The organism is Bacillus sp. URHA0034, assembly GCF_056280405.1.
Map to the genome: position 1 here is coordinate 3571295 of NZ_JBWCDK010000002.1, position 230686 is coordinate 3801980.

The window sequence follows — 230686 nt, forward strand, 5'->3', positions numbered from 1 at the left end:
TTGCTCCTCCTATCCTAGTGGCGATTCAGGTTGCATTTGGCTGGCGTTCACTCTTTTTCATTACTGGTGGGATTGGAATCGTTTTTATCCTCTTATTTATGAAATTCTACAAATCACCAGATCAAAGTAAATTCCTTTCTAAAGAAGAGTATGACTATATTAAAGCTGAAGGCGGTGCAAGTACCGATACCGTTGAGTCTACTAATATTAAATGGAGAGAGCTATTTAAGTATAAAAGCGTCTGGGGGATGATTTTTGGTTTCTTCTGTACCATTTGGATTTGGAATATTTTCTTAACGTTCTTACCTCTATATCTATTAAACACCCAGCATGTTTCCTTTAAAGAACTAGGCATTTATGCTGCCATTCCTTGGGTCGGCGGAATTGCCGGTAACCTTGGCGGTGGTTATATTGCTAAGAAGTTATCCGATAAGAAGATCTGTTCACCAATTAATGCGAAGCGTGGACTCATCGCGGTTAGTGCCCTTCTAGCGGCAGTTTTTGTTATTCTTCTTCCTTTTGTGCATGGATTAGCCATCACGATTACCTTAATGACTCTCGCCCTTTGTGTTATTTCTGCGATTACAGGCAGTGCTTGGGCTTTGTCAGGTGATATTGCACCACCAGCAATGGTTGGGTCCGTGGGTGCGATTCAAAACTTCGGCGGTTACTTCGGCGGGGCATTTGCTCCATTAGTGACGGGAATGATTTTAGATTCAACAGGATCTTATTCGATTGCTTTTATTTCCGGTGGGATCATCGCTGGATTCGCAGCCTTTTTCTATTGGTTTATTGTAAAAGAGCCTATTAAACCAACAGAAGTATAATCTATTAAAGAACAAGAGGGCTGAGATCACAGCCTTCTTGTTTTCTTTTAATCTGGTTTCTGAGTAAAAGCGATACATTTGTCGAAAAATGAGGGAAAATTTAACCATATTTTTTAAAATGAAAATTGACACAATAAATTATGAGGTTTATGATGGTAAATGAAAGTAAATAAAAACAAACGAAAGAATTAATTATTTCTTTTTAATAGAAAGGGGAGTTTAGTTTGAAGAAAATTATTAACCAACCCGAAAATGTTGTAGAAGAAACGATTGAGGGCTTTCTAGCAGCCTTTGGACACTCTTATGAAAAACTTCAAAATGAAAACGGAATCATTCGCCGTGATCGCAAGGATAAAGTAGCAGTTGTAACGGGGGGAGGAAGCGGTCATGAGCCTCTTTTTCTAGGCTTAATCGGTGAGGGCTTAGCTGATGGCGTTACACTGGGCAATGTTTTTGCAGCGCCGCCGCCAAATAATGTAATGGAAGTTGCCAAAGCAGTTGATTCAGGAAAGGGTGTTCTATTTATCTACGGAAATTATTCAGGGGATGTTCTAAACTTTGGTATGGCTGCAGAATTGCTGGAAATGGAAGGGATTGAAACGAAAACTGTCTTGGTTACTGATGATGTTGCCTCTGCTCCAGTAGAACGGAAAGAGGATCGCAGAGGGATTGCTGGTGATGTTTTCGTTGTCAAGATTGCCGGTGCAGCTGCAGAAAAAGGCCTATCTTTGGAAGAAGTAACAAGGGTGACCCAAAAAGCCAATGATCATACGTTCTCGATCGGTGTTGCTTTAGCGCCTGGAACGATTCCTGGTGCAACCGAACCGCCTTATACACTGGCTGATGATGAAATTGAAGTTGGAATGGGTATTCATGGTGAACCCGGAATGGAACGCACGAAAATGATGCCGGCTGATGAGCTGACAGATCGATTGATGGAAAAGTTATTAGAGGAAAGCAGCCTGCAGGCAGGAGAAGAGGTAGCCGTTTTAGTAAATGGCCTTGGATCGACTACTCTAATGGAATTATTTATTATCAACCGCAGAGTAGCAAGAGGCTTGGCGAAAAAAGGAATTAAGGCCTACGACATGGATGTCAACAGCTATTGCACGACACAGGAAATGGCCGGATTTTCTATCACTCTATTAAAGCTCGATGATGAACTAAAAGATTTATTTAATGCACCCGCCAATTCGCCATACTACAAAAAAGAACGCACTGGAGGAAATGTATATGCCAAATAGTATACAAGAGGTACGTCTAACTGCCGCTCAAGTAAAAGAAATGTTCCTTTATGTGGGGGAGCAGGTGAGGGAAAGCAAACCGCTTTTAACAAAAATTGATAGCGCTATCGGTGATGGGGATCATGGGATTGGCATGTCCGTTGGCTTTACAAAGGCAGAAGAAAACTTAAATCAAAAAGAGTTTTTAACTATTAACGAGGTATTTAAAACCATTGGAATGTCGATGATCTCTACAATGGGCGGTGCTTCAGGAATCATTTTTGGAACATTGTTTGTAGGCGGGGTAAAAGGCCTTGATCCACAGGAGGAACTGAATCTGCCTCTATTATCTAAGATTCTTGAGGGATCCGTGACTTCCATTAAGGAGCGGGGAAAAGCTAAATTAGGTGATAAAACGATGATTGATGCGCTTGAACCAGCTGTTCTGGGATTAAAGCAAAGTGTCGAAGAAAATAAAAGTTTACTAGAAGGTCTTAAATCGGCCGAGGAAAAGGCGGAGCAAGGTGTTGAGAGAACAAAGGAATTTGTGGCGAAGTTTGGAAGAGCCAAGTCGCTGGGTGAAAGAGCGATTGGTTATCAAGATGCCGGAGCAACGACAGTATATATCATCTTTAAATCGATGAGAGAATGGGTAGAGAAAGCTTTCGTGCAAGAGTAAACGGGTGGTTCACGTTAAGAACTAGAAATCCATTTATGAACGGGGGAAGTCATATGTCAGTAAAATTTCAAGGGATTATTCCACCAGTATCGATTATTTTTAACGAGCAAGGAGAACTAGATAAAAAGGGAATGGCGACAGTCATTGACTTCTTAATTGATTCCGGTGTCGACGGATTGTTCTTTCTAGGAAGCGGCGGAGAATTTACTCAGATGTCGGTTGAAGAACGTAAGGAGGTTGCTTCTTTTGCAACGAGCTATGTGAATGGAAGGGTGCCCGTATTAATTGGTACAGGGAGCACGAATACTCGTGAAGTAATCGCTTTAAGTCGGCATGCAGAGCAGGAAGGAGCAGACGGTGTTGTCATCATCAATCCTTACTACTGGCCATTATCAGAAGAAAATTTATTTGCCCATTATAGTGAAATTGCGGCCTCCGTGCATTTACCAATTTTCCTTTACAATTACCCTGGCTTATCAGGACAAGATTTGAGTCCAGACTTTGTCCTTAAATTGGTCGAAGCACATGATAATATTGTTGGAATTAAAGAGACTGTTGAAAGTATTGCACATATCCGAGATATGATTTTGACGGTAAAAGGAAAGTTTCCTGAGTTTGCTGTTTTTTCCGGATTTGATGATCATCTTTTCCCTACTCTTAGTCTAGGCGGAGATGGAGCAATTAGTGCAAGTGTTAATATTGCCCCTGAATTGGGAATTGGTGTTTATAAGGCATTTAAAGAGAACCGTTTCGATCAAGCTTTAGCCTTACATAAACGGATGGCTCTCATGCCGACCATGTATAAGTTGGATTCCCCGTTTGTTAGTGTTGTAAAAGAAGCGATGAAATTAAGAGGATTAGCTATCTCTACACATGTTCTCGCTCCTGCTCGTTCCCTTAGTGCAGAAAAGATTGAGGAACTGAAAAAGATTCTTGTTCAAGCTGAATTGCTGCCAAAAGAGACCGAAGTGGAAGCATTGTAAGATGTAAAAAGATCTCCGCCGTGAGGTCTTTTTTAAAAGAAACTTCTATTTGAAGTGGAAAGTTGAAAACAAAGGAGAACGATATGACCAAAACAAGAAGAATGTCTAAGATTTTTGCAAATGATGGAAAATCGATTACGCTGGCACTAGATGGTTATTATTTTTCAACTAGAACAGAAGGTATTGATCAAACAATTGATTTGCTCCCGAGTCTTGTTGAAAACGGACTAGATGCTGTCATTGTTACATATGGTATGGCCAAATTATATGCAAAATCCTTTGCAAATCTAGGGATGATTGTACGTGCTGACTTATCTACAAGTGTATTTGATGCACGGATCCCTGACACAACTGCTTTACTTTCGGTCGAAGATGCCTTGAAGCTTGGAGCCGACGGTGTCATTTCGATGACTTTTCCTGGGGCGGAAAACGAAGCAGCCTCTCATAAAATTGCTTGGGACCTTGCAAGAGCGGCGGATGAATGGAATGTCCCATTTATGTGTGAAACCTTGCCATATAGCTACCATGTGACAAGCCTGGAATCCAATCAGATCGAAAAGATTGCCGCTGCTGCACGGCTTGGGATGGAGCTTGGTGCAGATATTATTAAAACAAGACTTACCGGAGAACCAGAGGATGCTAGAATCATAGAATCGGCCAAATGTCCAGTATTTGTTTTAGGAGGTCCCAAAACCGCTAACCTCCTTGATTATTTTCGATATGTAAAGCATTGCTTTGATGCAGGTGCCAAGGGGATTGCGGTTGGCCGGAACATAACCCTGGATCGAAATCCAGTTGGTGTGGTGGCCGGTTTGAATACCATTATTCATCAGAATGGTACCCCTGAAGACGCGGTTCAGGCTTATCAGCAAAAATTAGACATGGTCAGTATTAATAATCGATAAAGGAGAAATGAAGATGAGTACTCAATTTATTCCATCCCTGCTTGTACCGGAGATTTATTTTCCCGCTAAAAGTGAAAAAGGCTTTACGGTCAGCTTAATTGAAAAAATGGCAGAACAAGGATTCTATCAATCTTATGAAATTGGGGACGGACAAGATCAACAGGAGCGAAAAGCGATCTTAGCATTAAAGGAGAAGCATCATTTTCAACTTACCCAATGGTTAACTTTTCTAATTGATCAGTACAATCTAGATGTGTCTTCTGTGGATACACAACTTCGTCTGGAATCCGTTAAAAGGATAAAGGAAAGCATTTATTTAGCGGCAGAGTGTGGTGCTTCCAATATTGCTTTTGTTCCTGGGGCAGATCCTGGTGCTGATCGACGATTAGAGGCTGTAGAAGGATTTTATGAGAGTTTGTGCGAAATCTGTGAGGAAGCTTCTCGTTATCATATAAATGTGCTGGTTGAACATCTTGATCGCTATGCGCATAAGAAACGTGTGATTGGTCCCATGGATGAAACGGTCCAATTACTTTCAAGAGTCAAAACGGACTATCAAAATATTGGTCTAGCCTTCGATACGGCCCATGCAGCCCTGAATGGAGAGGACATTTTGGATGCTTTGGTATTAGCGAAATCCCACACCCATCAAATTCATTTTTCCAATGCGGTTTTGGATCAAACAAGCCCATTGTATGGTGATTACCATATGGAAATCGGCGAACCGGGATTCTTAACTGTAGGAAAAATCAGTGATATTTTACGAAAAGCAGATGAGCTCAGCCTTCAATCTGAAAAGGGGCTTCGTGTCGCTGTAGAAGTAAGAGGAAAAGATGTAGATAACCTACAGGCTAACGAGAGTACAGTTAGAACCATTTTAGAAGAAGCCTTAAATTTAGTTGGCAGCAGATAAAGAGGAGGGGATCTAAGTTGAAGAAAATTTGGATTGGTACCAACTGGAAAATGACGAAGACAATTGCTGAAGGTTTGGACTTTACAAACGGGCTTAAAAAGATTGCAGAGGCAATTTCGCCTAACATCCAGTTATTTATTATCCCTTCCCATACATCTCTGGTCCCGATTAAAGAGGTTATCTCCAGTTCAACTATTTATTTGGGTGCACAAAACATGCATTGGGAGGATAGTGGCGCCTATACGGGTGAGATTTCCCCACGAATGTTAGATGAAATCGGCATAGACATGATTGAACTAGGACATTCGGAACGAAGGCAATATTATAATGAAACCGATGAAGCCATTAATAAAAAGGTCTTTGCTGCTTTAAAGTACTCCATTCAACCACTTATCTGTATCGGTGAAAACTTAGAACAGAAGAATAATTTGATTTCAAAAGAGACATTATCCGCACAGCTAAAGGTTTGTTTAAAGGGATTGTCAAAGGAGCAGGCTAAAGGGGTATTAATTGCATATGAACCTGTATGGGCAATTGGGGAGCAAGGAATTCCTGCCGATGCGGAATACGTGGAAGAAATTCATGATTTTCTCCGTCAAACTTTGATTGGACTTTTTGATGATACTGGGATGGAGATCCCCATTTTGTATGGTGGCAGCGTTAATCATGATAATTTTCTTAAATATATTAATCTTGAAAATGTAAATGGACTTTTCGTTGGCAGGGCAGCCTGGGAAATTGATAGCTTCCAGCAAATCCTTTATCAACTAGAATCCCATTTTAAAAAGTGCAGGTAAACTACTCCTATGATTAAATCCCCTCCGTAGTTGATAGACTGGGAATGTGTCTATTATCTACGGAGGGGATTTTTCTAACGGATTACCCGCTAAATATGGAGATAAATCGGTTTTGTATTTTCTTTCTTTCTTTATCAGTATTTATCGGATTTTCGTTTTGAAACAAAGAGAAACAAAATGAATTGAAAGTCAATATAAAATAAAAGAAAAAAAACTTAGCGTAATCAGCGTTTTAACAGGACTTTTTAGCTATTAACCTTTATAATATGGTTACTAATATTATTTTGGAAGAATGTTTAGTAAATTATCGAAAATAAATGAAAGGGTGAAACTATGTTCGCTGATCAACGCAGAAATTTAATTATAGAGATTCTGACAGAAAAAGGAACAGTAACCGTAAATGATTTAACTAATTTACTTGATATATCTGCAGCAACGATACGATCGGATCTAAACCAGATGGAGAAGCAAGGTCTGCTTATTCGCACTCATGGCGGGGCTATGCTGAAAGCGGAGGAAACGGATAATACTTTTGATAAAACCTATGAAAATCGTGAAAAAAAGTTCCGTGCTGAAAAGCAACGAATCGGCTATAGTGCGCTCAAGTATATCCACGAAGGGCAATGTATTTTGTTAGATGCGAGTACGACATGTTTTGAACTTGCCAAGTATCTAAGTGAGACAAAAATGAAGTTAACGGTAGTAACCAGTGGAATCGCAACGGCCGCGATGCTAAAAGAAAATCCTCATTTAACGGTCATTATCATTGGCGGGATTGTCCGGAACTCTTCTAATTCTGTTGAAGGGCTTTTAGGAGAAGAACTGTTAAGAAAGATTAATATCGATCTTCTTTTTACCTCGGCTTATGCTTTTAACACAAGGGATGGGCTTTCTGATTTTAGCTCTGTATGAAGTGGAATTAAAAAGGGTGATGGTTTCTGTTGCCAATCAAGTCATTGCTTTGCTGGATCATAGTAAAATGAATAAAAGTTCTAGTGCAACCTTTGCCCGTCCTGATGAGATGGATATATTTATTACCGACAAGCATGTTTCTGAAGAAACACTTGAATTTTTTGCTGCTAATAACATCGAGTTAGAAATTGCCGAATAAACAACAGGAGGCCGGCTTCATTATGAAACCGGCCTTTGTTATTATATTTTTTCATTTGAGTGATGTTTATAACCTGACCTGAATGGATTGATTTTGAAAAATAACGAGGTGGTTTTTGTGTTAAGTGGTGTCGATTTAAAGAAAAAGGCTGTTGGAGAAAAAGCAGTGGAATATATCCAGGATAAAATGGTCATTGGCTTGGGTTCAGGATCTACTGTCTATTGGATGATGAAAAAATTAGGTGAATTAGTCAGTGAAGGTCTCAGTGTGAAAGGCGTCCCTTCATCGGTGCGGACAGAAGGATGGGCCAAGGAATTTGGCATCCCGTTAGTGTATTTTTCCGAGGTCAGTCGATTAGATTTAGCTATTGATGGTGCCGATGAGGTGGACCCCGATTACAATCTAATCAAAGGTGGCGGAGGGTCGTTACTTCGCGAAAAACTCGTGGATGCAGCAGCAGACAGGCTTATTATTGTGGTCGATGATTCTAAATTGGTACCAGCACTTGGAACCTTCCCCTTACCGGTGGAGGTAGTGCCTTTTGGCTGGGAACAAACGGCGCAAAGACTAGCGAAGCTGGATTGTACACCGAAATTAAGAATAAAAGAAGATAAAATCTTTACTACGAATAATGGTAATTTTATTTTGGATTGTCAATTTAACTCGATCACCAATCCGGGTGATCTGCATCAACAGTTAAAACTTACACTCGGGGTTGTAGAAACCGGCCTTTTTACGAACATGACTGATATAGTGATTGTTAGCAACGATGAGGGTGTCCACATTAAGGAAAAGTAAGATAGAGTTTGAGTGGAACAACATGAAGTAGAGGCAGGATTTAATCAAACTGGTCTTTGCCTTATTAAGAGTAACGGGGTTTCCCTAGAATAGTACAAGAAAGCCACCATGTGTCCAGTTATTCACCAGGAGCAGAACAGGTGGCTTTCCTTATATTTTATATGCGTTCCCTCATTCGGTCAGGGAGATTCTGGATCGACTGAACGACTAGATCTAGTTTTGACTCAATGCGATATAACAGATAAAGGGTCACGACAATCGGGAAACCCACTTCACTTATGAGGGGAATGATATTTTCCACCACATTCATCTCCTTTCTCCATTGGATTAACTTGAATAAAGAAGAGGCCGGCTTCATTGCGAATCCGGCCTCCCGTTATTAAGCAAGTTCGTAATCTGTTACGTCACGGTTGACTACCCTGGCTCCTTTTGAAGCCACTAACTTGCCGCTTCCAGTCGTGAAAACATTCGCAGCAATAATTTGTGCCATCGATAACTTAACCACTTCCTCATCAATCGGCTCCTTTGGATTATCAACCGAGATCCGGGCCGTCTTACCGTACTCTGTTCCAAACTGCAATTCCAACGTCTTTGCCATACTATTCACCTCCTTTTCCTTATACAAGAGATATTAATGCTGTTAACGGTATCGTTGGTGTCATTGGTGCCATTAGTGCATTTGGTGACAGGCACCGAACGTGGACACTGTCTACTCCAGAAGGACAGTTCAATCTACCGTTACGTTACTCCGAAGCCGAAGGTTTAGCCTAGGATTTCGAAGTTGTCGTTGCGTTCTACACTGTGTAGTGAGTCGTTGCATAGTGCTGTGATGGCTTGTGCTGCTTGAAATAGCTGGTCTACGGTTGACTCCTTTCTGACGTTGCTGAAGGTTCTTGATTTGAGAATTTGATGTCCTTGATTATCAATACCCCCATCAAATACTAAGCGTAGTTTTGTTCCTTCTAGTAATGCTTCTGCCATGGTCTATCACCTCCTTTCGCCTTCTATATATAGATTTAGGGGCAAAAAGGATAGGCTGAGAGAAAAAATAGTTTGTCAGCCCCTTCCAGCTAAGGGAAACGGGAAAAAACGGTTTAATATCCATACTGCCGACAAAAACCTTCACCATTTCGGACCATCTCTAACTAAAACGCAAGACCTGCTCGCAGCTTCTTAAGTGCACTCATTTTCCACTGTTTCACAGCCGAAACCGATACCTTCTCCCGTGCTGCCATATCCTTGACAGACAAATCCTCCGCAAAGGCAGCCACAACCCACTTGGTTTCCTTTTCCGATAAACCTTCACAATACGATAACAGCTGCTCCACCTCGAGCGGAATATCGGAGTAATCGCCTTCCACTGCCTCCCAATATTCCTCTTTTGGATACACGTTTCCGGCCTCATACCGGCTGCGCTTTGTCAGCTCAAGTAATAACCTCCCTTTGATATAGCTATAAGCATAATTCGTGAAGCTTCCCTTTTGGGGATCGAATCCTATCTGAGCTTCCCAGAGTGCAATTAACGCTGTCTGATGGAATTCATCTTTGTTACGGTAAATCGAAAGAGATTGTAAGATTCGATGAATCATAGGCGTATATTGTTCTGCTAACTCCTCAAAGTTATCCATATTTAAGATCCTCTCCAGGACCCGCGCGCGTTCCAATCAATTTCCTAGGTAGCTTTACCATACCGAGAAAGAAGGTTTACCTCGAATTCCACAATTTCCAATTTAAAGGATAATTGGAGTTGAATCGGAGGTTTTTGCCGTTTAAATTAAAAATTTAGAGTCGATTTAAGCAATTTCAGACGAATTTCCTATGATTTTATCGTTCATGATTATTTTTAAAAAAATCAGCTTAGTTTGGCAAAAGGAGTAAATCCGGATAACTATACCAATTTTTAACAATGTTGTAAGATAGAGGCGAGGTGATTTTTTTGATAACAAAAATAGAAGGTGCCTTAGTGGGATTTGCAATCGGTGATGCTTTAGGCGGCACCACAGAATTTTTAACCAAAGAGGAAATACAGACGCAATATGGGCAATTAAAAGAAATCAGCGGTGGCGGTGTTTGGAGTCTGGAAAAGGGGGAAACCACGGATGATACGGCGATGACAATGGCAGTTGCCAACGGGATCTTGAAGAATCCGACAGACCCAGTCGAGGCAATCGGGGATGAGTTTTTAAAATGGTATCATTCCAACCCAAAGGATATAGGCATAATTGTTCGGACTGTGTTGGGTTCATTTAACGGAAACTGGTTTGAGACGGCTAAAAAGGCCCACTATGAATATCTTGACGAATTGTCAGCGGGAAACGGGACCTTAATGCGCTGTTTACCAGTGGCCTTGGCTTATCAGGACATAGATGAAATCGAAGCTGTCACAAGAAAACAATCAAAAATGACACATTATGATTCTAAAGCAGATGATGCTTGCGTCCTTTACAATCGAATCGCTTACCGTGTTCTTCAAGGTGCAACGTTAAAAGAGACGATTACTGAGGAGGTCAAAGGAACGATCTATGAGTCTGTCCTAACTGGTCAAAGGCCAGCTTGCCTCCCTAGTGGCTATGTCGTGGATACCATGAACTGGGTCCTTTATTGGCTGTTAACTGCTGAAACTTTTACAGACGTCGTGGTAGGAGCGGCAAATGAGGGTCATGATAGTGATACAGTGGCTGCAATCGCTGGGGGTCTTGCGGGTTTGGCTTGTGGATACGAGAGCCTGCCGCGTCACTATGTAGATGTCTTACTCCAAAAAGAAGAACTGATTAAATTGGCACATGAAATAAAAAATCTTAGAACGAGATAATGGAGGGGTTAGAATCATGAACACCATTATTAAGATGTTTCAGCATGTAGATTGGGCCAATCTGCGAATTCTTGAAGCACTGAAAGCCAAAGGGGATCGGAACCACCAGACTAAACAATTGTTCTCTCATCTCCTGCTTGCAGAAGAAGTATGGATTAATCGACTTACAGGCTTAGACAGTAATCCTCAAGCAATCTGGACAGAGCTTACGATTGAGGAGTGTTCAAAGCTGCTGGTAAAAAATCAACAAAAGTTTGCCAGACTTCTTGGAGGTTTATCAACGATAACCATGGAGGATGTCATTGTGTATAAGAATAGTACCGGAGAGGAGTTTTCGACGTCAGTCGGGGATATCCTTACCCATGTAGCGCTTCACGGCCAGTACCACCGGGGCCAGATTAATCGGCTCCTGCGAGAAGAAGGCTTCGAACCGGTAAGTGTGGATTTTATTACGTTTGTCCGCTAAGGCGGGGGCGTTAAGTATTTCTATTGGACAGTTTCCGATGGGGATTTGATATTTAGTCTATTAAATAGTGGCTATTTGACAGTATGACTAGACACCTGAGGAATTTGTCCAATAGAGCTTGTCTAATGGACAAATTATTTGATTGACGTGAGGAATGTGTCCGATAGAGTCTGTCTAAAGGACAAATTACGAAGTAGATGGCCGGGTTTTGTCTAATAGAGTCCGTCTTATACAAAGCTCCTCAAACCAGGCAAATAAATAAAAGCCGATAGTCAATGGACTTTTTCTTTTTTTATCCCACCCTTATCCCCGTTTTTAAAGGCTGTTTTTGCATTTTATAAAGAATATACCCCGTGAAAAGCTGGAACAAATCCATAAAATTTTTCGGATTTTTATTGGTCAAAACTTCAATCCTTTGTAATCGATAAGCCAAGCTGTTCCGGTGAATATGAAGTTCCTTCGATATGGCATTCATGTCACCTGAGTTTTTTATATAACAAATCAAGGTCTCAATCAGCTCTTGCCCTTTTTGATTTTCAGCGTGTTCTTTATAAAAGTCAGTAATTTCATCAAAAGAGAGCTCTTTGTTTGTTAGGTAATCAATAAATTTTAACTCCTGATAATGGCAAATGGTTTGCGGGAGATCCATCCGTTCCACAATTTCTATGGCACGCCGGGCTTCATGAACGGACTTGGATACGATCGTATAGTTGCTGCCGAGTCCAACTCTGACTCCATTCGGCGATTGGATGACTTCGATTCTTTTAAGCAGATCGCTCTCACTTGGGATCACATAAAGAATGCTATCTTGGTTGAGTCTAAATGAAAATTCCTGTTCTAGCAGATAAGGTTCCATATGGTGGCGGCCCTTCACGACAATCGCTTTTCGTTCTATATCAAGATTAATGCCAAGCGCCTCACCGCTGCTCTTCATTTCGTCATCATATTCCTCAGAACGGAACACCCATTGAAATAAAAATTCCTCTTTCATCTGTTCTTGGATCCGGCGTTCTCTGAATAGAAACTCTTGGTTGATTAAGAGATCGGCAGTTACTCGGACTAACTCCGCAAACGGTCCGACAATATTTGGGTCACCGCTGATGCCGATCACACCCATAATTTTATTTCGAAAATGGATGGGCATATTGACACCTGGCTGGGAGCCCTCCTCCGAATGATAGATCGAAACAATCGTCCCCTGCTCAATCGCGGAAATGGCTCCCTGATGGTAGGTGCCAATCCTTTTAGGGTCACCCGAGCCAATGATTAAACCAATCTCATCCATGATGTTCACATTATAGGGAATGACGTTCATTACTTTATTGGCGATTTCCTGTGCTAGGGCTTGATACATTTTCATCCGTTTTCCCTCCGGTCTTTTTCTGTTTTTAATATAATAAAAAGAGGCATTTGTTTATTTGCCCAAAAAAGAACAAGTATTATTAGCAATTTGAATGATGATTTATTTGTAAGACAATTATACAATAAAAAATGTAAACGGTTACTAAAAAATAAAAAAATTCTATCACGTTTGATAAAATCGTCAATAATTAGTCACTTGACTAATGTTCGTTCATATTTTTTACCCATTTAAAAAAGGATTTTGGTCAAACGACTAAAAACATCTAGATAAAATTTATCAAAATGAACGAAGCAATTTTCAGCGAAACCGTTTACGATGGATATGTGAAATGATTCACGAACTCGAAATCAGTCAATCAACACATGTCGTTAATTTGTCATACCATTCACATACTTGTTTACAGGATAGGTTATTATGATTACGAAGTTAGATATAGTGTTTGTCGTAATAAATAATCTTTTATAAAAACAAAGTATGTGAATAGATTCACAAATGTACAATTTTTAAAATCTTCTTGTCCAAAGCAAGAATCTAAACAGCTGGGAGGAGTAAAAAAATGTTTAAGCCAAAAGGGGTCATCCCCGCATTAGTCACACCATTAGATAAAAACGGTCAATTGATGGAAGAGGCATTACGAAAAGTCATCGACTACACCATTGCAGGCGGTGTCCATGGATTATTTATCCTAGGGAGCAGCGGCGAAATTTATGGTTTAACACCTGAGCAAAAACGCCGTGTCGTGGAAGTAACAGTGGATCACACGGCTGGAAGGGTTCCTGTTTATTGTGGGGCTAGTGAAATCACTACGAGAGACTGTATCCAAACAGCTCAAATGGTTGAGGAAATTGGCGGTGTTGCAGCATTATCCGTACTTACTCCATATTTTATGTCACCTACGCAAACTGAGTTAGCGGATCACTTTAAGGCCATTGCCAAGTCTACAAATCTACCAATCATCCTTTACGGGAATGAAGCCCGTACCCAAGTGAAAATTGATGTGAAGACGTGTGAAGAACTTAGTAAGGTTGACAACATTATCGGAATAAAAGACTCAAGCGGAGATTTTACGAAAACGGCTGAGTATTTGAGGGTAACCCCGCGCGAATCCTTTTCCGTTTTACTTGGACGCGACACACTCATTTATGCAGGTCTATGTCACGGTGCCACTGGTGCCATCGCAAGCACAGGGAATATCGCTCCTAAATTAGTAGCCGATATTTACAATACGTTTATGGCTGGTGACTATCAAAAATCACTAGAATTGCAGTTTAAACTGGCGCCATTACGCTTAGCTGTGGACAAAGCCACATTCCCTGTTGTGTTAAAAGAAGGGTTAAGAATGGTAGGAATTGATGTTGGTTACGCATTTGCTCCTGCAGCAGAGATGAATCCGGAGAGCAGAAAGCTATTGGAAAACGTTTTAAAAGATTTAGAGCTTTACCAAATCTATTAATTTCCCAAGGGAAAGGAAGAAATAACATGCCATTATTGTATGTTGCCTTAGCAGTTGCCCTTTTACTTGTTTTAATGATTCCGCTGAAAATGAACGGGTTCATCGCACTTCTGTTAACTTCTTTATTTGTCGGTCTCCTCGTCGGAATGCCGTTGGATAAAATTTGGGAAACCATTGGTGATGGTCTTGGAGGCCAGCTCGGTGGAACTGCCCTTATTGTTGGTCTCGGAGCTATGCTTGGAACGGTTATGGCTGATGCGGGTGCCGCACAGCGAATTGCTACTAGTTTAGTAGACAGAATGGGAATTAAACGAGTTCAGCTTGCTATCTTAATCGCTGCCTTTGTACTAGGCGTTACCATGTTTTATGAGGTAGCTTTTGTGCTATTAATTCCACTTGTATTTGTCATTGTTCGTCAAACAAAGTTAAACCTTTTATGGGTTGCTTTACCAATGTCAATCGGGTTATCAACCTGTCATAGTTTTCTCCCGCCACACCCGGGACCAGCAGCTGTTGTTGGCGTCTTCCATGCCCACATGGGATTAACTCTTTTATACGGTTTAATTATTGCTATACCTGTAGCTACTTTTATCGCACTTACTTGGCCTAGACTTTCATTTGTTAAAAAGATTAATCCAATCATTCCTGATGGACTTATTACGAACAAAACGTTTAAAGAAGAAGACATGCCATCCTTTGGAGCAAGTATTTTTGTTGCTCTTATTCCAGTAGTACTCATGGCCATTGACGCTATCTCAACTGTATTTTTACCAGAAGGTAACGGTTTTAGGCATGTAATGGATTTCATCGGTTCCTCAGAAATGGCATTATTAATTGCTCTCTTAATCTCTATGTGGCTTCTAGGGACAAGAATCGGCCGTCCTCTAAAAGATGTGATGCAGTCTTGTTCCAATGCGGTTAAGCCAATGGCAATGATCATCTTGGTGATTGGTGCTGGCGGCGCATTTAAGCAAGTACTTGTTGATGGCGGAATTGCCGATTATATCAAAGATATCACAGATGGCTGGAACATGTCTCCAATCTTACTCGCTTGGATTATCGCTGCTCTCTTACGTATTGCTCTTGGTTCAGCAACGGTAGCCGTTATGACTGCTGCCGGGGTGGTGCTGCCCATCGCTCAAAGCTCAGGAATAAGCATGGAATTAATGACACTTGCTGTTACATGCGGAAGTATCGCTTTCTCTCACGTAACCGATCCAGGCTTCTGGATGTTTAAGGAATACCTCAATTTATCAGTCGGTGAGGCAATCAAAATAAGAACAACTTATACAACCGCACTTTCCATTCTTGGTTTAATCGGTGTATTAATTCTCAATATGTTTATTGGATAATTACTTTCTTTTGAATCAACCGGGCAGTAAATCATGATATGTCCCATTTAATAGGGAGTTTGCTGCCTATGGTGTCAAAAATAGAAAAGCGGAAGCGACCGTCTAGCGGCGTATGGCCTGGAGCGCTTCGACAGGGATAAAGGAAACACGAAGAGCGCTAGCGATTCGATGTTGACTTATCGTAGGGAGAAGAGTGAAGGACACTAGCTGCTGGTCGCTGAAGCTAGACAATTCTCATCTTATAAGGAAAGTACAATCTTGTACTGCTCTTTTTATAAAAAATCCGTAGGAGTGAATGAATAATGAAGAAAATTGGATTTATTGGACTAGGAATTATGGGGAAGCCGATGAGCAAAAACTTAATCAAAGCTGGCTATCAGTTAATCGTTAGTGATTTTAATAAAGACGCAGCGAAAGAACTCGAACAATTAGGCGCAGAAGTAGAATCAACGCCTAAAGCGATCGCGGAAAAATCAGATATCGTCATCACGATGCTTCCAAACTCTCCAAACGTCAAAGCAGTTGCTCTCGGAGAAAACGGATTGATCGAAGGTGCACATGAAGGATTAATCTATGTGGACATGAGCTCTATCGCACCTGCTGCTTCCCAAGAGGTATATAGAGCGCTAATCGAAAAAGGAGTTGAAATGTTAGATGCTCCTGTAAGCGGTGGCGAGCCAAAAGCCATTGATGGTACGATCTCTGTTATGGTTGGCGGTAAGAAGGAAGTTTTTGAAGAAGTGAAAGATGTATTAGAAGCTATGGCAGGATCGGTTGTACATGTTGGTGAAATCGGTGCAGGTAACGTAACGAAGCTTGCTAACCAGGTGATCGTTGCTTTAAATATTGCAGCTGTATCTGAAGCATTTGTTCTAGCTCAAAAAGCTGGTGTAAATCCAGAGGCCGTTTACCAAGCGATTCGCGGCGGTTTAGCTGGAAGCACAGTATTAGATGCAAAAGCGCCAATGATGTTAGACCGTAATTTCAACCCAGGTTTCCGGATTAACCTGCACATTAAAGATTTAACGAACGCAATGGAAACGAGCCATGAGTTTGGTACTCCTGCTCCGTTAACAGCCGCTGTTTTAGAAATGATGTATGCCTTAAAAGTCGACGGTCATGAATTTGAAGACCACAGCAGTCTATTAAAATACTATGAAAAATTAGCGAATGTAGAAATTTCACGTTAAATAGATTGAAAAACACGATAGAGAACGCAGCAAGATAGAATTCTACGTTCTCCTATAACCAAACTATACCATTTTGATTGGAGAAAATCCCCATGAATACAGTTGAAAAAGTTATTAATGCTACTCCAGTTGTTACAGAAATGGAAGTCTACCCTGTTGCCGGCCGCGACAGTATGTTATTAAATCTTAGCGGCGCACACGGGGCTTATTTTACAAGAAATATTGTCATCTTAAAGGATAGCAATGGCAATGTCGGCGTTGGGGAAGTACCTGGCGGAGAGGCAATTCGTAAAACCCTGGAAGATGCAAAAGAACTTGTAGTCGGTGCATCAATCGGTAACTATAACAATATCTTAAATAATGTTAGAAAAGAATTTGCCGGCCGTGATTCAGGCGGCCGCGGTTTACAAACATTCGATTTACGTATTACCATCCATGCTGTTACCGCGATTGAGGCAGCATTACTTGATCTTTTAGGAAAACACTTAAATGTTCCAGTTGCGTCTCTTCTAGGCGAAGGCCAGCAGCGTGACAAGGTAAAAACTCTTGGTTATTTATTCTATATCGGCGATCGCAATCGGACCGATCTTCCTTATTACAGCAATCCTGATTCTGAAGTGGAATGGTACCGGATCCGCCACGAGGAAGCTCTAACTCCAGAAGCCGTGGTCCGCCTTGCTGAAGCATCACAAGCTCTTTATGGCTTTAAAGACTTTAAACTTAAAGGCGGCGTGTTGGAAGGCAAAGAAGAAATCAAAGCGATTAAAGCGCTAAAAGAAAGATTCCCAGATGCAAGAATCACCCTTGATCCAAACGGTGCTTGGTCCTTAAAAGAAGCAGTGGAACTTTGCAAGGATATGCATGGGATTCTCACATATGCGGAAGATCCATGTGGTGCTGAAAATGGTTACTCTGGCCGCGAAGTCATGGCTGAATTCAGAAGACAAACAGGTCTTCCAACAGCAACCAATATGATTGCGACAGACTGGCGTCAAATGGGTCATACGATTTCCCTGCAATCCGTAGATATACCGCTTGCCGACCCGCATTTCTGGACGATGCAAGGTTCCGTACGTGTAGCGCAAATGTGTCATGATTGGGGACTAACTTGGGGGTCTCACTCTAATAACCACTTTGATATCTCACTTGCGATGTTTACCCATGTGGCTGCTGCGGCACCTGGTGAAATCACGGCAATTGATACACACTGGATTTGGCAGGAAGGTATTGAGCATTTAACAAAGGACCCATTCCAAATTGTTGACGGTCACTTAACGATTCCTGATAAGCCAGGCTTAGGGGTAGAAGTAGATATGGATGAAATTATCAAGGCACACGAATTATATAACAATATGGGCCTAAACTCTCGTGATGACGCTGTTGGTATGCAGTTCTACATTCCCGGCTGGAAATTTGATAACAAGCGTCCGTGCTTGGTTCGTTAATTAATATACTAGTATAATCAAAACTATAGAGGGTGACTTTGTTGTCACCCTTATCTTATTAAAATAAATTATTTTCTAATTAACTGTAAAGGACGGATCGTTATGAAGTTTGTGCTAGCGCCTGATTCGTTCAAAGAAAGTATGACGGCGAAAAATGCTGCCCTGGCAATGGAAAGAGGAATCCGAAAAGTTTTTCCTGATGCAGAATGTGTGACCGTTCCAATGGCTGATGGCGGGGAAGGCACAGTCGAATCGCTCGTCAGTATGACGAATGGGGAAATAATCAAGACTGAGGTGCTTGGACCTCTTGGCAAAAAAACTATCGCGGAATATGGTCTCTTGGGAGAAGGGCAAACCGCTGTTATTGAGATGGCAAGTGCCAGCGGATTGGAATTACTTAAACCTGAAGAGCGCAATCCTTTATTGACCACCACTTATGGAACCGGACAATTAATTAAACATGCGTTAGACAAAGGTGTCAGCCGCTTTTTAATTGGAATTGGCGGCAGTGCGACCAATGATGGTGGAGCAGGGATGCTTCAAGCACTTGGTGTTTCGTTTAAAGATGAAAACGGCGAAGAGCTGTCACTTGGCGGTGGTGCCTTGGGCCGCCTGCGTACGATTGATTTAAGCGGCTTGGATGAAAGAATGAAAGATGTCAAAATCGATGTGGCCTGTGATGTGACCAATCCGTTAATCGGTGAAAACGGGGCTTCTGCTATTTTTGGACCGCAAAAAGGAGCAACTCCTGAGGTCGTGAAGGAGCTTGATCAGAATTTAGCTCATTACGCTGAAGTGATGAAAGTGCAGCTGGATAAGGATATTGCCCATATGGAGGGTGCCGGTGCAGCAGGTGGACTTGGTGCTGGGTTGATGGCTTTTTTGAATGCTCAGTTGCGAAAGGGTGTTGACCTAGTGATTGAGTATACCGGCCTTGAGGAGCGCATCCAAGGTGCGGATTATGTGTTTACAGGGGAAGGCAGTATTGATGGGCAAACGCTTTTTGGGAAAACGCCGTTTGGTGTTGCGACGATTGCCCAGAAGTATTCCATCCCTGTGATTGCGTTTGCCGGCCGGATTGGCAAGGGTGTGGAGCCTCTATACGAAAATGGATTTACTGCTATTATCGGAATATTAACTGGAGTGACCTCTTTGGAGGACGCGTTGAATTCTGGGGAGGCAAATATTGAGTTTACAGCAGAAAATATTTGCCGTGTTTTAGCGCTATAACGCAAGCTGTTCGCTGTCAGGTTTCTTGGCAGCGATTTTTCATTTTCGGCCAGTTGATGTGGGCACTTGAACCTTTTTTCATTTCAGGTAAAATGGGAAGAGATGACAAAATAGATATGACCCGAGGAGCCTGGAGATGAAAGATCCTTCGAAAAAAATAAACATTGAATTAGTACAGCGTAATACTTTATCTAAGCAAGTTTTAGAAAGTATTGTACAATTATTAATAAGTGGACAGTTAAAACCAGGGGATAAGCTGCCGACTGAGATGGAATTACTAGAGATTTTGAATGTCAGTCGTCCAGTGCTGCGTGAGGCGCTTAGTTCGCTGGAGTCCCTGGGAGTTATTACACGGAAAACACGTGAGGGAACTTTCTTTAATAATAAGATTAGCAGTCATCCCTTTTCCGTCATGCTCGCGTTAGCGCATGATAATCTGAAGGCGATTGTAGAGGCACGGATGGCATTGGAATTAGGGTTAATCACGATGGCAGCCGAGAAGATTAGTGAGGACGAGCTCGTCAGATTAAAGCAGACGATTGATTTTATTGAGAATTGCCAAGATGGTGACTATGGAGAAGCTGATATTGAATTTCACCGCATTATTGCCTTGAGTGCGGACAACCCAATCGTTGAAGGGATGATTGATTCATTAATTGTGACGCTGGTGAAGATTAATAATGAAATTAAGGTGCGTGAACCAGAGCGGACAATCCGCCATCATACCGCAATCTATGAAGCACTCGCCAACCGAGATCCATTCGAAGCCTTCCACCAAATGTACCTCCATCTCGATTACGTCCGCCAGAAGATCATAAAAGACACTAAAATGTAGAAAGTCTAAAGGTGACAGGCACCATGTGAATCATTCACATGGTGCCTGTCACCTTTAGTTGTATTTGCACGGTAGTTTATGTGAATACTTATTTTTTCTCGATCAACCACTTGGTAACGACTCTCGATTCTTCATCTGTTAAAAGATGCCCTGGCATTTTATCGGATCCTTCAGTGATCATCTTAAATAATTCATCTTCCGAATATTTACTGCTCATATTTAAAAGAGGTGGTCCCACCGCGCCTTTTAAATTGCCTCCATGGCAGGCTGAGCACTTATTTCCATAAAGCGTCTCTCCATCCGATGCTTCCTTCTTGTCGGCAGCATTGGATGAACAGCCTGCTAACAATAAAAGCGATAGCATGGCCACTGTCCAGAATTGCTTCATCCTCTTAAACCTCCATTATCATAGTTAGTAAAACAGCTCCTAACACGATTATAAAGTGTATAAAGATGGAAATAGGGGTTGAAAAATGAAAATTTTCGGACAGTTGGGCTAAAGATAATGGGTCCCTTTCATCAAAACGAATCTCTATTTAAGAGGTAACGGTCTCTTCAACTGTTTGCACTTCCGATTCATGGACCAACTGCACATTAAATTTACTGTCCTTCTCCCGTAGTTCCCAATAACCTGAACTATACTTGTAAATAACAATAAAAAGCTTCCCGTCATAAACCACTGTTTCATTCATCAATTTAATACCACCCTTATCTGTTAGTTGAATGATATTATCTATATTCCATCATTCGCTAAACTATGACGACAAACTTCGGAAACTTCAGGTATAGGCTGACAATAAAACCATAAACATTGTCAAAACCGTAATATTGGTGTCAGGCACCATTTGAAACATTGAGTGTTTCGTTAACTTGGTTTTTGAGTTTTTTGATTTGTTGGATGATGTTGGTGATTTCTTGGACGGGTTGGAGTAGTTGGTTGTTTTTAAGGAAGGAGGGGTCGAGCAGTCCGTTTTTTAGCTGAGCTAGGTACAGGTCGATCTGGGAAACTAAGCGGTTATTTTGTTCAATTAACTGTTGATGAAACTCTTTCACCGTTTCTGGGGCATCCAACTCATTAAACTTTGTAATCGCTTGTTTCATTTGTTGGAGTTCCCTTTCGAGGTCATCGGCTGCCTGTTGATTGTCGACAGCTCTTTTAACCAAAGAGGGTGTATCAGCGGCAAATTGGGTAACCTTGTCTAAATAACTAGAAGCATCTCTTGCATAGTCAAGCGTGTCATACGTAAGGTTGAAGAAAGAACAGCCGCTAAGGAGAAATATGAGACAGACCGACCAAACAGTCAACCATCTTTTCATGTTCCAAACCTCCGTTTAAAGTATCATTATATTGAAAAATGCACGCTCCTACTTATTTATGTATTCTGTTCTGACGATATTATTCATGTGATATTAAGCATCACAGAATAATACAATCCTTACTGATTCTATTAGACAAAATTAATAGAGTTTATTATTTTCCCAAGTTCGCCAAATTCCGAGGGACTTCGTTAAGGATTAAAAGTATTATCGACCCCTATACTAATAACCCAACATTTATCACCATAATGAGCATAAAAAGTGTCGATATTTGATGATGAAAACCATTTCCATGTATTCGCTTACAACTAGTAAACTTAACTCACAGGTAGTTTTAATATAAGGGGTTATCGCAAATGACGAATGAGGATCTATTTTTACAAATTGAAAATCTACGATTAAAAATGATAACTGTAGGGCTTTCCAAAGGTTTTACCTCCGCTGAAACGGTAAGACTTAGCGAAAGACTTGATAGATTAATCAACCTGCAAATGGGTTTAATAGAAGAACTAACTGCTTAGTTTTAACATACATGAGTTTTTTTCCCAACATCATGGGATCGACAAAAAGGTGAATCGTAATTTTCTAGGAAACAGTATAACCAAAAAGGCGGAGGGCTTTGCCCTCTGCTTTTTTGATTTCATTTCGTCCATTAGATTAGCAAAGATATTGGGCTTGAAAATGAAAGAGGGGCGGGCTAATTGTATGTATCGTCTTTTTGGTATCCTCACTCTTAATTGGGAAACATTATGTAGGTGAATGAGGCATATGACACACCATTTGTAATAGAATCTAATAATATACTTTCTTTTTGTCTGAATTTTCTCTATAATACTTCTTAACAAGAAAAATAGTGAGGGGGTATTCGGACAATGGATCAAGTGGATAGAGATATATTAGAATTATTAACAGAGAACGGAAGAATATCATATGTTGATATTGGAAAAGAACTAGGCTTGTCCCGGGTTGCTGTCAGAGAGCGAGTGACAAAATTAATTGACGATGGAGTTATTGAACAATTTACTGTTGTTATTAATAGCAGCAAGGCCGGAAAAGAGATTTCAGCCTTTTTTGATATTGATTGCGAGCCTGGCTCGTTGGTCAAAGTAGCGGAGGCATTAGCAGAAAATCCAAGCGTGGTTAGCTGTTATCAAATGACGGGGCCTTCCACCTTGCATACACATGTGTTGGTAGAAAATCATGCCGCCTTAGAAAAATTTATTAATGAAGAACTATACGCTTTAAAGGGGATAACCCGTGTCGAGAGTCATATTCTATTAAGAAGGTTTAAAAGCAGAAGAGGTCTAAAATTATAAAAAAATGACGAAAACCCATCGCTTAGATGGGTTTTTTCGTTTTTCTAAATGATGTATAAACCTTGTACCCTTCGGAAATCGAAAAGTAAATGTATTTCTCATAAATGCTGACACTTTGTCAGCATAATTACGATTATTTAGTTCGAAATGGAGTGAAAAAGTGTATTTTTTTAAAAAAAATGTGTATTTTTATGTAGATTTTTAAATTATTTTGCTATATAATCGATTTTAAATATTCTAAACATTTCGTAATGAAAAAAGAAAAAATGGTTTACAAATGATAATAGAGGAGGGCGTAAATTGGTTGCAATGATTGTCCGAAGGTTTGTACAGCTAGTATTCCTTTTGTTTGGTATTTCTTTCTTAGTCTTTTCATCCATGTACCTTGCTCCTGGTGATCCCGCTGCGATGGTAGGAGGACCTACAGCAACTGCGTCAGATTTGGAGGCAATTCGGGACAATCTAGGATTAAATGATCCATTCTTAGTCCAGTATGGACATTATCTGGCAGGTATTTTTCATGGTGATTTAGGATTTTCCTACCAAACCCGTCAGCCAGTGTCGGAAGCGATTGCGATTCGTTTTCCGAATACTTTGAAATTAGCGATTGCCAGCATGATTATCGCAGTTATTATCGGGATATTCGCAGGGTTAATCTCAGCATTGAAACATAATAGCTGGTTGGATGTCACATCCACGACATTTGCCTTAGCGGGAATCTCCGTTCCAAACTTTTGGCTGGGTGCTTTGTTGATCTTAGTGTTTTCAGTCAATCTTCAATGGCTCCCTGTAGCTGGGTTGTCTGAGTCATGGTTTACCTTTGAAGGAATGAAGCAGTTGATTTTGCCAGCTATCACGTTAGGAACTGGATCGGCTGCGATGATTGCCAGGATGGTCCGCTCCTCGATGCTAGAGGTGGTTAGGGCTGATTATGTTCGAACAGCTAGAGCTAAAGGGGTAAAGGAACGTAAGGTCATTTGGGTTCATACCTTAAAAAATGCAATGATCCCAGTTATTACGGTGATTGGCTTGAATTTTGGGAGCCTTCTAGGCGGAACGATTATAACCGAAAAAGTATTCGCCATTAATGGAGTAGGCAGATTAATGATTGATGCCATTGCTGCTAGAGATTTTCCAATGGTTCAAGGTTCGGTACTGCTAGTAGCTACTTTATTTGTATTAGTCAATCTTGTTGTGGATATTGTTTATACCTATGTTGATCCAAGAATTAAATTCCAGTAAGGAGGGAGGATGACCATGGCAGAAGTGGTTACAGCAATAGGTGCCAATCATAAACCGGCCAAGAAAAAAGAAATATCCTTTATCGTTACATTTAAGCGATTATTGAAAAATAAACTTGCGGTAGCGGGCTTATTGATTATCGTTTTGCAAATTGCTATGGCAATCTTTGCCCCGGTGATTACCTTCCATGATCCTGTTAAGCAAAACTTAAATGCCAGTGAACTTCCGATGTTTAGTGATAATCATTGGCTCGGAACCGATAATTATGGACGCGATGTTTGGAGCCGACTCGTGTTCGGGGCACGTATCTCCTTAGTAGTTGGATTTGTCGCCGTAGCCCTAGGGCTGCTTGGAGGAGTTACCCTAGGCCTGCTTGGAGGCTACTATAAAAAGCTAGATGGCGTGATTATGAGAATTGTAGATTTGCTTTTCTCTTTTCCGGGAATTTTGCTCGCGATGCTGATTATTGCCATCTTAGGAACGAGCCTTGTCAATGTCGCAATTGCCATTAGTATTTGGTCGATCCCATCCTGCGCAAGGATTGTCAGGGGATCTGTTCTTTCTATTAAAGAGAAGGAATATATCATGGCCATGAAATCACTTGGGGCATCTGATGTAAGAATCATGGTCAAGCATATTTTACCAAACTGTTTTGCACCGATAATTGTCTTTGCCACGATGCGGATGGCAACGGCCATTCTGTCAACGGCCTCATTAAGTTACTTAGGTTTGGGGGCCCAGCCGCCAACACCTGAATGGGGAGCAATGATTTCGCAGGGACAAGCCTTTATGTGGACCTCACCTCACTTAACCATTGTCCCAGGTATTGCCATTATGTTAACAGTATTTGCTTTTAATGTAGTAGGTGATGGTTTACGAGATGCCATCGATCCTAATATGAATATTCAATAAATTAACATCAAACAGGGGGAAGTAAATTGAAAAAGAATTGGTTAGCACTTATCACCATTATATCAATGTTATTACTGGCTGCTTGTGGAGGAGGTTCTTCTTCAAAATCAAGCGGGAATGCAAGTTCAGGTGGATCTAAGGCGATAGATACATTCACCTATGCATCCCTTACAGATGCAGTCGGATTATCACCGATTATGACAAACGACTCCGCATCAGCAAACGTTACGGATGAAGTATATGAAACATTGTTCAAGCGCGACCCTAAAACAAATGAAATTAAACCATTATTGGCTGATTCCTATGAAAATCCAGATGACAAAACATGGGTAATTAAACTGAAAAAAGGAATTAAGTTCCAAGATGGTACAGATTTTAACGCCGAATCTGTAAAATACACGTTTGACAAATTACGCGACCCTAAAACAGCTGCACCACGCGCATCTTTGATGGCGTCAGTGGATACCATCAATGTAGTGGATGACTATACAGTGGAAATCAAAACGAAATATCCATATGGACCATTCCTTGCAGCACTTTGCCACTCCAATGCAGCAATTGTAAGTCCTACAGCCGACAAGAAGCAAGACTTAATGAAACAGCCAGTCGGTACAGGTCCATTCAAATTCGTGAGCTGGACACCTGGTGACCAAGTAGTATTAGAGGCTAACCCTGATTATCGTGATGGTGCGCCAGCTATTAAGAAATTAGTTTTTAAAGTCGTTCCAGAAATATCAACAGCCATTTCGATGTTGCAAGCGGGAGAGGTTCAATTTATTGACCACCTTCCAACGGAGCAGATTAAGAGAATTGAAGGCTTGAAAAATGTAAAGGTTGATAAAATCCAAGGTACACCTGAATACTTTTTAACCTTTAACTTTTCAAAACCAGAATTCCAAGATCCTGAATTTAGAGAAGCAGTCGCAAGTGCCATTGACCGTGATGCGTTTGTGAAAAAATTAAATGGTTTGGGCGTTAGAAGTGACAGCGTAATTGGACCACAGGTTTTCGGTCATAAAGATTCTGCAGATAAAGCAGGAACTGCGTACAATCTTGAAAAAGCAAAAGAATTAGTGAAGAAAAATGGCTATGATAAAAAACCAATCAAGTTATTAACGGCTAATAGAGGAAACTATGTGCTAATGGCGGAAGTTGTACAAGCCCAATTAGCAGAAGCAGGGTTTAAGGTTCAAATCGAAACAATGGAATGGGCGGCATTCTTAGATACAGCACGTTCCGGAAAATATGACATCTCTTTCTTAAGCTGGTCCAATGTGACGGGGGACGGATCCGAATTACTATATCCTAACTTCCATAGTGATAACGCAGGGAATTCAAACTTCCTTCAACTAAAGGATCCAGCACTAGATAAACTGATTGATTCTTCAAGAACTACAACGGATCAAAAAGCACGTGAAGACTACTTGGATCAAGCAAATAAATTAATGTTGAAGAATAATGATGTGGTGATTATGTACCATGATGTAGTGACATCTGCTCTTAACAATGAATTTACAGGTCTAACGCTTTATCCGAACGGAAAATGGGAAGTAGCTGAAATAACTAGAAAGTAGGTTAAAAATTATGGGAGAGACATTACTTGAGGTCAAAAACATTGTGACTGAGTTTCGCACAGCAGACGGGCAATTGCCTGCTGTGCGTGATGTCTCCTTTTCACTTAAAAAAGGGGAAACACTATGTATTGTTGGTGAATCGGGTTGTGGTAAGAGTATTACCTCTCTCTCGGTTATTGGTCTATTACCTAGCAATGGGAGAATTACAAGTGGGGAAATCCTATATGAAGGGAACCCTATTCATGAGTTGCCTGCTGAAAAAATGCGGCAAATACGTGGAAATAAGATTTCTATGATATTCCAAGAGCCAATGACAGCATTAAATCCGGTGTTAACAATTGGGTACCAGTTAAGAGAGCCGTTAATGCTGCATCATAATCTATCAAAAAGCGAAGCTACTAAACAAGGGATTGAACTGCTTAAGCAAGTCGGCATTCCTTATCCGGAAAAAAGGATGAATCAATATCCTCATGAGTTAAGCGGCGGTATGAGACAGCGTGTGATGATTGCCATTGCGCTTTCGTGTAACCCTGGATTACTGATTGCAGATGAACCTACTACCGCATTGGATGTAACGATTCAGGCTCAAATCTTAGACTTAATCAATGATTTAAAAAAGAAATATAATATGGGTGTCATGATGATTACCCATGATATGGGTGTCGTTGCCGAAGTCGCAGACCGAGTGATGGTCATGTACGCAGGCAAAAAGGTAGAAGAGGGTAATGTCGATGAAATATTCGAGAATCCCAAACATCCTTATACAATCGGACTGCTTAACTCGGTACCGAATGTAGACGACCCTGAATTTGAATTAGAACCGATTCCAGGCTCACTGCCAAGCTTAAACGAACACATTACGGGATGCCGTTTCCATGCGCGATGTAAGTTTGCTACTGATCTTTGCAGAAGTAAAGAGCCTGCTGTTTTTTCTGTATCTGATACGCATAAAGTAAGCTGCTGGTTAGAGATGGAGGGGAGTAACTGATGGCGGTTTTAACTGAACAAACATCTTCTACTGAAGTGAAAGAGCCAAAGGTGCTCCTAGAGTTAAAAGGCATTAAGAAGTACTTTCCTATCAAAGGCGGGATTCTGCAGCGAAAGCAAGCCGATGTTAAAGCGGTTGAGAATGTGTCCTTACAATTGTTCGAAGGCGAAAGCTTAGGCGTTGTTGGAGAATCAGGATGCGGGAAATCTACATTAGGAAGAGCGATTTTAGGCCTAGAGGAATTAACCGAGGGACAAATCTTTTTCCAAGATAAAGAAATACAAGATTTAAAAAGAAAAGAAAAATTGAAATTTGTGAAGCAAATGCAAATGATCTTCCAGGATCCGTTTGCCAGTCTAAATCCTCGTCAGCGGATCGGTCATGCATTAGAAGAAGTCTTCACGATGCATACGGACATGTCAGCAAAAGAGAAGCGGCAAGCGGTTATTAATCTATTAGAAGAAGTAGGCTTAAAAGAGGAACACTTTGAAAAATACCCTCATGAGTTCAGCGGCGGGCAGCGTCAACGTATTGGTATTGCACGTGCGATTGCACTAAATCCTTCTTTTGTGATTTGTGACGAAGCTGTTTCAGCACTGGATGTATCGGTTCAGGCACAGGTTTTGAAGCTGCTCAAGTCGTTACAACAAAAATATCAACTATCTTATCTATTTATCTCACATGATTTAGGTGTTGTCCGCTATTTCTGCGACCGGGTTTTGGTTATGTATTTGGGTAATACGGTTGAACTTGGAACGGTCAAAGACTTGTTTGATGCACCGTTACACCCTTACACACAAGCCTTGCTATCGGCAATCCCGCGCCCGACTGTCCGGGCCAACCATAAAAGAGTTCGGCTTCAAGGGGATTTACCGAACCCTGCCAATCCGCCTAGCGGCTGTCCTTTCCATACAAGATGTCCGATTGCAACAGAAAAGTGCAGTGCGGAGAAGCCATCCTGGGTGGAATATAAACCGAATCATTTTGCTGCTTGTCATTTTGCTGGACAACCGATTGTGTAAGAAAGGCGCTGTAGCTGGACAATTCTCAAAGTCGAACACTTTTAAACTTTCTTACCTCCATAAAAATCCTCCTACTTTGTAGGGGGAATCTTACTTTTAAGGTTAAGAGAGCGATATTTTCTCAGAGATTGATGACTTATGCTCGTGGAGTTATGATTCAATTTTTGTGAAATGAATAATAGGATTTATTTATACATCCATGAAATTACACGGTTGTTTTCCGTGATTTTACTAGGGAAAGAGGAGAGTTTGTATGGATTATTTATTCCACCCCTGTGCGTCAAAACGTCATACCGTTTTTGCTAAAAAAGGAATGGTTGCTACATCACAGCCGTTAGCTGCGCAAGCAGGATTAGAGATTCTTCAAAAGGGCGGAAATGCTATTGACGCAGCGATTGCAACCGCCGCGGCTTTAACTGTTGTAGAACCAACATCGAACGGAATTGGCGGAGATGCCTTCGCTTTGGTTTGGGTGAAGGATCAATTGCATGGTTTAAACGCATCTGGTCCGGCGCCGCAGTCGATTTCGGTTGAAGCACTCAAAAAACTGGGTCACTCGAAAATGCCGGTTCACGGCACAGTTCCTGTTACGGTTCCTGGTGTTCCTGCAGCATGGGCGGCATTATCGAAGCGTTTTGGCCGTTTATCATTGGCGGAAACGTTAAAACCGGCGATCCGTTATGCAGAAGAAGGCTATCCGCTTACACCAATCTTGGGTAAGTATTGGAAGTTAGCCTACAACAAATTTAAAGAGAATTTTACAACAGAAGAATTCGAAGCTTGGTTTGAAACATTTGCCCCAGATGGCAGGGCACCTGAGATTGGCGAGGTTTGGAAGTCACCGGGCCATGCCTCTACCTTAAAGTCAATTGGCGAAACGAATGCCCGTTCCTTTTACGAAGGTGAACTGGCAGACAAAATCGATGATTTTATGAAGCAGCATAACGGGTTTCTTTCAAAAAGTGACTTAAACAGCTATCAGCCTGAATGGGTTACACCTATTTCAACCAATTACAGAGGATATGACGTGTGGGAGATTCCGCCAAATGGACAAGGCATGGTCGCTCTGATGGCCTTGAATATTTTTGAAAAATTGTCACCACCAGCTTGGCAAAGTGCTGAAACTCTGCACCAGCAGATTGAATCGATGAAGCTTGCATTTACGGATGGCCAGGCGTTTATTACAGAGCCGGAAGAAATGCCAATCTCGGCTGAAGAATTGTTATCCAGTGCTTATGCTGAAAAACGCAGCAAAACCATTATTGGAGAAGCAACGGATCCTAAACCATACGAATTGCCAAAGGGTGGAACTGTCTATTTAGCAGCAGCGGACGAAGAAGGGAATATGATTTCATATATTCAAAGTAATTACATGGGATTCGGTTCAGGCATAGTCATTCCCGGAACAGGTATTGCCTTGCAAAATCGCGGCCATGATTTCTCTTTAGATGAATCCCATCCCAATGTATTAAAACCAGGAAAGAGAACGTATCACACCATTATTCCGGGCTTTTTAACGAAGGATGGCCAGGCTGTTGGACCTTTTGGCGTCATGGGCGGCTATATGCAGCCACAAGGACATTTCCAGGTTGTCACTAATACGGTCGATTATTTATTAAACCCGCAGGCTGCTTTAGACATGCCTAGATGGCAGTGGATAAAAGGAAAATCTGTGCATGTTGAACCGGAATTCCCTAATTACTTGGTTCAAGCTCTTGCTCGGAAAGGTCATGAAGTACATGTGACTCCAGATGGGGGAAGTTTTGGGCGTGGTCAAATCATCTGGAGAAATCCTGAAACTGGAGTCCTGCAGGGCGGAACGGAATCACGTACGGACGGAGCTATAGCAGCTTGGTAAATGCAGCTGTAAAGGAAAGACCGGCTCCAGCTGGTTCTCCAAAACCACGCACAGTTTGGAGAACAAATTGGGATATATGGGCCGCTTTCTTTCGCGTTGGAATCTTAGGCTTTGGCGGAGGTCCTTCTGCCATTCCATTGGTCCACCAAGAAACGGTTAAAAAATATAAATGGATGAGTGAAGAGGAATTCTCTGATACGTTGGCGATTGCCAATACAATGCCAGGACCGATTGCCACCAAAATGGCGGGGTATATTGGCTATCGAATTTCCGGAATTGCAGGCTGTCTTGTAGGGTTATTTGCAACATTTGTTCCAACAGCGCTGGCGATGATTTTTTTACTCCAGCTCCTTCAAAAATTTAAAGACATCCCGTGGGTTCAGCATATGTCCGCTTCTGTTGTTCCGGTTGTGGCCGTTATGCTGGCAACGATGACATGGGACTTTTTGAAAAAGTCAGGCCAAACTCTTGGCTGGGTCAAAGGATTAATTATTACGGTTGGTGCCCTTTTGTTAATGGAAGGGTTGAACGTTCACCCCGCTATCCTTATTTTAGTATTGATTATCTTTGTATTCCTGCCGTTTGGAAAAAGGAGGGCGTAGAATGATTTATTGGAAGATATTTTATGCCTTTTTTATCTCTGGAATCTTAGGCTATGGCGGCGGTCCCGCTTCCATTCCATTAGTTGAGAATGAAGTGGTTGGTCACTATCACTGGATGACGAGACAAGAATTTAGTGAAGTGCTCGCTGTGGGTAATTCCTTACCGGGGCCGATTGCCACAAAGCTGGCTGCGTATATTGGCTATACTGAGGGCGGTGTATTGGGAAGTCTTGTGGGGTTATTTGCAGCGGTTGCCCCTTCAATCATCTTAATGCTTGTCTTAATGGCTGTTCTTTTAAAGTATAAAGACAAGCCTCAAGTGAAAAATATCTCCATTATTGTACGGCCCATTATTGCCGTTCTTTTGGGAGTCATGACCTTTCAGTTTGCAAAGGACTCGATCATTAGTCTCGGAGTGATTTATACAATCATCCTTATTGCAGGAAGCTATCTGCTCATGGAAAAACTCAAATGGCATCCTGCCATTGTCATTATCCTTGCACTTATTGTCGGTGCGGCCACTGGTATTTATGATACAGGAATTCACTAAACGAATGAGAAGAGGGTATCCCAGATTACTTTGGGATACCCTCTTGTTGTATACCGGGGGAAACTATGAGGGGATATTTTCCCTGTATAGTTTCCCCCGGTAAAATTATCACATAAGCTTGGCTGGCTAGTATTGGTATTGATTTGCCAACCGGGCCTTTTCATCTTTTTTAATAGTAAGGGTATCCACCATAACCATATCCATAGCCAGGATAGCCACCAGTTAGGGCCCCTGCTGTTAAGCCGCCGAGGAATCCGCCAATAAATGGCGAACCGAAACCACCGTAGCCGCCATATCCGCCATATCCATACCCAGGGTAACCCCCATGATAATATCCATGATGATGGTGATATCCTCCAGGGTAGCCGCCATGGTAGCCTCCATGAAATCCGCCGTGTCCTCCAAACATGCGCATACATCTCCCTTTTTCTGTAATCAGAAGCAAGAATAGCTTCTTACTACTTGTAATGTATGCAGGATAGATGTCCAGTGAATGGGCGGGCATAAGCCCAGTTTTTACAAATCAAGATTTTTGTTGCCGCAGCTTGCCGTGTAATCGATTTAATTGTTCCATGAGCTGCTCATACTCGCTAATCTCAATATTACAAGTCTCAATCTTTTCACTGACTTTCTTGGTAATGGCCGACTTTTGCTCCATTGCCTTCTTTTCTAAAAAAATAAACACCTTTCTTTCATCCTCAGCAGAACGTTCCTTCCGAAGCCAGCCATTCGCCTCCATTCTTGCGATCATCGGCGTTAAGGTTCCGGTCCCAAGATTCACTCTCTCGCCTAAGTCTTTAACCGTTACACCATCATTTTCCCACAAGGCTAATAGGACTAAATACTGCGGGTAGGTTAACCCGAAAGGTTGAAGTACAGCCGTATACAGTTTAGTAAATTCACTAGCCGTTTCGTAGATGGCGAAACAGAGTTGATTTTTTAACGTAAAAAAGTCTTTCAAGTGATCACCTTTATGAAAATAATTTTTGGACATCCTGCTCCATTCTGCGTGGATCGACCGTTGAGGCATAGCGCTCGACGACCTGTCCATTAGCATCGACGAGGAACTTCGTGAAATTCCACTTAATATTCCTTGAGAGAAGCCCTTTTTTCTGATCTTTTAAAAAAGTAAATAAAGGATCTGCCTTTTCTCCGTTCACATCAATTTTGGCAAACATCGGGAAGGTTACACCGTAGTTCACTTGGCAAAATTGAGTGGTTTCGTCGATATTGGCAAATTCCTGATTGTTGAATTGGTCGCAGGGAAACCCTAACACCATCAGACCCTGATCTTTATATTTTTCATAGAGTTCCTGAAGGCCCTTAAACTGCGGTGTAAACCCACATTTACTCGCCGTATTGACAATAATTAACGGTTTTCCCTCGTATTCCTTCAATGATTTCATTTCCCCATTGGTCTTCGCAACACTAAAATCATAAACGGTTGTCATATTAATTCCCCCAATTTCATAAAATAAATCGTGTGCGATTTAATCGTAAACGATTAAAGTGATTTTAGCAATTATTTTCGTCTGCGTTCTTTCGACTTTTTGATTTTCATGATCTTCGTAGGGGGCTGTTTTCGGATCCATTTGATAAAACTAGCAAGCTTTTCATCCGCTCTCAGTTCGGGGATGGTAGTAAGCCGGGCGGCGATTTCCTCATTATTGTAGAGGGCATGAACTTGTTTGTGACAGGGAATGCAAAGATTCGCGGTTGCCCCGAACGTGCCGCCCATTTCTTTGGGGAGTAAGTGATGGGTAGTTGTTTCTACCTCTTGTCGTCCGCAAAGTTCACAAGTCCCCATAGTTTTTTCCCTCCCGTATTTTTGGTACTATTATTTACAAGAAGATAATTCAAGATTCCAGTTAGACTGGGAAGGAGCATTCGATGCGTTATTTATTTTTATTAATCATTGCGATACCGGCAGCGGATATTGGATTATTGCTTTTATTCGGGAAATCCATCGGCTTTTGGCCTACCTTGCTGCTGATTATTTTAACAGGCGTCCTTGGCGCTTATTTAGCGAAAAGGGAAGGGCTGCAAACGATTCGGAAGGTTCAAGAACAGCTAAGCCGCGGACAGCTTCCGGGGGATGCGGTTTTAGATGGGATTTGCATTTTAATCGGCGGAACTTTTTTATTAACACCAGGGTTTGTTACCGACCTTATCGGCTTTTTAATGCTTTTTCCACCGACAAGGAAGTTATTTAAGGTTTTAATTCTATATTTATTCAAAAAGAGGATAAATAGAGGAAATAGGAAAATCATTAAATAAAAAAAGGTTGTATCCCCTAATTAGAGATAGGGATACAACCTTTTTTATTATTTAACGGCTGTTTTAGGTACATAGCCAGTTAACTTTCCATAACTGATTCTATACCAGCCGCCGCTTGTTGAAAGAATGGTAACCGTTTGGTTTTTCTTTATGACGCCAATAATTTTTGCTTTTGACGAAGCGGATGTACGGACATGTAATAAGGAAACGATCACTTTACCTGTTTTCAGCTTTTTAACTTCAAATGAAGCAGCAGCTGAAGATTTGTTATTACTTGTATCTACCGCATTGATTCCGACTGTATATTTTCCGTTTGCATATGGTGCGGTGCTGTATGGCAGAGTTAATGTGCCAGCTTTTGTTAAGGCATCCTTTTTCAAATAAGTAAGGATTTTTCCTTTGCTGTCTTTCACATATACCGTTAATTTCGCTGTCTCATTTGAATTGAAAATGAGTGTGCCTGTATTACTGGTGTTGTTGACACTAACCTTTATGCCAGTTAATTTTGGAGCAGTTGTATCTTTTACTGGGACGATCTTCTTCACGTCAAAAGATGGCAGTGTTGAAGCTTGATTATTGGAACCATCAATCGCGATAATCCCAACATAATATTTCCCATTTGCTAAACTAGAGGTACTGTATTCTTTGGTAGTTGTCCCACGTTCAGTTAAAAGGTTTTGCGCTAAATAGGTCAAAATCTTTCCTTTACTATCTTTTACATAAATAGAAATCTTGGCTTTTTCATCTGTATTAAAAGAAATGGTTGCTTTATTTTTTGCATTATCGACACTAACGTTCACACTGCTTATCTTTGGTGCGATCGTGTCAGTTTTTGGAGTTTCCACAACCGGTGGGGTCGCAGCACCACTTGCAGGAGCTTCCGCAACTGGTGGGGTCGCAGCACTACTTGCAGGGGTTCCCGCTACCGGTAGGGTCACAGTGCCATTTGCAGGAGTTCCCACTACCGGTGGGGTGACAGTACCACTTGCAGGAGTTTCCACTACCGGTGGGGTGACAGTACCACTTGCAGGAGTTCCCGCTACTGCAGGGGTCGCTGCAACACTTACTGGAACGGCCGATTGCGGTCTGTCCGTGTATTCTTTCGATAATGTTGTGCCATCATAATAAAACGCAAGGATTTCATTATATTTTTGGCCTGCATCTGCTCGGTTTTTTGCACCCCATTGGCTTAACCCAACACCATGGCCATCACCGAGACCAGAAACGGTGATCGTTTCGGTTGTTTCCGTCATATTTGTTACTAAATAACTTAACATCGTACGAATACCAACCATAGCACGAATTTGAGAAGCAGGTACATTTTTGTACTCTAATTTTTGTGGTGTAAATAAACCACTTGGGTCTACTTTGTCTTTAGTTAAAAATTCAACGGTCATATTACCTTTGGATACACGCCCGCCAGATGTCGGTGTAGTCAAGGACAAGACAGGAATAGCGGTAATTTTAATGTCTTTCCCTGCGTATCCGTGTGATAGCATCCAGGTTTTTATCGACGATGTGATAGAAGCATCAGATTCTTTCATTTGATCCCAAGCGCGTATGGCAGGATCAATTTGTTGTTTTTTAACAGAGAACTTCCAAGGCGTTTTAGCATCAAACTCGTCTGTTTTGATCGTCAAATAAGCGACAGGTGATGTTCCCCAAACATTTGAATTTGACTCTGTTTTCCCTCCATTACTTGCAGAGAAAACAGCACTGATCAATCGGCCATTTGATTTTAAAACTTCACCCTTCGTCTCATCTACAGCTGCTGTACTGTTTGGCTGCCAAGCATAACCGCCGTAAACTTGATAATTAATGGTGTCATCAATCACTTTATTTAAATACGTTAGTGCATAAGTTCTCGCTGCTACCGCCTGAGATTTTAATGCTTCTTTATTCCAGCCGGCCATCATTTCAAAAGGCACCACACCTTTTAAATAATCTTCCATAAAAACCTCATTGATTGGTCGAACATATTTGGCACTCTCCGGGATAAAGTGAAAGGAACCTAAATAGGCACGGTTGTTAATCGTTAAATAGTTCGTTTCCGCAGCAGGTACTAGATTTAATGAATCTGCTTGGAAAAGTAAGGTTGAACCATCTACTAGTGAAATTTTACTATTATCATATTTAACAAGATAAGACCTTCCGCTTGTTAACCGGATATTCGAGTCTTGAACAAGATAATCCCCTGTGGGCTTTATGGTTAATTGTGGCTGATTTCCAATATAATTAACCAATTTAACCTGCATCTTGGGTTCCAAGGTATCTGCGGATGCACCGGTAATAAAAAGATTTACTAGTAAGAAAAAGGAAAGAAAACTTACTAAAACTTTCTTCAAACATTCTCCTCCGTCCATAAAATATACATAGTCACAAAAAAATAATACGTTATTAGATTAATAGTTTACAATGGAAGATTCTTGGAAATTTAACACACAAGTTATCATACTGGCATAAATTAAACTAGGAAATTCAACTGAAAAGGAATGTTCAACTATGTCATTCATTCCACCTGTCAGTATTAATACCGTGAGCGGAGGGGTTGTGCAATTTGGTGGCGCACTGTTTGTTTCTCCAAAAAGCTCAGCCAAAACCGCACAGGGCGCAGGGGCTAGCAATACAGGAGCACAAGTTATCACCATTAGTGGAATCAGTTCCACCAATTCGGCTGTAACTGACGTCATTGACCAGCCAATTGTTCAGGATGCATAACTTAACCGAAAGAGGCTGTCATGAACTCATGACAGCCTCTCTTCATCTAATCATCTTAATTGAGTTGAATGCTATGGAAATAATTTGGCAATGTGAATGATCATATTTAGCAGTAAGAGTTACCATTGAGGAGTTTAAGAAGGGATGGACAAGGATTGAAAAGCTTGTCGTTTAAAAAAAGGACGCTTAGGTGCGTCCTTTTCAATACCAAACAATTTAATTATAGGAACCTTCCTTGACTACTTTCGGGATTATTTTTTTTTCCTGTTTCTTAGTCAAAAATAAAAAGACTCCAACTAATACGAGCAGACCCCCGACTATTTGCCAGCCTGCTAGGTTTTCATTCAATAAGAAGAAAGCTAAAATCGTAGCACCGACTGGTTCTCCTAATATGCTCATAGATATGGTTGTTGCATTTACATAGTTTAAGAGCCAATTATTAATGACATGACTGACGGTTGGCACAGACGCAAGTAACAGAAAAATTCCCCACTCTTTAGCAGGATATCCGGTTACTTCCACACCTGCGGAAAGATTATAGATGGTCAATACAATCGCTGCGGATAGAAAAACGCAAAAACTATAGAGCCAATGAGAGACCTTTTTAACCGTTGACTGACCAATTAACAAGTAACCCACGACGGAAATAACACTTAAAAAGGAGAGGATATCCCCCATAATCGCACCCTTGCTTAAAGCCAAGTCACCCCAGCCAATCATCATTGCGCCTATGATCGCAATGCCCATGGTCAGGAGGGCAGAAAGGGTGGTGCGTTCCTTATACAAAAAGAATCCCCCAGCTAACGAAACAATCGGCTGCAGCGCCAGGATAATGGTGGAACTGGCTACCGTCGTCAACTTTAGCGAACCAAACCAGAGAACAAAGTGAAACGCTAAAAAGAGGCCGGAAAAAAATAAAAAATACCAATCTCGTTTCATAATTTTTTTAAACTCATGACGCTTTTTCCAAACGATTGGCAGCATCAAAATACTGGCAAACCACATCCGGTACATACTGAGAATTGAGGCCGGTGCGTCTGACCATTTCACAAAAATAGCCGAAAACGAAATCGCAATAATCGAAATCGTCAGCGGCAGGGCGATCGATTTTGAACCTTCCTGTTTCATAATTCCTCCTATGATAGGTAACTAATCTCAAATATCTTACTATTATACTCGTGTTTTTTATAGGTCTCAATCACTTTCCAAAAAATAACAAGCCGATTTGCCTAGTTAACCGGCTTCCTTAATGCTTTTAATTTTTTAAACCTGTAATTTATAAAAAGAAAAAACAAAAGATAAATACATAAGGTAAGTAAATAGACGGGGTAGGAGTAGATAAAATTCCAATTATAATATTTAAAAAAGTTAAATTTCACACTAACCCATTCCACCAGCATGGCAATGAATGACCATCCTAGAATGTACCAAAAGATTCGACGGCCGTGAATCGGCCACCTATCAAAAAAATAAACAAAAAAATAACCAAATGGCGGGTAGATAAACCAGCCAATCCAATCAAACAGCTCAAATTTGCCGAAGTCATTGATATCATACGTATTATAGCTTAAGCCTGCTAAAATATGGTCAGTGACTTGTACATAGGCCATTCCGAAAAAGAGGATCAGCAATGTGATCGTTAGCGGAAATCTTTTCGGAAGTTTGATGATCAATGAATAAGTGAGGAGAAGGGATATAATAATAAACCATTCGTTTTGGTCAAACTGATCGGGCAGCAGCATTAGTGATTCAACTCCTTCAAGACTAATTTTCGAAAAAGAAAATGAAGGTAGTGGGTGATGATATAAATACAAAGCCATAGGGCGAAATCATATGACCAATTCCAGTCCTTATAGGTAAGCACGTTAAAATAGGTTAACCCACTCTGTAATCCCACAATCGCGGCAACCGCAGCGAGGATTAGGAGAATTTTTAGCCACTTAGCCAGGACCTTGCGGCAATGATCGATGCAGCAGGCAATGATTAACGGATATAAAACAATAAATGTCAGATAAAAGGTAAAGTGTGCCGAAGTTTTATCAGCTAATTCAATTGCTTTAAAATTAAGCATCACTAGGTCCATGATATTGCTATCCAAATACATAACCAGCAGGAAAATCATCGTCAGTTCCAGTGTATTCAGTATCTTGGGTCTTACCGTACAATAAATGGCGGCAATTAAGCTGATGGTGGAATAAATGGTAAAAGACATTGTTTCCCCCTTTTATACAGAGTTTACCTTGTTGTTAATTAGACGTTTTATGTTATTGTGTCCAATTAGTAAGATCTTTTTCATAGGCTCCCCATTTTTTGTATTTTTTTGACATCATTTTTGGTAATATAGATGTAGTTTGCGAGAGAATATTGGTGGTTCAACAGAGCCTAATTAAAGGAGTGATCATATATGGCAGTATTAGTAACAGGAGGAGCCGGTTATATCGGCAGCCATACTTGTATTGAATTGTTAAATGCCGGACACGAAATTATCGTGGTCGATAACTATTCCAACAGTAAACCGGAATCCTTACAACGAGTAAAAGAACTCACGGGAAAAGATTTCGCTTTTTATGAGGTCGATTTGCTCGATCGGGCAGGCCTTGAAAAAGTATTTGCGGAAAATCAGATTGAAGCAGTGATTCATTTTGCGGGTTTAAAAGCAGTGGGTGAATCGGTATCGATTCCACTTCATTATTATCATAATAATATCACCGGAACACTGATCTTATGCGAAGTAATGAATCGATACGGTGTCAAAAACTTAGTCTTTAGTTCCTCTGCCACGGTGTACGGTATGCCAGAGCGAGTGCCGATTTCAGAGGATTTCCCGCTAAGCGCCACGAACCCATATGGCCGGACAAAGCTGATGATTGAGGAAATTTTGCGGGATTTATATGTCTCTGACCAGGAGTGGAGTATTGCGCTATTACGCTATTTCAATCCGATCGGCGCACACGAGAGCGGCCGGATTGGCGAAGATCCAAATGGGATACCGAATAACTTAATGCCATTCATCACCCAAGTGGCGGTTGGAAAATTAACGCAGTTACAAGTGTTTGGCAATGATTACCCAACCGTTGATGGCACGGGTGTACGCGATTATATTCATGTCGTCGATTTGGCAATCGGTCATTTAAAAGCGCTTGAAAAGATTCTCCCTGCAAAGGGTGTGGAAGCTTATAATCTTGGTACAGGTACAGGCTATAGTGTACTTGAAATTGTCGCTGCGTTTGAAAAGGCTGCCGATGTAACGATTCCATATAAAATTGTCGAGCGCAGACCGGGGGACATCGCTGTCTGCTTCGCCGATCCATTCAAGGCGAAAAATGAACTTGGCTGGACGGCGACAAGGGGAATTGCGGAAATGTGCGAGGATTCCTGGAGATGGCAGAAAAATAATCCGAACGGTTATGAAGACTAATTCTGTTTAGGGGTGGAATTAGCAAGCGGGGTGATCTTTTATGTTAATAAAACTAGATGATTTAACAGGACCTGAAATCGCGGAATTGATTAGGGAACATCTACATGGAATGACATTGAATTCACCGCCTGAGAGTATTCATGCGCTGGGGCTGGAAAAACTGCGCAGACCGGAAATCACGTTTTGGAGTGCCTGGGAAGATCAGGAGCTGCTTGGATGCGGGGCCCTGAAAGAATTGGATCCCCAGCATGGCGAGGTTAAATCGATGCGAACGTCTTCCAAGCATTTACGAAAAGGTGTTGCTAGAGCAATGCTTCAGCACATAATGGATGAAGCGAAGCGGCGCGGCTACCGGCATTTGAGTTTGGAAACAGGCTCGATGGATGCGTTTGTGCCAGCCAGAAAGCTGTATGCTGATTTTGGCTTCCGTTACTGTGAGCCGTTTGCGGATTATCTTAAGGACCCGAATAGTGTTTTTATGACGAAGGAAGTTTAGCAATAGTCGGATCCTACTGAATGAAGACTTGGCTTTTAAAATAACAATGAAAAGACGTGTGACTGGCTCACACGTCTTTTTTTGAACCGGTTGAAATTCAAGTGCGTATTACCTCGAAGTCAGGCAAGCAAATTAAAAAGATAATAGCGTTTTGTTTTGCAGATGAAAATTACCTGAATTGGTATTGACAGGAAGAGTGTATTACGGGTATAGTACACTTAAAGTGTATGAACCAATTAGTACACACACTAAAAAATACCATATGTGCATCCAAAAATGTAGGAAATGTAGGAGATGTTTTCATGAATGTTACCTTTAATAATCGGGACCCCGTCTACTTGCAAGTGGTTCGGTATTTTAAGGAGCAAATTGCGATTGGAAAACTTGAAGCGGGTCATGATATTCCTTCAAGGAGAGAGCTTGCTGCGATGCTTAAAATTAATCCCAATACAGCACAAAAGGCATATAAAGAAATGGAGGAACAGGGGTTGATTCATACAGAACGTAATTTTCCCAGCCGCATCACCAATAATAAAACAATTTTAGATTCAGTTCGTGAAGAACTTATTTTAGAAGCAGTGGATACGTTTGTAAATGCCATCAAGCCCATTAATGTGCCTCTGGACGAGCTGCTAAGCTTGATAAAAGACAACTATGATCGCGGTCAAAATTCATTAAGGGAGGAGACTTCAGAGTGATAGAAATACAAAATATTACGAAAAAATTTGGGCGGAAAAAGGTTTTGGATGGTGTTTCGTTTACGGCAAACCAAGGGGAAATAACTTGTTTAATAGGAATCAACGGCGTAGGAAAAACGACCACATTAAAAGCGATTATGGGTCTTACACCCATTAATAGCGGTCAAATATTAATAGATAATAAGCATTTGAACAAACGAACCTATGAAAAACTGACATTTATTCCTGATGCGATCACAATGCCGGCTCAAATGACGATTCATGATGCTTGTGTTTTTATGGATGATTTCTATACCAATTGGAACCAGGAACGCGCCGAGGAGCTGCTTCGATTTTTCAAACTAACAGAAGATATGCGGATTGCAGAATTATCAAAAGGCAACACCGCAAAAATAAACTTGCTTTTAGGATTGGCCATCGATGTAAATTATGTGCTTATGGATGAGCCATTCTCCGGCATTGATATTTTCAGCAGGGAACAGATAGCGGAGGTTTTCTCCAGTCACCTAGTGGAAGGTAGAGGCGTGATTATAACTACCCATGAGATTAATGACATTGAACATTTAATCGATAAAGCTGTTCTTTTGGATAATGGCAAAGTTTTGAAGGAATTTTACACGGAAGATCTTCGTTTAACGGAAGGTAAATCGGTAATCGATGTATTGAGAGAGGTGTACCAATAAATGAATCGTTATATGAAACTCGTGAATTATGAAATCAATCGTTTCGTTAAAATTTACCTTTCCCTGCTGTTGATTACGTTCATTACTCAATTCGCAGGAGTGCTTATAAGTTCGGTGAATAACAAAAATAATGTAAGGCGTGTCATGTATGAACAATCATGGTCAATGGCCGAATACATACGTCACAATGGGAAAATTTCCTTTTTATCCATTGTCGAGAGCCTATGGTTTCTGGGGCCAATCGCTGTTTGTGCTGGTGCCATGATTTTTTATATTTTTCTCATCTGGTATCGTGACTGGTTTGGTAAAAATACGTTTATATACCGTCTATTGATGCTGCCTACATCGAGATTAAACATATTTTTTGCCAAAGCGACTGCCATTTTTATAATGGTACTTGGTTTAATTGCGTTTCAATTAGTATTACTGCCTTTACAAAACGGACTGTTTCAGTGGATTGTTCCTGCTGATTATATTTATGTCATGAATATAAGTGAGATCACGCGTGCTAGTACATTTATTAGTATGATCATCCCAAATACCTTTAGCGAATTTCTAGCATACTATGGAATTGGTTTCATCGCTATCCTTGTTGTCTTTACTGCCATTCTATTTGAAAGAAGCTATCGCTGGAAAGGGATTGTGCTAGGCATCTTTTATATCATTCTAGCAGGAGCCGTTTTTTTGTCCCCACTAATCATCATGGTTATTTTCGAACGCAATAACATCTTTTATCCATTAGAGTTTTTGCTCCTTGAGATCGGATTGGGTTTACTAGTTACATTTATATCGATTTGGATAAGTAAATTTTTACTAAATAGAAAGATCACTGTGTGAGGAGAACAAAATAATGAAACGATACCTCAAATCTATCATATTTGTATTGGTCATTTTCCTATGCCTCGGAACATTTTATATTAAGTCAGCTGCCACATCTAACCCGGAGTTCGTCTTAAAGAAGCAGAGCGGCAGCGAAAAGTCCGCTAATGCTGTAGTTATTCAAGGTTATTATCAAAATGAACGATTAATGGATCACGTAATGATTTCTTCCAAGGGATCGTTCTATGATAGTTCCATGTCTATCCTTGGAAAAATCGATAAACAATTATTTGGTAATGGAGAAAATCAGCAGCTAGAGAAAGAATATCGTTCATTTATGAGAGGTAAAACGGGAGTGAACTCGTTCTATCAAGATGAGGATTTGCTACTATATGCGAATATTATTGTAAAACACTCCAGTATGGGTCCGGAGGATTTCAAATTTGAAATTTCCATGCTGGAAAAAGACACAAAAGCAGAAACCTCTTATATGATCCAACCTCCAAATAAAAATAGGTATCTATTCGTTAGTGTGGAAGATATTCAAATGCAAGGAAACAAACTGAAAATCCTGACAAGGAATGTGACGGCCAATCCATCAGGTTATGCAATTGATTCGGAAAGAAATGAGCTGCATGTTTATACTATCGATTTGGACAGTAAAAAAGTGGTAGATGATCAAACCGTTTTGACTTCAGGTGAAGATAAGAACTTTTACACAAATATTTATATGCTCCAAGAAACCGACATGACCCAACCGAATGATTCCGCATTTTATTACAAGGTTACCGCAAAACGATCGGAAGAACAGGAAAAAACAGTTGGCACTGAGCTAATATGGGTGAATTTGAAAACAGATGAAGCAAAGAAAGTAGATATTCCTAAAGAACTGCAAGAAAATATCAATTTAAATGCAATGGCGTACTATGACAATAAAATGATTTATTTTGCATTAGAAACAAAAGAAGGTATTAAAGTGGCCGCATTTGATCCCCATACAAAAAAAGTAATGAACAGTATAAATTTAAAATTGGATCAATCGGATTTGGCGGAGAGATTCATTTTTAATATTAAAAATGGAAAGGCATATGTACTTACTTCGCCAGAAAAAGTAGGACAGGATCCACAGCCTGCTATCCTCATAGTGACCGATCTTGAAACCGGAAAGCAACTTTATAAAGGAGTCATTACGTATAAAAATGCAAGCAATCAAATGAGTAAAACAGATGGTTATGTTTCATTGGACAGATTGATTGTCGAATAAATTGTCGGATTTCCATTTGGTTTATTCAAAATAAGTGTATGTGAAAAAACGATGATAACTAATTTAAACTATCGATTTTTTCTAAAGAACAACATCTTTAATCCCATTTCCAATATTTTCAATAAGGAGTATAGTTAATGTATAGATTATGATAGTAGGAGAATCGGTAAATTGAGAGAGCTGCTTGAACAAAAATCCAAACAATTAGATTCTATCATGGAATCCATAAATCTAAAGCATAGACAGTCCTTAAGATTATTTGCTTTTAAGTTTATTGGGGACTGGGGAATAGTCGATGATATTATCCAAGAGGTGTTTATAAAAGTATTTTTGAAACTGAATACCTTACATGAGGAATCTGCCTTAAAATCATGGTTATATTCGATAACTGCCAATCAGTGCAAGGATTATCTTCGAATGAAATATGTAAACACTACCTTATTAACAGATCATTTTGATGAATTAGCTTTTTCCAACCGAAATATGGTTGAGACAGAAGTCCTGATTAATTCCGATATGTTTTTGCTCAAAGAAATCATCGAGTCTTTACCGAAGCATTATAAAGAACCGATTATTTTATATTATTTTTATAATTTAACCTATCAAAAAATTAGTACGATCTTAAGAGTCTGTGTTGGAACGATAAAAGTACGAATTTATCGAGCGAAAAAAATCATTCGAGAAAAGTTTATTGATCAGGATACGATTGGCTTTTATTCCATCGAATAGACAATTGAAGCAATGGCAATACCTTCGCTTGCATGAAGCAAACTTCAGTATAATTACCACCATAAAAAACTGCACTCCTCATTATTAGAATGTGTGTCTAATAATGCGGGTGCAGTTTTGCTTTTCTTATTCTACTTCCACTTTTTTCGCTTCTTCTTTTGCATAAATGCCCTTGGATTGGATAAACCGTTGAATCCGTTTGAGTGCTTCCTGAAGCTGTTCCATGGAAGCGGCGTAACTGCAGCGAATATAGCCTTCACCGCTTTCACCGAAAACATGACCAGGTACGACGGCGACTTTTTCCTGTACTAACAGTTCTTCGGCAAATTGTTCGGAGCTTAAGCCGGTAGCGCGGATCGATGGGAATACATAAAAGGCCCCGCCTGGGGTGTGGCAATCGAGACCCATCTGATTTAAGGTCTGCACCATATAATTCCGTCTGCGGCGATAGCTGTTACGCATGGAGATTACTTCATCGTACGTATTGCGAAGGGCCTCAATCGCACCGTGCTGAAGCATATGTGGTGCACACATCGTGGTATATTGATGGATTTTCAACATCACCTCGACGAATTCGACCGGTCCAGCAAGGAAACCTAATCTCCAGCCTGTCATCGCAAACCCTTTGGAAAAACCATTTATTAGAATTGTCCGCTCATACATGCCTTCAATCGCGGCAATACTACAGAATTCTTCATCATAGGAAAGCTCAGCATAAATTTCATCCGAGACCACGAGTAAGTCGTGCTTTTTGACGATGCCAGCGATTTCAATAAGCTCATTTTTTGTTAGCATACTGCCAGTCGGATTGTTTGGCGAGCACAGTAAGATGGCTTTTGTGTTTGGTGTAATCGCCGCTTCGATTTGTTCTGGTGTTACTTTAAAGCCGTTTTCTGGTGAAGTGGAAACTGGAACGGGCTTCCCGCCAGCAATCGCTACTAACGGCCCGTATGAAACGAAGGCAGGCTCAACAATTAAAACTTCATCGCCCTGGTTTAAAATAGCGCGGAAGGCGAGATCGATGCCTTGGCTTGCCCCGATTGTAACAATCACTTGGTTTTTCGGATTATACTGTACTCCGAATCTTGTAATTAAATAGTTGGTAATTTCTTCTCGTAATTCGAGCAGACCAGCGTTTGCTGTGTAAGATGTATAGCCTTGCTCGAGTGAAAGAATCGTCGCTTCACGAATGCTCCACGGGGTGGTGAAATCTGGTTCACCGACCCCTAATGAAATGACCCCTTCCATGCTGGCAGCAAGGTCGAAAAACTTTCGTATCCCTGAAGGCTGCAGTTCTTTGGCTGTCTGGGATAGATAGTGCTCGTACTTCATGGTGTAACCACCATCCTGCGGTCTTTATCATCATTTTCACTCTTAAAAATAACACCGTCATGTTTGTATTTTTTCAACATAAAATGGGTGGTCGTTGAGATGACGTTTTCGATCGTTGATAGTTTTTCTGACACAAAATTGGCAATTTGGTGCATGGATTTTCCTTCAACGGTAATGGAAAGGTCATAGGCACCGGACATAAGGTACAGGGATGATACCTCAGGGAATCGGCTGATTCGCTGGGCTACCTCATCAAAACCTACACCGCGTTTAGGTGTGACTTTTACATCGATCATCGCGATAACATTCTCGTGGCCTTCTACTTTGCTCCAGTCGATTAAGGTTGGGTAGCTGATGATGATTTGTGATTGTTCTAATTTTTCGATCGTCGCTTTAACGGTTTCTTGACTGCACATGGCCATTAAGGCGATGGATTCTATAGGTAATTTGTGATTTTCTTCAATGATTTTTAAGATTTCAATTTCCTCACTGCTAAGGTGCATGTGGATGTCCTCCTATTTCTTTAAACTCTTATTATTTCCAGCGTCAGCCCCATATAAAGGCACTTGCGCTTTTCTCACTTATTCATGATTTTAATCCTATTTGCGAAGTCTGTCACGTGAAGTTGAAAAATATTTTGTATTTTTCTGAAAGATAGGGAAAAGTGGAAACTAGAGGAATCGTCTAAAAAAAGGCTCTGTTAAACGTTATTGTTGTTTTTATACTCTGTTGATTGGAGCGGAGGGTGCTCGACTCCTGCGGGAGTACGGGGCAGGGGAGAACCCACAGGCGCTTTCAGCGCCGAGGAGGCTTCCCGGCACGCCCGCGGAAAGCGAGCGCCTGGAGCGGAAATCAACAGCGATATTTTACAGAGCCTAAAAAATGAAACTCTCTGAGGCTAATTCATCATTTTTTTAATGAAAACGTCATCACTTTAAATTAGTAAATTCTTATGACAAAATTGGAGTATAATAGGAAATAGATTATCGCAACAGGAGTAGTGAACAGTGGAAAAACAAACTAGCAAATATAGATGGGTCGTTTTTGCCTCGGTCTTATTTACCTATTTTTTAATCGTCAGTCAACGGACAGCACCGGGATTAATTTCTGACCAATTAATGAAGGATTTCAATTTAACAGCAGCCACGATTGGATTGCTGACAAGCATACAATTTCTTGCCTATGCAGGCTTTCAAATTCCAGTCGGCATTTTGTCTGACCGGTATGGGCCGAATTTCTTCCTGATCATCGGTGCTTTATTGAACGGGATTGGTACTTTAATTTACAGTCTCGCTCCGAATGTATTTTTTCTTCTATTCGCTAGATTATTGGCCGGTTTAGGGGATGCGACAATTTGGGTAAACCTGGTGTTGATTTTAAGCCAGTGGTTTAAAGTCAGAGAATTCATCGGCTTACTCGGCATGGCGGGAATGGCCGGAAGCTTTGGGTTCCTGCTCGCAACCGTTCCTTTCTCAGCGTGGATCTCTTTATCAGGCTGGCGCACGCCCTTTTTTATAACAGGAATCGTTTTGGTTTTAAGTGCCGTGCTTCTATACGTTGTCCTCGAAAAAAAATCCAAGCAATTATTTAAAAATGATGCAGTAAAAGCGAAACAAAAGAAACCGCGTGAAAAGACAATGGTCGTTTTGCGGCGAATCTTTTCAAGCCGTCAAGCATGGGCTGCCTTCTTTTGTCACTTTGGATTAGTGGGCTCCTACGTTGGATTTATCGGTTCATGGGCGGTTCCTTATGGGATGCATGTGTATGATATGACCCGTTCAGAGTCAAGCCGGCTAATTATGATTGGTTTAATCGGTGCCTTAGTTGGCGCGCCGATGACCAGCTGGATCTCAAGCAAGTTTGATTCGATTAAGCGTCCATATGTCGTGGTCCATGTGATTGCTTTTCTCAGCTGGCTGATTTTATTCTATAGTGGAAAGCCGCCTTACTATATGCTCGTCATACTCTTTTTACTGATTGGGTATGGGAATGGCTCCAGCTCGTTAACGTTTGCGGTTGTTCGAAAGTCGTTTGATATAAAGGAAGTCGGTGTGGTTTCGGGCTTTGCCAATACAGGGGGCTTTTTAAGTGCGGTTCTCCTGCCAGGTATTTTTGGAAATGTATTAGATCATTTTCATACATCGTCCGCAAGTGTGGGGTATCATTATGGATTTATGATTCCCGTTATTTTCTCGCTTCTCGGGTTATTCGGCGGAATTTTTATAAAAGAAGAACGCCAGGAAGCCAAAAAGCCTAGTGAAATTACAGCATAAAAAAAGAGTCCGAATCCGGACTCTTTTTTACGTTCAGCCTTGGTCAAGGCACTTACGTTTGGAATTTAATGCTGCAAAAAGGCTAATTGAATAAAGAACAAGACCGCAAATACATAAATTAAGGGATGAATCTCGCGCCATTTCCCTTTCACCAATTTTAAAATGGGAAAGCTGATAAAGCCAAGAGCAATCCCAGTTGAGATACTGGAGGTCAGCGGCATGGCTATAACCGTTATGAAGGCAGGGAAGGCTTCATCTAATTCACTCCAATTAATTTTCGCGATACTGCCCATCATTAAACTCCCGACAATAATCAACGCTGGTGCCGTAATGGCCGCAATCCCGGACACGGCGCTCACAAGCGGACCAAAGAAAGCTGAAACGACAAAAAGGGAAGCAACCGTTACAGAGGTTAAACCAGTACGACCGCCTGCCGCAACGCCGGAAGTCGATTCAATAAAAGCAGTAGTCGGGCTGGTTCCAAAAATCGATCCAACCATGGTCGCAATAGAATCAGATAGGAGGGCCTGTCTCGCACGCGGAAGCTTATCCCCCTTCATTAACCCCACTTGATTGGCAACCCCGATCATTGTTCCGGTGGTATCAAAAATCGTCACAAGGATGAAAGAAAAGACAACCGCATAAAGACTGTGATGAATGACGTCACCAAATGCAGTGAGCGGGTTTCCAATCATTAGTCCTTCCGGAAGGGATGGAAGTGACATAACCCCTTTTTCGAAGGAGAGCTGACCTGTAAAGAAAGCAATCACTCCGGTGACAATCATACCGAAAAATAAGGCCCCATTGACTCGAAGGACCATTAAAATCAACGTAACAGCCAGTCCTACGATCGTTAAAACGGCTGAAGGGGAATGAAGGTCGCCCAACCCCACTAAATTAGATGGATGGGCAGTAATGATTTTGGATTCGCGCAGGCCGATAAAAGCGATAAATAAACCAATTCCAGCCGTAATTCCGTGCTTTAAATTATCTGGAATTGCCTCAATCAATTTTTCCCGAAACGGTGTTAACGACAAGATGACAAAAATAATTCCAGCAACGAAAACAGCGGCGAAGGCGGTCTGGTAACTAATTCCCTGGTGGCCGCCAACGACAGAATAAGCGAAGTAGGCGTTCAATCCCATTCCTGGTGCGATGGCAATCGGGTAATTGGCGAACAGCCCCATCCAAAGGGTTCCGACCAATGCAGCGATGATGGTGGCCGAAAAGACCTGTTCAAAAGGGACGCCGGCATCGGCTAGAATGACAGGGTTGACGACCACGATATAGACCATTGTGAAAAAGGTGGTTATTCCAGCCATCAATTCTGTTTTTGTATTCGTATGATTTTCTTTTAATCTAAACATAAGGGTACCTCCAAAATACGAACATTTTTCAACAACTTTACTATAATATTCGTTTTTAAAGCGACTATCAATAGGTAATTTATATTTTTTCCGATTTAGCCTTAGACTACGCAAGGGGAGGGACATAAAAAATTCAAAAAATGGCAAAAGATAAGCCCTTTATCCGGTCAAAGCAAGTTGAAGTATGATTTTAATAACTTAAGTTTTTATTAATTTAAAGAGATGAGTACTTCGTGAGTATTCAGAAAATAAAAATTCCTTTAAATATTAATTGACGCCAGATAGTAAAATGTTATATATTTTATCATATTGATGTAAGGAAATATAACATGGAGGTGTTTCCATGAAAAAAATAGAGGCAATCATCAGACCCGAAAGGCTCACAGAGACGATTAAAGGGTTAAAAAGTATCGGGATCACTGGTTTTACGGTTTCGCAGGTCGTGGGACGCGGCAAACAAAAGGATACAAAAGGTGTGTATCGCGGAAAGAATTATCAGGTCACGCTGCATCCTAAGGTAAAATTAGAAATTATTCTTTCGGACTATCTAGTGGATTCAACGATTCAGACGGTTGTAAAGGCGGCCCAGACAGGCGAAGAGGGTGATGGGAAAATCTATGTTTATCCTATTCTTGAAGCCTATAACATTCGGACGGGAACATATGATGATGATATTGACGATTTAGTAAACCGGGGGGAGGAACTTTAATGGTACTCACGTATATCAATACAGTTTGGGTAGTTCTTGCAGCGGCGATGGTATTGTTTATGGAGGGTGGTTTCAGCTTACTTGAAGCCGGTTTTGTACGGACGAAAAATGCCGTTAATGTGACCATGAAAATCTTCGTTGACTTAACGATTGGTGCATTAGCGTTTTGGATGGTTGGTTTTGGAGTTATGTTCGGTAAGGATGCCTTTGGAGTGATTGGAACAAACTTGTTTGGAAGCCCGGAAAAAATTACGCTTGCGATTCATTTACCAAGTGTTGCCTTTGTTCTTTTTCAAATGGGATTTGCAGTGGCAAGTATTTCGATTATTTCAGGTGCTGTAGCGGAACGAATGAAGTTTAAAGCCTATGTAGTGACGGCGGCACTGATTTGTATTGTGATTTATCCAATGTCCGGCCACTGGATTTGGAATAGTGACGGCTGGTTAGCGAAACTCGGTTTTAAGGATTTTTCAGGCTCGGCAGCGATTCATGCGGTAGGCGGCTTTTCCGCTTTGGCGATGGCGAAATGGCTTGGACCAAGGAAGGGCAGATTTAATTCCGATGGCAGTGTGAACGTATATGCGCCAAGTAATATTCCATTAGCATCAGCAGGAGCCTTCATCCTGTGGTTTGGCTGGTTTGCCTTTAATGCCGGAAGTACCTTGGATGCATCAAGTCCGTCGCTGGCGCCGATTGCGATTAATACGATGCTTGCTGGAGCGAGCGGCGGGGCGGCTGCTTTATTTTTAACGATGAAAAAATTCGGTACAGCTGACCCGAGTATGACCATTAATGGAGTGTTGTCCGGATTAGTAGCCATTACCGCGGGTTGTGCGAATGTTTCTGAGTGGTCCGCAGTCATAATTGGTATGGTTAGCGGGCTGTTGGTGATTTACGCCACACTATTCGTTGACTATATAAAGGTGGATGATCCCGTTGGAGCGGTCGCTGTCCATGGGTTCGGGGGAATTTTTGGAACGCTTGCGGTCGGTTTGTTTGATAAGACGGACGGCTTGTTAACGACTGGGCATGTTTCGCTCATCCTTGTTCAGTTGTTAGGAGCTGTTGTTGTGATTGCTTGGGGACTGCTGGGCGGGACGTTTATGGCTAAGGTTTGCGAAAAGACTGTCGGCTTCCGCGCCACCGAGCGCGAAGAAGAAGAGGGCTTGGATATGTCCTACCATGGTATTCCGGCTTATAACGAGTTGGAGCGGTTTACCGATCTCCCGACAAGCTTGTTTAATTTTGAAGAAACGACGGGTATTACGGTGGCACCACCCTCTAGCAGCAAAGTAAAAACAGGTAATTCATTCTAAGTAAAAGGCCGGATTCATTTAGGAATCTGGTCTTTTTGTGTGTAGTAATAATTGGTAAATGGCCTGTAGAAGCTGTTTTTTAAGAATAATGTTATAATAATGAAGGTTTTTAATTCTAGCTAAGGGGAAATGAATATGATTCTCGTCGTTGGCGGAGCTGGTTACATTGGTAGCCATCTCGTTAAGGAATTAGTAGAAAAAGAGGATGTTGTCGTATTGGACAACCTATCAACAGGCCATCGTGAAGCCGTTGATAAGCGAGCTATCTTTGTAAAAGGGGATCTCGGCAATGAAGACGACCTTCATATGGTGTTTAGAAGTTATCCAATTAAAGCCGTCATGCACTTTGCAGCCTATAGTTTGGTCGGAGAGTCCGTTATTGATCCGTTGAAATACTATGAAAATAATGTGGCATCTACCTTAACACTGTTAAAAGTGATGATTAAATTTAAAGTGAAAAACTTTATTTTCTCTTCTACAGCTGCTACCTATGGAATCCCTGATGTAGAGTTGATTGATGAAGAGACTAAGACTGCTCCAATTAATCCTTATGGACAATCCAAGCTGATGGTCGAGCAGATGCTGGCTGATTTTTCAAAATCATACGGGTTAAACTATGTTGTGCTTCGTTACTTTAACGCGGCGGGTGCCCATCAATCAGCGGCTATTGGCGAAAGTCATGACCCGGAAACACATTTAATTCCGATTATTCTGCAGCAGCTCTTAGGAACTCGGGAAAAAATTTCTGTGTTTGGATCGGATTATGATACGGCCGATGGAACGTGCATCCGCGATTATATCCATGTAACAGATTTAGCACAGGCGCATATTCTTGCCTTAGAAGCCTTATTATCAGGGGAGAAATCCACTGAGACGTATAATTTAGGCAATGGACTTGGCTATTCTGTTAAAGAAGTTATTGAGACTTGTGAACGAGTAACGGGAATCAAAGCGAACGTGGAAATGGCTGAACGCCGTGCGGGAGACCCTGCTAGATTAGTAGCTTCGTCGAAGAAAATTTATACTGAGTTAGGCTGGAAAGCAGAGCGCAGTCTTGAGAAAATTATTGCCGATGCTTGGAATTGGCATCAGAATCAATTATATTAATTTTTAATGAAAAGCAATGCGCCAATATAGCGGCGTATTGCTTTATTTTTTTGCTAAATGAAATGGAGCGGAGAATTAAGAACGTATTAAGCTGCTAGGAATCATCGATCAGGATAAGAAGGGAGCATCTGTCATTTTCATTTTCACACACTTTTCACACATTTGTCCCGAGGTTATGCCGTAACTCTTGTCTATACTTGTGATGTAACAAGGACAAGTTAAGGAGTGATTGGATGTTGATGAAGAAGGGCTTAACTGCTTGCTTGGGGGTCGTGATTCTGCTTGGCAGCGGGATTTATGGAATCCATAGTGTTTCTGCTGCTGGAAACCCGCAAATTATCGAAACAAAGACAAATGTTGAGGGCAGCCATGCTGGGAAAAGGTTCAAGGTATTGAGTCAATTTAAAGAGCAAATGCATCAAGTCAATCAGCTAAAAGAAGAACGGTTGGATTTGAAAAAACAAGCCGTTGAAAAAAAAGATACTCTGCTTGATTTATGGATGGCAGCAAAACAAAGTGGTCATAAAGAGAAACTTAAACAAGTTAAGGAAGAAAGAAAACAATTAAAAGCACTGAATAAAGAGATAAAAACCAAGGTCACAGCAGGAAAAGACGACCGAAAGGCACTAAAAGAGGCAGTGAAAAAAGGGGAAGGCAGTGAGCAATTCACCAAATTGATCTCAGATCAACAAGCGATTAATGCCAAAATGAAAGAGGAGCTTTCACTGTTAGACCAGCTGATTGCTCACTTAAAATAGTTTTCAATCCAGGAAGAGATAGTATTTTAATGCTATCTCTTCTTTGTATATAATGAAGCCGAGGTGATTTTGTGATGAAGCATATTTTTGTTGTGGATGATGAAAAGAATATCCGGGATATTCTTCAAAAATACATAGTAAATGACGGCTATAAGGTAACGCTTTTTTCAGATGGAGAAAATGTCTATCAGGAGATGCGGCGCCTAGAACCCGACTTATTAATTATTGACATCATGATGCCTCATCTCGATGGCCTTGAGCTTTGCAGGGAGATCCGTAAGTCCAGCGACATACCGATTATATTTGTATCGGCACGGGACGGTGAGTTCGATCGTATATTAGGGCTGGAGCTTGGCGGCGATGACTACCTGACAAAACCGTTTAGTCCGCGTGAACTGATGGTTCGGATTAAGAATATTTTTAAACGAATGGAAAAAAATTCAAACTCAACGAAACAAACTGTGGAGATTAGGGATGTAACCATTGATCTTGAGCGGCGGTACATAGAAAAAGATGGGCATGAAGTTAAGTTAACCACAAAAGAATATGATTTATTTGTCTTCTTGGCACGGAACATAGGAAAGCCCTATACAAGGGAAGAGCTGCTGGAGTTTATCTGGGGTTACGAGTACACCGGTGACGGTCGTTTAATTGATGACCTTGTCAAACGAATTCGGAAAAAGTTAGAACAACACCGGTCAGCAGTCGAGTTGTCAACTATATGGGGATATGGATACCGGATGGATGAATAGGATGAAAATTGGTACCAAGCTTTTATTGACGTATTTTCTATTAATTATCAGTATCTTTTTGCTGACAAGTGTGTCGTTTCGGTTTATTTCGCAGCGATATATTATTCATGAAACCGAGCAGCAGCTCACCAAGGAAGCAAGGGTAATTAGTCAGCTCCTGGGGAAATCTAGTCTTTCGAGTACGACATTAAAAGAAAAGTTGCGGAATCGAAAGGCGTTGGCCATCTCAGAGCGATTGCTTAGTTCAAAATTGATCATCTTGAATAAGAATCAGAGAATTGTCTATACGGATTTGAAGGATAGTACCTTAACTGAGTATCAACAGAGTCAAGGTCGTGAATTTGTGTCGAAAACAATTAGGATCTTTGGTAATAATGGCAAAACAAAAGGGTATGTCACCTTGGTGGCTCAAATGGAGGAGCTGCAGGAAATCAACAAGCTAATGCGCAGGTCTCAGCTGATCAGCTTAATTATTTCTGGTTTGATTGCTGTTATTTTGGGCTTGTTTTTCAAAAGGGAGATCACACGCCCGATTCAAAGGCTGTCCGACCATATGAAACATTTTTCACTTAAAGAGGCCCATGATAAGATTCACCTAAAATCGAATGATGAATTAGGAGAGTTGGCTGATAGTTTCAACGCCCTCGCCGGAAGGTTGAAACAGTATGATGAAGACCAAAAGGTATTTTTTCAAAATGCTTCACATGAATTGAAAACACCATTGATGGCGATTCAGGGGAATGCAGAGGGAATTATGGATGGGGTGGTCCGTGGCGAGGATGTGGAGCGAAGCTTGAATGTAATTATCGCGGAAAGCCAGCGCTTGAAACGGATCGTGGAGGGAATCACTTATTTAGCCCGACTTGAAGGTGCTGAGGAAAGCTTTCGGTTTGAGCGTGTATCATTTGAGGAAATCATTGGAGAGGTAGTCAGAAGTGTGAAGGCTCTTGCCGAGCAACGGGGAATTGAAATTCGTGTCCTCAATGATGTAAGTACGATGGTTTCGGTCGACCGAGAGAAGTTTACTCGTGCGATGATCAATTTAATCGGCAATGCCATTCGCTATGCAGAAACGATAATCGTGGTAGACGCCCAAATGAGTATGGGTAGTGGGGTTATTATTAAAATTAAAGATGATGGGCCAGGATTAAAAAAAGGAGAAGAAGCAAAGGTTTTTCAGCGCTTCTATAGCGGAGATGAAGGGGGATCTGGAATAGGGCTTACCATTACTAAAGCGATTATCGAAGGACACGGCGGGGCGCTTTATGGATATAATAGAAAGAAAGGTGGTGCGGTATTCGAGATAAGGGTTCCGCTTTGAATTTAGGGGATCGTTTATCCTATAATATGAGTGAGGTCGGCTTTGAGACAGTTTATATGATATAATTATCTAAGTCACTCTTTAGAGAAAAGCAAATTATTGTTATCATTATACATAAGTTGAAATGAATGTGAAGGAGATAAAGGCTATGAAAAAGGTTCGTAAAGCGATTATCCCGGCGGCTGGGCTGGGGACACGATTTTTACCCGCAACTAAAGCAATGCCAAAAGAAATGCTGCCGATTGTGGATAAGCCGACCATTCAATATATAGTCGAAGAGGCGATTGCTTCAGGAATTGAGGATATTATTATTGTAACCGGTAAAGGGAAACGAGCGATTGAGGACCATTTTGATTTTGCTCCTGAGCTTGAGAAAAACTTAATGGAAAAAGAAAAATGGGATTTATTAAGCAAAGTGAACTATACCTCCAACCTTGCTGATATCCATTATATTCGTCAGAAAGAGCCAAAAGGGTTAGGCCATGCCGTCTGGTGTGCAAGAAACTTTATTGGCGATGAACCCTTTGCGGTTTTGTTAGGTGATGATATTGTCCAAAGTGATACACCTTGTTTAAAACAGCTCATTGACCAGTATGAAGAGACCTTCTCCTCGATCATTGGTGTTCAGCATGTTCCTGAGAATGAGACACATCGTTATGGCATAGTCGATCCAATGGAACCAGAGGGCAGACGCTATCAGGTTAAACATTTCGTTGAAAAACCAGCGCCAGGAACGGCTCCCTCTAATCTAGCGATCATGGGAAGATATATTTTAACTCCTGAAATCTTTATGTTCCTTGATGCGCAGGAGGCAGGAGCTGGCGGTGAAATCCAGCTTACCGATGCCATCCATAAACTTAACCAGATTCAACGCGTATTCGCTTATGATTTTGAAGGAAAACGATTCGATGTCGGCGAAAAAATCGGCTTCGTCAAAACCACCATCGAAGTCGCACTACAAAAAGAAGAAATCCATGATGAGCTTATCGCATTCCTAAAAGAACTCATCGAAGAAAACGAAAACCAACAGAAAATCAACATCCAAGAAGTATAAATGGTGTCAGGCACCATTCGTGTACATTGTCCGCTTAGGGTGGACAATGGATATTGAAGAGGCCGCGGCTTAGTAGGGGGGCTCCCTTGCAGCTGCGGCTTTTTGATGTTTGACGGGTCAGTTGGTTTTGTATGGGGAGACACCTAATTGCTCATTAATCATAGATTATATAATGAACAATTAGGGGGTTGGTGTCCTTATGTATCCTTTTACTAATTATTACGATGCCGTCTATCGACAGACAAATGCTTTTATTCAAGACATTGAACAAGCAATTAATGGTGAGTATAGTGCGATTGAATGTTATACAAGGCTGGCCAATCTGGCTTCGAGTAAGAAAGAGCGGGAGCAGATTTTGGAGATTCGTGAGGATGAAGTTAGACATTATCAGGTGTTTGTTCAGATTTATCAACGATTAACGGGGAGGCCGCCCCAGCCGAAAATTTTAGAAGAATGTCCTAATAGTTATGTAAAAGGCTTAAAGTTTGCGATTGAGGATGAACAGAAGACAGTTGATTTTTATTTGGAAATAGCGGATAAAGCCACAGATCCGATGACTCAAGGGGCATTTAGGAGAGCGGCGCTGGATGAGCAGAATCATGCTGTTTGGTTTTTGTATTTTTTTACAAAAGGGAAATCATAGCGGGATGCCCCCAATGAATTTTATTGGGGGCATTTTTGTGGGTGTTTGCTTGATGTTTAGTCAGATGGGATTGGTCTAGTCCCCGCTTTCCCCGGCTGAGTTGCTGCTCTCGTAGGAATGGTCATGTTTGGAGGTTGGTTCTGGATTGTGGCCATAATCGTCATGATGACCACTTTGGGAATTGTTTTTTTCTTTATTTAAGCTAGGAAAGATTAGAAAGGCTAGGATAATCAATATGGTACCAAAGAACTCCTGTGTACCGAATATCAGGTAGACTCCGTACACAAGGAGGAGGACACCGATTATTCGCTGAAGCATTCTGATAATTTTCAGAGACATTCCCCCTTTGTTGAAAATATGGTCGGTAACTTCCTCTACCTTATAAATAAATATTATGATGCAGGACCTTTTATACGTTTATGGTGAAAATCCAGCTTGACCGTCTTTTAAGGACAGAAGCACTGTTAATTTCGAACCATACTATCATCGGTATAATCCAACTTTGAACATTTTGTTACCATCCTAATAAATTGAAGGCTTGGATCGGAAAAATTTGTATAATGTAAACGAGAGAAAAGGTGCGGTGCCTGTCACCTAAAGCACTATTTTCATCTTGGATTTATATTTATTAAGGATAAGGGAGTGATTGTATTGGTGCGAAGTGTGCGTTTGTGGTTTGCGGGTGCGAAGTATCATGTGACGAGCAGGGGAAACCGGAAGAGTTCGCTGTTTTTTGAGGAGGAGGATTATGAGAGATATCTGGAACTTGTCGAAGAAACAAGAGTGCGTTACCCCTTTCATCTCCATACCTACTGCTTGATGACCAACCACACTCACCTCCAGTTGGAAACCCTTGAAACCCCTCTAAGCATCATTATGAAAAACCTCAATACCAAGTACGCAAAATATTTTAACAAAAAGTATGAGTTCACTGGCCATGTGTATGAGAAACGTTATGGTGCAGAGCTTCTCAACTCTCGGGAGTATGAGATTGATGTCAGTAAATATATTCATCTAAACCCGGTAGAGGCAGGGATCGTTTCATCCCCCGAAGATTATCCTTGGAGCAGTTATCGAACCTATATTTATGGTGAAGTCCATCCGCTAATTGACCCCAAACCGATTCTATCTTACTTTCCCAATCCTCCAGCTCAATATTACCAACAATACATGAATGCTTCGGCCACTGATAAATTTTTCTGGGAAGACGGGAAACTTCTAAAGCGGGAAGGGGAATGGTTCCGATGTGGGCTCGAGTGACGAGTATCGGCTTAAAAGGAATGGACGGTTACCATAATGTAGAGGTGGGCACGTATGTCGGGAATGACTCGTTTACTTTCCTGCTTCCTTTTTGCTACTAGCTGAGCTGCAATGAATCCTTGAAATGGTTTTGATAGGATACTAATCGCTTAGCGGAACACGTGCAATAATGGATATTGGATCCGGCATAGCCATAGGTAAAGGAGGCAAGGGAAAGACAGTATCATCGTTATGGTGCGGAAATATGTAATAGCGAGTCAGCTATGGCGACCTATTGCATGCCAGTCCACTTTCACGGATTCAGCAAACAATGATATGCTCCCGATAAGGTAGACAGATGAAATAATAAAAATCTGTTTACTATTTTGGGGGCTTTTTTCTATGGTAAAAAGTCCTTTTACTGCGTAAGAGTATAGCACCTTTGAAGAGTTTGAAGAAAGATATTGAGGAATACATAAAATTTTATAATTATGAACGATTACAAAAAAGACTAAAAGGCCTTAGTCCCTTAAATACAGGGCTAACGCCGCATAGTATCTTATATTTATTTTCGCTGTCTACTTGACCGGGAGGCGCTTCACAATAAAGGAATCATCTTTAAGTATCTTAACTCTTTATTCAAATGTCCTGTTCAGGGGTATCAGATTCCTTGTGTTGCTTTTGTTGTAAATGATACATAGCTCCAATCATACCAGCATCATTTTGATGTTTACAACTTTCGACGGGAATCTTAATATCTTTCCACCAATAAAGGCGGTCAAGTTGATTATTAATCATTTTTATTAAACTTTCTTGGGCGATTACCCCGCCGCCGATTAAAATTTTTTGTGGATTTAATGTGGCAGCTAGGTTATAAATTCCATAACTAAGAATTTTCACCCAAACCTCCACTAATCTTCTCACTGAATTGTCTTTAGCGGCTTTAAGGAAAATGGTCTCGCCATCCACCTTTTTTTTTTCATTAATACCCTTTAACTTTTTATAGGACCTTATTAAGGCAGACGTAGAAGCATTGTTATTCAATACATCTTCTGTTGATTGGGTAATCATAAAACCAAATTCACCGCCTCTAAAACTGTGCCCATGCACAAGTTTCCCGTCTATAAAAATCCCGCCACCAATTCCAGTACCAACTGTTACACAGATAAAATCGGTACAATCTTTTGCGTTCCCACTTATTTTTTCTGCTATAGCAGCACAGTTTCCATCATTTTCAATTTCAACAGGCAGTGAAATTTCAGTTTCTAACAATATTTTAAGATTCTGACCATCTAAATAAGATAAAGCTCCCGCTCGTTCTGAGTAACCTGTATGTGGGTTAATATAACCTGGCAAACTAATGGCAACACCACTGACACTAGTATTTTCTGGATAGCCCTTAATGGTATCTACCATTTTTTCAATAAACATTTCGAGGCTTGTGGAGGGGGTAGCATAGCTTCCCTTGGAAAGAATGGATCCATTCTCTAACAATAAACCATGCTTCACTTGTGTCCCGCCAATATCAAAGGCAATATATTTTTTCACTATTTTCCCCCTAGTCTACGTGGGTTAGGAATGTCATAATGTTATTCTTTATTAGGGTATTCATCAGGATACAACATTCATTACTACTTTTAAGCTGATGGCCATTGTTCTTTTAAAATGACATTTAAATCAATGAATTCTGGAATTTAATATATGTTCCAAACTGACGGTCATGATTTTTTACTAATTTACGATAATGATTTTCCCCTCATCTGGAGTAGGTGTCTGAAATTCGTTGTAAATTTGTTTTAATACATCTTGAGATAGTCGTTTCAATGGTTTGTTTCGTTCTTTGCATGTTTTGTAGTCCGTATCAACGTAGTAAATTTTTAATGTAAGTCCGAACTCTTTAGCTACCCGTATCCATCTTTTCCGACGCTCCCTAGTCCTGTTTGTGGTATCAACAATTACGTTATGTCCACTTTTTAGTAATGACCTGACCATAAGTTCAGCGCTTTCCCATACGAGCGGTTCTGCTTCTGCTTTATAAACTTCGCCATGTAAAGCCAGCCTGATATCATCCAGAGATACACGAACCCACCCTTGGTCTTGAAGCTTCTTAGCGTATGTCGATTTTCCGCTTAGCGGCATCCCGCACATGATACCTAATTTCAAGTCACATCTCTCCCTTATCAGATTCTTACCTGCACTCTATTAGACAAACAACCCAACTGTAATAGTGTTTTACTTTATGTAATGCAAGTCAGAGTAAATTTGACAGGGACAAATTAACTGTGTTGCCTTACGGTAACGAGATATTTTCCTGAAAAACCAATTTTTGGGTGGAACTGTGATACAAGCCGTTTCCATTTCAAAGCAAGATACATAAAGCTAACAGTATAGTATAAATAATCTAGATTTCTGGAAAGATTATATTTTTTCAAAATTATAAAAAAGGAGAGGAAAACTTATGGTGAGGAAAGCTATTGTCCCTGCCGCCGGGTACGGTACTAGGAATCTTCCTATTACAAAAGCAATACCTAAAGAAATGTTTCCTTTAGGCTTAAAACCGGCCATTCATCATATCGTTGAGGAGGCGGTTCAATCAGGTATTGAACAATTATTAATCATAATTTCCGATTCAAAACATTCTATATTGGACTACTTTGGCCGTTCAGTGGAGTTAGAGGCCTTTTTAAAAAGCAATAATAAAGAACATATGCTTAAACATTTAGAACTTCCAAAAATAGAAATCACTTATATCCAACAACATTATGCTAAGGGACTAGGGGACGCTATACGACTAGGAAAAGAATTTGTAGGAGATGATCCATTCGGAGTTCTATTACCAGATGATTTTGTTTTACCCGATCGAACCCCCGCTCTTAAACAGTTAATTGATGTATATAATGAGACCAATAGTAGTGTTTTAGGATTAAAACAGGTAAATCTAGAACAATTAAAAAACTACGGAGTTATCCAAGGTGCAACTAATACTAATCTCATTCAAATTGAAAATATAGTGGAAAAGCCTAGACAAGACCCTCCTTCGGATTTAGCCGTTATCGGAAGATACATTCTTACCCCAACTATTTTTCAATGTATAGAGGATCTAACGGAAGGTGTTGACGGAGAACTTCAGTTAACAGATGCCATTAAATTTTTACTGAGGATCGAACCTATATATGGAAAAATCGTATCTGGGGATCGTTACGATATTGGTAATTTAGAGGAATATGTAGAACTCATGAAAATAATGAGTAAGAAAGTATAAATTGATTAAATTCCATAAAAGGGGAGAGTTTTTGTGTTAGACAAAGTTTCAATTATTATTCCTTTCCAGTCGGATTACGGCCCAAGAGCAAAGGCATTTGAATGGATTCAACAGTATTATGCTCGTGTTATGCCCGAAGCAGAGATATGTTTAGGATTAATCTCTGACAAGGAAGTTAATAAAGCCAAGGCGGTAAACCTAGCGGTTAAAAAAGCTACAAGAGATATTTTCGTAATAGCGGATGCGGATGTCGTTTATGACCCTAATCTGATTGTGGAAGCAATAAAAGAACTCAAAAAAGGAGGTTTTGTTGTTCCTTTTACGGCAGTATACAACATTGAAAAACAAGGAACTGATAGATTACTCAAGACAAAACCAAAATGGCCGATAGAAGTAAAATCAGGAGAATGTTATAAATCAAATTGGGTCTATGAAGGGTTTGCTGGAAAACTCTTTGTCATTTCTAGAGAGAATTTTGAAGCAGTCGGGGGTTTTGATGAGCGGTTTATTGGTTGGGGAGGGGAAGATGATGCCTTTTCCCATGCAGCCCGGACGATGTGCGGCAAACTAGTAAATATAGAGGGGAAGGTCTATCACCTATGGCATCCGGCTTCAAGCTATCAAACAAATCCCAATGGTAGAGCGAATGCTAAACTTCTTGGACGTTATGAACGTGCAAGTGGAAAAAAGGAAAAAATGAAGAAGCTCCTTGAGGAACGGAGCAGTACACTAGAGGAACATCAAGTTACCACAATAGCTAATTACGAAAATATTTTACCAGAATCACCAAAAAGCAAAATTTGTTTTGCCATCCTTGTTCATGAGGATAGAGAATTAGTCCAGCAGTTAATTGACAATGTCCGATACTATTGCCCCAATAGTACAATTGTTTTATACAACGGAGGGAACGATCCAACTCTTTGTGAGGGGTTAGGTGTACCCGTTTGTCCATATAGCCATAAGTTAGTACGGGGATGGACGACCATTTATTTTATGGAAGTAATGGAATGGTTAGAAGAGTTGGGTATTGAGTATGAATATTTTATTAATATCGATTCCGATGCACTGTTTGTTAAAAATGGATATGAAGAATTTATTCAAACCCAAATGAAGGATACCGATTATATGGCAATCAAGCTAAGAGTTCCAGAAGAAGACTGGTATATCGGAAAGGAACTTAAAAAAGATAAAAACAGGTGGAAAGCATTATTTAATCTCAAACCTTACTATGGAGTTTTCAATGTTGGACAGGTAATATCTAAACCAGTAGTGAAAGCATTACTTGATCCAGTAAGAAAACAAAAGTTAAAAAATGCTTTAATAGAAACGCATTCTTTTGGTACGGATGAGGTATTTTACGTAAACATGGCTGTGGAACTTGGATTCAGGGTAAAAAATTATCCAAACGAAATGGACGAAAGGATGATACGATATCGGCCTTACTTTACCGTGGAAGAAATGATTTCCTGTCTAAATAAAGCGGAGAATAGTTGTCTATGTCATCCCGTAATTCGAGATCAAGCTGATCCTGTCAGGAAACTAATCCTTGGTATGGAACAGGAACATCACACTAAACAGTATAAAAGCAAGGAATATCTATGGTACGAAGATGATTCAAATCATTATTCAGTGTCTCTTCCGATTAAAAGTACATTTGGGAATTCGGAGTTTGTTGTTCGGTCAGGCTCTTCCTTGGCCCACTATTATCAGGATCCTCATGGGAAATGGAAAAAAAGTAAGAAGTTTGCTAACGGTGTTACTGGAAATCCAATATTTTTTGAAAATAACTCAGGTCAATTTGGTGTGATCTGTAAACTAAAAACCGGTGGAATTGGATTTTGGCTGCGAGACAACAATAAAGATAGCTTCCCTTGGTATGGCCCAACTATCTATCAACTTGATAATTTAGAGCCATTAATGGCAAGTAAACTTCCGAACGGAAAACATATAATCGTCTTTAAGGATGACAGCAAATTGATTTATTGGGAATTGGATAATGATAAATGGAATAAGGTCTTCCCAAATAGTAAGTAAATCAAAACATAGTTTAAATGAAACTTTAGAAAAGCCTCCACGTTGTACTGCACCCCAAAAGTTAGAGTTAAGATCTAAGGTTTGGGGTGTTTTTGCTGTCCATCAAGAAAAACTGGAGCAACCGCACCCAAATCAAAATCATCCGTCTCTCCCGCACCATCGCAGATATCCAAGGGAGCCCTGCCATCACCGACCAAACCATCCAAGAAGCAATCCATCTCAATATAGTGTAAATGGTGACAGGCACCATAGAAAGGGAATGACAAGACTGCATAATAAAAGGATGTAGCCATAACACTACACCCTTGTTAGAAATGGTGACAGGCACCATCTTATTCTTCGTCTTTTTTCTGTTGTTTTTTCTGATGTTCTTGAAGGGCAAGGAGGATGTCTTGGACGTCGATTTTGCCATCTTTATTAAGGTCTTGTAGTGTATTTTCCAGTGCCGATGTCGGCGCTTGTGCGGGTGCCGGCTCTGCGGAAGGTGTTGCTGCAGTGATTGGAGCAGCAGAATTTTTGGATTTCCCCCCGGCGAACGTAAACACTAATAGGATGAGGACGAGCAATCCTGCTACACCATCGACGATATAGAATAGGGTTGCGTAATCAGACCATAGCGTTTTACTGCTGTCGACCTTCTTCTCGGCATTGGCAATATATTGTTTAATCTCAGAATGATTTGGATAAATCCGCTGAACCGCTTCGAATTTTTCTAAAGCGTGTTTATAATAGCCGCCCCAGTATAATTCCAAACCTTCCTGATAAAGCTGATCCGTTTCGCTCTTCGTATTTCTTACCCCGGCTTGGTTCACAAATTCCTTCACCGTGTTTACTGGTACCGCAAAATTAAATCCTTGAACCTCCTGACCATTAACCGTATCGCCTCTAAAAGTTAATAATCCAATGATCTGCCCTTTTTCATTTATGACCGGGCCGCCGCTGTTTCCATGTGTTGCGGCTGCATTAAGTTGAATCACCGGGCTTCCTTGTTCTGTCTTTTTCGAGGTGGCGGAAATTTGACCGGCGTTCATCGAGGATACTAAGGATGAATCTGGTGATAGAATGTCAGAATCGGCTGCCGCTGGGTAACCAATCACCCAAATATTATCCTGGTTTTGGATATCATCTGAATTTCCAAGTGGTACTGTAGGAAGATTTTTTCCTTCTATTTTTAGAACAGCGACGTCTTTCCCTTCATTAATAGGGGCACCAAAGCTTTTAACCTCTCCATCGAGGACATCTCCACCTGGTAAAACCACCTTTAATACTCTTTTAATATCCGTATATTGGGTGTACTTCACCATATAATTATAGGCAGTTTCGTAATCCACTTTAAAATAATCTGCAACCGTGGTGACTACCTGTTCAAATGCTTCATTGGCGATGTCTTCATCTTTCTTTTGCGTTGCTTCCACCACATGGGCATTTGTGACAATATAGCCATCAGAGCTTATGATGGCGCCTGAACCTGATCCGCCCACTATCGATTGGTTGTTAAGTTGGTCAAGAATGGCGATTACTTCAGGATCGTTTGGGTTATTAAACTGCCAACTGACCACAGCATAATCGACAACTCGGACGACTGCTGGTTTCGTGAATTCAGCAAGCTTTTGCGCTCTTGCAATTTTTCCTTCGGCTGGTTGAATATTTAGTAGGAAAAAGGAGGCAATAATTACCGCGACAAGCAGTATACTAATCGGTATCGTAAAAAAGGCCCTTTTTTTCAAAATATCACCTCTTGGTTGATTTTAAAATTTACTCTGCAATATATTCGGTGTTAGGGGATTGGGAAATTGTCTTAATTTAAATGATTAAAATTCAATGAAATTTTTTTGAGTCTAAAGAACTAGGGGTTAAGAGTCATTATTGTTATAAAAACTTGTATCTTTAGGCAAGGATTAAGTAATTACGATTAAATTAAGGTCTTTAAATCGGTTATTCCTTTTCGCTTGAAATAGAATTTGTTATCATGTTAATGGGTTTTTATATTGAGAATTTGTATTTGAAAATAATAATATGGACGATACAGCTGCTGATTTTTTAAATCATACGGTTAAAGTGTATAATGACTGTATCTTGTTGTACCTGGAGGGCTTTATGAACAGAAAATTAAAGGTAATGACGGTATTCGGAACCAGACCGGAAGCAATTAAAATGGCGCCACTTGTTAAAGAAATAGAAAAATATCCAGATGAGATTGAATCAATTGTCACGGTCACAGCGCAGCACCGTGAAATGCTTGATCAGGTGTTAAATATTTTTAAAATTTCACCTGACCATGATTTAAATATCATGAAGGCTAGACAATCCTTAATTGATGTAACTACACGTAGTTTAGAGGGGCTGAACCAGGTTCTATCGGAGGTGAAACCTGATATTGTTTTAGTACATGGCGATACCTCCACCACCTTTGTAGCCAGTTTAGCTGCTTTTTATCATTCAATTCCGATTGGCCACGTGGAGGCTGGTCTTCGCACTCATAATAAATATTCTCCGTACCCGGAGGAAATGAACCGGCAGTTGACAGGGGTATTGGCGGATCTTCATTTTTCACCTACTATCCAGTCTAAGCGCAATCTTCTATTAGAAAATAAGAAGGAAGATTCAATATTTATTACGGGTAATACGGCAATTGATGCTTTAAAAACAACGGTAAAAACAGATTATTCTCACCCTGTTTTAGAGAATCTTGGAACTGACCGTTTAATTTTAATGACAGCTCATCGGAGAGAAAACACAGGGGAACCAATGGAAAATATGTTCCGTGCAATCCGCCGCCTAGTCGAGAAGCATGATGATGTTCAGGTGGTTTACCCTGTTCACATGAACCCAGTTGTTCGAGAAATCGCCAATCGGATCCTAGGAAACAATGTTCGTATTCATCTGATAGAGCCGTTGGATGTTATTGATTTCCATAACTTTGCGTCCAGGGCCTATCTTATTTTGACAGACTCAGGTGGGGTTCAGGAGGAGGCACCATCGTTGGGCGTACCAGTGCTGGTGCTTCGGGATACAACAGAACGTCCGGAAGGGATTGAAGCAGGTACATTAAAACTTGCAGGAACAGATGAAGAGACTATTTTCAATTTAGCAGATGAGCTAATCTTAGAGAAAGACGCGCATGATCAAATGGCAAGAGCCTCTAATCCATATGGAGATGGTTACGCATCCAAACGAATCGTCGAAGCTATCCTCTACCACTTTGGGAAGCGCCTCGACCGACCTGAAGACTTTTGACAAATTAAAATAAAGGTGTCAGGCACCATTCATGGACACTGTCCACCGTGAGAGGACAGTGTCTTTGATTAGCGAATTGATAAAAATTAACTGAAACCCTCCTGTTATGCAGTTTGCAGAGGGCTTTGTTATTGTCTTAATTGTAAGGGAGAGTTAACCCACATGAAGCTAAAGAAGATCCATCACGTCGCAGTAATTTGTTCCGATTACCAAAAATCTAAAGACTTTTATGTACGAATTTTAGGGCTAACACCCATTAACGAGGTTTATCGTCAGGAAAGAGATTCCTATAAGCTGGATTTAGAAGTCGGCGGACACTATCAAATTGAGTTGTTTTCCTTTCCAACCCCTCCTTCAAGACCGAATCGTCCGGAAGCAGTTGGGTTAAGACATTTGGCTTTTGAAGTGGAGAATATCGTGGCAGAAGTGGCAGAACTAGAAAAGAGTGGTATTTCAGTAGAACCTATCCGAATTGATCCGACCACCGACAAAAAATACACCTTCTTCGCTGATCCGGACGGATTGCCAATTGAACTGTATGAGGGGTAAAGGATTGTCAATTAAAGCAGCAGAGAGGACAACTTCTCTGCTGCTTTTTGGTGCCTGTCACCATTAGCACTAAAAACACTAAGAATAAAGGGGAATCCCATCAATCTTATCCCACCCTATCCCATCCCACCCCACCTCCCCAAAATGTAACCTTTTCTAGCCTAAATACGTCTTAAGTCGTAGATTTATTTCCGTTTGTGGTCTATGGCGGGAAGGAGTTTTGTCGTGTATTGTGGAAGTAGTGAATGACATATTCTTCTAATTCAAAGAGTTTTTGAAGTATGTGAAACATTTATTTACCTATTTCGTATCTATATAAAGGATTATTAAGTCAGGAGTCGATCCAATATGAACCCAATTGTTGCATTTCTCATTCGCTCGTTTGTGGCCGTTCCCGTTACTGTCATAACATGGTTAATCTGCTTCTTTCCGTTCGATTTTACATTCTGGTCATCCATGCTTTTCGCGATCCTTGGCGGAGCGCTTACCCATGTGATTCTGTCGTTATTTCAAAACACCGGCTATTTAAAAAAGCATCAGCTCACGAGAAAGGAATACCGTTATATTCAGAAAAACCTAAAAGAGGCAAAACTGAAAATCAGACGCTTAAATAAAAGCATCTTTAAAATTCGTGATATCTACTCCGTTAAACAGCGAATTGACATAAATCGAATCACCAAAAAAATACACAAGATGACAATGAAAGAGCCGAAACGATTCTATCAAGCAGAGGAATTTTATTTTTCACATCTTGACTCACTCGTTGAGCTGACCGAAAAATACAGCTTCCTTTCCTCACAGCCAAAACAGAACAGAGAAATCAGTCAATCTCTTATTGAGACTCGAAGAACATTAAATGAATTATCTAAAGTAGTAGAAGAGGATTTATATCGGGTCATCTCCGATGATATCGATACGTTAAATTTCGAGATAGATGTCGCGAAACATACCATTCAAAAGAAGAAAGAATTGAAATTTCCTGAAGAAAATAGGTGGCTAAAATGAGTGAACAAAATCCAATACCGAAAACGGGCGACTTACTAGATGATATCCTCGCCAATCCGTTTGGCGATTCAGAAACGTTGAATCTTGCCAAAAAGCAGACTCAGCCAACTGGGGAACAAAAGCCAGTCAAGTTAATCGATGTTATCCCTGAGGAAAATCGGGCGAAGGCCTACCAGCTTGCCGAGCAAATCGACCCGACCAACCACCAGGCGATGATTTCATACGGCACCCAAGCCCAAGGAAAGCTACTATCGTTTTCGCATACGATGCTAGAACATGTCCAGAAACAGGATGTGGGCGAAATAGGCGAAATCATTAACGATTTGATGAAAAGGTTAAATGAGGTCAATCCGGATGAATTAAAGGATGGGAAGCCATCCTTGTTTGCACGGATGTTTGGAAAAATTTCGACATCTATTCAGGAGGTTCTGTCCAAATACCAAAAAACAGGAGCACAAATTGACCGAATTAGTGTAAAGCTTGACCGAAGTAAGAATGTACTTCTATCAGATATTAAACTGCTCGAACAGCTATATGAAACTAATAAGGAATATTTTCATGCCCTTAATATTTATATTGCAGCGGGGGAAATCAAGCTCGAAGAAATGGAAGTTAAGATTATCCCGCAGTTGAAAAAAGAAGCGGAAACGACTAACGACCAAATGAAGTTTCAAGAGGTCAATGATATGATTCAATTTGCGGATCGTTTAGACAAGCGTCTCCATGATTTGAAATTAAGCCGCGAGATTACGATTCAAAGTGCACCGCAAATTCGCTTGATTCAAAATACAAACCAGGCACTGGTGGAAAAAATCCAATCGTCGATTATGACGGCCATTCCATTATGGAAGAACCAAGTAGCCATTGCGTTAACATTAATCCGTCAACGTCATGCAGTGGAGGCTCAGAAACAGGTATCGAAGACCACTAATGAGCTTCTATTAAAGAACGCAGAAATGTTAAAAACGAATACAATTGAAACCGCCAAAGAAAATGAACGCGGTCTCGTCGATATCGAAACATTAAAGAAGACACAGGAAAGCTTAATTTCCACATTAGAAGAAACGATGCGCATCCAAGAAGAAGGCCGCCACAAACGCCGGCTTGCCGAACAAGAACTTGCCAACATGGAAAACGACCTGCGCCTAAAACTGTTAGAAATAAAGGGAAAATAATTAATAAAATAAAAGAAAGGGGTCCTCGCTGTAATAGTAATACGTGCAGCGGGGACCCCCTTTTCATTATATCGAGATGAGAAATGGTGCCTGTCACCATTACTCCTATCTAGGCATTACTAATGGTGACAGGCACCGCCAGTCTATTTATTTACTTGGATGGTATCGAGGTATTCTTCAAGGGTGATTTTGTGGCTCATTATGTCCTTTGCGACTGTTTTGCCAACGTAGCGCAGGTGCCATGGTTCATATTGGTAGCCGGTAATGTCTTCTTTTCCTTTTGGATAGCGGATGATAAAGCCATATTCGTCAGCATGCTTCTCCAGCCACTTTGCAGCAGTTGTCCCAGCAAAACAATCCTCGGCCGCGCATTTTCCATCACCGCCTGTGACATCAATCGCAAGACCTGTCTCGTGCTCGCTGGTCCCTGGCACAGCGCTATATGTCTTTGCTGCTTTAACCCCGTCGATACTTACATAGTGATTAAACACCGCCGTTTGAGCCGCATGAGAGCGATAAGCAGAAACGCCGAGAAGGCTGACCCCATTTTGTTTGGCGCCGGCAAACAATTTCTCAATCGCTCGAGCCGCGCTGCTTCGCATCTTCCGTTTCTCCACCTTTGCTTTAAAAATAAACGGAATGTCAGGGTCGACTAAATCACTCGGTTGATAACTATCAGGCAGTTTATTCACTTTATTAACCAGGACAGGGATAGCGGAAGGATTGGCAACAACCGAAACACTCTTCTTTTCATTTTTTGAGCTCGCAGTGTTCACAACATTTTTACTAGGAGCAGTTGGCTGATTTTCGGCAAACTGCTGTTTCAATGAACAGCCAGCCAGCGGAGAGGCAATTACCATCAGAAAGACCATTAATAAAGGTAGTTTTGTCATAATAAACGTCCTCTTTTATAAAAATTCACTTCCTTACTATCATGGACACAATGAAGGACTTTAAAACGTTAAAAGACACTATGTCATAAGGTTAGGATTTTTCTCATAACATATAGAACAAGTTAATGGGTCGAAAGCCTCTTTTACTTTCTAAAAACGTTCCTTATAGTTTTTTATAAGCACATAAATCGTCCGAAACGGCAAAACCATTGAAAGATGGTGACGCAAAACTACAGGGGCTTAGGTTTTTCTAAACGATGCTCGCCAGTTACCGAACACGACAAACTCCTGCGATTTATGTAAACCACAATTGAGGAGGTTTTCATGTGTTAAAACTACTTAATAAGGTTCAATACTATTATCATTTGTTCCAGCATCGGCATAATCAACTGTTGCAGCAGGATTGTTTAAACGAGGAGCTAAGAATGAAACTAAAGGTCAAAGCTTTATACCACAACAGTAAAGCAGTCGAACTTGGTCTAAGAATGTAAACAATAATTAGAGTAAAAAGAAGCCTAGGATCAACTCCTAGGCATTTTTCTATTTTTCAAACCTTTGGACAAAATTGCAGCTGCTGCAGGCGCGGCCGAGCAATCTTTTGGTCACACTATGTTCGTAATAAATTTCCTCCAGACCACAGACAGGGCATTCGATAATATGGAATATTTGTCGTTCTCCTAGTACGGCATCTAACAATAATTCAAAATACATTATTTTCTCTCCCCCTATCTATTATTTCTTTCAAGAATAGCAAATACTAATAGTGAAAATAGAAGAAAATTGTCAAGGTGGACAAGAATGTTTTCGACATCCTCCAAAACGGAAAAAATAGCCACAAAAAGGAGAACAGCATGAAAAAGAATAATGATGAAACAAGTGAAGGACTGAACCAAATCTTTAAAATTATTAATGCCAAAGGGGATACGGGTGAACTAAGGGAAATTGTTGAACAAAATAACGATTCCACAAGCCCAGATCAACAACAACAAAGTGAGTGAAAAGACCTAGAACTATTTCTAGGTTTTTTTGTGGGCAAAATGGAGCGGAATGTGGATAGATAATATGTGATTGTGGGTAAAATTGTGCATTTTGTGGATAATTCACATCAAATTGTGAATATCTAAAAAAATATGTGGAAGACGACTAAGTGTTTAGAAGATATCCACATAAACTGTGAATAAATAGTGGGAAATTGTTAATATCTTAGACCAAACTGTGGATAGCAACTCTAATTATGTTAATAACCTGTTGGAAAAACCCTTTCATTCCAAAATTCTTCCAAGCCTTTAGACCTATACCCCCATAACAAAATGACATTTGTCACCTCGAATTTTTAATAAAATTTTCAACTTCAAAATTGTCCATCTCCAGCGCATAATGGCTCGAGGTCAAAGCCTAACCCGAGAGCAGCCTTCCCACCAGCTAGTCTTATGCATGTCGTCCCAGTCAAGGCGCTTCTTTCGCTTTTCTTAAATAGTTGTAATTCCTCCACCTACAGAAAGAATTCAACAAAAATTGGTTCAAAAATAGGTTGGTCAAAATGCGAACACAGAGCATAAGGTAAAAGGAGGTGGTAAAATTTGAAAATAACAGAAACTCCATTACCGGGAGTCAAAATCATCGAACCGATGGTCTTTGGTGACCATCGTGGCTGGTTTATGGAAACTTACAGTGAGGATTGGTTGAAAAAAGCAGGAATCATGATTCACTTTGTCCAGGATAACCATTCCTTTTCATCTTCCAAAGGAACCCTAAGAGGTTTACATTATCAATTAAATCCGAAAGCACAGACAAAACTCATTCGTTGCACGAAAGGAGCCATATTCGATGCAGCCGTTGATATCCGGAAGGGGAGTCCCACATTCGGTAAGTGGTTCGGTCTCGAACTAAGTGCAGATAATAAAAAACAATTATTTATTCCAAAGGGATTTGCTCATGGATTCATTACATTGACCGATATGGCGGAGGTACAATACAAGGTTGATGAATTCTATGCCCCGGAGTGTGATCGAGGAATCATATGGAATGATCCTGCGATTAGAATTGAGTGGCCTCTGAACACTCCACCGATCTTATCAAAAAAAGATCAACAGTCACCTCTCCTTTCGGAAATAGACAATAATTTTATATATGGAGAATGAAACAATGAAAATACTTGTAACAGGGTATACTGGACAACTTGGTTATGATGTTGTTCAAAATGGCTTGAGTCGTGACTTTGACATGATTGGGGTTGGTTCAAAAGATCTAAATATCACGGATGAATACGCCGTTAAAAAATATGTAAGAACATTGAAACCAGATGCTATTATTCACTGTGGAGCCTATACAGCGGTCGATAAGGCAGAGGATGATAAAGAAAACTGCTGGAAGGTAAACGTTGAGGGTACCCGATATTTAGTACAGGCAGCACAAGAAATCAAGGCCAAATTTATGTATATTAGTACGGATTATATTTTTGATGGATTGGGAGATAAGCCGTTTGTGGAAACTGATCTTCCTCATCCAATTGGATATTACGGACTTACAAAATATGAAGGAGAAAAAATGGTCCAAGCTCAGCTGACAGAGTGGTTCATAGTCCGCATTTCATGGGTGTTTGGAATCAATGGAAATAATTTTGTTAAAACAATGATGCGATTATCCGAACATCAGAATGAAATTAAGGTCGTAGGAGACCAAGTGGGTTCACCTACCTATACCTTTGATGCAGCACGGTTAATCATCGATATGATTCAAACTGACAAATACGGAATTTACCATGCGACCAATGAAGGTTTTTGCAGCTGGTCAGAATTCGCCAAAGAAATCTTTCGAATAACAGGTAAAAAGGTTAAAGTGAAATCTATTTCAACCGAAGAATACCCAACAAGGGCGAAACGGCCAAAAAATTCCCGTCTATCAAAGAAAAAGATCATAGATAATGGTTTTAAAACATTACCACCATGGCAGGAATCATTAAAACATTTTTTAAAGAATCAAACTTGAGGTGAAACAATGCAAACGAATAAATTGCTTGTAACCGGTGGAGCAGGGTTCATTGGTGGAAACTTTGTTCAGTACATGGTTAATAAATATCCCCAATATGATATTTATAATTTAGATTTGCTGACATATGCCGGTGATTTAACAAAGCATCGTCAGATTAACGATAAAGAAAACTATCATTTTGTTAAAGCTGATATTACCGATCGTCAGACAGTTCTGACGCTTTTTGAAAAGGAGACCTTTGACTATGTGATTCATTTTGCTGCAGAAAGTCATGTGGATCGTTCGATCACAGATCCTGAACGATTTGTTCGTACCAATGTTTTAGGGACACAGGTTCTCTTGGATGCAGCGAAAAAAATAGGGGTCAAAAAATTCATTCATGTTTCAACCGATGAAGTATACGGTGAATTAAGTTTTGATCCAAGCACCTTCTTTACGGAAGAAACTCCCATACAGCCCAATAGTCCATATAGTGCAAGTAAGGCATCTTCAGACCTATTGGTTCGGGCCTATTATGAAACATTTGGTCTTCCAATAAATATCACACGTTGTTCAAATAACTATGGCCCTTTTCATTTTCCGGAAAAATTGATTCCCTTAACTATTTCACGTGTGTTAAATGACGAAAAGGTACCGGTATATGGGGACGGGAAAAATATCCGGGATTGGTTACATGTCCTAGATCACTGTGCAGCGATTGACCTTGTTTTGCATAATGGTGTGAAGGGCGAAGTTTATAATGTGGGCGGCCATAATGAGAGAACAAACTTGCAAGTAGTTAAAACTATTATACAGTCTCTAGGGAAATCAGAGGATCTAATTGAATTTGTATCAGACCGTTTGGGTCATGATAAACGCTATGCGATCGACCCCGCTAAATTAGAGACGTTAGGCTGGAAACCAACCTATACCTTTGATACAGGAATTGCCCAAACGATTGATTGGTATAAGAAAAACAAGTGGTGGTGGAAGCCTCTTCTTGAATGAAAAGTACCATTGTATAAAATGGTGTTTTCTCAATAATCGTAAGGGACTATTTTTTATTGATAAACCTTAAAGTTGTACCACTTTTCTGTATTTCTCATAACCTAAAGAGAGATAATGAGAAGGGAATGAAAAGATGAAAGGTATTATATTAGCCGGAGGAAAAGGTGCTCGGTTAGAGCCTTTTACCAAATTACTAAACAAGCACTTGCTCCCTGTAGGGGGTAACCCGATGATCTACTGGTCAATAAATAAGTTAAAAGAGGCGGGGATTACTGATATTCTTATTGTTACGAATAACCAACATCTCCGTTCGTTCCAAGAAATTTTAGGCCAGGGTGAGGAATTGGGTGTTAAGTTATCCTACACGATTCAAAGTGAAAAAGGAGGAGGTATTGCTGATGCCCTAGCCTCCGCGAAGGATTTCGTAGATGACCAATGTATCGTTTTGTTAGGGGATAATCTGTTTGATGATGATTTAAGACCATATATTGATGACTTTCAAACTCAACCGCAAGGTGCAAAAGTGCTGTTAAAAGAAGTGAAGGACCCAGAAAGATATGGAATAGCTTTATTAGATGAAGTAAATCATTCTATTATCTCTATCATTGAAAAGCCTAAAATTCCTAAGTCCAATTTTTGTGTAACAGGAATCTACTTTTATAAAAAAGAGGTATTTGATTTAATTGACTTAATAAAACCATCGAGCAGGGGAGAAAAGGAGATTACTGATATAAATAATCTCTATATTAAAAGAAAAGAATTAAAGTTTGATATTTTAAAAAGCTGGTGGCTGGATGCTGGGACACATGAAGCATTGTTTAAAGCAAATAAACATTTCTATGAAAGGAGTTAAGAATTTTGCCAAAGGTTTCAGTAATCTTAACAAGTTTTAATAAACATGAATATATTGCAAAATCTATTCAGGCTATTTTGGACCAAACCTATCAAGACTTTGAGTTATTTATTATGGATGACAATTCAAATTCTGAAACTTTAACCGTAATTGAACCGTTTTTAAGTGATAAACGTGTGAAGTTTTTTAAAAGTAATATTCAAACAATGGAAGAAAGAGTAGAAAAAACAAGATATGCCGTGTTAATCAATCAAGCACTACAACTAGCAGAGGGCGAGTATGTTACTTATGCTACGGATGATAATGTATACAACAGGACAAGGCTTGAGAAAATGGTGGGCTATTTAGAGCAGCATCCTAAAGTCATGGTCGTATACTCAGCGTCACAAACAAGGTATTTAAATGAAATGAAAGAGGTCACTCATTCTATTACTAGACCAGCCCGGACCATTTCATGGCTTGCTCCTTGTATGATTGACCATTGCTCGGTTATGCACCGTAGGTCCATCCTTCCTCAAATAAAGAGAGCATTTGGTTCTTATTGGGATGAAGATCACCAATTTTATAGAATCGGAGATGCTAGATTCTTTTGGAGAATCAACCACTTTTGGGCTTTTTATCCTATTAATGAGGTTCTTGATGAAAATTATATTACCCCTAAATCCATTCACGCTCAATTATTTAATGATTCCCCAAACCAATTCTCAAAACTACTGCCTCCACAAAGAACATGTAAAGAATTAAGAGAATCTCTTAGATCTCTGAGAAGAAGGGACGGAGGGTGACCCACTATCTAGCAAATTATTGGTCACTATATCGTGAGTTTATGGAAGTTTTTAAGAATTTTAAATATAGGGATATCCCATTACACTGCTGACAAACTTTTATCAGCATATCGATTCAAATCTAAAACAAAAAATGGAGAATGAAAATTTTCATACATCCTTATTGAACCCAGAAATAGAACAAGCCATGATCCAACCATATTTCGAAGGGGTACTGGGGGCAAAGGCTATCCATTTTTTAATACATTGTTACACCTATTCACACAAAGAAAAAAGGACCGGGCTTATCCAAAATTCTCGTAAAAAACCTCATTCGTCTATTTTTTTCGAACAAAAAAGGGTGGACATTTAAAATACAGCGCTTGAAGATAATGATTAAACGGAGATTTTTCATTTGCTTAAAAAAACAGATCTGATAATGCTTTAAAAACTCCAGCAGCCATTATATTAAAATAAACAATAATACTTGTTGACAGATTGCTGAGATTCGTACTATAATATGAAAGTTGTCAGTGAGGCTTTAAAGTTTAATTAAAAAAACCTTTGACAATAATGTTTGAAAGATGTTATAATTTAAAAGTTGTCTTATTCGATTGTTCTTTGAAAACTAAACAAACAAAAACGTCAACAAACAATAAATATTCATTTCTTATGAAATGAAGCCAACGTTTTAAATTATGAGCTAATCAACTTTCTTGGAGAGTTTGATCCTGGCTCAGGACGAACGCTGGCGGCGTGCCTAATACATGCAAGTCGAGCGAATCAATAGGAGCTTGCTCCTGTTGGTTAGCGGCGGACGGGTGAGTAACACGTGGGCAACCTGCCTGTAAGACTGGGATAACACCGGGAAACCGGTGCTAATACCGGATAATCCTTTTCCTCTCATGAGGAAAAGTTGAAAGTCGGTTTCGGCTGACACTTACAGATGGGCCCGCGGCGCATTAGCTAGTTGGTGAGGTAACGGCTCACCAAGGCGACGATGCGTAGCCGACCTGAGAGGGTGATCGGCCACACTGGGACTGAGACACGGCCCAGACTCCTACGGGAGGCAGCAGTAGGGAATCTTCCACAATGGACGAAAGTCTGATGGAGCAACGCCGCGTGAGCGATGAAGGCCTTCGGGTCGTAAAGCTCTGTTGTTAGGGAAGAACAAGTACCGGAGTAACTGCCGGTACCTTGACGGTACCTAACCAGAAAGCCACGGCTAACTACGTGCCAGCAGCCGCGGTAATACGTAGGTGGCAAGCGTTGTCCGGAATTATTGGGCGTAAAGCGCGCGCAGGCGGTCCTTTAAGTCTGATGTGAAAGCCCACGGCTCAACCGTGGAGGGTCATTGGAAACTGGGGGACTTGAGTGCAGAAGAGGAAAGCGGAATTCCACGTGTAGCGGTGAAATGCGTAGAGATGTGGAGGAACACCAGTGGCGAAGGCGGCTTTCTGGTCTGTAACTGACGCTGAGGCGCGAAAGCGTGGGGAGCAAACAGGATTAGATACCCTGGTAGTCCACGCCGTAAACGATGAGTGCTAAGTGTTAGAGGGTTTCCGCCCTTTAGTGCTGCAGCTAACGCATTAAGCACTCCGCCTGGGGAGTACGGCCGCAAGGCTGAAACTCAAAGGAATTGACGGGGGCCCGCACAAGCGGTGGAGCATGTGGTTTAATTCGAAGCAACGCGAAGAACCTTACCAGGTCTTGACATCCTCTGACACTCCTAGAGATAGGAATTTCCCCTTCGGGGGACAGAGTGACAGGTGGTGCATGGTTGTCGTCAGCTCGTGTCGTGAGATGTTGGGTTAAGTCCCGCAACGAGCGCAACCCTTGATCTTAGTTGCCAGCATTCAGTTGGGCACTCTAAGGTGACTGCCGGTGACAAACCGGAGGAAGGTGGGGATGACGTCAAATCATCATGCCCCTTATGACCTGGGCTACACACGTGCTACAATGGATGGTACAAAGGGCAGCAAAGCCGCGAGGCCTAGCCAATCCCATAAAACCATTCTCAGTTCGGATTGTAGGCTGCAACTCGCCTACATGAAGCCGGAATCGCTAGTAATCGCGGATCAGCATGCCGCGGTGAATACGTTCCCGGGCCTTGTACACACCGCCCGTCACACCACGAGAGTTTGTAACACCCGAAGTCGGTGGGGTAACCGCAAGGAGCCAGCCGCCTAAGGTGGGACAGATGATTGGGGTGAAGTCGTAACAAGGTAGCCGTATCGGAAGGTGCGGCTGGATCACCTCCTTTCTAAGGATATAAGCTGGACATATGAGCCAGACAAAAACGTTTGTTTGATGGTTTTCTGTTTGTTTAGTTTTGAGAGTGCAATTCTCTCAAAACTTTTTTTAATCGTTCTTTGAAAACTAGATAATCGTATAGAAGAAACCAAGTAAAAACCGAGTAAAATCGCCATTTTAGTTTTTCTCTCTATTTTAAATAGAGTAAAACCTTTTAGGTTAAGTTAGAAAGGGCGCACGGTGAATGCCTTGGCACTAGGAGCCGATGAAGGACGGGACTAACACCGATATGCTTCGGGGAGCTGTAAGTAAGCTTTGATCCGGAGATTTCCGAATGGGGAAACCCACTGCTCGTAATGGAGCAGTATCTTTACCTGAATACATAGGGTATTGATGGCAGACCCGGGGAACTGAAACATCTAAGTACCCGGAGGAAGAGAAAGCAAACGCGATTCCCTAAGTAGCGGCGAGCGAAACGGGATTAGCCCAAACCAAGAGGCTTGCCTCTTGGGGTTGTAGGACACTCTACATGGAGTTACAAAGGAACGGGGTAGATGAAGCGGTCTGGAAAGGCCCGTCATAGAAGGTAAAAGCCCTGTAGTTGAAACTTCGTTCCCTCCTGAGTGGATCCTGAGTACGGCCGGACACGTGAAATCCGGTCGGAAGCAGGGAGGACCATCTCCCAAGGCTAAATACTCCCTAGTGACCGATAGTGAACCAGTACCGTGAGGGAAAGGTGAAAAGCACCCCGGAAGGGGAGTGAAATAGTTCCTGAAACCGTGTGCCTACAAGTAGTTAGAGCCCGTTAATGGGTGATAGCGTGCCTTTTGTAGAATGAACCGGCGAGTTACGATTACATGCAAGGTTAAGTTGAAGAGACGGAGCCGCAGCGAAAGCGAGTCTGAATAGGGCGAATTAGTATGTGGTCGTAGACCCGAAACCAGGTGATCTACCCATGTCCAGGGTGAAGTCCAGGTAACACTGGATGGAGGCCCGAACCCACGCACGTTGAAAAGTGCGGGGATGAGGTGTGGGTAGCGGAGAAATTCCAATCGAACTTGGAGATAGCTGGTTCTCTCCGAAATAGCTTTAGGGCTAGCCTCACGTAGTTAGAGTCTTGGAGGTAGAGCACTGTTTGGACTAGGGGCCCTCATCGGGTTACCGAATTCAGACAAACTCCGAATGCCAAAGACTTATCCGTGGGAGTCAGACTGCGAGTGATAAGATCCGTAGTCAAAAGGGAAACAGCCCAGACCACCAGCTAAGGTCCCAAAGTATACGTTAAGTGGAAAAGGATGTGGAGTTGCTTAGACAACCAGGATGTTGGCTTAGAAGCAGCCACCATTTAAAGAGTGCGTAATAGCTCACTGGTCGAGTGACTCTGCGCCGAAAATGTACCGGGGCTAAACGTATCACCGAAGCTGTGGATTGACATCTTCGATGTCAGTGGTAGGAGAGCGTTCTAAGGGCGTTGAAGCTAGACCGTAAGGACTGGTGGAGCGCTTAGAAGTGAGAATGCCGGTATGAGTAGCGAAAGATGAGTGAGAATCTCATCCACCGAATGCCTAAGGTTTCCTGAGGAAGGCTCGTCCGCTCAGGGTTAGTCGGGACCTAAGCCGAGGCCGAAAGGCGTAGGCGATGGACAACAGGTTGATATTCCTGTACCACCTCTTTATCGTTTGAGTGATGGGGGGACGCAGGAGGATAGGGTAAGCGCACTGTTGGATATGTGCGTCTAAGCAGTTAGGCTGAGAAGCAGGAAAATCCGCTTCTCATAAAGGCTGAGCTGTGACAGCGAGGGAAATATAGTACCGAAGTTCCTGATTCCACACTGCCAAGAAAAGCCTCTAGCGAGATAAAAGGTGCCCGTACCGCAAACCGACACAGGTAGGCGAGGAGAGAATCCTAAGGTGAGCGAGAGAACTCTCGTTAAGGAACTCGGCAAAATGACCCCGTAACTTCGGGAGAAGGGGTGCTCTTTGGGGTTCATAGCCTCGAAGAGCCGCAGTGAATAGGCCCAGGCGACTGTTTAGCAAAAACACAGGTCTCTGCGAAGCCGCAAGGCGAAGTATAGGGGCTGACGCCTGCCCGGTGCTGGAAGGTTAAGAGGAGGGGTTAGCGCAAGCGAAGCTCTGAATCGAAGCCCCAGTAAACGGCGGCCGTAACTATAACGGTCCTAAGGTAGCGAAATTCCTTGTCGGGTAAGTTCCGACCCGCACGAAAGGCGTAACGATCTGGGCACTGTCTCAACGAGAGACTCGGTGAAATTATAGTACCTGTGAAGATGCAGGTTACCCGCGACAGGACGGAAAGACCCCGTGGAGCTTTACTGTAGCCTGATATTGAATTTTGGTACAGCTTGTACAGGATAGGTAGGAGCCTGAGAAACCGGAGCGCCAGCTTCGGTGGAGGCGTCGGTGGGATACTACCCTGGCTGTATTGAAATTCTAACCCGCACCCCTGATCGGGGTGGGAGACAGTGTCAGGTGGGCAGTTTGACTGGGGCGGTCGCCTCCTAAAGAGTAACGGAGGCGCCCAAAGGTTCCCTCAGAATGGTTGGAAATCATTCGTAGAGTGTAAAGGCACAAGGGAGCTTGACTGCGAGACCTACAAGTCGAGCAGGGACGAAAGTCGGGCTTAGTGATCCGGTGGTTCCGCATGGAAGGGCCATCGCTCAACGGATAAAAGCTACCCCGGGGATAACAGGCTTATCTCCCCCAAGAGTCCACATCGACGGGGAGGTTTGGCACCTCGATGTCGGCTCATCGCATCCTGGGGCTGTAGTCGGTCCCAAGGGTTGGGCTGTTCGCCCATTAAAGCGGTACGCGAGCTGGGTTCAGAACGTCGTGAGACAGTTCGGTCCCTATCCGTCGTGGGCGCAGGAAATTTGAGAGGAGCTGTCCTTAGTACGAGAGGACCGGGATGGACGCACCGCTGGTGTACCAGTTGTCTTGCCAAAGGCATCGCTGGGTAGCTATGTGCGGACGGGATAAGTGCTGAAAGCATCTAAGCATGAAGCCCCCCTCAAGATGAGATTTCCCATAGCGTCAAGCTAGTAAGATCCCTGAAAGATGATCAGGTTGATAGGTCAGAGGTGGAAGCGTGGCGACATGTGGAGCTGACTGATACTAATCGATCGAGGACTTAACCATAGTCTAAAGCGAATAAACTCGTTTTTACCCAATTTCTTCTATAATTATCTAGTTTTGAGAGAACGATCTCTCTAATTTCATAAGTCTGGTAATCAAGGCGAGAAGGTCACACCCGTTCCCATACCGAACACGGAAGTTAAGCTTCTCAGCGCCGATGGTAGTTGGGACTTTGTCCCTGTGAGAGTAGGACGTTGCCAGGCACGGAAAAGGACAGCTAAATGTAGCTGCCCTTTTTTGTCTTTTAAATAAGTTTAAAAGGGGGTAATCCGAGTCTTTTTTAGGAACCTAACCAGTGGATTGGTGGTGTCTTTCTCTACTTCCTTTAATAAAAGTTTAAAGTTGCCATCAATAGCATCCTGCAGTTCCTTACGCCACTTTTTATCCTTCCAAATCGATTTAGGATGAGTTATAAAATAGATTTTCAAGGATTTCCTATAGAGTAAATCCGTTGCAACAAGGTGGGCATTCTCTTTTATAAACGAGCACATGGTATGCTCGTTATAATGGTCAATAAGAAAATCTAATAACTTAGGATAATCAACACCATCAGCACTTGTTTCAAAGGCAACAAAAAATAACTGTATTGGTATAGGGGATGAGAATTCACACAGTATTCTCTGTAGTATCCGGTTAAGATGTTCACGCCCATTCCTAGTTAACAGCTTCAACAAATGTGAAACTGATTCTGTTGGTAAATGAATTAGTTTGCAAATAACGTTGAGAATGAGAAAATCATCCGATAGGATATCTTCCGTCATTTCAGCAACAAATTCATCTGTTATAATCTCCTTAAAGAACGTTATATCCTCTAATTTCAAATGATTTATACGAGAGTTAAAATAATCTTTTAGTAAATACGCATCGTCTGGTTGATTACTGATGTAGAAGGCTAAAGATACAAAAGAAAGTCTGTCACATTCAATGATCTTCCAAAGCTCGAGATAAAGCGGGTCTTTTTGATAAGAACGGAGTGTCTCTAGTAAAAATAAACATACCTCATCAAACCTCACTAGACTGTTTACTGACACAATAGACTCTGTAAAGAAACGTGCCATTGACCAATCTTCAGCGATTTTTTCATGATCCAAAATCCTCAAAAAGAGTTCCACTAATTCTGGTTTTTCCTCACTTTTTAACTGCATGTATTTAACCAGATTAGTTAGAAATCGACGTTTATCTTTTAAATAAAGATCGAAATCACCATTTTTCCAGATAAGATATAAACCTGCTAACTGATTGTAACTAGCTAAAGAATGTTCTTCCTCCTCTGGTAAACCAGCTAACGCCATTTCGGCGAACTTAAAAAAATCATCCATCCTTTTCAGCTCGGTTAAATGCTGTAAGGCAATATCCAAATACTCGTTCTGTTCCACTGCACCCAATACACCGGAAATAAATCCTCGAGAAAAATCAAAAACAAATTGTTTTTCAATCGAACGATCCCCGATCTTAAGTGTTCCGGGTTCAAAAAAGGTAACATGAATATACGTTCTTGTCTCAGGTTCACTTGTAAAGGTAATCGCACCCAGATTTCTTCTATATGCATAGGGCAGATAAAGATAAAGTAATTCGAGCAGCTGGATTGCGTATTTTGTATATTCTTGCAATGGCACATTTAGAGAAATAAATACCTTCTTCTTACCTGAAATTGAGGCCATAACAGCAAATAAAAGCTGTTGAAAGTGAGCATGGCTAACCCCTAGCGTTTTTAAAATTTCATGCTCCAAAATGTTAGTATCATGAAAAGGTACTGCATCTAGTTCCGGCAGAATAGGACCATTGCTCAAATCATAAGCTGTTTGGAAAGCCTCTGAATGAAACAGCATCTCTGGACGTTGAACCCACTCCTCTTTCCGTAAAGGCGGGATCACATAGGTATGCATGAAGTAAGTGCTGCGGGTACCAGTAAAATCGGCAGGAATAAATACGGCCTGACCGATCACAAGGTCCCCGGTCTCAGGCTGAACGATCATCACCGCTGGGGGATAGAGAGAAGAATCCTTTTCCCCTCGTTCTCTTAATGTTTTAGGAGCATGATAATAACAAAGGGGATGCAAATACTTCTTTACAAAAGAAGGCTTTAGTCCTTCTGACACAGCAATGGTGTCATATCCGGCGGTGTCCTGAAAAACTCCTTTCCGTTCCCGTGTATACATATGCTGCTGAATCTTTCGGCTCACTCCCTGTGTCTCCCCTCAATATACCCCAATTTATAAAGCAGCCAAATAAATGGTTCATCCACACGAACCGGACTAATCATTCCACTTACTTGTTGATTAACGGGATTACTTCCCAGTGAAGATACAGCAAAATAAGAAATTTCTTTAAAATAAACCTCTAGGGCATTTACTAACGGGTTATCCACTTTTGCTAAAAATCTTTTTATTTCTCCATTGATATTTTCATACTCATCTAAATCTAGATATCCTCGGTGAGTAAAATTACGGAAAACATTACTGTTTGTTCCGATATAATCCCCATCCTTTTTTAACACATCTAAAAGATCGCTTTTTGTTACGATAACCGCGGTCGGGATCGTTGTTTTGCTGTCTTCCAAATGTGCAATAAAGTCACTAAACATGGAAATAACCACTTCGCGAGGCTCAGCGCCTTTGCTGGCAATTTCGCCAGGGTTTTCACCCATCTGATAAATTAGCTTATCGCGAATGGTTCGAATTTGGATAGGATCGATTAGGAACATAATCCCGGCTGAATTTTTTATATGTGCCGCATGAAGTTTGAGGTAGTCTCTGTCTGTCATACCTTCACCTGCGATATCGAAAAACACAAGAGTCAAAGGGGCTTGGTCTTCATTTTTAAAAATAAATTGAAAAATAACACGGCTCTTGCCGGATGGTTTTTTCTGTTGATTGTAATAAGCTCCCGTTTTCAAAGAGAGGAACTTCATAATTGCCTCGAAAGCGCCTGCTAATGTCAGTAGTTAATGGAATACAGGCGGCATTAAAATTATTGGCTGTCATATGTTGAAGTGTGTGTATCAGCGTGGTCATATAAACCGTCTTTCCGACTGAGGTTGCACCCACAATCGATACGATATTGCTTGGATATTTTCCGGCAGTGATTGGCAAATCGTTATGGCAAGCCGGGCAAAGGCGATTTCTAGTTACCACCGAGTACTTATCAGAAACCCCCATCAGAACATTATTGGAATAGATCTTATGAACATCGGCAGTTCTCGAAGGCTCAATAATAGCCTCCAGTTCGTCAATCGGTGCAAGTCCAAATTTGGCACGGTAATCGTTCAAACGTTCATCCTCCTGGAGTGCCATTTCCTCATCGTTGTCAAGATAATGGGCCGCCCTGAACACTACCTCATCATGGTGGAATTTAAAAAAACAGTAAGGGCAGACGATATCGTAAAAAGGTAGTCGTTCCTTTAATGGTTGTTTCGTTTCAAACAGTCGTTTTAAAAGTGAGAACATGGGTGACCCCCTATTCAGGTATCAGCTCAAAGGGTTGAGCAGCATCATTTCCTTTGCTTGGGAAAATTTGGACAAACTCCTGTTTATTTATTTCAATTTCTGGGAGGATGGTTTTTCCGGGAACAATGTCCCGGATAAAAGGATAGATGGTTCCATCCTCCAACGAGAGGGGAACGGCGCCGCTTTTTTTTACATAAACAAGCTGCTCTTTACTAATTGCTATTTCGGTCGTAATCGATATCTTTACTTTTCTACGAGTTTGAAAGAGTTTTTGTTTATAGGTGATCGAAAAATAAACCTTTGCCCTTGATCCGTTGATATAAATGCGATTTTGGTCATTATCCTGGCGAAAGACAATCAGATGACCGTCTACTTTTTTTCCAGGGAAAATCCGGAGCGCAATCTGCCCCATTGGATCTAGATTAATTAAGAGCCCTTGGTTGGCTTTATATTCCTCACGGGTGTAGAGCTTTAAATCTTGTGGTTCGAATTCATTTAGGGACTCACCAGGGTCTGCAGGAGTTTGATGAATATAGACAAAATCAATCCCACTTGGCCAGTACCATTGGACGTGGGCCTTCATATCGATTATTGTTTTTTTGATATCTCTTATTTCATGATTAGGGGAAGGAATCGATTCCCAGTTCACCACACATCACCTCCAGTCCATTCGCCGCTAAACGGACGCTTCCGCTTTGAAAAATAAAATAGTATAGGACTTTAACTTTGTTAACCGTCTAGCTCCAGCGTCCAGCGGCTAGTGGACTTCGCTCTTCTCCCTACGATAAGTCAACATCGGATCGCTGGCGCTCTCCGTGTTGTCTAGCTCCAGCGCCTAGGGGCTCGGGGTCATAAGCCAATCCGTCAAGAAGGCTAAAGAGCAGCCTTCCCGCCGGCTCGACTTATGCCTGTCGCCCCTGATCAAGGCGCTTCCGCATTTCAGTTTTCCTTTATCTCAGTCGAAGTGCTCCAGTCCATACGCCGCTAAACGGACGCTTCCGCTTTGGAGTGGAATTCATAACCATTGTCCGTATATTTTTTATAATACTTTTCACCGTTGCGATAAAACATAAGATCTTTTAATGTGAATCCTCCCATGAGGGTAAGCTTCTCAATCCCGCTTGTTTTCTTTTCATGGACACAGCCCACTTTCCATTGGCGTGTGTCATGTTCTTTTTCTAAAGCAAACCGCATGAACTGACTGTAAAAGTCGCCAAAAAAATACTTTTCTTCATAACGGTTCACTTGGGTGTAGTTGAACACTTCAATGTGGATTGACGAACTTTCGTCCAATCGAAGATATAATTTTTGAAACAATTCCTCTTTAGAGAGAATCTCCCTGTTTTCATAATCGGTAATCACATTGGCTCTTTCTAGTAATTCATCTTCAAAGGTGCGCTGGAATTCTTCCTGGGTTAATATCTCCCGGTCGCAAACCACCAACAGCCGTTCCAATAGAACTTCAGGTTGATCGTCTTCCAGATCACCATAGAGGTTTCTAAAAAACCGTTCATTCAAAAAGAAATGGGGCCCTCGTTTTTCCTTTAACTTTGCTGTAATTTGCTGAATCACTTTTGAGTAATACTGGGCGATATTCTTGTCTAAATCATCATTGGAATCATATAAGCTTTCCGACGCGGTCTTTTTCAGGAAGGTATCCACCTTGTTCATCAGTCGAATCTTTGGCTGTAATGAGCGGTGCAGTTCCTTGAGCACCGTTCGGTATTGATTTAAAATGGCCTGTTTCACTTTAAGCCTTAGCAGCTCGTATTTGGTCCCATAGATTTCCTCGAAAAAGTATTCAAGGAAACTGGTCAGGTTTTTCTTGCTTGAAAATGGCAGAAGGCTTTTTTTAAACTCACAATGATCCACGATTTGCTGATAAGTTAGTTCCAGATGTTCTTCAAGCTTTAACTGTTCCTGTTTTGTTTCTTGGGAAAGATTGCTAATTACATTCAATACATTTGACTCAGAGTGAATGTTGTCCGCTGTCCAACTATAAGCGCAATAGATTCCGTACTGTTCATGGTTGATGACATTTTCATAAAAACACCATTCAATTTGCTCCCTTAGGTCTAAAACCCCTAAGAATTCACTGACGGGTTCTTCGAAGTTCTGGTAAAAGAACGTTTCCGTAACACCTTCGTAAAGAAACTCTTCTGTTTCGTTCAGTGACATTTTCCTCACGGCCTGATAGGAATTGCTAACCCTCATTAATCCAAGCATGTCGTAAAGCCGGTCAGCTGGAGGAAGGAAGTGCTGATAATATTTTTGAAAAGAAGACTCAGCTAAATCGAAGAGCTGAAGGATTTTCTCTCCGGGCTGCTTGCTTTGTTTTTTTAGGGTTGCTAATAAATCTTGGAAAAAGTGACTCGCAGCGTTAAGAACAATCGCTTTATTGGGCCGTGTCACTTTAGCAAATCCGGCGGATGCATAAACAGGATCCCCTGCATTCCCCTTCATCGCCCTTTTAAAGGATTGGTGAGAATAACTATTCATTTTTTCATGATGCTCGGCCGATATTTTGCGATTCTTCAACAGGTTTAGATGACTGATTAATTCATAGTTTTGTTGAACGGCTTCCTCCCTAATCAGACCATTCTCATTTTTATCGCTTAATAAATAGACCACTTCAAAGAGCGGGGATGGGGGATGACAAATGGGCAATCTTAAATGGTCCTCTGTCAGCTGAAGGTCCTTTTCGAAGTGAAAATCATTCTGTTGATAATGATCCAGCTCTTTTAGGAAGCTGATCCCAAGCGAGGTTGTGAAGGCAAAGTTCTCACCGTCCTGTTTTTCCATTAACAAACCGAATAAATCTACCTCCACGATTCGGAATGACTCCTGAAGGATGCTTTTGAGAAGAAGGGTGAATTCTTGGATCAGGATATTTGCCGGGTCATGAACGGCAGTTACGACACAAAGGTTTACTTTCTGGAGCGAAGCAAAGGCCCTTCCATAGTCGGCCAGCTTTGCTGTAAGCTTCCGAAAGGTTTTATTGAGTTCAATCAGCATCGTTTCATCCTGGTAAAAAGTCTCTACCAGCTCTTTCCGTTGTGATTGGCGATCAAAGCCATTATTCGCCAGCTGGAGTGAAAATAGATTATCAGCAAGGATGGTTTCAGTTTGATAGGCATGAAAGTATAAGACTCCGTTACTGTTATGCCATTTTTCCTTGTTCAACTTTTTGATAGCTAATAGGGCATCCTTAACGAGGTCGCCTAAAAATAAAAAAACAATTGGATAGTTGACACTGCGCTGCACATTTTCGGATTGGCTTATTTTTTCAAGTTGAATGGCGAAGGAATCGGCATATTTTTGTAATAGATCTCGCACAAGTGTTTCCCTCCTTGAAAAACATGAAATGAGGCGGGCCACAGGCATCGAAATGCGAGCGGCCTCTAAAATTAATTTGAGAATTGTCTAGCTATAGCGCCTAGGGGCTCTTAGGTCTAGCCAATCCGCTTCCGCTTTTTTTATGATTTTAGTTGTCTTAGCATTTCCTGCACCTTGATCATCATCTCTTTATAGAAGCTGTACACTTCCTCGCCATTGACCAAATCCTTGTATTCATAATCAAGATCTTCCTTTTCTCTTTGAAAGGTGTTTGCCATTTCTTCTAAGGCGAAGATTAACTGGGCCGCGCTTTCTTGTAGGATTAGCTCATGGCTGCGCTGCTCCGATTTTTTTTCGAGCTGGGCCGTTTGTTTTGGGGTTAATGCCTTAAATGCCTGAAAGATTTCATAGTCGACGAATTTTGTGGTTTTTGTTAGATTAACCAACGGCTCCCACGGGTCTTCCTCCAATCCATGATCGTATACGTAAAGTGCCCCTCGTTTTTTTATCGTATGGGTGTAAATAGCTTGAATATACAGGTTTTTAAGCTTCTCATCTTCTTTTTGAAGGGAGATGAATTTTTCAATTTCCATCATCATTTCTTGTATAAATTGGTATTTTCGAACCTCTAGTTTCAACTTTTCAATCAACTTAGGCGAACGAATAAAGTTTTCTTTTGCCATTTCTAAGTTGGTGCTTCCGAAAATATCGCAGCTGCCTTCAGGATCCATGCCACCTGCGGACCATTCTTTCAGCTTTTTTAACACTTGATGTAAGTTTCCAGGGCTGGCTCTATCAAGCTTGTTTAGGTCAATCTCATATTTGGCGAAAAATGCACCCCTGTTTAACTCCTTTGTAAAATGACATCGGTATTTGGCACTGGTATTCCGTTCGTCCTCTTTCACCGTGATACAGCCGAATTCCAATGCTTGATCAAATAAAGCCCGAACTCCCGCATTGTATTCTTTCACCCGTGAGTTTTGGTACGTATCACCCCAGGATTTTTCCGGGATGGGTGAGGGGAGGTAGAGCCAGTTTTCCTTCTCCGTCTGCACCAGGTGCCGCCCGACTCCCTCTTTTTCTAAGATCGTCTTTTCATAGGATGCCTCGTAAATGTTTAAAGGTGAGTAGGCAAACAGGGGAATGCCGTTTTTCGTATTTAACCAGAAAATTCGGTTTCTTAGCTCACTTTCTTTAATGGTAAAGCGGGAATGGCTTAATGAGTGCTTTTCAAAATTTTTAATCCCGTTATAAATATTGGGAGCTTTTACTGGAACGCTGACAAACCCCCATTGCGGGAAGTGGAGCTGGCCGTTGCTATTGGCAAGGTGGAACACTGGCAGGGCGTCTCGGTCCAAGCGGGAAGCGATTTTTTCTTCAATAATTTTATCGATTGGTTTATCCTCGCCGTACTTCAGACGCAGGAAGTCCTCCATTGATTTCGTGATCAAATCACCGAACTGATCGGTGAGAAACTCGGACACGGTGCCAACCACATCGACATCTTGTTCTTTAATCCAATAGGCTGATTTTTCAAGGAGCATTTCTGACCATTTCTGCAACAGCAATTCGCCATCCTTTGAATCGAACATCCGCTGAATCTCTGGGGAGGTATCAGGGATACTGACCAAATGCCAATAATAGGTGAGGGGGGTATCCTGATTCAACTCCTCTTTTTCTATTAAAATACCGGCATTTTTTTCAAAGATATTTTTCAAGGTTAGTAGGATTTCTTGATAAACCTCATATATTTTGTTGTTCTGGTTGTAAAGAAGCTGGTACAGTTCCTCATAAAATTCAATCATTTCTTCGAGTCTTGCCTTTTCTGCCCGAGCAGAAAATTCGTTTAATTTTGCTTCGATATAGGCATTCTTTTTGCGGTCTTTGGAGAGGAAAGCACTCCTTGCCTCCTCAAGCCTGGTATAAGCGTAATCTTGTTCCGATTGAATGGCGCGCGGCAAGTGTTCCAATCGGTCTCGCAAACGCTCGATATAGATCTTTATTGTTTTTAACAGGCAGGAACTGTCATTGGCATAAATTAACCTCGATGCATAGATCGGACCCTTTTCTGGACTAAGAAAGATCCGCTCCATTTGGCGCCGGAACTCCTCGATACTCTCGCCTGGCAGCTGCTTTTTGCATTTCCGGTATTGTTCTTTCGCCTTCACTAAATAGTCTCTCTCCAGCTCTTCGTCAAGATTGATCACGGCTGATTTAATGACGTTGTTATAGGAAAAACGTTCACTATGCTCATACCCTGAGAGGGGCTCCGGTACACGCTCATTGAACCGCTGATGAATGGAGTCAGGGTCAATCCGCAGTTTCTCCGCAAACCTTTCTACATCCGTTTGGTCGGGGTCCGCCTCAAACATCTTCTTCATTTTTTCAAATAGTTTAAAGCCGATATAAGTGGTCATTTCTTCCACTGGAATTTCAGCCATCGAGGCACCGATAATATTGTATTGGTAGTTGGCAGCATAGGGCTTTGGCATTTGGGCGATATTGGTACGGATATTGCTGATATAGTCATGGATGGCAAATTCCTCGCTGGACTTCTTATCCTCATTGGCCATAAAGTTGGTAATATTTTCAGCCGTCACATTCATGCAGTAATCATAGGCATTTTCAAGCCATTTCCCTTCCAGATTCGTTCCTGAGATGAAATGGCAAAGATTAAACGGCGGCATCGGGGAATTGACGTCTAAGATACTGCCATATTTCATTTTGAAACGATCATTTCGTTCATCGCAATTCATCCAGTAATCGAGCTCTTTTAGGGCGGCATAGCCATTTTTCTCGATATACTCGACTGTATGGGAGCTTAGGCCGCGTTTGGACAGATTCACATCCGGCATGAATAGATACCCAAGCATGCTGACCTTATCGATACCGGTCGGGCCAAATTTTCGCTCCATAATCCCGCGCGTGATGTAGGCAATATCAAGAAAACATCCGCTTCCGGTGCCTCCGGAAACACCGGTTAAAATGAAAACATATAGCCGTTTATTTGTCCCTTCGAGGACCGACTCGATTTTTCGCTCCATCGTTTGGACCACTTGGTTGATTTTTGTAAACAGCAGAAGTCGCCCGGCCTGGCGGACACCGGAAGCACCGCTGATTCCATCTGTGATTGATAATTCCGGTGACAGCCATTCCTTGATGCAGGGCTCGAGTGTACTGCGGTTTTGGAGCAGGCCGCCGATCTCAGGGTTAGAAAGGAGGACGAACTCTTTATTTGGATCAAGACCTATCCCTTTATATGTTTTGTAGCGGTCGTACTCATTGGTTTCAAAGGCCAGGAACTCAATGTTGTTGGGTTTTTCCTTTTTCTTCTTTGATAAAGGATCCTGCGGCAGCTTAAAGCGGCGGTTCACCTGGTATTTAAGTCTGAGCAAGGCATCAATCCCAGTTCCGCCAAGACCGATGACAAGCATGGGATTCTCGATCGTATCGACACGGATCTTCTCCGAAATAATCCCACCGCCTAATGAAACATCCAGCTGCTGAATATGCTCTCTTACACTAGCTTTCATCATTATTCCTCCCTCGGTGTTAGAAACGGTGCCTGTCACCTTATGAAATATACTCAATGTAGATAGATTTGTTAACTTTCTTCGGTATGATGCGCAGGCGGTCGTTTCGTTTGATCGTGTGGCCTTTTTGGGCACTGATTGCCCGGCCGTTTTTTTCTATGGTGCAATTAGAGTGATTGATCAGTAATAAAGAGTCATTGGCGAGTGGTTTAAAGATAATTTTCTCCGTTTCCGCAAACTCTGGTGCCAGGGATAAGAGTTGATGGAGCTGGAATTTTCCCTTAAAGACCTTCAATCTTTTATATTGCGGGCTGATTCGTTCCCCGGATTCTTCGTCCTTGACTTCAATGACCATCTGCCCGCTGAACCTGCGGTTTCTGCTCTTTAATTTGGGCCAAAGCAGGGAAGCGAGCGCAGCGAGTAAAAGGATACCTGCGGCAGCCCCGCCGATTGGAAGCCAGGGGAAGGATTTGCCGCCATCATCCGTTACGCTGCTCGGTTTCTCGTTTACAGGGACAGCGGGTGCTGTTTTTAACGTAATTTTCTGTGGGATTGTCTGACGGAAAAAGCTGCTATCTTCTGCCTTCACCGTCACTTCATAGGCAGAAGCGCTGCCAAGCTTAAACGTACCGGAAAATCCACTATTTCCAGGTTCTAACGAAAACTCCTCTGTTTTTCCCTTATCGAGGTCCCTGACAAACAGAGTTCCTTTCATCGAGTGATAAAAAGATCGATCCTTAAGGACAGTACTGTCGTCCTCAAAGAATGCCCGAACTTGAACGGTGTCACCAGCTTTGTAGCTCTCCTTGGCAAGAGCAGCCAATTTCAACTGTAAATCATAGTTGAAGATAAGATTGATATCGATTTTATCCTGTGGGACGCCTTTTACTTTCAATGTCCAATCCCCTTGAACGGGCTTCAGCAGCTTGACCATCGAATAGGTTCTTGATTTCGTTAACACGACCTGATCAGATGGAATCTTCACCACTTTTCCCGAAGGGTTAATCAGTTGAATCTCAACAGGCTGATCAGACATAAGGGAGATATTTGCTTCCCGAACATTTTCATTTGGCACGGTAATCTTGATATTCTGATACGCGCCAGTACCGATTAGTTGTGTAACCGGGACAATCTTTAACTTAAAATGACGGGCGAAGATTTCACTCAGGATCTTAGGGAGCTGCTCCGCTGAAGTGGCTTCGAAAAATTTCCCATTTGTGCTGTCCGCCACATTCGTCAGTACTTGCTTATTAAGCCTCCCATCCGCGTTTAAGCCAATCGTATAAATAGGGACGCCCTTTGCTTTAGCCTGACTGACTGCGGATTGGAGGTCCTGATTTGCCTGAGAAATGGTTTTGGACTTTCGCGGATTCAGTTCGTTATTTCCGTCCGCAAGCAGAACAATCAATGGAGTGAAATTCTTTTCATGGCTGGACTCCAGCATCTTTTCAGCCTCAGAAACCCCGGTGGATAAGTCTGTGTAGGAGTATTTCTCAAGTGAATCAATGAACGACTTCAATTCTTTTTTATCTTGTTCCGAGCCGATTTTTACGAGCGATTTTTCCCGCATCACCTCGTCCGAGTAGGCAACGACCCCGATTTTATCTCCTTCGAGCGATGACATATCGATAAACATCTTCATCGCTTCCTTACTGATATTATTCGGATCGCTGTCTTTCATGGAATTACTGACGTCCACAACAAGCATTCCTTCCATTCGTGAGGTGGAATGTAACGGACTTGCCGCGCGTACATTAAGATAACTAACACTGCAGACAATAACCGCCAGTATGATGAAACTACTAATTGTCTTTCTAAACATGTGCTGCCACCTCCATTAGCAGTATCTATCTCTAAATTGAAACAACCTCCAAGCCCATCCCAATTGTTGTCATTATATTCCCAAGCTGTATTCCCTAGAATGATAAAGTTGGCCGTTTAGAAAGATGTCCACTAGAGAAGTGCCAGGCATACGATTGATAAAAAGGGGGAGAATCCGTGTATGGACTGGTTTTTGCGAGCATCCTAATGTTCATTCTGTTTTATAAAACCTATAAATTACGAAAACATAAACGCAGCATCGGAAGTTTCGAAGAGATTGATGAGGAATTGGAGATTATGCTGACGGAGGGTGATACCTTTGGCTAAACGGAATTTTCAACCCAATAAGAATGTAAAATATCAGTTTCAAAAACTGAATCTGTGTAAGAACTGTCAACGTTATTCGGTCCTTAAGGGCCCAATCTGTCCGGTCTGCGGCAAGCCTTATAAAAAGGTCCACCTTCTTGTTAGAAAGAGCGTCATAAAACGCTTATTTATGGAAGCCATCTGGATTCTAACTGTAACCGGCATGGGGGTCATATTCTCCCCAACGACGCAAACCATGTACTATTTGGCTGGCGGGACAATCTTTTGTATCAGCTATATCATCGTAACGTCTATCTTTTTAAAAAGTGAATATCACTACCAATTGAAAAAATGGCTTAGGAAGGATTTACGAAAAATTCAAGCGGGAATTAGGTTTGACAGTAACCTTGCAAAAGAAGCTGAAAGTGAGGGACAGTTAGCGGCGGCATATGAAAAACTTTGTGAAATAGGTGACTTCGTTTATAGCGATGAAGTGAAAATAAGGCAGCTAATCGTGTTGAACAAGTTACCATTTAGAAGTGGAGTTGAACCCGAGCTTGAAAGGCTGATTCCGTCGTTATATAACAAAAATTTTGTGAAATATGCACTCAAAGTTTTAAAACAAAATCGTGCCCAGTTCACTAAGAAGTGCATCGCTTACTTTATCTCCTACCGAGAGAATATCAGGATTGATTTTGGAGGGGATTCACTCATTGCCATAGCGGATACAGCCTTACGAATGAAGCTTTATATCCTCGAATTCTCTTCATTTATTGAGGAGTTCCTGTCAGATTTGCCGAAAGAACGGATAAAGAGACTTTGCAGCATCATCCATGCAAACCCTGGTCAGGACTGGGGCAGTCTTAAAGTGAGCACCATGGAATTGATTGGGAAGAAGTATCTAGATGACCCAGACTTTAAGAGCTTCTTAGTTAACGAGAGGGCCATTAGCCGTGCATAAAAAAAGGCCGATTGGGTCTTGGCCCATTCGGTCCCTTAATTTATTTCTGTTTTTCAAGACTGGAAAGCGGAATAAACTCATTAAATATCCCAAGTGTTGTCATCTTTCCCATCCCGACATCTGAAAAGTCCGTCTTGTAGATGGAAAACACAACATAATCCGATTTTGTAGTCCCAGCATCAAAGATGGACTTTCCTGCAATGGAGAGAATCCCCCTTTTTAGCAGGTTGGACGACTGATCCATTGATTTGTGATTAATCCAATCAATATATGCCGAGCGCCCTGGATTTGTTGCAGATAAAACATAGATGATGACAACCAATAAAATCAAAGAAAAAAAACGCCTCAATTCATAACCTCCCCACTCTAAAAAAATGGACATACAGCCTGTACAATCTTATGTACGGTAAAGCTAAAAAATCACCGTATCTATTCATAATGGAAAAACATAATAATGATAATTCTTTGCTGGTGTGTTAAATTATTACTATTATTATCTATTCATAGATTGGGTAAACATCTTAAACAATCATTTTAAAGGAGACTAATTAGTGAGGCGAACCTATAAGTGGCTCATTGGCTGTTTACTATTCCTGTTATTACTAAATGGATTCGGAATATTGGCTGTAACCATCTTAAAATAAGCACTAAGGCAGGGAGGGACGCGGATGATAACAAACTTAACCAAACCGATTTCGATCAAGTTACTCTTTGCCATGCTGGTAGTCACAATAGGGGCTGAAGTGCTCCTTTATTTAACCCGCTACAGCTATTTGGCCAGCACCCTTTATGATGCCATGATGGTATCTTCCTTGTTTGTCGGCTTAAAACTGCACCGGCGGATTATTGGGTCAGAACGAATCCAAGTAACAAAACGGCAGCTGACCTTAAAGTTTACAGGTGCCTTCTTAATTTTCTTTCTTGGAAGTACAATCATTAATATCTATTCATCGAACACTTTTAACGACTTTAACGTTGATTATGATCAATATGTCCAGGACTATACTGACATGCAAATGGATGCGGATTCACAGTCCGGAGCTGCTGATCCCGAGACAAAGACCCAACCCGTTTCCACCTTTTTTGAAAAAGTAGATACCATCGGCCCAGATTTATATACAGATGCACTCGCAGGATTAGAAGAGGTGTGGCGCCTGGCCTATATCATACTTTTGCTGGTAGTATGTAAAAAGTTCTTTCCAAACAGATGGGCGAGTGGGAGAAGAGATATTTTTCTAATGTGTGCCTTATTTCTCACTTCAATCTTATTTGGAATAGACCACACTTTAGATTCAGTTGAGCCATGGGCTATTAAGATTGGGGCGATCGTTACCTTCGCGAATATGGGCTTATTATTTGGATTGATCTTATTATGGACACGAAACCTTTGGGTGACCGTCCTCGTTCATTCCCTTTACGACATTACCGCGACGCTTTCCTGGTATTACCTAGATTCCGCAGTCGAACTAATGACCTTAACTGTTTTAATCGTCCATGTGATTCTCCACACGTTAGAAAAATTACAGCAAAAACGCTCGCTGCACCAGCTGGAAACAGTAGACAAGGTACAGGCGGCCGAATAACAAAGAGGTTCCGCATTTTTGCGGAACCTCTTTTAATATATGTAGACTTTCGAGTGGACCCAATAATGAACTGTTCCGTCCTCGAGTTTCTCATATCTAATCTTCTCGCGCTCCAGTGCACTCCGTAAACTATCCATCGCCAACTCTTGCTTGACTTGAAGTTCGATTATTTTATGGTTTATTGCAGCCGCATTCGTATTCTTGGAAACGTCGAGATAGGTAAGGATCTCTTGCTGCTGCTCCATGACATGAAGCAAATCAAGTTTATGGGCTTGTAAGCGTGAAGGAGGATCCAAAGCGGAAAGTTTTTTCCATAAGTGAATTTGTTCTGCCTTTGCTTCACTGTAGTCAACCGTTTGCCCAGAAAGAGCTCGATTGAGCAGTTGTTCACTTTCTCTATATACATGCTGCTCCTTCGTTAAATAGGCAGCAGTATCGGATTGATTAGGGTGAAATAAATAGATTACCACCAATAACAAAATGGGCAGAAAACCGGCTGCTAGAACGAACCATTTTTTCAGGGAAGATGGACGGGGAGCAAGCTGTCCCGTTTCTTCCGCGTGGTAGAATCTCCCCGCCGCCTGTAATTCTTCTAACTCTTGTTTCACTTTTTGTTGGGCAGGAGTCAGCAACTTTTAGCCCTCCAGTAGAATAGGATAGATCAAACTACTACTATCCTACTATAAAAACCTGGATAAAATCCATTTATTATCCAAATTTATAGATAAATAATCTTAACTTCCTCGATCGCTTTCATTTTGGCGTATTCATTCTTTCAGTAAATTAATGTGTTTGTTTATTTGCTACCTTTGCTTCAAAGGTCCATTTATTATTTAAAATGAAATTGATTCCCATTCCAAGCGCAGTTGCTGCTAATTGTGAACCATACTGATTGAATCCCCATTTATGGACTAGTAAGAAGAGGCATCCTGTATTGATACTAAGCACCACTAAATTAACAATGACAAATTTAACGAAAACAGATAGATGGTTTTCTCTATGACGAAACACCCACTTCTTATTCCAATAATAACTGTTTACTAAGCCAATCAAATAAGAAAGGATATTTGCCAGGATGTAGTGCATGCCTAATTTGACAAACAAGATATAGCAACCGATAGAAATAAGTGTATTCACAATCCCAACCAGTCCGAACCTCAATAACTTTTTCATAACATACCTTCAATTCATTTAATATGATTACCTCCATACTAATGATTTGTAAAAAGAAATGCAAAAAAGTAGACAATGCCCTGTCCAGATCCTTGTATTTTCCATAAATAGAGAGGAAAGGAGAGGTTGTTTATGAATATTATCCAGCGATTGATTCCGGCTGCAAATAAAGGCACACGCTCAGGAATCAAGATGGTCCCTGCCTACATCACGATCCATGAAACAGATAATTCCAGTCCAGGTGCGGGAGCTCAGGCGCATGCCAGATTGCAGGAACGGGGAAATGACCGTTTGGCCTCCTGGCACCTTCAAATTGATGATCGTGAAGTGATTCAATCCATTCCCTTTAATGAGACAGCTTGGGCGGCAGGAGATGGAAGAACTGGTACAGGCAATTCTTCGTCGATACATATTGAAATATGCGTAAACAGTGATGGGGATTTTAAAAAAGCGGTCAATCATGCAGCGGAGGTCACAAAACAATTAATGGGGACCTATCAAATCCCTATTAATCATGTGGTCCAGCATAACCATTGGAGCGGGAAAAATTGCCCTAGATATCTCCGAAGTGGAGAAAAAGGGATCGACTGGAATGACTTTATCGATTTTGTCAGTAGCGAGGGTAACCACAAGCGTGCACATGAGAGCATTCCCTTTCCCGGAGATTTAATAAAAAGAGGCTCGATAGGGAAAGATGTCGAGCGGATTCAGCGAGCAGTTCAAGTAACGGTGGATGGCATCTTTGGTCCAAAGACAGAAAGAGCTGTGAAGGCCTTGCAAAAACACAATGGATTAACCGAAGACGGAATAGTAGGCGCAAAAACATGGGCCGTTATGTTTTAAAAAAAGGATTTTATCTAACGAAAAAGTTACTGGGATTTTGCCCCCCCATATTCCAATATAGGAAAAATTGCTCATTTTTTGCAATTTAATAGGTGTTTTGTCATGAAACTATTTCATAATTCGTCATAATAAGCGATAATATATTATATTTCGGAATATTTTTCTAGTTTTTGAGGGTAGACAAACAAATTAAATTGTCATTTTATATTTTTTTATATAAATAGATATATATATAGGGAGTGGGTTATTTGAAAAAAATAGGGAAAGTGGTGGTCCTATCTACCGGTTTATTGCTGGGAAGCGGTGCAGTTATCCCCTATGCATCAAACAGTTTGGGTCACGTTTATGCCGACACGCTTATAAAAACCTCTTACCAAACGACAGCAAATCTAAATGTACGTACAGGAGCAGGGACTAACTACAAAACTATTATTACCATTCCTAAAGGGAAAATTATTACCTCCACAGTGAGAAAAGGATCATGGTATAAAGTAGCCTATACCTACACGGTCAAAGGAAAAAATGTTAGTATGACCGGTTGGGTAACCGGGAGTTTCCTAAAAGAATCCTATATTTATAGCAATACAGCTGGAACCTATTACTTTACCAATAAAACAACTAGTCTATATCCTACACCTGATAAAAAGAATAAGGCTGCCTCCACTCTTGTTGCCGGAAACGGTCTATTATCTACTCAAAAAGTGGTAAACAGCATTGGACAAACCTGGTATCGCGTCTCCTATAATGGAAAGAACTTGTATGTGATCAGCAGTGATGTTTCAGCAGGCCCTGTTAAATCCTTTACTAAAGCCAATTATCAACTTACAAGGAATTCTTTTTTATATTCATCATACGGAAATAGTTATGCCAAATTGATTGGGATTCCAAAAGATACAATTATCTCCTCTGTGAAGACTATTGGGAGCTGGTATCAAGTAACCTATCAAGGGAAAACAGGATACATTCCAGGATCAGACCTTAAAGCGGCCTCGCCAACTCCTGTGAAACCAGTGGTCCCAACAACTGTAGTAAAAGCTTCTTACCAAACGACAGCAAATTTAAATTTGCGTACAGGAGCAGGAGCAACTTATAAAACGATTACGACGATTCCTATGGGCAAAATCGTTACCTCTTCAGAGAAAAGTGGATCCTGGTACAAAGTATCCTATACGTATACGAGCAATGGGAAAAATGTTACCGCAACCGGTTGGGTAAGCGGCGAATTTTTAAAAGAATACTATATTTATAGCACTACAACGGGAACCTATTATTTTACGAATAAAACGGTGAGCTTATATCCTGCTCCTGATAGTAAGAATAAAGCAGTATCTACTCTTGATGCAGGAAACGGTCTATTATCTACTCAAAAGGTTGTCAACAGCGTTGGCCAAACCTATTATCGAGTTTCTTATAGTGGCCAAACCTTGTATGTGATCAGCAGTGATGTAACGGCCGCTTCTGTTAAAACCTTTCCCAATGCCAATTATCAGACGAATAAGGATTCCTATTTGTACTCATCCTATGGAACTAGTTTTGGGAAATTAGTCAATCTGCCTAAAGATACGATTATCTCCTCAGCAAAGACTATTGGCAGTTGGTATGAAGTTACCTATCAGGGGAAAACAGGATATGTTCCTGGAACCGATCTTCAATCGGATCCGCAAAACACAGAAAATCCGTTAGTATTAACGAAAAAAACATATTTAGTAACAGACGATCTTAGATTAAGACAAGCAGATAATACCTCAGCATCCGTTCTTACTATTATTCCAAATGGATCAACAGTAACATCTGCGGAGCAAACAAGTAATGGCTGGTTTAAAGTTACTTATAACGGCAATACAGGGTATGTTTCTAGTATTTACTTAAAAGAATATGTAAAAACAGATGATTATAAATTTATTGATTTGCGGACGACTTCTCCCGTAACCGCCAGTCAAATTAATTCATACATCGCTGCGAATGTAAATGGCCGGCCAAGTGTGTTATTAAATAAAGGTCAAGCCTTTATCGATGCAGGAAAAACGTATGGTGTAAATGCCCTTTACTTGGCAGCGCATGCCATCCACGAAAGTGGTTTTGGAACCTCCAACATTTCTTTAGGTAAATTGAACCTATTTGGATACGGAGCTTTTGATATTACTCCTTTTGTAGGAGCCTATCGTTTTTCAACCATTGATGACTGTATCAATTATATTGCTCAAAAAATAAAATCAGATTATTTAAATCCAGCAGGTACCCATTTTGAAGGTGCTTTTCTCGGTTACCGGACAAATGGATCAACTGGTGTTCGTGATGCAAGCAAAAGTATTGGCATGAATTATTGGTATGCGTCCGATCCAAACTGGGCCAATGCTATTGCACAGCACATGCAAAAGATTTTACCGTTTGATAAAAATTATTACGAGAATGCCGCCATTAACACCACGATTCCTGCTGTTCCTGGTATTCCGGCAGGAAGCGATCAATTTCCTGCTAACATCCAAGCGGTAGCAAAAGTTGATATAATTGCTAATACGATTACGATTAAAGCAGGATCAACGTTTGTTCTTCTTGAGAAGTCCAATGATTATAAGTTAAAGGTACAATTTAATGATACGGTCGATTGGACAAACAGGATTGACTTTTCTAAGTACCAAAATTATTTTAATGTTCTAAATTTAGGTAGAGTTACGAACGCAGATATGGTTAATGTGCGTTCCACACCCGAAATTACGGTAGACAATCTTATAGGAACTGTATATTTAAATAATTATATCCAGTTAATTTTGGATAATAATAAAGAGCCTATTATGGACACTTCACAACAGTGGTATAAAGTGAATTTGTCGAGTGGAAAAGATGGTTGGATTAGCTGTAAATACGTACTTAGAGAACTTCAGTAAAAAATATTTGCTGCAATAACACAATAACACTAGATTTAAAACCATGAGTACCATTCTTTTTTAGTTGGTATTCATGGTTTTTTATTGGTCTTATTGGGAAAATCGGCAATTTCACTTTTTAGTAAAATGTAATAGTAGGTTGAAATATGTGATTGGGGAGTAAGTCTTCTAAAGTAGTATTATTAATTGCCGTTTATCATAAATCGTTGCAAAAAGTTTTCTAAAAGAATAAACTAATTTATGGTCCTAGAATTGAAATGATATTTACATATTAAAAGTGAATTGAAGTAAAATAAAAAAGTGCAAAATGGAGAAGTACACTTTAAAAATAGGCTGTGTTAATGGATACTGTTGATTTTAACGAGCCTAAAAATAAAAAAAGGGATAGGATGTTTTGAATGGAAGCCGAAAAATTAAGGTTTCTTCAATTAAAGGAACTAGAAGTATTAATGGAAGTTGATCGGATTTGTAAAAAATATAACTTAACCTACTATCTTATTGGTGGAACTGCTCTTGGTGCTGCAAGGCATAAAGGGTTTATCCCCTGGGATGACGACATTGACATCGGATTGCCGAGGGAAGACTATAATGAGTTTCTGAAGTTATGTAAGTCTGAATTAGCAGAAAAATACTTTCTTCAAACTAATAAAACGGATAAGCATTATATGTATCAGTTTGCCAAAATACGCTGTAACAATACCGCATTTGTCCAAGAAGAGTTAAAAAACTTTAAGATTCATCACGGGATCTTTATTGACTTGTTCCCTCTGGATGGTGTCCCTGATAACCCTTTAGTACGTAATACACAGAAGAGAATTTATAACTTGTTTAATTATATCCGCGATTGCAAAGTGCAGCCCAAAACGGCTAGTCCGTTGAAGAGTTTAATTAGGTCCACTATTGCGGGAGTTTTTCCTTGGAGTTTAATTCATTCCATTATTGACTGGGTTACTGCTTGGAAATCATCGAAACAAACTAAGTTAATGGCAAATATTTTGGGAAGAGCCGGATATGATAAAGAAGCAATGCCAGTGGAATTTTTTGGGGAACCGAAAAAAATGGAGTTTGAGGGTCACAAATTACCAGTTCCGTATGAATGGGATCAGTATTTATCTAGATTATATGGCAACTACATGGAGTTGCCGCCGATTGAAAAGCGAATGAACCATAATCCGTATTTTGTGGATTTCGAGAAGGAGTATCTTGGATAACTATCCAGAAGGTTATGAAATGAGGAAATAGGTCTTAATGTCTAAACTTATAAAGAATATTATCATTTACTTTTTTGGAAATGTAGCCGTTAGACTGGTATCATTTCTTTTATTGCCAATATATACGAAATATTTGCCTCCAGCAGACTTAGGTTATTTTGATTTAGTTACTTCTATTATAAGCGTCGTCGTTCCTATGCTTTTTATTGAAGTTTGGAACGGTATTCTGCGGTTAATGTTTGACTATACTGAGGAAAAGGATAAACGGAAGGTATTTACAAACGGTTTATTTTTTTCACTAGTATTGGTCGTACTTTCCGTCATTTTATTTTGGATAACTAATCAAATTATGGACATCGATTATTCACTGTGGATTTTTTTCTATGGTATCTTAACGTTATTCCAAAATTTATACCAATTTGGAGTCAGAGGGCTAGGAAAGAATGTTCTTTTCATGGTATCAGGTATTGTCTCCACTTTGGCCACTGCGGTATTAAATCTTATTTTAATTATTAACTATAATATGAAAATAGATGCACTCTTAATATCTGCTTGTGCCGGTATGCTTTTATCGATAATTATCATCGAATTGGGAACCGGACTAATCCTAAAAATGTCACTAAAGGATCTTGATAAAAAAATTATCAAAGAAATGGCCAAGTATTGTGCTCCATTAATGATTAATTCTGTGACCTTTTGGTTTCTTACTAACTTCAACAAGATAATGATATTGAAAAAAATGGGAATGGATTATAATGGTATTTACGCAATTTCTGCCAGGTTCACCACTGCGATTAGTATATTCGTGTCTGTCTTTTCGTTAGCATGGCAGGAGTCAGCGTTTGCTTTAAGTAATCAAGCTGAGCGAGGAAAGAACTATACCAATACTTTAAATATTTATATTCGGTTTCTTTGTGGAGGAATGCTCATACTCATTCCGTTTACTTTTTTAATTTTTCCATACTTTATTGCCCATGAATATCGGGAAGCAAAAGCAATCCTTCCAATTTTTTATGCAGGGACCATTGCCAGTGCCATTAGTAATTTCTTTGGTCATATCTATGGGGCTGAAAAACAAACCAAAGTTATTTTTTCAACCACCATAGTCGGCAGTGTTATTAGCGTATTAACTGTTTATACGCTTATTGGTATCATTGGATTGCAAGCCGCAGCGTTGTCCATTTTATTAGGATTCCTTGCAACGATAATTATGAGGTACATCATCATTCAAAAAACAGTGAAAATTACCATGAATTATAAATATCTCATTTCTTTAACCATATTCTTTTTGATTTCAGCTTATTTCTTTTATTATACTAAAACTATCGGTAATGCAGTTTCGTTAATCATTATGTTAGGATTTTGGGCTTATACTTCGCGAGAGCTTTTTCAAAAATTACTTTCAGTAGTTCTTGTTCGGTTTAAATCCCATTAATCGTGCAGTGACTTTAACTTACTAACCTCATATCCTGGAATGATATGAGGTTTATTTTTAAAAAAGTATTGATGCATTATTAAAAAGAAAAGAGGTTTTAAAACATGATTTATGCAGAAATTCTTGCTGGCGGTAAAGGAACTAGAATGGGAAATATTAATATGCCAAAGCAATTCTTAACCTTAAATAATAAGCCGATTATTATACATACGATTGAGAAATTTATTTTAAATCATCGATTTGATAAAATTTTGGTTATATCCCCAAAAGAATGGATTAACCATACAAGGGATATCATCAACAAACATATTGGCTCAGAGGGGCGGATTATTGTAGTAGAAGGCGGTTCTGATCGAAACGAATCAATTATGAGTGGAATTCGTTATATAGAAGATAATTTTGGTATTAATGATGACGATATCATTGTTACTCATGACTCAGTCAGACCTTTTTTAACACACAGAATCATTGAGGAAAACATTGTAGAAGCATTAGAATGGGGTGCAGTCGATACAGTGATTGAAGCGACTGATACAATCATTCAATCCGAGGATAGCGAATTCATTTCTGATATTCCCATTAGAAGGATGATGTTCCAGGGACAAACACCACAAAGTTTTAATATCAAAAAGTTGGTGGATTCCTATTCCTTACTCTCTGATAATCAGAAGAGTATATTAACGGATGCCTGTAAAATATTTTCTCTACAAGGTGAAAAGGTTAGACTTGTCAGAGGAGAAGTTTTTAATATAAAAATAACCACACCTTACGATTTAAAAATAGCAAATGCGTTTATTCAGGAGTGGATCGCAAAATGATTAACCAAGTTTATCGTTTAGTTTCCCCAAGACAATTTGAGGTTTCTTATAAGGATCGTTCCCTGCAATTTGATGAAGACTTTGTGGTAGTCAGGCCTACTCATTTATCTATTTGTGCAGCCGACCAAAGATACTATACAGGGTCTCGCGGCAAGGAAGCTATGACGAAAAAACTGCCAATGGCCCTTATTCATGAGGGAATTGGAAAAGTTGTCTATGACCCTAGAAAGGCATTCCCAATCGGTACACCTGTTGTCATGGTTCCTAATTCACCTTCAGAAAGTGATGAGATTATTGCGGAGAATTACCTTCAGACAAGCAAATTCCGTTCGAGCGGTTATGATGGCTTTATGCAGGATTATGTCTTTCTTAAAAGGGATCGCATAGTTGAAATACCAGAGGACATTAATCCGTTTGTTGCTGCATTTACGGAGCTTTTCACCATTGCGATGCATGCCATCACACGATTTGAAGCTAGGGCTCACAAAAGGCGCGAGGTTTTTGGGATTTGGGGGGATGGAAATCTCGGATTTATTACCGCATTAATTCTGAAGAAAAAGTACAAAGCTAGTAAAGTCTATGTGTTTGGGAAGACAGAGTATAAATTGAATAACTTTTCTTTTGTAGATGAAACTTTTGAGATTGATAAAATACCGGCAGACTTAAGTATTAACCATGGGTTTGAATGTGTAGGCGGCAAAGGGAGTCAAGCTGCCATTAACCAAATAATTGATTATATTCATCCAGAAGGATCTATTTCAATTTTGGGAGTTTCAGAATACCCTGTTGAAATAAATACCAGAATGATTTTAGAGAAAGGAATCACCCTGATTGGAAGTAGCCGAAGCGGTAGACAGGATTTTATAAATAGTATCGACTTTATGAAAGAATTTCCTGAGGTAGTGGAGTATCTTCAAACGTTAATAGGAGACATCTATGAGGTCAAATCCATTCAAGATATTTTACAAGCATTTGAAAAGGATTTAACCTCCTCGTGGGGGAAAACTATTTTAGAATGGAAGATTTAGTCCCCTCCTATTGGCTATAGAGTAGCCTAATTAGTTGAGATCCCAAAGGTATTCGCAGTTGAAAGAATAGGACAGGTAGCATTGAAAAGACCAGCAAAATAAATTGCTGGTCTTTTGCGTGCGCTTGGCAGCGCATCGCTCTAATGGGTGAAAGTCCCTAACATGCCGTTGTGGCGGAAATGTATAGCTAACAGGTAGTGCGAGTATCGTGAGATTTCGTGCGGAGGACCTGAAGGCAAAGCTCGGAACAGGTGGCTGTAACCATGTTGGCTGATAAGATGGGATAACCCTGCGCAAAATGGGGACGTCCAATACCACACTGTATCTTATTAGTTATGAGGACTGGCTTCGAGTGAAAGGCGATGAACGTGACCCAAGGAGATCTCATCATCTCCACCGTAGGTGGTAACTCTTTTTCAAAGCCGCGAAGGACAAGAAATGGACTATGGAAGGTGAGAAGTCAGAGCAGGGGATAGTAGTGATTAAACTTGTTGGAAACGCCACAAAGACAAGTGACTTATCACAATGTTGATAAGGCAGACATTGACCCAAAAGGCAGTGAACTGATGCGAAGCCCGTCTGTCCATGGAAGATAAGCAATACGAACTTATCTACTCGTCATGTACTAAACAGAAGTCGATGAGGCAGAAAGCCGAAGAATCGAGACCGAAAGAAAGTAGGTTGTTTAGGGCGAAGTACTAATATTAAATATCAGCCATTGGTTTTACCTATTCAGTTGATAATGTATTGGGAAAGGAAACGAATGCATGAATGAAGCAATAGGAAAACGAAGCTTACGTGTAGTGGAGAATTCTAAAAAGAAACGCAAGTGGTACAGCTTAATGGACAAATTATGGAACTATCAAAACCTGGAACTAGCCTTTTATGACGTGAAGAAAAATCGCGGTTCACACGGAGTGGATAAAGTAACGATTAAAGAGTATGAAATAGAATTGGAACACAACTTAAGAGTGCTCCAAGAATCTCTGCGTTTAAAAACATATCGTGCAAAACCAGTCAGAAGAGTTTTCATTCCAAAAGCTGATGGTACAAAACGTCCACTAGGAATTCCAACAGTAGAAGACCGTATTCTCCAAGCCGCAACCAAAAGAATACTTGAACCAATCTTTGAACAGAAATTCTTAGACTGTAGTTTTGGATTTCGTCCGAACCGTAGTGCACATATGGCGATAGATAAAATCCGACAGGATTTGATGGATGGGTATAACTTTGTAATTGATGCGGATATAAAGACCTATTTTGATTCAATTCCTCATGATAAGCTTATCGATTTAATCAAAGAAGAAGTTGTGGACAGTAGCGTACTAGCATTAATAATGCAATTCCTAAAATCGGGAATCCTTGAAAACGGAAGTTTTTATGAAAGTGACACTGGGAGTCCTCAGGGTGGCGTAATCAGTCCATTATTAGCAAACATCTATCTGCATCCACTCGATGAAATGATGATGGAAAGAGGTCACCGTATTACAAGGTATGCGGATGACTTCGTCATCTGTTGCAAATCCCGAAAGGGTGCAGAAAGAGTACTAAGAACCGTAGTGAAGCTCTTAGAGGAAAAATTAGGTTTGAAAGTTCACCCTGACAAAACTAAAATTGTAGATAATTATGAAGAACCGTTTGTCTTCCTAGGTTACGTTTTCAAAAAAGGGTATTTCCATTCTCCATCAGACAAAGCAGTAAAGAAATTCAAGAAAAGTATCAAGGATGTAACGAGAAGAAACCTAACAGTTAATTTGGAAGAATTCGTCAAGAATCGAATAAACCCCATTGTTAGAGGATGGGGAAGATACTTTGGGGTTGGATTTTCAAAGACTTTATTTCAAAAGTTAGACTCATGGATTCGAAGAAGGCTTAGGATGATTCAGCTAAGAAGCTGGAGAAAAATAAGAAAGCTCCACAGGGAGCTTCGAAAAAGGAATTGGAAGGGCGACCTTCCGCGTCTTTCAATGACTAGATGGAGGAATTCTAAAACCGAACAAGTACATTTTGCGATTCCTAATGAAAGGTTTCGAGAAATTAAACTTGTTTTTCTTTTAGACATTTACAATGAACTACATCCTCAAAGGGGATAAAGTGGAGGAGCCGTATGCGATGACCCGCACGTACGGATCTGTGAGAGGCGCATGAAATTTTCATGCGCCTACTCTATGTTTACTTTTTAAGCAGGCATTTTAGGTAAAATTTATAAACCAATTTTTTATTCAGGAGGCTTGTATTGAGTATTTTAAGGGAAAGAAACATTTTCCACATCCAAAATCCATGATGTGAACCCCGATTGCTTAAATCAAGCCAAAGCCAATTGAGAACCTCTTTTTTATCATGGTTATGTTCTTCGGCCTGATCGCTGATTTGTTCTAATTTTTCTTTTATTTCAGTAATCTGATGTTTAGACAAATAGCGATCGGCATATTGATTTCGATTAAAGTTTATTCCAATTCTTTTCAATGCTTCTGTCGTAATTTTATATGTCATTGTCTGTTGTTCTGTATTGTGGACCCTACTAATTCCACCGGGGGATAGTCGATACAGTAGTAATGGTTCATCGATATTTGTTAGTTTGAACTTCTCACTCATGAGCTGAAATAGTTGATAATCCTCTGCATGAAGATAATTGGGATCATAACGATAATTATTCTCAATTAGTATACTCGTTCTAAACATAACGGTTGGATGAAAAAAGACATTGAATGCACGCATAACATTTCTTATTGTATTCGGATTGGAAATGACAAGTGGCTGGAAGAATTTTTTCCCCATCATTTTTATACCGGTTCCACAAAGAGCAATGTCCTTATTATCCTCCATGACTTTATACTGCTTTTCTAAACGGGTTGGAAGACAAATATCATCAGCATCCATCCGGGCAATATATTCTCCTTCTGCTAATTCAATCCCTCTATTTAAAGTTGCAATTAACCTCATGTTCTTTTCATTATTTACTAGTCGAATTCTTGGATCTGAATATGATTTAATAATTTCTTCACTTTCATCAGTGGAACCATCGTTAATGATAAGAAATTCAAAATCAGTAAATGATTGGCTCAAAACACTATCAATTGTTTCCCTAATGTATTCAGCAGCATTATATACAGGCATTAATACAGTTATTTTTGGCATTAATTATTCACCTCAATTAATATTTCTCTAAAAAAGTAACCCAGTTTAACCAGGTTACTTAAAATTTGTTTATTTAGCTGTGGGGGAAACCACTCTCATGTACAAATAAGCAACTAAAATAGCTAGGTAGATGCTAACAGCCGGTGCTGTAAATACATGCCCTGCTGTGTAAGCTATGCCTAAACCTAAAACTATCCCACAAGCCACCATTACGTTTTCAAAATTGAACTGTGTCTTCAGGTTTAACAAAACCTTTTTTCCAATCAAGAATGCAAAGAAAATAAAAGGACTAAAATACAAGATAAAACCTAGAATCCCAAACGAAAAAAATAAATCATAAAAGTCCATTTCTATTAATTTGGGCTGTTTTGTATAATTGCCTGCGTACCCCATTCCAAGTAGTTTTTGGGATATAGGCGCGTGGTTGAAATATTGTTTTTGTTGCTCTAAGTAGGAGCCTCTTCCGCTAAGAATTAAGTTTTCCATCTGCTGTTTATCTAACTCTTTGTTCTCAGGAACATCCTTCTCCACATTTTTTTTATCGGAAGGAGGTGCTGTTTTTTGTTCATTTTTTAGTAAGGTTAAATGGATAGCAGTGTTTTCAGCTATAGGAGAAAAAGGTATATAAATGGTAAACAGAATTAGGATGATAGCATTTATTATAAGGTTTACTTTTATCGTATTCCTCTGCCCCTTTTTACTCTTTATGAATTCAATAACCATTAGAAATAGGCTAAGGATAAGCGTAATGGAAGCTGCACCAAATCCAACCTTAGTCCCGACTGCTAGTAACGAATAAACTAACAGGATTGTGGGAATCCAGTAATAAGCTGTTTTAAATGAGGAAGTTTTCTTAAAAGCATATAAGACAATAATTGGGAAGCATATAGACATTATAGCGCCAAGCTCATTTCCTGCATAAAACCAGCCACTGTGCCCTACTTTGTTATATTTATAACTATTGAAAGCAGTATTAGTTAAATCAGCTAGTAACATGGTTATACCCACTAGAGACATCGCGTAAAAGAAATACTTTTGAACAATAGTTTGCCATTCGGACTTCGAATTCAGTTGCTTAAACACAAAAAGATAAGTATAAAAGAGAATAACAAAATATACCGTCTTAAATAGGAACTTGATCTCCTCACCAACACTAATAGGCGATTTTACCATCATATTGTTGATAAGTCCCATTATTAAAAGAAGACCAAGCAAAAATAAATAAATAATACTTGTACGTTTATTTTTGGAATAGGAAAAAAAGAAAATATAACTTATTCCAAGTAACATAATTACAAACCTGATGATAATGCCTGCCGTAAATTGAGATTTAAAATGAATAATTGACAATGATGTAATTAAATCTAAAATCGGTTGGACTAAAATAAACAGTAAAAATATATTTTCAATAGTATTTGTTAGTTTTTTTCTAATTAGTGGCATCTCTGTTCATTTCCCCTTCTTTGCTTGATTCTACTCCCATTTTTAATTTCTAGGTTCTGTGATATTGGCTGTTGATTGCAGCGAAAGAAGCCCGCTTTCCCTTGCCCCGTACTCCTCTAATCAACAGTGTATAAAAAACAGAAATATCGTTTACCAAAGCTAATTTCTAAACATCTACATTTTTTAGCCATTATATATTTTAATATAGAATAACCATAAGTGCTATAGTTAATGCTGTGCTCGTGGATTTTACGCTGCTATTATATCATTCATTTTTTAAAATATTTTGAAGGGTTAAATTTCCAAAATTTATTAACAAAAGTTAATATCCGACATATATTTAGTAGGAATGGAGGGGGAATGCTTGGATTTTAATAGAAGAATAGAATTATTTGTTGTAAATTATCTTTTTTTGTCCTCCTATTTTCCTGTTTTATCATTTGAGTTTGGAAATGGATATGGGGATGTTTGGAAAACCAGCCGTCTAGTGGAACGGCTATCTGATACCGTTTGTCAAAGGAAAAAGAATCGAATATAATTGACATTTAGATTAACCTTATATTGACTTGATTTTTAGCTCGCATTGCATCGGGCATTAAAACTCAATCGTTTGAAAATATTTGTTCTTGGGGATGGATATATTATGAACAGTAATAAAGTTAAAATATTAAACATGGCTTTTGATTCCATTACAAAAGGAAAGCTTTTAAAGGATTTAGTAATGAAAATCGAAGATAAGCAGAAAACTTTTGTTGTCACCGCAAATCCTGAAATTGTGATGGAGGCAGATAAAGATACAGCATATGCCTCCGTTGTAAATAGTGCCGATTATATCATTGCTGATGGTATTGGAGTGGTAATAGCCTCGAGAATTCTAGGTAATCCATTACCAGAAAGGATCGCAGGATATGATTTATTATTGCAATTATTAAGAGAAGGAAATGAAAAAAATTGGTCTGCTTATTTTTTAGGTGCTAAAAGGGAAGTAATTGAGAAAGCGGTAAACAATATTAAAGAAAATTATCCAAATCTAAATATTTCCGGATGGCACGATGGGTATTTCGATTGGAGTTCTTCAAACATAGCAGATGAGATTGCAGAAAAAAAACCTGATCTTATCTTTGTTGCATTAGGATTCCCAAGGCAAGAACAATGGATTGCACAAAATATGAACAACTTTGATAAAGGTATTTTCATGGGGGTTGGCGGAAGTTTTGATGTAATCGCTGGCGAGGTTAAGAGAGCGCCAATCATATGGCAGAGAATGAACTTGGAATGGCTATACCGCTTATTAAAACAACCCAGTCGTTGGAGAAGAATGTTAGTGTTACCCTTATTTCTAATTAAAATCTCGAATGAAAAATTTAAATCGAATAGATGATAGGGAGATAATAATGAAAGTATTGCACTTAAATGCAGGTAACGAAACAGGAGGAGGGATGGTCCATATCCTGTCTCTTCTTAAAGAACTGTCTAAAGAACCTGACCATTTTGTATTAGGACTTTTTGAAAAACATGTATTCTATGAAAAGTCATTAGCTGCTGGGATACATACAGTTGTATTTGAGCAAGATACTAGGTACAATTTTGGAATAATTTTCAGAGTAATAAAGTACATAAAGCATGAAAACATTGATATTATCCATACCCACGGAGCTAGAGCGAATTTGTATGGATATTTAATCAGCAAATTAACAAAAGTTACGTGGATGACAACTGTGCACAGCGATCCAAGGAATGACTTTTTAGGCAGGGGATTTATCGGAAGTGTTTTTACGAAACTACATTTGATGGTTTTGAAGAAACCCGATTATTTTTTTGCTGTTTCAGAAAGATTTAAGGAAATGTTGTCTGGTTTTGGCATAGCTCCGGATAAAGTAAAAACAATTTATAATGGAATTGATTTTCAAATGCGGGTTGAGAAACAAATTCCTCGTGAAACCTTGAAACTTTCCAAAGACGATTTCGTCATATTAATGGTAGCAAGATTTGATCCTGTAAAGCGTCATGACTTAGCAATTGAAACGGTTGAATCATTAATAACTGACCAGCCGGAAACAAAATTGTTATTGGTGGGAGACGGCCCTACAAAAAAGGATATTCAAAATCTGGTTAAACAAAAAGGTTTAGAAGGTCATGTTCAATTTCTAGGCTATAGAGAAGACGTTAATGCCTTATTTGAATTAGCCGATATATCACTTTTGACTTCACTAACGGAAAGTTTTCCTTTAGTCTTACTCGAATCTGCTAGGGAAAAAACTCCAGTTATTACAACAGATGTTGGTGGTGTTCGTGATATGATTCCTGATGACAGTTATAGTATTGTTCTGGATGACTCAGAAGTTAAAACGATTGTTACAGCATTAAAAAAGCTTTTTCAATTAAAAAAAGATAATAAACTAAAAGAAATGGGTACTAAACTTTATGAGTTTACCTCAAAGCGCTTTTCCATACATTCGTTTGAGCAAAGTATTTATAGGATGTACAAATTGTCGAAAAAGTAAAAAATATTTCCTATTAGAGGGGAATATGCTATAATCCAAAAGGAAATAGATTAATATATTCAATTAATCTTTGTTTATTTAATATTTATCAAAAATTTTTACAGTAAATACGGAGGCGCTGTATGTTATTCCTAACATTAATTATCTGTTTCTTCACGGCAATACTCCTTACACCTATGATAAAAAGACTTGCTTTTAAGGTTGGTGCAACTGATCGACCAAATAAAAGAAAAGTTCATCAAAAGATAATGCCTAGAATGGGTGGACTGGCAATATTTATTAGTTTTGTAATTGGAATTTTGATTGTACGCCCAGATGCATCTTACCATTGGCCAATCATAATTGGTGGTATTATAATTATCATCACGGGGGTAGCTGATGATATGAAAGAAATATCCCCAAAAGTAAAATTGTTTGGTCAAATTTTAGCAGCTCTAATTGTTACTGTTTATGGGGATTTAAATCTGGAATTTATTAATCTACCATTTGGTGGAAAAATAGAATTTGGGATTTTAAGTATACCAATTACTATGTTTTGGATAATCGGTATTACAAATGCAATTAACCTCATCGATGGATTAGATGGATTGGCTGCGGGTGTATCTTCCATTGCTCTATTATCTATTGCAGGAATGGCCATGATAATGGGAAATATATACGTTATGGTCATCGCCTTAATTCTTGCTGCTAGTTCAATTGGTTTCCTTGTATATAATTTTCATCCGGCCAAAATATTTATGGGTGATACTGGAGCTTTGTTCTTGGGCTATATGATTAGTGTTCTGTCACTTCTTGGATTTAAAAATGTAACGTTTATTTCACTTATTATACCAATTATTATCTTAGGTGTTCCGATTTCTGATACATTCTTTGCAATCATTAGAAGGTTAGTGAATAAACAACCTCTTTCGGCACCTGATAAATCACATCTTCATCATTGCTTGATGAGGGCTGGATTTTCTCATAAACAAACAGTGTTACTAATTTACGCAATGGCATCTGTCTTTGGTTTAACGGCATTTATCTTTTCTCAATCAACGGTTTGGGGCTCTTTGATTGTTATACTAGCTTTATTAATTACAATAGAGGTTATTGTCGAGAAAATTGGTTTAGTTCGAGAAGATTATAAACCACTTCTAAATTTCATGAAGGGTATAAAGCCAGTTAATATAAAAGATCGATAAAAAAAAGCCTATGGCTTTCATTTAATAGAGTGGTAGTTTATTAAAAAGGTTATAGGGAGAAATTAAAATTTAATAAAGAATCGTATAAGCCGGATTACTTTGTAATTCGGCTTTTTTCGATCGTAATTAAAGTTGTTCATCCGTGGCAGTTAAGACTTCTGAATTAGTTGAATCAATTCCTAAATGTGCCTTTAGGATATTCCTCGTTTTATTAAGATTTGTTTCATCAAGTTTATAATAGTAAACCTTATTGATATACTCATCCCCACCTTCTAGGTTTAGGGTGTCGATTGTTAGACCATTACCTGTTAATCCATAATCCAATAGAGATTTCATATCATTAAAAGACATATTTGTAGTCAGGTTGTCGCCAACAGCATTTATTATGTCTGTGTGCTTGGTAATAGATTTAATAGAAAGAGACTTTTTCAGAATTGCTTTTAAGATTTCTTGCTGCCTCATTCCACGCATAATATCCGAATCCTTATGTCTAGTCCTTGCTAATGCGAGAGCTTGTTCTCCGTTTAAAGTTTGTAGTCCTGGATTTAGGCGAATTGCGTTTTGGTGGTCTTCTGAATCTTGTTCAGAGATTGCGTAAGGGACTTCCACATCAATTCCATCTAACGTATTTACAACATCAATAAATGCATAAAAGTTTACCTTCACGTAATAATCAATTGGGATATCTAGTAATTCCTGTACTGTTTCAATCGTCATTTTTGGTCCGCCATAAGCATGTGCATGAGTGATTTTATCATACTTATCTTTACCTGGAATATAAACATACGAATCGCGCGGTATACTTAATAATTTAACGGTTTTATCCTTTTTATTTAGAGTAGCTACTAAAAGGGCATCAGACCGAACTGCATTACCATATTCCTTTTTACGACTTTTGCTCTCATCAACCCCTATAAGAAGAATTGAAATATTGTCTAAATCTGGATTCACCTTTGTAGTCCTTTTAGAAACGGTTTTAACTGGTTTATATGACTTACTAACAGCTGATTCTGCTTTTTTCAATAAAGACGTCGCATATGCTGCTCCGCTTAGGAACAATATAAGAATCGGAATAAATATCCACATAAAAATACGCCGTTTACGACCTTTTTTCTTCTGATTTATTCTCTGAGAACGTTGAAATTCGGACATACGATTTCTCCCTTATATAAAATGATATTTTTAGTTATAAATACCAATCATCATTGTACCTTTTTTTGTAGATAACGTAAATTGAATTTTTATGTCGGAAAATGTAAAAAAATCGATTATATACTGTGATATAATTCCCTATTTTTACTAATTTAGATTTGTTTTTGTTTTAACTTAAATGGACAAACTGACTAACAAGGAGGATGTCTCATGCTTTATCTTACCTTGTTAGTTTGTTTTATTATTACAATTGTTATAACACCGCTTATAAAGAAGTTAGCCTTTGTTATTGGCGCTACCGACCAGCCTAATAAGCGAAAAGTCCATACATCCTTAATGCCAAGGCTGGGAGGATTGTCCATTTTTATTAGTTTTATCGCAGGAATTCTTTTGTATAGACCTGTAAGTCAGTATTCAATCCCTATTCTGGTCGGTTGCTTTATTATTATCATCACCGGTTTTTGTGATGATCTGTTTGAACTACCTGCTAAATATAAGCTATTGAGTCAACTGGCCGCCGCATGCTATGTGGTTTTTCTAGGTGATCTTCAAATGGTTTTTATCAACCTGCCATTTGGTGGTCAACTTCATTTTGGTTTTTTAAGTATTCCATTTACGATTCTTTGGATTGTGGGAATTACCAATGCCATTAATTTGATAGATGGTCTGGATGGACTAGCTGCGGGTGTCTCGTCTATTGCCTTAATTGCCATTTCAGGAATGGCAATTATTCAGGGGAATTTCTATGTGGTGGCCGTTGGGTTAATTGTGCTTGCAAGCACGCTTGGATTTTTAATTTACAATTTTCATCCCGCCAGTATCTTTATGGGGGATACAGGTGCACTCTTTTTGGGTTTTATCATTTCCGTATTATCGCTGCTCGGTTTTAAAAACGTAACCTTTATTTCGTTTATTATTCCCATCATCATTCTCGGAGTACCCATTTCTGACACCCTCTTCGCGATTATACGAAGAATCATTAACAAACAGCCATTGTCAGCTCCTGATAAATCTCATCTCCATCATTGCATGCTGAGAATGGGGTTCTCCCATCGGCAAACCGTATTGCTGATCTATGCGATGGCCGCTTTTTTTGGACTTGTTGCCGTTATCTTTTCGCAGGCAAGAATTGGCGGCGCCCTCGTCTTAATCGGTGTAATCGTTCTGTTAATCGAAATTATTGCTGAAAAAATTGGCCTAATGGGCAAAGATCATAAGCCGCTATTGAATATGGTACGAACATTAACAACAGCCAAAGACCGCTCTTAATAGGACAAGGGACTCACAATTCTTGAGTCCCTTAATTTTTTTCCCAATTGTTTAGCCGTTATGGTCCTATTATAATCGACCTAAGGAAAAATTTATTCTCTTGTGTAGTCTTGTTCGAGATAAAGCATTTCGCCCTGCTCTAGTGTGCATTGGCCGTTGGTTAGTTCAATCATCCATTCTCTGAAGGATTGGACTTGACTTTCGTCTACATATGTTTCGACCTCAACGATATCTAAGTAGTGAATCTCTTTTATTTTATAATTGGAGGCGCGCAGTTCCTTTTCAATTTTCCCAAGCCAGGTATAGTCAAATTTGGCATGAATGATTTGAGAAAGCTTTCTTTCGACGATGCCCACCGCATCAAGTCCTTCAGAAGTGGCCTTCCCGTAAGCACGGATCAGCCCGCCGGCTCCTAATTTAATGCCGCCAAAGTAACGAGTAACAACGACGACTGTGTCTTTTAACTTTCGCTTTTTTAAAACTTCAAGGATCGGTACTCCAGCTGTTCCGCTTGGTTCACCATCATCATTGGCTTTTTGAATGTGATCGTGCTCGCCAATCAGGTAGGCTGAGCAGTTATGTGTTGCATTCCAATGCTGCTTCTTAATGGATTGAATAAACTCAATCGCTTCATTTTCAGTCTCCGCTCTTGTCAAATGGGCAATAAAACGAGATTTTTGAATCGAAATCTCGTGTTCACCGGATTGTTTTACAGTATGGTAACGAGGAAGCATAATAAGCTCCTTTCTTTATTAAAACTGGTAGTTTTTTGAGTTATTTAAGGTATTGTGGCATCTTTCTGTCATTTTACTAATAAGTTTTTATGTACAAAGATAATTTGTTTTATTTGTTTAACTTGTACAACTAGGAGCAAGTTTACGAAAAGAGCCTAAAAAAATTTGTAATATACCTTTAATATAGTGGTAACGTTCGAATGATATAATAGTAATGGTTCAATAAGTATCCTTAAAAGGAATGTAACACTATCATTATATTACTTTCACCCCAGAAGAAGGTCAATATGAGTGTTATGATTCGCTAATTGCTTTTATTCAATGTAAAATATGTTAAAGGCCTAAAGGGAAAACCCTGGAGGGAATGAAATGAAACTTAAACAGGTCAATACGAAGTCAATTGATGAAATTCGTGAAGAAATGATTGGCAGGGTAACAAGCAGTAAAAGTGATATTTTTCGAATTGGTGAGCAATGCCGTCAAGATTATGAGAGTATGACATCGGAACTTGGAAATATCAAGGAAATGATGGTTAAGCTCATTGAAGAGGGGAACCAGCTTGAAGATCAGGTTCATCAAGCCCGGCTGATGCTGTCAGAAGTGAGTATGAACTTTAAGCATTATACCGAAGAAGAAGTGCGTGAGGCCTATGAAAAAGCCCACCAGCTGCAAATGGACCTCTCCATCAATTGGCAGTACAAAAAACAGCTTTTGGAAAAACGGGATGATTTGGAGCGCAGATTGATTGGCTTAGATGACACAATCGACCGTGCCGACCAGCTTATTTCCCAAATTTCTGTGGTGATGAATTACTTGACAAGTGATTTAAAACAAGTGGGGGAAGTTATTGAAACCGCGAAAGCCAAACAAGACTTTGGTTTGAAAATTATTGAAGCCCAGGAAGAGGAGCGGAAACGTTTGTCCCGGGAAATTCATGATGGGCCTGCCCAAATGCTGGCCAATGTGATCATGCGTTCTGATCTGATTGAACGTGTTTATAAAGATCGAGGGCCAGAAGAGGCCTTTGCTGAAGTTCACAGCTATAAAAAAATGGTGCGGGCTGCGCTTTATGAGGTGCGGAGAATTATTTATGATCTTCGTCCGATGGCACTTGATGATTTAGGCCTTGTCCCCACCCTGAAAAAATACTTACAAACGATTGAAGAATATCATAACCACTCAAGGATCGAGTTTGTGAATGCCGGTCTAGAGCTCCGCCTGCCAACGAAATATGAGGTTGCGTTGTTCCGGATGATCCAAGAGTCTGTGCAAAATGCACTCAAGCATGCGAACGCCTGTGTAATCAACGTCAGATTGGAAATTACCAATTCTGCTGTCACCGTCCACATTAAGGATAATGGTGTTGGATTTGATACCTCGATCAAGAAGCCTGAGTCCTTTGGGATGATTGGAATGAGAGAGCGTGTCGACTTGCTTGAAGGAGAAATCACATACGATTCGAAAATAGGTAAAGGAACATCCGTCTTCATACGTGTTCCATTAATTAACTAAAGAAATTATAGCGGCAAATGATAAAATTGTAATAAGGGGGAGTACCAAATGACAACCAAAATTGCTATTATTGATGATCACCAACTATTCAGAGAAGGTGTAAAAAGAATACTAGAGTTTGAAAAGTCATTCCAGGTTGTGGCTGAAGGCGATGACGGCAGTGATGCTTTAGGACTGGTTGAACAGTACCAGCCGGATGTGGTTATTATGGATATTAATATGCCAGGAATGAATGGTGTCGAGGCAACCCGTGAGCTTGTTGAAAAACATCCAAATACAAAAGTGATTATTTTATCGATTCACGATGACGAAAATTATGTGACCCATGCTTTAAAAACAGGTGCATGCGGCTACTTGTTAAAAGAAATGGATGCTGACGCCCTAATTGAGGCAGTTCGTGTTGTGGCAGATGGCGGTTCCTACTTACATCCAAAGGTTACTCACAACCTTGTGAATGAATATCGCAAGCTGGCAACAACCGCAGGCCGTACCGGAGGCGGTTATGTGCAAACACTTGATATCCGCCGTCCATTGCATCTGTTAACCCGCCGTGAATGTGAAGTTCTGCAAATGCTTGCGGATGGAAAAAGCAACCGTGGCATTGGCGAATCATTATTTATCAGTGAAAAAACAGTTAAAAACCATGTAAGTAATATTTTACAAAAAATGAATGTCAATGACCGTACCCAAGCCGTTGTATCTGCAATTAAAAATGGCTGGGTTGAAGTGAGATAATTTGAAGAGCACGCCGATAAGGTGTGTTCTTTTTTTATGGTTTCATATACAATAAAGTGTAGTTCAACAGACAAGGATGGTACTTTTATGAAAACGGCAATTGTCACGGATAGCACCGCGTACATACCGAAAGAGTTACGAGAACAATTTACTATACATATGATCGCGTTAAATGTGATTTTCGGGACGGAAGCCTACCAGGAAGAGGTAGATTTATCCGCAAGTGCGTTTTATGAACAAATCAAAACAAATGGGCTGCCAACCACTTCCCAGCCGCCAATCGGGAAGTTTGTGGAGCTGTTTGAGGAACTAGCCGCGGATTATGATGCGGTGATTAGTATTCATTTGTCGAGCGGTATCAGCGGCACATATCAAGGAGCGGTAACCGCTGGTACCATGGTTGAAGGGATTAAGGTTTATCCGTTTGATTCTGAAATCAGCTGTATGGTTCAGGGGTTTTACGCGCTAGAGGCGGCTGAAATGGCCGAGCGCGGGGAAGCGCCTGAACTGATTATGAGCCGGTTGGAAGAGTTAAAGCAGTCAGCCGATGCTTATTTCATGGTGGATGACTTGACCAATCTCCAACGGGGCGGCCGGCTGTCGAGCGCGCAAGCCTTTATTGGCGGTCTGTTGCAGGTGAAGCCGCTGCTGCATTTTGAAGAGAAGGTCATAGTGCCATTTGAAAAAATTCGCACCCGGAAGAGGGCTCTAAAACGGATAGTGGATTTACTTGGTGAAGCTGTCTCAGAGGGCGAGGAATACCGGGCTGTGATTATTCATGCGAATCGTGAGGCGGAGGCGGAGGAGTGGCGTAAGGAGTTAGCGGGTCTGTATCCTCATGTCGAATTTATGATCGGCTATTTTGGAGCTGTGATTGGTACCCATCTTGGTGAGGGTGCGATGGGGATGGGCTGGATGAAAAAATAAGATTGTTGGTTTGCAGCCATTCCGGTGTTTGAGCCGGGATGGCTTTTTTGATTGGGTGTGCTGGATGGCTGTTTGGAGTGGGTTGGCGAAAATAATGGAGATTTGTACGGAAAAAAGTGCGAAGTATACGGAATTATTAAGAAAGTGGACGGAAATAAATCGGAACCCCACGGAAATCCAAGCTAAGTATGCGGAAATGCAGCGGGAGGTAACCTGGTGACAGAGCTAGATTTTAGAAATAGGTAATTGAAAAGAAGGGTTTACGGAAATAAAGGGGATTTGTACGGAAAAAAGTGAGAAGTGTACGGAAATATTAGGAAAGTGCACGGAAATAAATGGGAAACCTGCGGAATTCCAGGCTAAGTATACGGAAATGCAGCGGGAGGGAACTTGGTGACAGAGCTAGAGATAGAATTAGGTAATTGAAAAAGAAGGGTTTACGGTAATAATGGAGATTTGTACGGAAAAAAGGGAGAAGTGTACGGAATTATTAAGAAAGTGCACGGAAATAAATCGGAACCCTGCGGAATTCTGGACCGAGTATGCGGAAATGCAGAGGGCGGGCAACCCGTTGACAGAGCTAGAGATAGAAACAGGTAATTGAAAAAGAGGGGTTTACGGTAATAATGGAGATTTGTACGGAAAAAAGGGAGAAGTGTACGGAATTCTGGACCGAGTATGCTGAAATGCAGCGGAAGGGTAACCCGGTTACAGAGCTGATTTTAGAAATAGGTAATTGAAAAGAAGGGTTTACGGAAATAAACGGGATTTGTACGGAAAAAAGTGAAAAGTGTACGGAATTATTTCGAAAGTGCACGGAAATAAATCGGAACCCTACGGAATTCTGGACCAAGTATGCGGAAATGCAGAGGGCGGGCAACCCGGTGACAGAGCTAGAGATAGAAACAGGTAATTGAAAAAGAAGGGTTTACGGAAATAAAGGGGATTTGTACGGAAAAAAGGGAGAAGTGTACGGAATTATTAAGAAAGTGCACGGAAATAAATCGGACCCCGCGGAATTCCAGACCAAGTATGCGGAAATGCAGCGGTAAGGCAACCTGGTTACAGAGCTAGATTTAGTAATAGGTAATTGAAAAAGAAGAGTTTACGGAAATAAAGGGGATTTGTACGGAAAAAAGTGAGAAGTGTACGGAATTATTAAGAAAGTGCGCGGAAATAAATCGGAAACCCGTGGAATTCCAGACCAAGTATGCGGAAATGCAGCGGTAAGGCAACCTGGTTACAGAGCTAGATTTAGTAATAGGTAATTGAAAAAGAAGGGTTCACGGAAATAAAGTGGATTTGTACGGAAAAAAGTGAAAGGTGTACGGAATTATTTCGAAAGTGCGCGGAAATAAATCAGAAACCCGCGGAATTCCAGCCCAAGTTCACGGAATCGAAACCGGAGTCATCCCCCGATCAAAGAACAGAACACCTTTAAAATAACCCTAAAAAAATCTCCAAAACTTTTTCAAAAACCATGTAGGAATTCATCAAATAATGTAGAATTATAAAGAAAAAAGGAGTGATGCATATTGCTTATAAAAGAACTAACTCTTCCTCAAAGACTTATCCTAACGGTAACCTTAAAAAATATTTAAACCGAAATCACCCAATGTATCCAGTAATTGAAAAAGACCTAGCCAAAAGATGGGCAGGCTACTGGGGCGAATTGGCTCTGGCGAACTACATGAAAGAACTGCCTCAAGAAAACTACCTAATCCTCCACGACCTTGAGCTTAAACTCCACGACATCTACTTTCAAATTGATACCCTGCTAATCTCTCAAACCCATATCCTAATCATCGAAGCCAAAAATATCAGCGGAACATTGTATTTTGATAATGTCTTTAACCAGCTCCTCCGAAAAAATCAGGACGGAACAGAAGAATCCTTTGAGGACCCACGAATCCAATGCCGAAGACTGCAATCCCTTCTACGAAGATGGCTAATCCTACATCAGCGCCATTTGCTTCCCATCGATTACCTTATTTTTTTCAAAAGCGCCAATAAAACTATATTGAAAACCAGCGGTACCGGTACAGACCTTACAAGAATTTGCAAAGGAAGAGACCTTTTCAGTAAAATTGAAGACACCGAAAAGCGATTCCAACAAGTTAAAATCCAAGCCTCTAAAAGGAATGAAATCGCCCAATTCCTATTGAGCCAGCATACTCCAAAACCAATCGATATTTTACAAGAGTATAATCTCACCGTGACAGACCTTCTCCTAGGTGTCCCTTGCCCAAATTGTACCCACATTCCAATGCATTACCAAACGGGAAAATGGATCTGTCCAAAATGCGGCTCAACCTCCAAAGAAGCCCATATCGAGGCACTCATTGATTATTTCCTCTTGATTAAACCAACCATCACAAACCGCGAATGCCAGACCATCTTCCACATTCCCAACTCAGACATCTCGAGAAATCTATTAATCTCCCTCAACCTTCCAACTTCCGGTCATACAAAAAAGCGAGTGTACCATCAATGGCCCGGTACTAAAGGTTATCTAATGATAGCAGATAAAATCATCGCCCAGCATCAATTCCAGAGAAGGTGATCCATACATGAGATTTATCCAAAAAGACAACCTCATAATCCCAAGTAAAACAAAAGAGGATTCCCTGCCGATCTCAGCTATCACAACCATCCCGACACCAAGGCTTAACCCGGCATTCTCCTACAACTCTGAACTCCAGCAACTCCTAACAGGTAAACAGCTCCTCCTCGACGACCTCCCCTTCCCGCTTTCCGACATTCAAGAACACTATGAAAATGGCTATCTTACCTACCGAAAAGGAATCGAAAAAAACGGAAAACAATCCATCTGTGCCCGTTGTGGCAACAAGAATCCGCACTGGTTTGCTGCCTTTCCATGCGCTAGATGCGGTGAGACGTGTCTATATTGCCGCAGCTGCCTGGTGATGGGAAGAATCAGTGAATGCACGCCGCTCATTGGCTGGAACGGCCCAGCCCCTGAATTTCAGATCCCAGCCCAAATCATGGCCTGGGAGGGGACACTTTCCGAAGGTCAGAAAGTGGCATCCGACCATGTTGTCGAGGCGATCCACCAAAACGAAGAGCACCTCATCTGGGCCGTCTGCGGGGCAGGCAAAACCGAGGTCTTGTTTGCTGGAATCGATTCCGCACTTGCCGAGAAAAAAAGAATTTGTATTGCCACGCCAAGAACGGATGTCGTCTTAGAACTCACCCCCAGATTAAAAGCGGCCTTTCCCAATATCCCGATTGCCTCCCTTTACGGCGGGAGTGAAGACCGCCACCTTTTTGCGCCTCTGACGATTGCGACCACCCATCAGCTCCTTCGTTTTTACCATGCCTTTGAGACAATCATTCTAGATGAAGTAGACGCCTTTCCATATACAGTGGAAGAGTCGCTTCAGTATGCAGCCGTACAGGCACGAAAACCAGTTTCCGCGATGATTTACCTTACTGCGACTCCCAATGCTAAATGGCAAAGAGAATGCCGCACAGGTAAAAGGGCGTATACGACCATTCCGGCCCGATTTCACCGCAAGCCGCTCCCGGTCCCGTCTTTCGTTTGGTGCGGTAACTGGCAAAAGCAGCTTCAAAAAGGAAGGCTCCCGCTCAATGTGATTAAGTGGGTCAAAACCAGAATCCAGGCTGACAAACAGACATTAGTATTTTTTCCTCATATCCCGTTGATGGAAAAAGCATTGACCATCTTACGAAAAATTCATCCTGCGATCGAAGCGGTTCATGCCGAAGACCCTGACCGAAAAAGTAAGGTGCAAAAAATGCGCAACAATCAAGTTCTAATGCTCCTTACTACGACCATCCTTGAGCGAGGGGTTACCTTTCCGAATATCGATGTAGCTGTTGTGGGAGCAGAGGACTCTATTTTTACCGAGAGTGCCCTCGTCCAAATTGCCGGCCGCGCAGGGCGGAGCAAGGATCATCCAACTGGGGTTGTGACCTTTTTTCATTACGGAAAAACCGAAGACATGCTAAAAGCGAGAAGACAGATTGTCACGATGAACCGAGAGGGACTTATCAAAGGACTACTTGATAAATAGGGGGCTGTTTAAATGAATCTATTTCAGCAAGAACGTTGTCTTTATTGCCACAAGGTAATTATACCTGATGTGAGTTGGCATACATTATTCTCACCAGAAAAGGAACCCCTTCTATGCCCGACTTGTCAGGGAAGACTGGAGAAAATAGCAGGAGAAACCTGCTGCATTTGCAGTCGGCCTTTTCACCACTTAGATGGACAATTTCGTGACGGGGACATCTGTCATGATTGCACCCGCTGGGAAGAGGACCCTGACTGGCAGGGCTTTCTTAAAAAGAATCATTCTCTTTACCTTTACAACCAATTTTTAAAAGAGCTGATCGCCGTGTACAAATTTCGCGGTGATTATGTATTAGCGAAGGTATTTGCTGAACTTTTTAAAAAAGAAATAACTAAAATTAACCCAGATTTACTCATTCCTATTCCTTTAAGTGAAGAGCGCCTGTATGAACGCGGCTTTAATCAGGCAGCGGCGCTCCTAACCTTTTCGGGCTTCCAACCGGACCATATCCTTACGCGGGTTCATTCTGAAAAACAATCGAAAAAATCACGAGCAGAGCGGATCCATATCCCGCAGGTTTTTAAAGTCGATCCAGACGGTGAAATACAGGGAAAAAGGATTTTGTTAGTCGATGATATTTACACAACCGGCTCGACACTAAGACATGCAGCTAAACTTCTAAAAGGGGCGGGGGCAGCGAGCGTCCAATCGTTCACAATTGCAAGGTAGACTCGAACCCCGTCGCCCTTTGAATTCAGAATCTCATCCTAAGTGCCTTTTGAGCATTTTCAATATCATGACCGAGAAGAAGCCCTAGATCATAGGCAGGATAGTAGCCATGCTTGTGCATATAGTTAAAGACTCTCTCGTGCCCATGAATTGCTCCCGTTAGTTGATTTGTAAAGGTTCTTCGCAATGCAGGTGTGGCTGTTTCAGTAATGGCAGTGGCAAGATTTCGCACCATTGTTTTTGATAATGCCAACAGATCGCCGGCGAAGAAGCCGATATCTTGGCGGACTTCTTCCTCTTCACGTCCTTGATAGCCTTGGGCGGAAGGGTAAAATTTCAGTAATTCGTGTAGGTTTTTTTCAAGGTCCTGAATACATAAACGGTATAATTCTCTAAGTTCGGTATCAGTAACTTTATTGATCGACATTTTCAGTTTCATTAATCCTAGGGATTGAAAAGCCACCATTTCGTGTAATTCCAAGGTCTCATGCCAGGCCAGCTTTTTCCTATTTTCCTGTTCCATGATTCGCATCCTCCATTCATGTTCACATCACTGTAACGTATTCCCTAGGCTTATTAGTGGCAAATTGTCCTCCAGAATAATAAAATAAATATATGAATAACCATTCATTTTAGAAAAAACAACCTAGTAAAGTCAATGTCTGTATTCCTTATTGACACTATTTCCCTATTATTTTTGTCAAAAATTCGACAAAATTATTGTTCTGTTTTAGCAGGAATCTCATAGGGTAAAATAGAATTGTATTTACATAGCCTTAACAAAAGGAGGAGTCCACATGAAATACAACGTACGTGGCGAAAACATTGAGGTTACTCCAGCAATTAGAGAGTATGTTGAAAAGAAGATTTCTAAATTAGAGCGTTATTTTACTGAGGCACCTGATGCAAAGGTGAACGTGAATCTTAGATTCAATCAAGATAAATCTTCAAAAGTTGAGGTCACTATTCCACTGCCGCAATTAGTATTACGCGCTGAAGAAACAAACGTTGATATGTATGCAGCGATTGACTTGATTACTGACAAACTTGAACGTCAAATCCGTAAGCACAAAACAAAAGTAAACCGTAAATTCCGTGAAAAAGGGGAACCTTCTTTCACTTTTGTAGCAACTGAAAGCCCTGAGGCTCTCGAGTATGATGAAGAAGATCTTGAATTAGTCCGTACTAAGCGTTTTGATTTGAAACCAATGGACAGTGAAGAAGCGATCTTGCAAATGAACATGTTGGGCCACAGCTTCTATGTATTCACTAATTCTGATACTAATCGTACAAATGTTGTTTATAAGCGTAAAGATGGCCGTTATGGCTTAATTGAAGCACAGTAAACTTGATAGCAGGAACGCTGCTCCTTTGCGGAGCAGTGTTTTTTTATAAAAACGCAAAAACGGAGGTTACATCATGACATTTTCAATCGTTGGCTATGACCCATCTGAAAAAGAATGGGGAATTGCCGTGCAGTCTAAGTTTTTAGGAGTAGGTGCAGTAGTTCCTTGGGCAAAAGCAGGTGTGGGTGCAGTTGCGACTCAGTCTTATGCCAATACGGCTTTTGGTCCAAAAGGACTTGAATTAATGGCCCAGGGAAAAACAGCGCAAGAAGTACTTGAATTACTAATTGCGGACGACCCTGAGCGAGAGATGCGCCAGTTCGGCTTAATTGATGCGGCTGGAAATGCTGCTAGCTTTACTGGTAAGGAATGCTATGATTGGGCAGGCGGGCTCACAGGGGCTCATTTTGCCGCACAAGGAAATATTTTAGTGGATGAAAAAACTGTGAACGCGATGGGGCGCGTGTTTGAAGAGACCGAAGGAACACTTGCAGCAAGATTGCTTGCAGCATTAGATGCTGGGCAAGAAGCCGGCGGGGATAGCAGAGGCAAGCAGTCGGCGGCGCTATTGGTAGTAAAGGAAGCTGGCGGCTACGGCGGCTTTAATGACCGCTTTGTGGACCTCCGCGTGGATGATCATCCTGACCCCATTAAGGAATTAATCCGCCTCTATCAGCTTCAGCAATTATATTTTGCGCTATCAAAACCGGAGAGGATCGTTTCGGTTGAAGGGAAGGTAAAAGCGGAGTTAATTGTACAGTTGGGAAGATGGGGCTATTTAACGGGTGATATGATTGGAATCGAGGAAGTTTATCGTGCGTTAACCAACTTTATTCATACAGAAAACTTTGAAATGAGAGAACAGCCAACAGGATTAATTGACTTAGAGATTTTAGAATATATGAATAGGAACTAATAAAAATAGAGTTGTCCCCATGTGGATAACTCTATTTTTATATACTTATCCACAAAATTCTGAATGTTATACACATTAATCACAAGTGTTATATAAAATATGTGTATAAAGTAGATTGTCTATCCTGAGAGAAGGGGAGGGTGGTTGATTTCTATGAAAACTTCTCCTATAAAACAAAGTTCAGGTATTTCATTTGTGAATTGTCTAAAGGGATTAACCCTATTAGACAAAATCGCTTAGTGTTTATCAAAAACTGTTCAATATAGAGCCCCTATAAGACAAAACTCTTGTGATTTATGGCAAATTGTCCAATAGAAGCACTCTAATAGACAGAAACCTTGTGTAGCCAAAGTAGATTGTCCAATAGATGCGCTTCTATCGGACAAAACTCTCGAGAATTCTAGAAAACTGTCCAATAGAGGTATTCAATAGAAAACGGAATAATACAAAAAGATGGCCAGCGACAAAATCGCTGACCGAAAATACAAAATCTATAAGAATTGTCCAGCACCAGCCCAAGCGGCTAGTGTGCCGCCATCTTCTTATTATTTCCCAGCGCCACAGCAGTTTTTATACTTCTTACCACTGCCGCAGATACATGGGGCATTACGGCCGACATCCAGCTGCTTCACTTTTGGCTTCTGCTTCACTGGTTCGCCGTCTTCCTTCGGATTCACAGCTTGGCCTTTCGCCACCTCTTGACGCTCGAGGTTATTGCGAATTTCCGCCTTCATGATATACATGGCTGTTTCATCTTCGATCGATTGAATCATCGCTTCAAACATTGCGAATCCTTCATGCTGGTATTCACGAAGCGGATCGATTTGTCCATAAGCGCGCAGATGGATTCCTTGACGAAGCTGATCCATGGCATCAATATGGTCCGTCCATTTAGAGTCAACCGCTCTTAATGTGACAACCTTCTCGAATTCACGCATCTGCTCAGGGAACAGAATCTGTTCCTTCTCCTCGTAGCGCTCCTTGACTTTTGCAAAAATCGCTTCAACGATTTCTTCCGGCTCTTTGCCCTTTAAGTCATCTACCGTGATATCACCTTCATGAAGAAGGGTAGCCTGAACGTATTCGACAATCGCTTGCAGATCCCATTCTTCCTCATCCTCATGACGAGGGGCATGAACATCGACATTCCGCTCAATCGAGTTTAGAATCATCTTCTGAACGATGTCGCGAAGGTTTTCAGATTCTAGTACCTCATCACGCTGCGAGTAAATGATCTCACGCTGCTGACGAAGGACATCGTCATATTGTAAGAGCTGTTTACGGGCATCAAAGTTATTGCCCTCGACCCGTTTTTGCGCCGATTCCACGGCACGGGAAACCATTTTACTTTGGATTGGCTGAGTGTCATCCATACCAAGTCTTTGCATCATCGCTTTCATATTGTCAGAGCCAAAGCGGCGCATCAATTCATCTTCCATTGATAGATAGAATTGAGTTACACCAGGGTCCCCTTGACGCCCGGAACGTCCACGAAGCTGGTTATCAATCCGCCGGCTTTCATGACGCTCGGTGCCAATTACCGCGAGACCGCCAAGTTCGATTACACCCTCACCAAGCTTAATGTCTGTACCACGACCGGCCATGTTGGTCGCAATCGTAACGGAACCCTGATGACCTGCTTCAGCAATGATTTCTGCTTCCCGTTCATGGTTTTTCGCATTCAAGACATTATGTTGAATGCGTTTCTTGGATAAATAATTGGAAATTAATTCGGATGTTTCAATCGCGACGGTACCAACCAGCACTGGTTGTCCCTTTTGATGGCGTTCGGCAATATCTTCCACCACTGCACGGAACTTGCCGTCCATCGTGGCGTAAATTAAATCCGCACGATCATCACGGGCAATCGGTCTATTTGTTGGAATCACAATAACATTCATATTATAAATGTTCCGGAATTCCTCTTCTTCCGTTTTCGCTGTACCGGTCATACCGGCTAATTTTTCATACATACGGAAGTAGTTTTGGAACGTAATCGTTGCCATCGTCATGCTTTCATTTTGAACCTCAAGACCTTCTTTTGCTTCAATGGCCTGGTGCAGGCCTTCGCTATAACGGCGGCCCTTCATCAAACGGCCCGTAAATTGGTCAACGATGACAATCTCACCGTCTTGAACAACGTAATCAATATCCAGGTGCATGCTGACATTGGCTTTTAACGCCTGGTTAATATGATGGTTCAACGTAACATGGGCCATATCGAAGAGGTTTTCAATGCCGAATGCTTTTTCAGCTTTACTAATTCCTTCTTCGGTGAGCATGACGCCCTTTGTTTTCTCGTCATAGCTGTAATCTACTTCTTTTGTCAACGTCCGCACAAACGCATTTGCTTGGATATAAAGCACAGCTGATTTCTGGGCTGAACCAGAGATAATCAATGGTGTACGGGCTTCGTCAATTAAGATGGAGTCAACCTCGTCAATGACCGCATAAAAAAGCGGGCGCTGAACTTTTTGCTCTTTATAAAGGACCATATTGTCACGAAGGTAGTCGAAACCAAATTCGTTGTTTGTTCCGTAGGTAATATCAGCTGCATAGGCAGCCTGTTTTTCTTCGCTATCCATACTGTTTAAGTTTAAGCCGACAGTAAGGCCTAGAAATTCATACAATTGGCCCATTTCAGTTGCGTCACGGCTAGCCAGGTATTCGTTGACGGTAACAACGTGAACACCCTTACCTGAAATGGCATTTAAGTAAACCGGCATCGTTGCCGTTAATGTTTTACCTTCCCCGGTCTTCATTTCCGAAATGTTACCTTCATGGAGAGAAATACCACCCATTAATTGGACGTGGTAAGGATATAATCCAAGCACACGACGGGCGCCTTCACGGACAACTGCAAATGCTTCCACAAGCAAATCATCAAGTGTTTCGCCTTTTTGATAGCGTGCTTTAAACTCTTCTGTTTTTTCGCGAAGCTGATCATCTGTTAATCTTTCGGTTTCGGTTGCAAGTGTATCAATCTTGGCTGCAAGCTTGTCTAACCGCTTCAACTCGCGTTTGTTCAAATCAAATACTTTATTTAAAATCCCCATACCTGATGAACGCTCCTTTATCTGAGACTAATTCATATTAAATATCCATGTCAAAATGTTCGATAATTTCCCTTTTCATCTTACCATTTACTTTTTACAGTGACAACAATGTTAAGAGCAGAGTAAAAAGGGTGATTCTACTATTATATAGTAACTACTCATCGAACACTAATAAAGCGCTAGCAAAAATTCGGTTTTTCGACAATAATGACAGACTTATGGCACTTTTGTGACCTAGGACACTATTACGTTTATAAATGAATAACGGTTGTATAAATTATAATATTTTTGTATAAAAATTAATAATTAATGATGTTTACACTATTGTAGTAGTGCTAATTAAACCCTTTGAAAACAACATTTATATGTTGTTTTTAGGTAAAAATCAACTGGCGGAAAGTGTGAAAAAATATTCACAAATTGTACATTGGAATATACTCTTACAATGTTAGATACTACCTTTAGAGAGGTTAATATGGAAAATAAATAGAGAAAAAGTCCGAAATGGGAAGGGTGAGTTAATTGGCCATTTGGGGGAAAAAGAAAAATAAAGAAACAGATCCCGATACTAGAGAAAATAGAAAAAAGGTTGGCCTAATCCGCAGACTCTGGCAAAAGTTCAGAGCCATTGACTGGAAGAACCCAGTTAATAGATGGAAGTTATTATTTGTTTCATTAATTGGTTGCATTGTTTTATTTGGCGGTGGATACGGAGTTCTTTCTTTTACCAACTCGCCGTCCTTTTGTTCCAGCTGTCATGAAATGCAGCCGGAATATACGTCTTATACAGCTAGTGCCCACAACCAGATTTCCTGTGTTCAGTGTCATATTAAGCCAGGTACGGTAAATATGCTGACACACAAAATGAAATCGTTAAAAGAAGTTTACTACCACGTTACAGGGGTACCAGAACAGATTGTTCAAACAGAAGAAGAAGCAGTTTCAAGTCAGAACTGTTTACAATGTCACTCGAAAAACCGGCTGGTTACAGCCTCAGGTGATTTAAAGGTAAATCACAAAGGACATATTGAACAAGGGATCCCTTGTATTACCTGTCACTCAGGTGTTGTCCACGCAAAAATGGCCTCTCGCGGAATCAATACAGAAGAGGTTCGCGGTGATTGGACAAAGGCAAGTGCCGAAAAGTTAATGGAAGAAAAATACTTGAGACCGAATATGGGTACCTGTATTGACTGTCACGATAAAGTAAATAATGGCGAAAAGCCTTGGTTAGAAGCTTCTTACAACGTTCCGCCGAACCCTGAAGAAGCAGCGAAAAAAATCGAAGAAAGCAAAAAAGTAACAACCAGTAAAACAACAACTGCTGCGGCAACTGAGAGCGAAAAAACAGCGACTACAAGTGAAACAGAAGCAGCAACGCTGGCAGCACATGATCAAAAAACACAAGACATCATTCTTCAAGCAATTGGTAAGCAGCAAAAAGACGTCAAGCTTTCCATGGCCTGTGAAACTTGTCATAAAAAGGTGAAGGTGCCAAAGAGCCATAAAGTGGCAGGGTGGAGTGGAGCCCACGGCAGCACGGCAATTCAAAGCTTAGACAAGTGTGTAAACTGCCACCAAGATTCTAAGTGGGCCAGAGCTATTCCAAAAGAGGATATTATCTCTCTCCTTAAGATGAAGACGAAAACAAACTATGTACCAAACTTAACAGTTGTAAAAGAACAAACAAGAATCAATAAGTTCTGTAGTGCATGTCACGCAGACCGTCCATCAGGACACGGCACAAGTGATGCATGGTTAACAGGACACGCTAAGAAAGCCTTAACAGCAGATCAAAAAGAAGAATGCTTCGTCTGCCACGACCGGGAAAAACCAGTGGCAGGTTCAACAACTCCAAAAGCACCAACAGATGTTTATTGCCAATACTGTCACAGAACGGGTTTTAAGTCTCCGGTAAAGAACTAATTAAATCATAAAGGAGGGTCGCTTTTATGGATGAGGAGCACAATCAAGAGCTGCCCGCCCCTCCAAAATTTCGCTATAAATTAATCAAAATAGCAACGTTAACTCTGTTGTTTCTAGTCCTTTTGTCCTTTGCAGGGTTATTCGGACTAGAAACAACCTCAAGCTCAAAGGCTTGCACATCCTGCCATGAGATGAAACCAGAGTACTATACGTGGAAAGCCTCTACACACAGCGAGGTTGCTTGTACCAGCTGTCATACGGATGCTGTGTACAAGGATTTAGCGAAAGATAAGGCCCAAGAATTAGTGGCTCAATTAAAAAAACAATCTGAGGGTACTTCAGCAGCACCGATACGTATGCCAAATGAAATACCGAATAGTGCATGTGAATCTTGTCACAATGTTTTTACAAGAGAAGTTACCCCTTCAGGGGATATAGTTATTCCCCATGATAAACATGAAAATAAGGGTGTCGAATGTGTGCAATGTCATAGTGGGGTTGCACATGGAAAAGTAGCAGATCGAAAAATGACCTACACAACAGACTTAGATAAATGGGATAGTCAAGTTGGAACAGAGGCGATGTCAGATATTAAGTTTATCCGGCCGGATATGGATACGTGTATTGAATGCCATAAGGCACGGAAAGTGACAACCGAATGCAGTGCTTGTCATAAAACGGGAATGATTCCAAAAAGTCATAAGAAAGCAGACTTTGCAACCAAGACACATGGAATACAAGCTGCAACTAACTTGCAAAAGTGCAATCAATGCCATAAGGATATGTCAACAGTCCCAATTGAGGGATACGAAGATGTTCCAGCGGTAACCAAGTATCTTAATAAGGATACCGGGACCATTCAAAAGAAAAAGAATCAATACGATTATGCGAAGGAAAATACCTTCTGTAAAGATTGCCACAGTAAACGTCCCGCTAGTCATTCAAGCAGTTGGATGAAGGACCATGGCAATGAAGCATCAAAAAATAAGCAAGAATGTTTAGCGTGCCATAACTACCAACAAGCAGGTGGAGTTAGTACAACAATGGTTGCTTGCGCATCTTGTCATCCCGCCTTGCATAAGGGATTTGATAAAGCAAGGCATCCAATACCACTGGCAGAAAAGCAAAGTGTTACTGAGAAATGTTATACCTGTCATGTAAAAAATAAATGCACAGCCTGTCATAAATAATAGGCGGGTACATTGCTAGATTAGGAGGGTTCGTATGGAAGCTCAAGAACATCCACTCAGTCAAGAAAAAGAGACACGTACAAAAAAAGAACCTAATAAGAAAAAAAAGAAATCAAAAAATGAAAAATTTAAATGGTGGCAAACTCTTCTCCTATTAACACTGACCTTAGTTATCTCAGTTGGAGCAGGATACTATGTGAGCAGTAAATATTTATGGTCAAGCTACGATAAGGACCAACTAAAGCAGCAATTACAAAGCGCAAAAGATACTGTTGATAAAAAGCCTAATGACCCGAAATCCTACGTAAGCCTGGGTTATGCGTATTTCTTAAATGGGGAGAACGATGAAGCCATTAACCAATACAAGATTGCGCTAGATTTAGATAAAAATGATTTTGATGCTTACTTCAATCTAGGACTTGTCTATAACAAAGAAAATCGCCTTAATGACTCAGTGAAAATGGCGCAAAAGGCAACGGAAATATCTCCAAAAGACTACAAAGGATTTCTATTAAAAGGAATGTCTTACCGAAAACTTAAGATGTATAGCGATTCCATTGAGGCATTAAATGAAGCTAATAAATTAATGCCAGGAAATACAGATATACTTTATGAAATTGGTCGTGTTGCGGAAGACCAAGGTGATAAGAAGAATGCGGAAGAAATCTACAAAGACGCACTAAATTACGACCCTATGTACAAACCAGCCTTAGAAGGGCTCAAGAGAATCGGCAAAAAATAGCTAACAAGGGGTGAAAACCAGTGAAGAAAAAAACCGTGTACATCTGGATGAGCGGAATAGTTATCTTAGTAATAGCGGCGTTTACTGCAATCTATTTTCTAAATATGGAGTCAACTGTAAAAAAGGCATCAAATGTGATTGACCCTAACTCTCCTCCAACCTTTAGTCAGCTTTTTTACGGTGATTTTGATAATGCGCTAGACAAGCCAATGGATGTTACTAAAATTGGAGAATTTATCTATGTATCAGATACAAACAATAAGCGGGTTCAAGTTTTTGACAGTTCAGGGTCACCTGTCTTTAAGTTTGGTAAAGAAGGCGAAGGTAAAGGTGAATTTAAATTTCCATACGGGATTGCCGGGGATAAAAAAGGCAATGTCTATGTAGCGGATTTATATAACGGTAAAATCTCAATATTTGATCCTAAAGGCAAATTCATTAAATACTTTGATGATAAAGAAAAACTAATAAAATCGCCTGCTGGAATAAGAATCTTTGATGAAAAATTATATGTAACAGATGTACAACAAAACAAAGTATTTGTATTAAACCTTTCTGGAAAGAAGCTAGAGGAAATTAGTACTGGTGCGACTAAGGATGACACATTTAAAGCACCGAATGCGATTGCCTTAGATAAAAAGACAGATGAACTGTTTATCTGTGATTCAGGAAATCAGCGAGTGCTAGCTTATGATAAAAAAGGTAAGTATCTACGAACTATTAATGGTTCTAAAGATGGTAAAGGTTCTTCCGTTTTTGTTAATCCACGTGGAATTGGTGTTGACTCGAGAGGTGTTCTCTATGTAGTGAACAATTTATCTCATACGATTTATGGATTTAATGAAAAAGGTGAGCAAGTCTTTACGTTTGGCTCTATGGGAGACCAAAATGAACAATTCTATCTTCCTAATGGATTATATGTTGATGATAATGACCGGGTCTATATCACCGATACGTTAAATCAACGTGTGGCCTTATACTATTAAACTATCCTTATTTAAGGAGGTGGTGCTTGAAATTAGGGTAATGAGATAATTTCATAGTTTACATTAAAGAGAGAGAAAAAGAGAAAAAAAGAGAGTTTCAATGGGAGGTTTTTTGGAATGAGTAGGATTAAATTAAGCTTTTCATTCCTGCTAACATTAATGTTAGTAGCAATGTTTAGCATTGTGGTTTCCGCTGCGCCAGATAATGGAAATACTCCAAACAGCTATAACCCAGCTGTAACAGGAAAAGGCACAGACGTAAAAGCTGGCGTACAAACAACTGATACTGGCAAAGACAACAATATAACTAATGCCAACAAATCTGGGTCGGGAGTAGGAACTAACGATGGTTCTACAGTAGGGCAGGTTCTTAAATCTACTGGATTAAAGAAAGCTGATGGAACTCACAACCAACGAACACACGGCGAATACATGAACAACACCAACTCTTGTGCTAGCTGTCACCAAACACACACTGGTGCATCTGCTGGTTTATTGTTCAAAGATGGCGAATATGCAACATGTACTGCGTGCCATGACGGTACATTAGGATTCTATAACGTTATGACAGGCTCTAACTCTGCTGGTACTTTCGGCGGAACTCATGATGGTAACATGTCTGCTCACTTAGCTAACGGTACTGTTAAATTAAGTGCTGCCCCTGGAGGAAACAACGCTGCTGTAAGTGAAGCTACTTCAACAAGAGGCGGAGAATGGACAGAAGAATTCACTTGCGCAAACTGTCACGCACCGCATGGTTCTTACTCTGACCGTTTATTACACGAAGATCCAAACGGAATGGGTAACACTCTTATTAAAGACGGTGGTAAAAAATTAGAAAACGCTCCGGTTGTTGATAAGGATGATATTTCTAACTTCACAACTAAAGTTGCTGCAGGAAACATCACTTACAAAGATGCAGCTAAAGTAGACCAAACAGCTAACTATATTGTTTTCCGTTTTAATATTGGTGATACTTTACAACCAACAAACGCTGATTACACTGCAAAAGGATTAAAAACTGGTGACGTAGTTCTTCAATTAATGAAATGGGTTCCTAAATTAGACCATGATGGCAATGAAATTGCAGGATCTACGTATGTAATTGATACTGACCCATGGTTACATGAATATGACTTTGATACTGCTCATACTAAACACTATTGGACTGCATTCTATGATGGTACAGTATTTCAAAATACCGATAGTAGCAATAAAACAACTTATAATGAAGACCCAGCGTTCTTAGGTAAGTATGTTGACAAGGTTTCCACTGACAGCTTAAAAGCTGGTGAAAAATTAGGCTCAGGCTTCCTGGGTGTAAGAGCTGATGGTGTTGCTAATTCAGCAGCAACTAAGTTAACAACTGCTGTTAATGGAGTTACTTTCGGTAATATTGCACGTGGTTATGTTGTTAAGTTAGCTAAAGTAATGCCTGCTGCAGGTTCTACAGATGATATTAACAACGTTTACTCAACAGATGTATCTGCTCTATGGGCAAGCAAAAAGGCTGATGGTACAACTAACGCTGCCTATGTAGCAAACCGTGGGGTTGCGATCTCTACTTGGTGTGCTTCTTGTCACACTGACTACCTTGCTTCTTCTGGTAAAGAGACAGGAACATTTGACCATGCATACCGTCACACTACAAATTCTGACACTTACACTTGCGTACGCTGTCACTATGCTCACGGAACTGACGTAACTATCATGCGTGATGCTCGTGGTTTAACTTATGATGATATTATGAAGGATACAACTAACTATCCATTCACTGGTGCGACTGATCGTGCAGCTGCTGTTAAAGATTATCTATTAGATAAAAACCCATCTTCTGCATTAAAACGTTACACTAACATGGCTGTATGTTGGGGATGTCATACTTCTTCCCACTCTGGTGGTACAAGAAATACAGACACTTACCAATACAACCCAACTCCTGGTGTAGATACAGATCGTAACGGTATTGAGTTTGACTATTAAAAAAAGCCATCAAATAGCCCCACTATTTGATAGCCCTGAATGAATAATTAAGTTATTAAAATGACAGCTCACCTTAGGTGGGCTGTTATTTATTTAAATTGAACCATAAAGTTCACAATATTGTCAATTATGTGGTTCACAATGTTGTCAATTTATCTTCACAGTTCTGTTACCCAATTCACTTTCTAATAAAAGTATAATAATAATGTAGATTACAAGAAAAAATCATTTAAATATTTATTACCTTGTTAACTTTTATACATTATAGAAATTTAATTTCAGCATTTATGTCAAAGCAAAAAAAGGAATGGCCATCCATGATCTCAAATAATCCAAGAAATAAAATGCTAATTTTTTTTATTGTACTTATATTTTTTCTTCTATCAACCACCATACCCTCAATTGCATCCGCAGAAGAACAGATTCCTATTACGGATTCTCCACAGGCTGATACAGTTGATAAACCTCCGGCTACGGCTGATCAAACAACTCTTGTTACAGAACCAGCGGTTGTTGTAACAACGACTGAAGCCACCGATAAAATTAAGCCTTCAATATTCGTAAAAAGCATTACGCTGCAAGGTGATGGGATAACTGTTGCTGGAACAGTTTTAGACAATCAGCCGGCCACTGAACCATTAGCTTTGAATATTATTTATCCAGACGGCCATAAAGATGCTTTAGTCCCTAATTCGGGGGCCTGGACATTTAAGACAGCTGTCACAGCAAAACTTAATCGATATAAACTAGAGGCAATCGATGCCGCTAATAATACCGCAGAAGTTTTTGTACAACGTCCTTATATTAAATCTATTACTATGAATGTCTTTAAATATAAGCAGAAGGATTATGAAGGCGCTGAGCCCTATAAAGTAGAAGATGTAACTGCAAATATTAATATACTTGATAAAGATGACATCACCCGAGTATCTTTAAATCAAACCATAATAATAGAACTAAGCGACACATTAACTTATCCGATTGATAACAATCATAATCCTTTTATCATTTATGATAAAAACAAACAAGAAGTTCCATTCGACGTTGACTTTACACCTTCATCTAATAAAATAACACTTACAAATAAAGCTGCGCTGAATCCTGGTGAAACTTATTACTTAAGGTTTAACCCAAGCCTAATCAGTGTTAATTATAATGATGGTACTAGAAAACTAGTTGATGATTTGACTAACCCGTTTTATTCTGTTACCAAACAATTTACAACGGTTAGTAATGCAGCAAAAAACTTCGCGGTTAACGGATATACCGTTCAGGAAATGAATAACCTACAACAACTGCCACATGGGGAATACAACAATAATGTCAATAACTGTGCGATTTGCCATAATACTCACGAGGGTGCAAATAGTAGTTTGGAAGATAAAGATATTGCAGAAGGATACTGTTTGACCTGCCATGATGGAACAACAGGCCCTAAAATGGTAAACTTTGATTCATCCATAAAATCGAGGCATGAAACACAAAAAATCACCGAACACGATACGAAGTCTGGATCCTGTACAGCCTGTCATAATCCACATTTAACTTGGAGTGAAGACAACCCTAATTTGCTTATTGATCACTATGTATATAATCATAAAGCAGAAGATACTTGGGAAGGCAATTTAGTTGGGAAAATTGACAGCAATGTTCAAATGTGCGAAGCCTGTCATGGCAGATTTACCTATTCCTATAAGTCCTTAGCAGAGAAAAGTGGCGGTTATAATGTCCTTCATTATCGACAAGAGACTACTGCAATTGGGAATATATCAGAAACTCAAGATGTGAAAAATGTGGATGATTACAACTTGTGTTTTACTTGTCATAATAGTGAAAAGGAAACAAAAGATGGTACTAAGGATATCCTAACCTATTATACTAATGATGATTCCAAACATATCATGTCAGCTTTGGATGGAAGTAAACTAAATGGTCAGCTTCCTTGTTCAGAATGCCATGATACACATGCATCGCAAAATATATTTTTATTAAAAGATAAACTAGGCCATGAAAATCAGCAAACATTTATTTTAACCAAAATAGGTGATTGGACAACCCAAAAGAAACGTGATTATTGTTTAACTTGTCATAATGGTGAAACAGTCCTTTTCGGTGTAACAGGAAAAGCTATCTATGATGAAACGGGTCAATCACTCATTACCACGAACGATACAGTAAAAGCAGCACATGCAAGGGATAGAATAGATGTGGATTGCTCTACTTGTCATAGCAATAGTAAGTCATTTACCGAAGCTGTGCATGCGCCAGTAATATCAACACGATAAAAATCGAGGGGTTATAGCCTCTCGATTTTTTAATAGGCTAAAGCATAAAAAGCCTTCAGGCATTCCTAATGGAGCCGAAGGCTTTTTCCATTCTATTTATTTACCCTTCAACCATTCCCTCAACCCATCAACCTTCTTCCACAAATGCAAATGCATATCCGCATACACGATCGCTTCATTCTCATCCCCAAAGCCAAAATAGTCAGGAGGATAAGCAGGCAGTCTTTTTTTACCAGTTAAATACGGAACCACATACTTGTTTTCCTTTTTGGCACCCTTCAAAAGCATTTCAGCTTTAGCCGAAAACCCATGTTCAATTAACTCCAATAAAAGCCGGTTATATAAAGATTGGGCGGTGGTCTCCTCATATTGTTCCAGAATCGCATGAGCCTTTGCAAAATCTCCTAAATCCATATAAGCAACAAACAAAGAGTAACGGACCCCCTGGTTATCCATTGGATTTAATTCAAGCAATTCTTCATATTGCCGAGCCGCCTGGTCTATTTTTCCCAAAAGCGAAAGGGCTTCGGCATAATGGAGTTTGGCGTGCATAAATGGTCTTGTTTCGACCAATCCCCAAAAATAGCCCTTGTTTTCTTTGAAAAAGTCCTTACCAAGCTCACGTTCACCCGCCTGTATCCCTTTTTCATATAATAAAATCGCTTCTTCTAAGCTCTTTGTCTTTTCAGCAAGAATCACATAGGCATCGACACAATTCGGATTTAGTTTTAATGCATCCTCCGCATATTTATAACGCTGCTTTCCGTCTGATTGCAAGGCATCATAAATCAAGTTACGAGCCCGCTCCTCATCACGCCTGGAAATCTTTCGTACGGTGGTTTTCTTCGTTGGTTTGTCCGCCCCAGGTGGAAAGATTGTCAGATTAGGACCAGCTGCAGTATTTTTTTCAGCTTGAGAACCTTTAGGAAACTCAATAACAGGTGCCAGTTGCCCCTTAGGCAGGACAAACGTATCATCCTTACCCACATTGGCCAACCCGAAAAACTCGCCAATTTCCTCCTCTAATTCGAATTCCAAATCAGACACAACCGAGGATATACTGCGGGCAGAAACTCCGTATTGCTGGGCCAGCTCCTTTTGCGTTACGGTTTGGTCCAATGGAGTGATCGTCGACAATAAGTAATGAAGGGCAGCTACATAAATATTAGGATTTTGGATTCGCTTTTGTTTCTTTTTGCAGAATTGATACCAGAGAATAATGCCCGTATCTAAGACAGGAGGGGGCAAATCATTTTCAAGTTGCTTCATAAAAAGATCGGCTACTTCCTTGTAAATAGGAGCAGGCCAATCCATCTCGTCTACTTCCAACAAACTGCCTATCATAGGGAGCTCAGTTACTATGTCTATAAAGAAGTCGGTCAAATACTCCTGTGGTGAATCATAATCAGCATCAAGACTACTTTCCTCAATGTAGGAAATAGCAAGGTCTGGGTTGAGGCCTGGCAGGTCTAAGGGTGCCGGAAAGAAGACATATTGTTGCTCAAATGGAAGCAGGATCCCAACAATAAATGATCCTTCCTCCACCTGAAGGGAATCGGTTAGGTTAATCGTCCCAAGGTGTTCCGACGTGAACCCATCTTCGATCGTCAGTTTGTTTTCATCCACAGCGATTACTTTTCCGGCAATGGTTCTGGCTTCCGTCCATGTTTGTAAAATATGCTTTAACTTAGGTCGTTTTATTTTTCCAGCTTCGGCTTGAATGAATTTTTCCAGGATCGTCTCCCCATCGTCCAGCCCTTCAAACAAGGAGAACCAAATGGAGTGCATCATTTCATAGAATTCATGCTCCTCGTCATTTACGATGTCGCTACTTGCTTCTAATACTTCAAAATCTTCCGCCATTTCATCTCCAAAGTGATAGTAAGCGAAATGGAGGAATTGTTTCTGCAGCACATCTATTTCGTTTTCAAGGACTTCGGTGATGGAAATGGCATCCGTTGCTCCGCAGCACTTTTTATACTTTTTCCCACTCCCGCAAGGACAAGGTTCATTACGGTTGATTTTCTCCATGCTCCTTATCTCCTTTTCAATAGTATCGCCCACATTTGGTAGTTCCTTTTCTATGTATAAGTTTGGAGCTATGTCCAGTTTATTCTTATTTTATAGTACCATCTTTAACACATTGAAATATATAAATACTAAGGATATTTAATGGATTTTTACGATTTAATCCGAGCTGATGTGTGGGGAAGACTTTTTGAAAAAGTATGAAATAAATCGTCTAATTTTGAATTTAATCAGGTTCTCACGCTATAATGGATAGGGACTAGCTAATTAAATAAAGATGATAAACAATTTTTATAGAGGTGAAGAAAATGGAATTAGCAGAAATTCGGAATGAACTTGAGAAAACAGCTAAGACATTAGCGGACTTTAGGGGGTCTCTTTGACCTTGAAAATAAAGAAGCCAGAATCGCACAGCTAGATGATGAAATGCTTCATCCTGATTTTTGGAATGACCAAGAGAAGGCGCAGGCGGTTATCAGTGAAGCGAATGGGTTAAAAGATCAAGTGAATGAATTCATGGAACTAAATGACTCTTATGAGAATCTAGAGCTGACCTATGAACTTGTCAAAGAAGAAAATGATGAAGAATTGCGGGCTGAGCTCGAAGAAGAGCTGGAACAACTAACCACCCGGTTAAGCCAATTTGAGCTCCAGCTTCTTTTGAGTGAGGAATATGATAAAAATAATGCCATCCTCGAGCTCCACCCCGGTGCAGGCGGGACGGAATCACAGGACTGGGGTTCGATGCTGCTGCGGATGTATACCCGCTGGGCGGAGAAGAAGGGCTTTAAGGTGGAAACGCTCGACTATCTTCCTGGTGATGAGGCTGGCATTAAGAGTGTGACTTTGGCGATTAAAGGTCATAATGCCTATGGTTATTTGAAGGCAGAAAAAGGGGTTCACCGCCTTGTACGGATTTCGCCGTTTGACGCATCCGGCCGCCGGCATACTTCGTTTGTTTCCTGTGAAGTCATGCCTGAGTTTAATGAAGAAATTCAGGTCGAAATTCGCACCGAGGATTTAAAAATTGATACGTACCGTGCAACAGGTGCAGGTGGACAGCATATCAATACAACCGATTCAGCTGTGCGGATTACCCACCTGCCGACAGGAGTGGTCGTGACCTGCCAATCGGAACGTTCACAAATTAAAAACCGTGAGTCAGCGATGAAAATGCTAAAAGCGAAGCTGTATCAGCGGGAAATTGAGCGCCAGGAACAAGAGCTCTTGGAAATCCGAGGTGAACAGAAGGAAATTGGCTGGGGCAGCCAAATCCGTTCTTATGTCTTCCATCCTTATTCCATGGTAAAAGACCACCGGACGAGTACAGAGAGTGGAAATGTGCAAGCCGTGATGGACGGAGATTTAGACCAGTTTATTAATGCCTATTTGCGTTCAAGAATTTCATAATTATAAAAAAGCTTTTGCCGATTTGCTTGGCAAAAGCTTTTTTGTGGTTAGTAGTTTGTTGTATCCGCCAGAAAGCTTTGAAATCGCCAGTAAAAAGTGGTTATCCGCCAGAAACGAGCTGCTATCCGCCAGTAAGCGGCCGTTAAGCGCCAGAGAAGTGGAGTTATCCGCCAGTTAAGCGTGGAGTCGCCAGTAAATAACTGCTATCCGCCAGAAACAAGCGGCTATGCTCCAGTAAGCGGCCGTCAAGCGCCAGTAAATAGAGTTATCCGCCAATAAGTCAAGCACCCTCCCAAAGACAATGCCCTAAATGAATATCAAATACCCTTTCATGAAAACACAAACAACGGTAAATGCTAAACCTAGCTAACTGTTCACTGCACTATCACTTTATCGCGTTAACTAAATGCCATTTACACCATTATTTATCAAATGCTATACTCACTTTCGGTTCATTTATCTGGATAGAAATAGAGGAGAGTTTGTATGAATGTATTAAGCAATTTAACACACACAGATCCGAAATGGAGAGTAACAGTTGATTATATTTTCGTGTTAGTGGGGGCGGCAATTATTGCCTTAACTTTTAACGTGTTTTTACTTCCTAATCAAGTAGCGTCGGGTGGAGTCAGTGGGATCAGTACGATTTTAAAAGCTGTCTTTGGATGGGAACCGGCCTTTGTTCAATGGGCTTTTAATATCCCGTTATTTATTGCCGGAGTTATATTTTTAGGAAAGCAATTCGGCATCAAGACGCTTGTCGGCACCATCTTTTTGCCGTTTGTGGTTTACTTGACGAAACACCTTGACCCATGGACACATGATGCCCTGCTGGCTGCGTTATTCGGAGGGATTGGCGTAGGTCTGGGGCTTGGGATTGTGTTCCGCGGAAATGCTTCGACAGGCGGGACCGACTTGGCGGCTCAAATCATCAATAAATATACAGGCTTTACCCTTGGGAGATGCGTAGTGATCATTGACGGGTTAATTGTGCTGACGGCTGCGGCTGTTTTTGATATTGAAAAAGGCTTGTATGCGTTAATAGCCCTTTATGTGACAAGCAAAACGATTGACCTTGTTCAGGTTGGCTTTGGCCGTTCGAAAATGGCAATGATCATTACAAATAACCAAGATGAAGTTAGAGAAGGAATCTTGAATAAAATTGACCGTGGCGTGACAAAACTATCAGCATATGGTGGTTTTACAGACCATGAACGGCCAGTGCTTATGTGCGTGGTGGACCAAACGGAGTTCACAAAATTGAAACAATTAGTTAAATCCGTTGATCCATCTGCATTTGTCATTGTGATGGATGCGGCTGAAGTACTGGGTGAAGGTTTCAAACGCGCATAGGGTTGGTATAATAGTACATTGATGGAAACTTTTTCTCAAAAAGGGGGTAAGGTAATGATGAAAAAACTGTTAGCCCTATTACTTGGAACCTCTCTTGTTATGGGACTTGCTGCCTGTGGCGGTGGCAATGACGATAACAAAAAGGATACGTCTAAGGATAATGGAGGCGGCACAACGGAAACAGCAAATGCCGGTGATGCCCAAAAAATTTACGATCAAAAGTGCTCAAGCTGTCACGGCGGTGATATGAAGGGTGCAATGGGTCCGAACTTAACTAAGGTTGGTTCAAAGTATTCTAAAGCTGAAATTCTAGACATTCTTAAAAACGGTAAAGCAGGCGGAATGCCGGCAAAAGTGGTTACGGGCGACGACGCTAATACCATGGCTACGTGGCTTGCAGGAAAAAAATAAAGGAATAAACAAAAACGTTCTGTTAGAGTTCAACAGGGCGTTTTTTTATTTGCTTAATTAATTTAGAATAGTTAGAAATTTGTCAAGATATGTTTCTCTTGAAAAGAAACTGTAATATTTTTACCGTTTTATTAGCGAATTATGATGTTATAATAAAACCAAGCGAGATTATGCACATATTTTTTGTTTTTTTGGCCCAATTTGTAAAAATACGAAGGTTGCTGTCGAACAATCTTCCATAATAGGTGATAATCAATGATAGAACTACTAGATGTATATAAGAAGTATCCGAATGGCGTAACAGCCATTAATGGTATAGATGTCCGAATTAATCAAGGTGAATTTGTTTATGTAGTTGGACCAAGTGGTGCCGGTAAATCAACCTTTATTAAAATGATGTACCGTGAAGAAGTCCCCTCAACGGGTACGATTACGATGAATGGCGTCAACCTTGCCAAATTAAAAATGAAAAAGGTACCGCTGTTTAGAAGGAATTTAGGCGTCGTGTTCCAAGACTTTAAACTCCTCCCGTCCTTAACCGTTTATGAAAACGTGGCCTTTGCCCTTGAGGTTATTGAGGCCCAGCCAAAATTTATCCGCAAACGGGTAATGGAAGTACTAGAGCTTGTTGGCTTAAAGCATAAAATTAAAATGCTGCCAACAGAGCTATCCGGCGGTGAACAACAGCGTGTTTCAATTGCCCGTTCCATCGTCAACTCACCCAAGGTTGTGATCGCGGATGAGCCAACGGGTAACCTGGATCCAGACACATCATGGGAAATTATGAAAATTTTTGAGGAAATCAATAACAGAGGAACCACTGTTGTGATGGCAACGCATAACAGAGAGATCGTCAATACATTAAAACATCGCGTAATTGCTATTGAAGGCGGTAAGATTGTTCGTGATGAGCAAAGAGGTGAATACGGTTATGAAAATTAGAACAGTTGGCCGTCACGCCCGAGAAAGTTTAAAAAGTATTAAAAGAAACGGCTGGATGACCTTTGCGTCCGTTGGTGCCGTTACCGTTACATTAATCCTAGTGGGTGTGTTTTTCGCCATTATGATGAATCTTAACAGGGTAGCACAAACGATTGAACAAGACGTAGAAATTCGCGTGCACATAGACGTTGCTGCTTCTAAACAGGATCAGCAAACGTTAAAAAATGAGATTGATAGTATACCAGAAGTAAAAAGTATTAAATTCTCACCAAAAACGCAAGAACTAAATAACCTCGTTAAGAGTCTTGGTGAGGATGGTAAAGCGTTTAAGCTTTTTGAACAGGATAACCCGCTAAATGATGTCTTTATCGTCAAAACGAAAAATCCTGCTGATACGATGAAAGTAGCGAAGTTGATTGAAAAAGACAACTTTGTCGCAAAGGTCAAATACGGTCAGGGTAAGGTTGAAAAATTATTTAAATTTATCAATGCGGCCCGAAACGTTGGTATTGTTCTTGTCATTGGATTGTTCTTTACGGCTATTTTCTTAATCTCCAATACCATTAAAATTACGATTATTGCGAGACGAAGAGAAATTAAGATTATGAGGCTAGTAGGGGCAACGAATACGTTTATTCGCTGGCCGTTCTTCTTAGAAGGTTTATGGCTCGGCATTATAGGCTCGATTTTACCGATTGTCCTGATATCGATTGCCTACTATCGTGCTTATGATTATATTGGCCCTAAGCTTGCTGGGACCTTTATCAAGATATTGCCGTTTAACCCATTTATGTATCAAGTTTCAGGCATTTTGATTTTAATGGGTGCACTGATTGGTGTATGGGGCAGTGTCATGTCCGTACGTAAATTCTTAAGGGTATAACTTTTTTAAAAGGTAAGAAATTATAATCTACTTTGATAACTGGCCAGCTCCAGCGCCTAGCCCCTCGAGGTCATAAGCCAATCCGTCCAAAAGGTTAAAGTACAACCTTTCGGCCGGCTCGTCTTATGCTTGTCGGGGCTGAACAAGGCGCTTGCGCTTTTCTTAGGAAGGACGATTCATTTGTCCTTCCTTCAATCATGATTAGAGCAGGTAAGCAACGGTTTACCTGTGTATAGAGAGATGGAGGGAACAATCGGTTATGAGGAAATCAGTAGTTACCCTTGCCGTGACGGCAACGGTAGGATTTGGAACTATTTTTGGAGGATCATCTGTAAGAACAGAAGCAGCATCTATTTCCAGCTTAAAAGGTGAGCAGAACAAAATTCAGGAACAGCGCTCCGATATCAATTCCACTATTAATCAAAAAAGCAATCAGATAACTGATCTACAGAATCAGCAAGCAGATGTAAAAAATGAAATTTCTAGATTAGATAAGGCGATTACTGACTCGACTAATAAGATTAATGAAACAACCGCTAAATTAGAAAGCACTAAAGCTGAGATTATGACGCTTCAAGGGGAAATGGAAGTCATTAAAGACCGGATTGAGAAACGTAATATCCTCTTAAAAGACAGAGCACGCAGCTATCAGGAAACCGGCGGGATGGTTAACTATATTGATGTATTAATGGGTTCCACTAGCTTTAGCGACTTTGTGGACCGTGCCAATGCGGTAGTAACGATTGTGCAGGCTGACCAGGCAATCCTCAAAGAACACGAAGCGGATAAGCAGGAATTAGAAACAAAGCAAGAGCAAGTAAAAACAAATCTGGCCAGCATCGAAAAAATGGTCGCTGATTTACAAAAATTAAAACAACAGCTAAATGTACAAAAGGCTGAAAAAGATCAAGCATTAGCGAGCCTTAAGGATCAAGAAAATGAAGTCCACGAGGGCTTAATGGATTTACAAGAGCAGGATGCCCTTCTTGCCGCTCAACAGACAGCGATTCAAAAAGCTATCAAGATGGAGCAAGAAGCCCAAGCGAAAGCGGCTGCCGAGGCAGCAAGAGCTGCAGAAGCTGCTAAGCGTCAGGCGGCAAGCAGCAACAGCAGTAGTACAAGTTCTAGCAGTAGTTCTGGCCGGGTAAGTTCCGGAGCCACTCCTGGTGTATCCAGCGGTTATTGGACACAGCCTGCTGTTGGCTATTTAAGCTCTGGATTTGGAACACGAGGCAGTGAAAGGCACGTCGGTGTAGACATTGCCAATCGTGCTTCCGTGCCGATTGTAGCGGCTGCAGATGGTGTCGTCATACGATCCTATTTATCTAGCAGTTATGGAAACTGTATCTTTGTCTCCCACTCTATTAATGGACAAGTTTACACTACTGTCTATGCCCACATGTCAACACGTTTGGTCGGCAGTGGAGCTGTCGTGAAAAAAGGCCAGCAAATTGGTGTGATGGGTAACACAGGAGATTCAACAGGCCAGCATTTACACTTTGAACTTCATAAAGGTCCGTGGACACAGGATAAGCGTTTTGCGATTAATCCTGTCGGCATTGTGCCATTACCATAGCAGAAAAGGAAGGAACCAACTGGTTTCTTCCTTTTTCGTTGTTCAGGAAGTAGCTTGTGGATAACTGTTATAAAAGGACTGTCGACGTCCAGCTCCAGCGCCTAGCCCCTTGATGGTCTACAGCCAATCCGTCCAAAAGGTTAAAAAGCAACCGTTCGGCCGGCTCGTCTTATGCTTGTCGGGACTGACCATGGCACTTACGCTTTTGTTCCTTCATCCCGCTTTTCTAATCATAACTCGTCCATTCCTTACATATAAGTTAATAATCGGGCAGGAGTTCGGTGGATTTTGACAAATAGATAGGACAGGCATTTTTTTACTTGAGGAGGATTCGGGATGAATCGTAGATGGATGGCCCTGTTAATGACAGGTTCACTGCTGACAGGAGCAGGGGGCACTTATGCTGGAATGACTTATTTTAATAAAACAGATACTGCAGCAAAATTGAAACAGGCAGTCAGCCCTAAAGAACAAGCAGCAGCCTCCGAGGCAAATACAGACAATCTTGAAAAGGTAGAACAGGCCTATGACCTGATTTTAAACCGCTATGTTGAAAAGGTGGACCGGAACCAGCTGGTCGAAGGGGCCATCCAAGGGATGCTGTCCGTTCTAAAGGACCCATATTCGGTTTATATGGACAAGGATACAGCGAAGCAATTTACCCAAACATTAGAATCATCCTTTGAAGGCATTGGTGCCGAGGTCGGAATGGTTGATGGAAAAATTGTTATAGTATCGCCTTTTAAAAATTCACCGGCCGAAAAAGCAGGCATCAAGCCAAATGACCAAATTTTAAAGGTAAATGGAAAAAGTGTCGAGGGGCTCGATTTAAATAAAGCTACCCTCAAAATCCGTGGAAAAAAAGGAACCACTGTTGAACTAGAAATTGCTAGAAAAGGCTTAAGAGAACCGTTGAGCATTGATGTGAAACGGGATGAAATTCCACTTGAGACCGTTCATTCTTCGATCAAGAAACAAGATGGCAAAAAGATTGGCTATATTGAAATCACCTCGTTCTCCGAGGATACGGCTGCTGATTTTAAGAAAGACTTAAAGGCGCTTGAAAATGACCGTATTAAGGGGCTCGTCCTTGATGTACGCGGTAATCCTGGCGGTTTGCTAGATAGTGTCGGGGAAATCTTAAAAGAGTTAGTTCCAAAGGATAAACCATATGTACAAATTGAGCAGCGCAACGGCGAGAAACAACGCTTCTTCTCAACCCTTTCCAAGAAAAAGGATTATCCTGTCCTTGTCCTTGTTAATAAAGGCAGTGCCTCTGCCTCTGAAATATTGGCAGGTTCACTTCAGGAGGCAGACGGATATAAGCTTGTGGGCGAAACCACGTTTGGCAAAGGGACCGTTCAGCAGGCCATTCCAATGGGAGATGGCAGCAATATTAAGCTGACATTGGCGAAGTGGCTGACACCGGATGGGAACTGGATCCACAAGAAAGGGATTAAACCGGATGTTGCCATCAAGCAGCCAGCCATCTTTGATACCCATCCGATTCAAGTAGATAAGCCAATGGTGGAAGATATGAACAATGAGCAAGTCAAGAATGCGCAAGAAATATTAGACGGACTGGGATTTGAACCGGGCCGGAAGGATGGTTATTTTAGTGAGGAAACCAAGGTAGCAGTAAAGGGCTTCCAGCAGGAGCATAATCTGCCGTCTACCGGAAAGATCGATGAAAAGACGGCAGCTAAACTGGAAGAGGCAGCAGTGCAGGAAATGAAAAAAGAGAAAAATGATCTACAGCTAAAAATGGCGTTAAAATTAATCGCGAAATAAACTCGGCAGGGGCTTTTAGCCTCTGTTTTTTTGTGGAACAAGGATCATTTGTAGTTTGGCGGGAAAAGTGTCTAATCTAGCGGAATTATCAGGAATTTCCGCGGAAATAGTAGCAGATTACACGGAAATGTTCCAGATGTTGACGGAATTCCTCCAAAATCCTGCGGAATCGACTTCATGTGAGGACAAAATTACCATTTTCCTTATTTCTAAAAACTAGCAATATGTTTTATGTTATTAATTTGGTAAAATAAACGTTAAGAGATTTTTATTTCCTATATTTATAGAATTTATACTAGAGGCAGGTGGCAGGGAATGGTAGAAACGTGGCTTGTGGAATTATTAAAAGGGGCAGGCAGGTTATTTCTTCATCCTGTTTTATACTATCTCGTTTTCCTGGCTGGGATATTAGGTGTCAAAAGGGTAAAACGTGAACGTAAAAATTTTCATATTCGGGCGGAAGATGCCTATTTTGAACTACGGCAGCTATTTCCAATCGGAATTGTCATCGGGCTTATCCTGTCGATCATCACGATCGCGGCAGGAATCGCTGTACCATTTGCCGCAATTTTACTGATTGCCGGTTTCACCCTGATCTGGTCATTGACGACCAATATACGGTTGATGTCACCAGCGTATACGCTTGGGGCATCATTTTTCGCGATTATAATCATTGCGCAATATAATTGGTCGATTCCCCTATTTTCAAAAGCGTTTTCTTCCATTGATGATAAAGTCTATCCATCAATGGTGGTTATTCTCGGCTTGTTGTTACTTGCCGAAGGCATCCTGATTTTTAAAAATGCCAGCAAAGGCTCTTCCCCTAAGCTCGCAAAAAGTAAGCGCGGCCAAGTGGTTGGAGTCCATGAAGTTAAACGACTGTGGATGGTGCCCTTGTTCTTACTGATTCCCGGGAATGCCTTACATCTACCGTTTGAATGGTGGCCGGTCTTCCATTTGGGGGCAAAGGAGTATTCATTGATTTTTGTACCGTTTGCGATTGGGTTCCATCAGCAAATTAAAGGCATGCTTCCACAAGAATCGATTCAACTGCATGGGCGCCGAGTCATCGTTCTGGGGATTGTGATTTCACTGCTTTCGCTTGCAGGATATTGGTATCCGTTGTTGTCGATTGTTGTCGCGGCATTGGCAGTCATTGGCCGGGAATTACTAGCATTGATGGCCTATTTGAAGGATGAAAGCATGACTTCGTATTTTTCTAAGAAAAATAATGGTGTGATGATTATCGGGATTATTCCGGAATCACCAGCCAGTAAAATGGGACTTCAGGTCGGGGAAATTATTTCGAAGGCCAACGGGGTGTTGGTCCGCGATGAGCAAACCTTTTATGAAGCATTGCAAAAAAACCGCGCCCACTGTAAGCTCGAAGTGTTCGACACAAAAGGCGAAATCCGCTTTGTACAGCGCGCTCTTTATGAAGGAGATCATCACGAGCTCGGTGCCCTGTTTGTGCATGGTGACCAGAAGTATGATGAAAAGATTGGGTAGTTTATGAAATAGGAAGCGAAAGAGCCTTCAGCTTTGACTGATGGCTCTTTTTTTGCTGAATTAGTAAAATTATTTATTTTGCATCAGAAGATAAAAGGATTGATCGCAGCTGGATTTCATTTACTAGATCAACCTTTACTGGTAATGAATTCATATTTTACACAAGATTTATATTCTAGTAATAGCGACTTTACATTCCTCCTATATCCTTAAAAATGTGAGATACATAATTTTATAGGAGTTGAATTTGGAATGAAGAAGAGTTTAATGGCTGGTTTAGCTTGTCTGTCTCTTTCGGTAACTGCCGCCGCGCCTTTGTCCGTTTTAGCCCATCCGATTCAAAGCACACCTACTGATAATGGACAATCGACACTACGTCCGCTTACTTCTGATGTCGCGGTAATTGCCCATCGCGGTGCCTCTGCCTATGGCCCGGAACACACACTGGCAGCCTATAAGCAGGCCATGACGATGAAGGCGGATTATGTGGAATTTGATTTACAAATGACGAAGGATGGACAATTGATTGCCATGCACGATGAAACACTGGCGCGAACAACCAATGCAAAAGAGCTTTATCCAGACCGTGCCCCTTGGAGAGTAAAAGATTTTACGCTTGAAGAAATAAGCCGTCTGGATGCGGGGTCGTGGTTTAACAAAGCCTATCCGGATAAGGCTAAAACGGAGTACATCGGACAGCATGTCCCAACGCTTCAGGAAGCAATCGAATTTGTTAAACAGCATGGGAATGGAAAAGTTGGTCTATACATGGAAACAAAAGCACCGAACGTTTACCCCGGAATGGAAGAGAAAGTTATTGAAATCCTGAAAAAAACCAATGTCCTAGATACCGAAAAGCTATTTCTTGAATCATTTAGTGAGGAGAGCCTTCGTAAGTTGAAAACTCTCGCACCTGATGTAAAGCTGATCCAGCTTTATAATGGCAGCATGTTGGCAGGCAAGGATGTATACCAAGAAATGAAGCGAATCTCTGATTATGCCGCAGGTGTTGGCCCAAGTAAAGAACTGGTGGTTCCGAAATTAATGGAAGCCGCTCATCAAAATAAGCTTCTCGTCCATCCATGGACTGTAAATACACAAGATGATATGGTCTCATTGCTCTCTCAAGGTGTAGATGGGGAGTTTACGAATAATCCTGACCAGTTGGACAATCTTTTGAAAAAGCCGTTTATTTCGCATGGAGTGGCAAGCGGGGATATCACCGATTCATCTGCGATTTTATGGGCACGTACCAATGGAGACGCAAAAGTTCAGTATGAAATTTCGGCTGACAGCGATTTTAAAAACGGCACGATAACCAAAACAGTGGATACCGACCATGAGCATGATTATACAGCAAAGGTAAACGTCAATGGCTTAAAGTCTGATACTACCTATTACTACCGGGCACATGCGGTTTCAAGCAAGTATACCGTGAACGGTTCATTCAAAACCGCACCGAAGGAAAACAGCTTAAAACCAATGACAATGGTTTGGGGCGGCGATACTGGCGGGCAGGGAGAAATTCCGCCTTATAAGGCTTATCAAGCAATGTCGGCTTTAAATCCAGACTTTTTCCTTTTCAGTGGGGACACGATTTATGCGGATAATAAAACACCGGCTGTACCGAACCCACCTTCTGAAACGGTACAGGATTTCTGGGCAAAATATAAAGAAAACCGTACCGATGCAGGATTACGCAGCCTGTTGCAAAAAACAGGCACCTTCGCGATTTGGGATGATCATGAAGTGACTAATGACTTCTCAGGACCATCTCAGGAGTTGACACCAACCGGATTACGGGCGTTTAAGGACTATTGGCCAATTTCAAGTGAACGCAGTCAAGCGGACAAACTTTATCACAAATATTCTTGGGGGAATACAATGGATATGATTATCCTTAACAACCGGGGATACCGATCACCTAACACCCAGGCCGATGGACCTGAGAAAACCATGCTTGGTGATGAACAGGTAAAATGGCTCGAAAAACAACTCCTCGAGTCAGATGCAAAAGTGAAACTTGTCGCAACTTCAGTGCCTATTTCCGTACCAACCGGAAAAGCAGGTGCCCGTGATGGCTGGGCAAATGGCAGCCAGGTGAACCCAAATGATACAACCGGTTATGAAAATGAGTTCAAAAAGATCTCTGATTTTATCATGGAAAAAGGAATTAAAAACGTCTTTTTTGTTACAACGGATGTCCATTTTGCTGAAATCATCAAATATGATGCCAATCAAGACGGGAAAGCGGACTATAACGAACTGATCAGTGGACCGATTGGAGCGGTAAAAATTAATCCGGGTACACTCGATCCGACCTTTGGTCCTGAAAGATTATATGCAGAAGGGAATTTCTTTAACTTCGGTGTGTTCAAGGTTGATCCGGCAGCGAAGCAAGCAACAGTGGAAATTCAAGATGAAAACGGGAAGCCTCATTTCACTCATACTTTCCAATTGGAAGAATAATGTAAAAGGGGGTAAGTCCCACGCTGCCTTCAAACAGTGTGGGACTTACTCATGTAAACGATTGAACAGTTAACCTCAAGCTATACAAAAGGATTAATTCATCTAAGCACAAGCTTCACTTTGTCTTATCAGCTTGAAACATTTTAGTTTTATCCTAATAAAAAAATGTTGACATCGTCTGGACTTTTATTATATGATTATCTCGAATTAAAAATAAATAACTTTGAGATACTCACATCTAAGATATCACATCAAAAAGGCGGTGCAAGCATGGGTTTTTTAAATCGATTATTTGGTCAAACACCAGAGGAGGAAAATAAAATGACAAAATTAAACATCGGGATTATTTTAGGAAGTACACGTCAAGGACGCGTTAGTCCACAAGTAGGCGAATGGGTAAAAGCGATTGCCGACAAACGCGGCGATGCGAACTACGAAATCGTTGATATCGCAGACTTTAACCTGCCATTCTTAGGTACTACAGATGGTACAGAGCCAGGGATTGGAGCATGGAATCAAAAACTAGATAGCCTAGATGGCTTCGTATTCGTCGTTCAAGAATACAACCACAGCATTACAGGTGCTTTGAAAAATGCTCTTGATTTTGCCCGTGAAGCTTGGAATGACAAAGCAGCTGGTATCGTAAGCTACGGATCAACAGGCGGCGCTCGTGCAGCTGAACATTTACGCGGCATCTTAGGTGAATTAAAAGTGGCCGATGTTCGTACACATCCAACTTTGTCATTATTCACAGATTTCGAAAACGGCAGTGTGTTCAAACCAGCTGAATTACACCTAACAAATGTAACAGCAATGCTTGACGAAGTAGTCAAGTGGAGCGGAGCATTAAAAACAATTAGATAATTAAGTTTCTCCCTATTGAAACTGATATAAAGGTGTCTGATACCTAAATGGTGTCAGGCACCTTTTGCACTATTTCAACAAAAATTACTGGAATAATTTCTATCTTAACGGGTAATCATAAAATGGGAAATTCTTATCCGTGAAAGGTGGTTTAGCCATGACAGATAATTGGTTAAAAGGCTTGGAACTTCAACTTGTAGAAGTTCTTACAATGGAAGGAGCCGCCGCCATGCTTTTTTATTTCACGCTCTATTCATTGATTGGCTGGCTGCTTGAAAATAGTTATAACTATGTTACCAAACGAGAGTTTTTTAAGGAGAATTTTTTATTTGGTCCCTTTAAACCGATGTATGGGATCTCCCCGGTACTACTGGTCTATTTCACTCCACCGGGTTCACATTGGGCTTACATACTGTTTTTATGTTTTCTAATCCCCACCCTGGTTGAGTATGCCAGTGGGGCACTGCTGCAGAAGCTATTTCTACGGCAATGGTGGGATTATTCCACTGCACGATTCCAGCTGCATGGACATATATGTTTGCCATTTTCCATCTGCTGGGGTCTTTTATCACTCCTTTGTTTAAAATGGATTCATCCAGCCATAGCCTCCTTGTATGGAGGGATTGAACCTGCTTGGGCGTGGATCTGGTCTGCCGTAGGACTCTACTTTCTCGCCGACCTTGCACTCGCGGTCCGCAAACACACCCTGCAGGAAATAGTTGGTGCCTGACACCAATTTCAATTTAAACACTCCTTTTATGCTGAAATGAAAGGAGTGTTTTCTTTTTGGTACTAGGGCTACCCGTTGTTTAGGGAATATTTCGATACAGAAATCATATAATTTATAGTTCCTAACAAGATGGAAAATAGCGGCCTTCTCCAAGTGTACTCAACAGGTTTGATTCAGAGGGGAGGAAGAGGTATGTTTGAACTTTTTTTGTTAGAAGATCCATTCGTGTGGAATTTCCCATTATTGGCAGGTCTTATTGGTATGTGTGCCATCTATATAGTTCTAGTACGTACGTATACAAAAATCAAAATTTACGATAAGCAGCCACTACTGTTTTTCCTTTCGTTGACCTTACTCTATCTTACAATTGGCAGCCCCTTATCGAGTATCATTCATTTATCATTCAGTTTGCACATGATCCAGATGAGTTTATTATTTTTTGTCATCCCGCCTCTGTTTTTATTAGGGCTTCCAGAAGCCTTTCTTCTGATAATAAAAAGACTAAAAATTCCCCCATTAGCTGCATTATTTACCTTTGCTATCCTGTTTTTCTTCTATCATCTTCAAATCGTTCTAACCTTTCTATCCTTACATTCATATCTCCATAATAGCTATCTGCTCCTGCTAATGCTCTTATCCCTTCTGATTTGGCGGCCGATTGTAACGGAACAGAATAAACGATTCGCCTTTTTAAGCGGTATCGTCCTGCTGCCAGCGTGCAGCCTGCTGATTCTGAGTGGCCTTTTTGGGAGCGGTACTAATCCGCTCCTAAGCGGAATGATGGCCAGTCTGTGCATAACACCCTCTGCCCTAAATTCGCTCAGTATTCTTCCGCCGCCATTCAACACAAGGGCTGATTTAATCGTGGCCGGAGTATTGATGATGGGCATTCATAAATTCGCGTTGCTGCTAACCATCCGTTTGAAAAATAAGGTGCTAGCGCGGGACGTTACAGGGAATGGCTGAAGGCTATTCCCTGTTTTTATGCAGATATGTTAATCAGTCAAAACACTCCAGTCCTGTCGGAGCAAAATGGGCCCTACAGCCCTTCCGCCTTTCCGTGAAAAATAGATTAAAATTTAATTAAATCAAGTAAAATAAAGAAAAATAGTGCTAAATTGTAAAGGATATAGTAGATAGAGTTTCTACCTTGATCAAAAGGGGGGCTTATGATGCAGGAACAGTTGCGAATTTTGGTTGTCGAGGATGAACGACAAATCGCAAAAATCTTAAAAATAGAGCTCGAATACGAAGGCTACGAGGTAGTAGTTGCTTATGACGGGAAGGCAGGCTTGCAGTCTGCACTTGCTGAAAAGCTGGATTTAATCCTATTAGATGTGATGCTTCCTGAGATGAATGGGATTGAGGTGTTAAGAAGGATCCGAAAAGAAAACAGCCTCATCCCGATTATTTTGTTAACGGCGAGAAACCTGACAATGGACAAGGTGACGGGTCTCGACCAAGGGGCCAATGATTATATAACCAAACCGTTTGAGATGGAGGAATTATTAGCGCGAGTGCGTTCCAGTCTGCGGCAAAATGCTATTGCAGTTAAGGCCTCACAGCCAGAGGAATCAATCTTGTCGTTTCAAGATTTAACAGTCAATCCTGAAACCCGTGAAGTCATCAGGGGAAATACCTCCATTTTCTTAACTCCGAAGGAATACGATTTGCTGGTTTATTTGTTAGGCAATAAAAATAAAATCGTCACCAGAGAAAATATTCTCTTTCATGTCTGGGGTTATGAATATGAGGGCGAAACAAATGTCATTGATGTGTTTATCCGACATTTAAGAAAGAAAATTGAAGAAGGGTTCACCGGACCAGCGATTATTCAAACAGTGAGGGGAATTGGCTATACCATAAAGGAGAATTAAGCAAATGAAGATTACAACCAAAATAAACATCATGACAACTGCTTGGATTCTCTGTGTTTTAGTGGCTGTGAATGCGGTTGTCTTTTTTTCATTTATGAAAATCACCATCAACATGGAAGATCAGGAGCTCTACCAAAGGGCAAATAGTCTGATTAAAGATATGAAACTGGACCATTCCGCTGTCCTGATAAAGGATCAATTAACACCGTATTTAACAGGCCATTCGTTTATTAGGATGGTTCAACCCGGTTCAAAAGTAATAAATGAAGTAACCAATGATAAACCGATGGCAGCCAAAATTAAGCCGAAATTCGTTAGAAAAAAAGAAACGGAAAGAAAAACCATTTTTCAAAAGAATGGTGAACAGCAGATACTGATTGTACGAATCCCCATCCGTTCAAATGGTGGAATGACGACGACACTGGAGCTGGGAGAAAAATTATCCGGTCTCGAACTGGCAAAGGATGTTTTACTCTCGATTCAAATCTCAAGTACCATTTTAGGAGCCCTATTGGCGTTGCTTGGCGGCCGCTGGTTATCCAATCTAATCATGAGGCCGATTTCTAATATGATTAACACAATGGAAGAGATCGAGCAGAGCGGGATTCCGAAGAAAATTGTGATCCAGCATGAAACAAAGGATGAACTGCAAAAAATGGCGGTAACCTTCAATCAGATGATTGGCAGGTTAGAAGAAAACCTCGATAAACAGCGGCAATTTATTTCCGATGCTTCTCATGAATTAAAAACGCCTCTTACCGTTATTAAGAGCTTCGCTGACCATTTATTGAGGCGGGGAATTCGGAATGAGGCTGATGCATTGGACGCCATAGAAACGATTCATTCTGAAGCCACAAGGATTCAAAAAATGACCGAAAGATTTCTCGATTTGGCTGATACTGAATCAGGGAATCATTTAGATGCCAAACCGCTTGATTTGGTGGCATTATGTCAAAGCATCATCAAACAGCTTAAAAGTGCATATAAACGGGACATAGACCTTCATTTCGCTGCTCCCGCCATAACGGTAAGCGCGGATGAATTAAAGCTTAAACAAGCAATCATTATTTTAATCGATAATGCCATTAAATATAGTACAGACAAAATTGAAGTTTACCTAATTGCAAACGAACTAAATACAGTAATTAAAGTAAAAGATTACGGAATTGGGATTCCTCAATATGAAATTAAAAATATCTTTGAACGTTTTTACCGAGTGGACAAGGCTAGAAGCCGCGAAACCGGGGGAACTGGCCTGGGACTGGCGATTGCAAAGAATATCATGAAACAGCATCGCGGAGAAATTAAAATTAGCAGTACGGAAGGTGAAGGTACAGAGGCTGAATTATTTTTACCGAAAAGCTGAGAAAGGACCATCCATGAAACTTTTAATGATTGGCATTGTCATCATGATCGTGTTCTGGCTTGGATATGCGATCGTCCCAACCATACTCATTCGCATAAATAGCTGGGGCATTTTAAAAAAGACTCAATCAGATGCTATTGCGATTACCTTCGATGATGGACCCAATCCACTCTACACCCCACAGTTGTTAGACCTATTAAAAAAGTATGGTGTGAAAGCAACATTCTTTGTGGTGGGCAGTAAAGTAAAACATTATCCGGAGATTATTAAACGGATGAGCGAGGAAGGACATACGATTGGAATTCATCATTTTCATCATGTCTCAAGCTGGATCTGCACACCGCTTCGTTTAAAAAAGCAGCTAGAATTAACGGAACAGGCAATAACGGAATGTACACAGGAAAAGGTTATTTTTTATCGGCCGCCATGGGGCCATTTCAATCTTTTTAGCTTGTTCGTAAGCAAATCTTATAAAAAAATTATGTGGTCGCATATTTTTGGAGATTGGAAGGTTGAGAAGGGCAAAAATGGCCTGCTTGAGGAGCTCCGGCAAGCTGCAGAACCAGGTTCGATCCTCTTGCTTCATGACTGTGGGGAAACGCTGGGGGCGGATCAAGAAGCACCAGGTTACATGATTCCGAATCTAGAAATTTATTTAAGGGAAGCCTGCGAGCAGGGGATAAAATTTATACCCTTAAAAGGAATAAGAGGCTATTTATGAATATAGAATCGATCCTGCATTATATTAATCTATATGGTTATGTGGTTATCTTTGTCTGTCTATTTTTTGGAATCGTAGGGATTCCTGCTCCGGAGGAAACCCTGCTGTTTTTGATAGGAGTACTGTGTGGAAAGCACAAACTCTCATTTGAATTTGGAATAGCGGCCTCCATTCTCGGAGTGTTCACCGGGATGCTATCATCCTATGCCTGTGGGAAATATCTTGGCTACCCCTTTATTAAAAGGTTTGGGAAGTATGTAGGAATTACCGATGAAAGATGGCAAAAAGCGGTTAGCTTTTATTCGAAAAATGTTCAGAAAACGATCTTATTTGGCTTTTATCTGCCGGGACTAAGGCAAATCAGTCCATACTTTGCCGGAATCACCAAAATTCCGTTTCAGAAATTTGGGCTGCTTTCCCTGTTGGGGACACTGGTCTGGACGATTCCGGTGATGTCGGCCGGATTTTTTGCCGGGAAGATCTTTTCTATTAATCCAGCCTACATTCCCTGTGCCGGTATCATTTCGTTTTTACTATTCATGAGCTTTGTTTGGATCCGTAAAAAACGGCGTGCTCGTCTAACCTAAGCTGATCAAAAAAACTCGATGCTTCGAGTTTTTTTAATTCTTCCTGAAGGGTTGATTAAAAATTAATTAAAAACCAAGTTTCCTCCAATATGAGTGGTACAGTAAATGGGACATATCAAAACAGGAGCTGGTTGATAATGAAAAAAATCTTGTTTTTACCACTCTTACAAATGCAATCAGGCCATCATCAGGCAGCTGAGGCATTAATGGATCTTCTAAAAAGCCATACCGACCATCTAATCTTAAAGAAAGTCGACTTATTAAGTTATACAAATAGATCATTAGAAAAAATGATTTCCAATGGCTATCTAAATTGGATCCGCTATGCACCTGAAACCTATAATCTGGCCTACAAGAGTTTTTTTTACGTGCCGGGCACGAAAAAGCAGTCCTTTAATTGGTATCAGCCCTTATTTTTAAAGAAAATGGAACAACTGCTGATGGAGGAAAAACCAGATCTGCTTGTTTGTACCCATGGGTTTCCTTCCCGCCTGCTTAGCATCTTAAAGAAAAAAGGTAAATGTGATATTCCCGTTATTAATGTATACACTGACTTTTTTGTTAATAGTGTTTGGGGAAAAGAGGGGATTGATGTCCATTTTGTTCCGAGTCAGCAGGTTAAAGAAACGCTGTTTGAGCGGTTTCACATTCCCAAGCACCGAATAAGGGTCACGGGTATTCCTATTCATGAGGAGATTACCAAGAGCACTAAGACCTGCCAACCGCCAAAGAAGCGTCCGAGACTATTAATTGCCGGGGGAAATAGCGGCCTAGGCGGAATTGGCAAGCTTCTAGAAGACTTGAAAAATTCGAGCGGGCTGGAATTTTTCGTTTTATGCGGCAAGAATAAGAAATTGTATGAGGAGATTCGTTCCTGGCAGCTTGAGCATATTACTCCATTGCCATACCTTTCCTCAAGATCTGCAATGAATCAGCTTTATGAAGAGGTTGATGCGATTATGACAAAGCCTGGCGGCGTGACAGTTAGTGAAGCATTGCACAAAAGATTGCCGATCTTTGTTCATTCGATGCTGCCTGGTCAGGAAAAAATCAACTTCCGTTTTTTAAGAGAACACAAGCTAGCCTTTGTCGTTGATCAGAACCAATCAATCGAACAGCAATTATTAATGGTGTTGAACAACAGGCAGCAAATGAAAGAATGGGAAAAAGCCCTTGATTCCTATCAACAAGGAATGGAGTTGACTAGCAAGGAACCACTCATCGAAGCGATTCTCGATGTAGTAAACCAACAACCAAAAGGCATGCTGGCGGGTTCAGCCCTGTCATCTGCTGTTCTGTACGCAAGCAGCGCACAATAACTAACTAGGGAGGATTACCAAGATGTCACATTTAGATTATAGTGTCTTTCAGATTATCAATCATCTAGCGGTAAGTGACCGCTTTTTAAACCCATTGATGATTTTATTAGCAGAGAAGGCACAGTATCTCTTCTTTGCCGCGATAATCTTTTATTGGTTTTATCCAAAAGCCAATAATCGAAAAATGGTCGTTGAAGCTATCCTGGCTGCCTGTGTGGCCCTTAGTATCAACGGCGGAATTGGTCACTTTTTTTACCGTGCCCGTCCATTTGTCGCCCATCATGTCAACTTTTTAATTTCACATGCGAAAAATGCCTCATTCCCAAGTGACCATGCGACCGCCGCATTTGTAATTGCAACAGTGATTTGGATCTGGATTAAGCGGGATGGCTGGATTTGGCTGATTTTAGCGGCCGGAATTGCTTTGTCCCGCGTTTGGACAGGTGTTCATTATCCGTTGGATGTTACGGCGGGAATGGTCATAGGGCTTAGCATTGCGTTTATTGTCCATTATCTATTTAGCCGATTTGAAAAACTGGACAATGTTAGGGAAGCGATCATTGGGGTATATGAGAGTGTGGAAGGGAAAATCCTCAAAAAATCAAATATGCTTAGAAAAAGATAGGCATCAGGAGGTAACGTTCTCTTAGCCATGAAAAAGCTTTGCAGAAAAATAAAGTCATTTTTGGATTCAGAAAACAAGTCGATTAAACTTGCCATCTGTCTCATCCTTATATATATATCGCCACTGTTTATCTTAGGCGAAAATGCGCATATAAGGGTCCATGACAACTTGGACTCGAATATCGCGTGGTACAAAGTTCTAAAAAATAGCGGTCAGTTATTCGGCGGAATTAATTCGGTCATACCACAAGTCATCAATGGTCTGCCTCGAAATACGTTCGGAACAGAATTCAGCGGAATTGAATGGCTCCATCATCTCTTTCCTTCCATGCTTGCCTATGCATTGAGTCAAACCATTACAAGGCTATTTGCTTTCCTTGGCATGTATGTATTGCTGAAGCGGCACTTTGTGAAAAGAGAGGAGGCCTACCCCATCCGTGTTTGGGTAGCACTTGCGTTTGCCATAACTCCCTTCTGGCCCTCAGGTATGTTAAGTACACTGGGAATGCCGCTTGCCCTGTGGGCGTTTATGAATATCAGAGAAGGACGCCATTCCTGGAAAGAATGGCTGACACTGATTTTGCTGCCTCTGTATTCCAGCTTTGTGTTAGGCTTCTTCTTCTTTTTATTTGCGATGGGACTCCTTTGGCTGAGAGACCTGCTCGTAAAGCGGAAACTGAACGGGGGTGTTCTTTAGCAGTATTGTTTTAATGACTGTTATTTACCTATTGATAGAGTACCGTCTTGTCTATTCATTAGTATTCCCGGAAGCGCCAACGAGCCGAAATGAGTTTGTCAGCTCGACACTGGGTTTTTGGCATACGATTCGACTTGCCTGTAAAAATTACTTCCTTGGTCATACCCATGTGTTAACCCTGCATACGCTCGTAATTGTGCCGATGTCCTTCCTAGTCATCGGTATGCTTTGGAAAAAGAAGGACCGAAACGAGACAGACAAACGATATCTGTATTTATTTGTTGTTAATATTCTCCTTTCTGTCTGGTATGCCTTTTGGTTCAATAAAGGGTGGGAGCCCCTTAAAGAGAGAATTTCCTTATTAAATACGTTTAATTTTGCCAGGTTCCATTTCCTAAGACCGTTAATCATTTATCTGATGTTTGCGGTTGGGGCCTTTATTCTGTGGCAAAAAGGCAAGCGGTGGAAGTGGTTTGTAAAAATCTGCCTGATTGTGCAGCTGCTTGTTTTATTCTGTGCCAACGATGAAATTGTCTATCGTGTCGCTGGAAAGCCATCCGTTAAACAATTTTATGCAACCGAGCAGTTTAAAGAAATTTCCGATTATATTGGGAAACCAAAGAGCAGCTACCGGGTCGCAAGTATCGGAATACACCCAGCGATTGCCCAGTATAATGGCTTTTACACCTTGGATACGTACAATAACTTTTATCCGTTAACATACAAACATGAGTTTAGAAAAATTATTGCCGGAGAGCTGGACAAAAGCCCAACATTAAAGAAATACTTTGATCAGTGGGGCGGCAGGTGTTATCTGTTTGTCGCGGAATTAGGGAAGCACTATGAATTTAAAAAAGATTCGAAAGTAAAAATTCATCATTTGCAGCTGAATACCAACGTTTTTAAACAAATGGGCGGAGAGTATATCTTTTCGGCAGTGCCGATTATGAATGCCAATGAAAATCATCTCGAACTTCAAAAGACCTTCATTCAAAAGGATTCAGCCTGGAAAATTTACCTTTACCGCGTAAAGTAAGGAGGGGAATTTCAGATGAATAAACCTATCTTAACGATTGTTGTTCCATGTTATAACGAAGAAGCAGTATTGAATGAAACAATTTTACAATTGACTAATATAATGGAACATTTAATCGAGGATTCGCTTGTTTCTAAGAATAGTAAGCTATTATTTGTCGATGATGGCAGTAACGATCAAACCTGGAACATCATTGACAGTGAGTGCAAGAGAAATAGCTTTGTTACCGGGCTGAAATTAGCAGGCAATGTCGGTCATCAGAACGCCCTCATTGCCGGTCTTGAAACAGCTAATCAATACTCGGATTGTGTCATTTCGATTGATGCAGACCTGCAGGATGATATAAATGTGATTGAAACCTTTGTAGAGAAATACTGGGAAGGGATCGACATTGTTTATGGCGTGAGAGACAGCCGCGAGACAGATACCTTCTTTAAGCGGAACACAGCATTGTTCTTTTACCGTTTCATGGAGCGGATCGGAATTAAACTGATTCCGAATCATGCCGACTTCCGGTTGATGAGCAAACGGGCATTGGAGGAACTGTTGAAATATAAGGAGACCAATTTGTTTTTGCGCGGCCTGGTGCCTTTAGTGGGCTTTACCTCTACGAAGGTTTATTATGACCGAAAAGAAAGGCTGGCCGGTGAATCAAAATACCCGTTGAAAAAAATGCTTGCCTTCGCCTTTGATGGAATGACCTCCTTCAGTGTAGCACCCATCCGGTTCGTCACCTTATTAGGTTTTCTCGCTGTGCTCGGTAGTGCATTGGTTGGCGGTTACGCGATCGTCCAAGAAATCTTGGGTCATACAGAGTCTGGCTGGACTTCGTTAGTGATATCGATTTGGTTCGTTGGCGGACTGCAATTAATGGGTATTGGCATAATTGGTGAATATATCGGTAAGATCTATCGGGAAGTGAAACGACGCCCAAGGTATGCGATTGAAGTGGACCGTTTCACAACACTGGCAAAGGAAAAAGAGCAAGAACTTGTGTTAAAATAGTTACTCGAGGACCCGTTTTGGGTTCTTTTTTTTGTGCGCTAATATTCTTACATTCCTTTTTTAAAATTTTTACAATATGTTTGACATTCAAACACACATTTGAATATCATTAAATCAAACGAACATTTGAATGAAGTAGGTGACAAAATGAAAGAACAGGATGTTTGCGAAGTAACCTGTGTTGATAGCGAGAAAACCACCCGAGTTAAACAGCTGATTACCAACGGGAATATCGAAGCTGTAACCAAGCTTTTTAAAGCTTTATCAGACGAAACACGCTTGAAAGTCGCCTATGCTTTAACGCTTGAAGAAGAATTGTGTGTGTGTGATGTTGCTCATATTGTTGGCGCGACCACCGCAACCGCTTCCCACCATTTACGTCACCTGAAGAGCCTTGGTCTAGCGAAATACCGGAAAGAGGGTAAGCTAGTCTATTATTCCCTTGATGATGAGCATGTTAAACAATTAATCCATATTGCTTTTGCCCATCAGAAGGAGGTGGCCGGCCGTGAGTGAAGCGATGGAGAAACAAGTTTATCGTGTTCAAGGCTTTTCCTGAACAAGCTGCGCAGCCAAGTTCGAGAAGAACGTACAGCACCTGGATGGTGTTGTTGATGCCAAAGTTAATTTCGGAGCTTCTAAGCTCACGGTCTATGGAAACACAAGCCTTGAAGAACTGCATAAAGCAGGTGCTTTTGAAAAATTAATCCTTGTCCCGGAAAAGGAAAAACTAACGATGATTCAAAGAGAACTTTTCTGGAAGAGATACTCTCTGTTGGGATTATCACTGCTATTTCTACTGGCAGGCTATATGTTCTCTGAAACCATACTATTTGCCGCTGCTATATTAATAGGTGGATATCCTCTATTTAAAACGGGTATTAAAAATGTAATCAGGTTTGATTTTGATATGAAAACCTTAATGACAATCGCCATTATCGGTGCTGCGATCATTGGTGAATGGAGGGAGGGGGCAGTAGTTGTCATACTATTTGCCATTAGTGAAGTCCTTGAGGGCTATTCCATGGACAAAGCGCGAAATTCCATTCGTTCGCTGATGGAGCATGCTCCGACAGAAGCGCTTGTCGTTCGCAAGGGGAAAGAACTCCTTTTAAAAGCGGAAGATATTGAAGTGGGGGACATTATGCTCGTCAAGCCAGGCCAAATGATCGCAATGGATGGGGTGATTATCGAGGGAGCCTCGTCGATCAATCAAGCTGCGATCACCGGTGAGTCCGTTCCAGTCGAACGAGGTATCGATGATGAAGTATTCGCAGGTACCCTCAATGAAGCAGGCTTTTTAAAAGTGAAAGTAACGAAACTTGTCGATGATACAACCATTGCCAGAATCATTCATTTGGTAGAAGAAGCCCAGGCCGAAAAGGCCCCGTCACAGCAATTTGTTGACCGTTTCGCCAAGTATTATACCCCTGTCATTATTATCGTGGCCATTCTTGTTGCTGTGGTGCCGCCCTTGTTCTTGTCAGCTGGCTGGCAGGAGTGGATTTATCAAGGGCTTGCCGTGTTAGTTGTCGGTTGTCCTTGTGCCCTCGTGATTTCAACGCCTGTTTCGATCGTTACAGCGATTGGCAATGGAGCACGGAATGGCGTGTTGATTAAGGGCGGAAGCTTTTTAGAGGAAGCAGGAGCCTTGAAGGCGATTGCCTTTGACAAGACCGGGACGCTTACAAAAGGGGTTCCCGTCGTGACGGATTTCGTGAATTTCAGCGCCGATGAAAAACTCCTGGGTATTGTTGCGGCACTTGAAAGTAAATCACAGCATCCACTTGCTGCTGCCATTGTGAAAAAAGCCGCCCCTCTTCAGCAAAATCTTGTGGTGGAGGATTTCTTATCAATAACAGGAAAAGGAATAAAGGGCAGAGTGGATGGAACAGACTATCAAATTGGTAACTTGAAGTTATTCGCTGAAGTACCTGAGGCGGTTTTAGAAAAAGTATCGCTGCTGCAGAGTCAAGGGAAAACGGTTATGATAGCCGGAACTAATCGCGAGATTCTCGGATTGATTGCGGTGGCCGATGAGGTCCGTGATAGTAGCAGTCTTGTGATTGATCGCCTTAAACAGCTCGGGATTGAGCAGACCATTTTACTGACAGGAGATAACCATGTCACAGCTGAAGCGATTGGCCGTGAGGCGGGTGTTAATCGAGTAGAATCAGAGTTGCTGCCAGAAGATAAATTAACTTTTATCAAAAATTTAAAAGCTCAATACGGAAGGGTTGCGATGGTTGGCGACGGCGTGAACGATGCTCCGGCCCTGGCTGCTGCTACGGTCGGAATTGCGATGGGCGGGGCAGGGACTGACACAGCCCTCGAGACTGCTGACATTGCTTTGATGAACGATGATCTAACGAAACTCCCGTTCACGATCAAGTTGAGCCGAAAAACGCTGCAAATTATCAAGCAGAATATCACTTTATCGATTGTTGTTAAATTGCTTGCTCTCCTCTTAGTTGTGCCCGGCTGGCTGACCTTGTGGATTGCCATTTTTGCTGATATGGGTGTCACTTTGCTTGTGACGCTAAACGGGTTGAGACTGGTAAGAGTGAAAGAATAAAGGAATTATATGCTTTGGTTCGCAACAAAATGTATTGAAAATTATAGAATAGAAAAAACTATCGTTAATCGGAATATTTTCGTTTTAGAAAGAGAAATAGAGCCACTTTACATTGAGAGCTCTGGGGGGATAAACATGGCTCATCATCACCATCATCATGGACATTCACATGGCCACGGCCATCATCATCATGCTCCAGCCAATTATGGATTTGCTTTTGGCATGGGGATCACTTTAAACCTAATCTTTATCATAATAGAAGTCATTTTTGGACTATTGGGAGACTCACTGGCTTTACTAGCCGATGCCGGACATAATTTAAGTGATGTCCTAGGATTGGTTATTGCATGGATTGCTGTTTGGCTGGGGAAAAAAGCACCAACGTCTAAGCGGACGTATGGTTTTAAGAAAAGCTCTATTCTGGCTGCACTTTTTAATGCGGTGTTTCTGCTAGTAGCTATTGGTGCGATTGCCTGGGAGGCGGTGCAAAGGTTCTCCGCTCCGGCCCCTGTTGCTGGCAAGACAGTAATCATCGTGGCACTTATTGGCATCGTAATTAATTCCATAACGGCCTTCCTATTTATGTCAGGCAGGAAACATGACTTGAATATTCGCGGAGCTTACTTACACATGGTGGCAGACGCGGTGGTTTCTTTAGGGGTTGTCGTATCTGGTTTCATTATGCTTTGGTCCGGCTGGCAATGGATTGACCCGCTGGTAAGTTTAGTGATTGCGGTCGTTATCTTTATTGGTACCTGGGGATTATTAAGTGAATCAATCAATTTATCACTAGATGCCGTTCCAGATGGGATTGATATGGATAAGATAAAAAATTATTTAAACCACTTACCAACTGTTGTTGAGGTACATGATTTACATGTATGGGGAATGAGTACTACTGAGCCGGCGTTAACCGTACACCTAGTCCGGTCGGATATAACCGATAATGATCAATTATTGCAACGATTAAATAAAGAACTACATGATGAATTTGGAATCGAACATACTACGATTCAGATCGAAAAAGGGACATTTTCTTGTTCACAAGCTCCAGTTGATTCCATTTAAACAATACAACCAAAAGGGATTGCACTGCAATCCCTTTTTCCGTTCCGTAGGCATAGAAAATGACGTTCGAAGTGAAATATAAGTGCTCTAGATTCTGCTAGTTAGCACCTGACGTATTTGCGTTTGAACCCAAGCCTCCCTCGGTCTATTTCCTTTTGGATATTTTCCGAAGCAAGCAGAATACTGCTTTTTTTCTTGTCCCGCTTGATTTCAACTGGTCCTACTGCCTTTGCGGTTTCAACGGCCTTATCATGGAGCGGCAAATAGGAAGTCCCGACTGTGTAAATAAAATTATTCATAGCGGATTTTGTTCGATCAGGAGAATCATGAATCGTTTTTTCTACCTGGTCAAGCATACTGGCAATCTTACTTGCACTAAATTCGCTATCCGGGCGGTTGCCCAAAAGCCAGCAGTAACAGCTCCAGCCTGCCGACATTCTAAGTTCTTCCCCGCTTGTGATCCATTTATCGGCCACAGCTTGGGCAATATCGGTTTCCGCCAAAGTTACGGCAACTACATAATCAGACAGCATATAAAAATATGCCGCATCTATCCAACGCTCAAAATCTTCCACGGTCATTGCTAGTGGTTCGGCAATGATGCCGGCAAAATACATAGCGTCATAGTTTCCGGTCGCATAAAGCTGCTCGGCTAATGGTTGATTTTTCTTGATTTTCTTGGCGATTGGCTTCATTGCGCCTGTGGCCACCCCAAAAAGCGGCTCGTGTGCACCATTGCTTAGGTAAGTCTTTTTCATTCGATCCTTGCCAAGCGCTTCCAGTTCCTGCATAACCATTCCGAAATCCATTGTTTTTCACTCCCTTCCTCTATAAACATAACCTATACATTTCATTGTTACCTATCTTAAATTCTTTTTCCAACAAAAAAGCCCACGTTATTTTATCGTTTATTAGTGTAAATATCGGCTCTTCACTTATTAAAAAAAATCATAAATTGGGTGTTCCTTTTAGGTAATATATCGCTCTTTCATGTTTATTTCCGCCTTTTATATACGAAGAATAAACATCAGCAAAGCAGAAATAATGGCAAGTAAACTACTGACACCAAAAGCGGTGAACGCACCAAAGGACTGCCACAAAAAACCTGCCATCACGCTTGCGGGCAAGGCAGCAATACCCGTTAAGGCATTAAATGTACCCATTGCCATCCCTCGTTGTCCTTCAGGTACCATATCGGCTACATATGCCTTTTGTATCCCTTCCGTAGTCGCATAGTACAACCCATAAATAAAAAATAAGATCCAAATCCCCGAGACAGTCTGGACCAGACCGAAGCCGAGATAAATAAGTGCAAACAGGACATAACCTGTTATTAAAACGGGGCGGCGGCCAATTCGGTCAGAAATGATCCCAAATGGAGTAGAAAAAATACTTGTAATTATGTTGTAAGCAAAATAGGTCAGTGGTATATATTCGGCAGCCATACCAACGTCTTTCGCTCGTAAGATCAGGAACGCATCAGAAAAGTTCCCTATTGTAAAGAGGAAAGTTATAAGTGTGAACCATACAAAACGTGAATTAAGCCCCTTGAAGCTAATCTTCGGTAACATTTTTACATTACTTGGTGTTTTTATTGGATTCCGTTTCTCTTTTAAGAAGAAGATGAGGAGCAGCGTTGCCATTAATCCTGGGATGGCAGATATCCAAAATACCGCCTGATAACTCCCATTCCAGAGAGTAAGAATTAAGTAGGTGACAAAAGGTCCAAGAGCTGCACCAAGGGTATCCATTGACCGTCTAAATCCAAAGGCTTTTCCACGTTCTTCTTTTGTCGTGGTATCGGCCAGAATGGCATCTCTTGGCGAAGTACGAATTCCTTTACCAAAACGGTCCGCAAACCGAATAAACAGAACTTGACCCCATGTGGAGGATAAGGCGAAAAAAGGTTTAATGAGATTGGATAATCCATAACCGCCAACCATTAACCATTTTCTCTTACCAAATCGATCCGAAATCCACCCGGAGAAAAACTTTAAAATACTTGCTGTACTCTCGGCAATTCCCTCGATAATCCCCACGGTCCCAACTTGGACATGTAAGACGGAAGTTAAATAAAGTGGAAGAATCGGAACAATCATCTGACTCGAAAGGTCTGTCAAAAGACTAACCATACCAAGAACCAAAATCACTGAACTTAATCCGAAGAATTGTTTTTTCGAGTGTCTTTCTGACTCCATCATTCACCTCTATTATCTTAATTGAAAATGTCTATAATGCCCCCAAGTTCTTACGTGATACTGCACTACATTTTCCGGAATCTTGACTATACTTCCATGGTAGTAGATTTTTATTCCATTTCCAAGCTAAAAAGAAAAAAGCTGCTCCTTTTCGATCAGGATACTAGCTTTTTTACAAAGGTTCGTACAATTAAAGTTTTTTAACCCTAATTGGACTTACCATTAAGAGAGCAAGGATTAGGGTGATCCACGCATTGCTATATAAAAAGAATCCCATCCCAGCCAAAGGCAACCCGGCAGCTGGAATAGGTAATCCGCTAAAATATCCAATCGTGGGTTTAACATTGAACCTAGCTAATCTTAATGCCCCCATCATGGGGAAAAGAATAAATGCTAATGAAGTTAAAATAGATGGTGCAGCTAAGGAATGAAATAAAAGTGCAGGTGCCACTCCGAAACTGACAATATCAGCTAAGGAATCCAATTGTACACCCAATGCACTGTACACCTTTAATTTTCTAGCTACCCTTCCATCTATTAGGTCAAAAACAGCTGAGAAGAGTATTAAAACGGCTGATACCTCTAAAAAGCCACTCATAATACATGTAATGGACAGCACACCGCACAATAGATTTCCCAGCGTGAATAAATTGGGTACAGCTTTTACGAACTGATTGAACAAGGTAGTCCCCCCTTGAAGTTTACAATCTCCCATTTAATTTAGATTTTCTTTATATTCTGCCGTTATTCTTATAAAGATATTGAGCATTTTTAAACTTTTTTTACAAAGGCTGTGTTAATCTTGTATGTTGATTTCCGCTCCAGGCGGCTTCGCTTTCCGCGGGCGTGCAGGGGAGCCTACTAGTTTCTCCTTACTTAATTGCTAAAGTTCTCTTTGGTAGAACTAATATTAAAGGTAATTTTAATTTGGTAACGTATTAATCTGATGACCAAGGGTACGACGTGAATTAAACCATAAAAAAGAACGTGCATGTGATAGCACGTTCTTTTTACAGAAATAAATATGCCTATAGGGTACCAAGCACCAACTTACTGGTATGTGAGAATATATTAAAGATTTCCGATAGATAGATATTTTGTTTCCAGGTAAGGCTCAATTCCTTCTAGACCGCCTTCGCGGCCGATTCCGCTTTCCTTCATACCACCGAATGGGATATGGGCGCCGGACGGAGCCCCATCATTCCAGCCGACAATGCCAAAGTCGAGATTTTCACTAAGGTATGTTCCGGTTTTATAGTTATTAGTGAAGAAATAGGCCGCTAAACCATACGGAGTACTATTGGCGATCTCTACCGCTTCCTCTAAGCTTTTAAAGGTAATAATTGGCGCGACCGGACCAAATGTTTCCTCCTGCATGATATTCATATCCAGGTTAACATTTGATAAGACAGTAGGGTAGACGAAGAAGTAGCCTTGTTCCCTATCAGCATTGAATTGATTCCCCGCCAGTACCTCAGCACCTTTTTCAATCGCATCATTAATTTGATCGACGATTTTGTTAAAACTCTTTTCGTTAATAATCGGTCCTACCTGTGTTTCTTGATCCATTCCATTGCCGACTTTCAACTTTTTAGTGGCTTCTGCTAATTTGGCAGAGAAAACCTCAGCAATCTGTTCATGGACAATAATTCGGTTCGCACACACACATGTTTGGCCAGCATTCCTAAACTTCGTTAAGAGTGTTTGCTGAACGGCAAAGTCTAGATCGGCATCTTCAGCAACGATGAGAGGAGCATGGCCTCCTAATTCCATTGTTACATGTTTCACCGTATCCGCACTGTTTTTGATTAATAGCTTTCCGACAGGAGTAGAGCCTGTAAAGGTGATTTTGCGGACGTAATCACTTTTTGTAAAAAGATCCCCGACCATTGTGCCCGAACCATTCACGTACTGAATCACATCGGAAGGGAACCCTGCTTCGTGGGCAAGCTCAACTAATCTGATTGTCGTCAACGGTGTTTCTACTGGCGGTTTTACAATAAACGGGCAGCCAGCTGCCAATGCAGGAGCTGCTTTTCTTGTCATCATCGCTGCCGGGAAATTCCATGGCGTAATCGCAGCCACTAAACCGATTGGCTGTTTGGTAACAACGATTCTTTTCGTTTCGGAGGAAGCAGGGACGGTTCTTCCGTAGATGCGTTTGGCCTCTTCTGCATACCAATCAATATAGCTTGTGGCATAATCGACTTCACCAAGTGATTCACTGAGCGGCTTTCCATTTTCGAGTGTCATGATTTCAGCAATTTCTGCTTTATGCTCCTGAATGAGTTCTGACCAGTTTCTTAATAATCTGGAACGTTCATGTGCATTGATTTTTGCCCACTTTTTAAAGCTTTCATGTCCATTCTTTAGTGCTTGCTGTATTTCTTCTTCTGTATTAATTCGTATTTCTTTGATTACTTGACCTGTTGCCGGATTTTTCACTTGTAATAGATTGGCCATTTTAGTCCACCGCCTATTTTTCTAGTATAAAATTTTTGATAGAGGCCCAGTTTGCACGTGCAGAACTGGGCCCTTAAGTTTTTGAATGGTCTAGTTGGAAAGCACCCACTACTTGTCAGCTTTAAGCTGTTCTATTGAAATGCCTTTTCCAGGATGGCTAAGCCTTTTGCTAATTCTTGATCTGTAATCACTAATGGGGCTAAGAAACGAATAACGTTGCTTTTGAGACCGGCAGAAAGAAGTAAAAGTCCATTTGCGTTGGCGTATTTCACAATTTCTGCTGTTTTCGCTTTGTTTGGTTTTTTGCTCACGCGGTCTTCCACGATCTCACAGGCAACCATCGCACCTAAACGGCGGATATCTCCTACAAAGACATGCTTATTGCTAAGCTCTTGTAATTTTGCTTCTATTTTTTGTCCGAGAATTTCTGCTTTAGATACTAAATTTTCTTCTTCGATAATGTCAATGACAGCTAACGCTGCGGCACAAGCGACAGGACTTCCTGCATAAGTGCCGCCAAGCTCTCCAGGATCGGCCACATTTAGAATTTCTGTTTTTCCGACGACACCGCTTAACGGAAGACCAGCGGCTAACGACTTTGAAACAGTGATCAAATCTGGAGTAACATCAAAATGCTCGATGGCAAATAATGTGCCCGTCCGGCCAAATCCTGTTTGAATTTCATCTGCGACAAAAACAATTCCATGGTCCTTACAGAAACGGCTGACGGCTTGCACGAATTTTTTCGGCGGAATAACAAAGCCGCCTTCACCTTGGATAGGCTCCATGACAACACAAGCAACCATTTCAGGAGCAACTGTTGCGATGAAGAAATCTTCAAAGTCTTGAATAACCTGATCTACATATTCTTCCTCCGTCATCCCGGCAGGCTTGTGGTACATATAAGGAAATGGTGCTTGATAGATTTCTGGAGCAAATGGTCCAAACCCAAATTTATAGGGCTTTACCTTACTTGTCATGCCCATCGTTAAATTCGTTCGGCCATGGTATCCGCGTACAAACGAAACAACAGCGGGTCTTTTCGTAAATCGGCGGGAAATTTTAATCGCATTCTCAACTGCTTCTGCACCTGAGTTAAAGAAAATGGCTTGTTTGTCAAAATTCCCAGGTGTGATCTGGCATAATTTTTCGGCAAGATTGATATAGCCATCATACATCATGACATTGAATCCGGGATGTAAAAATTTATCTACTTGGTTTTTGACTGCTTCGGTTACTTTTGGATGGCTGTGTCCGACATTTAATGTTCCAATTGCACCTGCGAAGTCAATCCATTCATTGTTATCGATATCTGTTACTGTTGCTCCGGAAGCATGCTGAGCAAAGTTTAAATTGCCGTTGCTGACACCCTTCGGTACATATTTTTTTCGTTTTTCCTGTAATTCTTCTGTTTGTGTATAAGAAACTGACATCCTAATCGCCCCTTAATTTATTCGTAATTTACTAAAAGTATCACAAAAAACTGATATAATGAAAAGTACCAAAATAGAAAAAAAAAAGGTACCAGATGGAGAGTGAAGCAGGATGTTCATACTAATTGATAAACAGAGGGATACGAATTATATCTACCAACAAATATATATGGGGATTAAGGACAACATTTTAAAAGGGAAATTAAAAGCGAATGAAAAGCTTCCTTCGAAAAGGTCATTAGCCGATCAGCTAAACGTAAGTATTAATTCCGTTAGCTTTGGCTATGAACAGCTGCTTGCTGAGGGGTACATCTACGCGATTGAGCGAAAAGGGTACTTCGTTGAAAACATTAATCAATTTATTGAGGAAGAAAAATTTTTTAAAGATAAGCTGGCGGATGACTTAAAGGAAGAACCGTCCAACCGGGAGGGATGGCTTTCACTGTCACATATGGCTTCAGATATTTCGTTATTCCCATTTAAGGAATGGATGAAGTGTCAGGAAGTAGCGATTGAATCCTATAAAAGAGAGCTTTCGGAAATTGCCTATTCCCAAGGTCCGTATGTAGTGAGAGAGACGATTTGCCGAATGATTGCCTTGACCCGGGGCGTCAATTGTGAGCCTGAGCAAATTGTGATTGGGGCAGGGACACAATTATTAGTAGGTCAATTGATGGAATTGCAAAGCGAGGATTCCGTAGTTGCAGTAGAGAATCCTGGCTATGCCCGATTTTACGAACTCCTGAAAAAGATGAACTTTGCTGTTCATCCTGTTTCATTAGATGACCAGGGGATTGAGATGACAGAAATCGAATCAGCGAATGCAAATATTGTGTTTGTTACCCCATCACATCAATTCCCTACGGGTAAAATTATGCCGATTTCCAGACGAATCGAACTGTTAAATTGGGCGGTCCAAAGCGATAAAAGATACATTGTCGAGGATGACTATGATAGTGAATTTAAATATGAAACAGACAATATTCCATCCTTACAAAGTTTAGATCGAAACCATCGGGTCATATACATGGGGACTTTTTCGAAAACCGTGCTCCCGGGTTTACGGATTAGTTATATGGTTTTACCGCCTGATCTTCTGAGGGAATATCGGAAGCATTATGCTAATTCCATGCAATACAGCAACACTCTTATGCTTTTTACGTTACATTTTTTTATCGAAAGCGGAGAATATGCCAGACACGTAAAAAGGATGAACCATCAGTATGAAACACGAAGGAAATTGTTAATTACTGAACTTCAGCACCGGTTTGAAGAGAAAGTCCAGATTGAGGATGTTTCGGCAGGACTTCATTTTCTCGCTCATTTTAAAACGAAGAAAAGTTATCAGGAAATAGAGAAAAGAGCCGCACAGCTAAAACTTGAAATCTATTCCATGCGTCGATTTATGTTGAAGAAAAACGCATGGACCGAAAAACGGCTTAGTTTGCTTTTGGGATTTGCTAATCTTAAAGAAGAAAATATTGCTGCAGCAGTGGAGCGGTTGTACTCTGTTATTTTGGAATAATATTCCGTGTAAGTTTATAAAAACGGTGTCTGTTTAAACTTACAGTCGATAAAATAGGAGAATTATTCAGTAAATTATAAAAAAATCGTAGAAACAGTAAAATAATTGTCCGTTTAAACTTACACTTCTAAACAAGAATGATTGTCATGTTTTGTTGATAAATGACTGTTTAAATCTGATTTTTTCGAATTATTTACTCTTTGGCACGATTCTTGCAAGTATATTAAAATACTAAGTTATGAAAGGATGGAAACGTTGTCTACTATTATTTGGAAAGATACAGCAAAAAACATTAAAGATCAGGTCATTAAATGGAGACGATATCTTCACCAGCATCCAGAGTTATCTTTTCATGAAGTGGAAACAGCTCATTTCGTGTATGAAACACTCGCATTATTCGGGAACTTACAATTGTCCCGGCCAACTCCAAACAGTGTAATGGCCAGGTTAATCGGCGATCAACCTGGAAAGGTCCTTGCCATTCGTGCAGATATGGATGCCCTTCCCATTAGGGAAGAAAATACGTTTGAGTTTGTTTCACAGAATGATGGTGTCATGCATGCATGTGGACATGATGGTCATACGGCAATGTTACTTGGCATAGCCAAAATACTATCTGGGATGAAAGACAAGATCATAGGGGAAGTGCGATTTTTGTTTCAGCATGCGGAAGAGCTGTTTCCTGGCGGCGCAGAAGAAATGGTTGAAGCCGGGGTAATGGAAGGAGTCGATTTCGTTATTGGTGCCCACTTGTGGTCTCCCTTGGAAGTGGGGAAAATTGGGTTGGTTTTCGGACCGATGAATGCTGCATCGGATACCTTCTGGATTACGATTGAAGGAAAAGGAGGCCATGCAGCTCTCCCGCAAGATACAATCGATAGCATTGCGATTGGATCACAGGTCGTCACTAATCTTCAACAAGTCGTTTCAAGGAATACAGACCCTCTTGAAAGTGTTGTTCTATCCGTCACAAAATTTAATGGTGGAACAGCCCACAATGTCATTCCAGGATCAGTTGAGATTTGTGGAACGGTCCGAACTTTTGATTCTGAATTGAGAAAAGAGATCCCGGTCTTAATGGAGCGAGTGGTCAATGGGATTACCCTGGCACATGGTGCGTCCTATACATTCAACTATGAATATGGATACCGTGCCGTTATTAATGATCAAGAAGTTACACAAATCCTTAAAGAAACGGTGCTCGAAACATTTGGGGAAGAAGCGTTGGCCATGATCAAACCGGATATGGGCGGCGACGATTTCTCTGCTTTTCAGCAGAAAGCGCCAGGCTGCTACTATTACATTGGAGCAGGGAACGAGGAGAAGGGAATTATTTACCCTCACCATCATCCTAAATTTGCCATAGATGAAGACTCTTTAGAGCAGGGTGTAGAGTTGGTTGTCCAAGCTGTTTTTAAGTTTTTAACCTAGAAGGAAGAAAAAAATATTAATGTAAATAGAAAGTAGGTCATCCTTGATGAAGAATAAATCAGATAATTCAAAATTCATCCCATATACTCCTGCTTCTGTATCTCTGCCCGAATTAACAGTGATCGCACTGGTTCTAGGGATTATCCTTGCTGTTGTGATCGGTGCGGCTAATGCCTACATGGGGTTGAAAATAGGCCTTGTCACAGGCGCTTCTATTCCTGCTGCCGTAATCTCAATGGCGATTTTGCGGGTCTTATTTAAACGAAAGTCGATTTTAGAAAATAATATTGTACAGACAATTACAACGGCCGGTGAAGGGGTAGCAACAGGGGCTGTATTTACGATTCCAGCGTTTTTTATGTGGCACCTGACACCAAGTCAAGGGTTAATTATGTTTATCGTTTTGACTGGGGGCTTTCTTGGTGTCTTCATGATGATCCCGCTGCGCAAATTATTAATTGTCAATGAACACGAAACTCTTCCATATCCGGAAGGAACTGCATGTGCAGAAGTGCTTAAATCCGGTGAAACAGGAGGGACAAGCGCAAGGACAGTCGTATCTGGCTTCTTAATAGGCGGCGTGTTCAAATCTTTAGGTGATGGGTTTTTACTTTTTAAAACAGAAATTGAAACAAAGATCAGCGGCTTAAAAAATGCCGTTATAGGAGCAGATATCTATCCCTCGTTGCTTGGTGTCGGGTTTCTGATTGGCCCCCGCATTGCAGGTCAAATGTTTGCAGGAGGCGCACTAGCCTGGTTAGTGTTAATCCCAATGATTAGCTTTTTTGGCGGTACAGGACTCCATGCCTTGGCTCCGGCCACTGAACCCATCAGTAAATTGGATGCCTGGGGAATCTGGAATAGTTATATTCGCTATATTGGTGCTGGGGCAGTGGCAACCGGAGGATTGATTTCCTTAATCCGGTCACTTCCGACGATTTTCCGTTCCTTAATTGATACCGTAAAAGGGTTAAAAGAAAAACAAACTGGTGGTGAAATCGGCGAGCGGACGAATCGTGATATACGAATGAAATGGGTTATGGCAGGGATACTCATTCTGATTGCCATCATTGCCTTTGCTCCTGCAACAAATGTCGGTCTTATTGGCGCTGTCTGTGTAGCCATTTTCGGTTTTCTATTTGTTACGGTTGCTTCTCGAACAGTGGGCTTAGTGGGAACTTCTACATTTCCTGTATCCGGAATGACGATCGCTACTCTCCTTGTTGTTACGACAGTATTTAAAATAACAGGACTTGGCGGACAAGCGGGCATGATTGCAGCCCTCACGGTCAGTGCGATCGTGTGTACAGCATTAGCGGTTGCAGGCGATATTTCTCAGGATTTAAAGACAGGTTACCTTGTAGGAGGCACCCCTTGGAAGCAACAGCTTGCGATGATGGTTGGGGTTGTCGCAGCAGGTTTGACGATTGGTTTTGTTTTAATTGTGTTGAATCAGGCTTACGGTCTTGGATCTGCAGCATTACCTGCTCCAAAGGCAGTTCTAATGAAAATGATTATTGAAGGAATTATGGCCAATAATCTGCCTTGGGATTTAATTCTCATGGGTGCCGCTGCTGCGATTGTATTTGAATTATTAGGGGCAAACTCCTTAACTGTATCAGTAGGAATCTATCTGCCAATCCATACCGGTCTCCCAATTATGGTGGGTGGAGCGATTCGTGGATTGATCGAATATTTTACGAAAAATAAAGAAACGAAGAAATCACGTTCAGAAGCTGGAACCCTGTTTGCATCCGGATTAATTGCCGGTGAATCATTAGTGGGTGTCATTATCGCCATATTCATTTGGTTTAAAGTGAAAATGCCGAGTAATGTGGTATTCCAAAATAGTGCTGTATCACTAGTCCTATTTATTGGACTTGCTGTTATCCTATTCCTCGTGGCTTGGATGATAAAAAACAATAGCAAAAAAGACAGAACGCAAAAGAAAACGGCTTGAGTAGAGAAGGAGGAAGCATGATATGACGATCCTGAGGAAACAGAAGGTCGAAAATATCCTGGAAATGACGCCAAAACTCCATGAGTGGCTTCATTTGGAAGCAGGTGCAGATTCCAGTACCCTGGTTGTTCCCCGTACCAGTTGGCTCGAGAAAATCTCTGTACGTTATTTAAAGCAGCCGGCATCGATAAAAGTTGACGTAACAGGCTTGGGAGGCTTTGTTCTTGAACATTGTAACGGTGTCCATAATGTTCAAGAGATTGCTGATCAGCTTGCCCGGCAGTACGGGGAAGAAGCGGAGCCAGTGCTTCCCCGGCTAGTGAAATATCTTGAAATCATTGAAATGAATGGTTGGATTACGTGGAAGAGAGCGCATTAAGCTCTCTTTTTTTTGTGAATTCATATGAATCTCCCAAAAGGAGGATCCAGATTATGTCAGCAAGAAAAAAGTGTTTAGTATGGTAAGATGAATAGTAAAAGTCTGTCTCGGAAAGGGGAAGATACCAGTGCTTACACTTGAAAATTGTCTGAATATCCTGGAGAACATTAAAGGACTAATTGTGGTAGATAGAGAAGGCCGTATCCTCTTTTTTAATAAACGTCTTGCGGAAATGAGTGGTCTTGACCCTGAAAAGATTATCGGCAAGCCAATCAAAGAAATTGTACCCACCAACCGGCTTGATCAAATCGTGGTAACGAAGGAAACAGAGCCAGCAGAATTTTACTTTTTAAAAAGTTCTACGTTTGTAAGCAGCCGTTATCCGATCTATCAAGGTAATCAATTTTTTGGTGCAATCGAATATGATCTTTTTGATAATTATAAGGAATTGAAGGATTTCCTAAAGAAAACAGAAAGCCTTCCTACAAAACTAAGCTTGTTCAAGCAGCAGAAGAAGAGAAATCGTAGTAACAAGTATTCGATTGATAACATTGTCGGAAAGAGTCCCACAATAGAAAAGCTCCGTAAAGAGATTGCGGCCGCTGCCAAAACAAATTCAACTGTTCTGATCACTGGCGAATCTGGATCGGGGAAGGAATTGGTAGCGCATTCTATCCACGCCTTAAGTGAGAGGATCGATGAAGCGTTCGTCAGTATGAACTGCTCTGCTGTTCCCATTGAGTTGTTTGAATCTGAATTATTCGGATTTGAGGAAGGGACTTTTACGAATGCCCGCAAAGGTGGTCAAATGGGTAAATTTCAATTAGCAAACCATGGAACCCTATTCATGGATGAAATCAATCAGATGCCACTATCCCTTCAGCCTAAGATTCTCCGTGTATTGCAGGAGAAGGAAGTGGACAAAATCGGTGGGAAATACAGTATCCCAGTCGATACTCGGGTCATTTGCGCCAGTAACCAGAATTTGAAGGAACTCGTGGAACGGGGGAAATTTCGGGAGGATTTATATTATCGCCTGAATGTCATCCAGATCCGAGTTCCTTCGCTGCGGGAACGAATTGAGGATATTCCTATCCTGGTTTCTTCTGCCATTGAAGGTTTGAACCATTTTTTGAATCGGAGTGTTGAAGCTGTATCTGAAGACGTCATAAATTTACTCTGTGAGTACCATTGGCCAGGTAATGTCCGTGAACTTCAAAACACGCTCGAACGGGCAATGAATGGGATTGACAACGAGACCAAACAGTTGACTATTGAGGATTTTGAGTTTTTTATCGAGGAAACTTTGTCTCAAAAAAAGAAAAGTGCGCTTTCTCTTGATGAAAAAAGCCCCCTCGATGCGGTTCGCGACCAAGCAGAACGGGAGGCTATATTGGAGGTATTAAGGCACTGTGACGGCAACAAATCACAGGCTGCCAAATTACTTAAAATATCGAGGCCGCTGCTTTATCAAAAAATGAAACGATTAGGGATTGGACAAAGAGAGCAGTAAAGATTCCTCTAAAACTGAATTGTTGTTTTGAATTTTATCAACCAGGCATCTGCTATTTATAAAATGGCTCTGTTAAACAATATTGTTGTTTTTATACTCTGTTGATTGGAGCGGAAGGCGCTCGACTCCTGCGGGAGTACGGGGCAGGGGAGACCCCACAGGCGCTTTCAGCGCCGAGGAGGCTCCCCGGCACGCCCGCGGAAAGCGAGCGCCTGGAGTGGAGATCAACAGCCAAATTCAACAGAGCCTATAAAATAAAAGCCGTTTCCTGAGTGGGAAGCGGCATTTTAACTTTTTAAAAAAGGCTCTGTTAAACCTTAATGTTGATATAACAACATCGAGGGATTCGTTCCCAATTTGGGTGATGGCTCATACGATATGGAGTATCGAAACCCAAGGAGTGAATGAGTTGCTTACATTGGAAATTGCCAAACAATTGCTCGCGGTTGCGGAACAGAAAGCCCATCAAATGGGACTCGCCTTCGATATCGCAATCGTCGACGCCGGGGCGAACTTGGTCGCCTTCCACCGGATGGACCATGCCCGGATCGCCGGAATCGACATCTCCAAGGGGAAGGCCTGGACGAGTGTAGCCATGCAAATGCCCACGGCTAACTTAGCCCAGTCGGCGCTTCCCGGCGGTCAACACTATGGGGTCAACACGACGAACCAAGGGAGGCTCACCATCTTGGGAGGCGGCATCCCACTCGTCCGCGAAGGTATGATCGTCGGTGGTATCGGCGTCGCCGGAGGCACCATCGCGCAAGACATGGAAGTGGCCAATGCCGCCGTTCAAGCGTTCGCCGCTGCGCATGTGAATCCTCCCACGGGTACCGCTCGGACGTTTTGGTAAACGCGTAGTAGGAATAGGATAGCAGTACAAAAGAGAAGTTCGTCTACCCGGCGACCTCTTTTTTTGCTAGTCTACGGCGGGGGAGCAGGCATTTAATTAACTAAAAACGGAAAATAATAGCGACAAGCCATTCCGCTAAAGGGTACGATAGCGCAATCGGTTCCCTTGCTTCTACCTTGCGGAACTAACAAGTGTTCGTTAGCACAATACCGAATGCCCGCCTTTCACGGCGGCTATTTTCTCTTTCTAAATCAACAATAAAATATGACACAGCCTAAAAAAAGATTTTAACACGCATGTTTGTAAGGTTTTTTCTGTGTTTGTGGTAAAATGTTCTAACTTGGTAAAAATTTAAACTAAATATAGATCCATACTAGGGGTGAAAAAGGGTGAAAAAATCTGTGGATTCTCTGGACAAGCGTTTTAAGATTGCCCATAAAGAAGCACTAATTGGCGTTATTCTTGTGATTATTAATTTTATCATTTGGTTTGGCTTCGCCTATGGGCTTGGTTCTGTCAATATCAAAGATTATACATACGTGTTTGGTCTGCCGGCCTGGTTCTTTTACAGCTGCATTCTCGGCTCCATCATCATGACTGTTCTTGTAATTTTAACAGTAAAGTATTTTTTCCAGGATATACCCTTTGAAGTAAATGAGGAGGAACACAAGTGAACTGGGCTGTTATTACACCATTGATTTTATTCTTATTGATTATATTTGCCGTGGGGATTTGGTCAAACAGATTGGTACTCAAATCCGAATCTTTTTTAGAAGGGTATTTCTTAGGAGAACGGCAAATGGGCGGGTTCATCCTCGCGATGACGATGGTGGCCACTTACGGAAGTGCCAGCAGTTTTATCGGCGGTCCTGGCATTGCCTATACTCAAGGGCTGGGGTGGGTGCTGCTCGCAACCTCACAGCTGGTAACCGGTTATTTTACGTTAATGGTCCTAGGAAAGAAATTTGCGATTGTGGCCCGCCAGTATAAGGCAATCACCTTAATCGATTTTCTAAAAGAACGATATAAAAGTAAGACGGTTGTGATTCTTTCAGCGGCAAGTATTATTATTTTCCTTTTTTCATCGATGACAGCACAGTGGATTGGCGGAGCGCGCCTGGTGGAATCGCTGACGGGCATGCCTTATTCAACAGCCTTACTGATTTTTGCTTTTTCTGTACTTGTGTTTGTTATTGTCGGGGGCTTTCGTGCGGTTGCGCTCACCGATACGGTTCAAGGTGTGGTGATGTTTGTGGGAACGCTGATTCTTTTGATTGCGACGATTAAAGCAGGCGGAGGCGTTTCAAACATCATCTCCGATTTAGCAGCGGAGAATCCGAATCTCATCAGCCCGTTTGGTGCCGAGCATAATTTAACCCCGGCCTACGTTTCGTCGTTTTGGATTTTGGTTGGCGTTGGGGTTGTCGGACTGCCGCAAATCACGGTCCGGGCGATGTCCTATAAAAACTCAAAAGCGATGCATTCTGCGATTATTATTGGGACGATTGTCGTCGGCTTTATTATGCTGGGGATGCATTTGATTGGTGTGTTTGCCCGCCCCGTGCTACCGGGAGTGACAATTGGGGATACAGTTATGCCGCTGTTATCCATGAAAGTATTGCCGCCGTTTGTAGCCGGGATTGTGCTGGCGGCCCCGATGGCTGCGATTATGTCAACAGTCGATGCTTTGCTGATCTTGGTGAGCTCAGCTTTGGTAAAGGATATCTATTTGAATTACATCAAGCCCGATGCTGCGGACAAACAAATCAAAAAGGTGAGTTTCAGTGTAACCGCCATTATTGGGATTATAGTTATTATTCTCGCATTAAGTCCACCTGATTTAATTGTCTGGCTGAATCTATTTTCGTTTGGCGGACTGGAATCTGTGTTTATTTGGCCAGTCGTCTTAGGCTTGTATTGGAATAAAGGTAATAAGTACGGAGCGATTACGTCGATGATTATTGGGATGGGCTCTTATATTCTATTGGATCGTTTTTATCCGAATGCCTTTGGACTGCATACGGTTGTCCTGCCAATTGTGTTGTCACTACTCGGATTTATAATAGTTAGTCTAGTATCACAGCAAAAAGCCGTGGCCGATCTTGAGAGGGCTAGGGTTTAAGGGATATTTTAGTTGCAATTTTGTTGATTAGTTTTTAGAATTAATAATTAACGAGATTTATAAATGAGGTGTACCCATGTTTGAGATCATTAGAATATTTTCTGCTCTCACAATGCCTGGATTACTTGTATTGCTTTTTTCACGGGTCGCTTACAATCGCGTTGTCGGCCTTGTTTTAACTGTTGCGCTCATTGCAGCATCGGTCTATAAAGGCTACACCGATACCTTTTACCTGATTGTTATTGATGCCTTTTCGCTTACGGCTGGTTTCTGGCTGGCAGCCAAAATGAAACCGCGCGCAGTTAAAAATAGCTAGAACCTAGTCATCCCTGTAAGTCTGCCTGGAAACCGGCAGGCTTTTTTATGATTTAATCGTTCTTTGTACTTTGGTTAATCGCCAGCTACAGGACGCTTCCGCTTTATTTTTTTAAAAAACGAATATTCGTTCGCATATTATTGGTTTGTTTTTGGGGGATTGTGGTAGAATGTTAATATGCAAATTTCGAGAATCTACCTACCTAGCACGATCCCGGATCATAGACAGAATGAAAGCTTGAGTGTGATATTTTTTACGGGAGGAAATAAATTGTGAATGATCAATTTGAATTAGTTTCAAAGTACTCTCCACAAGGTGACCAGCCCGGAGCGATTCGCCAGTTAGTGGAAGGAATTAAAAACAATAAACGTCATCAAACGTTGCTTGGTGCGACCGGAACAGGGAAGACTTTTACCGTTTCGAACGTCATAAAAGAAGTGAACAAACCGACCCTTGTGATCGCCCATAATAAAACGCTGGCCGGTCAGCTATACAGTGAATTCAAAGATTTTTTTCCAAACAATGCGGTTGAATACTTCGTCAGCTACTATGATTACTATCAGCCGGAAGCGTATGTACCGCAAACCGATACCTTCATTGAAAAAGATGCCAGTATTAATGATGAAATTGATAAACTGCGCCACTCGGCGACCTCGTCCTTATTTGAACGGAAAGATGTCATCATCATTGCCAGTGTATCCTGTATCTATGGTCTCGGTTCGCCGGAAGAGTACCGCGAGATGGTCGTATCTCTCCGGACTGGGATGGAAATCGAACGCAATCAACTCCTGCATCGCCTCGTAGATATTCAATATGAACGAAACGATATTGATTTTAAACGAGGAACTTTCCGTGTCCGCGGTGATGTTGTCGAGATTTTCCCCGTTTCCCGCGATGAACACTGCGTTCGTGTTGAATTTTTTGGGGACGAAATTGACCGGATTCGCGAAGTCGATGCCTTAACAGGTGAAATTATCGGCGAACGCTCGCACATTGCCATTTTCCCGGCCTCCCACTTCGTAACACGCGAAGAGAAAATGCGGGTAGCCATCGAAAATATTGAAAAAGAACTAGAGGAACGGCTTGCCGAATTGAGAGCGGAAGATAAATTGCTTGAGGCACAACGGATTGAACAGCGTACACGCTATGATTTAGAAATGATGAGGGAAATGGGCTTTTGCTCAGGAATCGAAAACTATTCCCGCCATTTGACATTAAGGCCGCCGGGTTCAACTCCGTATACATTGCTAGATTATTTTCCGGAAGATTTCCTGCTGGTAATCGATGAGTCGCATGTTACCTTACCGCAAATCAGGGGTATGTTTAATGGTGACAAGGCGCGAAAACAGGTATTAGTCGACCACGGCTTCCGCCTCCCATCTGCACTCGATAACAGGCCGCTTACCTTTGAAGAATTTGATAAGCATGTCCACAATGCGATATTTGTATCGGCCACACCTGGACCATATGAGCTTGAACATACACCAGAGATGATCGAGCAAATCATTCGTCCGACAGGTTTGCTCGACCCGACGATTGAGGTTCGTCCGATTGAAGGGCAAATTGATGACCTGATTGGGGAAATACAGGACCGAGTTAAGAAAAATGAACGTGTCCTCGTGACGACCTTAACGAAAAAAATGTCAGAGGACTTAACCGATTACTTAAAAGAGATTGGAATTAAGGTTCAATATCTACATTCAGAGGTTAAAACACTCGAGCGGATTGAAATTATCAGGGAGCTTCGTCTTGGAAAATATGACGTTCTGATTGGAATCAACCTGCTCCGGGAAGGACTCGACATTCCCGAGGTTTCCCTTATCACCATCCTTGATGCCGACAAAGAAGGCTTCCTGCGTTCGGAACGTTCATTAATTCAAACCATCGGCCGGGCCGCCCGTAATGCCAATGGTCATGTAATTATGTATGCCGATCGAATTACCAACTCGATGGAGCTGGCGATTAGTGAAACCAAACGGCGCCGTGCGATCCAAGAGGAATACAATGAAAAACACGGGATTACACCGCAGACGATTCAAAAGGAAATCCGCGATGTTATCCGTGCGACCCAAGCGGCAGAGGATCAGGAAGAGTACAAACCATCAGCATCCTTCGCTAAGTTGTCGAAGAAGGAAAGAGAAAAACTAATTATGACCATGGAAAAAGAAATGAAGGAAGAAGCAAAGGCACTCAACTTCGAACGTGCCGCCGAGCTTCGTGATTTATTATTGGAATTGAAAGCGGAAGGATGACGGTTAGATGGCAATGGAAAAACTGATTGTGAAAGGCGCCCGCGCCCACAATTTGAAAAATATAGATGTCACCATTCCGAGAGATAAGCTTGTTGTACTGACCGGACTTTCCGGTTCTGGGAAGTCCTCGCTCGCATTTGATACGATTTATGCAGAAGGGCAGCGCCGCTATGTGGAATCACTATCGGCCTATGCCCGCCAATTTCTCGGTCAGATGGATAAGCCGGATGTTGATATGATCGAAGGATTATCTCCGGCGATTTCGATTGATCAAAAAACAACAAGCCGAAACCCGCGCTCAACAGTCGGGACGGTAACGGAAATCTATGATTATCTACGATTACTTTTTGCAAGAGTCGGACACCCAACTTGTCCGAATCATGGTATTGAAATCACTTCCCAAACGATCGAGCAGATGGTGGACCGGATTATTGGCTATCCAGAACGCACCAAAATGCAAATCCTAGCACCTGTTATCTCAGGCCGAAAAGGTGCCCATGTCAAGGTATTGGAAGATATCAAAAAACAAGGATTCGTCCGGATTCGTGTCGACGGAGAAATGCTAGATCTTGGTGATGAAATCGAACTAGATAAAAATAAGAAGCACTCGATTGAAGTGGTCGTCGACCGGATTGTTATTAAGGAAGGCGTCTCATCCCGTGTCGCAGATTCGCTTGAATCGGCCTTAAAGCTTGGGGAAGGAAACGTTATCGTCGATGTAATGGGCGAGGAAGAGCTGTTGTTCAGTGAGAACCATGCTTGTCCGATATGCGGTTTTTCAATTGGTGAACTAGAGCCGCGAATGTTTTCCTTTAACAGTCCGTTCGGGGCCTGCCCTGAATGTGACGGACTTGGCTCCAAACTGGAAGTCGATCTTGACTTAGTCATCCCTAATAAGGACCTGACGTTAAAACAGCATGCGATTGCCCCATGGGAGCCAACCAGTTCGCAATATTATCCACAGCTGCTTCAGGCGGTCTGTGACCATTATGGAATCGATATGGATATACCGGTTAAGGATATCCCCGAGCACCAAATGGAAAAAGTTCTTTATGGCTCCGGAAAAGACAAAATTTATTTCCGTTATGAAAATGATTTTGGGCAGCTTCGCGAAGGTCATATCCAATTTGAAGGTGTTATGCGTAATGTCGAGCGCCGCTATAAGGAGACGAGCTCTGACTTTATCCGTGAACAAATGGAAAAATACATGGGTCAGCAGCCATGTCCGACCTGTAAAGGCCACCGCTTGAAAAAAGAATCGCTGGCCGTGTTAATTAACGGGAACCATATTTCTCAAGTAACCGACTTATCGATTAAAGATGCTGATCAATTTTTTGCTGGATTAAAACTTTCGGAAAAGAGAAATGCAAATTGCCGCCTTGATCTTCCGTGAGATTAGTGAACGGCTTGGTTTCTTAATTAACGTGGGTCTTGATTATTTGACGCTTAGCCGTACCGCCGGGACACTTTCCGGGGGTGAAGCCCAGCGGATTCGTTTGGCTACCCAAATTGGTTCGCGCTTAACAGGTGTGTTATACATTTTGGATGAGCCTTCGATTGGTCTCCATCAGCGCGATAATGACCGGTTAATCGGTACGATGCAAAACATGCGTGATATCGGCAATACCTTGATTGTCGTTGAACACGATGAAGACACAATGCTCGCGGCCGATTATCTGATTGATATTGGTCCTGGTGCCGGTATTCATGGCGGTGAGATTGTATCAGCGGGAACTCCGGCTGAAGTAATGGCCGACCCGAACTCTTTGACAGGGCAGTATCTATCGGGAAAAAAATTCATCCCGCTCCCGCTTGAGCGTCGTAAGCCGGATGGCCGCTTTATCGAAGTTAAAGGGGCATCTGAAAATAATTTAAAAAATGTAAATGTAAAGTTTCCGCTTGGTTTGTTTATCGCGGTCACGGGGGTATCCGGATCTGGGAAGAGTACGCTTATTAATGAGATCCTCCACAAATCATTGGCGCAAAAGCTGAACCGTGCCAAAACCAAGCCCGGCGCCCATAAGGCGGTTAAGGGAATGGAACATTTGGAAAAGGTCATTGATATTGACCAGTCGCCGATTGGCAGAACACCGCGCTCGAATCCGGCCACGTATACCGGTGTTTTCGATGATGTTCGTGATGTGTTTGCTTCAACGAATGAAGCGAAGGTACGGGGATATAAGAAAGGCCGCTTTAGTTTTAATGTTAAGGGCGGCCGCTGTGAGGCCTGCCGTGGTGACGGGATTATTAAAATTGAAATGCACTTTTTACCTGATGTCTATGTTCCATGCGAGGTATGCCATGGCAAACGTTATAACCGTGAAACACTGGAAGTGAAATATAAAGGGAAAAATATTGCCGATATTCTTGATATGACGGTTGAAGCGGCAGTTGAATTTTTTGAAAACATTCCAAAAATCAGCCGAAAGCTGCAGACGATTATGGATGTAGGACTTGGCTATGTGAAGCTTGGCCAGCCGGCGACGACCCTGTCAGGAGGAGAAGCCCAGCGTGTCAAGCTTGCCTCCGAGCTGCATCGCCGTTCAAATGGTAAAACGTTCTATATTTTAGATGAGCCGACGACGGGGCTTCATGTCGATGACATTTCCCGTTTGCTTGTTGTTTTGCAGCGGCTGGTTGAAAATGGCGATACCGTTCTTGTTATTGAGCATAATCTCGATGTCATTAAGACAGCTGATTATCTGGTCGACCTCGGTCCTGAGGGAGGAGACAAGGGCGGCACTCTCGTCGCGACAGGAACACCGGAAAAAGTGGCCGATACTCCTGAATCTTATACTGGTCAATATTTAAAACCAGTCCTAGAGCGTGACCGAGATCGGATGAAACACCAAATTGAAGAGAAGAGTGCGATTAAGGCATAAGAAGAGCCGAAATCTCCAGGTTGAAAACCTGGCAGGTTTCGGCTTTTTTTGATTCTGCGGAAAAATAGCTAGGGCTCGCGGAATTAATGTGGAAGCAGACGGAATAAATCGGAAAACCTACGGAATAGATTAGAATGTATGAGGAGTAAATTGGAAATAGTACGTAATCCGGCTTAGCTGGGGTTAGTTCGCAGAAAAAATCGGAAAGTCTGCGGAATTAATTCGAAAGTTCGCAGAAAAAACTAAAAAACGTACGGAAATATTCATAGATTCCACGGAAAAAACCGAAAATCCCGCGGAATCCAGCCGTACGCAGTTCGTCCGCACGGAAAAAACCGGAAAGTCCGCGGAATTAATCCGAAAGTCCGCGGAAAAAACTAGAAAACGTACGGAATTATTCAAAGATTCCGCGGAAAAAACCGTAAATCCCGTGGAATCCAGCGAGACGCAGTTCGTCCGCACGGAAAAAACCGGAAAGTCCGCGGAATTAATTCGAAAGTTCGCGGAAAAAATTAGAAAACGTACGGAATTATTCAGAGATTCCGCACGGAAAAAACCGGAAAGTCCGCGGAATTAATCCGAAAGTCCGCGGAAAAAACTAGAAAACGTACGGAATTATTCATAGATACCGCGGAAAAAACCGGAAATCCCGCGGAATCCAGCCAGACGCAGTTCGTCCGCACGGAAAAAATCAGAAAGGCCGCGGAATTAATCCAAGAGTTCGCGGAAAAAACCCAAAAACGTACGGAAATATTCAACATTCCCACGGAAAAACGACCCATTCCCGCGGAATCGTCCCCTCTCCTGCCAACCGAAACCAAAAAACAAATAAAAAGAAACCTTTTCTCTTCTCAGTTCGTAATAAAGGATAGAGGTGATAAATGTATGGAAACACGCAAAGTTTTATCCAGTCTATGCTATTTTAGTATCTTTTTCGCCGGATTCATTTTTCCATTAGCTGTCTATTTAGCAACAAGTGACGAAGGCACCAAAAAACATGCCAAGAAATCACTATTCTCACACCTCATTCCACTCATCCTGACACCGCTGCTCGTGTTTGCGGTATTCTATGACTTTACTGCACAGCAAGATACCATCCCTGTGTTTACGATTATTAGTATCATCGCGTTAGTTTTACTTTGGATCATTGTCATCATCTGGAACATTATCAAAGGCGTAAAGGTGTTAACAGCTGAATAAGCTGAAAGTGAGAAATCCATAAAACTAGAGGTGGAAAAAATGAAAGAGGAAAGAAAACGGATTTTACAAATGGTCGAGGAAGGCAAACTGAAGGCCGCTGAAGCTTTGACGCTACTCGAGGACCTGGAAAAAACAGAACAATCGATGGAACAAAAGCAGGCGCAAATCGTGAATGAGCTGTCGACCACTGTCCAATTTGAAGAAGCCAAAAAAGAAGAGCCTTTCCAAGCAAAATACCAATCTACAAAGGACAAAATCTTTGAATTTGTTGACATCGCCTTGAAAAAACTTAAAGACATAGACTTAGATTTAAACTTCGGCCATTCCGTGGATATCTCGCATATTTTCCACCAAGCAGATGCCAAACTAAAAGATATCGACATTGACGTCGCAAACGGAGCCGTAAAGCTCGTCGGCTGGGAGCAGCCAGATGTAAGAGTCGAGTGTCAGGCAAAAGTGTACCGCGTGGAAAACCAGGACCAGGCCCGGCAAAATTTTTTACGTGACGTCCTTTTCACAGTTGAACATGAGAAATTACGGTTTAGCACCCAGCAGAAATGGATGAAGGTAGAAGCGGTTGTATATGTGCCAAAAGCCGTTTATAACCGGGTGAGGGTCAGACTGTTTAATGGTCCTATTTCAGGAGAACATATGAATGCAGACGAACTGCGCGTCAAAACAGCGAACGGAAAAATTGTCCTCGACCGTTTTACTGGTAAAAAAACAGAACTGGAAACAGCAAACGGAAAAATAAGGCTGACAGGCAGTCAGTTTGATCAGGTGGAAGCAGATACCATTAATGGCGCAATTCAACTTGACGGTGAGTTTAAGAAACTGGAAACGGAGTCGTTTAACGGGAATATCAGTTTAACACTCCATGGAAACGATGCTGAATTCATTCGGGCCAAAACGGCAGCGGGCGGAATTGACCTCTATCTCCCTGAGGGGCTGCCCGTAAATGGGGATTTAAAGACGAACCTCGGCGGATTTCATGTTAATCTAGTCGGTATCCAAGTGCTTGAGGAAAAGAGTGAAATGATTCAAAAAACACTGCGGTTCCAGTCGATTAACCACTCGGAAAATCTCGTAAACCTATATGCAGATACGAAAACAGGTTCAATCACGATCCACCAATCACAACAAGAAAAGTAGGAGAGTTAAGGAATGAGATGGCTGATAGGTTGTTTGATAAATGCAGTATTATTTACGGCACTCGCCGGTTATTTTCATGAAAGCTTTCAATTAACCGGTTTTGTAGCTGCACTAGAAGCAAGCGTATTATTATCGATTTTAAATGTACTCGTCCGTCCGCTGTTAATTTTATTTACCTTGCCGGTCACAGTCCTAACGATGGGGCTGTTCCTGTTTGTCATCAATGCCGTTACACTGGAACTAACGGATTATTTGATGGGCCCTGCCTTTGAAATCAATGGTTTTGGCATGGCCCTGTTCTTCGCCGTGCTGATGTCGCTTGTTAATGTTATCATTCAAAAAACACTGTTTGAGCCATCCAGAAGGACTAAAAAATAACGGATTAGGGTGTTCCCTTTTTTAAAGAGGGGGCACCTTTTTTCTTTTTTGCATACTCTTCCATTTGGTTCTTTTTCAAAAAATGCTAAAATAGGAGGTATGAATTCTTCTTATTTCTATCTTTTTAAAAAATACATCCGTTTGAGGAGGAAATCTTCTTGCCAAAAGTACGTACCAAAGATATTTATGAAAAATTTAATTTAGAATTAATCAGTGGTGAAGAAGGTATTAACCGCCCGATCACCATGAGTGATATATCCCGTCCGGGGATTGAAATGGCTGGTTATTTTGAGTTCTATCCGGCTGAACGGATCCAGCTGTTAGGAAAAACAGAATTATCCTTTTTTAGCGAACTATCTCCGAAAGACCGTGCCTCACGAATGGAACAACTTTGTACAGATGTGACTCCGGCAATTATTGTCACCAGAGGAATTGATGTGCCTGAAGAGCTAATTGAGGCATCCGAACGAGAGTCTGTTCCTGTGTTAAAGACAAACATGGTAACGACCCGTTTTTCAAGCCGTTTGACAAACTTTTTAGAAAGCAAGCTCGCACCAACTACCGCTGTTCATGGCGTTTTGGTAGATGTTTATGGGATCGGCGTGTTGATCACAGGAAAAAGCGGCGTGGGTAAAAGTGAGACCGCACTTGAACTAGTGAAACGCGGGCACCGCCTCGTGGCCGACGATTGCGTCGAAATTCGTCAGGAAGATCAGGACACATTGGTTGGCACCTCACCGGATTTAATTGAACATTTATTAGAGATCCGCGGTTTGGGGATTATCAATGTGATGACCTTGTTTGGGGCAGGGGCTGTCCGCAGTAACAAGCGGATTACCTTAATCATGAACCTGGAAATTTGGGATGCAAAAAAGCAATATGACCGCCTTGGTTTGGATGAAGAAAAAATGAGGATTATTGATACCGATGTTCCAAAGCTGACAGTTCCAGTTCGACCAGGACGAAACCTTGCTGTTATCATTGAAGTTGCAGCGATGAATTTCCGTTTAAAACGGATGGGCGTTAATGCGGCCCAGCAGTTTACCGACCGCCTGTCAGATGTAATTGAAGAGGGAGACCACGAGTAAGGGGAGAAAAAGATGAATGAAACAATACAGCCATTGAACCCGATCGCCTTTTCACTTGGTCCGATTCAGGTGCATTGGTATGGGATTATTATCGGCTCAGGTCTGGCACTTGCTTTGTATCTGGCAATTAGAGAAGCCAACCGTAGAGGGTTGCCTAAAGATACCTTTGCCGATTTAATGCTTTGGGCGATTCCCATCGCGATTATTTCGGCGCGGATTTACTATGTGATATTTGAATGGGGTTATTATTCTAATCATCCGGCAGACATCCCGAAAATCTGGAATGGCGGAATTGCCATCCATGGAGCGCTAATTGGTTCTGTTATTACGACCATCGTATTTGCCAGGAAAAGAGGAATTTCGTTTTGGAAAATTGCCGACATTGCTGCTCCTAGCATCATTTTAGGACAAGCGATTGGCCGCTGGGGAAATTTCATGAACCAGGAGGCCCACGGCCGCGAAGTAACCAGATCCTTCCTTGAAAATCTGCATTTACCTGATTTTATTATCAATCAAATGTATATTAATGGTGCCTATTATCACCCCACGTTCTTATATGAATCCGTATGGGATTTTGCTGGCTTTCTACTACTAATCCTGCTCCGCCGCGTGAATTTCCGCCGTGGGGAACTGTTTTTATCGTATGTTATTTGGTATTCGATTGGCCGCTTCTTCGTCGAAGGACTTAGAACAGATAGTTTAATGCTTGGAAGTCTGCGGATGGCACAAACCATTTCGATTGCTTTGATCGTAGTGGCGGTGGCGATTTTAGTTTATCGCCGCACGAAGCGTCTTGACGAGGCTCATTACTTAGATCAAACCAATTAAATCGTTATACGCTTAAGGCTAATAAGAGGAAAGGACCCACCTATGACAAACAAAATTACAACCATCCTATTTGATTTAGATGGAACCTTAATTGATACAAATGAATTAATCATTTCAACTTACCTAAACACGCTGGAAAAATATTTTCCAAGCAAGTATTTGCGTGAGGATGTTCTGCCGTTCCTTGGCCCAACCCTCCATGAAGTTTTTGGCAATATGGACCCGAATCCGGAACGCGTCGAGGAAATGATTGCCGCCTATCGTGAGTATAATATCTCCAAGCACGATGAACTTGTAAAAGAGTTTGCCGGGGTGACTGAAACGATTCAGACATTGAAGGAGCGCGGCTACAAACTAGCCGTTGTGACGACGAAGCGCCTTGATGTAACGCTGAAAGGCTTGCGGTTGATGAACTTAGAGTCGTTTTTTGAAGTGATTGTTGCCTACGAACATGTGACAAAGACGAAACCGGATCCAGAACCAATATTCAATGCATTGGAACAGTTGGATTCGACTCCTGCAGAAACGATGATGGTCGGCGATAATTACCATGATATTTTAGCCGGTAAAAATGCCGGAACGAAAACAGCCGGTGTGGCGTGGTCGATTAAGGGACGTGACTATGTTGCCAGTTATGAACCGGATTACATGCTCGAGAACATGACTGACCTATTAACCATTCTCGGAGAGTGAGAAGGATGAGAAACACGACTCGCTATCCTGTAGAGGGGGCGAACTCTTTGTGGCACGTCTACAAGACCGTGCCATTTTGGAAGGTTGTTAAAAATTTTGTCGTCATCCAGCTGGCGAGATATACACCATTTTTGAGTATGAAAAACTGGTTATATCGTACATTTCTGGGGGTTAAGGTCGGGGAGCAGACCTCCTTTGCCTTAATGGTGATGCTCGATGTCATGTTTCCCGAGAAAATTAGTGTCGGCCGCAACACCGTGATCGGTTATAACACGACCATTCTCGCTCATGAGTATTTGATAAAAGAATACCGTCTTGGTGCTGTCGAAATTGGGAGTGAAGTGATGATTGGAGCAAATTCCACGATTCTCCCAGGGATCATGATAGGGGATGGGGCAATCGTCTCAGCCGGCACGCTGGTTCATAAGGACGTTCCGCCTGGATGTTTCGTAGGCGGAAACCCAATGCGAGTGATTTATACCAAAGAAGAACTTGATAAGCGCTGGGCAGAGGACCCTATCTATAGAAACGTAAAAAAGTCTGGTCATATTTGATCAGACTTTTTTACGTTGTTTAAGTATTCCTTACAAAAAAATAGGCAATAGGGCACGTTTTTGTACTGTTTTGGAACGTTATAATAGTAGGGCATGGAAAACGATAAGATTTAGATATTAATAGAATATAGCTAAAACCTGTAATCTATTAAAAAATTTCATGGAAGATGGAAATATTCCTCAAAAAATGACAAAGGTTAGCCATCGCCATTTTTTTCTGAATCTTAAAAAAGGAGAGGGTTTTCAGAAAGTTAGACAGAACATGGAGGTCTTGGCAAGAAAATTTAATCAAAGGGGATAGGTGAAGAGGCATATGAAAAAGAAGAATACCCGCAGATATAGTAAATTAGCTGCCACAGCTTTGATTCTCAGCACAATTGTTTCACCCTCAATACCTTACAAGGTAAAAGCCGCCGAGGCAGGAAGTAATACTGCATCTCTAAGAATTCTAGAAACTACTGATTTGCATGATGCAGCAATGGCCTATGATTACTACCAAGATACAGCTAATGGAATTAACTATGGTTTATCGAAGACCGCGACCTTAATTCAGCAAGCTCGAGCCGGGGTGGACCCAAGCAACTCGATGCTGTTTGATGCCGGTGACTTACTCCAAGGAAATCCAATGGCAGATTACGTAGCAAAAGTTAAGCCTCTGACAGAAAACGATGTTCACCCAATGTTTAAAGCGATGAAACTATTAAACTATGATGGGGGTATCGTTGGGAACCATGAGTTTAACTATGGCTTAGGCTTCTTGAACACTGCCTTAAAAAATGCTCCATATCCAATTGTTAATGCGAATATATATGTTGATGATCATGACAATGATCCAACTAACGATAAAAATTATTTTACTCCATATCAAATCATTCCTAAAAAAATTAAAGACAGTAACGGTGTCGAACAGACTGTGAATGTAGGGATTGTAGGGTTTGCGCCACCGCAAATTCTACAATGGGATAAAGATAACCTGCAAGGAAAGGTTATTGTCAAAGATATTGTTGAAACGGCTAAAAAATATGTTAAAGAAATGAAAGAAGTAGGTAAAGATGGGGTTAAAGCTGACGTCGTTGTAGCAATTGCCCACTCCGGCTGTGATGTGACAAATGAAAACCAACAGGATGCCGAAAATGCAGTATTCGCATTAAGCAAAGTTGATGGCATTGATGCACTATTATTTGGACATGCCCACTATTCGTTCCCAGCAGGTAAAGAATTCCACCAGGGCAGCAGTCTCACTAATCCTGATTTAACGGGCCTTGACACTGCAAAGGGTACAATTAATGGCACACCGGCAGTCGAAGCAGGCTTCTGGGGTAATAACCTTGGTGTGCTTGATTTAGCGTTAGTTCAACAAGCTGATGGAACTTGGAAAGCGGATAAAACTGCTTCAAAATCTGTTGATATGCCCGTAACAGCTACAACTGCAGTTGATACTCAAATTGTTGACGCAGTTAGCGCAGAACACGAAGCAACCCTCGAATATGTTCGTGGGAAAATTGGTGAAACAAGTGCGCCAATGTCCAGCTATTTCTCGAGGGTAATGGATGATCCTACCATTCAAATCGTTAACAATGCACAAACAGACTATGTGAAAAACTGGATTAGCAAGAACCGTCCAGACCTAAAAGATGTACCAATCATTTCGGCCGGTGCACCATTCAAAGCGGGCCGCCAAGGAGTAACTGATTATACAAACATTGCAAAAGGCGACCTGTCAATTAAAAGTGCCAATGACCTTTATTTGTATAACAACACATTAAAAGCAGTGGAATTAACGGGTGCAGAAGTGAAAGAATGGTTAGAAATGTCTGCCTCACAATTCAACAAAATCGATCCAACTAATGCAAATGCCCAAGAATTAATCGATTATGGATTCCAGCCCTTCAATTTTGATGTGATTGATGGCGTTAAATATCAAATCGATGTAACACAGCCAGCAAGATACAACTATAATACCGGAGTTGTTTCTAATGCTGATGCCCATCGTATTATCAATTTCACCAATATGGACGGGTCGGCAATTGATCCAAATCAAAAATTCATCGTTGCAACGAACAACTATCGTGCAAGCGGCGGCGGGAATTTCCCTGGAACAAAAGGTGGAAATGCAACGGTCGTCGTTGATTCTCCATTAGAAAACCGTCAGATTTTAATGGATTATATTAAAGCACAGGGAGTTGTCAATCCGGTTGCTGATAATAACTGGAAAATTGCTCCTGTTGGCGGAGAAGCAACATTAACCTTTAAATCTTCTCCAGCGGCAAAAGATGTATTAGCATCAACACCAAATATTAAAGATGTTGGTCCGTTATCCGATGGCTTTGAACAATATACGCTTGATCAAGATGTTCATGTTCAATTACTAGGAATCAACGACTTACATGGACAATTAGACTATAAAACTACTGTTTCTGGTAAACCAGCCGGCGGAATTGAATATTTAGCAGGTTACTTGAAAGAAAGAGAAGCCACCAATCCTTCTAACACCTTAATGGTACAAGCAGGAGATGCCGTTGGTGCGAGCCGTCCAGTATCGGCATTATTACAAGATGAGCCTACCATTCGCATTCTAAACGAACTTGGTTTTGATGTGGGTACGATTGGTAACCACGAATTTGATGAAGGCGTAACGGAAATGCTTCGCTTAATTAATGGTGGTGCACATCCAAAAACGGTCGAGAAGTATGGTGCGTTTGAAGGTGCTGACTTCCCTTATGTAGCAGCAAACGTAGTAAAAGAAGATACAAACGAGCTAATTCTTCCACCATATGTGGTCAAGGAAGTAGATGGCGTAAAAGTTGGTTTTATCGGTGTTGTTACTACTGAAACACCAAGCATTGTTACGCCAAGTGGTGTAGCGGGAGTTAAGTTCACTGACGAGGCAGAAGCAATTAATAAGTATACAGCTGAATTAAAAGCTAAAGGCATTAAAGCCATTGTCGTTCTTGCCCATGACCCTGGAACATCAGCAACAGATGGTTCTAACCCAACAGGAAAAGTAGTCGATATCGCAAAAGCAGTTGATGATGAAGTGGACGTAATTTTTGGTGCGCATGACCATAAATACTTAAACTCAACTGTGGATGGAAAACTGCTTGTTCAATCTTTCTCTTATGGAACAGCATTCTCTGATGTAGATTTAACCATCGATCCGGTTACACAGGACATTGTTTCGAAAAAGGCGGAAATTGTGACAACGTTCCAAGATGCTGCCCACCTTGATGCTAAAATTAAAGCAGAAATGGATCAATACCAGGCCGATGTGGCTCCGATCACGAACCAAGTAGTAGGGGATGCAAATGAACCTATTTCCCGGACTACTAATGAAGCAGGAGAAGCGCCGCTTGGTAACCTAATCGCTGATGGCATGAGAGTAACAACTGGTGCGAAATTTGCCTTCATGAATATTGGCGGTATCCGTGATGATATTAAGGATGCTGGTCCGATCACATGGGGAGAATTATTCGCCATCCAGCCATTCGGCAACGACATCGTTACACTAGATATCACTGGTGAGCAAGTAAGAACCTTACTAAATCAGCAATTTGCAGCGGACCGAAACCGAATTATGCAAATTTCTGGTTTGAAGTATACTTGGTCCAATAACTTACCATTAGGTCAAAAGGTCATCGATATTTATCTGCCAGATGGTTCTAAGATTGACCCTACAGCTGTTTATAATGTAGCAGTCAATAACTTCATGGCTGACGGCGGTGATGGTTTCGTTGTTCTTAAAGAAGGAAAGAACCGCGTTACTCGGTCATCTGATCTTGATGCATTGGTAGAATATATTAAGTCCTTTAATGGAAGTTCGATTTCCGCAAAAATTGAAGGTAGAATTTTAATTGATAATGTAGCACCTGAGGCCCCAACTGTTGCTGAAGTAACTGACCAGTCTACTAAAGTGACTGGGAAAACAGAAGGTGGTGCAAAGGTTGAAGTGAAAGCGGATGGCCAAGTGATTGGTACTGCTGCTGCAAATTCTGATGGAACGTTTGAAGTAAGCATTACTCCATTAAAAGCAGGAACAGAAGTGACTGTCACAGCAACCGATGTAGCTGGCAACAAGAGTGCCGAAACAAAAGTGGTTGTAAAAGACGTTACCGCACCAGCGGCACCAGCTGTTGGACAAATCATTGCTCCAGCGAAAAGCGTAACCGGCAAAGCTGAAGCAGGTTCAACCGTAAAAGTATACAATGGAAAAACACTGCTAGGCAGTGCCGCAGCTGATCAAAACGGAGTATTTACCATCTCTTTCAAATCAGCTCAGACACATGATACAGTGTTAACCTTCACAGCTACAGATGCAGCTGGAAACACAAGTCAAGTAACGTCAGTAAAGCTAGTAAAAAGCAATCCGAAATTCCAGTAATATATGGTAATGTGCACCCCTGAATGAGTATTCAGGGGTGTTTTTATGACAAAAAAACGCAAATTCTGCTGAATCTCGTGAAAATTTGCAAAATTTAATGCGTACTGCAAGTAAAACTAGTTTAAAATAGAAAGAAACTCAGTTGTTTATTATTGACGGGGTTTATACAAACAGGTAAACTTTAATTTATTAGCACATTAGCAGACTAAAGGATTTTAAAAATATTAGCAAATCTGAAGATAAAGGATGAGCACAATGAGCCGCTTGTTTATGTTTGAAAAGCCGCTGGGAATGCGGGATACATTGCCAGAACTATATGAAAAAAAACATCAGGTCCGCACTTCCATGGCAGATACCCTGAAACTGTGGGGCTACCAATTTATCGAAACTCCCACACTTGAATATTACGAAACGGTTGGAGAAGCCTCTGCGATTGCAGACCAGCAATTATTTAAACTGCTCGACAAAGAAGGACATACTGTCGTTCTAAGACCTGATATGACGGCACCAATTGCCAGAGTAGCTGCCTCCAAGCTGTTAAATGAGGATCTTCCCGTAAGATTAGCCTATTCGGCCAATGTATTCCGGGCCCAGCAGCGCGAAGGCGGACGTCCAGCTGAGTTTGAGCAAATCGGCGTGGAATGTCTGAACGAAGAAACGGTTTCCTGTGACGGAGAGGTTATTGCCCTGCTTATTTCTTCTCTGAAAAAAGCGGGACTCGAACAATTCCAAGTCTCGATTGGACATGTAGGATTTGCAAACGAGCTATTTGTTCAAATCCTGGGGACAAATGGCAGAGCCACCGCATTACGGAAATATTTATTTGAAAAAAATTATGTCGGTTACCGCGAGCACGTTAACTCGCTACCGCTTTCATCTATTGATAAAAAAAGACTCTTACAGCTTCTCGAATTACGAGGGGGAGAAGAGATCATTGGCTTGGCTCTCGATATCATCGAGAATGACAAAGGCAAACAGGCCATCCTTGAACTGAAGGAATTGTGGGATGTTATCAAAGATTATGGCGTAGCAGAATACGTGAAATTTGATTTTACGATTGTGAGCCATATGAGCTATTATTCCGGTATTCTTTTTGAAGCCTATGCCGGAAATGTCGGCTTCCCAATTGGGAATGGCGGCCGCTATAGTTTAATAGAGAAATTTGGCAAAACGGCAAGCGCCACTGGTTTTGCCGTCCGAATGGATATGCTCCTTGAGGCCCTTCAAGGTGGGCAGACAGAAAACACCACACACTGTATCTTCTTCAGTCAAGAAAGACGTAAGGAAGCATTCGAACTGGCTGCAAGCATGCATGAGCAAGGGCAAAGAGCTGTCCTACAGGATATCACCGGCGTAAGAAACCTTGATGCGTTTACGAAACGATTTGCCGAGACAACCTATTTAATTGGAGGGCGCGCGAATGAGTAACCTATTAACAATTGCGATGCCAAAAGGGCGAATTTTTATAGAGGCCGTAGAACTGCTACGAAAAGCGGGATATAAGCTGCCGCCGGAATTTGATGATTCGCGAAAACTGATTATTGACGTTCCCGAAGAGGGCTTACGGTTTATTTTAGCAAAACCAATGGATGTCGCTACATATGTAGAGCACGGTGTAGCTGATGTCGGAATTGCCGGGAAGGATGTCTTACTCGAAGAAGAGCGTGACGTCTACGAACTTCTCGATCTAAAAATCAGCTACTGTTATTTAGCAGTCGCCGGTCTTCCGGATACAAAAATGAATGACGTCGCCCCTCGAGTGGCCACCAAATATCCGAATGTCGCTGAGGCATACTTCCGTGAGCAAGGGGAACAGGTGGAAATTATTAAATTAAACGGTTCAATTGAGCTTGCGCCGATTATCGGCTTATCTGACCGGATTGTTGATATAGTGTCGACCGGACGGACATTAAAAGAAAATGGATTAGTGGAGTATGAAAGAATCAAGGATGTGACTTCACGAATTGTCGTCAATCCTGTTAGTTACCGCCTAAAAGATCAACAGATCGATGATATGGTGAAACGGCTTAGCGAAGTAGTGTAATGGGGGGCAATAGAGATGAAAATTTTAAAAGTAAATGAACTTGTTTCAATCAAACGGTCGATTGAAGCTGGAACCTCCGAGCAGCTCGCGGTTGTAAAAGGAATCATTTCTGAAATTCGTAACCGCGGCGATGAAGCATTAAGAGAGTTTACCGAAAAATTCGACCGCGTTCAATTACCTTCTTTTTCAGTGACTGAAGGTGAGATAGAAGCAGCTTATACTCAAGTAGATCAGGCGTATATCGAAATCGTACGCGAAGCAGCAGAGAATATTAAATCTTTTCATGAAAAGCAGCTCCGCCCGTCCTGGATGACAACCGAAGAGAATGGGACGATTTTGGGTCAAAAAATCACCCCGCTCGATTCAGTTGGGGTCTATGTACCAGGGGGCACGGCGGCCTATCCATCTTCTGTTTTAATGAATGTGATTCCGGCGAAAGTAGCTGGGGTAAAGCGGATTGTGATGGTATCCCCACCTGATGAATCAGGAAAACTGCCGGCAGCGGTGTTAGTTGCTGCAAAAGAAGCAGGCGTCAAAGAAATTTTTAAAGTGGGCGGGGCTCAAGCGGTTGCTGCTCTTGCTTACGGAACAGAATCGATTGCTCCTGTTGATAAAATTACCGGCCCTGGAAATATCTTTGTCGCACTGGCTAAACGAGAAGTGTTTGGCGATGTGGATATCGATATGATTGCCGGTCCTAGTGAGATTGCCGTTTTAGCAGATGATTCAGCCCTTGCTGATGAAGTTGCGGCAGATCTGTTATCACAAGCCGAGCACGACCCGCGCGCCTGCAGTGTTCTTGTAACTCCGTCGCTTTCGTTAGCAGAAGCGGTTGCGGAGGAAGTGGAAAAACAGCTTGCTGTCCTGCCACGCAGGGATATCGCTTCTCGTGCTATTGCCGATTACGGTGCGATTTATGTAACTGCTGATCTCGACGAGGCGGTAGAAACCGTCAATACATTAGCCCCTGAACATCTTGAAGTGATCACCGAAAATGCGATGGAACTACTGGGGAAAATTCGTCATGCCGGTGCCATTTTTATCGGGCGATATAGCTCAGAGCCGGTCGGCGATTATTTTGCAGGACCGAATCATGTTCTTCCAACCAATGGAACAGCAAGGTTCTCCAGCCCGTTGAATGTTGATGATTTTCAAAAAAAATCTAGTGTGATTGTTTATAGTGAAAAGGCATTGAAAGAGAACGGAGCAAAAATCGCAGCCTTCGCCCGCATGGAAGGTCTCGAAGCCCACGCTCGTGCGGTTGAGACAAGGCTAAAGAATAAATAAGTTAAAGGAGCACCAGATATGGAAAGAACAGCAAGTATTGAACGAATTACAGGTGAAACACAAATTAAACTAGCGTTTGATATTGATGGATCAGGCCAATCCAGTCTTGAAACAAGTGTCCCGTTCATGGACCACATGCTTGACTTGTTTACCAAGCACGGCCAATTTAATTTAACTGTCGATGCCAAAGGTGACATCGAAGTCGACGACCATCATACAACTGAGGACATCGGTATCTGTTTAGGCCAGGCCCTTCGCGAGGCATTAGGCGACAAACGCGGCATCAAGCGTTACGGAAATGCATTCGTGCCAATGGATGAGGCGCTCGCCCAGGTAGTTGTCGATCTAAGCAACCGCCCGCATCTTGAAATGCGCGCTGAATTCCCAAGTCAAAAAGTGGGAACCTTTGATACCGAGCTCGTTCATGAATTTCTTTGGAAACTGGCACTTGAGGCCCGAATGAATCTCCATGTTATCGTTCATTATGGACATAATACCCACCATATGATTGAAGCTGTTTTTAAAGCATTAGCGAGAGCGCTGGACGAAGCAACGACGATTGATCCACGCATTAAAGGCGTACCATCAACCAAAGGGATGCTTTAACAGAAGCGGGGCCCAATAGCGACTAAGGAAGGTGACAGAAATGATTGGAATCGTAGACTACGGGATGGGGAATCTCTTCAGCGTCAGCAAGGCCCTTGAACGGCTAGGTGCCGACTATTTTATCTCAGCAGATAAAAACGAGTTACTAAACGCCGATGCCTTAATTCTTCCAGGAGTCGGTTCTTTCCGTGATGCGATGGAACGCTTGCAGGTAGAGACGATAAAGGAATTCGCCGCAACAGGCAAGCCGTTATTAGGTATCTGTCTTGGCATGCAGCTGCTTTTTGAAGAAAGTGAAGAAAATGGCCCGACAAAAGGATTAGGATTACTTCCTGGTAAGGTTCGCCGTTTTCCGGGTACTGCACCAGCAGGCGAAACCTACAAGGTGCCGCATATGGGCTGGAACAGGCTTGAATTTGTTCAAGAATCCCCTCTATTAAACGACCTAACCGAAGATTATGTTTATTTCGTGCATTCCTATTTTGTCGATGCAGACAATAATGATGCCCTTCTGGCAAAGGCAGACTATCATGAACAAGTCTCAGCGGTCGTAGGAAAAGATAATATTTTTGGTATGCAATTTCATCCTGAAAAAAGCAGCAGACTTGGGATGGCACTCTTGGATAACTTTTTAAAATTGGCTGTGGAAAGGGATGCGGTTCGATGAGTTTAACGATTTACCCGGCAATCGATATGCGGGGCGGGAAATGTGTCCGTCTCCTTCAAGGGGACTACGATAAAGAAACCATATATGGGGATTCCCCTTTTGAAATGGCAAAAAGCTTTGCAGAAGCGGGGGCCGAATGGATCCATATGGTCGACCTTGACGGTGCGAAAGACGGCAAACGCGTAAATGACCGGTTTGTCATTGAAGCCGCGCAAAACCTAGATGCAAAGGTCCAAATTGGCGGCGGGATCCGCTCAGAAGCGGACATCCTCCACTATCTGGAAAATGGCGTCGACCGCGTCATCATCGGCAGCATTGCCGTTTCCAATCCAGAGTTTGCGATCGAAATGATAGAAAAGTATGGGGCAAAAATTGCCGTGGGCATTGATGCGAAAAATGGCTATGTCGCGACACATGGCTGGCTTGATACTTCTTCCGTCAAAGCGGTTGAGCTTGGCAAGCGATTTGCCGATGCCGGTGCCGAAACGTTTATTTTTACCGATATTGCAACCGATGGGACCTTAGCGGGCCCGAATATCGATGCGGTTTGGGAACTGGCTGAAGTGACCGGAAAAAATGTTATTGCCTCCGGCGGCGTCAGCAGTCTTGCCGACTTACAGGCGATTGCACAGAAAGGGATTCGTGGAGCAATTGTAGGAAAGGCCCTTTATGAAAACCGTTTTACCTTAAAGGAAGCATTGGAAGAGGTGGGAGTAAAGTGACATTAACGAAGCGAATTATTCCCTGCCTTGATGTAAAGGATGGCCGGGTTGTTAAAGGCATTCAATTTGTCCAGCTGCGCGATGCCGGCGACCCGGTTGAACTAGCGCGATTTTATGATGAGCAAGGTGCAGACGAATTGGTATTCCTTGATATTTCCGCATCCGTTGAGGGCCGGAAAACAATGGTCGAGGTTGTCAAGGCGGTAGCGTCTGAGCTTGCGATTCCGTTCACCGTCGGCGGTGGCATCAATGCCTTAGAGGATATGAAAAGAATTCTTCGGGCCGGCGCCGATAAGGTGTCGCTTAATACGGCGGCTGTCTTAAATCCCGACTTGATCAAGGAAGGAGCCAGCTACTTTGGCTCCCAATGCATCGTGGTAGCGATCGATGCAAAATTTGATCCTGAAATCGGGACCTGGCGTGTCTATACCCACGGTGGCCGAACACCGACAGAGAAAAAAGTAGTCGAGTGGGCGGTTGAAGCTGCTGAGCTTGGTGCAGGGGAAATCCTTCTTACAAGCATGGACAGTGACGGCGAGAAAAATGGATTTGATCTAGAACTGACCAAAGCGGTTAGTGAAGCGGTAACCATTCCTGTTATTGCTTCAGGCGGGGCCGGAAATGCCGACCATTTTGCTGAAGCCTTTTTAGCTGGAAAGGCCGATGCCGGGCTTGCTGCCTCCATTTTTCATTATAAGGAAACATCGGTGGATGAGGTTAAAAGCTTTTTAAGGGAAAAAGGAGTGAGCATACGATGAACGTGAAATTTGATGAAAAGGGGCTCGTCCCCGCCATTATCCAAGATGCTGATACAAAAGAAGTGTTAACACTTGCTTATATGAACGAGGAATCTTTACAGAAAACAATTGAAACCGGCGAAACATGGTTTTATAGCCGTTCCCGCCAAGAATTGTGGCACAAGGGAGCAACAAGCGGCAATACCCAGACAGTAGCCAGTATCAATTACGACTGTGATCAGGATGCCTTATTAGTACAGGTTTATCCAAAAGGACCTGCATGCCACACTGGCGCCGTCAGCTGTTTTTCTGAACAGGTTGTGAACCGTGAGGCCAATTTAGCAGATTATCAGATTTTACAATCTTTAGAAAAAGTCATCTTAGAACGTGAGAAAGAGCGTCCAGAAGGTGCATATACAACATACCTGTTTGAAAAAGGCGTCGATAAGATTTTGAAAAAGGTCGGTGAAGAGGCGGCAGAAGTGATTATTGCTGCAAAAAACCGCGACCATGAAGAACTTCGCTGGGAAGCGGCCGATTTGCTTTACCATCTCCAGGTTTTATTAGTAGAACAAGGGCTTCCATTTAAAGAAGTACTGCGTACACTAGAAGAAAGACACAAAGACCGGTCCTAATGGGCTCGGTTTTTTTGTTTTGCGTGAAGAAATCAATAAACCCAATCTATCGGACAAAACCGAGTGGAGGGAAATGGAATTTGTCCAATAGGGGTCTTCTAATGGACAATTCTTCATATTACAAAAGGACTTTGTCAAATAGCGCCGGCACACAATCCATTTTGCATTTTGTTCTTAACCCATGAATCAACATCTGATCATAAATTACAGCTTTTATTCACAATGTATAAATTTTTCGAAAAATAATAGTGAAGTTTTGGGTAAATGTTGATAATATATTTATATAAATTAAAATGATTGATAGGGGGTGAAATGAATTGATTAAAGAAAAGCGTATAAAAAAGATCCAGGAATATGTTTTAGAATATCATTCAGCCTCATTAGATGAATTAGTAAATGTTTTTGATGTATCTAAAAATACGATCAGACGTGATGTACAAGAGTTAGTAGATCGCGGGGAGCTAAAAAAAGTTTATGGCGGGGTATCAGTCATTCATAAAAAACTGGAATCCTTTCAAGATAGAAAAAGTCGTAACCAGGAACAAAAAGGATCAATCGTAAAAAAGGCCGCAAGTTTTGTGGAAAATGGAGATATTATCTTCATCGATTCAGGAACCACCACAATTGAAATGTTTGAGTATTTAAAGGAAAAACACATAACCATCTTTACAAATAGTATTGACTTGATTATCCGGGCCTTTCCGTTTGAGCATTTAAATGTCATCTCAATCGGGGGGATGCTGGACCCTAAAACCAATTCGTTTGGCACTCCTCGAAATCTTGATTTACTTAAAGATTACAATATAAAAAAAGCGTTTATGGCTTCTACCGGTATATCACTATCGAATGGGGTCACGAATGCATCACCATTAGAAAGTGAATTAAAAAAGACCATTGTCAGCAGGAGTAAAGAGGTCTATTTATTGGTAGACCATGATAAATTTGATAAATGTGGTTTAATGACCTACTGCGGTTTAAGTGAGATTGATTATATAGTTACCGATACCACACCGAATGAGTCTTATCAAAAATACTTTAGGGAAAATGAAATCCATCTTATCATAGCCAATTAAATTATAAAAATAATAGGCAATCAAAGGAATCCTTACATTCTTTTTTTTAAAAGAAGAGAAGTTTTGGTTATTTGTTGGTTATATATATGTTATACTATAATGTAAACGATAACAAAAACTTATTGCAAGACTAGGGTGAAATAGATGATTAAGGAAAAGCGCATAAAAAAAATTCAAGATTATGTATTAGAACATCAATCAGCTTCACTAGACGAATTGGTTAAAGTGTTTGATGTATCTAAAAATACGATCAGACGTGATGTACAAGAGTTAGTAGATCGCGGGGAACTGAAAAAGGTGTATGGAGGGGTATCTTCTATTCACAAAAAACTTGAATCATTTCAAGAAAGAAGTGTCCGTAATCAAGGACAAAAAGAGTTGATTGCGAAAAAAGCTGCAAGTTTTGTGGAAGATGGAGACTTTATTTTCATAGATTCAGGGACCACTACGATTGAAATGTTTCAATATTTAAAGGAAAAAAACCTGACAATTTTTACAAATAATATTGATTTAATTGTTTGTGCCATTCCATATGAAAATTTAAATGTCATCTCCATCGGCGGAATGCTTGAACGGAAAACAAGTTCGTTTGTTAACCCGCGAAGTATGGATTTACTAAGGGATTACAATATTAGGAAAGCCTTTATGGCTTCTACTGGTATTTCACTATTAAACGGCGTAACGAATGCATCACCACTAGAAAGTGAATTAAAAAAGACCATTGTCAGCCGAAGTTCAGAGGTCTATTTATTGGTAGATTACGATAAATTTGATAAATATGGGTTAATGACCTATTGTGGTTTAGATGAGATTGATTACCTAGTTACCGATAAGATTCCGAATGATACCTATCAAGAATACGCAAAAAATCATGCCATTCAACTTGTCCTTGCTGACTAGGTATCTTCCTAAAATCCCCCTCTTACTGGCTAATGTCAGAAAAGAAGGGGATTTTTTAATTCAAGTTCTTTTAAAAAAAAGATAAAAAAATGTTGATTGTAAGGATTATTCGTATTAATATGTACTTATAGATAACCAAAAGTTAACCAACATATAATAAAAAGTTGGATATCTGAAGTTGAGGAAATTGAAAGCGCTGTGGCCTACAAAAGAAAGGGGAGCATGAGAATGCGTTTAGCATACGATCCGTCACATTATCGTGACAATACGAATTTAAAAGAGACTATTGATGCAGTTGCTAGATTAGGGTACGAATGGGTAGAGTTATCTCCACGTAAAGATTTTATTTGGTTTTATGAATATCCCAAGGTTGATAAGCAGCTGATAAAGGATTTAAAAAGATATTGTTCAGATGCCGGCGTAAGAATCTCGTCTGTCCTTCCTGTGCAGCAATGGTCTTCACCAAACGAAGCAGAACGCCAAGCAGCAGTGCGGAATTGGAAGCGTTGTATCGAAATCACTTCTGATTTAGGAGTAGATTTAATGAACAGTGAATTCGCTGGTGACAAAAGCCGTCCAGTTGAAAGTGAAGCTGCATTCGTAAGATCAATGGAAGAGCTAATGCCGATTTTTGAAAAAGAAGGGATTAACCTTAATTTACAATCTCATCCAAATGATTTTATTGAGCTGAACACAGAAGCAATCCGAATGATTCGTGCATTCGATAAAGATTGGATTAAGTTGGTCTATTCTGTAGCGCATGCTTTCTTTTATGATGATGGGATCGGCGATGTAGCGAAACACTTAGATGAAGCAGGAGATTTACTTGCACATGTGCTAATTGCTGATACTCTTAATCATAAAGCTGCATTTGGCTTGCGGTATATTATTAATCCGCCAAATGCAAATGTCACCATCCACCAGCATTTGAATCCTGGTGAAGGGGAAATCAACTTTGATGCATTATATAGGAAATTAAGAGAAATGAAGTTTGATGGAATTGTAACGAATTCTGTATTTGCCTACCCTGATAAACCTGAATGGTCGAATGAACTAACATTGAAATCTATTAAAGAGGGATTATATATTTAGAAGTAAAAAGCCTTTCTTCGATTATGAGGAAAGGCTTTTTGATTGTCCAAGTTCTTCTAATTATTTAAGATAAGACGAAATTATCGGTTGAATCCCAAATTAGTGTTATGATATAATCATAATATAACCAACATGTAACCAATAGTTAACAAAAAGTTGGTATTAAAAATAATGCATATTGGAGGAGATCGAATGCCGTTAATTAGATTTGACTTAATAGAAGGCCGAAATGAAAACGAGTTGAAACAATTATTGGATGTTTCCCACCGTGCTGTTGTGAAGGCGTTTGGTGTCCCTGAAAGAGATCGTTACCAAATCGTAACCCAGCATCCAGCAAATGAATTAATCATTGAAGACACCGGTCTAGGATTTGAGAGAAGCCGCAATGTAGTGATTGTATCTGTCACAAGTACACAACGAAGTGATAAGCAAAAAAAGGATTTTTATCATCTATTAGTCCAAGGATTAGGTGAAGAGTGCGGAATCGAACCGAATGATATCATGATTTCAATGGTAACGAACGGGGCTGCTGACTGGAGCTTTGGATTTGGTGAAGCACAGTTCTTAACTGGTAAACTGTAAGCGAAATTCCCAAATAATAATAAAAAAACAGTTGACTGAAAGCGTTTTTAGTATTAAGATGTAATCAAATATAACCAAAATATAACCAACACATGATAAACATTTGAAAATGATGTACTAGTTTTAACAGCCAACTAGATGATTTTGCATTCTAATATACTCAAAAAACTACAATGGATTTTTCTTAAGGAGGAAGAATAGATGACTAATGTAATGGTGAAAGTAGAAAAACTAAAAAACTATATAAATGGTGAATGGGTCGAAAGTAAAACAGCACAATTTGAGAATGTCTATGATCCTGCTAAAAAAGAAATTATTGCCCAAGTTCCTCTTTCAACAAAAGAAGAAGTTGATTATGCTGTAGAAGTAGCAGCAAAGGCATTTGAAAAGTGGAAAAACGTACCGGTGCAAAAGCGGGCAAGAGTTTTATTTGACTTCCACCAACTTTTACAAAAAAATAAAGAAGAATTAGCCCGTATTATCACGATTGAAAATGGCAAAAACCTATCTGAAGCATTAGGTGAAGTAGGACGCGGAATTGAAAATGTGGAATTTGCTGCTGGTGCTCCAACACTCATGATGGGAGATTCGCTTACTAACATTGCAACAGATGTAGAAATCACGAATTATCGTTATCCAATTGGTGTTGTTGGCGGGATTACCCCATTTAACTTCCCAATGATGGTGCCATGCTGGATGTTCCCGATGGCCATTGCGGTTGGCAACACATTCGTTCTTAAACCATCTGAAAGAACACCGCTTTTAGCGCAAAAACTTGCTCAACTTTTAGAGGAAGCCGGTCTTCCTAAAGGTGTCTTCAACGTTGTTCACGGTGCACATGATGTGGTAAATGGATTGTTAGACCACCCAGAAGTGAAAGCTATTTCCTTCGTTGGTTCAAAACCTGTCGGAGAATATGTTTACAAACGCGGAAGTCAAAACCTAAAGCGTGTTCAAGCCTTAACAGGAGCTAAAAACCATTCAGTCGTTTTAAATGATGCGGATTTAGAACTTGCTACAACAAACGTGATTGCGTCAGCATTTGGTTCAGCTGGCGAACGCTGCATGGCTTGTTCTGTTGTAACCGTAGAAGAAGGAATTGCCGATGCATTTCTTGATAGATTAGTAGAAAAGTCAAAAGAATTAAAAATCGGTCACGGCTTGGATGAAGGCGTATTCTTAGGCCCAGTGATCCGCGAAGAAAATCAGAAGCGGACATTAGGGTATATCCAAAAGGGTATTGAAGAAGGTGCGAAATTAGTATGTGATGGCCGAGGAGACCTTCCTGAAGAAGGATATTTTGTAGGACCAACTATTTTTGACGATGTTACAACTGATATGGCGATCTGGAAAGATGAAATCTTTGCGCCAGTCCTATCAATCGTTCGTGTAAAAAACCTAAAAGAAGCTGTGGAAACAGCGAATCAATCAGAATTTGCAAATGGTGCATGTCTGTATACTTCAAACGCTTCAGCGATTCGTTACTTCCGTGAAAATATTGATGCAGGTATGCTTGGAATTAACTTAGGTGTTCCAGCGCCAATGGCATTCTTTGCATTCTCTGGCTGGAAATCTTCCTTCTATGGAACATTACCTGCAAACGGAAAAGACAGTGTTGATTTTTACACACGTAAAAAAGTAGTGACAGCCAACTATAAAGCGCCATCATTTGAATAAGTTACATTTAACTGTCATGTTCGGCTATTATCCTGCTAAATTAACAGGATAATAGCCATTAATAGAATTTACATAAATAGGAGGAAACTTCAAGTGAGTAAATTGCTCCGAAAACCAAACCCAAAGGAAATATCAAAAGGAGTTACCCTTGTCCATGAAGTGACAAATGAAAACTCCTCATTAGAATATGTGGGGTTTAAAGTAATCGACCTAACTCCAGGCAGTACATATACAGAGGAACTAGCCAAAGTAGAATGCTGCATTGTCGCCCTGACAGGTAAAATAAATGTGTCGGGTCATGAACAAGAATTTTTAAATATAGGCACTAGAGAAAGTGTATTTGAAAAGAAACCGACCGATAGTGTTTACGTATCGAATGATCGTTCGTTTGAAGTGAAGGCTGTGAGTCAAGCCCGTGTTGCTCTTTGCTACTCCCCATCCTTTAAACAATTGCCTACTAAGTTGATAAAAGCGGAAGACAATGGAATTGAAAATAGAGGGAAGTATAGCAATAAGCGTTTAGTTCATAATATATTACCAGACTCAGACCCTTCTGCAAATAGTTTACTAGTGGTCGAAGTATTAACGGAAAGCGGAAACTGGTCAAGCTATCCGCCGCATAAGCATGATCAAGATAACTTGCCGAATGAGTCCTTTTTAGAAGAAAGCTACTATCATGAAATGAACCCCCGCCAAGGGTTTGTCTTCCAGCGTGTCTACACAGATGACCGTTCCATTGATGAAACAATGGCAGTAGAGAATGGTGATGTCGTGCTAGTACCGGCCGGTTACCATCCTGTTGGGGTTCCTGATGGGTATGAATCCTATTACCTGAATGTAATGGCAGGACCAACACGAATTTGGAAATTCCACAATGAGCCAGCGCATGAATGGATCTTAAATCGCAAATAAGGAGATGTTAAAAAAAATGAACCTACAATTTCATTCTGATAGAGAATTTGACCTAATCGCCATTGGACGTGCATGCATGGACCTAAACGCGGTGGAATACAACTGTCCAATGGAAGAAACGATGACATTTAAAAAATATGTCGGCGGTTCACCTGCCAATATTGCGATTGGATCCTCGAAGCTTGGACTAAAAGCAGGATTTATCGGCAAAATTGCCAATGACCAGCACGGACGATTTATTGAGCAGTATATGCGTGGTGTAGGCGTGGATACATCCAACATGGTCGTTGATCAAGAAGGCCATAAGACTGGATTAGCGTTTACAGAGATTAAAAGTCCGGAAGAATGCAGTATTTTAATGTACCGAGATGAGGTAGCTGACCTTTATTTACAGCCATCTGAGGTAGATGAAGACTATATTAAAAAAGCAAAAGTTCTACTTGTTTCAGGTACAGCTTTAGCAAAAAGTCCTTCCCGTGAAGCCGTCTTAAAAGCCATTCATTTAGCCAAAAAACATGACGTGAAAGTTGTTTTTGAATTGGACTATCGTGGATATACATGGGCATCGCCTGAAGAAACAGCTGTTTATTATTCATTAGTGGCGGAGCAGGCCGATGTTGTGGTGGGGACACGTGATGAATTCGATGTGATGGAAAACCTTACAGAAGGCAGCAATTCTGAGACGATTAACCATTTGTTTAAATACTCTCCAGAACTAGTTGTGATTAAGCACGGTGTAGAAGGATCGTATGCGTATTCAAAATCAGGTGAAATATTCAGAGGCCATGCTTATCTAACAAAAGTATTAAAAACGTTTGGCGCGGGCGACTCTTACGCATCTGCATTTCTTTACGCTTTAATCACAGGTAAGGATATTGAAACCGCTCTTAAATTCGGCAGTGCCTCTGCAGCCATTGTAGTAAGTAAACACAGTTCTTCAGAAGCGATGCCAACCGTTGCTGAGATTGAACAATTAATTGCTCAAAGATCAGAAAAAGCTGAACAAACAGTTTGAGGTGAGAATAGCCATGGGAAAAATTAGATTAACGACCGCGCAGGCACTAATTAAATTTTTAAATCAACAATATATCTATGTTGATGGTAAAGAATCTTTATTTGTTGAAGGAATCTTTAATGTATTTGGACATGGAAATGTTTTGGGGATTGGGCAGGCACTTGAGCAATACTCAGGACATTTAAAAGTGATTCAAGGGAAAAACGAACAAGGGATGGCACATGCAGCGATTGCCTACAGTAAACAAATGCTTCGTCAAAAGATCTATGCTGTCACAACATCTGTTGGACCAGGTTCAGCCAACTTGGCGGCAGCGGCTGGGACGGCCTTGGCAAATAACATTCCGGTTTTGTTTATCCCTGGTGATACTTTTGCAACCAGACAGCCTGATCCCGTTTTACAACAAGTGGAACAAGAATATAGCTTAGCTGTCACGACAAATGATGCTTTGAAGCCAGTATCGAGATATTGGGATCGGATTACACGCCCAGAACAGTTAATGCCAAGCTTGCTTCGTGCCTTTGAAGTGATGACTGACCCAGGAAAAGCCGGTCCCGCAACGATTTGTATTGCACAGGATGTAGAAGGGGAAGCGTTTGACTATGACGAAAAATTCTTTGAAAAACGCGTCCATTATGTTGATCGTAAAGCACCGGTAGAGCGAGAGCTTAAAGGAGCTGCTGAATTGATCCGTACAAGTAAAAAACCGGTCATTTTAGTGGGGGGTGGAGCAAAATACTCTCAAGCGCGTGATATTTTAATCTCACTTTCAGAAAAACATAATATTCCATTAGTAGAAACACAGGCCGGTAAAGCAACGGTAGAGTCCAATTTTAAAAATAATCTGGGTGGAATGGGAATTACCGGTACACTGGCAGCCAATAAAGCAGCACGTCAAGCCGATCTATTTATTGGAATTGGAACACGGTATACCGATTTCGCCACTTCTTCCAAAACGGCCTTTGACTTTGACCAAACCAAGTTTTTAAACATCAATGTCAGCCGTCTGCAGGCTTATAAAATGGATGCCTTCCAGGTTGTCGCAGATGCAAAGACAACATTAGAGCAATTGGCTCCATTATTAGAAGGATATGAAAGTGATTTTGGCGGTGAAATTGCTGAATTGAAAGCGGAATGGAATGCCGAACGTGACCGTTTGAGTCAAGTAACATTCAAACGTGAGAATTTCCTTCCGGAAGTAAAAAATCATTTTTCACAAGAAGTACTAAATGAATATGCGGATGCACTTAACACAGAGCTGGCCCAGACGACGGCATTATTAGCGGTGAATGATACCATCTCACCAGATAGCGTAATCATCACTGCAGCCGGTTCCCTTCCAGGAGATGTACAGCGGATATGGAATACATCTGAACCAAATACGTACAATGTCGAGTATGGTTACTCATGCATGGGGTATGAGGTATCTGGAGCATTAGGGGTAAAATTAGCAGAGCCAACGAAAGAGGTATATTCACTTGTAGGGGATGGCAGCTTCCTATTGCTGCATTCTGAATTCATTACTTCGATTCAATATGGACAAAAAATCAACGTTGTCCTCTTTGATAATTCAGGATTTGGCTGTATCAACAATTTACAAATGGATCATGGCGGCGGCAGTTATTTCTGTGAATTTAGAACCCATGATAATAAAATTTTAAACATTGATTATGCAAAAGTGGCGGAAGGATATGGTGCAAAAACCTACCGCGTCAATACAGTCGAGGAATTGAAAGCAGCTTTAGAGGATGCCAAGAAACAGGAAGGCTCAACCCTAATCGATATTAAAGTTCTTCCTAAAACGATGACTGACGGCTATGAGAGCTGGTGGAATGTGGGTGTGGCAGAAGTATCTGATAAAGAAAGCATTCAAAAGGCATTTGAGTTAAGAAAGCAAAAATTAGAAACGGCAAAACAATACTAATACGGTAAAAACCACGTGAGGTTGGATCAAATTCACATGAATTTGATCCGCCTCCATTAGTTTGAAAATTTAGATTAGAGAGGAGGGATGGAAATGATCGCAACAACAAGATTAGTTCCGATGAAAGACATGCTTGAAAAAGCGAAAAAAGAAAAGTATGCAGTCGGACAATTTAATATCAATAGCTTTCAATGGGCAGAAGCGATGCTGGAAGCGGCTGAAGAGGAGCGGTCTCCTATCATTGTTGCCTCATCCGATAGACTAGTAGATTATTTGGGTGGATTTAAGACGATCGCTATGATGGTGAATAGAATTGTAGAGGAAAAGAAAATTACGGTACCAGTTGCACTTCATCTTGATCATGGGAATAGTGTGGAAAGATGTAAAGAGGCCATTGACGCTGGATATACTTCCGTTATGATTGACGGTTCGCACTATTCCATTGAAGAAAACATTGCCATGACAAAGCAAGTGACTGACTATGCCCGGCATCATGGTGTGACAGTCGAAGCTGAGGTCGGAACCGTGGGCGGTAATGAGGATGGTCTGATCGGCGGCATTAATTATGCGGATCCACAGGAATGTTTACGGCTTGTCCAAGAAACAAATATTGATGCACTGGCAGCAGCCCTTGGATCTGTACATGGACCCTATCAAGGAGAACCAAAATTAGGATTCACTGAAATGAAGGAAATTTCAGAATTGACCAATGTCCCGCTTGTCTTACATGGTGGTTCAGGCATCCCATTACACCAAGTTCATAAAGCGATTGAACTAGGACATGCCAAAATTAATGTGAATACAGAATGCTTGCAAGCATGGGCAAAAGCTGTTCGAAATGTGCTTGAGAACGATAAAGAAGTGTATGATGCCCGGACCATTCTTACGCCAGGTAAGGAAGCTGTGAAGGAAACAGTAAAAACGAAGATCAGAGAATTTAAATCAAGTTATAAAGCATAAACTCAACCGGATCCGTTAACTATCGCAAACAATAAAAAATGACTATCAAAGGGTTACAATTTGATAGTCATTTTTTATTGAAATATAGCCATTCCTTCAAATAGATACTGTACATTTTACTTACGAAGTTTAATATAACGTGGTAATTGGCGACCCCGTTGAACTATTTATTAAGCCCCCGGTCGTCAATAAGATTTATTGGCTACTTTTCTGATTCAATTTCTTAGCTTCCGGTCGTCAATCAGGTCTATTGGCGACCCTGTAGAAACTTTTTCTTGGCTTCCGGTCGTCAATCAGGTCTATTGGCGACCTGGTAGAAACATTTTCCTGGCTTCCGGTCGTCAATCAGGTCTATTGGCGACCCGGTAGAAACATTTTCCTGGCTTTCGGTCGTCAATAAGGTCCATTGGCGACCCTGTAGTATCATTTTCTTAGCTTCCGGTCGTCAATAAGGTATATTGCCTACCTTGCTGAATCATTTTTCTTGGCTTCGGTCGTCTATAAGATCTGTTGGCAACATGCAAAAATCATTTTATATTACATTCTAAGTGTGATTTAAAGTTTTGTGATAGGAAACCGGACCCGTGACAATCTTTTCACGGTATTTTCTTAACTATTATTGAATTGGAAGTGGTAGTCTTGAGTACTTTACGAACGAATCGAAATAAATATCTATTTATTGTTGTTTCCTTTCTATTATGGTTTCCGCAATTTCTCTATGTTCCTATTTTTTCACCTTATATGGAATCATTGGGCGGAAAGTATACATTTATTGGGATTGTATTGAGCAGCTACGGAATCATGCAGCTTTTATGCAGACTTCCGATTGGGATCTTTTCTGATGTAAAGAAAGTTAGGAAACCATTTATCATTTTTGGCATGTTGGCTAGCCTCTTAAGTTGTATGATTTTTTTACAAACTGATAGTTTAGGCTGGATTCTTGCAGCCCGCGCGCTAGCAGGAATTTCAGCGGCTACGTGGGTCGCATTTACAGTCTTATATCCAAGTTATTTTGCTGATCATGAAGTCCATCGGGCAATGGGAAGTATTTCATTTATTGTCGTCCTTGCCCAGTTTTTAGGGATGAGTTTCAGTGGTTCGATCGTAAGTGAATGGGGCTGGAAAGCTCCATTTTGGATAGCTGGAATTTTCAGCATTCTCGGTGTGATTCTATCCTTTTTTATTTTTGAACCCAAAGAAGGAATTAAGAGGGAACCACTAAAATTGAAGGATTTAGCAACGGTTTTTAAAGAACGATCCTTGTTGAAGGTGGCCCTCTTATCAATTTTGGCTCATAGTATTATTTTTTCGACCATGTTTGGATTTACATCCAACTATGCCCTTTCTATTGGTTTTTCGGCAAGTGAGCTAACCTTGATCGTGTTTGCATTTATGATCCCTCATGCCATTGCGACTCTTTTTATGGGGAGAGTACTTGTCCCGCTTTTGGGGAAATGGAATGCATTAAAAACAGCCTTTGTCCTTGCTTCAGTTTTTACGTTACTGATTCCATTCGTTCAAAGTAAAGAGTTATTTTTGGCCGTTCAGATTTTTAACGGATTTTCACTAGGCTTAATTTTCCCGCTGCTGTTAGGATTGGCGATTGAAAAAATTGCACCCGAAAAAAGAGCAACCGCCATGGGTGCCTACCAGGCGATTTATGCGATTGGCATTTTTGCGGGGCCATTTTTTGCAGGAATATTTAATTCACTTATGGGAATTAAAGCAGGATTTTATTTTGTTGGGGTATTGGGATTAGTGGCTACGCTCATCATCATCATTTGGGGTAAAGATTATGCCGAATTGGCAGTAGAAAAATCTGTCGAAAAAAGTAAGGCTGGTGCTTCGTAAATGTCGATTTGTTAAATTAGTTATATTAGAAGAAAAAAATATATTTTTTAATAAGTTATGAAACAACTATTGACTGAAAGCGTTTTTAATATTAAAATTTACTCATGAGTTATTCAATAGTTAACCAAAAAAACTATTGGATAACTTCTCCTTAAAATAGTTAAAAGGGAGGGAGCGGACTAAGAAGGATAAAGGAAATTCACCACTTTTTCCCTGCAGGAAATTGTACAAAAAGGAACTTTTAAAAATGATTTATCCGCAATTTTATTCTGTAACATGGACAAAAAGTGAACTCTTTATTGATTTTATAGACTGAATATTATAAACTATAATTCAAATCGCATACGTATGCGTATGCGTGGTCTAATAAAAAATAGATAATAAAGAGGCGAAAATGCTATTATGGCAATCACCACAAAAGATATTGCAAAAATGGCGAATGTAAGTCAATCTACCGTCTCCAGATGTTTAAATGACAGTCCAATGATTTCAGAGAAAACCAAAAGAAAAGTTTTGAAAATCGCACAAGAGCATGGCTTTCAATTTAATGCTAATGCAAGAAGCTTAAGTGCGAATAAAACCAATACAATAGGTGTCATTTTACCTAAGAGTTTATTTGGACAGGGTATAGAAGTGTACTTTAGCTCATGGCAGAATGAAATTATCGAAACTCTTGAACAAATGCAAATGGATGTTATTAGCTCATTTTTTGAGAATAGGTTTACAGAACAAAATAATATCGAAAGATTCATTGCTGCAAAGAAAGTAGATGGACTGATTATTATGGAGCCGTCTTTAGATGATAAATCCATAGAAGCACTAGAAAAAACGGAAGTCCCTTTCATATTCTGCAAGTATTTACCACCATTTTATAAAACAAAGGATGTAGATTTTGTTTGTGTTGACCAGTATAAAGGTGGGTATATTGCGGGTGATCACTTAATTAAACTAGGTCATAGGAACATCATGTGTTTGTCAGCTAATATCAGCGGCAGCGAGTTTGAACAACGGACTGAAGGCTTTAAAGCAGCGTTTAAGGATCATCATCTCCAGTATGATGATGATAAATTATTTTATGGGGACACAACTTTCTATTCGGGTTATCACTTGATACAGGAAAATATGGATATTTTAAAAGATGTGACAGCCATTTTTGCTCAGAATGATCTGATGGCACTGGGGGCAATCTCGGCAATGAAGGAACTGGATATAAAGGTTCCTAATGAGATAGCCGTTATAGGATTTGATGATATTGAGTTATGTACTTTCTATAAACCATATCTATCAACCATCCATCAACCTATAAAAGAAATTGCAACACTAACATGTAAACTTTTAATAGAGAAATTAAATTCAACATCCACCATGAAACAAAAACTAGAAATTAGTCCTACATTAGTTATTAGAGATTCTTGCGGAGGAAAAGTTTAACTTACTCCTTTTTCTCTCTTAATAATGCAAGCGCATGCATAAAGCGTAAAATTTTCTAGAAGATGAAAATTAGTAACATACTATTTTTTTAGGAGCAAATGCAATCGTATGCATTAAACGAAGTTAATTAGCAGGATATCTATGGAAACTAGTAAAAAAGCCTGATTAGATTAACAGTTTTTTAAAGATCAATAATGCAAGCGTATGCGAGATAAAGGAATTCCTAGATGGGTAATCATGATTGTTTGGTTATATCGTAAGTGTTGGGTTCAAAGTAGCAGGCTTTATTTTTAAAAGATCATTGTTATTGAGCCTAAGGAGACTCTAAAAATCATACATAAATGGCTCGGAAGTTCATTTTTAACATTAAAATGTGGGGGAGAAATATTTATGGTAAATCAGGTAACTGAGAAGGGGCGTACTCCAAAGGCATTTTTACGAATCATTACTTTAATATCAACATTCGGGGGACTACTGTTTGGATATGATACCGGTGTAATCAATGGTGCACTTCCTTATATGGCTAAACCCGACCAGCTCAATCTTAATGCATTAACAGAAGGACTTGTTACGAGTTCACTTCTTTTCGGAGCAGCGCTTGGAGCAGTGTTTGGCGGTAGGCTGTCAGATCGTAACGGCCGACGAAAGAATATTCTTAGTCTGGCATTATTATTCTTTATTGCAGCGCTAGGATGTACCTTTGCACCAAATGCAGGTATTATGCTTGTTTTTCGCTTTCTACTTGGTCTGGCTGTAGGTGGGGCCTCAGTTACAGTTCCAACCTTTTTAGCAGAAATGGCACCAGTCGAACAGCGGGGCAGGTTGGTTACTCAGAATGAGTTAATGATCGTTACTGGACAATTTCTAGCTTTCGCGCTTAATGCCACCATTGCATCAACATTGGGTGAAAATGATCACGTTTGGCGTTACATGCTAGTTGTGGCAACACTTCCAGCAGTTGTCCTCTGGTTTGGAATGCTAATAGTACCTGAAAGCCCGCGCTGGTTGGCATCTAAAGGAAAAATAGGGGAAGCTTTACGTGTTCTCCAACAAGTACGTGAAGAAAACAGGGCCAAAGCAGAATTGCAAGAAATTAAAGCTGCCATTGCTTCAGAATCTGAAATTCAAAAAGCAACAATGAAAGATTTGGGAGTGCCTTGGGTGCGACGCATAGTGGTTCTAGGGATTGGAATTGCAATGTCGTCACAACTTACAGGTGTCAACTCGATTATGTATTATGGTTCTGAAATTCTAAGAGAAGCTGGGTTTGCTACTAAGGCCGCTCTTATTGGTAATGTTGCTAATGGGGTGATTTCGGTATTGGCAACATTTTTCGGTATTTGGCTGCTTGGAAAAGTTGGCCGTCGATCAATGATGCTGAGTGGTTTGACTGGAACAACGACGGTACTTTTGCTTATTGGAGTGTTTTCGTTCCTTCTAAAAGGGGCTGCAATTCTTCCTTATGTTATGCTTTCCCTGACAGTCACGTTTCTAGCTTTCATGCAAGGAGCCATTGGGCCGGTATTATGGGTTTCGCTCTCAGAGATATTCCCGTTAAGACTGAGAGGCCTTGGTATGGGAATTAGCGTATTCTTCCTCTGGATTACAAATTTTGTAATTGGCTTGTTGTTCCCAATATTACTCGAAAAAGTTGGTTTATCAGGAACATTCTTCGCATTCGCGGCAGTAGGATTGGTTTCTATCACCTTTATTTGGAAAATGATGCCTGAAACGAAGGGACGCTCTCTTGAGGAGATTGAAAGTTACTTCCGGACCTATGATGAAGTTCATGTTGCTGAGAAAGCAGCAGCGTCAAAATAACAACTTCTGTTAAGACAATTATGTATGCGTCTACAAAATCTTGTGTTTTATAGATTGCTGCCTTTCCTATAAAAATGCAATTAAGATTTTTATAGGAAAGTGCTTAATCTAGGAAATTTATAAAGAATATTATTCAGATAATTAATAAGGAGTGTTTATTGTGGAATTAAAGATTGGTGTTATTGGTACGGGTGCAATTGGGATGGATCATATTCGAAGAATTACATATAAAACTAAGGGAGCAAAGGTGGTTGCAGTCTCTGATATTAATGTGGAAAGAGCGCAACAAATTGCTCAAGAGATTGGTGCTAAATTTGTAAAATCTGGAGAAGAGTTAATTAAATTGCCTGAGGTTGATGCAGTAGTTGTTACCTCTTGGGATCCAACACATGAAGGTTATGTTTTAGAAGCAATAAAAAATAAGAAATATGTATTTTGTGAAAAGCCTTTAGCCGTAGAAGCGGAGGGCTGTAAAAGAATCATTGATGAAGAAATAAAACTAGGGAAAAAATTAGTCCAAGTGGGATATATGAGAAGATATGATAGAGGGTACGAAGAAATAAAAGAAATGCTTGATAGCAGAAAACTTGGAGAAGTACTAATGCTTCACTGTGCTCATCGAAATCCTGGAGTAGATGAAAGCTATACTACCCCTATGGCTGTTGAAAATTCAGTTGTTCATGAAATCGATGTATTAAGATGGTTACTGAAAGAGAACTATGTAGCGGCACAAGTTATTTTGCCAAAAAGAACAACTAGTGCGCATAAGGAGTTACATGATCCTCAGATTGTCATTTTAGAAACTGAGTCGGGCATTCATATTGATATAGAAATCTTTGTGAATTGCCATTACGGATATGATATAAAATGTGAAGTAATGTGTGAAGAAGGAATGGTATCTTTATCAGATCCAGCTTTTTCAAGTGTTCGTACGGAAGGTAAGGATTTTACAAAAGTATCATCCGATTGGAAGGATCGCTTTGTAAAGGCATATGATAGAGAAATTCAGCTTTGGGTTGATTCCGTGAAGGCAGATGAATTAAATGGTCCAAATGCTTGGGATGGATATGTAGCTGCGATTACTTCTACGGCTTGTTCAAAGGCAAGAGATACGGGGGAACGTGTACAAATTCAACTTGATGAATGTCCAGCTTTATATAATGATCGCTTAGTTTTGGCATAAAAATAAACTAGATTGAGAGAGGTTTTTAACATGCGATTGTCATATGTAACTGATAGCTTAGGTCACTTACCTTTTGAAAAGATGTTGGATGCTGTTGCTGAAATGGGTATTGATACGATTGAGATGACAACAGGAGGATGGTCACCGGCTCCACATTTACGTTTAAATGAATTGTTGGAAAGTGAAGCAAAAAGAAGTGAATTTCTAGGTGAATTAGAAAAGCGGAATATTAAACTTTGCGCACTGAATTGTTCCGGTAATCCTTTAGATCCAGGTGAACTTGGTAAAGAGCATAGAGAAGTAACAGAAAAAACAATGGAGCTAGCTGGTCTACTTGGTGTTAAGAAGGTAATTATGATGAGTGGTCTGCCAGCAGGAAGCCCAGAGGATAAAATCCCCAACTGGATTACATATACAGTTAGTTGGCCCCCAGTATTAAAGGATATTTTAGATTATCAATGGAATGAAGTAGCAATTCCGTATTGGAAAGAGTTAGTGAAAAGGGCTGAAGCATGCGGTGTCGAAAAAATTGCCCTTGAAAATTTCAGTTCTATGTTAGTTTATAATCCGGAAACATTATTTAGATTACGGAATGCAGTTGGACCAATGGTTGGTTTGAATTTAGACCCAAGCCATTTAATCTGGATGGGTGCAGATCCAATTATTGCAGCAAGAGAATTAGGAGCTGCCATTCACCATGTTCACGGAAAAGACGTAAGACTTGAAAGACATTTATCTGCTATTAATGGCGTATTGGAAACAAAAGAGGTTACAGATACAGCAAATAGAGCATGGAATTATGTGGCTGTCGGCTGTGGTCGAGATTTACAATGGTGGAAAGAATTCTTCTCTGTTGTTCGCATGATGGGATATAACAGTGAAGTTTCACTTGAAATGGAAGATCTTACAATGTCCGTTGAGGCAGGAATCAGAACATCAGTTGATGCTTTAAAACAAACTCTTAGTTATTAAGATTAACAGAGAATTTTATCAAACGATGTTATTATACTCGCTTTTTAAAAATTAATATTCAGTTACACCTAAAAAGTAGAGATGGTAATACATCTCTACTTTTTTTCGCTTAAAGCACACATACTTTCATAAAAAATGATTCGTGCTTCTCCATATTGATCCATTGAATTTTTAAAAGATTGCATTGTATGTTTAATGAATTCAATTATTCTTTTCATCATGATTTCCCCCTGGAAAATAGTTTAGTTTAATTTAATATTGTACCTCGTGAGTCACTTTAGCAATCGTGATGAAAACGAAAACATGTAGTAAAAAAACGCTAACATTCATAATGAAAGCGACTAAATATGGATTATTCTCAATATTTATCTTTTTTTTATATGTTCAACAAGGGCTTAGGTGAAAGATCGGGTTAAGTATGAAAAGCCTCAGGAAGGCCGTGTAATTTTTGAAGAAGAGTAGAGTGATAAAATAAGTTGTGATTTGTGGTATTCATCGTTTAAAGTCTAGTTAGTAGGTAATTAAAAATTTGGGTTAACAGTCTCATTTATAAAGAAAGCTACAGCAATGTTTTAGGAGGAATCATAATGACTCAGTATTTTGTTAAAAAAGACTTTAATCCAACATTCGAAAATGGTTCAATTCCCAAATTGCTCTATATTTGTAATGTTGATCCTACTCACACAAGCTTACCTAGAACCATGCATATGCACAATGAGCTATTGGAAATCATTTTTATAAAAGAGGGAAATGGCAGTCATTTGATTGGTGAACGGCAATATAAAACCCTTAAAGGTGATATTTTAATATATAATGAAGGCGTTCTTCACGATGAATATGGGAATCCGGAGACAAATATGAGCGTTTTTTGTTTAGGTATTACAAATGTGAAACTCGCTGGGTTACCAAAAAATCATTTAGTTTCAAAGGAAGCTTCCTACGTTTTGCGTAGTGGAGAAGGCGCTTCTAATATTGAAGCATTGTTAGAAATGATGTATTCACAAATTTCCGAGGGAAAAACTGGAGCAGAGGAAATATGCAGTTATCTGCTTCGTGCTATTATTGCTCATATTTTACAAATCCCTCAGGAAAACCACGTATTATCAAAATCCGAAGAATCATTATTATCAAACAATATTAAAGCCTATATTGATGAACATTATCTGGAGGAAATTTCATTGAATTCTCTTTCGGAAATACTTCATATAAGTCCCTATTATTTGGCACATGTTTTCAAGGAAACGACTGGTTTTTCTCCGATTCAATATATTATTCGACGTCGAATTGGGGAAGCACAGTCATTACTTATTAACACAAACGAAAGTGTTACAAATATTGCTGGTATAGTTGGCTACGATAATACCAGCTACTTTACGACCCTCTTTTCTAAAACAGTCGGCATGTCTCCCAAAAAATACCGACAGCTATGGATTAAAAGTGAAAAATAGAAAGTTTACTATAAAAAGCAATAGTGACTATTGCTTTTTATTTTTCCCCCTCATTTCTCCTCCAATGTCCCATATTATCAACTATATAACAGGATTCTACATTTCTCGGGAAATTTGAAGAATTACTCGTTGAAAAAATCATTCAAAATCTCTCAAAAATACAAAAAACAAGATAGTGAAACTTTTTATTATTTATGTAGAATAAACCGCTTAAATTAAACAAGATAGTGAAAGCGGTTAACATAGGTTGGATTTATAATTAATTTATAAGTTTTGGAGGTGTTTCAATTGAGTATAAAAATTTCAGGAGCGCCTTGCTGCTGGGGTGTGGATGACCCAAAAAACCCTTATCTGCTGCCGTGGGAGAGAGTTTTAAAGGAGGCATCGCAGGCTGGTTATAAGGGTATTGAGTTAGGACCATATGGTTATATTCCTATGGAAATTGATAGAGTACAAGCAGAGCTCGCCATAAATGACTTGACAATCATCGCTGGGACCATTTTTGATGATTTGGTTTCAGAATGTAATTTGGGAAATTTGTTACAGCAGGTTGACGATATTTGTTCTTTGATAACGAAACTGCCTCCTTCACCAAAAGAAGAAGGACAAAAATTTCCCACTCCTTATTTAGTTATCATTGATTGGGGTCATGATGAGAGGGATTACAATGCCGGCCATCCTGATCGGGCACCAAGATTACCTGCAGAGGATTGGAATAGAATGATGGAGCATATTCGTGCTCTTTCAGAGCGGGCCAGCAAGTTTGGTGTGCGGGCAGTAATCCATCCGCACGCAGGCGGCTATATTGAATTTGAAGATGAAATAAAGCAGCTTTTAGAAGATATTCCTTATGAATTAGCAGGACTTTGCTTGGATACAGGGCATCTCTATTATTCAAAAATGGATCCGGTTCAATGGCTTAAAGACAACAAGGACCGGCTCGATTATATCCATTTTAAGGATATTGATCTAGATGTTTACGATCAAGTTATCGGAGATCATATTCGATTCTTTGACGCCTGCGCCAAAGGAGTTATGTGCCCTATCGGACAGGGAATCATCGATTACAATTCCATTCATTCTTTGTTAAAAGAGATCAATTACCATGGCTATATCACGATTGAACAGGAACGGGACCCTAGAAACGCTGATACCAGTTTACGCGATGTAAAACAAAGTGTTGATTATTTAATGAGTGTTGGATATTAATAGATTTTGAAAAAAGGAGAATGAAATCATGATTAATGGTGAAAAAAACGTTGAGCAGCCAATCCGCTGGGCAATGGTAGGTGGTGGACGCGGAAGTCAAATTGGCTATATACACCGTTCAGCTGCGTTACGTGATCATAATTTTGAATTGGTTGCGGGTGCCTTTGATATTAATCCGGAACGCGGGAAAGACTTTGGAATGAATTTACATGTTGATCCAGAACGTTGTTATCCTGACTACAAAACAATGTTTGAAGAAGAAGCAAAGCGTGAAGATGGGATTCAAGCGGTTTCTGTTGCTACTCCAAACGGAACACATCATGAAATCACGAAAGCAGCTCTAAATGCCGGTCTTCACGTCGTGTGTGAGAAACCTCTATGTTTTACCACTGAAGAAGCACTTGAATTACAAGAAATTGCGACAGCAAAAAATCTTGTTGTTGGCGTTACATATGGATATGCTGGACACCAGATGATTGATCAAGCACGGAGAATGATTGAAAATGGAGATTTGGGAGAAATCAGAATCGTAAAAATGCAGTTTGCACATGGTTTCCATTCTGCTGCAGTAGAAGAAAATAGTGAAAGCACGAAATGGCGTGTTGATCCAAAAGTTGCAGGTCCAAGTTATGTTTTGGGTGATGTAGGAACACATCCATTGTACATATCCGAGGTTATGCTGCCAAACTTAAAAATTAAAAAATTAATGTGTTCCCGCCAGAGTTTTGTTAAGAGCCGTGCTCCACTTGAGGACAATGCATTTACCATTATGGAATATGATAACGGTGTTGTTGGTTATGTTTGGTCTTCCTGTGTAAATGCAGGTTCAATGCATGGGCAAACGATTCGAGTGATAGGTTCGAAAGCTAGCATTGAATGGTGGGATGAACATCCTAATCAATTAAGATATGAAGTCCAAGGTCAACCGACACAGATTTTAGATCGTGGTATGGATTATCTCTATCCACAAGCACTTACAGATGATCGTATCGGTGGAGGACATCCAGAAGGACTATTTGAAGCATGGTCAAATCTATATACTCGTTTTGCCAAGGCGATGGTTGCAGCAGATCGCGGAGAAGCGTTTGATGCATCTTGGTATCCAGGAATCGAGGCAGGGGTAGAAGGTGTTCGTTGGGTTGAGAACTGTGTACGCTCTGCAGATAATGGTGCTGTATGGATTGAATACCAATAAACATAAGGTTTCATTACAATCAAGGCCTTTGATGATCTAAAAGGCCTTATTGTATAAAACTATATGAAAACGCTTTAATAATTCTGTCAGTTTTAAAGAATGAGAGGCTTAAGGGGAAAGATAAGTAAAAAATAAAACCTTGGGAGGAAAATGCATGGGTAATCAAGTAGGAAATTTTAAACGTAATTTACGAACGATTATGATTTCTGCAACATTTGGGGGACTTCTTTTTGGATATGACACGGGAGTTGTTAATGGCGCTTTACCTTTTATGGCAAAACGTGACCAGCTTAATCTTACACCAACTACAGAAGGGCTTGTGACCAGTTCGCTTCTTGCAGGTGCAGCAATTGGTGCTTTACTAGGAGGGAAGCTGCAGGACCGCTATGGCCGACGTAAAATGATCCTTAATCTTTCATTATTATTCTTGATCGCAACACTTGGAACTACATTTGCTCCCGATGTTTCAGTAATGGTTACCTTTAGATTCTTGCTTGGACTTGCTGTTGGAGGAGCATCATCAATGGTACCGTCCTTTCTGGCAGAGATGGCACCTGCCGAGAATAGAGGACGAATGGTGGCCCAGAATGAAATAATGATAACCGGCGGACAATTATTAGCTTATGTTTTTAACGCTATTCTTGGTGTAACAATGGGGGATACAGGACATGTTTGGCGTTACATGCTCTTTATTTGTGCAATTCCAGCCTTTATGTTATTTATAGGTATGCTCAAGGTTCCTGAGAGCCCAAGGTGGCTTGCCTCAAAAGGGAAAAAGGATGAGGCGCTAAGCGTCCTTAAACAAATCCGTGACGAGAAACGAGCTATTGCAGAATTTAAGGAAATTGAAGACTCCGTAAAAAGAGACGCAGATCTCGAAAAGGCAACGATTAAAGACTTTTCTACACCATGGTTACGCCGTATTTTGTTGATTAGTATTGGAATTTCCGTCGTGAATCAAATTACTGGTGTTAATTCCATTATGTATTATGGTACGCAAATTCTAGAACAGGCTGGTTTTGGTACGAAGACTGCATTAATTGCAAACATTGCAAATGGACTTATTTCCGTTCTTGCTGTAATATTCGGTATTTGGATGATTGGCAAGGTGAACCGCCGTCCAATGTTGATAATTGGTTTGTCTGGCACAACCACCTCACTTTTATTGATTGCAATATTTTCAATGGTACTTAAAGGTTCTCCTGTACTGCCGTATCTTGTACTTTCTTTGACTGTCTTATTCCTAGCTTTTATGCAAGGTTGTATTGGACCGGTAACATGGTTAGTTGCTGCGGAAATATTCCCACAAAGATTAAGAGGCCTTGGTAATGGTATTAGTGTTTTTTTCCTATGGGCTGTCAACTTTGTTATTGGTTTTACATTCCCTATTCTTTTAAGCACAATCGGTTTATCCGCTACATTCTTTGCTTTCGTTGTGATTGGCTTATTGGGAATTGCTTTTGTCTACAAATTTATGCCAGAAACAAATGGACTTACGCTTGAAGAGTTGGAGGAGCAGTTTCGTTTAAAGTATGATAAAGGTAATATGAAAAAATCTTTTAGTAAGGCCCAGTAAGAAAAACTTTAGAACTAAAAATGTATTAAAATATTAAAAAAAGGCATAAAGGACTTTTTCTACAAAAGATCCTTTATGCCTTTCGATTAATTATAAATAGCGTAATTATTATAGTACTTTTCCAATACTTCCAAGGTCGTTTCTTTTGCTTCTTTGATGACTTCTTCAGGGTCCATTTGATAATATTCTGGTCTGAATAACTCAACGGAAGCGACAAAATCATAATTCAATTCTTTTAATCTTTTTAAATGTGCTTCTAAATCAATCACACCGTGTCCAGGCCATACTCTATCACTATCACGCATTTGGCCAATCGGATAACCCTCAACATCATTGATATGGAAGATAAACAATTTATCTGCTGTCTCATCTGTTACATCTTCTAATCTTGACCCCATCCCAGTGAATTGGAAAGTATCATACACGAGACCCACATTATCTCGATCAACTGCTTTTACAATACTGTATGCTTGGGCGAATGTATTAACTGTATTCTCCTGAATTCCGATAAACTCAATCGCAATCTTTACTCCGTATGGTTCTGCTAAATCAGATAGATGGGTTAAAACTCGAATACAACTTGCATTTACTTCTTCCGTCAATGTTTTTCCTTTTTCTGTCACATCAATATTAGAAGGTACCACGC

206 protein-coding genes, 3 rRNA genes, 3 pseudogenes and 1 riboswitch (2 of these 213 cut by a window edge) are annotated in these 230686 nt (G+C 40.9%); of the genes and pseudogenes, 164 read left to right on the plus strand and 48 right to left on the minus strand.

Annotated elements, in window-relative coordinates:
* The 10 genes from ACZ9EE_RS19170 to rpiA form a co-directional block, all read left to right on the plus strand.
* Window positions 1–827: the 3' portion of an MFS transporter gene (locus tag ACZ9EE_RS19170; RefSeq protein WP_476029558.1), read on the plus strand. It extends 484 nt beyond the left edge of the window; the window shows 827 of its 1311 coding nt (coding positions 485–1311); the start codon falls outside the window, past its left edge; the stop codon is at window positions 825–827.
* 224 nt (window positions 828–1051) lie between these two features.
* Window positions 1052–2071, plus strand: coding sequence for a dihydroxyacetone kinase subunit DhaK (locus ACZ9EE_RS19175; protein ID WP_476029560.1), 1020 nt, complete (start codon window positions 1052–1054; stop codon window positions 2069–2071).
* The gene (dhaL, locus tag ACZ9EE_RS19180) at window positions 2061–2729 is read left to right on the plus strand and encodes a dihydroxyacetone kinase subunit DhaL (protein WP_476029562.1); all 669 of its coding nucleotides are present in this window, start codon (window positions 2061–2063) and stop codon (window positions 2727–2729) included. Before ACZ9EE_RS19175 ends, dhaL begins: the two co-directional genes overlap by 11 nt.
* Before the next feature lie 53 nt (window positions 2730–2782).
* Entirely contained in the window at window positions 2783–3712 is a 930-nt protein-coding gene (locus ACZ9EE_RS19185; protein WP_476029564.1) for a dihydrodipicolinate synthase family protein, read from the plus strand.
* Window positions 3713–3795: 83 nt separating this feature from the next.
* Window positions 3796–4617: a class I fructose-bisphosphate aldolase gene (locus ACZ9EE_RS19190; protein ID WP_476029566.1), complete on the plus strand. Its 822-nt coding sequence runs from the start codon at window positions 3796–3798 to the stop codon at window positions 4615–4617.
* Window positions 4618–4630: 13 nt separating this feature from the next.
* Window positions 4631–5530: a sugar phosphate isomerase/epimerase family protein gene (locus tag ACZ9EE_RS19195; protein ID WP_476029568.1), complete on the plus strand. Its 900-nt coding sequence runs from the start codon at window positions 4631–4633 to the stop codon at window positions 5528–5530.
* Window positions 5531–5547: 17 nt separating this feature from the next.
* On the plus strand, window positions 5548–6327 hold the full coding sequence (locus ACZ9EE_RS19200; protein WP_476029570.1) for a triose-phosphate isomerase: 780 nt from the start codon (window positions 5548–5550) through the stop codon (window positions 6325–6327).
* Window positions 6328–6660: 333 nt separating this feature from the next.
* A complete protein-coding gene (locus ACZ9EE_RS19205; protein ID WP_476029572.1) occupies window positions 6661–7239 on the plus strand; it encodes a DeoR/GlpR family DNA-binding transcription regulator in 579 nt (192 codons plus the stop codon).
* Window positions 7193–7438, plus strand: a complete 246-nt coding sequence (locus ACZ9EE_RS19210) for a hypothetical protein (protein ID WP_476029574.1) — start codon at window positions 7193–7195, stop codon at window positions 7436–7438. The genes ACZ9EE_RS19205 and ACZ9EE_RS19210 overlap by 47 nt, the downstream gene beginning before the upstream one ends.
* A gap of 117 nt (window positions 7439–7555) precedes the next feature.
* Window positions 7556–8236, plus strand: a complete 681-nt coding sequence (gene rpiA / locus ACZ9EE_RS19215) for a ribose-5-phosphate isomerase RpiA (RefSeq protein ID WP_476029576.1) — start codon at window positions 7556–7558, stop codon at window positions 8234–8236.
* A 157-nt stretch (window positions 8237–8393) separates the two neighbouring features.
* On the opposite strand, the gene ACZ9EE_RS19220 is transcribed toward rpiA, so the two are convergent.
* On the minus strand, window positions 8394–8546 hold the full coding sequence (locus tag ACZ9EE_RS19220) for a YvrJ family protein (protein WP_476033013.1): 153 nt from the start codon (window positions 8544–8546) through the stop codon (window positions 8394–8396).
* A 69-nt stretch (window positions 8547–8615) separates the two neighbouring features.
* Window positions 8616–8834: a DUF2922 domain-containing protein gene (locus ACZ9EE_RS19225; protein WP_476029578.1), complete on the minus strand. Its 219-nt coding sequence runs from the start codon at window positions 8832–8834 to the stop codon at window positions 8616–8618.
* Between ACZ9EE_RS19225 and ACZ9EE_RS19230 the strand changes: the two genes are divergently transcribed.
* Window positions 8828–9007 carry a hypothetical protein gene (locus tag ACZ9EE_RS19230; protein WP_476029580.1) on the plus strand — a complete coding sequence of 60 codons (180 nt, stop codon included), beginning with the start codon at window positions 8828–8830 and terminating at the stop codon, window positions 9005–9007. The genes ACZ9EE_RS19225 and ACZ9EE_RS19230 overlap by 7 nt on opposite strands.
* Here the strand turns inward: ACZ9EE_RS19230 and ACZ9EE_RS19235 are convergent.
* Entirely contained in the window at window positions 8999–9217 is a 219-nt protein-coding gene (locus ACZ9EE_RS19235) for a DUF1659 domain-containing protein (RefSeq protein WP_476029582.1), read from the minus strand. The two genes, ACZ9EE_RS19230 and ACZ9EE_RS19235, sit on opposite strands and share 9 nt — an antisense overlap.
* 164 nt (window positions 9218–9381) lie before the next feature.
* Complete coding sequence (locus ACZ9EE_RS19240) at window positions 9382–9864, minus strand: sigma-70 family RNA polymerase sigma factor (RefSeq protein ID WP_476029584.1); 483 nt, start codon at window positions 9862–9864, stop codon at window positions 9382–9384.
* A 299-nt stretch (window positions 9865–10163) separates the two neighbouring features.
* Here ACZ9EE_RS19240 and ACZ9EE_RS19245 point away from each other — a divergent pair, with 299 nt between their 5' ends.
* Together ACZ9EE_RS19245 and ACZ9EE_RS19250 are read left to right on the plus strand one after the other, a co-directional pair.
* Complete coding sequence (locus ACZ9EE_RS19245; RefSeq protein ID WP_476029586.1) at window positions 10164–11048, plus strand: ADP-ribosylglycohydrolase family protein; 885 nt, start codon at window positions 10164–10166, stop codon at window positions 11046–11048.
* A 16-nt stretch (window positions 11049–11064) separates the two neighbouring features.
* A complete protein-coding gene (locus tag ACZ9EE_RS19250; protein WP_476029590.1) occupies window positions 11065–11514 on the plus strand; it encodes a DinB family protein in 450 nt (149 codons plus the stop codon).
* 292 nt (window positions 11515–11806) lie between these two features.
* Here ACZ9EE_RS19250 and ACZ9EE_RS19255 read toward each other — a convergent pair whose 3' ends face one another.
* Entirely contained in the window at window positions 11807–12874 is a 1068-nt protein-coding gene (locus tag ACZ9EE_RS19255) for a CdaR family transcriptional regulator (RefSeq protein WP_476029592.1), read from the minus strand.
* A 559-nt stretch (window positions 12875–13433) separates the two neighbouring features.
* On the opposite strand from ACZ9EE_RS19255, the gene dapA reads away from it, so the two are divergent.
* From dapA to ACZ9EE_RS19285, 6 genes are all read left to right on the plus strand, one after another.
* Window positions 13434–14330 carry a 4-hydroxy-tetrahydrodipicolinate synthase gene (dapA, locus tag ACZ9EE_RS19260; protein WP_476029594.1) on the plus strand — a complete coding sequence of 299 codons (897 nt, stop codon included), beginning with the start codon at window positions 13434–13436 and terminating at the stop codon, window positions 14328–14330.
* A 26-nt stretch (window positions 14331–14356) separates the two neighbouring features.
* Window positions 14357–15682, plus strand: coding sequence for a gluconate:H+ symporter (locus tag ACZ9EE_RS19265; protein ID WP_476029596.1), 1326 nt, complete (start codon window positions 14357–14359; stop codon window positions 15680–15682).
* A 302-nt stretch (window positions 15683–15984) separates the two neighbouring features.
* On the plus strand, window positions 15985–16872 hold the full coding sequence (gene garR, locus ACZ9EE_RS19270) for a 2-hydroxy-3-oxopropionate reductase (protein WP_476029598.1): 888 nt from the start codon (window positions 15985–15987) through the stop codon (window positions 16870–16872).
* Between the two features lie 92 nt (window positions 16873–16964).
* Entirely contained in the window at window positions 16965–18317 is a 1353-nt protein-coding gene (gene gudD, locus ACZ9EE_RS19275; protein WP_476029600.1) for a glucarate dehydratase, read from the plus strand.
* A 102-nt stretch (window positions 18318–18419) separates the two neighbouring features.
* Window positions 18420–19547, plus strand: a complete 1128-nt coding sequence (locus ACZ9EE_RS19280; RefSeq protein WP_476029602.1) for a glycerate kinase — start codon at window positions 18420–18422, stop codon at window positions 19545–19547.
* A gap of 136 nt (window positions 19548–19683) precedes the next feature.
* On the plus strand, window positions 19684–20382 hold the full coding sequence (locus tag ACZ9EE_RS19285) for a FadR/GntR family transcriptional regulator (RefSeq protein WP_476029604.1): 699 nt from the start codon (window positions 19684–19686) through the stop codon (window positions 20380–20382).
* An 88-nt stretch (window positions 20383–20470) separates the two neighbouring features.
* Here ACZ9EE_RS19285 and ACZ9EE_RS19290 read toward each other — a convergent pair whose 3' ends face one another.
* The 3 genes from ACZ9EE_RS19290 to ACZ9EE_RS19300 form a co-directional block, all read right to left on the minus strand.
* Window positions 20471–20770, minus strand: a complete 300-nt coding sequence (locus ACZ9EE_RS19290; RefSeq protein ID WP_476029606.1) for a c-type cytochrome — start codon at window positions 20768–20770, stop codon at window positions 20471–20473.
* Between the two features lie 148 nt (window positions 20771–20918).
* On the minus strand, window positions 20919–21077 hold the full coding sequence (locus ACZ9EE_RS19295) for a hypothetical protein (protein WP_476029608.1): 159 nt from the start codon (window positions 21075–21077) through the stop codon (window positions 20919–20921).
* 139 nt (window positions 21078–21216) lie between these two features.
* A complete protein-coding gene (locus ACZ9EE_RS19300) occupies window positions 21217–21699 on the minus strand; it encodes a DUF6376 family protein (RefSeq protein WP_476029610.1) in 483 nt (160 codons plus the stop codon).
* A gap of 356 nt (window positions 21700–22055) precedes the next feature.
* On the opposite strand from ACZ9EE_RS19300, the gene ACZ9EE_RS19305 reads away from it, so the two are divergent.
* From ACZ9EE_RS19305 to ACZ9EE_RS19350, 10 genes are all read left to right on the plus strand, one after another.
* The gene (locus ACZ9EE_RS19305; protein ID WP_098531386.1) at window positions 22056–22220 is read left to right on the plus strand and encodes an aspartyl-phosphate phosphatase Spo0E family protein; all 165 of its coding nucleotides are present in this window, start codon (window positions 22056–22058) and stop codon (window positions 22218–22220) included.
* A 351-nt stretch (window positions 22221–22571) separates the two neighbouring features.
* Window positions 22572–23015, plus strand: coding sequence for an Lrp/AsnC family transcriptional regulator (locus ACZ9EE_RS19310; RefSeq protein ID WP_476029613.1), 444 nt, complete (start codon window positions 22572–22574; stop codon window positions 23013–23015).
* Between the two features lie 300 nt (window positions 23016–23315).
* Window positions 23316–24257 (plus strand): nickel ABC transporter permease, encoded by a 942-nt coding sequence (nikB, locus tag ACZ9EE_RS19315; RefSeq protein WP_476029615.1) that lies wholly within the window; start codon window positions 23316–23318, stop codon window positions 24255–24257.
* Between the two features lie 15 nt (window positions 24258–24272).
* Window positions 24273–25169 carry an ABC transporter permease gene (locus tag ACZ9EE_RS19320; RefSeq protein WP_476029617.1) on the plus strand — a complete coding sequence of 299 codons (897 nt, stop codon included), beginning with the start codon at window positions 24273–24275 and terminating at the stop codon, window positions 25167–25169.
* 26 nt (window positions 25170–25195) lie between these two features.
* Window positions 25196–26743 carry an ABC transporter substrate-binding protein gene (locus ACZ9EE_RS19325; protein ID WP_476029619.1) on the plus strand — a complete coding sequence of 516 codons (1548 nt, stop codon included), beginning with the start codon at window positions 25196–25198 and terminating at the stop codon, window positions 26741–26743.
* A gap of 10 nt (window positions 26744–26753) precedes the next feature.
* Window positions 26754–27731, plus strand: a complete 978-nt coding sequence (locus tag ACZ9EE_RS19330; RefSeq protein ID WP_476029621.1) for an ABC transporter ATP-binding protein — start codon at window positions 26754–26756, stop codon at window positions 27729–27731.
* Window positions 27731–28753: an ABC transporter ATP-binding protein gene (locus ACZ9EE_RS19335; RefSeq protein WP_476029623.1), complete on the plus strand. Its 1023-nt coding sequence runs from the start codon at window positions 27731–27733 to the stop codon at window positions 28751–28753. The genes ACZ9EE_RS19330 and ACZ9EE_RS19335 overlap by 1 nt, the downstream gene beginning before the upstream one ends.
* 253 nt (window positions 28754–29006) lie before the next feature.
* The gene (locus tag ACZ9EE_RS19340; protein WP_476029625.1) at window positions 29007–30611 is read left to right on the plus strand and encodes a gamma-glutamyltransferase family protein; all 1605 of its coding nucleotides are present in this window, start codon (window positions 29007–29009) and stop codon (window positions 30609–30611) included.
* 74 nt (window positions 30612–30685) lie between these two features.
* The gene (locus tag ACZ9EE_RS19345) at window positions 30686–31213 is read left to right on the plus strand and encodes a chromate transporter (protein WP_476033014.1); all 528 of its coding nucleotides are present in this window, start codon (window positions 30686–30688) and stop codon (window positions 31211–31213) included.
* A 1-nt stretch (window position 31214) separates the two neighbouring features.
* On the plus strand, window positions 31215–31763 hold the full coding sequence (locus tag ACZ9EE_RS19350) for a chromate transporter (RefSeq protein WP_476029627.1): 549 nt from the start codon (window positions 31215–31217) through the stop codon (window positions 31761–31763).
* 169 nt (window positions 31764–31932) lie between these two features.
* Here the strand turns inward: ACZ9EE_RS19350 and ACZ9EE_RS19355 are convergent, their stop codons facing one another.
* The 4 genes from ACZ9EE_RS19355 to ACZ9EE_RS19370 form a co-directional block, all read right to left on the minus strand.
* Entirely contained in the window at window positions 31933–32172 is a 240-nt protein-coding gene (locus ACZ9EE_RS19355; RefSeq protein WP_476029629.1) for a hypothetical protein, read from the minus strand.
* 114 nt (window positions 32173–32286) lie between these two features.
* The gene (locus tag ACZ9EE_RS19360; protein WP_476029631.1) at window positions 32287–32757 is read right to left on the minus strand and encodes a MarR family winged helix-turn-helix transcriptional regulator; all 471 of its coding nucleotides are present in this window, start codon (window positions 32755–32757) and stop codon (window positions 32287–32289) included.
* The gene (locus tag ACZ9EE_RS19365) at window positions 32735–33214 is read right to left on the minus strand and encodes a glutathione peroxidase (protein ID WP_476029633.1); all 480 of its coding nucleotides are present in this window, start codon (window positions 33212–33214) and stop codon (window positions 32735–32737) included. Before ACZ9EE_RS19365 ends, ACZ9EE_RS19360 begins: the two co-directional genes overlap by 23 nt.
* A 71-nt stretch (window positions 33215–33285) precedes the next feature.
* Window positions 33286–33570, minus strand: a complete 285-nt coding sequence (locus ACZ9EE_RS19370) for an HNH endonuclease (RefSeq protein ID WP_476029635.1) — start codon at window positions 33568–33570, stop codon at window positions 33286–33288.
* An 83-nt stretch (window positions 33571–33653) separates the two neighbouring features.
* Between ACZ9EE_RS19370 and ACZ9EE_RS19375 the strand changes: the two genes are divergently transcribed.
* Window positions 33654–34040 (plus strand): FxsA family protein, encoded by a 387-nt coding sequence (locus tag ACZ9EE_RS19375; protein ID WP_476029637.1) that lies wholly within the window; start codon window positions 33654–33656, stop codon window positions 34038–34040.
* Between the two features lie 47 nt (window positions 34041–34087).
* Here ACZ9EE_RS19375 and ACZ9EE_RS19380 read toward each other — a convergent pair whose 3' ends face one another.
* Entirely contained in the window at window positions 34088–36385 is a 2298-nt protein-coding gene (locus ACZ9EE_RS19380) for a SpoIID/LytB domain-containing protein (RefSeq protein WP_476029639.1), read from the minus strand.
* Window positions 36386–36542: 157 nt separating this feature from the next.
* Between ACZ9EE_RS19380 and ACZ9EE_RS19385 the strand changes: the two genes are divergently transcribed.
* Complete coding sequence (locus ACZ9EE_RS19385) at window positions 36543–36758, plus strand: spore germination protein (RefSeq protein WP_476029641.1); 216 nt, start codon at window positions 36543–36545, stop codon at window positions 36756–36758.
* 216 nt (window positions 36759–36974) lie between these two features.
* Here ACZ9EE_RS19385 and ACZ9EE_RS19390 read toward each other — a convergent pair whose 3' ends face one another.
* From ACZ9EE_RS19390 to ACZ9EE_RS19400, 3 genes are all read right to left on the minus strand, one after another.
* Window positions 36975–37886 (minus strand): DMT family transporter, encoded by a 912-nt coding sequence (locus tag ACZ9EE_RS19390; RefSeq protein ID WP_476029643.1) that lies wholly within the window; start codon window positions 37884–37886, stop codon window positions 36975–36977.
* Between the two features lie 101 nt (window positions 37887–37987).
* Window positions 37988–38500, minus strand: a complete 513-nt coding sequence (locus ACZ9EE_RS19395; RefSeq protein WP_476029645.1) for a hypothetical protein — start codon at window positions 38498–38500, stop codon at window positions 37988–37990.
* On the minus strand, window positions 38500–38970 hold the full coding sequence (locus ACZ9EE_RS19400; protein ID WP_476029647.1) for a hypothetical protein: 471 nt from the start codon (window positions 38968–38970) through the stop codon (window positions 38500–38502). Before ACZ9EE_RS19400 ends, ACZ9EE_RS19395 begins: the two co-directional genes overlap by 1 nt.
* Before the next feature lie 192 nt (window positions 38971–39162).
* On the opposite strand from ACZ9EE_RS19400, the gene galE (ACZ9EE_RS19405) reads away from it, so the two are divergent.
* The 7 genes from galE (ACZ9EE_RS19405) (at window position 39163) to ACZ9EE_RS19435 (ending at window position 44865) form a co-directional block, all read left to right on the plus strand.
* On the plus strand, window positions 39163–40176 hold the full coding sequence (gene galE / locus ACZ9EE_RS19405; RefSeq protein ID WP_476029649.1) for a UDP-glucose 4-epimerase GalE: 1014 nt from the start codon (window positions 39163–39165) through the stop codon (window positions 40174–40176).
* Between the two features lie 40 nt (window positions 40177–40216).
* Entirely contained in the window at window positions 40217–40672 is a 456-nt protein-coding gene (locus tag ACZ9EE_RS19410) for a GNAT family N-acetyltransferase (protein ID WP_476029651.1), read from the plus strand.
* A gap of 302 nt (window positions 40673–40974) precedes the next feature.
* Complete coding sequence (locus ACZ9EE_RS19415; RefSeq protein ID WP_476029653.1) at window positions 40975–41370, plus strand: GntR family transcriptional regulator; 396 nt, start codon at window positions 40975–40977, stop codon at window positions 41368–41370.
* The gene (locus ACZ9EE_RS19420; protein WP_476029655.1) at window positions 41367–42053 is read left to right on the plus strand and encodes an ABC transporter ATP-binding protein; all 687 of its coding nucleotides are present in this window, start codon (window positions 41367–41369) and stop codon (window positions 42051–42053) included. The genes ACZ9EE_RS19415 and ACZ9EE_RS19420 overlap by 4 nt, the downstream gene beginning before the upstream one ends.
* On the plus strand, window positions 42054–42890 hold the full coding sequence (locus ACZ9EE_RS19425; protein WP_476029657.1) for a hypothetical protein: 837 nt from the start codon (window positions 42054–42056) through the stop codon (window positions 42888–42890).
* Between the two features lie 13 nt (window positions 42891–42903).
* The gene (locus ACZ9EE_RS19430; protein ID WP_476029659.1) at window positions 42904–44136 is read left to right on the plus strand and encodes a hypothetical protein; all 1233 of its coding nucleotides are present in this window, start codon (window positions 42904–42906) and stop codon (window positions 44134–44136) included.
* A 171-nt stretch (window positions 44137–44307) separates the two neighbouring features.
* On the plus strand, window positions 44308–44865 hold the full coding sequence (locus ACZ9EE_RS19435; RefSeq protein WP_476029661.1) for an RNA polymerase sigma factor: 558 nt from the start codon (window positions 44308–44310) through the stop codon (window positions 44863–44865).
* 126 nt (window positions 44866–44991) lie between these two features.
* Here the strand turns inward: ACZ9EE_RS19435 and ACZ9EE_RS19440 are convergent, their stop codons facing one another.
* On the minus strand, window positions 44992–46197 hold the full coding sequence (locus ACZ9EE_RS19440; protein ID WP_476029663.1) for an aminotransferase: 1206 nt from the start codon (window positions 46195–46197) through the stop codon (window positions 44992–44994).
* Window positions 46194–46700: an Lrp/AsnC family transcriptional regulator gene (locus ACZ9EE_RS19445; RefSeq protein ID WP_476029665.1), complete on the minus strand. Its 507-nt coding sequence runs from the start codon at window positions 46698–46700 to the stop codon at window positions 46194–46196. Before ACZ9EE_RS19445 ends, ACZ9EE_RS19440 begins: the two co-directional genes overlap by 4 nt.
* A 504-nt stretch (window positions 46701–47204) precedes the next feature.
* Here ACZ9EE_RS19445 and ACZ9EE_RS19450 point away from each other — a divergent pair.
* The gene (locus ACZ9EE_RS19450) at window positions 47205–48470 is read left to right on the plus strand and encodes an MFS transporter (protein ID WP_476029667.1); all 1266 of its coding nucleotides are present in this window, start codon (window positions 47205–47207) and stop codon (window positions 48468–48470) included.
* A 65-nt stretch (window positions 48471–48535) separates the two neighbouring features.
* Here the strand turns inward: ACZ9EE_RS19450 and ACZ9EE_RS19455 are convergent, their stop codons facing one another.
* Window positions 48536–49837: an NCS2 family permease gene (locus ACZ9EE_RS19455; RefSeq protein ID WP_476029669.1), complete on the minus strand. Its 1302-nt coding sequence runs from the start codon at window positions 49835–49837 to the stop codon at window positions 48536–48538.
* A gap of 343 nt (window positions 49838–50180) precedes the next feature.
* Between ACZ9EE_RS19455 and ACZ9EE_RS19460 the strand changes: the two genes are divergently transcribed.
* From ACZ9EE_RS19460 to ACZ9EE_RS19495, 8 genes are all read left to right on the plus strand, one after another.
* Complete coding sequence (locus tag ACZ9EE_RS19460; RefSeq protein WP_476029671.1) at window positions 50181–50546, plus strand: P-II family nitrogen regulator; 366 nt, start codon at window positions 50181–50183, stop codon at window positions 50544–50546.
* The gene (locus ACZ9EE_RS19465; protein WP_476029673.1) at window positions 50546–51862 is read left to right on the plus strand and encodes an ammonium transporter; all 1317 of its coding nucleotides are present in this window, start codon (window positions 50546–50548) and stop codon (window positions 51860–51862) included. Before ACZ9EE_RS19460 ends, ACZ9EE_RS19465 begins: the two co-directional genes overlap by 1 nt.
* 135 nt (window positions 51863–51997) lie before the next feature.
* Window positions 51998–52969: a UDP-glucose 4-epimerase GalE gene (galE, locus tag ACZ9EE_RS19470; RefSeq protein WP_476029675.1), complete on the plus strand. Its 972-nt coding sequence runs from the start codon at window positions 51998–52000 to the stop codon at window positions 52967–52969.
* Window positions 52970–53202: 233 nt separating this feature from the next.
* A complete protein-coding gene (locus tag ACZ9EE_RS19475) occupies window positions 53203–53727 on the plus strand; it encodes a hypothetical protein (RefSeq protein ID WP_476029677.1) in 525 nt (174 codons plus the stop codon).
* A 74-nt stretch (window positions 53728–53801) separates the two neighbouring features.
* Window positions 53802–54479 (plus strand): response regulator transcription factor, encoded by a 678-nt coding sequence (locus ACZ9EE_RS19480; protein WP_476029679.1) that lies wholly within the window; start codon window positions 53802–53804, stop codon window positions 54477–54479.
* Entirely contained in the window at window positions 54472–55800 is a 1329-nt protein-coding gene (locus ACZ9EE_RS19485) for a sensor histidine kinase (protein WP_476029681.1), read from the plus strand. The genes ACZ9EE_RS19480 and ACZ9EE_RS19485 overlap by 8 nt, the downstream gene beginning before the upstream one ends.
* 148 nt (window positions 55801–55948) lie before the next feature.
* Complete coding sequence (gene galU, locus ACZ9EE_RS19490; RefSeq protein WP_476029683.1) at window positions 55949–56854, plus strand: UTP--glucose-1-phosphate uridylyltransferase GalU; 906 nt, start codon at window positions 55949–55951, stop codon at window positions 56852–56854.
* A 199-nt stretch (window positions 56855–57053) separates the two neighbouring features.
* Window positions 57054–57497, plus strand: a complete 444-nt coding sequence (locus tag ACZ9EE_RS19495) for a ferritin-like domain-containing protein (RefSeq protein WP_476029685.1) — start codon at window positions 57054–57056, stop codon at window positions 57495–57497.
* A gap of 75 nt (window positions 57498–57572) precedes the next feature.
* Here ACZ9EE_RS19495 and ACZ9EE_RS19500 read toward each other — a convergent pair whose 3' ends face one another.
* A complete protein-coding gene (locus ACZ9EE_RS19500) occupies window positions 57573–57815 on the minus strand; it encodes a hypothetical protein (RefSeq protein WP_476029687.1) in 243 nt (80 codons plus the stop codon).
* 336 nt (window positions 57816–58151) lie between these two features.
* Here ACZ9EE_RS19500 and ACZ9EE_RS19505 point away from each other — a divergent pair, with 336 nt between their 5' ends.
* Together ACZ9EE_RS19505 and ACZ9EE_RS19510 are read left to right on the plus strand one after the other, a co-directional pair.
* Entirely contained in the window at window positions 58152–58757 is a 606-nt protein-coding gene (locus ACZ9EE_RS19505; RefSeq protein WP_476033015.1) for a transposase, read from the plus strand.
* Between the two features lie 430 nt (window positions 58758–59187).
* Window positions 59188–59322, plus strand: coding sequence for an IS3 family transposase (locus ACZ9EE_RS19510; protein WP_476033016.1), 135 nt, complete (start codon window positions 59188–59190; stop codon window positions 59320–59322).
* 53 nt (window positions 59323–59375) lie between these two features.
* Here ACZ9EE_RS19510 and ACZ9EE_RS19515 read toward each other — a convergent pair whose 3' ends face one another.
* Together ACZ9EE_RS19515 and ACZ9EE_RS19520 are read right to left on the minus strand one after the other, a co-directional pair.
* Entirely contained in the window at window positions 59376–60284 is a 909-nt protein-coding gene (locus tag ACZ9EE_RS19515) for an ROK family protein (RefSeq protein WP_476029689.1), read from the minus strand.
* A gap of 183 nt (window positions 60285–60467) precedes the next feature.
* Window positions 60468–60899 carry an AAA family ATPase gene (locus ACZ9EE_RS19520; protein WP_476029691.1) on the minus strand — a complete coding sequence of 144 codons (432 nt, stop codon included), beginning with the start codon at window positions 60897–60899 and terminating at the stop codon, window positions 60468–60470.
* Between the two features lie 295 nt (window positions 60900–61194).
* On the opposite strand from ACZ9EE_RS19520, the gene ACZ9EE_RS19525 reads away from it, so the two are divergent.
* From ACZ9EE_RS19525 to ACZ9EE_RS19535, 3 genes are all read left to right on the plus strand, one after another.
* Entirely contained in the window at window positions 61195–61998 is an 804-nt protein-coding gene (locus ACZ9EE_RS19525) for a UTP--glucose-1-phosphate uridylyltransferase (protein ID WP_476029693.1), read from the plus strand.
* 33 nt (window positions 61999–62031) lie between these two features.
* Window positions 62032–64032, plus strand: coding sequence for a galactosyltransferase-related protein (locus ACZ9EE_RS19530; RefSeq protein ID WP_476029695.1), 2001 nt, complete (start codon window positions 62032–62034; stop codon window positions 64030–64032).
* A gap of 86 nt (window positions 64033–64118) precedes the next feature.
* Window positions 64119–64265, plus strand: a complete 147-nt coding sequence (locus ACZ9EE_RS19535; protein WP_476029697.1) for a magnesium chelatase subunit ChlI family protein — start codon at window positions 64119–64121, stop codon at window positions 64263–64265.
* 99 nt (window positions 64266–64364) lie between these two features.
* On the opposite strand, the gene ACZ9EE_RS19540 is transcribed toward ACZ9EE_RS19535, so the two are convergent.
* Complete coding sequence (locus ACZ9EE_RS19540) at window positions 64365–65759, minus strand: S1C family serine protease (RefSeq protein WP_476029699.1); 1395 nt, start codon at window positions 65757–65759, stop codon at window positions 64365–64367.
* A 370-nt stretch (window positions 65760–66129) separates the two neighbouring features.
* Here ACZ9EE_RS19540 and wecB point away from each other — a divergent pair, with 370 nt between their 5' ends.
* The 4 genes from wecB to ACZ9EE_RS19560 all read left to right on the plus strand — a co-directional run bounded on the left by wecB (window position 66130) and on the right by ACZ9EE_RS19560 (window position 69998).
* Window positions 66130–67269: a non-hydrolyzing UDP-N-acetylglucosamine 2-epimerase gene (wecB, locus tag ACZ9EE_RS19545; protein ID WP_476029701.1), complete on the plus strand. Its 1140-nt coding sequence runs from the start codon at window positions 66130–66132 to the stop codon at window positions 67267–67269.
* Window positions 67270–67431: 162 nt separating this feature from the next.
* Complete coding sequence (gene gloA2, locus ACZ9EE_RS19550; RefSeq protein ID WP_476029703.1) at window positions 67432–67818, plus strand: SMU1112c/YaeR family gloxylase I-like metalloprotein; 387 nt, start codon at window positions 67432–67434, stop codon at window positions 67816–67818.
* Window positions 67819–68166: 348 nt separating this feature from the next.
* Window positions 68167–68823, plus strand: a complete 657-nt coding sequence (locus tag ACZ9EE_RS19555) for a 5-bromo-4-chloroindolyl phosphate hydrolysis family protein (protein ID WP_476029705.1) — start codon at window positions 68167–68169, stop codon at window positions 68821–68823.
* The gene (locus tag ACZ9EE_RS19560) at window positions 68820–69998 is read left to right on the plus strand and encodes a toxic anion resistance protein (protein WP_476029706.1); all 1179 of its coding nucleotides are present in this window, start codon (window positions 68820–68822) and stop codon (window positions 69996–69998) included. Before ACZ9EE_RS19555 ends, ACZ9EE_RS19560 begins: the two co-directional genes overlap by 4 nt.
* 143 nt (window positions 69999–70141) lie before the next feature.
* Here the strand turns inward: ACZ9EE_RS19560 and ACZ9EE_RS19565 are convergent, their stop codons facing one another.
* Window positions 70142–70891 (minus strand): M15 family metallopeptidase, encoded by a 750-nt coding sequence (locus tag ACZ9EE_RS19565; protein ID WP_476029709.1) that lies wholly within the window; start codon window positions 70889–70891, stop codon window positions 70142–70144.
* Window positions 70892–71080: 189 nt separating this feature from the next.
* Window positions 71081–71167: riboswitch (cyclic di-GMP riboswitch) on the plus strand.
* A 50-nt stretch (window positions 71168–71217) separates the two neighbouring features.
* On the opposite strand from ACZ9EE_RS19565, the gene ACZ9EE_RS19570 reads away from it, so the two are divergent.
* Window positions 71218–71382 (plus strand): hypothetical protein, encoded by a 165-nt coding sequence (locus tag ACZ9EE_RS19570; protein ID WP_335504359.1) that lies wholly within the window; start codon window positions 71218–71220, stop codon window positions 71380–71382.
* A 49-nt stretch (window positions 71383–71431) separates the two neighbouring features.
* Here ACZ9EE_RS19570 and ACZ9EE_RS19575 read toward each other — a convergent pair whose 3' ends face one another.
* On the minus strand, window positions 71432–71602 hold the full coding sequence (locus ACZ9EE_RS19575) for an acyltransferase (protein ID WP_476029711.1): 171 nt from the start codon (window positions 71600–71602) through the stop codon (window positions 71432–71434).
* Between the two features lie 140 nt (window positions 71603–71742).
* Here ACZ9EE_RS19575 and ACZ9EE_RS19580 point away from each other — a divergent pair, with 140 nt between their 5' ends.
* The 9 genes from ACZ9EE_RS19580 to rrf all read left to right on the plus strand — a co-directional run bounded on the left by ACZ9EE_RS19580 (window position 71743) and on the right by rrf (window position 82091).
* Window positions 71743–71889 (plus strand): hypothetical protein, encoded by a 147-nt coding sequence (locus ACZ9EE_RS19580; protein WP_476029713.1) that lies wholly within the window; start codon window positions 71743–71745, stop codon window positions 71887–71889.
* A 582-nt stretch (window positions 71890–72471) separates the two neighbouring features.
* A complete protein-coding gene (rfbC, locus tag ACZ9EE_RS19585) occupies window positions 72472–73032 on the plus strand; it encodes a dTDP-4-dehydrorhamnose 3,5-epimerase (protein WP_476029714.1) in 561 nt (186 codons plus the stop codon).
* Window positions 73033–73036: 4 nt separating this feature from the next.
* Complete coding sequence (gene rfbD, locus ACZ9EE_RS19590; protein ID WP_476029716.1) at window positions 73037–73879, plus strand: dTDP-4-dehydrorhamnose reductase; 843 nt, start codon at window positions 73037–73039, stop codon at window positions 73877–73879.
* A gap of 9 nt (window positions 73880–73888) precedes the next feature.
* On the plus strand, window positions 73889–74869 hold the full coding sequence (rfbB, locus tag ACZ9EE_RS19595; protein WP_476029718.1) for a dTDP-glucose 4,6-dehydratase: 981 nt from the start codon (window positions 73889–73891) through the stop codon (window positions 74867–74869).
* A gap of 133 nt (window positions 74870–75002) precedes the next feature.
* Window positions 75003–75722, plus strand: a complete 720-nt coding sequence (locus tag ACZ9EE_RS19600) for a sugar phosphate nucleotidyltransferase (RefSeq protein WP_476029720.1) — start codon at window positions 75003–75005, stop codon at window positions 75720–75722.
* Window positions 75723–75727: 5 nt separating this feature from the next.
* Complete coding sequence (locus ACZ9EE_RS19605) at window positions 75728–76507, plus strand: glycosyltransferase family 2 protein (protein WP_476029722.1); 780 nt, start codon at window positions 75728–75730, stop codon at window positions 76505–76507.
* Window positions 76508–77199: 692 nt separating this feature from the next.
* Window positions 77200–78749 (plus strand): 16S ribosomal RNA (locus ACZ9EE_RS19610).
* Window positions 78750–78956: 207 nt separating this feature from the next.
* Window positions 78957–81891, plus strand: a 23S ribosomal RNA gene (locus ACZ9EE_RS19615).
* Window positions 81892–81975: 84 nt separating this feature from the next.
* Window positions 81976–82091: ribosomal RNA gene (gene rrf, locus ACZ9EE_RS19620) — 5S ribosomal RNA — on the plus strand.
* Together the 16S, 23S and 5S rRNA genes form the textbook arrangement of a ribosomal RNA operon.
* Window positions 82092–82142: 51 nt before the next feature.
* On the opposite strand, the gene ACZ9EE_RS19625 is transcribed toward rrf, so the two are convergent.
* From ACZ9EE_RS19625 to ACZ9EE_RS19650, 6 genes and pseudogenes are all read right to left on the minus strand, one after another.
* Window positions 82143–84071, minus strand: coding sequence for a GAP1-N2 domain-containing protein (locus ACZ9EE_RS19625; RefSeq protein ID WP_476029724.1), 1929 nt, complete (start codon window positions 84069–84071; stop codon window positions 82143–82145).
* A pseudogene (locus ACZ9EE_RS19630) lies at window positions 84068–85334 on the minus strand (TRAFAC clade GTPase domain-containing protein). The gene ACZ9EE_RS19625 and the pseudogene ACZ9EE_RS19630 overlap by 4 nt, the downstream one beginning before the upstream one ends.
* 10 nt (window positions 85335–85344) lie before the next feature.
* On the minus strand, window positions 85345–85986 hold the full coding sequence (locus ACZ9EE_RS19635; protein ID WP_476029726.1) for a hypothetical protein: 642 nt from the start codon (window positions 85984–85986) through the stop codon (window positions 85345–85347).
* Between the two features lie 332 nt (window positions 85987–86318).
* A complete protein-coding gene (locus ACZ9EE_RS19640) occupies window positions 86319–88670 on the minus strand; it encodes a hypothetical protein (protein WP_476029728.1) in 2352 nt (783 codons plus the stop codon).
* 140 nt (window positions 88671–88810) lie between these two features.
* Window positions 88811–92203 carry a tubulin-like doman-containing protein gene (locus ACZ9EE_RS19645; RefSeq protein ID WP_476033018.1) on the minus strand — a complete coding sequence of 1131 codons (3393 nt, stop codon included), beginning with the start codon at window positions 92201–92203 and terminating at the stop codon, window positions 88811–88813.
* 40 nt (window positions 92204–92243) lie between these two features.
* Window positions 92244–94025: a vWA domain-containing protein gene (locus tag ACZ9EE_RS19650; RefSeq protein WP_476029730.1), complete on the minus strand. Its 1782-nt coding sequence runs from the start codon at window positions 94023–94025 to the stop codon at window positions 92244–92246.
* A gap of 176 nt (window positions 94026–94201) precedes the next feature.
* On the opposite strand from ACZ9EE_RS19650, the gene ACZ9EE_RS19655 reads away from it, so the two are divergent.
* Both ACZ9EE_RS19655 and ACZ9EE_RS19660 read left to right on the plus strand, forming a co-directional pair.
* Window positions 94202–94351, plus strand: coding sequence for a hypothetical protein (locus tag ACZ9EE_RS19655; protein WP_476029732.1), 150 nt, complete (start codon window positions 94202–94204; stop codon window positions 94349–94351).
* A 169-nt stretch (window positions 94352–94520) separates the two neighbouring features.
* Complete coding sequence (locus ACZ9EE_RS19660) at window positions 94521–95291, plus strand: hypothetical protein (RefSeq protein ID WP_476029733.1); 771 nt, start codon at window positions 94521–94523, stop codon at window positions 95289–95291.
* Window positions 95292–95331: 40 nt separating this feature from the next.
* On the opposite strand, the gene ACZ9EE_RS19665 is transcribed toward ACZ9EE_RS19660, so the two are convergent.
* Window positions 95332–95640, minus strand: coding sequence for a DUF4359 domain-containing protein (locus tag ACZ9EE_RS19665; protein WP_476029735.1), 309 nt, complete (start codon window positions 95638–95640; stop codon window positions 95332–95334).
* 319 nt (window positions 95641–95959) lie between these two features.
* Here ACZ9EE_RS19665 and ACZ9EE_RS19670 point away from each other — a divergent pair, with 319 nt between their 5' ends.
* A complete protein-coding gene (locus ACZ9EE_RS19670; protein WP_476029737.1) occupies window positions 95960–96874 on the plus strand; it encodes a lysostaphin resistance A-like protein in 915 nt (304 codons plus the stop codon).
* A gap of 32 nt (window positions 96875–96906) precedes the next feature.
* Here the strand turns inward: ACZ9EE_RS19670 and ACZ9EE_RS19675 are convergent, their stop codons facing one another.
* Both ACZ9EE_RS19675 and ACZ9EE_RS19680 read right to left on the minus strand, forming a co-directional pair.
* Complete coding sequence (locus ACZ9EE_RS19675; protein WP_476029739.1) at window positions 96907–97506, minus strand: hypothetical protein; 600 nt, start codon at window positions 97504–97506, stop codon at window positions 96907–96909.
* Between the two features lie 151 nt (window positions 97507–97657).
* Complete coding sequence (locus ACZ9EE_RS19680; RefSeq protein WP_476029741.1) at window positions 97658–98047, minus strand: GtrA family protein; 390 nt, start codon at window positions 98045–98047, stop codon at window positions 97658–97660.
* A 132-nt stretch (window positions 98048–98179) separates the two neighbouring features.
* Here ACZ9EE_RS19680 and ACZ9EE_RS19685 point away from each other — a divergent pair, with 132 nt between their 5' ends.
* The 7 genes from ACZ9EE_RS19685 to ltrA all read left to right on the plus strand — a co-directional run bounded on the left by ACZ9EE_RS19685 (window position 98180) and on the right by ltrA (window position 108360).
* Window positions 98180–98890: a peptidoglycan recognition protein family protein gene (locus tag ACZ9EE_RS19685; RefSeq protein ID WP_476029743.1), complete on the plus strand. Its 711-nt coding sequence runs from the start codon at window positions 98180–98182 to the stop codon at window positions 98888–98890.
* A 248-nt stretch (window positions 98891–99138) separates the two neighbouring features.
* Entirely contained in the window at window positions 99139–101775 is a 2637-nt protein-coding gene (locus ACZ9EE_RS19690; RefSeq protein WP_476029745.1) for an SH3 domain-containing protein, read from the plus strand.
* A 398-nt stretch (window positions 101776–102173) separates the two neighbouring features.
* On the plus strand, window positions 102174–102986 hold the full coding sequence (locus tag ACZ9EE_RS19695) for a LicD family protein (protein WP_476029747.1): 813 nt from the start codon (window positions 102174–102176) through the stop codon (window positions 102984–102986).
* A 37-nt stretch (window positions 102987–103023) separates the two neighbouring features.
* Complete coding sequence (locus tag ACZ9EE_RS19700; RefSeq protein WP_476029748.1) at window positions 103024–104421, plus strand: lipopolysaccharide biosynthesis protein; 1398 nt, start codon at window positions 103024–103026, stop codon at window positions 104419–104421.
* 104 nt (window positions 104422–104525) lie between these two features.
* Complete coding sequence (locus tag ACZ9EE_RS19705; RefSeq protein ID WP_476029750.1) at window positions 104526–105239, plus strand: IspD/TarI family cytidylyltransferase; 714 nt, start codon at window positions 104526–104528, stop codon at window positions 105237–105239.
* A complete protein-coding gene (locus ACZ9EE_RS19710) occupies window positions 105236–106267 on the plus strand; it encodes a ribitol-5-phosphate dehydrogenase (RefSeq protein ID WP_476029752.1) in 1032 nt (343 codons plus the stop codon). The genes ACZ9EE_RS19705 and ACZ9EE_RS19710 overlap by 4 nt, the downstream gene beginning before the upstream one ends.
* Before the next feature lie 767 nt (window positions 106268–107034).
* Window positions 107035–108360 carry a group II intron reverse transcriptase/maturase gene (gene ltrA, locus ACZ9EE_RS19715; RefSeq protein ID WP_476025550.1) on the plus strand — a complete coding sequence of 442 codons (1326 nt, stop codon included), beginning with the start codon at window positions 107035–107037 and terminating at the stop codon, window positions 108358–108360.
* 79 nt (window positions 108361–108439) lie between these two features.
* Here the strand turns inward: ltrA and ACZ9EE_RS19720 are convergent, their stop codons facing one another.
* Together ACZ9EE_RS19720 and ACZ9EE_RS19725 are read right to left on the minus strand one after the other, a co-directional pair.
* Window positions 108440–109405: a glycosyltransferase family 2 protein gene (locus ACZ9EE_RS19720; RefSeq protein WP_476029754.1), complete on the minus strand. Its 966-nt coding sequence runs from the start codon at window positions 109403–109405 to the stop codon at window positions 108440–108442.
* Window positions 109406–109474: 69 nt separating this feature from the next.
* The gene (locus ACZ9EE_RS19725; protein WP_476029756.1) at window positions 109475–110848 is read right to left on the minus strand and encodes an O-antigen ligase family protein; all 1374 of its coding nucleotides are present in this window, start codon (window positions 110846–110848) and stop codon (window positions 109475–109477) included.
* 364 nt (window positions 110849–111212) lie between these two features.
* On the opposite strand from ACZ9EE_RS19725, the gene ACZ9EE_RS19730 reads away from it, so the two are divergent.
* The 4 genes from ACZ9EE_RS19730 (at window position 111213) to ACZ9EE_RS19745 (ending at window position 114536) form a co-directional block, all read left to right on the plus strand.
* Entirely contained in the window at window positions 111213–111386 is a 174-nt protein-coding gene (locus tag ACZ9EE_RS19730) for a hypothetical protein (protein WP_476029758.1), read from the plus strand.
* Between the two features lie 72 nt (window positions 111387–111458).
* Complete coding sequence (locus ACZ9EE_RS19735) at window positions 111459–112229, plus strand: WecB/TagA/CpsF family glycosyltransferase (RefSeq protein ID WP_476029760.1); 771 nt, start codon at window positions 111459–111461, stop codon at window positions 112227–112229.
* Window positions 112204–113352 carry a glycosyltransferase family 4 protein gene (locus ACZ9EE_RS19740; protein WP_476029762.1) on the plus strand — a complete coding sequence of 383 codons (1149 nt, stop codon included), beginning with the start codon at window positions 112204–112206 and terminating at the stop codon, window positions 113350–113352. The genes ACZ9EE_RS19735 and ACZ9EE_RS19740 overlap by 26 nt, the downstream gene beginning before the upstream one ends.
* Before the next feature lie 122 nt (window positions 113353–113474).
* The gene (locus ACZ9EE_RS19745; RefSeq protein ID WP_476029764.1) at window positions 113475–114536 is read left to right on the plus strand and encodes a glycosyltransferase family 4 protein; all 1062 of its coding nucleotides are present in this window, start codon (window positions 113475–113477) and stop codon (window positions 114534–114536) included.
* A gap of 126 nt (window positions 114537–114662) precedes the next feature.
* Here the strand turns inward: ACZ9EE_RS19745 and ACZ9EE_RS19750 are convergent, their stop codons facing one another.
* On the minus strand, window positions 114663–115688 hold the full coding sequence (locus ACZ9EE_RS19750; protein WP_476029766.1) for an LCP family protein: 1026 nt from the start codon (window positions 115686–115688) through the stop codon (window positions 114663–114665).
* Window positions 115689–115898: 210 nt separating this feature from the next.
* Here ACZ9EE_RS19750 and ACZ9EE_RS19755 point away from each other — a divergent pair, with 210 nt between their 5' ends.
* Entirely contained in the window at window positions 115899–116957 is a 1059-nt protein-coding gene (locus ACZ9EE_RS19755; protein ID WP_476029768.1) for a glycosyltransferase family 4 protein, read from the plus strand.
* A gap of 92 nt (window positions 116958–117049) precedes the next feature.
* Here ACZ9EE_RS19755 and ACZ9EE_RS19760 read toward each other — a convergent pair whose 3' ends face one another.
* The gene (locus tag ACZ9EE_RS19760; protein WP_476029770.1) at window positions 117050–117691 is read right to left on the minus strand and encodes a YigZ family protein; all 642 of its coding nucleotides are present in this window, start codon (window positions 117689–117691) and stop codon (window positions 117050–117052) included.
* A 369-nt stretch (window positions 117692–118060) separates the two neighbouring features.
* Here ACZ9EE_RS19760 and ACZ9EE_RS19765 point away from each other — a divergent pair, with 369 nt between their 5' ends.
* The 7 genes from ACZ9EE_RS19765 (at window position 118061) to ACZ9EE_RS19795 (ending at window position 125652) form a co-directional block, all read left to right on the plus strand.
* Complete coding sequence (locus ACZ9EE_RS19765) at window positions 118061–119203, plus strand: sensor histidine kinase (protein WP_476029772.1); 1143 nt, start codon at window positions 118061–118063, stop codon at window positions 119201–119203.
* 48 nt (window positions 119204–119251) lie between these two features.
* Window positions 119252–119938, plus strand: a complete 687-nt coding sequence (locus ACZ9EE_RS19770; RefSeq protein ID WP_476029774.1) for a response regulator — start codon at window positions 119252–119254, stop codon at window positions 119936–119938.
* Between the two features lie 87 nt (window positions 119939–120025).
* Window positions 120026–120865, plus strand: coding sequence for a DegV family protein (locus ACZ9EE_RS19775; protein WP_476029775.1), 840 nt, complete (start codon window positions 120026–120028; stop codon window positions 120863–120865).
* A 64-nt stretch (window positions 120866–120929) separates the two neighbouring features.
* Window positions 120930–121085: a hypothetical protein gene (locus ACZ9EE_RS19780; RefSeq protein ID WP_476029776.1), complete on the plus strand. Its 156-nt coding sequence runs from the start codon at window positions 120930–120932 to the stop codon at window positions 121083–121085.
* 1308 nt (window positions 121086–122393) lie between these two features.
* On the plus strand, window positions 122394–123428 hold the full coding sequence (locus ACZ9EE_RS19785; RefSeq protein ID WP_476033019.1) for a nuclease-related domain-containing protein: 1035 nt from the start codon (window positions 122394–122396) through the stop codon (window positions 123426–123428).
* A gap of 7 nt (window positions 123429–123435) precedes the next feature.
* Complete coding sequence (locus ACZ9EE_RS19790) at window positions 123436–124923, plus strand: ATP-dependent helicase ComFA (protein ID WP_476029778.1); 1488 nt, start codon at window positions 123436–123438, stop codon at window positions 124921–124923.
* 12 nt (window positions 124924–124935) lie between these two features.
* A complete protein-coding gene (locus tag ACZ9EE_RS19795) occupies window positions 124936–125652 on the plus strand; it encodes a ComF family protein (RefSeq protein ID WP_476029780.1) in 717 nt (238 codons plus the stop codon).
* Between the two features lie 25 nt (window positions 125653–125677).
* Here the strand turns inward: ACZ9EE_RS19795 and ACZ9EE_RS19800 are convergent, their stop codons facing one another.
* Window positions 125678–126175 (minus strand): spore coat protein, encoded by a 498-nt coding sequence (locus tag ACZ9EE_RS19800; RefSeq protein WP_476029782.1) that lies wholly within the window; start codon window positions 126173–126175, stop codon window positions 125678–125680.
* Window positions 126176–126449: 274 nt separating this feature from the next.
* Here ACZ9EE_RS19800 and hpf point away from each other — a divergent pair, with 274 nt between their 5' ends.
* Both hpf and ACZ9EE_RS19810 read left to right on the plus strand, forming a co-directional pair.
* Window positions 126450–126998: a ribosome hibernation-promoting factor, HPF/YfiA family gene (gene hpf / locus ACZ9EE_RS19805; RefSeq protein WP_476029784.1), complete on the plus strand. Its 549-nt coding sequence runs from the start codon at window positions 126450–126452 to the stop codon at window positions 126996–126998.
* A gap of 73 nt (window positions 126999–127071) precedes the next feature.
* Window positions 127072–127914, plus strand: a complete 843-nt coding sequence (locus tag ACZ9EE_RS19810) for a DUF1028 domain-containing protein (protein WP_476029786.1) — start codon at window positions 127072–127074, stop codon at window positions 127912–127914.
* 545 nt (window positions 127915–128459) lie between these two features.
* Here the strand turns inward: ACZ9EE_RS19810 and secA are convergent.
* The gene (gene secA, locus ACZ9EE_RS19815; protein ID WP_476029788.1) at window positions 128460–130970 is read right to left on the minus strand and encodes a preprotein translocase subunit SecA; all 2511 of its coding nucleotides are present in this window, start codon (window positions 130968–130970) and stop codon (window positions 128460–128462) included.
* A 522-nt stretch (window positions 130971–131492) separates the two neighbouring features.
* Between secA and ACZ9EE_RS19820 the strand changes: the two genes are divergently transcribed.
* From ACZ9EE_RS19820 to ACZ9EE_RS19845, 6 genes are all read left to right on the plus strand, one after another.
* Window positions 131493–132896: a cytochrome c3 family protein gene (locus ACZ9EE_RS19820; protein ID WP_476029790.1), complete on the plus strand. Its 1404-nt coding sequence runs from the start codon at window positions 131493–131495 to the stop codon at window positions 132894–132896.
* A 26-nt stretch (window positions 132897–132922) separates the two neighbouring features.
* Window positions 132923–134086, plus strand: a complete 1164-nt coding sequence (locus ACZ9EE_RS19825) for a NapC/NirT family cytochrome c (RefSeq protein WP_476029792.1) — start codon at window positions 132923–132925, stop codon at window positions 134084–134086.
* Window positions 134087–134120: 34 nt separating this feature from the next.
* Window positions 134121–134828, plus strand: a complete 708-nt coding sequence (locus tag ACZ9EE_RS19830) for a tetratricopeptide repeat protein (RefSeq protein ID WP_476029794.1) — start codon at window positions 134121–134123, stop codon at window positions 134826–134828.
* 20 nt (window positions 134829–134848) lie between these two features.
* Window positions 134849–135814: a 6-bladed beta-propeller gene (locus tag ACZ9EE_RS19835; protein ID WP_476029797.1), complete on the plus strand. Its 966-nt coding sequence runs from the start codon at window positions 134849–134851 to the stop codon at window positions 135812–135814.
* Window positions 135815–135931: 117 nt separating this feature from the next.
* Window positions 135932–137797, plus strand: coding sequence for a cytochrome c3 family protein (locus ACZ9EE_RS19840; RefSeq protein WP_476029799.1), 1866 nt, complete (start codon window positions 135932–135934; stop codon window positions 137795–137797).
* A 287-nt stretch (window positions 137798–138084) separates the two neighbouring features.
* The gene (locus ACZ9EE_RS19845) at window positions 138085–140082 is read left to right on the plus strand and encodes a hypothetical protein (RefSeq protein ID WP_476029801.1); all 1998 of its coding nucleotides are present in this window, start codon (window positions 138085–138087) and stop codon (window positions 140080–140082) included.
* A gap of 96 nt (window positions 140083–140178) precedes the next feature.
* On the opposite strand, the gene ACZ9EE_RS19850 is transcribed toward ACZ9EE_RS19845, so the two are convergent.
* On the minus strand, window positions 140179–142113 hold the full coding sequence (locus ACZ9EE_RS19850) for an SEC-C metal-binding domain-containing protein (protein ID WP_476029803.1): 1935 nt from the start codon (window positions 142111–142113) through the stop codon (window positions 140179–140181).
* A gap of 305 nt (window positions 142114–142418) precedes the next feature.
* Here ACZ9EE_RS19850 and prfB point away from each other — a divergent pair.
* The 23 genes and pseudogenes from prfB to ACZ9EE_RS19965 all read left to right on the plus strand — a co-directional run bounded on the left by prfB (window position 142419) and on the right by ACZ9EE_RS19965 (window position 168923).
* Window positions 142419–143520 (plus strand): peptide chain release factor 2 gene (prfB, locus tag ACZ9EE_RS19855; protein WP_476029805.1). Its coding sequence is split into 2 segments (ribosomal slippage): window positions 142419–142490 and window positions 142492–143520, totalling 1101 coding nucleotides; the frame shifts between segments, so codons are not numbered across the junction.
* A gap of 486 nt (window positions 143521–144006) precedes the next feature.
* Complete coding sequence (locus ACZ9EE_RS19860) at window positions 144007–144873, plus strand: YitT family protein (protein WP_476029807.1); 867 nt, start codon at window positions 144007–144009, stop codon at window positions 144871–144873.
* A gap of 54 nt (window positions 144874–144927) precedes the next feature.
* Window positions 144928–145284 carry a cytochrome c551 gene (gene cccB / locus ACZ9EE_RS19865; protein WP_476029809.1) on the plus strand — a complete coding sequence of 119 codons (357 nt, stop codon included), beginning with the start codon at window positions 144928–144930 and terminating at the stop codon, window positions 145282–145284.
* 255 nt (window positions 145285–145539) lie between these two features.
* Window positions 145540–146226, plus strand: coding sequence for a cell division ATP-binding protein FtsE (gene ftsE, locus ACZ9EE_RS19870; protein WP_476029811.1), 687 nt, complete (start codon window positions 145540–145542; stop codon window positions 146224–146226).
* Window positions 146216–147109 (plus strand): permease-like cell division protein FtsX, encoded by an 894-nt coding sequence (ftsX, locus tag ACZ9EE_RS19875; RefSeq protein ID WP_476029813.1) that lies wholly within the window; start codon window positions 146216–146218, stop codon window positions 147107–147109. The genes ftsE and ftsX overlap by 11 nt, the downstream gene beginning before the upstream one ends.
* A 259-nt stretch (window positions 147110–147368) precedes the next feature.
* Window positions 147369–148685 (plus strand): murein hydrolase activator EnvC family protein, encoded by a 1317-nt coding sequence (locus ACZ9EE_RS19880; RefSeq protein ID WP_476029815.1) that lies wholly within the window; start codon window positions 147369–147371, stop codon window positions 148683–148685.
* A gap of 336 nt (window positions 148686–149021) precedes the next feature.
* Window positions 149022–150476: a S41 family peptidase gene (locus ACZ9EE_RS19885; protein WP_476029817.1), complete on the plus strand. Its 1455-nt coding sequence runs from the start codon at window positions 149022–149024 to the stop codon at window positions 150474–150476.
* 315 nt (window positions 150477–150791) lie between these two features.
* On the plus strand, window positions 150792–151985 hold the full coding sequence (locus ACZ9EE_RS19890) for a PDZ domain-containing protein (RefSeq protein ID WP_476029819.1): 1194 nt from the start codon (window positions 150792–150794) through the stop codon (window positions 151983–151985).
* Window positions 151986–152237: 252 nt separating this feature from the next.
* On the plus strand, window positions 152238–154454 hold the full coding sequence (locus ACZ9EE_RS19895) for a glycerophosphodiester phosphodiesterase family protein (RefSeq protein WP_476029821.1): 2217 nt from the start codon (window positions 152238–152240) through the stop codon (window positions 154452–154454).
* Between the two features lie 270 nt (window positions 154455–154724).
* Complete coding sequence (locus ACZ9EE_RS19900) at window positions 154725–155318, plus strand: NADPH-dependent FMN reductase (RefSeq protein ID WP_476029823.1); 594 nt, start codon at window positions 154725–154727, stop codon at window positions 155316–155318.
* A 157-nt stretch (window positions 155319–155475) separates the two neighbouring features.
* Window positions 155476–156048 (plus strand): putative ABC transporter permease, encoded by a 573-nt coding sequence (locus tag ACZ9EE_RS19905; RefSeq protein ID WP_476029825.1) that lies wholly within the window; start codon window positions 155476–155478, stop codon window positions 156046–156048.
* Between the two features lie 192 nt (window positions 156049–156240).
* On the plus strand, window positions 156241–157014 hold the full coding sequence (locus ACZ9EE_RS19910) for a cytochrome c oxidase assembly protein (RefSeq protein ID WP_476029827.1): 774 nt from the start codon (window positions 156241–156243) through the stop codon (window positions 157012–157014).
* A 203-nt stretch (window positions 157015–157217) separates the two neighbouring features.
* Window positions 157218–157925: a response regulator transcription factor gene (locus ACZ9EE_RS19915; RefSeq protein WP_476029829.1), complete on the plus strand. Its 708-nt coding sequence runs from the start codon at window positions 157218–157220 to the stop codon at window positions 157923–157925.
* Between the two features lie 4 nt (window positions 157926–157929).
* Window positions 157930–159291, plus strand: coding sequence for a sensor histidine kinase (locus ACZ9EE_RS19920; protein WP_476029831.1), 1362 nt, complete (start codon window positions 157930–157932; stop codon window positions 159289–159291).
* A 13-nt stretch (window positions 159292–159304) separates the two neighbouring features.
* Window positions 159305–160012 carry a polysaccharide deacetylase family protein gene (locus tag ACZ9EE_RS19925; protein WP_476029833.1) on the plus strand — a complete coding sequence of 236 codons (708 nt, stop codon included), beginning with the start codon at window positions 159305–159307 and terminating at the stop codon, window positions 160010–160012.
* On the plus strand, window positions 160009–160599 hold the full coding sequence (locus ACZ9EE_RS19930) for a DedA family protein (protein ID WP_476029835.1): 591 nt from the start codon (window positions 160009–160011) through the stop codon (window positions 160597–160599). Before ACZ9EE_RS19925 ends, ACZ9EE_RS19930 begins: the two co-directional genes overlap by 4 nt.
* Before the next feature lie 137 nt (window positions 160600–160736).
* Entirely contained in the window at window positions 160737–161918 is a 1182-nt protein-coding gene (locus tag ACZ9EE_RS19935) for an MGDG synthase family glycosyltransferase (protein ID WP_476029837.1), read from the plus strand.
* A 22-nt stretch (window positions 161919–161940) separates the two neighbouring features.
* Window positions 161941–162543, plus strand: a complete 603-nt coding sequence (locus ACZ9EE_RS19940; protein ID WP_476029839.1) for an undecaprenyl-diphosphatase — start codon at window positions 161941–161943, stop codon at window positions 162541–162543.
* A gap of 27 nt (window positions 162544–162570) precedes the next feature.
* A pseudogene (locus ACZ9EE_RS19945) lies at window positions 162571–164275 on the plus strand (DUF6044 family protein).
* Between the two features lie 15 nt (window positions 164276–164290).
* Complete coding sequence (locus tag ACZ9EE_RS19950) at window positions 164291–165280, plus strand: glycosyltransferase family 2 protein (RefSeq protein ID WP_476029841.1); 990 nt, start codon at window positions 164291–164293, stop codon at window positions 165278–165280.
* Window positions 165281–165427: 147 nt separating this feature from the next.
* Window positions 165428–165796, plus strand: coding sequence for an ArsR/SmtB family transcription factor (locus ACZ9EE_RS19955; protein WP_476029843.1), 369 nt, complete (start codon window positions 165428–165430; stop codon window positions 165794–165796).
* Window positions 165797–165800: 4 nt separating this feature from the next.
* Window positions 165801–167855 (plus strand): heavy metal translocating P-type ATPase, encoded by a 2055-nt coding sequence (locus ACZ9EE_RS19960; RefSeq protein WP_476033020.1) that lies wholly within the window; start codon window positions 165801–165803, stop codon window positions 167853–167855.
* 135 nt (window positions 167856–167990) lie between these two features.
* A complete protein-coding gene (locus tag ACZ9EE_RS19965) occupies window positions 167991–168923 on the plus strand; it encodes a cation diffusion facilitator family transporter (RefSeq protein ID WP_476029845.1) in 933 nt (310 codons plus the stop codon).
* A 101-nt stretch (window positions 168924–169024) separates the two neighbouring features.
* On the opposite strand, the gene ACZ9EE_RS19970 is transcribed toward ACZ9EE_RS19965, so the two are convergent.
* From ACZ9EE_RS19970 to gabT, 5 genes are all read right to left on the minus strand, one after another.
* Window positions 169025–169732, minus strand: a complete 708-nt coding sequence (locus ACZ9EE_RS19970) for a DNA alkylation repair protein (protein WP_476029847.1) — start codon at window positions 169730–169732, stop codon at window positions 169025–169027.
* A gap of 198 nt (window positions 169733–169930) precedes the next feature.
* Entirely contained in the window at window positions 169931–171124 is a 1194-nt protein-coding gene (locus tag ACZ9EE_RS19975) for an MFS transporter (RefSeq protein ID WP_476029848.1), read from the minus strand.
* Window positions 171125–171311: 187 nt separating this feature from the next.
* Window positions 171312–171803 carry a CDP-diacylglycerol--serine O-phosphatidyltransferase gene (pssA, locus tag ACZ9EE_RS19980; RefSeq protein WP_476029850.1) on the minus strand — a complete coding sequence of 164 codons (492 nt, stop codon included), beginning with the start codon at window positions 171801–171803 and terminating at the stop codon, window positions 171312–171314.
* 389 nt (window positions 171804–172192) lie between these two features.
* The gene (locus ACZ9EE_RS19985) at window positions 172193–173584 is read right to left on the minus strand and encodes an NAD-dependent succinate-semialdehyde dehydrogenase (protein WP_476029852.1); all 1392 of its coding nucleotides are present in this window, start codon (window positions 173582–173584) and stop codon (window positions 172193–172195) included.
* Window positions 173585–173715: 131 nt separating this feature from the next.
* Complete coding sequence (gene gabT, locus ACZ9EE_RS19990) at window positions 173716–175023, minus strand: 4-aminobutyrate--2-oxoglutarate transaminase (protein WP_476033021.1); 1308 nt, start codon at window positions 175021–175023, stop codon at window positions 173716–173718.
* A 106-nt stretch (window positions 175024–175129) separates the two neighbouring features.
* Between gabT and gabR the strand changes: the two genes are divergently transcribed.
* From gabR to ACZ9EE_RS20195, 41 genes and pseudogenes are all read left to right on the plus strand, one after another.
* Entirely contained in the window at window positions 175130–176542 is a 1413-nt protein-coding gene (gabR, locus tag ACZ9EE_RS19995; RefSeq protein WP_476029854.1) for a MocR-like transcriptional regulator GabR, read from the plus strand.
* 246 nt (window positions 176543–176788) lie between these two features.
* Complete coding sequence (locus ACZ9EE_RS20000) at window positions 176789–177973, plus strand: M20 family metallopeptidase (protein WP_476029856.1); 1185 nt, start codon at window positions 176789–176791, stop codon at window positions 177971–177973.
* 46 nt (window positions 177974–178019) lie between these two features.
* A complete protein-coding gene (locus tag ACZ9EE_RS20005) occupies window positions 178020–179933 on the plus strand; it encodes an OPT family oligopeptide transporter (RefSeq protein WP_476029858.1) in 1914 nt (637 codons plus the stop codon).
* A gap of 22 nt (window positions 179934–179955) precedes the next feature.
* A complete protein-coding gene (locus tag ACZ9EE_RS20010; RefSeq protein ID WP_476029860.1) occupies window positions 179956–180312 on the plus strand; it encodes a PqqD family protein in 357 nt (118 codons plus the stop codon).
* Between the two features lie 127 nt (window positions 180313–180439).
* Complete coding sequence (locus ACZ9EE_RS20015; RefSeq protein ID WP_476029862.1) at window positions 180440–181825, plus strand: sigma-54 interaction domain-containing protein; 1386 nt, start codon at window positions 180440–180442, stop codon at window positions 181823–181825.
* 409 nt (window positions 181826–182234) lie between these two features.
* The gene (locus tag ACZ9EE_RS20020; RefSeq protein ID WP_476029864.1) at window positions 182235–182678 is read left to right on the plus strand and encodes a GlcG/HbpS family heme-binding protein; all 444 of its coding nucleotides are present in this window, start codon (window positions 182235–182237) and stop codon (window positions 182676–182678) included.
* A 389-nt stretch (window positions 182679–183067) separates the two neighbouring features.
* Window positions 183068–183352, plus strand: coding sequence for a YhdT family protein (locus ACZ9EE_RS20025; protein ID WP_476029866.1), 285 nt, complete (start codon window positions 183068–183070; stop codon window positions 183350–183352).
* Window positions 183349–184800: a sodium/pantothenate symporter gene (panF, locus tag ACZ9EE_RS20030; protein ID WP_476029868.1), complete on the plus strand. Its 1452-nt coding sequence runs from the start codon at window positions 183349–183351 to the stop codon at window positions 184798–184800. Before ACZ9EE_RS20025 ends, panF begins: the two co-directional genes overlap by 4 nt.
* Before the next feature lie 76 nt (window positions 184801–184876).
* Window positions 184877–185116 carry a CsbA family protein gene (locus tag ACZ9EE_RS20035; protein ID WP_476029870.1) on the plus strand — a complete coding sequence of 80 codons (240 nt, stop codon included), beginning with the start codon at window positions 184877–184879 and terminating at the stop codon, window positions 185114–185116.
* A gap of 272 nt (window positions 185117–185388) precedes the next feature.
* Window positions 185389–187368 carry an excinuclease ABC subunit UvrB gene (gene uvrB / locus ACZ9EE_RS20040; RefSeq protein WP_476029871.1) on the plus strand — a complete coding sequence of 660 codons (1980 nt, stop codon included), beginning with the start codon at window positions 185389–185391 and terminating at the stop codon, window positions 187366–187368.
* A gap of 7 nt (window positions 187369–187375) precedes the next feature.
* A pseudogene (uvrA, locus tag ACZ9EE_RS20045) lies at window positions 187376–190250 on the plus strand (excinuclease ABC subunit UvrA).
* A gap of 885 nt (window positions 190251–191135) precedes the next feature.
* A complete protein-coding gene (locus tag ACZ9EE_RS20050) occupies window positions 191136–191450 on the plus strand; it encodes a magnetosome magnetite crystal formation protein family (protein WP_476029873.1) in 315 nt (104 codons plus the stop codon).
* 39 nt (window positions 191451–191489) lie between these two features.
* Window positions 191490–192602, plus strand: coding sequence for a DUF4097 family beta strand repeat-containing protein (locus ACZ9EE_RS20055; RefSeq protein ID WP_476029875.1), 1113 nt, complete (start codon window positions 191490–191492; stop codon window positions 192600–192602).
* 12 nt (window positions 192603–192614) lie between these two features.
* Window positions 192615–192980 carry a phage holin family protein gene (locus ACZ9EE_RS20060; protein WP_476029877.1) on the plus strand — a complete coding sequence of 122 codons (366 nt, stop codon included), beginning with the start codon at window positions 192615–192617 and terminating at the stop codon, window positions 192978–192980.
* Between the two features lie 158 nt (window positions 192981–193138).
* On the plus strand, window positions 193139–194068 hold the full coding sequence (gene hprK, locus ACZ9EE_RS20065; protein ID WP_476029879.1) for an HPr(Ser) kinase/phosphatase: 930 nt from the start codon (window positions 193139–193141) through the stop codon (window positions 194066–194068).
* A gap of 12 nt (window positions 194069–194080) precedes the next feature.
* Entirely contained in the window at window positions 194081–194896 is an 816-nt protein-coding gene (gene lgt, locus ACZ9EE_RS20070) for a prolipoprotein diacylglyceryl transferase (protein WP_476029881.1), read from the plus strand.
* Window positions 194897–194938: 42 nt separating this feature from the next.
* Window positions 194939–195589 (plus strand): pyrophosphatase PpaX, encoded by a 651-nt coding sequence (gene ppaX, locus ACZ9EE_RS20075; protein WP_476029883.1) that lies wholly within the window; start codon window positions 194939–194941, stop codon window positions 195587–195589.
* Between the two features lie 5 nt (window positions 195590–195594).
* Window positions 195595–196143 carry an acyltransferase gene (locus ACZ9EE_RS20080; protein WP_476029885.1) on the plus strand — a complete coding sequence of 183 codons (549 nt, stop codon included), beginning with the start codon at window positions 195595–195597 and terminating at the stop codon, window positions 196141–196143.
* Between the two features lie 313 nt (window positions 196144–196456).
* On the plus strand, window positions 196457–200521 hold the full coding sequence (locus tag ACZ9EE_RS20085) for a bifunctional 2',3'-cyclic-nucleotide 2'-phosphodiesterase/3'-nucleotidase (RefSeq protein WP_476029887.1): 4065 nt from the start codon (window positions 196457–196459) through the stop codon (window positions 200519–200521).
* 255 nt (window positions 200522–200776) lie between these two features.
* Complete coding sequence (locus ACZ9EE_RS20090; RefSeq protein ID WP_476029889.1) at window positions 200777–201949, plus strand: ATP phosphoribosyltransferase regulatory subunit; 1173 nt, start codon at window positions 200777–200779, stop codon at window positions 201947–201949.
* Window positions 201942–202565, plus strand: coding sequence for an ATP phosphoribosyltransferase (gene hisG / locus ACZ9EE_RS20095; RefSeq protein ID WP_251567792.1), 624 nt, complete (start codon window positions 201942–201944; stop codon window positions 202563–202565). The genes ACZ9EE_RS20090 and hisG overlap by 8 nt, the downstream gene beginning before the upstream one ends.
* Window positions 202566–202580: 15 nt before the next feature.
* Complete coding sequence (gene hisD, locus ACZ9EE_RS20100) at window positions 202581–203852, plus strand: histidinol dehydrogenase (protein WP_476029892.1); 1272 nt, start codon at window positions 202581–202583, stop codon at window positions 203850–203852.
* Between the two features lie 18 nt (window positions 203853–203870).
* The gene (gene hisB / locus ACZ9EE_RS20105) at window positions 203871–204458 is read left to right on the plus strand and encodes an imidazoleglycerol-phosphate dehydratase HisB (RefSeq protein ID WP_476029893.1); all 588 of its coding nucleotides are present in this window, start codon (window positions 203871–203873) and stop codon (window positions 204456–204458) included.
* 40 nt (window positions 204459–204498) lie between these two features.
* Complete coding sequence (hisH, locus tag ACZ9EE_RS20110; RefSeq protein ID WP_476029895.1) at window positions 204499–205125, plus strand: imidazole glycerol phosphate synthase subunit HisH; 627 nt, start codon at window positions 204499–204501, stop codon at window positions 205123–205125.
* Window positions 205122–205847, plus strand: coding sequence for a 1-(5-phosphoribosyl)-5-[(5-phosphoribosylamino)methylideneamino]imidazole-4-carboxamide isomerase (gene hisA, locus ACZ9EE_RS20115; RefSeq protein WP_476029898.1), 726 nt, complete (start codon window positions 205122–205124; stop codon window positions 205845–205847). Before hisH ends, hisA begins: the two co-directional genes overlap by 4 nt.
* On the plus strand, window positions 205844–206605 hold the full coding sequence (gene hisF / locus ACZ9EE_RS20120; RefSeq protein WP_476029900.1) for an imidazole glycerol phosphate synthase subunit HisF: 762 nt from the start codon (window positions 205844–205846) through the stop codon (window positions 206603–206605). The genes hisA and hisF overlap by 4 nt, the downstream gene beginning before the upstream one ends.
* Window positions 206602–207219, plus strand: a complete 618-nt coding sequence (hisIE, locus tag ACZ9EE_RS20125; protein WP_476029902.1) for a bifunctional phosphoribosyl-AMP cyclohydrolase/phosphoribosyl-ATP diphosphatase HisIE — start codon at window positions 206602–206604, stop codon at window positions 207217–207219. The genes hisF and hisIE overlap by 4 nt, the downstream gene beginning before the upstream one ends.
* Window positions 207220–207536: 317 nt before the next feature.
* The gene (locus ACZ9EE_RS20130) at window positions 207537–208292 is read left to right on the plus strand and encodes a DeoR/GlpR family DNA-binding transcription regulator (protein ID WP_476029904.1); all 756 of its coding nucleotides are present in this window, start codon (window positions 207537–207539) and stop codon (window positions 208290–208292) included.
* A 144-nt stretch (window positions 208293–208436) separates the two neighbouring features.
* Window positions 208437–209192 carry a DeoR/GlpR family DNA-binding transcription regulator gene (locus ACZ9EE_RS20135; RefSeq protein WP_476029906.1) on the plus strand — a complete coding sequence of 252 codons (756 nt, stop codon included), beginning with the start codon at window positions 208437–208439 and terminating at the stop codon, window positions 209190–209192.
* 228 nt (window positions 209193–209420) lie between these two features.
* Window positions 209421–210284: a sugar phosphate isomerase/epimerase family protein gene (locus ACZ9EE_RS20140; RefSeq protein WP_476029907.1), complete on the plus strand. Its 864-nt coding sequence runs from the start codon at window positions 209421–209423 to the stop codon at window positions 210282–210284.
* A 192-nt stretch (window positions 210285–210476) separates the two neighbouring features.
* On the plus strand, window positions 210477–210866 hold the full coding sequence (locus tag ACZ9EE_RS20145; RefSeq protein ID WP_098530380.1) for a tautomerase family protein: 390 nt from the start codon (window positions 210477–210479) through the stop codon (window positions 210864–210866).
* 213 nt (window positions 210867–211079) lie between these two features.
* A complete protein-coding gene (locus tag ACZ9EE_RS20150; protein ID WP_476033023.1) occupies window positions 211080–212543 on the plus strand; it encodes a CoA-acylating methylmalonate-semialdehyde dehydrogenase in 1464 nt (487 codons plus the stop codon).
* Window positions 212544–212636: 93 nt separating this feature from the next.
* Window positions 212637–213455: a 5-deoxy-glucuronate isomerase gene (gene iolB, locus ACZ9EE_RS20155; RefSeq protein ID WP_476029909.1), complete on the plus strand. Its 819-nt coding sequence runs from the start codon at window positions 212637–212639 to the stop codon at window positions 213453–213455.
* A gap of 16 nt (window positions 213456–213471) precedes the next feature.
* Window positions 213472–214470 carry a 5-dehydro-2-deoxygluconokinase gene (gene iolC, locus ACZ9EE_RS20160; protein ID WP_476029911.1) on the plus strand — a complete coding sequence of 333 codons (999 nt, stop codon included), beginning with the start codon at window positions 213472–213474 and terminating at the stop codon, window positions 214468–214470.
* A gap of 13 nt (window positions 214471–214483) precedes the next feature.
* Entirely contained in the window at window positions 214484–216394 is a 1911-nt protein-coding gene (gene iolD, locus ACZ9EE_RS20165) for a 3D-(3,5/4)-trihydroxycyclohexane-1,2-dione acylhydrolase (decyclizing) (protein WP_476029913.1), read from the plus strand.
* 93 nt (window positions 216395–216487) lie between these two features.
* Entirely contained in the window at window positions 216488–217354 is an 867-nt protein-coding gene (gene fba / locus ACZ9EE_RS20170) for a class II fructose-1,6-bisphosphate aldolase (protein WP_476029915.1), read from the plus strand.
* Between the two features lie 639 nt (window positions 217355–217993).
* The gene (locus ACZ9EE_RS20175; RefSeq protein WP_476029917.1) at window positions 217994–219205 is read left to right on the plus strand and encodes an MFS transporter; all 1212 of its coding nucleotides are present in this window, start codon (window positions 217994–217996) and stop codon (window positions 219203–219205) included.
* Window positions 219206–219607: 402 nt separating this feature from the next.
* Complete coding sequence (locus ACZ9EE_RS20180) at window positions 219608–220636, plus strand: LacI family DNA-binding transcriptional regulator (protein WP_476029919.1); 1029 nt, start codon at window positions 219608–219610, stop codon at window positions 220634–220636.
* Window positions 220637–221026: 390 nt separating this feature from the next.
* Window positions 221027–222457: a sugar porter family MFS transporter gene (locus ACZ9EE_RS20185; RefSeq protein WP_476029921.1), complete on the plus strand. Its 1431-nt coding sequence runs from the start codon at window positions 221027–221029 to the stop codon at window positions 222455–222457.
* A 160-nt stretch (window positions 222458–222617) separates the two neighbouring features.
* Window positions 222618–223640: a Gfo/Idh/MocA family protein gene (locus tag ACZ9EE_RS20190; protein ID WP_476029923.1), complete on the plus strand. Its 1023-nt coding sequence runs from the start codon at window positions 222618–222620 to the stop codon at window positions 223638–223640.
* Between the two features lie 30 nt (window positions 223641–223670).
* Window positions 223671–224612: a sugar phosphate isomerase/epimerase family protein gene (locus tag ACZ9EE_RS20195; protein WP_476029925.1), complete on the plus strand. Its 942-nt coding sequence runs from the start codon at window positions 223671–223673 to the stop codon at window positions 224610–224612.
* A 95-nt stretch (window positions 224613–224707) separates the two neighbouring features.
* On the opposite strand, the gene ACZ9EE_RS20200 is transcribed toward ACZ9EE_RS20195, so the two are convergent.
* A complete protein-coding gene (locus ACZ9EE_RS20200) occupies window positions 224708–224833 on the minus strand; it encodes a hypothetical protein (protein WP_476029927.1) in 126 nt (41 codons plus the stop codon).
* A gap of 366 nt (window positions 224834–225199) precedes the next feature.
* On the opposite strand from ACZ9EE_RS20200, the gene ACZ9EE_RS20205 reads away from it, so the two are divergent.
* The 4 genes from ACZ9EE_RS20205 to ACZ9EE_RS20220 all read left to right on the plus strand — a co-directional run bounded on the left by ACZ9EE_RS20205 (window position 225200) and on the right by ACZ9EE_RS20220 (window position 230040).
* Window positions 225200–226060 (plus strand): AraC family transcriptional regulator, encoded by an 861-nt coding sequence (locus tag ACZ9EE_RS20205; protein ID WP_476029929.1) that lies wholly within the window; start codon window positions 225200–225202, stop codon window positions 226058–226060.
* Window positions 226061–226339: 279 nt separating this feature from the next.
* On the plus strand, window positions 226340–227269 hold the full coding sequence (locus tag ACZ9EE_RS20210) for a sugar phosphate isomerase/epimerase family protein (RefSeq protein WP_476029931.1): 930 nt from the start codon (window positions 226340–226342) through the stop codon (window positions 227267–227269).
* Between the two features lie 28 nt (window positions 227270–227297).
* A complete protein-coding gene (locus ACZ9EE_RS20215) occupies window positions 227298–228464 on the plus strand; it encodes a Gfo/Idh/MocA family protein (protein ID WP_476029933.1) in 1167 nt (388 codons plus the stop codon).
* A 154-nt stretch (window positions 228465–228618) separates the two neighbouring features.
* The gene (locus ACZ9EE_RS20220; protein WP_476029936.1) at window positions 228619–230040 is read left to right on the plus strand and encodes a sugar porter family MFS transporter; all 1422 of its coding nucleotides are present in this window, start codon (window positions 228619–228621) and stop codon (window positions 230038–230040) included.
* A gap of 86 nt (window positions 230041–230126) precedes the next feature.
* Here the strand turns inward: ACZ9EE_RS20220 and ACZ9EE_RS20225 are convergent, their stop codons facing one another.
* Window positions 230127–230686: the 3' portion of a sugar phosphate isomerase/epimerase family protein gene (locus ACZ9EE_RS20225; protein WP_476029938.1), read on the minus strand. 304 nt of this gene lie beyond the right edge of the window; only the last 560 of its 864 coding nucleotides appear in the window; its start codon lies off the right edge, out of view; the stop codon is at window positions 230127–230129.

Excerpts from the sequence above, each read along its gene's own strand:
- ACZ9EE_RS19210 (WP_476029574.1), top strand. The coding sequence starts at position 7,193 with ATGCTTTTAACACAAGGGATGGGCTTTCTGATTTTAGCTCTGTATGAA.
- ACZ9EE_RS19250 (WP_476029590.1), top strand. The coding sequence starts at position 11,065 with ATGAACACCATTATTAAGATGTTTCAGCATGTAGATTGGGCCAATCTG.
- ACZ9EE_RS20180 (WP_476029919.1), top strand. The coding sequence starts at position 219,608 with ATGGCAATCACCACAAAAGATATTGCAAAAATGGCGAATGTAAGTCAA.
- ACZ9EE_RS19975 (WP_476029848.1), bottom strand. The coding sequence starts at position 171,124 with ATGATGGAGTCAGAAAGACACTCGAAAAAACAATTCTTCGGATTAAGT.
- ACZ9EE_RS19750 (WP_476029766.1), bottom strand. The coding sequence starts at position 115,688 with ATGTCCGAATTTCAACGTTCTCAGAGAATAAATCAGAAGAAAAAAGGT.
- ACZ9EE_RS19525 (WP_476029693.1), top strand. The coding sequence starts at position 61,195 with ATGGTGAGGAAAGCTATTGTCCCTGCCGCCGGGTACGGTACTAGGAAT.
- ACZ9EE_RS19685 (WP_476029743.1), top strand. The coding sequence starts at position 98,180 with ATGAATATTATCCAGCGATTGATTCCGGCTGCAAATAAAGGCACACGC.
- ACZ9EE_RS19220 (WP_476033013.1), bottom strand. The coding sequence starts at position 8,546 with ATGAATGTGGTGGAAAATATCATTCCCCTCATAAGTGAAGTGGGTTTC.
- ACZ9EE_RS19390 (WP_476029643.1), bottom strand. The coding sequence starts at position 37,886 with ATGAAACAGGAAGGTTCAAAATCGATCGCCCTGCCGCTGACGATTTCG.
- fba (WP_476029915.1), top strand. The coding sequence starts at position 216,488 with ATGATCGCAACAACAAGATTAGTTCCGATGAAAGACATGCTTGAAAAA.
- ACZ9EE_RS19660 (WP_476029733.1), top strand. The coding sequence starts at position 94,521 with ATGGAAGCCATCTGGATTCTAACTGTAACCGGCATGGGGGTCATATTC.
- ACZ9EE_RS19890 (WP_476029819.1), top strand. The coding sequence starts at position 150,792 with ATGGTAGAAACGTGGCTTGTGGAATTATTAAAAGGGGCAGGCAGGTTA.
- ACZ9EE_RS20140 (WP_476029907.1), top strand. The coding sequence starts at position 209,421 with ATGCGTTTAGCATACGATCCGTCACATTATCGTGACAATACGAATTTA.
- ACZ9EE_RS19300 (WP_476029610.1), bottom strand. The coding sequence starts at position 21,699 with ATGAAAAGATGGTTGACTGTTTGGTCGGTCTGTCTCATATTTCTCCTT.
- ACZ9EE_RS19285 (WP_476029604.1), top strand. The coding sequence starts at position 19,684 with ATGAAAGATCCTTCGAAAAAAATAAACATTGAATTAGTACAGCGTAAT.
- ACZ9EE_RS19985 (WP_476029852.1), bottom strand. The coding sequence starts at position 173,584 with ATGGCCAATCTATTACAAGTGAAAAATCCGGCAACAGGTCAAGTAATC.
- ltrA (WP_476025550.1), top strand. The coding sequence starts at position 107,035 with ATGAATGAAGCAATAGGAAAACGAAGCTTACGTGTAGTGGAGAATTCT.
- ACZ9EE_RS19185 (WP_476029564.1), top strand. The coding sequence starts at position 2,783 with ATGTCAGTAAAATTTCAAGGGATTATTCCACCAGTATCGATTATTTTT.
- ACZ9EE_RS19425 (WP_476029657.1), top strand. The coding sequence starts at position 42,054 with ATGAATCGTTATATGAAACTCGTGAATTATGAAATCAATCGTTTCGTT.
- ACZ9EE_RS19910 (WP_476029827.1), top strand. The coding sequence starts at position 156,241 with ATGTTTGAACTTTTTTTGTTAGAAGATCCATTCGTGTGGAATTTCCCA.
- ACZ9EE_RS19920 (WP_476029831.1), top strand. The coding sequence starts at position 157,930 with ATGAAGATTACAACCAAAATAAACATCATGACAACTGCTTGGATTCTC.
- ACZ9EE_RS19395 (WP_476029645.1), bottom strand. The coding sequence starts at position 38,500 with ATGCTGCTGCCCGATCAGTTTGACCAAAACGAATGGTTTATTATTATA.
- ACZ9EE_RS19895 (WP_476029821.1), top strand. The coding sequence starts at position 152,238 with ATGAAGAAGAGTTTAATGGCTGGTTTAGCTTGTCTGTCTCTTTCGGTA.
- ACZ9EE_RS19915 (WP_476029829.1), top strand. The coding sequence starts at position 157,218 with ATGATGCAGGAACAGTTGCGAATTTTGGTTGTCGAGGATGAACGACAA.
- ACZ9EE_RS20185 (WP_476029921.1), top strand. The coding sequence starts at position 221,027 with ATGGTAAATCAGGTAACTGAGAAGGGGCGTACTCCAAAGGCATTTTTA.
- ACZ9EE_RS19375 (WP_476029637.1), top strand. The coding sequence starts at position 33,654 with ATGCGTTATTTATTTTTATTAATCATTGCGATACCGGCAGCGGATATT.
- ACZ9EE_RS19255 (WP_476029592.1), bottom strand. The coding sequence starts at position 12,874 with ATGAAAATGTATCAAGCCCTAGCACAGGAAATCGCCAATAAAGTAATG.
- ACZ9EE_RS19565 (WP_476029709.1), bottom strand. The coding sequence starts at position 70,891 with ATGACAAAACTACCTTTATTAATGGTCTTTCTGATGGTAATTGCCTCT.
- ACZ9EE_RS19305 (WP_098531386.1), top strand. The coding sequence starts at position 22,056 with ATGACGAATGAGGATCTATTTTTACAAATTGAAAATCTACGATTAAAA.
- ACZ9EE_RS19355 (WP_476029629.1), bottom strand. The coding sequence starts at position 32,172 with ATGTTTGGAGGACACGGCGGATTTCATGGAGGCTACCATGGCGGCTAC.
- ACZ9EE_RS19475 (WP_476029677.1), top strand. The coding sequence starts at position 53,203 with ATGTTGATGAAGAAGGGCTTAACTGCTTGCTTGGGGGTCGTGATTCTG.
- galE (WP_476029649.1), top strand. The coding sequence starts at position 39,163 with ATGGCAGTATTAGTAACAGGAGGAGCCGGTTATATCGGCAGCCATACT.
- ACZ9EE_RS19740 (WP_476029762.1), top strand. The coding sequence starts at position 112,204 with ATGAAAAATTTAAATCGAATAGATGATAGGGAGATAATAATGAAAGTA.
- gudD (WP_476029600.1), top strand. The coding sequence starts at position 16,965 with ATGAATACAGTTGAAAAAGTTATTAATGCTACTCCAGTTGTTACAGAA.
- ACZ9EE_RS19195 (WP_476029568.1), top strand. The coding sequence starts at position 4,631 with ATGAGTACTCAATTTATTCCATCCCTGCTTGTACCGGAGATTTATTTT.
- ACZ9EE_RS20215 (WP_476029933.1), top strand. The coding sequence starts at position 227,298 with ATGATTAATGGTGAAAAAAACGTTGAGCAGCCAATCCGCTGGGCAATG.
- ACZ9EE_RS19760 (WP_476029770.1), bottom strand. The coding sequence starts at position 117,691 with ATGCTTCCTCGTTACCATACTGTAAAACAATCCGGTGAACACGAGATT.
- ACZ9EE_RS19335 (WP_476029623.1), top strand. The coding sequence starts at position 27,731 with ATGGCGGTTTTAACTGAACAAACATCTTCTACTGAAGTGAAAGAGCCA.
- gloA2 (WP_476029703.1), top strand. The coding sequence starts at position 67,432 with ATGAAGCTAAAGAAGATCCATCACGTCGCAGTAATTTGTTCCGATTAC.
- hisG (WP_251567792.1), top strand. The coding sequence starts at position 201,942 with ATGAGTAACCTATTAACAATTGCGATGCCAAAAGGGCGAATTTTTATA.
- ACZ9EE_RS19680 (WP_476029741.1), bottom strand. The coding sequence starts at position 98,047 with ATGAAAAAGTTATTGAGGTTCGGACTGGTTGGGATTGTGAATACACTT.
- ACZ9EE_RS19925 (WP_476029833.1), top strand. The coding sequence starts at position 159,305 with ATGAAACTTTTAATGATTGGCATTGTCATCATGATCGTGTTCTGGCTT.
- ACZ9EE_RS19440 (WP_476029663.1), bottom strand. The coding sequence starts at position 46,197 with ATGAAGTACGAGCACTATCTATCCCAGACAGCCAAAGAACTGCAGCCT.
- ACZ9EE_RS19800 (WP_476029782.1), bottom strand. The coding sequence starts at position 126,175 with ATGGAACAGGAAAATAGGAAAAAGCTGGCCTGGCATGAGACCTTGGAA.
- ACZ9EE_RS20205 (WP_476029929.1), top strand. The coding sequence starts at position 225,200 with ATGACTCAGTATTTTGTTAAAAAAGACTTTAATCCAACATTCGAAAAT.
- ACZ9EE_RS19780 (WP_476029776.1), top strand. The coding sequence starts at position 120,930 with ATGGCTGTTTGGAGTGGGTTGGCGAAAATAATGGAGATTTGTACGGAA.
- cccB (WP_476029809.1), top strand. The coding sequence starts at position 144,928 with ATGATGAAAAAACTGTTAGCCCTATTACTTGGAACCTCTCTTGTTATG.
- ACZ9EE_RS19265 (WP_476029596.1), top strand. The coding sequence starts at position 14,357 with ATGCCATTATTGTATGTTGCCTTAGCAGTTGCCCTTTTACTTGTTTTA.
- iolC (WP_476029911.1), top strand. The coding sequence starts at position 213,472 with ATGAACCTACAATTTCATTCTGATAGAGAATTTGACCTAATCGCCATT.
- ACZ9EE_RS20080 (WP_476029885.1), top strand. The coding sequence starts at position 195,595 with ATGAGAAACACGACTCGCTATCCTGTAGAGGGGGCGAACTCTTTGTGG.
- ACZ9EE_RS19280 (WP_476029602.1), top strand. The coding sequence starts at position 18,420 with ATGAAGTTTGTGCTAGCGCCTGATTCGTTCAAAGAAAGTATGACGGCG.
- ACZ9EE_RS19930 (WP_476029835.1), top strand. The coding sequence starts at position 160,009 with ATGAATATAGAATCGATCCTGCATTATATTAATCTATATGGTTATGTG.
- ACZ9EE_RS19360 (WP_476029631.1), bottom strand. The coding sequence starts at position 32,757 with ATGTCCAAAAATTATTTTCATAAAGGTGATCACTTGAAAGACTTTTTT.
- ACZ9EE_RS19645 (WP_476033018.1), bottom strand. The coding sequence starts at position 92,203 with ATGAAAGCTAGTGTAAGAGAGCATATTCAGCAGCTGGATGTTTCATTA.
- galE (WP_476029675.1), top strand. The coding sequence starts at position 51,998 with ATGATTCTCGTCGTTGGCGGAGCTGGTTACATTGGTAGCCATCTCGTT.
- lgt (WP_476029881.1), top strand. The coding sequence starts at position 194,081 with ATGAATGAAACAATACAGCCATTGAACCCGATCGCCTTTTCACTTGGT.
- ACZ9EE_RS19830 (WP_476029794.1), top strand. The coding sequence starts at position 134,121 with ATGGAAGCTCAAGAACATCCACTCAGTCAAGAAAAAGAGACACGTACA.
- ACZ9EE_RS19965 (WP_476029845.1), top strand. The coding sequence starts at position 167,991 with ATGGCTCATCATCACCATCATCATGGACATTCACATGGCCACGGCCAT.
- ACZ9EE_RS19825 (WP_476029792.1), top strand. The coding sequence starts at position 132,923 with ATGGATGAGGAGCACAATCAAGAGCTGCCCGCCCCTCCAAAATTTCGC.
- ACZ9EE_RS20005 (WP_476029858.1), top strand. The coding sequence starts at position 178,020 with ATGAAGAATAAATCAGATAATTCAAAATTCATCCCATATACTCCTGCT.
- ACZ9EE_RS20060 (WP_476029877.1), top strand. The coding sequence starts at position 192,615 with ATGAGATGGCTGATAGGTTGTTTGATAAATGCAGTATTATTTACGGCA.
- ACZ9EE_RS20090 (WP_476029889.1), top strand. The coding sequence starts at position 200,777 with ATGAGCCGCTTGTTTATGTTTGAAAAGCCGCTGGGAATGCGGGATACA.
- ACZ9EE_RS19955 (WP_476029843.1), top strand. The coding sequence starts at position 165,428 with ATGAAAGAACAGGATGTTTGCGAAGTAACCTGTGTTGATAGCGAGAAA.
- iolD (WP_476029913.1), top strand. The coding sequence starts at position 214,484 with ATGGGAAAAATTAGATTAACGACCGCGCAGGCACTAATTAAATTTTTA.
- ACZ9EE_RS19460 (WP_476029671.1), top strand. The coding sequence starts at position 50,181 with ATGAAAAAAATAGAGGCAATCATCAGACCCGAAAGGCTCACAGAGACG.
- ACZ9EE_RS19885 (WP_476029817.1), top strand. The coding sequence starts at position 149,022 with ATGAATCGTAGATGGATGGCCCTGTTAATGACAGGTTCACTGCTGACA.
- ACZ9EE_RS20035 (WP_476029870.1), top strand. The coding sequence starts at position 184,877 with ATGTTTGAGATCATTAGAATATTTTCTGCTCTCACAATGCCTGGATTA.
- ACZ9EE_RS19190 (WP_476029566.1), top strand. The coding sequence starts at position 3,796 with ATGACCAAAACAAGAAGAATGTCTAAGATTTTTGCAAATGATGGAAAA.
- ACZ9EE_RS20010 (WP_476029860.1), top strand. The coding sequence starts at position 179,956 with ATGACGATCCTGAGGAAACAGAAGGTCGAAAATATCCTGGAAATGACG.
- ACZ9EE_RS20000 (WP_476029856.1), top strand. The coding sequence starts at position 176,789 with ATGGAAACGTTGTCTACTATTATTTGGAAAGATACAGCAAAAAACATT.
- ACZ9EE_RS19485 (WP_476029681.1), top strand. The coding sequence starts at position 54,472 with ATGAATAGGATGAAAATTGGTACCAAGCTTTTATTGACGTATTTTCTA.
- hisH (WP_476029895.1), top strand. The coding sequence starts at position 204,499 with ATGATTGGAATCGTAGACTACGGGATGGGGAATCTCTTCAGCGTCAGC.
- ACZ9EE_RS20195 (WP_476029925.1), top strand. The coding sequence starts at position 223,671 with ATGCGATTGTCATATGTAACTGATAGCTTAGGTCACTTACCTTTTGAA.
- ACZ9EE_RS19725 (WP_476029756.1), bottom strand. The coding sequence starts at position 110,848 with ATGCCACTAATTAGAAAAAAACTAACAAATACTATTGAAAATATATTT.
- hpf (WP_476029784.1), top strand. The coding sequence starts at position 126,450 with ATGAAATACAACGTACGTGGCGAAAACATTGAGGTTACTCCAGCAATT.
- ACZ9EE_RS20085 (WP_476029887.1), top strand. The coding sequence starts at position 196,457 with ATGAAAAAGAAGAATACCCGCAGATATAGTAAATTAGCTGCCACAGCT.
- ACZ9EE_RS19970 (WP_476029847.1), bottom strand. The coding sequence starts at position 169,732 with ATGGATTTCGGAATGGTTATGCAGGAACTGGAAGCGCTTGGCAAGGAT.
- ACZ9EE_RS19650 (WP_476029730.1), bottom strand. The coding sequence starts at position 94,025 with ATGTTTAGAAAGACAATTAGTAGTTTCATCATACTGGCGGTTATTGTC.
- ACZ9EE_RS20135 (WP_476029906.1), top strand. The coding sequence starts at position 208,437 with ATGATTAAGGAAAAGCGCATAAAAAAAATTCAAGATTATGTATTAGAA.
- ACZ9EE_RS19445 (WP_476029665.1), bottom strand. The coding sequence starts at position 46,700 with ATGCACCTTAGCAGTGAGGAAATTGAAATCTTAAAAATCATTGAAGAA.
- ACZ9EE_RS19290 (WP_476029606.1), bottom strand. The coding sequence starts at position 20,770 with ATGAAGCAATTCTGGACAGTGGCCATGCTATCGCTTTTATTGTTAGCA.
- rfbB (WP_476029718.1), top strand. The coding sequence starts at position 73,889 with ATGCAAACGAATAAATTGCTTGTAACCGGTGGAGCAGGGTTCATTGGT.
- ACZ9EE_RS19410 (WP_476029651.1), top strand. The coding sequence starts at position 40,217 with ATGTTAATAAAACTAGATGATTTAACAGGACCTGAAATCGCGGAATTG.
- ppaX (WP_476029883.1), top strand. The coding sequence starts at position 194,939 with ATGACAAACAAAATTACAACCATCCTATTTGATTTAGATGGAACCTTA.
- ACZ9EE_RS19790 (WP_476029778.1), top strand. The coding sequence starts at position 123,436 with ATGAGATTTATCCAAAAAGACAACCTCATAATCCCAAGTAAAACAAAA.
- ACZ9EE_RS19555 (WP_476029705.1), top strand. The coding sequence starts at position 68,167 with ATGAACCCAATTGTTGCATTTCTCATTCGCTCGTTTGTGGCCGTTCCC.
- ACZ9EE_RS19320 (WP_476029617.1), top strand. The coding sequence starts at position 24,273 with ATGGCAGAAGTGGTTACAGCAATAGGTGCCAATCATAAACCGGCCAAG.
- ACZ9EE_RS19745 (WP_476029764.1), top strand. The coding sequence starts at position 113,475 with ATGTTATTCCTAACATTAATTATCTGTTTCTTCACGGCAATACTCCTT.
- ftsE (WP_476029811.1), top strand. The coding sequence starts at position 145,540 with ATGATAGAACTACTAGATGTATATAAGAAGTATCCGAATGGCGTAACA.
- ftsX (WP_476029813.1), top strand. The coding sequence starts at position 146,216 with ATGAAAATTAGAACAGTTGGCCGTCACGCCCGAGAAAGTTTAAAAAGT.
- ACZ9EE_RS19775 (WP_476029775.1), top strand. The coding sequence starts at position 120,026 with ATGAAAACGGCAATTGTCACGGATAGCACCGCGTACATACCGAAAGAG.
- galU (WP_476029683.1), top strand. The coding sequence starts at position 55,949 with ATGAAAAAGGTTCGTAAAGCGATTATCCCGGCGGCTGGGCTGGGGACA.
- garR (WP_476029598.1), top strand. The coding sequence starts at position 15,985 with ATGAAGAAAATTGGATTTATTGGACTAGGAATTATGGGGAAGCCGATG.
- ACZ9EE_RS19940 (WP_476029839.1), top strand. The coding sequence starts at position 161,941 with ATGTCACATTTAGATTATAGTGTCTTTCAGATTATCAATCATCTAGCG.
- ACZ9EE_RS20220 (WP_476029936.1), top strand. The coding sequence starts at position 228,619 with ATGGGTAATCAAGTAGGAAATTTTAAACGTAATTTACGAACGATTATG.
- rfbD (WP_476029716.1), top strand. The coding sequence starts at position 73,037 with ATGAAAATACTTGTAACAGGGTATACTGGACAACTTGGTTATGATGTT.
- secA (WP_476029788.1), bottom strand. The coding sequence starts at position 130,970 with ATGGGGATTTTAAATAAAGTATTTGATTTGAACAAACGCGAGTTGAAG.
- ACZ9EE_RS19860 (WP_476029807.1), top strand. The coding sequence starts at position 144,007 with ATGAATGTATTAAGCAATTTAACACACACAGATCCGAAATGGAGAGTA.
- ACZ9EE_RS19950 (WP_476029841.1), top strand. The coding sequence starts at position 164,291 with ATGAATAAACCTATCTTAACGATTGTTGTTCCATGTTATAACGAAGAA.
- ACZ9EE_RS19225 (WP_476029578.1), bottom strand. The coding sequence starts at position 8,834 with ATGGCAAAGACGTTGGAATTGCAGTTTGGAACAGAGTACGGTAAGACG.
- ACZ9EE_RS19795 (WP_476029780.1), top strand. The coding sequence starts at position 124,936 with ATGAATCTATTTCAGCAAGAACGTTGTCTTTATTGCCACAAGGTAATT.
- ACZ9EE_RS19340 (WP_476029625.1), top strand. The coding sequence starts at position 29,007 with ATGGATTATTTATTCCACCCCTGTGCGTCAAAACGTCATACCGTTTTT.
- ACZ9EE_RS19205 (WP_476029572.1), top strand. The coding sequence starts at position 6,661 with ATGTTCGCTGATCAACGCAGAAATTTAATTATAGAGATTCTGACAGAA.
- ACZ9EE_RS19905 (WP_476029825.1), top strand. The coding sequence starts at position 155,476 with ATGACAGATAATTGGTTAAAAGGCTTGGAACTTCAACTTGTAGAAGTT.
- ACZ9EE_RS20145 (WP_098530380.1), top strand. The coding sequence starts at position 210,477 with ATGCCGTTAATTAGATTTGACTTAATAGAAGGCCGAAATGAAAACGAG.
- ACZ9EE_RS19560 (WP_476029706.1), top strand. The coding sequence starts at position 68,820 with ATGAGTGAACAAAATCCAATACCGAAAACGGGCGACTTACTAGATGAT.
- ACZ9EE_RS19480 (WP_476029679.1), top strand. The coding sequence starts at position 53,802 with ATGAAGCATATTTTTGTTGTGGATGATGAAAAGAATATCCGGGATATT.
- ACZ9EE_RS19415 (WP_476029653.1), top strand. The coding sequence starts at position 40,975 with ATGAATGTTACCTTTAATAATCGGGACCCCGTCTACTTGCAAGTGGTT.
- ACZ9EE_RS20150 (WP_476033023.1), top strand. The coding sequence starts at position 211,080 with ATGGTGAAAGTAGAAAAACTAAAAAACTATATAAATGGTGAATGGGTC.
- ACZ9EE_RS19670 (WP_476029737.1), top strand. The coding sequence starts at position 95,960 with ATGATAACAAACTTAACCAAACCGATTTCGATCAAGTTACTCTTTGCC.
- ACZ9EE_RS19575 (WP_476029711.1), bottom strand. The coding sequence starts at position 71,602 with ATGTATTTTGAATTATTGTTAGATGCCGTACTAGGAGAACGACAAATA.
- ACZ9EE_RS19900 (WP_476029823.1), top strand. The coding sequence starts at position 154,725 with ATGGGTTTTTTAAATCGATTATTTGGTCAAACACCAGAGGAGGAAAAT.
- dhaL (WP_476029562.1), top strand. The coding sequence starts at position 2,061 with ATGCCAAATAGTATACAAGAGGTACGTCTAACTGCCGCTCAAGTAAAA.
- ACZ9EE_RS19430 (WP_476029659.1), top strand. The coding sequence starts at position 42,904 with ATGAAACGATACCTCAAATCTATCATATTTGTATTGGTCATTTTCCTA.
- ACZ9EE_RS19600 (WP_476029720.1), top strand. The coding sequence starts at position 75,003 with ATGAAAGGTATTATATTAGCCGGAGGAAAAGGTGCTCGGTTAGAGCCT.
- gabR (WP_476029854.1), top strand. The coding sequence starts at position 175,130 with ATGTTCATACTAATTGATAAACAGAGGGATACGAATTATATCTACCAA.
- ACZ9EE_RS19755 (WP_476029768.1), top strand. The coding sequence starts at position 115,899 with ATGCTTTATCTTACCTTGTTAGTTTGTTTTATTATTACAATTGTTATA.
- ACZ9EE_RS19770 (WP_476029774.1), top strand. The coding sequence starts at position 119,252 with ATGACAACCAAAATTGCTATTATTGATGATCACCAACTATTCAGAGAA.
- dapA (WP_476029594.1), top strand. The coding sequence starts at position 13,434 with ATGTTTAAGCCAAAAGGGGTCATCCCCGCATTAGTCACACCATTAGAT.
- wecB (WP_476029701.1), top strand. The coding sequence starts at position 66,130 with ATGAACAGAAAATTAAAGGTAATGACGGTATTCGGAACCAGACCGGAA.
- ACZ9EE_RS19700 (WP_476029748.1), top strand. The coding sequence starts at position 103,024 with ATGTCTAAACTTATAAAGAATATTATCATTTACTTTTTTGGAAATGTA.
- ACZ9EE_RS20200 (WP_476029927.1), bottom strand. The coding sequence starts at position 224,833 with ATGATGAAAAGAATAATTGAATTCATTAAACATACAATGCAATCTTTT.
- hisA (WP_476029898.1), top strand. The coding sequence starts at position 205,122 with ATGAGTTTAACGATTTACCCGGCAATCGATATGCGGGGCGGGAAATGT.
- ACZ9EE_RS19705 (WP_476029750.1), top strand. The coding sequence starts at position 104,526 with ATGATTTATGCAGAAATTCTTGCTGGCGGTAAAGGAACTAGAATGGGA.
- ACZ9EE_RS19785 (WP_476033019.1), top strand. The coding sequence starts at position 122,394 with ATGCATATTGCTTATAAAAGAACTAACTCTTCCTCAAAGACTTATCCT.
- ACZ9EE_RS19330 (WP_476029621.1), top strand. The coding sequence starts at position 26,754 with ATGGGAGAGACATTACTTGAGGTCAAAAACATTGTGACTGAGTTTCGC.
- ACZ9EE_RS19850 (WP_476029803.1), bottom strand. The coding sequence starts at position 142,113 with ATGGAGAAAATCAACCGTAATGAACCTTGTCCTTGCGGGAGTGGGAAA.
- ACZ9EE_RS19580 (WP_476029713.1), top strand. The coding sequence starts at position 71,743 with ATGAAAAAGAATAATGATGAAACAAGTGAAGGACTGAACCAAATCTTT.
- ACZ9EE_RS19710 (WP_476029752.1), top strand. The coding sequence starts at position 105,236 with ATGATTAACCAAGTTTATCGTTTAGTTTCCCCAAGACAATTTGAGGTT.
- ACZ9EE_RS19840 (WP_476029799.1), top strand. The coding sequence starts at position 135,932 with ATGAGTAGGATTAAATTAAGCTTTTCATTCCTGCTAACATTAATGTTA.
- ACZ9EE_RS20050 (WP_476029873.1), top strand. The coding sequence starts at position 191,136 with ATGGAAACACGCAAAGTTTTATCCAGTCTATGCTATTTTAGTATCTTT.
- ACZ9EE_RS20055 (WP_476029875.1), top strand. The coding sequence starts at position 191,490 with ATGAAAGAGGAAAGAAAACGGATTTTACAAATGGTCGAGGAAGGCAAA.
- hisB (WP_476029893.1), top strand. The coding sequence starts at position 203,871 with ATGGAAAGAACAGCAAGTATTGAACGAATTACAGGTGAAACACAAATT.
- ACZ9EE_RS19350 (WP_476029627.1), top strand. The coding sequence starts at position 31,215 with ATGATTTATTGGAAGATATTTTATGCCTTTTTTATCTCTGGAATCTTA.
- ACZ9EE_RS19845 (WP_476029801.1), top strand. The coding sequence starts at position 138,085 with ATGTCAAAGCAAAAAAAGGAATGGCCATCCATGATCTCAAATAATCCA.
- ACZ9EE_RS19495 (WP_476029685.1), top strand. The coding sequence starts at position 57,054 with ATGTATCCTTTTACTAATTATTACGATGCCGTCTATCGACAGACAAAT.
- ACZ9EE_RS19720 (WP_476029754.1), bottom strand. The coding sequence starts at position 109,405 with ATGCCAAAAATAACTGTATTAATGCCTGTATATAATGCTGCTGAATAC.
- ACZ9EE_RS19810 (WP_476029786.1), top strand. The coding sequence starts at position 127,072 with ATGACATTTTCAATCGTTGGCTATGACCCATCTGAAAAAGAATGGGGA.
- hisIE (WP_476029902.1), top strand. The coding sequence starts at position 206,602 with ATGAACGTGAAATTTGATGAAAAGGGGCTCGTCCCCGCCATTATCCAA.
- ACZ9EE_RS19880 (WP_476029815.1), top strand. The coding sequence starts at position 147,369 with ATGAGGAAATCAGTAGTTACCCTTGCCGTGACGGCAACGGTAGGATTT.
- ACZ9EE_RS19400 (WP_476029647.1), bottom strand. The coding sequence starts at position 38,970 with ATGTCTTTTACCATTTATTCCACCATCAGCTTAATTGCCGCCATTTAT.
- ACZ9EE_RS19765 (WP_476029772.1), top strand. The coding sequence starts at position 118,061 with ATGAAACTTAAACAGGTCAATACGAAGTCAATTGATGAAATTCGTGAA.
- hisD (WP_476029892.1), top strand. The coding sequence starts at position 202,581 with ATGAAAATTTTAAAAGTAAATGAACTTGTTTCAATCAAACGGTCGATT.
- ACZ9EE_RS19935 (WP_476029837.1), top strand. The coding sequence starts at position 160,737 with ATGAAAAAAATCTTGTTTTTACCACTCTTACAAATGCAATCAGGCCAT.
- ACZ9EE_RS19465 (WP_476029673.1), top strand. The coding sequence starts at position 50,546 with ATGGTACTCACGTATATCAATACAGTTTGGGTAGTTCTTGCAGCGGCG.
- ACZ9EE_RS19695 (WP_476029747.1), top strand. The coding sequence starts at position 102,174 with ATGGAAGCCGAAAAATTAAGGTTTCTTCAATTAAAGGAACTAGAAGTA.
- ACZ9EE_RS19385 (WP_476029641.1), top strand. The coding sequence starts at position 36,543 with ATGTCATTCATTCCACCTGTCAGTATTAATACCGTGAGCGGAGGGGTT.
- ACZ9EE_RS19365 (WP_476029633.1), bottom strand. The coding sequence starts at position 33,214 with ATGACAACCGTTTATGATTTTAGTGTTGCGAAGACCAATGGGGAAATG.
- ACZ9EE_RS19310 (WP_476029613.1), top strand. The coding sequence starts at position 22,572 with ATGGATCAAGTGGATAGAGATATATTAGAATTATTAACAGAGAACGGA.
- ACZ9EE_RS19240 (WP_476029584.1), bottom strand. The coding sequence starts at position 9,864 with ATGGATAACTTTGAGGAGTTAGCAGAACAATATACGCCTATGATTCAT.
- ACZ9EE_RS19455 (WP_476029669.1), bottom strand. The coding sequence starts at position 49,837 with ATGTTTAGATTAAAAGAAAATCATACGAATACAAAAACAGAATTGATG.
- ACZ9EE_RS19500 (WP_476029687.1), bottom strand. The coding sequence starts at position 57,815 with ATGCTTCAGCGAATAATCGGTGTCCTCCTCCTTGTGTACGGAGTCTAC.
- ACZ9EE_RS19370 (WP_476029635.1), bottom strand. The coding sequence starts at position 33,570 with ATGGGGACTTGTGAACTTTGCGGACGACAAGAGGTAGAAACAACTACC.
- ACZ9EE_RS19235 (WP_476029582.1), bottom strand. The coding sequence starts at position 9,217 with ATGGCAGAAGCATTACTAGAAGGAACAAAACTACGCTTAGTATTTGAT.